Here is a 225,952-nt window from a genome sequence, read left to right on the forward strand (position 1 = left end):
CGCCAATCTGGTATTGATCGGCCGCCGTCGCGAACCACTGGAGCAGGTTGCCCGGGAAACCGGTGGCCTGGTTCTGGTCGGCGATGCTGCCTGTCCAGATACGTGGGAAGGTTTTGTGGTGCAGATTCGTCAGCGTTACGGCCGGCTCGATGTGCTGCTGGCCTGTGCCGGCGGCCACGGTTTGGGCAGTGCCAGCCAGACCAGCCCGCAAACCTGGGAAGCGGCGCTACGCAGCAACCTCGACAGCGCCTTCTACAGTGCTCGGGCCTGCCTGCCGCTGCTACTGGAAAGTGCCGGCAACATCGTGCTGATCGGTTCCATTGCCTCACTAGCGGCAGGGCCCGAAGTCTGCGGCTACACCACGGCCAAGCATGCGCTGCTCGGTCTCAACCGATCGCTGGCCAGGGATTACGGACCGCGCGGCGTGCGAGTGAATGCCGTGTGCCCGGGCTGGGTGCGCACGCCGATGGCCGATCAGGAGATGCAGCCACTGATGGATTTTTATGGCGAGACACTGCAGCAAGCCTATGACCGGGTCTGTGCCGACGTGCCATTGCGGCGACCAGCCAGTGCCGAAGAGATCGCCAGGGTGTGTCGCTTTCTGGCCTCCAGCGAGGCCTCGATCATCACCGGCGCGACCCTGGTGGCCGACGGTGGTTCGAGCATCGTCGATGTGCCGACCCTGGCCTATACCCATATGGAGCAGCCTCATGTCTGAAGACTTGAATTTCAGCGGTCGCACCGTACTGGTGACTGGCGGCGCTCAGGGTATTGGTCGCGCCATCGTCGAAGCCTTCGCCATGCGCGGCGCGCGTGTGTTGATCGCCGACCTGCTGCTGCCCCAGGCCCAGGCGCTGGCCATCGAGCTGTCCGGGCGAGCGTGTCAGGTCGAAGCCGTGTGCGCCGATCTGGCGGATGCCACGGCAGCGGTCAAACTGGTTCAGGCGCTGGAACAACGGTGGGGTCGGCTGGACATTCTGGTGCATAACGCCGGGTATTTTCCGCTGACACCGTTCGCCGAGATCACTCCGGCCATTCTCGACCGCACCCTGGCTGTAAACCTCTCGGCATTGTTCTGGCTGACGCAGGCGGCGTTGCCGATGTTCCGCCGTCAGGGTCAGGGCTGCGTGCTGGTGACTTCATCGGTCACCGGCCCTCGAGTGGCCTACCCGGGGCTGAGTCACTACGCGGCGTCGAAGGCTGGGGTTAACGGTTTCATTCGCAACGCCGCACTGGAACTGGCGGCCCTCAATGTACGGGTCAACGGCGTCGAGCCCGGCATGATCGCAACGCCAGCCATGGGCAATCTGGGGAATGACCAACTGAACGAGAGTATCGCCAGCCGAGTCCCCTTGGGACGGTTGGGCACAGCGGCCGATATTGCCGGAGCCATGCTGTTTCTGGCGTCGGATCTGGCGGCTTACATAACCGGGCAGACGCTGGTGGTTGATGGCGGGTCGACCTTGCTGGAGGTTTGAAAGCAGGCTGTCCATAATGAAGAAGGGGCTTTGGAAAGCCCCTTTTTCACATCCCTCAAAAACTCATGCCGCCCCCATCGCCTGCTGCAAATGACTGGACCGAAAATCCTTGGGCGATAGCTCGAACTGCTTCTTGAACGAGCGGCTGAAGTGTGCCGAATCGGTGAAGCCCCACTTGTAGGCAATGGAGGTGATCGATTCGCTGCGCAGGAACGGATTGGTCAGGTCATCGGCGCTGCGTTTGAGCCGGGCCCGTTGAATGTAGCGACAGACACTGTCGTCCTGTTCTTCGAACAACCGGTACAAATGCCGCACCGAGATGTTCAGTCGATTGGCCAGGCCCACGGGGCTCAGACCGGGTTGGGTCAGGGACTCATCAATGACTTTCTGGACATAACTGCGCAGGTTACTGCCCTGCAACGACGCGCTGTCGTCCCGCGAATCGTGATCCTGCTCTAATGCCGAGCCGAGCAAGGAAACAAAAGCACACTGCAGGGCCTCACCCTCGCCCACGGCACCCTCGCCCTCCAGGCTGTCTTTGCACAGCTGATCCATCAGCACGTGCAGCATACGCCCGCAGGCTTTGCTCGAGGAAATCTTGCCGAAGGTCCTGTGCTGACTGCCGAGCTGCTTGCACACTTCATTGCGTGACAAGGACAGGGACGCATGTTCAATGAGCCCGAACGGTGTGATTTCGATGGAACCCACCGAATCCATCAGCAACAACTCGCCAGGCGCCAGCTGAATGCTCTGACCGTTCTGCGAGATCTGGCAGTAGCCACTGCGCTGACTGACCAAGAAGCAATGCTGGTCGTTATCGTGGTCGGCGTTGGCTTTGGGACGCTTGATCAGACCCGCATTGGTGCGCAGGTTGGCCAAGGGCAAACCGCCGCGGGAAAACTTGGCAACGTTGCCAATGAACAGCGAGCGATTGAACGCCAGTTCTGTGTCGAAATGACCGCAAACAGCACTCAGATCCCGGGTCCAGGTCTCCAGCCCGTCTTGCACAATCTGTTGGACGCTCATGGTTGTCTCCACCTTGGCTTATTGTTTTTGTTACGCAATAGTTAACATGTTATCTATATGCGCGCAACAAGTACGTGTCTGCCAAAGTGGATAGCACTAATGATGCCAAAACCGCGGATCAGAGCGTGCGCAACAAACGATGCAATCGGCTCAACGCTTCTAGCAAGCAAGTGCGTTGATCACGGCTCAAAGCGATGTAGCGACGAAAGGCCGGCATCCGGTTGACCACCTCGCTACCGCCCATATGCTCTAGCCGAACGCACCACTGACGCTCTTGCAGATCGATGCGCAAGCGTTTGAAGTCCAACGGCATCAACGCCTGATACAGCGCGCTGTCCTCCTGCAATCCGGCTTGCAAATCGGTCAACAGCGCCGTGTCTCCAGTTCGTTGCCGGCAGCGGATTCCAGTCCGTCGAACGGCCCCGGTATGGTGCAGTTCGAAGCTCGCCATGCCCTCCCGAGAAGCAGGCACCCGGATCACGAACTCAGTCATGACCAGATGCATCAACAGCTGCGACTCGGTGCGCTCGACGATCTCCAGTTGCAGGCTGTCATTGTCCAGCGAAGCCCGGGCCGCCGTCGGCCCGGTCTGCTCGAAACTGGCAAGCCCCAGGTTGCGTCGCACATGCTCGAGGGTCACCCCTGGCCGGTAACCGGCCGGGGCGCGATGGACACTGAACAACTCAGACAGTTTTTGCAGCATGGTTGATATGCCCGTTGTGAGGGTGCCCAGGCTCATTGGAAAACTCCTTTGCCAGCACTTCTTCTACCGAAGCCGGCTTGAATGGATTGACCTTCTGCACGACTAACGTCCAGAACAGCGCATACGCCGCGGTGCAACCGAGCATCACGCCGAAAGGGATATAGATGTCCGCAGGATTCATGCCGGGCGGCGTGATAAACCACATGCCCAGCAGGATGCCGATGCTGGAGACAATCTGCGGCAGCGGGAAGAACGGCGAGCGATAAGCCCGGGGCAGATCGGGACGGCGGATCCGCAGGATCACCACCGACAGCGTCACCAGCAGATAGGCAAAACTCCAGGCACAAACCGCGGCCAGCACCAGGTGCATGATGTTGTCGGTGTTGCCGCCCAGATACAGCGCATGCAGGCAAGGAATCAGCATCACCACCAGAATGCACAGCAGCGGTGTCTTGAAGCGCGGGTGCAGATAGGTGAAGACCTTGGGCAACGCGCCGTCGACCGCCATGCCATAGAGAATCCGCGGCACCCCGGCCATCAGCGTATTGATGGTCGCCGCCCCGGCAAACAGGAAGCCGATACCCAGCCACATCGGCCCGACATGGCCCATCACCTGCTCGGCAAATTTTGGAATCGCCATCGGCGTATCCAACAGATGCACGCCGCTGGCGGCATCGAGCAATACGTTTTCCACCTGACGCTTCATCGCCGCGCCGTAGATGAACATGCACGCGGCCACGCTGAGCAAACCCAGAATCATCGCCTTGGGCATGACCTTGGCCGAGTTGCGCAGGTCCGGCGCCAGCGGCGTGACGAACTCGCAACCGACGAACATGAACATGGCCATGCCCACCAGCGACAGAATGGTGATCAGGTCAGTGCCGACTAACGACTCACCGAACCAGCCATCCAGTTGCACCGCTGGTGCGGCAATCAACCCCATTACGCCAAACACCATCAAGGTCGTCCACATACCGAAGGTCAGGATGATCTCGGCCCTGCCGAACGCGCTGACGCCGAAGGCATTGAGAATACCGAACACAATGACGAAACCCACCCCCAGCAACCAGGAACCGCCGGCCGACTCGGCCAGGGTGTTGAGGTGTTCGAAGTTCACCAGCGCCATGACTCCGGACAGGATGGTTTCAGCAGTGCCGGCAAACACATGGACAATCAGGTAGGCCGACAACGTGCCCGTGATCGCGAAGAAACGGCCCATCCCGCAATTGATGTAGTCGTAGACCGAGCCTGTGGTCGGCAGGATCGACGCGGCTTCAGCGAAGGTGGTCGCCTGGGCCAGCATCATCACCACCGCGATCAACATGGCCACCGCGAAGGCGCTGCCGCCAATGCCAAACCCCATGGTCGCGGTGAGAATCACCGGGCTGGCCATGATCAGGCCTATGGTGCTGGCTAACGCGGTCGGAAAACCAACGCTACCCCGTTTCAGATGCTGTGTGAGCCTGTCATTGATCGACATGGTGCGGATCCTCGAAAGCGGATTTCTTGGTGGATGTATCGAGCCGTTCAAGGCGCTGGCGACAAAACCCTCCCCAGCCAGTCCCTGATCGAAACGGCATCGTGTGCAGAATCACTTTGCGCCCCTCCCACCCCGAGCGTCTTGCCCATGTCTGCCGCCGGTTTTGTTGCTCCCTGCCAAGGTTCAGTGCGTGTCCGACAGGATCAATTCTCTGGCACGCAGGTGAAAGACTTCCCCTGTTCACGATAGCCCTAATGCGACCTCGATCTATCGGGCTGTCCAACAATGCTGGGGAAAACAATGAAGCAAACGTTGAAAACACGATCGCTGTCCAAGGCCGTTAGCCTGGGTATCGCGCTCTTGATCGCCGATTCGTCGGCCCAGGCCTACGAGCTGTATGCCGACGACGACACCAAAGTCACCGGCAACTTCCTGGCGGTCTACGGGATGTTCAACAGTCGCAAGAACTACGACGGCACCACTGGCGGTTCCAGCTGGCGCGAAGGTTTTATCAAGTATGGTTTGAGTGTCGATCAAACGCTAGGTGGCCTGGGCAGCGCCTACGGCACAGCCAATCTGGTCAGCTCCGGCACGTGGGGCGATGGCGATGCGGCGGGCATCACCGACGGTACGGAGCGCACCACCAAGTTTGACGAAGCCTTCGCTGGCTGGCGTTCTGGCGATTTGTTCCCGGTGCTTGGCAAGGATGGCGTGGACCTGTCGTTCGGCCGCCAGGTCATTACCCTCGGTGACGGCTTCATCATCAACGATGACGGCCTGAACCTGGGTAAAGGTGTGGCGGACGGCGAGTTCAATCGTGGCGGTGCCTATTACCTGGCGGCGCGTCATGCTTTCGACGAAACCGCGGTCATGCGGCTGGGCGGCAAAGAAGGCGTTCACGGCAGCCTGATGTGGATCAAGTCCGACAACCGCGCCCAAGCCAAAACCGAGATGGCCGCCAGCACCCTGGAATACACAGCTGCACCGGGGACATTGGGGCTGACCTACATCCACGGCATCGACGTCGATGATCACTTTGCCAGCGATTTCCAGAAACAACGCGATGGCATGAATATCTACAGCCTGCGGGGCGCTGGCAATGCCGGAATCGAGAACGCCCACTTCTCCTTCGAATATGCCTGGCAGGACAAGGACGCCGGCCCGGAAAAGGCCTGGTACACCGAAGCTGGCTACACCTTTGCCAACCTGCCATGGTCGCCCGACCTCACATACCGTTACAGTCGCTATTCGAAAGACTGGGATTCGATGTTCAACGGTGTCAACCGTGGCTACGGCACCTGGTTCCAGGGCGAAGTGGCCGGCAATTACGCAGGACCGTTCAACAGCAATGCCGCGATCCAGCATGTAGGGCTCAAGGTCAAGCCTATGGACCCGGTAACCGTCGGTGTGTTGTTCTTCGACTACAAGACCCTGCACAAAAGCGACGCGCTGAACCTCGATGGTCGAGAACTGGATCTGTATGCCGAGTGGGCGGTGAACGAACACCTGATCGTTACCCCGCTGGTGGGCCTGTACAAGCCAGACAAAGACGACAGCAACGGTGGCAACCAGGTCGGCGGCAATGGCACCAACGTTTACAGCCAACTGACCATAGCCGTCCCTTTCTGATGAATTAAGCGAACGCTGACTTTGTAGGAGCGAGCATGCTCGCGATGGACGCCAACGATAACGCGTAGTCTCTGGATACACGCGTCGTCCTGAAGTCCATCGCGAGCGAGCTCGCTCCTACAAATTATTAACTGACAGGCATTAGTCCCAGAGGAGCCGGAAAAAGATCGATGGGCTATCAGCAACGGCTGATCAGTTGCTTCAATACCGTTTTGAACGTTTCGATCTGATCCTCGCTGAAATCGGCGAACACCTTGTCCTGCTGCTCCCGGGCTATCGCCCAGAGGTCTTCCGTCTGATCGAGACCAGCATCAGTCAGCCGCACCCGACTGTCATCGTCATTGACCAGGCCTTTGCGCTTGAGGTTGGCTACCGCCTCGTCGATTTCCCGGACCGGCATCGCCACCTCCCGCAACAGCTCGTTCACGCTCAGGCCAGCGTCATTCTCCAGCACCATCAGCATTCGCGCCTCGCTGGTGCGCAGGCCGGTGGACAATTGCCGAGGCTGATAACTGGATTGATAGGCCCGCACCGCCTGAGTCATCAAGTAATACAGGTTGTGGCTGAGGCGTCCCTGAAAGTGGCTGCTCGGCGATTGGTTTTCGTCGCGTTTGGTCATGCGGGTATGGGGCAGGACCATGGAATAGGCGCCCTGATGATAGAGCAATGGCGAGCGGCCGAAATCGTCGAAGGCCACCACCTTACCGATCATGATCCAGTGATCACCACCGTCCACCTGCTGGTATTTCTCGCAGTGAAAACGCGCCGAACAATCGGCGAATACCGGCGAGCCGCCCTCGCCCGCCTCGAATTCGATCTCGGCGAAGCGATCTTCCTTGGGTCGAGCGAAGTTGTTCGAGAGGTCGATCTGGTCCGCGGCCAGCACGTTGACCGCAAAATGGCTGGCCTGCTCGAACACTTCGTGGCTGTTAGAGCGCTTGTCGATGCTCCACAGCACCAGCGGCGGATCAAGGGACACCGAGTTGAAGCTGTTGGCCGTGACGCCGACTTTGCGACCGGAAGCGGTGGCAGCGGTCACCACGGTCACTCCGGTGGCGAAATTGCCCAGTGCCCGGCGAAAGGCCCGTGGGTCGAACGTCGTTTCAGTGGCGGCGCAAGCGTTGTTCTCAGACATGCGAGACTCCCGGACTGCTTCCAGGAACAGTCCTGATTGTTGTTATGGGGGCTTTGTGACGGCGCTCGTCAGATCATGCTCGGATCGGGCTCCAGTCCCATCAGCTCGCGGCCGAGAATCTGTGCGCAGACGTCGTAGTCGGTGTAGGCATGAGCACCGGTCATGTGCGAGTCGCGGAACAGACGCTGCATCTCGTTATGCTCGAACCAGGCGTTGCCACCGGCGGCTTCGAACAGGCGGTCCACAGCCTGGATGCACATCTTGGTGGCATAGGCCTGATTGGTGCGCCAGAACGCCAAGGTCTCCCGGTTTGGGTAACGCTGCTGCTCACTGTGTTCGGCATGTTCCTGCCAGGTCTTCTCGAGAAAGGCGCGAGCGGCTGCCACCTGATGAGTCGACTCGGCCAGACGCATCAACGCCGGGGTCGCCGCGCCGACCGCCGCACCCGTATAGGCGCGCACGCGGGATTTGGTTTTTTCACGGAACACCTCCAGCATGCGTTCGGCAACCCCAAGGCTCACCGTGGAGAAACCGCTGGCGAAGTAAGGACGGTACGGCGAGTAGAAGATTTTGCTGTCCGGGTAGAGACCGAAGCCTTCGGACGTGCCTTCCATCATGTCCTTGGCTTTCTGGATCCGGTGTTCCGGCACCAGCACATTGTCGATGATCAAGGTCTTGGTGCCGCTGCCTTTCATGCCGGCGGCGAACCAGTCATCACGAATCTGGTAGTCGCTACGCGGCAGGACCGCGAAGCAATAGTCCTGAGTGCCCTCAGCATTTTTGCGACGGAAACCGACAATCGCCCACTCGGCGTGATCGCAACCGCTGCTCCAGCCCATCTCACCGCTGAACAACACACCGCCTTCGGTCTCTTCGGTGCGGCCAAACGGCGCGATGCTGCTGCTGGCCGTGGCATCCGGGTCATCGCCCCAGACTTCCTGCTGCAGTTTGGTCGAGAACAGCGCCAGTTGATGGCTATGCGTACACAGCAGGCTCATCGCCCAGGCAGTGCTGGCGCAAGCACCGGCGAGCATCGCAATGCAGTCGGCAAATTGTGGCAGCGATATTTCCATGCCACCGAAGTTGCGGGGCTGAAAAGCACGGTGCATGCCGATGCTTTTGAGCATTGCAATGTTCTCGTCGGGGACCTTGCGATCCTGCTCGGCCCGGAAGGCGTTGGCAGCGATGGCCGGCAGAATGGACTTGAGGTCTTCGAGCAGCGGGTTTGGCTTTTTCATGGACGGCCCTGCTTATTATTGGATGTCCCGTCATCCCTCCGAATCGAGGAACGGCGCTGGATGCAGGGCCAGTATGCGGCGAGCGATTCCAACGGAAAATGCAACTTCCAGAGCCAAGATTGTACTTTCCAGAGGCAACGCCCACGCCTGGCACTCAAGCGCACAATCGATCTGGCAGCCGCAGACATGCCCCGCGGCAGCCACAGTCAAGCCGACGCGGCCACCTTTGATTAACCTCGGGCTTTTCCCTTGTTCGCGACCAGGAAAACCCCATGAGCGATATTGCGCTGCTGCCTCAAGTTGAAGCCTTCCTCCGTCGTAGTCATGCGTTGTTTATCGACGGCGGCTACGTCCAGAGCCATTCCAGCCAGACGCTGGAGGTGACCAATCCAGCCACCGGCCAGGTCATCGCCCGGGTCGCCGACGCTGATTCTGTCGATATCGATGCGGCGGTGGAATCAGCCAATCGCGGCTTCAAGCATTGGTCCCAGGTCGCACCGGCGATTCGTGGCAACGTGCTGCTGAAACTGGCCGACCTTATGGAGCAAAACCGCGAAGAACTGGCGCAAATCGAAACGTGCCAGTCGGGCAAGATCATTCAGATTTCCCGGGCCTTCGAAGTCGATCAAGCCGCTCACTTCCTGCGTTATTACGCCGGCTGGGCAACCAAGATCAGCGGCCAGACCCTCACCCCGTCACTGCCCTCCTTCGACGGCGAACGCTATACCGCTTTCACTCTGCGAGAACCGGTCGGCGTGGTGGTGGGCATCGTGCCATGGAATTTCTCGACCATGATCGCCATCTGGAAACTCGCCTCGGCGCTGGTGACCGGCTGCAGCATCATCATTAAACCCAGTGAATTCACCCCGCTGACCATCCTGCGGATCGCCGAACTGGCTATTGAAGCCGGCCTGCCTGCCGGTGCGCTGAACGTATTGACGGGGGGTGGTCTGGTGGGCAAAGGACTGATCGAACACCCAGGCACGGACAAGGTTTCTTTCACCGGTTCGGTGCCGACCGGTATTGCCGTCGGCCAGAGTGCCATGGGTGCCGGGTTGACCCGCGCCACGCTTGAACTGGGCGGGAAAAACTCCGCGGGCTTCCTGCGCGATGTGGATCTGGACAAGGCCGTCAACGGCATCATCGAAGCCGGTTTCCTGCATTCCGGGCAAATCTGCGCCGCCGCCGAGCGTTTCTTCGTCCATCGCTCGCAGATCGAGCCGGTCATGGACAAACTGGCCCAACGCTTAAGCCAGCTGAACATCGGTTCGCCACTGGATGAGCGCACCGAGTTCGGCCCGGTGACCAACCGTCAACACCAATTGAAGCTCGAAGGTTTTTTCGCCAAGGCCCGTGCCGAAAATAACACCATCATCCACGGCGGACACCTGATCGATCGCCCCGGCTGTTATGTCGAGCCGACGGTGATCCTCGCCGACACCGTCAATGACACCCTGCTCAACGAGGAGACCTTCGGCCCGATCGCTACCTTTTTCCCCTACGACACCGAAGAAGAACTGCTGGAGCTGATGAACAACACACGCTATGGCCTGAGCGCCAGCCTCTGGACCAACGACCTGAGCAAGGCCCTGCGCATGGTGCCCGCCATCAAGGCCGGGACCGTGTGGGTGAACATGCACACGATGCTCGATCCGGCGGTTCCCTTTGGCGGCAACAAATCTTCAGGGGTAGGTCGGGAGTTTGGCAGTGCTTTTATCGATGACTACACCGAGCTCAAATCGGTGATGATTCGCTACTGAAAACGGCTGAACCGTGGCGCACTCGTCGGGTTGCAAGTGCTAACGTGATGGCACTGCAGGCGGTGCGCACGAAATGCCGGACGTCAGGTGCAGGGAAATGTGTGGTTGCTTATCCATTCAGGAAAAGCGGACTGTCACGGCAACAGCCAAAGAAAGACTTTTCTTTGGACGAAAAAAAATGGACCTCTTTTCAGAGATCCATTTTTTAATGCTTGGAGCGGGAAACGAGACTCGAACTCGCGACCCCGACCTTGGCAAGGTCGTGCTCTACCAACTGAGCTATTCCCGCGTCTTGGTGAGGCGCATTCTATAGAATCCAGATGCCCCGTCAACCCTTTGATTCAAAAAAGTTTATTTCTTTTCCACGTCGGTCTTCAGATGCGGCCAGGCCGCCCGCAAATATTGAACCATGGACCACAACGTCAGGCCCGCAGAGATCAGCAGCAAGGCATAACCCACCAGAACCCAGAACGAGAAGTCCGACGGGTTGGCCAGCAGGATCACCAGCGCCAGCATTTGCGCAGCGGTTTTCCATTTGCCCAGGTTCGACACGGCGACGTGAGCACGGGCACCGAGCTCGGCCATCCACTCCCGCAGCGCCGAGACGACGATTTCGCGACCGATGATCACGGCGGCCGGCAGCGTGAGCCACAGATTGCCGTGTTCCTGCACCAGCAACACCAGCGCCACGGCGACCATCAGCTTGTCAGCCACCGGATCGAGAAAAGCCCCGAACGGCGTGCTTTGCTCCAGACGGCGAGCCAGGTAACCGTCCAGCCAGTCCGTGGCGGCGGCAAACGCAAAGACCGAAGCGGACGCCAGGTAGCTCCATTGGTAAGGCAGGTAGAACAGTAAAATGAAGATCGGGATAAGCAGGACACGTAGAACGGTAATCAGATTAGGGATATTCATCGGCACAACTGGCTACGAGGTGAGGTGGCATTCTACTCGCTGTGCAGATTTGCATAAATCAACTCTGCGAGCTTTTTACTGATCCCGGGGGCTTTCGCGATCTCGTCGATGCTGGCACGAGACAGCTCCTGCAATCCACCAAAATGTTTCAACAAATCGCGGCGGCGTGTCGGTCCAACGCCGGCGACGCCCTCCAGTGTAGACGTGCGGCGGGTTTTGCCGCGACGGGCGCGATGCCCGGTAATCGCAAAACGGTGAGCTTCGTCGCGGATCTGCTGGATCAAATGCAGCGCCGGGGAATCGCCGCGCAAGGTGAATTCGTGGGCGGCATCGTTGAGGTACAAGGTTTCGAAACCGGCCTTGCGCGTCGCGCCCTTGGCCACGCCCAGCAGAATCAGGTCGGGCACCGCCAGCTCATTGAGCACGTCGCGCGCCATGGACAACTGACCTTTGCCGCCGTCCACCAGCAGAATGTCCGGCAGCTTGCCCTCCCCGTCCTTCAGTTTGCTGAAGCGTCGGGTCAGGGCCTGGTGCATCGCGGCGTAGTCATCGCCCGGCGTGACGCCTTCGATGTTGTAGCGACGGTAATCGGACTTGATCGGGCCTTCCGGGCCAAACACCACACAGGACGCCACGGTCGCTTCGCCGCTGGAATGGCTGATGTCGTAACACTCCAGGCGCTGCGGCGGCTCATCGAGTTGCAGCACGTCGGCCAGGGCATCGAAACGCGCGGCGACGTGTTGGCGGTTCGCCAGACGCGCGCCCAGTGCCTGCTCGGCATTGGTCACGGCCAATTGCTGCCAGCGTGCCCGCGTACCGCGAACCCTGTGGCTGATGGTCAGTTCGCGACCGCGCAACTCTTCAATGGCTGCGATCAGCGTCGGGAAATCATCGTGAACCACGTTGACAATGAACTCGCTCGGCAAGTCGCGTTCGGGGCTGCTGACGTAGTACTGACCGAGAAACGCGGCCATGACTTCGGAAACGTCTTCTTCAATACCCACCTGCGGGAAAAAATTCTTGCTCCCCAACACCCGGCCACCGCGCACGCTGATCAGATGAACGCAAGCACCGCCCGGGTTGACGAACGCGGCGATCACGTCGACATCGCCGGTCCCGCCTTCCATGCTCTGCTGATCCTGAACCCGGCGCAGCAAAGAGATCTGGTCACGCAATTCGGCGGCACGCTCGAACTCGAGGTTGATCGCCGCCTCTTCCATACCGGCGGATAACTCGTCGGTCAGCGCGTTGCTGCGACCTTCGAGGAACATCACCGAGTGCCGCACATCTTCGGCGTACACCTCGGGCTCCACCAGACCGACACAGGGCGCCTTGCAGCGTTTGATCTGATATTGCAGGCACGGCCGCGTACGGTTCTTGTAATAGCTGTCCTCGCACTGGCGAACGAAAAAGGTCTTTTGCAGTAGGCTCAGACTTTCGCGAATCGCGCCGGCACTGGGATAGGGACCGAAATATTTGCCCTTGGCCTTTTTGGCGCCGCGATGAATGCTCAGGCGTGGGAACTGGCCATCGGATAGAAACACGTACGGGTAGGATTTGTCGTCGCGCAGCAGGATGTTGTAGGGTGGACGCCATTCCTTGATCAGCGTCTGCTCAAGCAGCAAGGCCTCGGTTTCGTTGGCCGTGATCGTCGTTTCGACCTGGGCAATACGCGCCACCAGCGCCGCCGTTTTGGGAGCGAGCCCCGATTTGCGGAAGTAACTCGACAGACGATTCTTGAGGTTCTTGGCCTTGCCGACGTAGAGCAGGCGCGCTTCGCTGTCGAACATGCGATAGACGCCGGGGCGCCCACTGACCGTCGACAGGAAAGCGCTTGGATCGAAGGTGTCAGTCATTATCAGAGGCTGGCATCAACCATGCCGTGACGAACTGCCAACAGCGTCAACTCGACATCGCTGCTGATCGAAAGCTTTTCGAAAATTCGGTAACGGTAGGTGTTCACGGTTTTGGGCGACAGACACAGCTTGTCGGAAATGATCTGCACCTTCTGGCAGCCGACAATCATCAGCGCGATCTGGATTTCCCGTTCCGACAGCGCATCGAACGGCGAATCATTGGTCGGCTGAAAGGATTTGATCGCCAGTTGCTGTGCAATCTGCGGGCTGATGTAGCGTTGCCCGGCAAACACGAGGCGGATGGCCTGGACCATTTCCGGCAACCCGGCGCCTTTGGTCAGGTAACCGGCAGCACCGGCTTGCAACAACCGTGTAGGAAACGGGTCTTCTTCGCACACGGTGACCGCGACGACTTTGATGTCCGGATGACTGCGCAACAGTTTGCGGGTGGCCTCAAGACCGCCGATACCGGGCATCTTGACGTCCATCAGCACCACATCGGGTTTCAACTCACGCGCCTTGAGCAGCGATTCTTCGCCTGACTCAGCCTGGCCGACCACTTGCAGGCCATCGATGTCAGCCAGCATTCGTGTAATGCCTGTACGAACGAGATCATGGTCATCGACTACTAGCACCCTAATCAAGCAGACACCTCGCGATATGGTCTTATTTGAGTTGTCGACACCTTAGCAAAAAGCGACTGGCAGACCTAGCGGCAAGCGTCATATAAAAAGTTTCAATACATCTTGAAAGGCTTGTCTTATACGTGTTTCAGCGATTCGCCCTCGACATCGCGCTGCATTCTCAGGAAACACTCGTCTGCGCCGACCACCCTCAGGCCCTTTCTCTCGTATAACGCTTTCGCCGGATTATTTTCAAACACCGTCAACCGCAGGGCCGGGCGTCGTTCCTTGCGCGTCATCGCCAATACCTGATCGATCGCCCATGAACCGGCGCCCTGCCCCCGAAACGACTCAAGCACATGCAACTCGCGGATGTATAAGGCTTTTGCGTCCCGGCTCAGGCTCACATAACCCAGCCGCACGTCGTCACGAACGATCAGCCAGTTTTCCCGTCCCGCCCAGGCCACATCGAAGGCCTCGTCCAACCACAGCAGATCATGCTTGATGTAGTAGCGGAGCATGGTTTTACAGGTCAGTTCACGAGCGAAGTCGAGATCCTCTGATGTTGCCGGACGTAACTCAAACCCCATCAGGCTTCCGCGACGGCGACTGTTTGCCCCGTCCAGCCGTCAGCATTGCGCCGAGCAACGACCAGCAGGTTGCCGGTGCCGGGCGCGGCGGCAATCAGCGAACCGTCCGACGCCCAGATGGCGCTGCGTCCTGCCGACCCCCAGCCACCTGTCGCACCGCCATGGTTGGCCATTAGCACCGTCATCGAGTGCTTAACGGCATAGCCTTGCAACAACGCGGTGTCCGGGGCGTAGCCGTTTTCCGTAATCAGCACGCCCGCGGCGTACAGATCGGCGCCCTGCTGTGCCGCTGCGGCTGCATGGCTGGCGTGGGAAAAATCGGCGCACACCGCCAAGGCGACCGTGTCGTTGCCTATTGTCAGGGTCGAACCGCCAGTTCCCGGTGCAAACGCTACCTCTTCGCCCGGATGCAGATGCTGTTTGCTGTAAACCCCGAATGAACCGTCGCCACCCAACACAAGCGCTCCGATCAGCACCGGCGAATTTTCCGACAGGCGAATTGGCATTCCGACCACAGTCGTCACGCCAACTTCCCGCGCGAAATCCCGCAGCGGTTGCAGCACAGCGGCCTCCGGCGCAATAGCCAGCTCAGCCGCCAGTCCTCGCTCATACCCGGTCAGCGACAGTTCCGGAAACACCAGCAACTGCACACCCTGCCCCGCCGCCGCCTGCATGAAGCGTTGATGCCAGGCAATATTGGCGGCCAGGTCACCTGCGATGGAGATCGATTGAGCAGCGGCGATGGTCAGAGGCGTCATGTTTCGTCCGTGTTTTTTTGATCAAGGGCGAAGTGTGCCACAACCTTCGGCGTACTCACGCGATAGAAAACGCCGTCGGGGACCGATAGCAATTTCTGATTGAATCCGCGTACCGGCCTCTAGTAAGCTCGGCGCATCCATCGGAGACAGACCATGTTCAACGCCCTCTCACAGCTTCGTACCGCCAGCGCCCCGCGCTCGGTTGCGGCTGCCCGGGTGAACACCGTTTGTGCTTCGGTCAGCTTTTATTTTGGGTATTGGTTTAGCCACTGGCGCGCCTGATACCCACACGGCGCCCACTTTAAACGGGTCGCCACCAGAGAATTCTCAACCCCCGGTCGGCCTCCCGACCGGGGGTTTTGTTTTTTCAGCCCCTTCGTATTTTTAGCAACACATCAGACAACTTGAGGATTCACGACATGAACTACGCCACTTATTACCGTTACGACAGTTTTACCGCCTGGCGATTTAGCAGCCTCCGCTCGGGACAGCCTGCCGCCTCCGATCGGTCACCCACAGGTGGCAAGCACACACACGCAGCCAATCCGGCCAATTGTCGAACACCCCAGTAGGGCCGAGCACGCGGGAACGAACCCGCCACCCGCCCAGGAAGCTTGAATATGAACTCGTCCGTCTCTGCTCTGCCGCTGTCCATCATGAACCCTGCCAACGAAGCGCTGACCCTGCGTTTGCCCAGCTCATTGCAGCTCAAACAGCAACTGCCCCTCAGCAACGCCCTGACCCGGCAAGTCGCCGCCCATCGCGACGCGGTCCGCGCGATCCTCAATGGTGAAGACGCCCGTTTGCTGGTGATCGTCGGGCCTTGCTCGATTCACGACCCCCGGTCAGCCCTCGAATACGCGAGCAACCTCGCCCGCCTCGCCGCCGAAGTCAGCGATGAAATGCTGCTGGTGATGCGCGCCTACGTCGAAAAACCTCGCACCACGGTCGGCTGGAAAGGCCTGGCCTACGATCCGCATCTGGATGGCAGCGATGACATGGCCGGCGGCCTGACCCTGTCCCGCGAGCTGATGCGCGAAATGCTCCAATTGGGCTTGCCGATCGCCACCGAACTGCTGCAACCGATGGCCGCCGGCTACTTTGACGACCTGCTCAGCTGGGTGGCCATTGGCGCCCGCACCACCGAGTCGCAGATCCACCGCGAAATGGCCAGCGGCCTGAACATGCCGGTCGGCTTCAAGAACGGCACCGATGGCGGTGTCGGCGTTGCCAGTGACGCCATACGCTCGGCCGCCCATCCGCATCGGCATTTCGGCGTCGACAGCCAGGGTCACCCGGCGATCATTCAGACCCCGGGCAACCCCGATACCCATCTGGTACTGCGCGGTGGCCATCGCGGACCGAACTACGATCGCGATAGCGTCGCTCAGGTGAACAGCGATTTGACCAAGCTGAAGATCCCGGCGCGGATCATGGTCGATTGCAGCCACGCCAACAGTGGTAAAGATCCGCTGCGTCAACCGGCAGTGTTCAATGATGTGCTTGAGCAGCGTTTGCAGGGTGATGGATCTTTGATCGGAATGATGATCGAGAGTCACTTGTTCGAGGGTTGCCAGCCGTTGAGTCCATCGCTGCGTTATGGCGTATCGGTTACCGATGGCTGCCTTGGGTGGGAAGGGACTGAAGCGTTGTTGCGTTCGGCGGCGGAACGGTTGCGAACGGCACGCGGTTGACAGGCAAATGACATTTCGGAGGTAGGTCATTGCAGAACTCTGCGCTACCTCCGATCAAAGGACGTCCGGACATTCCGAAAAAAGCCTCCTGCTGATTCGAATATTCGTACTTTACCTATTCCGTTTTCACCCATTTACAGCGGCTTTTTCATACATCGCGCGAACACCCGAGTGCTTTAGAGTGAGGCCCAAGCACATCCACGATCTCCCGCGAAAAGGTACGAACATGCAACGGAATGCAAGCACTCTCTATCCCATCCTGCTGGTTCACGGCCTGTTCGGTTTCGACCGGATCGGCCCATTCGGACTCTTCCAAGACATCAAGCAAGCACTGCGCAGCGACGGCGCCAGGGTGTTCATACCTCAGCTGTCGGCTACCCACACCAACGAAGCTCGCGGTGAACAGCTTTTGGCACAGATCGAACGGGTGCTGGAGGGGACCGGCGCAGACAAGGTCAATCTGATCGGTCACAGCCAAGGCGCACTGGCGGCACGTTATGCCGCAGCAATAGCGCCGGAAGTCGTAGCGTCGGTGACGTCGGTCAGCGGGCCGAACCATGGCTCGGAACTGGCGGACTTCCTGCGCAAGGCACTGACGCCCGGACGCCTCCCGGAGCGGGCGGCCGAAACGGTCGTCACCTTGTTCGCCGATTTCCTGTCGTTACTGAGTGGTAACCCGCACCTGCCGCAGAACGCTATCGCTGCGTTGAATGCGCTGACCACCGAAGGTGTCGGCGCGTTTAATGAGAAGTACCCCCAGGGATTGCCAAAAACCTGGGGCGGCAAGGGCCGCGAGCTGGTCGATGGGGTTCGCTACTATTCCTGGAGCGGCACTTTGCGAGGGAACTCGCTCGATGAAGGGCTCAATGCACTCGATCCGCTGAATGCGTTCTCTCGGGCCTTTTCTCGATATTTCACCACCGAAGCCGAGCAGAACGACGGCATGGTCGGACGCTTCAGCTCCCATCTGGGCAAAGTGATCCGCTCCGACTATCCGCTGGATCACCTGGACAGCATCAACCAGACCGCCGGCCGGGTTCGCAAAGGCATCGACCCGACTGATTTGTATGTGCAGCACGCCGAACGCCTGCGAAAGGCTGGCCTGTAAGCATTGGAAGGAACTTTGAGAAGAAATGGGCCACTGAATCCGGTAGGCTCCGCACTTTACTGAACATTGAAAGGAGTATTTCCCATGGCTAAAGCCACTGCCCGTCACATCCTGGTTGCCAGCGAAACCAAGTGCAACGAACTCAAAGCCCAAATCGAGGCTGGCGCCGATTTCGCCGAAGTTGCCAAAGCCAACTCCACCTGCCCTTCCAGCCGTCAGGGCGGCGATCTGGGTTCGTTCGGTCCAGGCCAGATGGTCAAGGAATTCGACGCCGTGGTCTTCAGCGCACCGATCAACGTGGTGCAAGGCCCGGTGAAGACCCAGTTTGGTTATCACTTGCTGGAAGTGACCAGTCGTCAGGACTGATCCATTCGCGAAGCTTTGCGCACAACGGCCCGCCTTTTGGTGGGCCGTCGTGTTTCGGATGCGTGATACGGCTGGCGAGGGACGCGCCGCTAGCGTACAAATTGCGGTAATCGACCACCCGGCTATAAGGCTGACAATGCGACTGGCTTTCCCCACTTTGTTGTTCACTGCCGTGGCGCTGTTGTTGGGCGCCGCCGGTGTGAACGCCGGCCCCCAACACGCGCTGACCGTCTACGGCGAACCGGCGAAATACCCTGCCGGCTTCAGTCATTTTGCCTACACCAACCCCCAGGCTCCCAAAGGCGGGACCATGCGCCGCTCAGCCATCGAGATCGGCCACTTCGACCATGTCTTGCCTTATATAGACAAAGGCATCGGCGTGACGCAGATCGACGGTTTGATCTATTCGCCATTGGCCCAGCGTTCACTGGATGAGCCTTACACCGTGTACGGTCTGGTGGCGCAGAAGATGGAGCGCTCGGACGACGGTTTGTCGCTGCATTTCTACCTTAACCCCAAGGCCCGCTTCGCCGATGGCAAGCCGATCACCGCCGAAGACGTGCGCTACACCTTCGACCTGCTGATGACCCAGGGCAGCCTGCGCTATCGCACTCAATTCGCCGACGTCAAAGGCGTCGAAGTGGAATCGCCACTCACGGTGCGTTTCGATTTCAAAAGCAATGAAAACCGCACCCTGCCCCTCGACATCGCGACCTTGCCGGTGCTTCCCGAGCACTGGTGGAAAACCCGCGATTTCGCCGGCGGCGGCGGGTACGAGCCGCCACTGGGCAGCGGTCCGTACAAGGTGAGCAAGGTCGATTCCGGGCGCAGCATTATGTTCGAGCGCAATCCCGACTGGTGGGGCAAGGAGCTGCCGGTCAGCCGCGGGCTCTACAATTTCGACCATTTCAGTATCGAGTACTTCGGCGATACCGACGTGGCCCGTCAGGTGTTGCGCGGCGGTGCCTACGACTACAACCGGGAATTCTCCGCCACCGGTTTCTCCATCGGCTACGACAGCCCGGCCCTCAGTGACGGTCGCCTGCAGAAAGCGCATCTGGCGCAAAACGCGCCGCAGTCGGCGCAAGGCTTCGTGTTCAATCTGCAAAATCCGCTGTTCCAGGACCGCCGCGTCCGTCAAGCGCTGGTGATGCTCTGGGATTTCGAATGGAGCAACCGGCAGATGATGCGCGACCTCTATATCCGCCAGCAGAGTTTCTTCTCCAACACCGACCTTGCTGCCCGCAGCCTTCCCGATGCCGCCGAACTGGCGATTCTTGAACCCTTGCGCGGACAGATCCCCGACGAGGTATTCACCCAAGTCTTCGAGGCACCGAAAACTGACGGCAGCGGCGTGATCCGCGACAAACAACTGCAAGCGCTGGATTTGCTGGAACAGGCCGGATGGAAACCGGATGGCGACCACCTGGTGAACGCCGAAGGCAAACCGCTGAGCTTCACGTTCCTGGTCAGCCAGAACGGCATGGACCGTTTGCTGCTGCCGTACAAGCGCACGCTGAAGCAGATTGGCATCGACCTGAACATCCGCCGCATCGACTCGTCCCAGTACGTCAATCGCCTGATGTCCCGGGATTACGACATGATCGTCACCGGCTATCCGGTCACCACTTCGCCGGGCAACGAGTTGAACAACTATTTCGGCTCCGCGTCGGCCAACGATCCGGGCTCCAACAATTACATGGTGTTGAAGAATCCTGCGGTCGATACGCTGGTCAGCGGCCTGGTTCGCGCCACCACCCAGTCCGATATGCTGCGCTACGCCCACGCACTCGACCGGGTGCTGCAATGGAACTACTACTGGATTCCCAACTACTATCCGCCGGGCAGTTCGACCGTGTGGTGGAACCGCTTCGGGATTCCCGCCGTGCAAGCCGCCAATGACGAAGCCATCGAGAGTTGGTGGGAAGTGAGCACCACGCCGCTGACCAACCAACAGATGACCGCCGAACTGATCAAGCGCGGCAAACCCGGAGGGCCGCATTGATGTGGGCTTATATTCTGCGGCGTCTGCTGCTGATCATTCCGACCCTGGTGATCATTCTGCTGGTCAACTTCGTCATCGTTCAGGCCGCGCCGGGCGGTCCGGTGGAACAGGCGATCGCGCACCTGCAAGGCATCGGCGGCGCCAGTGTCGGCGGTGGGTCCAGCGAAGTCATGAGCGGCAGTTCCCGGGCCAGTCGCGGTCTCGATCCGCAGCTGATCAAGGAGATCGAAAAACAGTACGGCTTCGACAAACCGGCCCCGGAACGCCTGTGGCTGATGCTTAAAAGCTATGCGCAACTGGATTTCGGCAAGAGCTTTTTCCGCGGCGCCACGGTCACCGACCTGATCCTGGAAAAAATGCCAGTGACCATTTCCCTCGGGCTCTGGGCGACGCTGATTACTTATCTGGTGTCGATCCCGCTGGGCATCCGCAAAGCCGTGCACCACGGCAGCCATTTCGATATCTGGAGCAGCACCGCGATCATTATCGGCTACGCGATGCCGGCGTTTCTGTTCGCGATGTTCCTGATCGTGGTGTTCGCCGGCGGCACGTCGCTGAACTGGTTCCCGGTGCGCGGCCTGGTCTCTGACAACTTCGACTCCCTGTCCACCGTGGGCAAGATCGCCGACTACTTCTGGCACCTGGTGCTGCCGGTGACGTCGTTGGTGATCGGCGGGTTTGCCACGCTGACGATCCTGACCAAGAACTCTTTCCTCAATGAAATCACCCGCCAGTACGTGGTCACCGCCCGCGCCAAAGGCATGAGCGAACGCCGTGTGCTGTACGGCCACGTCTTTCGCAACGCCATGCTGCTGGTGGTGTCGGGCATTCCCCAGGCATTCATCAGTGTGTTCTTCGCCGGCTCGCTGCTGATCGAAGTGATCTTCTCCCTCGATGGCCTGGGCCGCATGAGTTACGAAGCCGCGGTGTCCCGGGACTATCCGGTGGTGTTTGGATCGCTGTTCATCTTCACGCTGTTCGGCCTGCTTATAAAACTGGTCGGCGACCTCTGCTACACCCTGGTCGACCCGCGTATCGACTTCGCCGCGAGGAACGCCTGATGGTCACGCTTTCGCCGCTGGCGCGTCGCCGTTTCGAACGCTTCAAGAAAAACCGTCGTGGCTGGTGGTCGCTGTGGCTTTTTATCGGCCTGTTCCTGTTGAGCCTGGGCGGCGAACTGATCGCCAATGACAAACCGCTGGTGGTCAGTTATGAGGGTTCGTTGTACTTCCCGGTGTTCAAGCGCTACACCGAGCAGGAGTTCGGCGGACAACTGCCTTTCCAGGCTGACTACCGCAGTGACTATGTGCAGAAGCTGATCAAAAAGGACGGCGGCTGGTTGCTGTTTCCGCCGATTCCGTTCAGCGACGACACGCCGAACTACGACTTGAACAAACCGGCGCCGAGCCCGCCTTCGAACGTCAATTGGCTTGGCACCGATGACCAGGCGCGCGACGTATTGGCCCGGGTGATTTTCGGTGCGCGGGTGTCGATTCTGTTTGCGTTGATGCTGACCTTTGTCAGCGCGCTGATCGGCATCGCTGCCGGGGCGTTGCAAGGTTATTACGGCGGCTGGGTCGACCTGATCGGTCAGCGTTTGCTGGAAGTCTGGTCGGGGTTGCCGGTGTTGTATCTGTTGATCATCCTGTCGGGATTCGTCGAGCCGAATTTCTGGTGGCTGCTGGGGATCATGGCGTTGTTTTCCTGGCTGGCGCTGGTGGACGTGGTGCGCGCCGAGTTTCTGCGCGGACGCAACCTGGAATATGTCAAAGCCGCCCGTGCGCTGGGCCTGACTGACCGCAAAGTCATCGTGCGGCACATTTTGCCCAATGCGATGAACGCGACGCTGAGTTACCTGCCGTTCATTCTGACCGGGGCGATTTCGACGCTTACCGCGCTGGACTTCCTCGGCTTCGGCATGCCGGCCGGCAGTGCGTCGCTGGGCGAACTGATTGGTCAGGGCAAACAGAATCTACAAGCGCCGTGGCTGGGATTGACGGCGTTTTTCACCCTGGCGTTGATTCTTTCTTTACTGGTGTTTATCGGCGAGGCGTTGCGTGATGCGTTTGATCCCCGATCTTGATTTTTTGCCACGAAGCGAGCGTTGAGATGAGTAACCTGATCGAAATCCGCAACCTCAGCGTGGCCTTCAGCGGGCAGACCGTGGTGCGCAATCTGTGCCTGGACATCCGACCCGGTGAATGCCTGGCATTGGTCGGCGAGTCGGGCTCCGGCAAATCGGTGACCGCGCACTCGATCCTGCAACTGCTGCCCGAGACCGGCACCGAATCCACCGGCAGCATTCGATATCGCGGCAAGGAACTGCTCGGCGCCTCCTCCAAAGTGCTGCGGGAGTTGCGTGGCAACCGCATCGCGATGATCTTTCAGGAGCCGATGACCTCGCTCAATCCACTGCACAGCATTGAAAAGCAGATCGGCGAAACCCTGCTGCTGCACAAAGGCTTGACCGGCAAACACGCGCAGGCACGGATTCTTGAGTTGCTGCACCTGGTGGGTATCCAGAAACCCAAAGAGCGGCTCAAGGCGTATCCGCATCAACTGTCCGGCGGCCAGCGGCAACGGGTGATGATCGCCATGGCCCTGGCCTGCGAGCCGGAGTTGCTGATCGCCGACGAACCGACGACGGCGCTGGATGTGACCGTGCAGCGCAAGATCCTGCTGCTGCTCAAATCCTTGCAACAGCGACTCGGCATGTCGCTGCTGCTGATCAGCCACGACCTCAACCTGGTGCGCAGCATCGCCCAGCGCGTGTGCGTGATGAAGGCCGGGGAAATCGTCGAACAGGCGCCGTGCGAGACGCTGTTCACCGAGCCAAAACATCCGTACAGCTGCGAGCTTTTGAATGCCGAACCGGAAGGCGAAGCCCTGGCCCGGGACGCGCGCGAGAACGTACTGGAAGTGGACAATCTTTCCGTGCGCTTCCCCCTCAGTGGCGGACTGTTCCAACGCAAAACGTATCTGCACGCGGTGGATGGCATCAGCCTGAATGTCCAGCGTGGCAAGACATTGGGCATTGTCGGTGAATCCGGCTCGGGCAAGTCGACGCTCGGTCAGGCGATCCTGCGTCTGCTCGACTCCGAAGGCAGCATTCGCTTTCAGGGCGAGGCGCTGGATGGTCTGACGCAAAAGCAGTTGCGGCCATGGCGCAAGAAAATGCAGGTGGTGTTCCAGGACCCTTTCGGCAGCCTCAGTCCACGGATGTCGGTGGCGCAGATCATCAGCGAAGGCCTTGAAGTTCACAGCCAATTGACAGCGGACGAATGCAAGGCCGAAGTGATTCGCGCGCTGCAGGAAGTCGGCCTCGACCCGCAAAGCCGCCATCGCTACCCCCATGAATTTTCCGGTGGACAGCGCCAGCGCATCGCCATCGCCCGGGCGCTGGTGCTGAAACCGGCGTTGATCCTGCTCGACGAACCGACCTCGGCGCTGGACCGCACGGTGCAAAAACAAGTGGTCGCCCTGCTCCGTCAGCTTCAGGAAAAACACGGGCTGACGTACCTGTTTATCAGCCACGACCTGGCGGTGGTCCGCGCCCTCGCCCATGACATGATCGTGATCAAGGACGGCAAGGTGGTGGAAAGCGGTGCCAGCCACGACGTGTTTGATTCGCCGCAGCATCCGTACACCAAAGAGCTGTTGGCGGCGGCGCATCCGCGGTAGGCATAATCCGCGTCGCGGCCTTCGCGAGCAAGCCCGCTCCCACAGTTGACCGCGTTCCAATGTGGGAGCGGGCTTGCTCGCGAAGGGGCCAGCACAGGCAATACTTAATCAGGATCAGCCGACATGAACACCACCGAAAGCCTAAAGGATTACCAGCGCGTTCGCCTGTTGGCGATCCGTTCGTTGTTCGAAATCATCGAGCAGTCGAGTGAAGGCACGGTGATCGTCGATCGCGACGCCAACATCGTCTGGATGAACGAGCGCTATGCCAGGCGCTTCGGTCTGACGTCGGCCGAAGTGGCCATCGGCAAGGCTTGCGAAAGCGTGATTCCCGGCAGTCTGCTGCGTGAGGTGGTGCGCACCGGTCGGCCGATTTTGCTCGACATGCAGGACACCCCCAAAGAACCGCTGGTGGTCATGCGCCTGCCGATTCACGACGACGCCGGCGTGGTGATCGGTGCGATTGGTTTTGCGTTGTTCGACGAGTTGCGCAGCCTGTCGCCGATGCTCAAGCGCTACATGAGCATGCAGGAAGAACTGGCCTCCACCCGCTCGCTGCTGCGGGCACGACAGACCAAGTACAACTTCGCCCATTTTATCGGCACCAGCGCGGCCAGCCTCGAAGTCAAACGCCGCGCCCGACGCAGTGCCAGCGCAGATTCGCCGGTGTTGCTGCTCGGCGAAACCGGCACCGGCAAAGAGCTGTTGGCGCAGGCTATTCACGGGGCTTCGCCGCGTGCCCATAAAGCCTTTGTCAGCATCAACAGCGCGGCGATTCCCGAGTCGCTGCTGGAAGCCGAGTTCTTCGGCACTGCCCCCGGCGCGTTCACCGGTGCGGACCGCAAGGGCCGTGCCGGCAAGTTGCAGATTGCCCAGGGCGGAACGCTGTTCCTCGATGAGATCGGCGACATGCCGCTGCCGCTACAGAGCAAACTTCTGCGGGTGTTGCAGGAAAAAGAATTCGAGCCGGTGGGTTCCAACGAAGTGATTCAGAGCGATGTGCGTGTGATCGCAGCGACCTCGACCGACCTTGAAGCGGCGATCAAACGCGGCGAGTTTCGTGCCGATCTGTATTACCGCCTCAACGTGCTGCCGATCCAGGTGCCACCGTTGCGGGATCGTCTCGATGACTTGCCCGCGCTCAGTGAAGCGATTCTTGAGGAGCTGCGCAGTCAGCATGAACTGAACCGCGAAGCGCTGGAACTATTGGGGCAACACGCCTGGCCGGGGAATATTCGCGAACTGCGCAACGTGCTGGAGCGGGCGGCGTTGCTTAGTGACGACCTGATGCTGAATGCAGGGGATATCGGCGCGGCGATTGGTACGTTTACGCCGGTCGAACGCGCGGCGCCATTAAAGGTAGAGTCGGTTGCACACGAGACGTTTAGTGAGGCTCGTGAACGATTTGACCGGCAATTGATTGAATCCGCCCTCGCGCAATGCGGAGGCAAGGTGATTGAAGCGGCGGCACGCCTGGGGCTTGGGCGGTCGACTTTGTATAAGAAGATGGTGGCGTTGGGGATTGCAGAGTCTCCATAAAGAGACAAGCATCTCCATTGTTAGACAGTCCTTCGCGAGCAAGCCCGCTCCCACAGTTGACCGTATTCTCCTGAACAACTCGGTCAACTGTGGGAGCGGGCTTGCTCGCGATAGAGCCAGACCTGCCAGCGAAAGTCTCAAAACAGAGACAAATAGCTTCATGCCGGCTCGAAAAATATAAAATATCCTTACATTTCAATATGTTACAGGCTTGGCATGAAACTCGCTAAAGCCCTCCCCCACACAACTTTACCCCAAAAAAATAACAATCCAGGAGACACACCATGAGTGTGATCATCGCCTTGGCAGCCCTCACGCTGCTGATGCTCGCGGCCTACCGTGGCTACAGCGTTATTCTCTTTGCCCCGATCGCCGCTCTCGGCGCCGTTCTGCTCACCGACCCTTCCGCTGTCGCCCCCGCCTTCACCGGGGTGTTCATGGAAAAAATGGTCGGCTTCATCAAACTGTACTTCCCGGTGTTCCTGCTCGGTGCGGTGTTCGGCAAGCTGATTGAGTTGTCGGGTTTCTCGCGCTCCATTGTCGCGGCGGCGATTCGTTTGCTCGGCACCCGCCAGGCGATGCTGGTGATCGTGCTGGTCTGCGCCCTGCTGACGTACGGCGGCGTGTCGCTGTTTGTGGTGGTGTTTGCGGTCTACCCGTTCGCTGCCGAAATGTTCCGCCAGAGCAATATCCCTAAACGCCTGATCCCGGCAACCATCGCCCTCGGTGCGTTTTCGTTCACCATGGACGCCCTGCCCGGCACCCCGCAGATCCAGAACATCATTCCCAGCACCTTCTTCAACACCACCGCCTGGGCGGCGCCGTGGCTGGGTGTAATCGGGGCGATTTTCGTGTTCTGCGCCGGCATGCTGTTTCTCCAGCGCCAACGCAACAAGGCCCAGCGCACCGGTGAAGGCTACGGCTCCGACCTGCGCAACGAGCCGGAAACCGCTGCCGATATCAAGCTGCCGAATCCGTGGATCGCGCTGTCGCCGTTACTGGCGGTGGGCATCATGAACCTGCTGTTTACCCAGTGGATTCCCCAGTGGTACGGCAAGACCCACAGCCTCGCACTGCCGGGCATGGCCGCGCCGGTGACCACTGAAATCGCCAAACTCACGGCGATCTGGGCGGTTCAGGCTGCGTTGCTGGTCGGCATCATCATGGTGCTGGTGTTCGGCTTCAAGGCGATTCGCGGCAAGTTGGCCGAAGGCAGTCGAAGTGCGGTCAGCGGTTCATTGCTGGCAGCGATGAACACGGCGTCGGAATACGGTTTTGGTGCGGTGATCGCCTCGCTGCCGGGCTTTCTGGTACTGGCTGACTGGCTCAAAAGCATTCCCAACCCGCTGGTCAACGAAGCGATCACCGTGACCCTGCTGGCCGGCATCACCGGCTCGGCGTCGGGCGGCATGAGCATTGCGCTGGCGGCCATGGCCAATAACTTCATCGCCGCCGCCCATGCAGCGAACATTCCCCTGGAAGTGCTGCACCGCGTCGCCGCGATGGCCAGCGGCGGCATGGACACCCTGCCGCACAACGGCGCGGTTATCACGTTGCTGGCGGTGACCGGCCTGACCCACCGCGAAGCCTACAAAGACATTTTCTGTATTACGCTGATCAAGACCCTGGCGGTTTTTGTGGTGATCGGTACTTTCTACGCCACTGGCATTGTGTGAGGTATTCATGACGACTCTTTCGGGCAAGACCGCACTGGTCACCGGTTCCACCAGCGGCATCGGCCTGGGCATCGCTCTCAGCCTGGCCAAGGCTGGCGCCAACCTGATTCTCAACGGTTTTGGCGATGCGTCCAAAGTGATTGCCGAGGTTGAACAGTTCGGTGGAAAGGTCGGCCATCACCCCGCCGATGTCAGTGACCCGGCGCAGATCGCCGACATGATCGAATACGCCGAACGCGAGTTCGGCGGCGTGGACATTCTGGTCAATAACGCCGGTATCCAGCATGTGGCTTCCGTGGAAGACTTTCCCGTGGAGCGCTGGGATTCGATCATTGCGATCAACCTGTCGTCGGTGTTTCACAGTACCCGGTTGAGCCTGCCGGGCATGCGCAAGAAAGGTTGGGGACGGGTCATCAATATCGCTTCGGTGCACGGCCAGGTCGGGTCGGTGGGCAAGGCGGCTTACGTCGCGGCCAAGCACGGGGTGATCGGTTTGACCAAGGTGGTCGGCCTGGAAACCGCCACGACCAATGTCACCTGCAACGCCATTTGCCCGGGCTGGGTGTTGACACCGCTGGTGCAGAAGCAGATTGATGACCGCATCGCCACCGGGATTGATCCGCAGCAGGCGCAGCATGATTTGCTGGCCGAGAAGCAGCCTTCGCTGGAGTTCGTCACCCCGCCGCAATTGGGTGAGCTGGTGTTGTTTTTGTGCAGCGAGGCCGGTAGCCAGGTGCGGGGCGCGGCGTGGAATATTGATGGCGGGTGGTTGGCGCAGTAATCAGCCGCTAACCCCTGTGGCGAGGGAGCTTGCTCCCGCTGGGTGGCGAAGCCGCCCCAAAATGGTCGCAGCACCCATTTTACGACTGCTGCGCAGCCGAGCGGGAGCAAGCTCCCTCGCCACAGAAGCTCATATTTCACAAAGGCCTGTGTAATTAGAAGAAGAGGCAAACCATGTCCGACATCCTCTGGCAACCCGGCGCCAAGCGCATCGCCAAGACCCGCATGGAGGCCTTCCGGCGCTTCATCAATCAGCGACACCACCTCGACGTCGCCGACTACGCCGATCTGCATCAATGGTCCATCGATCAGCGGGTCGACTTCTGGCAAGCCATCGTCGATTTCTTTGATATCCGCTTCCACGATCAACCCGACGCCGTGCTGATCGAAGGCGATCACATGCCCAGCGCCCAATGGTTCCCCGGCGCCACCCTGAACTTTGCCGAACACTTGCTGCGCCGCCGCGACGATGCCGTCGCCGTGATCGCGATCGGCGAAAACGGCCAGCGCGAACAACTCACCTGGGCCGAACTGGCCGAGCATGTCGCCGGTTTTCAAAACAGTTTGATCGTCGCCGGCGTCGGCGTCGGCGATCGCGTCGCCGCGTGCATGCCCAATACCTGGCAAACCCTGGTGGCCATGCTCGCGACCACCAGCCTCGGGGCGATCTGGTCCTGTTCGTCGCCGGACTTCGGTACCCAAGGGGTGATCGACCGCTTCGGCCAGATCGAACCGAAAGTGCTGATCACCTGCGCCGGCTACCGCTATGCCGGCAAAGACATCGACCAGCGCGCCAAGGTCAACGAAATCCTCGAACGCCTGCCGTCGCTGCAACAATTGATCGTCGTGCCTTATGCTCGACCACAGGCGCGCATCGAAGATTTCCACACTCCGGCCGACGTAACGCTCTGGGATGCATTCTACGAACCGGGTGGCGAACCGGACTTTGTCGCCGTGCCCTTCGCGCACCCGTTGTACATCCTCTATTCCAGCGGCACCACCGGCGTGCCCAAATGCATCATTCACAGCACCGGCGGCGTGCTGCTGCAACACGTCAAGGAACATGGCCTGCATTGCGATCTCGGCCCCGCCGACCGCTTGTTTTACTACACCACGTGCGGCTGGATGATGTGGAACTGGCTGGTCTCGGCCCTGGCCGTGGACAGCGCCGTGGTGCTGTACGACGGTTCGCCGTTTCATCCCGGCCCGGAACGTTTGATCGACCTGATCGACGACGAGCGCATCAGCGTGTTCGGCACCAGTCCCAAGTACCTCGCGACGCTGGAAAGCAACGGCGTGAAACCTCTGCAAAGCCACGATCTTGGCAGCCTGAAAACCCTGCTGTGCACCGGTTCTGCGTTGTCGCCGCAAAGTTACGACTACGTCTACCGCGACTTCAAGGCCGACCTGTGCCTGGCGTCGATGTCCGGCGGCACCGACATCGTTTCGTGCTTCGTGAACGGCAATCCGTGGCTACCGGTGCGTCGCGGCGAAATCCAGGGCAAGAGCCTGGGCATGGCCGTCGAGGTCTGGAACGACGCCGGCACGCCGGTGGTTGGCGAAAAAGGCGAGCTGGTCTGTACCCGGCACTTCCCGGCGATGCCCATCGGCCTTTGGAACGACCGGAGCGGCGAGAAGCTGCGCGCGTCCTACTTCAGCCAGTTTCCGGGAGTCTGGGCCCAGGGCGATTACGCCGAACAACTGGCTCATGGCGCGATGATGATTCACGGCCGCTCGGACGCGGTACTCAACCCCGGCGGCGTGCGCATCGGCACCGCGGAAATCTACCGTCAGGTGGAGAAAGTCCCGCAAGTGATCGACAGCGTCGCCATCGGTCAGCAGTGGCAGGATGACGTGCGGGTGGTGCTGTTTGTGCGCTTGTGCGATGGCGTCGAGCTCGACGAAGCCCTGCAACAGCAGATTCGCCAGGTCATTCGCGCCAACACCACGCCACGGCATGTGCCGGCGAAGATCGTCGCGGTGACGGACATTCCACGGACCATCAGCGGCAAAGTGGTCGAGCTGGCGGTGCGGAACGTGGTGCATGGCCAGCCAGTGAAAAACACCGACGCGCTGGCCAATCCCGAGGCATTGGCGCAATTTCGCGACCGACCGGAACTCCTTGATTGACGAAGACCGGAGGCCTTTCAAAGAAGGCAGGTTTGACTCACAGCCCGGTGTGACCGAAGCTGGCAACCTTGCAAAAGCTTGCCAGCTCCCGGATTACTGCATGCCCCAGTCCCGCCGTTACCTGATCATCAGCCTCTGCATCCTGTTTGCCATCGGTCTTGCCTGGCTTTTCCTGCGCAGCACGACCCCCGTGGTGCCGGAAGCGATCAGGCGTGGTTACAGCGAAGCACTGACGCAGGCGCGGGCCGGTCAACCGGGCGCGGCGCGGGTCCTTTATCAGCAACTGGGGCGTCCCGACATTTCCCCCAAACGCCGCGTCTGGCTGCATGCCGAGCTGCCCAACTATCCCAGCCCTCAGGCCCTGAAACTGGCGGACGCCGACCTGCAACACCCCTCGCCCGATGTACGCATCGCCGCCATCAGAAGCATCAGCGGGCTGGTTCCCAGCGGCCAACGCAGTCTGTTGCTGGGCCCGTTGCTTGATGACAGCGAACAACGTGTCCGGCTTGCCGCGGTGAACGCATTGCTGGGGCTGTCCCCGGACGACCTGGGTTTGTATTTCGGACCGTTGCAGCAGGCCATCGATGCATGGGAACAGGTGCTCACCCATGCACCTGAAAGCGCAGACAACCAGTACCAACTGGCCCGGTTGCATCTGCACAATGGCGAGTACAAGGCAGCGCAACTGGCGCTTGAAAACACCTTGCGCCTGGCCCCCCACAATCTGCCCGCGCTGGTCATGAAAATCGAAGTGCTGGACAAACAGGGCCAAAGCGAAGCTGCCCGGCTGCTGTTGGCCAAACAGTTGAAGGCCCAGCCCGATTCCGCGTACCTGCAACATGCCCTGGGGATGTGGTTGCTGCACCACGGTCAGAGTGAGTTCGCCCTGCTCGGCTTGTCCAAAGCCGTGGAACTTGAACCGGACAACAAGGATTATCGCTACGACCTGGCGACCACGCTGCACGACGAACAAGAGCTGGAAGCGGCGCAGAAACAATTGCAGGAGATCGTCCAGCGCCACCCCGCCGACCGCAAGGCCCGGGTCCTGTTGATCAACTACTGGAAAGAAAGCGGGCAGCTGCAAAACGTGCAGATTCTGTTGGCGCAACTGGAACAACTCAACCCCGATGACCCGGCCTTGCAGCAAGGTCTTTAAAAACGCCGAGGTGATGCACTGTAGGAGCAGCCGGTCGACGCTCGATTGCTCGCGATGGTCTTTAACGAAAACGCGTGTCTACTGGCTAAACACGGCGCTCTTGAGTCCATCGCGAGCAAGCTCGCTCCTACAATGTTGCGTCGTTCACCGGAATGATGGTCTCCCGATTCTGTAGGGCCTGGCTTGCCTGCGAAGAGGCCCGCAAGATCTACGCAAAACGTTGGAACCCCCATCACGGCCAATGGTCAAGTGAACAGGCAGTCCATTCAGGCAATTCAGGCCTGCTGCCTCGCTTCCCCTAGTCATGAGAGGGCATTTTTTGTCTACATCTAACGAGTTCTTCAGTACAAAAGCCGCCACCGGCATCGAAGGTCTGGATGACATCCTGGCCGGTGGATTGTCCCGCGGGCATGTTTTTTTGCTCGAGGGCGAACCCGGTACCGGCAAAACCACCGTCGCTTTGCATTTTCTGTTGGCCGGCGCCACTGCCGGCGAGCGCTCGTTGTACATCACCCTGTCCGAAACCGAACGCGAACTGCGCCAAGGCGCGTTGTCCCACGGCTGGGAGCTGGATGAAAACATTCACATCTTTGAGCTGACCCCTCCGGAAAGCCTGCTCAATGCCGAGCACCAGCAGAGCCTCCTGTATTCCTCCGATCTCGAACTGGGTGAAGCTACCCGGCAGATTTTCGAAGTGGTCGAACGGATCAAGCCCACCCGCGTGGTGCTCGACAGCCTTTCCGAAATCCGGCTGCTGGCCCAAAGCTCCCTGCGCTACCGCCGCCAGATCCTCGCGATCAAACACTACTTCGTGCGCTATGACGCGACGGTGCTACTGCTGGATGACCTGACCACCGAAGCCCTCGACAAAACCGTGCACAGCGTGGCCCACGGTGTGATTCGTCTTGAAGAGCTGAACCCCAACTACGGCGCCGAGCGTCGGCGTATCCGCGTGGTGAAGTACCGCGGACAAAAGTACCGCGGCGGTTTTCACGACTTCACGATCATGGGCGACGGCGTACACGTATTCCCGCGCCTGGTCGCGGCCGAACATCGTGGCAAGTACGTGCGCAGCCAACTCACCAGCGGCATTAACGAAATGGACGCCCTGCTCGGCGGCGGCATCGAGACCGGCTCCAGCACCTTGATTCTTGGTCCGTCCGGAACCGGCAAATCGCTGATCACGATGATTTTCGCCGCGGCTGCCGTGGCGCGTGGAGAAAAAGCCGCACTGTTCATTTTCGATGAAGAGCTCGGCTTGCTGTTTGAGCGCATGAACAACATGGGCATCGACTTGCAGGCCCTGCAAGCCACCGGCAATCTGCTGATCGAACAAGTGGACGCTGCAGAATTGTCCCCCGGCGAGTTTTCCCACCGGGTCCGTCGCTGCGTCGACGAGCTCGAAATCAAGACCGTGGTCATCGACAGCATCAACGGCTACCAGGCAGCAATGCCGGAAGAAAACGCCTTGGTGTTGCACATGCATGAATTGCTGCTGTACCTCAATCGCCGAGGCGCCGCGACCTTCATGACCGTCGCCCAACACGGGCTGGTCGGTGACATGCAAGCGCCGGTCGACATTACTTATCTGGCCGATACGGTCATCCTGCTGCGCTACTTCGAAGCGCTGGGTCAGGTTCGGCGGGCGATTTCGGTCATCAAGAAACGCACCGGCAGCCATGAAACGACCATCCGCGAATACCTTATCAATCAAAAGGGCATGACCATCGGCGAACCACTGAACGCGTTTCAGGGTGTATTGCGCGGCGTTCCGACGTACATGGGTGAAAGCCAACCGTTGCTCGAGGATAAAAACCCGTGACGGTGCGGCAAGCGACGACCGAGCGCGCGATCATTCTCGCGCCGCTGGGACGTGACAGCCAGATTGCATTGATGATGCTTAACGAAGCGGGTTACGAAGGAGTCATCACCCGGGACCTGATCGGCCTGTGCGCCGAGCTGGAGCAAGGCGCCGGGTTGCTGTTGATCTCCTCCGAGGCGTTGCTGGGCAGCGACCTCGAACCGCTGTTCCGTCTGATCGAGCACCAGCCCGCATGGTCCGACCTGCCCATCGTGCTGATGACCTACCATGGCGGCCCGGAACAAAACCCGGCCTCGCGCTTCGGCCCGCAACTGGGCAATGTCACTTTCCTTGAGCGCCCTTTTCATCCCGTGACGTTGATCAGTCTGGTGACCACCGCCTTGCGCGGCCGACGCCGACAGTATGAAGCCAGGGATCGGCTGATCGATCTCAGTCAAAGCGAACTGCGTCTGCAAACCACCCTCGAAACCCTGGAACAGCAGGTCGAGGAACGCACCGCACAGTTACGTCACAACGAAGAAGCCCTGCGCCAATCGCAGAAAATGGAAGCGGTCGGCCAGCTCACGGGCGGTATTGCTCACGACTTCAACAACATGCTGACCGGGATCATCGGCAGCCTGGAACTGTTACGCCGGCGCCTGGCACGCGGACGCACCGATGATCTGGACAGCCTGATCGATCTGGGCGTGACGTCGGCCAACCGCGCAGCAGGCCTGACTCACCGTTTGCTGGCGTTTTCCCGCCGGCAGTCGCTGGACTCCAAACCCGTGGAGATGAACACCCTGGTAGTGTCCATGGGTGAACTGCTGCAGCGCAGTATCAATGAAAGCATTCACCTGGACATGCAGCTCAACGAGCAACTGTGGGTGGCCGAGGCCGATCCCAATCAACTGGAAAGCGCCCTGCTCAATCTGGTGATCAATGCGCGGGATGCCATGCCCGACGGTGGAAATCTGGTAGTCAGCACCGGCAATCAGCATCTGGACCGTGATTTCACAGACGCCCACAGCAACCTTGAACCCGGCGACTATGTGGTGCTCAGCGTTTCAGACACCGGGTGCGGGATGCCGCAAAGCACGATCAACCGCGCCTTCGACCCGTTTTTCACCACCAAGCCGATCGGCCAGGGCACCGGCCTTGGTTTGTCGATGATCTACGGTTTCAGCAAACAATCACGCGGGCACGTCGCCATTCACAGTGAAGTGGGCGAAGGCACTACGGTGAGTCTGTTTCTGCCGCGTTTCAGTGGCGACCTGCCTCAGGATTGTCCGTCGGACGTGCAGCACGCCCTGTTCGCGCTGAACGGCGAAACGGTGCTGATCGTCGAGGATGATCCAGCGGTGCGAGTGCTGGTCAGTACCGTGCTGAGCGACCTGGGTTATGCCTTCGTCGAGGCCAGCGATGCCGACAGCGCGGTGCCGATTCTGGATTCCGGGCAACGTATCGACCTGATGATCAGCGACGTCGGGCTACCCGGCATGAACGGTCGTCAACTGGCGGAAATAGGCCGGCAGTTCCGGCCTGATCTCAAGGTGTTGTTCATTACGGGTTATGCCGAACATGCAGCGGTGCGGGGTGGGTTCCTTGATCCGGGCATGCAGATGATCACCAAGCCGTTTACCTTCGACCTGTTGACGGCGAAGGTGCGGGAGATGATCCGAATATGACGCGCCCCCGTACCCTGTAGGAGCGAGGCTTGCCCGCGAAGAAGCCCTTAGATTTGCATCGGTCTCACGGATGCCTTCGCGGGCAAGCCTCGCTCCTACACGGTGGCATTGCCCACATGCCGCTGCTTACGACAGCATGTCCTGCATCAGTTCCTGCAACACATCCAGGTCAAACGGCTTGCCCAGAATCGGTGCCTTGCGCGTGATCGGGCTGTCGGTCTCGCGGATTTCCTGTGGGTAGCCACTGATGAAAATCACCTTGAGTTCCGGCCGCAGCTTCACCGCGGGCTCGGCGATCTGCACGCCAGAGATCCCGCCCGGCAGACGGAAATCGGTGATCATCATGTCCAGGTGCGGCTTGCTCGCCAGAATCTCGAAGGCCTGCTCGCCGTTTTCAGCCTGCAGCACCCGGTAGCCCTCACCCGACAGATAGGCCGACAGCACCATCAGAATCGAGGGGTCATCTTCGACGATCAATACGACGTCTTGTGCATCTTCACTCATGGGAAGCCTTTGTTCGGTCAATAGCTGCTGATACGACCCCGGGGTCGATCAGAGGTTGCGTTTATCCGGCTGTTTTCCTACAGCGGCAGACAAACGCGAAACAAGGCGCCTTCGCCAATCCGGCTCTCGACGGTTATGGAACCGCCATGGGCGGTCACGATCTGTTCTGAAATAAACAACCCCAGGCCCAGCCCGGCGACGGCATGTTTGGCCGAAACCCTTTCGAACTGCTGGAAGATACGCTTCTGGTTTTCCTCTTCAATGCCGATCCCCTGATCGCGCACTTCCACCAGCGCCTGATCGTGCTCACTGTACACCTTCACGCTGATCGGACTCTTGGCGCCGTAACGCAACGCGTTGGTCAGCAGGTTGGAAATCACCTGTTCAATGCGAAATTCATCCCAGTTGCCCAGCACCGGATGCTCGGCGTCCAGGGTCACCGAGGATTCGGCGGCAACGATCTGCGGGGCGAAATTCTGAAGCAAGTTGCGCACCAACGCCGACAGATCGAAGCGTGTCGGCCGGATCGACAACTTGCCGGTGCGAATCCGCGATACATCCAGCATGTCCTCGATCAGGCGGATCAGGCTTTTGATCTGCCGTTCGTCGCGGTCGACCATCGCGTTCATCTTGTCCAGGGTGAACGCCGCCGCGTTGTCCCGGGCCAGGTGCATCTTGCGCAGCTGGGTTTCGAGGATCAGGCCGTTGAGAGGCGTGCGCACTTCGTGGGCGACGATGGACATGAAGTCATCGCGCATGCGTACTGCCTGCTCCAGTTCCAGCTGGGTACTCTGCAACTGTTTAAGCAGCGCTTCCTGTTCCCGGCGGCTCTGCTCCAGCGCTTCGACCTGTTGCTTCATGGCCTTGCTCTGGCGGAACAGATCGACGAACACGTTGACCTTGCTCTTGACCGCGTGGATATCCAGCGGCTTGTGCAGGAAGTCGACAGCGCCGCTTTCGTAGCCTTTGAACGCATAGTTCAGTTCACGGCCGGCGGCACTGACGAACACAATCGGGATGTTCTTGGTTTTTTCCGTGCCACGCATCAATTCGGCCAGCTCGAAGCCATTCATCCCGGGCATCTGGACGTCGAGAATGGCCAAGGCGAATTCGTGCTGCAACAGCAGCGACAAGGCTTCGTCGGCGGACAAGGCTTTGTAGACCATGCGGTCTTCACGCTTGATCAGCGCTTCAAGCGCCAACAGGTTCTCCGGCAGATCGTCGACGATCAGCAGTTTGGCTTGGATGTTACTTAGCATGCTATTCGTTCCAGCTCGACAAGCAGACGGCCGATGCCGTGGATAGGGAGAATATGGTCCGGCTGGTGGATATCCAGCGCCGCCAGGGGCATGGTCGCGACCTGGGCTTCGTCCGGGTCCTGCACGATGGTCAGGCCGCCACGCTGCTTGACCTGGGCCAGGCCACTCGCGCCATCGCGGTTGGCACCGGTCAACAGCACGGCGGCCAGGGTCGGGCCATAAGCATCCGCGGCGGACGAGAACAGGTAGTCGATGGCAGGCCGCGAATAATGCACGCGGTCTTCCAGGCTCAGGGAAAAGGTACGGTCCTGCTCCACCGACAAGTGATAGCCAGACGCTGCGAAATACAGCGTTCCCGCTTCGACCGGCGTTTTGTCACGGGCTTCCTGAACACGCATGGCCACGCGTCGGGCAAACACGTCGGCCAGGTGACTGCGACGCGCATCGGGCAGGTGCAGCACCACAATGATCGGCAGCACGAAGCCTTCGCGCAGCGGGCTGAGGAGACTCAGCAACGCCTCGACGCCGCCGGCTGAAGCACCGATCACGATAGCCTCCACTGAAGGCAACTGCGCTGCGCTGTTCATGATTTTCGGTAGATCCGTTCTTGTTTGACCAAGGGCTCGAACTGGCTGCCGAAAGCCGAAAAATCCGGGGTTTCCTTGCTGCCCAGCACCAGAAATCCACGATGGCAAAGGGATTCGTGGAACAATCCGAACGCTCGATCCTGAAGTTTTTTATTGAAATAAATCAAAACGTTACGACACGAAATTAATTGGGTTTCTGAAAAGACACTGTCGGTTGCCAGGCTGTGGTCGGCGAAGGTTACGTTCTCACACAGACTCTTGTCGAAAATCGCGTAGCCGTACGCCGCCGTGTAGTAGTCAGCGAATGAACGTTGACCACCCGCCTGCTGGTAGTTATGAGTGTAGGCGCGGACATTCTCCATGGAGAAAATCCCCTGTTTGGCCTTGTCCAGCGAACGCGGATTGATGTCGGTGGCGTAGATGATGGTGCGATCGAGCAAGCCTTCTTCGCGCAGCAGGATCGCCATCGAATAGACCTCTTCACCGGTGCTGCAACCGGCGATCCAGATCTTGATCGAGGGATAGGTCTTGAGCAGCGGCACCACTTCCTGACGGATCGACAGGAAGTGCGACGGGTCGCGGAACATCTCGCTGACCGGGATCGTCAGCAATTGCAGCAGTTGCATGAATGCCGCTGGATCGTGCAGCACCTTCTCTTGCAGCGCCGAAATGGTGGCGCACTCGAACTGGCTCAACGCGTGGTGGACGCGACGCTTGATCGACGCGCCGGAATAATCGCGAAAGTCGTAGCTGTATTTGAGGTAGATCGCCTCGATCAACAACCGCAATTCGATTTCGCTGTTTCGTTCCACGGGATAAATGCGTTCCACTAAATGCGTTCCATCTTCGGCAACCACACGCGAATCAGCGAGAACAATCGATCCAGGTCGATAGGCTTGGCCAGGTAATCGTTGGAGCCAGCCTGCAGGCAGCGCTCCTGATCGTCCTTCATGGCTTTGGCCGTCACCGCAATGATCGGCAGCTTGCGCCAGCGCGGATCCTGCCGGATCAGGCTCGTCGCCTCGTAACCGTCCATCTCCGGCATCATCACGTCCATCAACACCAGATCGATGTCCTCCACTTCATTCAGTCTTTCAATCGCTTCACGACCGTTACGGCCAATGACCACGACTGCACCCTTTTGCTCCAGCGCGCTGGTGAGGGCGAAGATGTTGCGTACATCGTCGTCCACCAGCAGCACTTTGCGACCCTCGAAGACCTTGTCGCGGCTGCGCGCGGTCTTGAGCATCGTCTGCCGTTCATGGGACAACCGCGATTCGACTTTGTGCAGAAAGAGTGTGACCTCATCCAGCAACCGCTCCGGCGAGCGCGCGCCCTTGATGATGATCGAGCGCGAATACTTGCGCAGCTCGGCCTCTTCGTCGCGGGTCAGGTTGCGCCCGGTGTAGACGATCACCGGCGGGAACGAGCAGATATCCTCGGTGGACATGCGCTTGAGCAGGTCGTTACCGAGCATGTCCGGCAGTTTCAGGTCGATGATCATGCAGTCGAAAATCGTCGTGCGCAGGAGGTTCAGCGCATCCTGCGCCAGGCCGACGGCGGTGATTTCGATGTCCTCGTCGCCGATCAACCGGGCAATGCTGTCACGCTGCAGATCGTCGTCTTCGACCAACAGCACGCGCTTGACCTTCTGGGTCAGCTTGGCTTCAAGACGGGCAAACACGTCCTTGAGCTCTTCGCGGGTGGTCGGCTTGACCGCGTAACCGATCGCGCCCATGTGCATGGCGGCTTCGACGCGGTCCTCGACCGAGATGACGTGCACCGGAATGTGCCGGGTTTCCGCGTGCTCCTTCAGGCGTTGCAGCACGGTCAGACCCGAGTGGTCCGGCAGACGCATGTCCAAAAGGATCGCGTCGGGAATGTATTCCCTGGCCAGGTCGTACCCTTCGTCGGCGCCATGGGCCACCAGGCACTGATAACCCAGTTCGTGCGCCAGGTCGTAGAGAATGCGCGCGAAGTTCGGCTCGTCCTCGATCACCAGAATGCAGCGAGTCGCGAACGGCGTATTCGTGCGGTCATCGTTGAAGCGCGGGATATCGACGTCGGCAATCAGCGGCACAAGCGCAGCGGGTGCCACTTTCGGCGTCATGAGCACCGGTGAGGATTTCATCGGTTCGACCGGCGTGTCGCCCGGCTCAACGTACTGCTGCGGCAAGACCAGGGTAAACACACTGCCCTGCCCCGGCTCGCTGGTGACGCTGATGGAACCGCCGAGCAAGGCCGCCAGGTCACGGGAAATCGACAAGCCCAGGCCCGTGCCGCCATAACGACGATTGGTAGTGCCATCGGCCTGACGGAACGCCTCGAAGATACTTTCCTGGTGATCCGCCGCAATGCCGATCCCGGAGTCGCGGACGATGAACGCAATACCCTCGCCTGGTTGACTGGCGACGGTCAGACTGACCGTGCCCTTTTCGGTGAACTTCACCGCGTTGGACAGCAGATTCTTGAGCACCTGCTCCAGGCGCTGACGGTCGGTGAAGATCATCATCGGCGCGCCGGGCTGCAGATCCACCTGGAAATCCAGTTTCTTGTCCGTAGCCATGGGCTGGAACATCCCACGCAAACCGTCCACGAGACGCGCGACGCTGGTGTTCTCCGGACGCATCTCAAGCTTGCCGGCCTCGACCTTGGAAATGTCGAGGATGTCGTTGATCAGGTTCAGCAGATCGTTACCGGCCGAATAGATCGACTCGGCGAACTTGACCTGCTCGGCACTGAGGTTTTCCTGGGGGTTTTCCGCCAGCAGCTTGGCCAGGATCAACGAACTGTTCAGCGGCGTGCGCAGTTCGTGGGACATGTTGGCGAGGAACTCGGATTTGTACTTGCTGGAGCGCTGCAACTCTTCGGCGCGCTCTTCGAGCTGCGTCTGGACCTGATTGAGTTCGGTGTTCTTCAGGTCCATGGCATCGCGTTGCTCGGCGAGGATCTGTGCCTGATCGGCGAGCTGTTCGTTGGTCTGCTCCAGCTCGACCTGCTGGGTTTCCAGATGAGCCTGGGATTCCTTGAGAATCCTTGATTGTTCTTCAAGCTCTTCGTTGGCGGTCTTGAGTTCTTCCTGCTGGACCTGCAGCTCTTCATTGAGCTGCTGGGTTTCAGCCAGCACTTCCTGCAAACGTTGGCGATAGCGCGCGGCTTCGATGGACGTGCCGATATTGCCGGCAATCAGTTCGAGCAGTTCGACGTCACGATCGTTGAGCGGGCGCAGGAAGCCCAGCTCGATCACACCGTTGACCCGATCATCGTCGCTGGTCGGCACGACCAGAACGCTGTGCGGCAGTCCTTCGCCAAGCCCGGAGGTGACCTTGAAGTAATCGCTCGGTACGTTGTCGAGGCGGATCAAGCGCGCCTGTTGCGCCACCTGGCCAACAATCCCTTCATCGCTGTAAATCTGTTGATCGCGCTCTTCCTGCTCGCGGGAAAAACCGTAAGAGGCAATCCGCTTGAGGCCGCCATGTTCTTCACGCACATAAACAGCCGCGACGGCCGTGCCCAGGTATTGCGCACAAAACTGCAAAATGTTGCGACCGAGCATATTAAGCGACAGTTGCCCCAGTACCTGCTCGGCCAGTTCGGTCTGGCCATTGCGCAGCCAGGCCTGCTGCTCCAGGCGCCGGGCACTGGCTTGTTGCGCGGCGAGCGTGGCGCTGTAACTTTGCGACAGGTTGAGCAAATCACGGCGGCCAATGTAAGCCAGCAATGCGCTGATACCGAGGATAAACAACAGATAGAGGCTGATGCTCCAGATCGTGGTGCGGCGCACGTCCTCATTGCGCGTAATGCGTAACTGCTGCTCCATCTCAATCACGTCTTCGAATTGCTTGCGGATCTCATCGGTCAGGCGCTTGCCCCGCCCGGCCTTGACCACGCTGCGGTAATCGCCACTCGCACGCTGCAAGTCGATCAGGCTCTGCGCGTACGTGCCCCACTCATCCTGCAAAGCCTGGAGCCGTTGCAAGCGGTCCGTTTGCACCGGATTGTCCGCGGTCAGTTCGAGCAAGGTGTTGACCGCTACCGCGACTCTTGGCCGGGCGGTTTCGTAGGGTTCGAGGAATTTCTCGTCGCCGCTGAGCAGAAAGCCGCGCATGCCGGTTTCCAGATCAACGGTCAGCTTCACCGCTTCATTGGCGTTATTGATCACCCGGTCGGTGTGTTCGACCCACTGGATCACCGACAACAGATAAGTGATCAACGAGACAAAGAACACCGCACTGACCACGCCAACGCCCAACGGCAGACTGACGTTGCGGCTCAGGAGTTTACGAAATCGTTGTTCATCAACCGAAGACACGGTGGTCATGGGGAGGCCTTGTCGAACTGTTGAAAACCAAGGAGTTTGCCCCAAATGCGCCGCATTGATCCATTTTTCTGACGTGTTTTTGCGCGAAATCCTACATTCCGCTGCTCCGGCGCAAGGGAGCGGTTATCCTTGCCGGCCCTTGTGCGGCTATTCTTTTTTATGGCGTGGTTGGGAACTTGTCGGGTTCCGTCACTTACTCATGCTAGAGCCCGGCGTTTTTGATCGACCGGTCACCGCGAATTCAATTTTTGAGAGCCCCATTATGTCCGCCGAAAAATCCATCATCCTGGTCGTCGAAGACGACGATATCGTGCGCATGCTGATCGTCGATGTCCTCGAGGAGCTGGAATTCAAGGTGTTGGAGGCCGACGGGTGCGAACAGGCGCTGGAGTTTCTCAACGATGAAGATCAGTACATTGATCTGATGATGACCGACGTCGGATTGCCGGTGATGGATGGCCGGGAATTGGCCACACAGGCACGCATGGTTCGCCCGGAATTGCCGATCCTGTTCGCCAGCGGCTATGCCGAAAGTATTGATGTGCCCACAGGAATGCATGTGATCGGCAAACCCTTCTCGATTGATCAGTTGCGCGACAAGGTCAAAGGCATTCTGAACAACGTCTAGTCTGCGCTGAAACGGGCTCAGCCATCGCCCGGCTGTGGTTTAATTGCGCCCCGCTTTTATCCCTGCCCCGTTTCAAGGTATCCCCCTGCATGAACCAGCCCCGCGCCACCAAAGTCCTGGTCATCGGTTATGTCTGGCCCGAGCCTGCTTCGTCGGCGGCCGGCGGGCATATGATGCAGATCCTCGATACCTTCCTGCAGCAAGGCTGGGACATCACGTTCAGCAGTCCGGCGCGCAGCGGCGAACATCGGGCAGATCTGACGGTGCTGGGCATTACCGAAGTACCGATCGAGCTGAACAACAGCAGTTTCGACACTTTCGTCAGCGAGCTGGCGCCGGATATCGTGCTGTTCGAACAATTCATGATGGAAGAACAATTCGGCTGGCGCGTTGAAAAGCACTGCCCGGAGGCGGTTCGGGTGCTTGAGACTTCCGACCTGCAGAGCCTGCGCGATGCCCGGCATCAGCGGCTCAAGCAGCATTTGAAACAGAGTGATGATGCCAATGATTTCAGCGACCTGTTCGCGCCAGCCTTGCGAGAAGAATTCGAACTCATGGCCGGCACCGACCTGGCCAAACGGGAGATCGCTGCACTGTATCGCTGCGACCTGAACCTGATGATTTCCGAAGTGGAAATCGAGCTATTGGTCGAGCAGTTCAAAGTGCCACGCAATCTGTTGCATTGGTGCCCGTTGATGGTCGATGTACCCGACAGCCCGCCCGCACCATTCGAAGAACGGGCGCACTTTATCCATATCGGCAACTTTCGCCATGCGCCCAACTGGGATGCGGTGCTCTGGCTGAAAACCACGATCTGGCCGCTGATTCGCGAGCAGTTGCCCACTGCGCAACTGCACATCTATGGGGCCTATACGCCGCCCAAGGCGACGGCCTTGCACAATGCGGCCCAGGGTTTCCATGTGCTGAACTGGGCAGAAGATGCGTTGCAAGTGATGTCGGCGGCGCGGGTGTGTCTGGCGCCTTTGCGTTTCGGTGCGGGCATCAAAGGCAAAATTGTCGATGCGATGATCTGTGGCACACCCAATGTCACCACACCTATCGGTGCTGAAAGCATGCAGGGCCAAGGCACCTGGCCCGGCGCGGTGACCCGCACGGCGCGTGAGTTCGCCGATTGCGCCGTGCAGTTTTATAACGACAAGGTGCACTGGCAGAACGCTCAGACAGATGCGCAAGTGCTATTGGCCGAGCGTTACCGGCAGGCGGTTCACGGTCCGGCCCTGGTCGAAAGACTGATCCATACCCAGCAACATCTGACACAACTTCGCCGGGATAACTTTACTGGCAGCATGCTGCGTCATCACCAACACAAAAGTACCCAGTACATGGCGCAATGGATTGAAGCCAAGAACCGTAATCCATCAGCGGCTTCGTAACTTCGGGCAGTCGAACAACTTCCAATCTGATAACACCCTCCTCCTATCGGCGAGATACTTTCTGTATCAAGCCGACCCTTGGATATCAATCTTTCTGTGATTATAAATAGTGTCTACGCGCCAACTTTTAAGCCTTGGCCCGATAACTAACGCTATACAGGCAAGGAAGCCTTCATGCACAGTCCGACCTCTGAACGTTACACACTCAATAGCTGGATGACCGCTACTCCGGGCATCGATTCATTATCCCTGAACCAATTGATTCTGCCGGGCGCCCATAATGCCGGTGTAGACAAAAAGGCCACTTACAGCGCACCGGGAATTGCTCATTGGGCCGCTTGCCAGAACTGCTCCTTTTACGAGCAATTGCAAAAGGGAGCGCGAGTGCTTGATGCGAGAATTGAATACGCCGTCGACGCCCGCGGGGTTGGAACATTCTGGTTTCAGCATAACGGATACCGGTCCTCCCGGTCTCTGGAAAACCTGATCATGCAGGTGCGACGCTTTGTTCAGGAGAACCCTGACGAGTTCATTCTCCTGGACTTCCATGAGTTGAAACCCACTCACACGCCGTTTGATTACAAGGAGTTCAACCGTTTCATGCTGACGCATCTGGGCGACCAGATCATTCCTGCCCGCAATCGATACCTGAACCTTGGCGACCTGAAGAAACTCAGTCGCGTCCAGCGGGTGTGGGTCGCCGCCGAGTACCACACGCAACTGGATCGACACTGGTTTCTCTCGCTGGTCAAGCACAACTGGAGTGGAATTGCAGACACCAGCGTCAGCCAACTGGAGGCTCACATCAGCAAGGTGATGGCGTTCGCTCCCGATCCCTACGCGGTCTGGTCATTGTCCGCGACCAGCTATAGCCACATCGGCGGCCCTGTGGACATCAAAAAACACCTTGATCGATGGTTTGATCCCGCTATCGGCAACTGGATCTTCAAATGCAACATTATCAATGCGGATTTTTTTGAAGAGTCAAATCTCGTGGCCAACTGCCGCGCCGCCAACATCATCAAAGCAGCTCAGTTGCCAGGCGTGGGATTAGATCACTAGTGCGCAATACATTATTTCAATGGATTGAAGTAAAAAACCGACTTGACCGGGAAATGCCATGACTTACAACCCGACAGCAACGTTCAACAAACAGGAATGGATGAGCAATATCACCGATATCGATCAATTAACATTGGGCGAAATTGTCTGGCCTGGCGCCCACAATGCCGGCATGGATATAAAAGCTCCGGACCATGGCGTACTGGTCGGTGTCTGGGTGAGTTGCCAGAACGATTCATTTGCCTGGCAATTGGCCCCACTACGCCCGTGAACTGTCTCTGGAGGAAGTCGCCGAGCACCTGGGCATGAAGAGTCGGGCTTCAACAATATTTCCAATTTCAACCGGCGTTTTCAGCAATTGAAAGGCATGACGCCGTCGCACTATCGGCGGTTGGCGGTGCAGCGGTTGACTGAACAAAACCTGGGTTGAAGGCGTTGGTCATGTGGTGATTTTTGGAATGCCTTCGCGGGCAAGCCTCGCTCCTACTGGTATCGCGTATGCCTTGTAGGAGCGAGGCTTGCCCGCGAAGAGACCCTCAAAACCTGTACAAATTCAATGCCCGCTCACCCCTGCAAAGCCTGTTCCTGCATCTCCCCCCTCTAACTCCAGTGCAAAATAGTATCAATTCAAGTGCGATGGATGATTTGTCTCATCCGCAATTGAAGGCTGTAATCAGTGCACATTCTTCCTGCCTAGGAAGACACAAAAACAATAACTGTCCTTCTGTCCCCACCGGGTGCAGAAAAGGAGTGCACGATGCAACCTTCGGTAAAAGCATCCTCTTGCTCCACGACTACCTCGACCACTGGCTCACCGGCCGCAGTTGCAGCGAGTACGGCGACGCCTCGGGCACCGGTTATTTCAACGTGCGCACCCGCCAGTGGGACTTGCCGCTGTTGCGCGACATCGACCCCAGCGGGCGCTTGCAAGCCGCGCTGCCGGAGCTGATCGACGCCCATCAAGCGGTCGGCACAATCCTGCCGGGCATCGCCGAGCACTTGGGCATCAACCCCAAAGCGCTGGTGTCCAGCGGTGGCGGCGACAACATGATGGGCGCCATTGGCACCGGCAACATCCAGCCCGGCGCGATCACCATGAGCCTGGGTTCGTCAGGCACGGTGTATGCGTACGCCGATCAACCGAACGTCAGCCCGGACGCTTCGGTCGCGACGTTCTGTTCCTCCCGCGGCGGCTGGCTGCCGCTGATCTGCACCATGAACCTGACCAACTCCACCGGGGTGATTCGTGATTTGTTCGAACTGGATATCGCGCAATTCAACACTCTCGTCGCACAAGCGCCGATCGGTGCCGAGGGCGTGTGCATGCTGCCGTTTCTCAACGGCGAACGCGTCCCCGCCCTGCCCCACGCCAGCGGCAGCCTGCTGGGCTTGACCATGACGAACCTGACGCAAGCCAACCTGTGCCGCGCCGTGGTCGAAGGCACGACCTTCGGTTTGCGTTACGGACTGGACCTGCTGCGTCAGAATGGCTTACAAAGCCAGCGCATCTGCCTGATCGGCGGCGGCTCGAAAAGTCCGGTATGGCGGCAGATCGTCGCCGACATCATGAATACCCCGGTGATCTGCACCGAACAAAGCGAAGCCGCCGCTCTCGGCGCGGCGATTCAGGCCGCGTGGTGCAAGTCCTGGGCAAACGGCCACGAAAACAGCCTAGGCGGACCTGTGCGAGCGTTGCGTGAAGCTCGATCTCGCCAGTGAAACCCTGCCGATCGCGGAAAACGTGGCGGCCTGTCAGCAGGCCTACGAACGCTATCAACAGCATGTCGCAACCCTTTAAAGAGTGAACAACTATGTACCTGGTGTGTGGCGAAGCGCTGTTCGATTTTTTCAGTGAAGACGACGCCAGCGGCGTGGCTTCAAAAGTGAATTTCAAGGCGATTGCCGGCGGCTCACCGTTCAACGTCGCGGTCGGTTTGCGCCGCTTGGGCGTGGACGCGGCACTGTTTGCCGGGTTATCGACCGACTACCTTGGCCGGCGCTTGCAGCAGTTGCTGCAGGATGAAGGTGTGCGTGCGGATTACCTGGTGGATTTCGCGGCACCGACCACCCTGGCGATGGTCGCAGTCGGCGCCAACGGTTCGCCGCATTACAGCTTCCGTGGCGAAGGCTGCGCGGATCGGCAGTTGAAACCGGAGCATCTGCCGCAATTGCGGCCAGAGGTGCGCGGCTTGCACATCGGCTCGTTCTCGCTGGTGGTGCAGCCGATTGCCGACACGCTGCTGGCCCTGGTGCAGCGGGAAAGCGGCAAGCGTCTGATCAGTCTCGACCCGAATGTGCGGCTCAATCCTGAACCGGACATCGAACTCTGGCGTTCGCGAATTGCCACGTTGGTGGAGCTGGCCGACCTGATCAAAGTCAGCGATGAGGACTTGAGCCTGCTGTACCCCGAGCAGGATCCGCAGCGTGTGATCGAAGGCTGGCTGCAGCATCGCTGTCAGTTGGTGTTCCTGACCCGTGGCGGCGAGGGCGCGACGGTGTTCAGCCGCAACCATGGTTCGTGGTCGGTGCCGGCCCGCTCGGTGAAAATCGCCGATACGGTGGGGGCTGGCGATACGTTCCAGGCGGCGTTGATTACCTGGTTGACCGAGCATCAGCTGGATTCGGTCGAGGGTGTGCAATCACTTGCGCGCGAGCAGATCGACGGAATGTTGAAGTTTGCAGTGCAGGCGGCGGCGCTGACGTGCAGCAAGACCGGGCCGGATTTGCCGTATCGGCAGCAGTTAGTATTGGGTTGAATTCAAGGGACTCTTCGCGAGCAAGCCCGCTCCCACAGTGGATCTACGCCGTGCACAAAAACTGTGTTCGGCGTAGATCCACTGTGGGAGCGGGCTTGCTCGCGAAGGCATTCTAAAAGGCGCAACAGAACCGAAGACCTCCTGTATTCATTAGCCAAAACCGCGCCATTAAGGGTTTCCCCGATGTCGGGTCGCCCCATCGCCTACGGCATTTGCGCCTTGAACGAGTCAGTTTAATCCTGCACCATCCGCTCCTGCTTATCCAAAGGACGGAATTCAAGGCATGCTGGACGCAAACGCAACCCATATTTCCCTCACGCTGGAAGGCGTTTCCGTTGACCTTCAGGTACTCGGTTTCGTCGGTCGCGAAGCCCTCAATCAGCCCTTCTGTTTTGACATCGAACTGGTCAGTACCCGCCCCGACCTGAAACTCGAAGAATTGCTGCACAAGCGCGGCTGCCTGACCTTCGGCGCCACCGGCAAAGGCATCATTCACGGCCTGGTTTACCGCATCGAGCAAGGCGACTCCGGCAAAAGCCTGACCCGCTACAGCATCAGCCTGGTGCCGCAACTCGCGTATCTGCGGCATAACCATGACCAGCAGATCTTCCAGCATTTGACGGTGCCGAAGATCATCGCCCAGGTACTCGAAGCGCGAGGCATTCTGGCAGACGCCTACAGCTTCCAGCTCGGTGCGATCTACCCGGAGCGCGTCTACTGCGTGCAGTACGACGAATCCGACCTGCATTTCATCCAGCGCCTGTGCGAAGAGGAAGGCATCCACTTCCACTTCCAGCACAGCAGCAGCGGCCACAAACTGGTGTTCGGCGACGACCAGACCGTATTCCGCAAACTCGCGCCCGTGGCCTATCAGCAAGACTCGGGCATGGCCGCCGAGACACCGGTGATCAAGCGCTTCAACCTGCGCCTGGAAACCCGCACCACCCGCGTCGGCCGCCGCGATTACGACTTCGAAAAACCACGCATCCTTCCTGAAGGCGCCGCTTCCAGTGCGTTCGCGCCTGACCTGGAAGACTACGACTACCCCGGTCGTTTCACCGACCGCGCCCGCGGCAAGCAACTGGCAACCCGCGCCCTCGAACGCCACCGCAGCGACTACAAACTCGCGGAAGGCAAAGGCGATCAACCGACGCTGGTCAGCGGCCACTTCATGGCCCTGAGCGAACACCCGCGCGCCGAATGGAACGACCTCTGGCTGCTGCTGGAAGTGGTCCACGAAGGCAAGCAGCCGCAAGTGCTCGGCGAAAACGTCACCAGCGACGTCACCCAGAACAAAGACGACTTCCATCAGGGCTACCGCAACCGCTTCCTCGCCACGCCCTGGGATGCGCACTACCGCCCTGCCCTCGAACACCCGAAACCGCAAGTCCTCGGCAGCCAGACCGCCATCGTCACCGGCCCGCCCGGCGAAGAAATCCACTGCGACGAATACGGTCGCGTCAAAGTGCAATTCCACTGGGACCGCGACGGCCAACCGAGCAAATCAATCCTCAGCTGCCCCTTGGCTGACGGAACGCGGATATCTTTGTTGGCTGAGCCAACTCCGGAGGGTCAGCGGCTATTCGTCGAACTCGATCAAAAAATAGAAACGGCATTTACCGACATGCCTAACTCTGACTTTTTGGGAGAAATAGCTTTAGCCAAGTGCGCCTCTTCCAGTTTGATATTTGCGATGAACTACGGCTCGCCCTATTTGAAGGGCGTCGTCTTACGCAAAAACCCGGTTAGCCATACGTTAGAGAGAATAAATTTTGCCGAGAAAGCCTTGCCCCGTTACCTCTACCTGGGACAAAAGCAGATGCGGTTAGTCATTCCAAATATCGGGAATGAGGTTTCCACAAAGTTTCTGGTTTATGACTACTTCTCGGGTAAAGGCCAACCTGATGAGGCGGCTGGTAGTAATGCTGTACCAAATGGGCGTGGGTTCAAGGTTGTTCGCTTAAGGTGAGCGTTTCTCAATCGAGGTAATACACTTTTTATTGTTCGGTCGGAGGATAAGACCTTCTACAGCTTCCGCCCAGTGTTCACCTCATAACCCTGAGCGGAAGTATTGCCTGAGCTAACACCCTCCACCAGAAACGGACGTCAAACTCAGCCCATGGAACTTCATTTCACCATAACCCCCGCACTTACTCAGACTCGTTTGGTTGAACTGCTGGAGCGCGAAATGCTCAAGCATGATCAGCAGCTAGGCAAAATGCAGGACCACGTCGAACGTTGGCAGGACCGCCTGCTCTCGCCTTTGCTGTTTGTCCTGTGCCTTGTTGCCGCCGCGCTGGCAATCTATTTACCTGATCGCCGGTTCACAACCGAGAAGGTCATTTCCGTAGTTCTGTTCGGGGTGATTTTGGTCCCACTCTGGTGGTTCGGCGCTAGTCGTCTTCTGCGCTATTTGCGTGATCGAATTGCAGTCAACCGTACTAAGTCGCGCACAACTTTTGGCGGCCTGAACCAGCGCCTTATCGAAGCCAGGTTGCGCGCAAACCTCAAAGCCGCTGAAGGAGCTTATCGCCTTCAACTCGATGACCAAGGTTTCACCGTGATCAGGCCCAAGGGCATCAAGAGCGGGTTAGCGTGGGGACAAATTGTGCGAGTGAGGGAGAAACCCGATTTCTACTTGGTTGCTTGTGCCGAACTGGATCGTAAGGGAAAGGCGTATCTCATCCCCAAACAAAGCGATGCCATGGATGCGGAGCAGTATCAACAAGGCTTGAAACTGTTTTTAAGCAGAGCGCCCGCCCCCGCCGCATGACGGTTGGCGAGGCTTCAAAGCCTGCCCACAAGAGGCAGGCTCATTTTGCAGGTGCGGCGTCAGACAGGCGCTTTCCAGCTCAGCATTCTTTGCTGCGCAACCTTCAGTAAATCGCAACCGTCCTGACTCAGCAGGTAAAGCGCATGCGTGATGTGCGGGATGTCCTGCACGTCGCCGTCCTTGAAACATTGGATATGGAGCGTTTCCAGTAAATCACTGGAAGCGCGGATGCGCTGGAGGGCGGCTTCGAGGATGTCCTGGGGGTTGGCTTCTGTGTCGATGACCAGGGGGGATGAGGCGGTGACGCTGCTTTTGATTGAACGGTAGCGATCGGGGAATGGATTTATCGTTGGCATGGTTATTTCTCGATGGTAAGCAAATAACGCCAGCACCGTGACCAAACGATGGGAGGCGGCTGTGTACAGGCTTGGTCAACCGAAACCATCAAATCGGTTCGCCCGAAGGCGTCCAGCACACAGCCGCCATTGCAACGCACTACGAGGACTTGGAAGTCCGCGAAGCAAATGATGGCACACTATGTGATGGAATCAGGTGACCAAACCTGTTCGCTGATTTTGCAGCGAGCCCAAACAGTAATCGCTACGCCCCATCAGCCGAAAGTCGACAAAGCATCCATCCTTGTAGGACGAAGCCGAAGCTACCGAAGATTCTTACCCCAACGAAACGCCTGACAGAATCGCCCCTCACGACAGGCGGCATTCAGCCAGGTTAACCATCGCTTAACGCTGCGGTCCAAGACTTTACTGGACCGCACGCTCTCAGGTTCTTCTGACGCCCAGTGCGGCAGGCTCGACGCCCGTTATGTCGAGCTGACTATCCGTCTGCACTGGAGATCGCTCATGAACATGCGCACTTTGCTGGTTACCGCCGCCCTCGCCTGCACCGGTTTTGCCGGGCTGGCCCAGGCCAACGACACTGCTTCCTCGCAAGCAGTGCCTTATGAATATGGCATGCCGTTGCACGTGGCCAAGGTCGTTTCGCTGACCGAACCCTCGACCCTGGAATGCAAAATCATTACGGCTGACATGAAGTACATCGACGCATCGGGCAAACCCGCAGAGATCACGTATCGCAAATGGTCCGATGCATGCAGATATCAGAATTGATTGAATGAACGAGCCGCGGGTCTGGCGTTTTTGCCAGACCCGGAGGTTACGACGGCGAGTTAATGCGCTTGCCGGTTGGGGTGCAGCGTCTGCGTGTTTGCCTGAAGCTGCATGTCTGAGCGCAATGCGACGATCAGGTCGTTTATTTCCCGACATCCATTGAGCGACTTGGCATCGATGCCAGTTTTCAATAGATCCACTTGATCGGTTTCACCGTCCGAGTACACCTTGACGGTCATTTTCAGGTCCGGCGACAGCGTGCATTGACAACGTTTCGGCAAAAAACTGCTTTCTACGATGTTGCGGAGTTCCAAGGCAGATAGAAACATGACGACCCTCTCCTGAGTGTGAGACTGCCAAACAAAGAGCAAATACTGACTCTGTAAACCCCGGTCAGCTTTAAGAACAGCTACAGCATAAAACATGCCTCGAATTTCGCCCTGCAGCTCATCGGTAAATCAATGGTTTATCAAACTCGTCTATAAATTCCCTCATGCAATTTGCAAGAGAGCAGGTTTTGGTCCCTGCAAATTGCAACCTGATGAGTCCAGGTTTGCATTGGCCGCCCATGGCAGTAAAAATGCGGCCACTCCATTCAGTATCCGCTGACCCTACTCACACGCAAGGAGGCATCATGGGTTCATTGACCCGTATCACTACCGTCGGGCTGATTGTTGCCGGGCTATCGACTGTCGTTCAGGCGACGAAACTCGAAGACGTCGCGCCCTTCCCCAAATCCGAAAGCGGTTTCACCCGCCAGGTCATTCACCTCGCCCCTCAGAGCCAGGAGGACAGCCACCGGGTCGAGATTCTGGCCGGCAAGACTTTGACCGTGGACTGTAATCGCCAACGTCTGGGGGGCATGCTCGAGGAGAAAAACCTCGAGGGCTGGGGTTATCCGTTCTACCGACTGGAAAAAGTGATCGGCCCGACGAGCACGCTGATGGCCTGCCCCGATGGCAAAAGCGAACAGGGCTTCGTGCCGGTGGTTGGTGACGGTTTCATGTTGCGCTACAACAGTAAACTGCCGATTGTGCTGTACGTGCCCAAGGACGTAGAAGTTCGTTACCGGATCTGGTCGGCGTCAAGCAAGGTCGAAAAAGCCGTTCAGGAATAACCCACTCAGTCCCTTCTGAGCAAAACCTGTGGGAGCGGGCTTGCTCGCGAAGGCGGTGTTTCAGTGAGCATCTCTGTTGATTGACACACCGCTTTCGCGAGCAAGCCCGCTCCCACAGAGATTGGGTGTGCAAATCCTTGTGTGATCGGCCTACTGCACCCACTCATGCCGGAGCGTCGCTCAATGCGGCGCGTTCGGCGACATGGCGCAAACTGTCGAAATTGATGTTGGCACCTGAGTCGATAGCCACCAACGTTTGACCACGCACGCCGGTCTGCGCCACGTACTTTTTGATGCCAGCCACGGCCAACGCGCCAGAAGGCTCGGTGATCGAGCGGGTATCGTCGTAGATGTTCTTGATCGCCGCGCAGAGCTCGTCGTTGCTGACGGTCAGCACTTCATCGACGCAAAACCGGCAGATGTCGAAACCATAAGCACCGATCTGAGCGACGGCGACGCCATCGGCGAACGTTCCTACGCTGGGTAGAACGACGCGCTCACCAGCCTGTAAGGCAGCAGACAGACAGGCGGAATGTTCGGACTCGACGCCGATGATGCGGACTTCAGGTCGCAGGTATTTGACGTACGCGGCGATGCCCGCGATCAAGCCGCCACCGCCCACCGGCACGAAGATTGCGTCGAGCGGTCCTTGGTGCTGGCGCAGGATTTCCATCGCGACGGTGCCCTGCCCTGCGATCACGTCCGGGTCGTCGAAAGGTGAGACGAAGTTGCGACCGGTTTGCTCGGCCAGATTCAAGGCGTATTCCAGGGCAAACGGAAAACTCTCCCCGTGCAGGACGGCTTCGGCGCCCCGGCTGCGCACCCCGAGCACCTTCAATTGCGGCGTCGGGCACGGCATGACGATGGTCGCGCCAATTCCCAGCTCACGCGCCGCCAACGCCACGCCTTGGGCATGATTGCCTGCTGAGGCGGTGATCACGCCGCGCGCCTTTTGCGCATCGCTCAGTTGCACCAACTTGTTGTAGGCGCCGCGGATCTTGAAGGAAAAGGTCGGCTGCAAGTCCTCGCGTTTCAACAGGATCTGGTTGTCCAAGGTTTCGGACAGCGCCGGCGCCGCTTGCAAAGGCGTGCGCACCGCCAGCTCATACACGGGCGCGGCGAGAATCTTTTTGACGTAGTGCTCAAGCAAGGTCTGCTGGGCGGGCGTGCTGCTCATGGTCGTCTCCTGTTGTACACGGTCGGCGTAGGCGCTGCCGAAGGCTTGCGATTTTTTGATCTTTAAAAGCAAAGATCGCAGCCTTCGGCAGCTCCTACACCGACCGTGTGTTGTTTTAAAACCCGGGAGACAGAAAGTAAAAACCCGCCTCTAGGGCGGGTTGGGTGCTGCAGTCGTGAGCTAACCCGCCAGATAAGGAATGGCGGTAATAATGCTTGGCTGGCAGCGCAATACGGTGGAAGTCATGGCTGGAAATTAGCCGGGCACGGAACGCAAGTCAATGGCCAGTTTTCATCCGACTCGGTAGGCTGGCGACTCTACTCATTGTCCCAAGGAAGGAAACCATGAAGCCTGTCGCCCTGCCCATGATTGCCCTGATCGCTTTTGCTGGCTACACCGTTTCGGTGATGCTCCAGGCTGAGCAGTCGTTGATTGAGTTTGGCATCAGCCTGATGTCGCGGCCGGATACGGCGCAGGTGGTGATTGATCTTTACCTGCTGGCGACGCTGGCCGGGGTCTGGATGTACAGCGATGCGCGCAAGCGTGGGCGGTCCGCACTATCGGTGGTTCCTTATCTTTTAATCACCGCCATTTTTGTGTCCGTCGGACCCTTGTTGTATCTCGTAACCCGTGGTTTGCAGGATCGGAAAAAGACAGTCGACGCCGAGCCAGTGACCTGATTCGGGATTTGCAGTGGTGTTGAGATTGCCTTCGCGAGCAAGCCCGCTCCCACAGTTGACCGAGTTCTCCTGTACAACTCGGTCAACTGTGGGAACGGCGGTGCGACGATTCGACTTGCTCGCAAAGGCGGCCTGACAGCCAATGCATTCATTTGGCCAACCGCCTGAGCCCAATCACCATCACTCCCGCCCCAAGCATCATCGCCGTAAGAAACAACGGATACGAAACCCACCACGGCGTGCCCGCCGTCATCATGCTGAACTCGGACATGCCGCCGATGCTCGCAATCAGGTTCAGCGGCAGGAACACCACGTTGATCAGCGTCAGTTTGCGCAGCAGGCCGTTCATGCTGTTGTTCATCAGGTTGCCCCGGGCATCGATCAGCCCGGAGAACACCGTGGAGTAGATTTCCGCCTGTTTGTAGCACTGGTTGTTTTCGATGATCAGGTCGTCGATCAGGCCGATGGCCTCGGCGCTGAAGCGCTGCTTTTCCGCGTGGTTGCGCAGCCGGGTCAGGACCGCGCCGTTGCTGTGAATCGCGTTGATGTAATAGATCAGGCTTTCGCTGAGGTTGAACATCTGGATCAGGTGCTGGTTCTGCATCGACGCGTTGAATTTCTGCTGCAACTCCCGCGCGACCAGCTTGATCACCTTGAGGTGGCCCAGGTAGTGATGGATGTTGTTGAACAGCAAATCGAGCAGCACATCCAGCGGCGTGTTCAACTTCTGCCGGGTGCCGAGCCCGTGCAACGGCGAATCGTCAGTGGCGATTACCAGCAAACGCTGCGCACAAAACAGCAAGCCGCAGGACGACACTTCAAAGGCCAGGCTTCCCGCGCCGGAATAGTTTTCCGGACGCTTCCAGATCAGGAACAGGTTGTCGGGGTGAAACTCGATGCGCGACACCTCGTCCGGGTCCAGCGCCGAGGCCAATGCGTGTTCATCGAGCTTGAAATGGCTGTGCAGCAGGTCGCGCTCGGCGGCATCCGGGTTGCTGAACAGCATCACCTCGGCGTCCAGTCGTTCGACCGCGTGAAGTGCGCCGTGAGTCAGTTGAAAGCTCTTGATCATCGGCGAATCACCAGGCCTGACCGCGACGTTTCAGTTCCAGTCGGCGGACGAATTCTTCCAGCACCAACGAGTACAGATCGTCGTGCAAGTAGGCGTCTTCGATGCCGGCGTCCATGTTCGGGTTGTCGTTGACCTCGATCACCACCACCTTGTCGCCGGACTGCTTGAGGTCGACGCCGTAGAGACCGTCGCCGATGAGGTTGGCGGTTTTCACCGCCAGTTCCACGACTGCGCGCGGTGCTTCGTGAACCGCCAGAGTGCGGCATTCGCCGTTGATGTCCTGGCCTTTGGCCTTGTGGTTGTAGATCTGCCAGTGGCCCTTGGACATGAAGTATTGGCAGGCAAAGATCGGTTTGCGGTTGAGCACGCCAATGCGCCAGTCGTACTCGGTGTAAAAGAATTCCTGAGCCAGCAACAGCACCGAGTGTTCGAACAGTTCGGCGGTCGCTTCAAGCAAGGCTTGCTGACTTTCGACCTTGATCACGCCTCGGGAAAAACAGCCATCGGGGATCTTCAACACCAGCGGAAAACCCAGCCGCTCACCGACCCGTTCGAAGTCTTCCGGTCGCTCCTTGTAGAGAATTTCGGTGGCGGGCATGCCCAGCTGATGGCTTTTGAGCAGGTCGGTCAGGTAGACCTTGTTGGTACAGCGCAGGATCGAGGCCGGATCGTCCATTACCACCAGCCCTTCGCTCTCGGCTTTCTTGGCGAAACGGTAGGTGTGGTTGTCGACGCTGGTAGTCTCGCGGATCAGCAGGCCGTCGTATTCGGCGATGCGCGCGTAGTCCTTGCGTTCGATCAGCTCCACGTCGATGCCCAATGTCTTGCCGACGCGTACGAAATTGTCCAGTGCCTTGGGGTTGGACGGCGGCAGTGCTTCCTGCGGGTCGTGCAGAATCGCCAGGTCATAACGGGCCAAACGTCGCGAACGTGGCACGCGCCAGATCTTGCGACTGAAACTGTCCAGCGAGTTGGCAAATTGATCTTCCTGATCCTCGCGCAACTTATGCAGCGCACCCGATTTGACGCCTTCAATGTGCCAGCCGTTAGTTCGACGAAACTCAACTAACAATATCGGACAGGGAAAGACTTCAAATAACTGTCGTGCGAGATCCTGCAACGGTTCGATATTGGTCCTGCCGAAGTAGAGTGTCAGCGTGAAGCCTTCGGTATCGCTGTAAAGATGATTGCTCAGGGCTTTTTCCAGCGGTTTTTCCAGATCGTCCAGGGCCAGGCCATACAGAGATTTTTTGGTCAGTTCGCTGATGGTCCGCACCGACGGAATGACCTTGTGTCCCCGCGCTTCGGCCAGCAGCGAGCAGTAATAACCGTGCCCCAGGTACTTGTAGCTTCGGCACAGGTTGATCACCTGGACCCGTTTGCCCTGCTCGTTATCGCGGGTCTGCTCAAGGTATTCCTGAGCCGTGACGATGTCTTCGCTGGGAAAGTAGGAGGCCCAGTCTTCCTTGCGTTCGACGATGATAATCAACTGGCTGGAAGTTCTAACCGTGTCATTTAAAAAAGTTGCCGCCGGCAAAGTTTGCTCGGATACTTCGCGCCAATGACCCTGTACCGCTGACATAGTGATTGATCCGTTGGAGAACAAGACCTTTCCTATTAAGCACGAACTTTTTCGAAAGTCCCGTTTCGTTACGCAACTTTTACGGCGGTCATATGAATCCTGTCTTTCGCTTGGCGGTAGTTGAAGACTTACCCGCGTTGCTGGCACTCGAACAGCAATGCTTCACCACGGACCGGCTCACCAGTCGCAGTTTTCAGTGGATGATCACCCGGGCTCACGGCCAGCTGTTGGTGGCTGAACGAGACGAGCAATTGCTGGGTTACGCGGTGGTGCTTTTTCACCGAGGCACGTCGCTGGCGCGGCTCTACTCGATTGCCATTGCTGAACAGGCGCGCGGTAACGGGCTGGGCAAGCAATTGCTTGAACGTATCGAGGCGTGTGCCCTTGAGCATGACTGCGCTTACCTGCGGCTGGAAGTGCGCATCGACAACCCCGCGGCGATTGCCCTGTATGAGCGCAACGGTTATCGGCGTTTCGCCCTGATTCACGATTATTACCAGGACCACGCCGATGCGCTGCGCCTGGAGAAACGCATCCTTCAGCATCGCGATGCCCGCAGCATCAAGGTGCCATGGTATGCGCAGACCACCGATTTCACCTGCGGCCCGGCGTGCCTGTTGATGGCCATGGGCGCCTTGCACGCCGATCGCGTGCTGGAGCGCCGCGAAGAACTGCAGATCTGGCGCGAGGCGACCACTGTGTTCATGACCTCGGGCCACGGCGGCTGCAGTCCTCAAGGCCTGGCACTGGCGGCAGCGCGACGCGGGTTTCGCGTGCGCTTGCAAGTGAGCATGGCCGGGCCGTTGTTTCTCGATGGCGTGCGCGATGAGCATAAAAAAGACGTCATGCGCCTGGTGCACGAGGAGTTCGCGGCACAGTTGAACGCCACTGACGTCGAACAGGTGCTCGGCGGGCCGCTGGACCTGCCACGGTTACTGGCCGATGGCGGGCAGCCGCTGGTGTTGATCAGCAGTTATCGGCTGACCCGTTCCAAATCGCCGCACTGGGTGGTCGTCACCGATTGCGATGAAGAGTTTGTCTACCTGCACGACCCGGATGTCGACCATAGCCAGCATCGTCAGCCCATGGACTGCCAGCATTTGCCGGTCAGCCATGGGGAATTCGAGAAGATGTGCAGTTTCGGGCGGGGCAAGTTGCGGGCGGCGGTGATTTTGTATAGCCGGGGTTAATCACTGAATTTTGTGGTGAATCCTCCGCCCCCTTCGCGAGCAAGCCCGCTCCCACAGTTGATCGCGGTCTCCTGTGGGAGCGGGCTTGCTCGCGAAGGCTTACTTCAGACCAACCTTATATAAGGCTCCATCCCCCTCATCGGTAAGCACATACAAATACCCGTCCGGCCCCTGCCGCACATCGCGAATGCGCTTGTTGAGCTCGCCCATCAAGCGCTCTTCGTGAACCACTTTGTCGCCGTCGAACTGCAGGCGAATCAGCTCCTGACTGATCAGCGCACCGATAAACACGTTGTGCTGCCAGGGCTTGAAGCGGTCCGCGTCGTAGAACGCCATGCCGCTCAGGCCAGGGGATTTTTCCCAGACGTGGCGCGGTGAGACGGTGCCTTCGGCGGTCTTGCCCTTGGCTTCCGGAATGGGTTGGCCGGAGTAGTTGATGCCATGGGTCGCCAGCGGCCAGCCGTAATTCTTGCCACGCTCGATGATGTTGATTTCGTCACCCCCTTGCGGGCCGTGCTCGTTTTCCCAGAGCACGCCGGTCCATGGATTGAGCGCCGCGCCTTGCGGGTTACGCTGGCCGTAGGACCAGATTTCCGGGCGGACGCCGGACTGACCGACAAAGGGGTTGTCGTCGGGGATCTTGCCATCCGGGTAGATCCGCACAACCTTGCCCTGCAGCTTGTCCAGATCCTGGGCCGTGGGCCGGTCGTTGTTCTCGCCAAGGGCGATGAACAGATAGCCGTCGCGGTCGAACACCAGGCGCGAGCCGAAGTGATTGCCGACCGAAAGCTTCGGCTCCTGGCGGAAGATCACTTTAAAATTGTTGATCGCCGTCAGGTCTTCCGACAGCTGTCCGCGACCGACTGCCGTACTGGCCTTGCCGCCCTCACCCCCGCCTTCGGCATACGACAGATACACCGTGCGGTCCTGCTTGAAGTCCGGCGACAGCACCACATCGAGCAAACCGCCCTGGCCCTTGGCCCAGACTTTCGGTACGCCACTGAGCGGCGCCGAGAGCTTGCCATCCGCACCGACCACGCGCAGGTTGCCGGGCCGTTCGGTCACCAGCATCCCTTGTCGATCAGGTAGAAACGCCAGGGCCCAGGGATGGTCGAGCCCCTTGACGATCGTCGTAACTTCGAGGGTGCCCTGCTCGCTTTTCAATTCTTGTACGGTCGCCGCAAAAACGGGCGCAGCGGTGGTGATCAGTGCGCTGGCACAGACTGTGGCCAAAAGAGTCTTACGCAACATGCACGATTCCTTTTGTCGTCTGAATGGCTGACAGAATGTGTGTTCTGCCGCTCAACGGTTGCTGGTGTCCCCGTCGCGATGGGGCGGATTGGGGATGAATTTCGGTGGGCTGGCGGGCGCTGTCCGGTCTTGGGGATAGCGATTGCCGATGCCGCCGTTATCGAGTGTCGGCGGTCGCGGTACGGGCACGGTGTTCGGTCCGCGAATGGCCGGAGCGCCGGGCTGTGTGCCTTGCATGCTGTTGGGGTTGGCCCGGCGAATCGGGCTGTTGTAAGGATTGCTGGTGCTGCCCGTCGGACTTTGGGCCAGCAGCAGCGGAATGGACGGCAATGCGATGTCGGCCTGAGCCAGGTTGCCCAGCACGCCACTCAATGCCATCGCGGTGACGCCAAGCACAAATCGGTTCATGGGCAGCCTCTCTACAGGGATACAGCCTTCGATAACACGCTACGCCCAGGGTTCGGATTTGTTAACCCAAACGACGCCGGCAAGATGTAACACGAAGTTGAGCCCCCGCCAGGGCTGGGCTGCACGCCGCTGAAACTTTTGCGCCGGGCCACGGGTCACCTGATCATCACTCGCGAGTAGACGACCATGGCACGGGCAATCTGGAAAGGCGCAATCAGTTTCGGGCTGGTGCATATCCCTGTGGCGCTGGTCTCGGCGACGTCTTCCCAAGGGGTGGATTTCGACTGGCTGGACAACCGCAGCATGGACCCGGTGGGGTACAAGCGCATCAATAAAGTCACCGGCAAGGAGGTGACCAAAGAGAACATCGTCAAAGGTGTGCAGTACGAAAAGGGTCGCTACGTGGTGCTTAGCGAAGAGGACATCAAATCGGCGCATCCACTGTCCACGCAGACCATCGACATTTTTTCCTTTGTCGACAGTGATCAAATTCCCCTTCAAAACATCGACACGCCCTACTACCTGGCGCCGGATAAACGCGGCGGCAAGGTGTATGCGCTATTGCGTGAAACCCTGAGCACAACCAACAAGGTCGCCCTCGCCCACGTTGTGCTGCACACCCGCCAACACCTGGCTGCACTGATGCCGCTGGAATCGGCGATGGTGCTGGTGATGCTGCGCTGGCCAGCGGAAGTACGCAGCCTCGATACGCTGGAATTAGGCGCCGAGGTGACCAAACCGGAATTGGCCAAGGGTGAACTGGACATGGCCAAGCGGCTGGTGCAGGACATGAGTGGCGACTGGAGCCCCGAGGATTATCGCGACAGTTTCGAAGACAAGATCATGGCGTTGGTCGAGAAGAAAGCGAATGAAGGCAAGATTGAGGATGTCGAGTCGGCGACGGGTGAGGAAGAGCGCAAGACGGCGGATGTTATCGATTTGACCGAGTTGCTTAAACGCAGTTTGGGGGGTAAGGCTGGTGGTAAAGCCGCTGCGAAACCGAAGTCGGCGGAGAAACCGGCGGCGGCGAAAAAAGTGACCAAGCGGTCGAGTGGCTGACGGACATTAGGTATCCATCGGTTATGCGGTGATTGTGCCGGCGCCTTCGCGAGCAAGCCCGCTCCCACATTGGATCTGTGTCGTTCACAGGTCCAATGTGGGAGCGGGCTTGCTCGCGAAGGCGTCATAAGCAGCAACGCAAAAATCAGATCCAGACAAGAATCGCCAGCAACCCACCAAAAATCGCCCACTTCTCCAGGTAATACAGCTTGCGGTTACGCTTCTTCAACGCTTTGCCGTGCAGGCGAATCTTGTAGATTTTGGCGAACAATCGATTGATACCACCGGTCTTGTCGCCCACATCGTTCGGCGCGCCCGCCGCCGACATCACGTTACGGCTGAACCAGCCGTTGAACGCCGCCGCCCAGCGATACTTCATCGGCCGCTCGACGTCGCAGAACAGAATGATGCGGTTTTGGTCGGTGGTGTTTTCGGCGTAATGAATGAAGGTTTCATCGAACATCACCGCTTCACCGTCGCGCCAGTGATAATTCTCGCCATCGACGTTGATGTAGCAACCGGCGTCGTTCGGCGTCTCCAGGCCCAGGTGATAACGGTAGGAGCCGGCATACGGATCGCGATGACGCACCAGTTTCGAACCCGGTGGCAACTCGGCGAACATCGCGGCTTTGATCGAGCCGATGTTCTGCACCAGTTCGGTGGTGCGCGGGCAGAGCTTCATCGCCGAAGGATGACTGTCGCCATACCACTTGAGGTAGAAGCGCTTCCAGCCGGTCTTGAAGAACGAGTTGAAGCCGACGTCGTCGTACTGGTTCGAACGCTTGATCTCACCCGCCCGGAGCAGGTTCTGGCCTTCGGCGCGGATTTCTTCCCAATGGGCCTGCAACGGGCTCAGGTCCGGGAAATCCGCGGGATCGAGGTAAGGCTTGTCGGGAATTTTCGAGAACAGATAAAGGAAGCAATTGATCGGCGCCAGAAACGACGAGTGATCGCTCAGTTGGCGACCCAGTTTGTGGCGCACGCGACCGCGCAGGTGGACGCACGCAATCGATACAACATAAATAGCGGCAATGATGATTTTCACGGAAATCGTCACACGTCAGGAGTGAACAAACTGCATTCATGCCCGTCGGCATCAGTGGAAAGATGGCATTTTAGTCACGATTTGTAACTAATAGTTAACCTGGAAATGTGAAAATCTGTCCGTTGATACCGCCAAAGCACCCGCGTGGCCTCAACGCCCTATCGTTTAAAGAGCCAGACCAGTACAATCGCCGCCAAACATTACGCGCCCCCCTTGGTTGACGACGGGAATGAACCCCGTCTCAGCGCACTTCGACTCGGGCCAAGCGCTTCATATGCTGCTGTCCACTTATTGCCAGATGGACCTTCCGCTTCTGACCGGGATGCATTTCCCGTGGTTTGAATACCGGAAACGGGTACTGAATCGGTACTGCCGCAACCCTAGCTACTCTGAATGCTTCGCAGGAAAAACCTTTGATCTCTACAGCTAACATCACGATGCAGTTCGGCGCCAAGCCGCTATTCGAAAACGTTTCGGTCAAATTCGCCGCGGGCAACCGCTACGGCCTGATCGGCGCCAACGGCTGCGGCAAGTCGACCTTCATGAAAATCCTCGGTGGCGACCTCGAGCCGTCCGGCGGTCAGGTCATGCTCGAGCCGAACGTGCGTCTGGGTAAATTGCGCCAGGACCAGTTCGCCTACGAAGAATTCACCGTGATCGACACCGTGATCATGGGTCACGAAGAGCTGTGGAAGGTAAAAGCCGAGCGCGACCGTATCTACTCGCTGCCGGAAATGACCGAAGAAGACGGCATGGCCGTGGCCGAGCTGGAAACCGAATTCGCCGAAATGGACGGCTACACCGCCGAATCCCGTGCCGGCGAGCTGTTGCTGGGTCTGGGTATCGGCATCGAGCAGCATTTCGGCCCGATGAGCGAGGTTTCCCCAGGCTGGAAACTGCGCGTATTGCTGGCTCAGGCGCTGTTCTCCGATCCTGAAGTGCTGTTGCTCGACGAACCGACCAACCACCTGGACATCAACACCATCCGCTGGCTGGAAAACATCCTGACCCAGCGCTCCAGCCTGATGATCATCATCTCTCACGACCGTCACTTCCTGAACAGCGTGTGCACCCACATGGCTGACCTGGATTACGGCGAGCTGCGTCTGTTCCCGGGCAACTACGACGAGTACATGACCGTGGCGACCCAGTCCCGCGAGCAACTGCTGTCGGACAACGCCAAGAAGAAGGCACAGATTTCGGAACTGCAATCGTTCGTCAGCCGCTTCTCGGCCAACGCCTCGAAAGCCAAGCAGGCCACTTCCCGCGCCAAGGCGATCGACAAGATCCAGCTGGCCGAGGTCAAGCCTTCAAGCCGTGTGAGCCCGTTCATCCGTTTCGAACAAACCAAGAAGCTGCACCGTCAGGCGGTCATCGTCGAGCGCATGGCCAAAGGCTTCGACGGCAAGACGCTGTTCAAGGACTTCAGCTTCCAGGTTGAAGCTGGCGAGCGCGTGGCGATCATCGGCCCGAACGGTATCGGTAAAACCACCCTGCTGCGCACCCTGGTCAACGAACTGACCCCGGATGCCGGCACCGTGAAGTGGACCGACGCAGCGGAACTGGGCTACTACGCCCAGGACCACGCGCACGACTTCGAAGACGACTGCAACCTGTTCGACTGGATGGGCCAGTGGACCCAGGGCGGCGAGCAAATGGTTCGCGGCACCCTCGGTCGCATGCTGTTCTCCAACGACGAGATTCTGAAGTCGGTCAAGGTCATCTCCGGTGGTGAGCAAGGTCGCATGCTGTTCGGCAAGCTGATCCTGCAAAAGCCGAACGTGCTGATCATGGACGAACCGACCAACCACTTGGACATGGAATCCATCGAGGCGCTGAACCTGGCGCTGGAGAACTACCCGGGCACGCTGATCTTCGTCAGCCACGACCGTGAGTTCGTATCGTCGTTGGCCACCCGCATCATCGAGTTGAGCGCCAACGGCGTGATCGACTTCAGCGGCACTTATGATGATTACCTGCGTAGCCAAGGCGTAGTGTTCTAAGCGTTTGCTATAAATGAAAAGCCCTGTCCTGGTGACGGGGCTTTTTGCATTCAACGGCTAAGGGATGCTGTGGTGCCAGGATCTTCGCGAGCAAGCCCGCTCCCACAGGGGAACGCATTCCAAATGTGGGAGCGGGCTTGCTCGCGAAGAGGCCCTCAATAACACCGTAGAATTCAAAGCCCGGCGCCAGGCAGCAAACAATATAGTTAGCCTGCTTCCTTTTATTTCCAACCCGCGCCATGATGCGGCTCTCCCACCGCCGCCCGCGAACGAGCCCTCATGTCTGCGCAGCAACTGCCACCGCAAAGCTCCATGGCGATCACCCTGCAGATCGTCTCCATCGTTTTCTATACCTTTATTGCCTTCCTCTGCATCGGCCTGCCGATTGCGGTGTTGCCGGGTTATGTCCACGAGCAACTGGGTTTCAGTGCGGTCGTGGCAGGGCTGACTATCGGCTCCCAATACCTCGCCACCCTGCTCAGCCGCCCGATGGCCGGACGCATGTCGGACAGCATCGGCACCAAGCGCTCGATTGTTTACGGGTTGTCGGGGATTGTGTTGAGCGGTGCGCTGACGTTGGTGTCGACGCTGCTGCAAAGCTTTCCGCTGACGAGCCTGTTGATCCTGATCGCCGGCCGCTTGCTGCTGGGGATCGCACAGGGTTTGATCGGCGTCGGCACCATCAGTTGGTGCATGGGCCAGGTCGGTGCTGAGCACACCGCGCGCTCGATCTCTTGGAACGGTATCGCGTCCTACGGCGCCATCGCCATTGGCGCGCCGCTGGGCGTGGTGATGGTGGCGGAATATGGCTTTGTCAGTCTGGGGATCGCCCTGTCACTGCTGGCCGCCCTGGCGCTGGTGCTGATCCGCAACAAACCCTCGGTGCCGGTGGTTCGCGGTGAACGCCTGCCGTTCTGGGCGGTGTTCGGTCGTATTGCACCGTTCGGCGCGAGTTTGAGTCTGGCGTCTATCGGCTACGGCACGTTGACCACCTTTATTACCCTGTATTACCTCAGCCGTGGCTGGACCGGTGCTGCGTACTGCCTGACCGTGTTCGGAGTCTGCTTCATTCTGGCGCGACTGCTGTTTATTTCGAGCATCAGCCGCTTCGGTGGATTCACCTCGGCGATTGCCTGCATGAGCATTGAAACGGCGGGACTGGTGTTGCTGTGGCTTGCGCCTTCGACCGGTTTTGCCTTGATTGGCGCGGGCCTGGCCGGGTTCGGTTTGTCGCTGGTGTACCCGGCGCTCGGGGTGGAGGCGATCAAACAGGTGCCCAACTCCAGCCGTGGTGCGGGGTTGAGCGCGTATGCGGTGTTTTTTGATCTGGCACTGGCGATTGCCGGGCCGTTGATGGGCGCTGTGGCGTTGAATCTGGGGTATTCGTGGATTTTCTTCAGTGCGGCGCTGTTGTCGATCACCGGCCTGGGTTTGACCCTGTTACTGAAACGCCGCGCAATGGCCTGACACTGTATTCCCTGTGGGAGCGGGCTTGCTCGCGAAGGCGGTGTAACAGTCGACAATGATGTTGAATGTCATGGCCCCTTCGCGAGCAAGCCCGCTCCCACATTATTGATCCGCGGTTTGCATCCCGGCGCGGGTCGGTTTGCCCAGCGCATGGGAAAAAAACCGCCCGGCTTCGGAGATCATGTTGCGGTGAATGCCTTCGCGGTCGACACCGTCGGCATCGGTGCACAGCGCCGGCATGGCCGCGATCTGTTCTTCGTTGCACGGCGCCATGAACACGAAGTGCCCTGCCCCGGCCAGCAACTTGAAGTCCGGTGCGGTCGGCAGTTTGCGCGCCAGCGCCGCAGCGTTTTTGTCGAAGGCCACCAGTTTGTCGCCGTCGCCGCTGTAAAGCAGCACCGGCACATGCACGTCGGCCAGGGTGTGACGGCCAAACTTCAGGCTCAGCGGCGCCATCAGCAGCAGCGCGTGAACACGAGGATCGGCCACCGGTTGCAAGTCATCACGGTCGACGATCAGCTCGCCTTTGGTGTTGCAGGCATCGCGGTCGTCCGGGCGTTCCTGGCAATAACGGCGCAGACGATCCAGGTCCGGCGTCGCGCCGGACAGAATCAGCGCCGTCTCCCCGCCCGCCGAGTAACCGATCACGCCGACCTGGTCGGCATTGACGAACGGCGCGAGCATGCGGTCGCCGAGGGTCGCGGTAATGGCTTCGGAAATCTGGATCGGCCGACCGTACAGGTTGCTCAAGGTGCCGAGGCGGCTGTGGTCTTTGGAGTTGTCGCCGGGATGAATCACCGCCACCACCACAAAACCTTTGCGCGCCAGCGACGTGGCGAGGTCGTGCAGGGCCAGCGGGGTTCCGGTGTTGCCGTGGGACAGCATCAGCATCGGAAAACGGCCAATGGCGACGCGGGTGTCTTCGCCCGCCTCGACCGTGTAGCCCTCGAGTTTGCTGGTGTGTTCCCGGTCGCTGGAAGGGTAGAACGCGATGGCGCGCATCGGTTGCAGATCCAGCGGATCGAGAAAACTCAGCTCATGGAAGCCGACGCTCCAGTGAGGATGCAGCGCAGGCGCGGCGTGCACTGAATTCAGGCTGCTGAGCAGGCAAATCAGTAACGTTGCACAAAGACGCACCATTGGATGCCCCACCTTTGTTACTTGACCGGGAAGCCCGTTCTCCTTCGACATATCGAGGAAGCGGCCTTGTACCAGCGATTGCGGCCACCAAGGTCGTTACAGAACGGGGACGTTAACCCTCGACTGCATAACCTGGGCCACAACATGAACGATTTAAGAGACAGTTAGAAATAGTCAGAAACAAAAAACTCCGTATCTGACACTTGCGTGAGCAGAATACAGAGTTTTTTGGGGTGTCGCCCGAGCTGATTTACATCTTTACGCAAGCCTTACGCGGCGGCGAACAGTTGCTCGCTGATTTGCGTGTGGGCATCGCCCATGGCTTTGGTGCGCACTTCGTCACCGTAAGCCAGGCCGTGAGCCCGGACGAATTCGAGGTCGGTGATACCGATGAATCCGAACAGCAACTTCAAGTAATCTTCGTGAGCCACGCCAGTGGCCTGACCGGCATGCAAACCGCCGGAAGTCGACACAATCACGACTTTCTTGCCACCGCACAGGCCTTCAGGGCCGGCTTCGGTGTAACGGAAGGTCTGTCCGGCAACGGCGATGCGGTCGATCCAGGCCTTGAGTTGGGTCGGAATGGAGAAGTTGTACATCGGCGCGGCAATGACCACGGCATCGGCGGCGAGGAATTCGGCCAGCGTCGAGGCGCTCAACTCGGCTTCGTGCTGCTGGGCGGCGTTGCGCAGTTCAGCGGTGGTGCCGGCGGCGACCAGGGTCGTCGCGGAGAAGTGGCTGATGGCATCGCTGGCCAGGTCGCGGTAAGTCACCACGGCGCTCGGCTCGGCGGTTTGCCAGGCTTTGACGACTTCACTGCTCAGCTGACGGGAAGCCGAGTTGTCACCGAGAATGCTCGAATCGATATGCAGCAGTTTCATGTGGGATCTCCAGGTGAGGATCGCCACGGGGCGATCTGATGGAGACAATCCTACAGACGAAACCAATAGCTGATTAGACCGCAACAATGTGATAGTTCGTCTCACTGATAGAACAATCGGGTTAAGACCATGCAAGACCTCAATGATCTCTACTACTTCGCCAAGGTGGTCGAAGCCGGCGGTTTCGCCGCGGCCGGGCGTTTGCTGGGCATTCCCAAGTCGCGTTTGTCGCGTCGGATCGCCGAGCTGGAAGAACGCCTTGGCGCACGCCTGTTGCAACGCACCACACGGCAACTAAAGCTGACCGCCGTGGGTGAACGCTATTTGCGCCACTGCCAAGCCATGCTGCTGGAAGCCGAGATGGCCGATGAAGCCGTGGCCAGCATGTCCAGCGAGCCTCGCGGGCGCTTGCGGGTATCCGCTCCCGTCGGCCTCGCCCATGAAATGTTGTCGCCGGTGATCAGTAAATTCCTGGAGAAATACCCTCAGGTTCAACTGGAGGTCATGCTGGTTAACCGCAGGGTCGATCTGGTGACCGAGGGCATCGATGTAGCGTTGCGTGTGCGGGAGCTGGGGGATGAAGACCCCTTACTGGTCACCCGACGTTTGCGTCAGGCGCAGCTGTGGCTGGTGGCCAGTCCCGATTTTTTGCAAGGCCGGGAAATCAACCACCCCGAAGACCTGAAGGGCTTACCGGTACTCGGCGCCCTTGAAGCCGACCGCATGGTGCACATCCGTATGCTCGACCAGCAGGGCCAAAGTCACGACCTCGCACTCGAAGCGCGACTCGGTATCGACGATTTCATCGTCCGCAGAGCCTGCACCCTCGCCGGCCAGGGCTTTACCATGCTGCCGATGATGTATTGCGAGCAGGAGCTGGAAAGCGGCGCGCTGGTGCAGATACTGCCCGACTGGTCATTGCCGGGCGGCTGGCTGCAAGCGGTCTACCCTCACCGGCGTGGCGTCATGCCGGCCGTACGCGCCTGGCTCGACCATTTGATCGAATCATTCAATGCCTGTGGGGACCGACTGATATGAAGGCTGGACGCATGAGCGCAGAGGCTGTCGCACAGTTCTGTCTGGCACTGCCGGGTGCGCGGGAAGACTACAAGTGGGGTGGCGTGCGGGTGTTTTCGATTGCCGGGAACAAGATGTTCGCCCTGCAGAACCTGCGGGGCGAATCCCTCGCCTTCAAGGTCGACAAGGATCTGTTCCTGGGGCATTGCGATCGCCCGGGCGTTCATCCGGCGCCGTACCTCGCTCGGGCCCAGTGGATCATCATGCAAACGCCCTACCCGCTGGGCGCCGAAGAACTGCAAAGTCTGTTGCAACGTTCCCATCAACTGGTGGTGAGCAAACTGCCCAAGCGCACGCAGGTCGGGCTGCTGCTTTAGAACAGCGCCAACAGGTTTGCACCCAGGAACAGTTGATCGATCCAGAACACTTGGTGCAGCAACACGATCATCCAGAACAGCAGTTGAAACGACACCTTGCGCGTCTTGTGCCTGAACACCTGCTGGGCCAGCAAGGCGCCCGGCCAGCCACCGGCAAGTTCTATCGCATGCAACACGTTCTCGGGCGTACGCCAGCTATCGGTGCAGGCCTTGCGCTTATCGCTCCAGTAAAGGAAGAACGCCAACACGCTGACGATGCCGTAGGCCGCCAGGGGAATCAGCGAAATCCCTCGCAGCCAAAACGACAACGAGCCCATCAGCGGCAGCGCGCACACGAGTGCGAACACCAGCAGTTTCAGTCGCGGGTTGTGGATCTCACCCCCGGAACGGCGTCCGGGACTGTTGCGCCCGCCGGCATCATTCATGGCTTGACCGCGCTCCAGTCAACCCAGCCGAACTGCCAGGTGGCCAGAATCACCATGCCGAACGCAATGCGATACCAGGCGAACGCCGCGTAGCTGTGGCTGGCGATGAACTTCAGCAAGCCTCTGACGGCAATCATCGCGAAGATGAACGCGGTGACGAAACCGATGGCGAACACCGGGAAATCAGCCGGCACGAACAGGTCGCGATATTTGTACCCCGAATACACCGCCGCTCCGACCATGGTCGGCATCGCCAGAAAAAACGAAAACTCGGTGGCGGTCTTGCGCGACAACCCGAACAGCAAACCACCAATGATCGTCGAGCCTGAACGCGATGTGCCCGGAATCATCGCCAGACACTGGGCCAAACCTACTTTCAAGGCGTCTTTCCAGGTTATCTCATCGACGGTTTCGGCGTGCACTTCGTGTTGACGCTGTTCCGCCCACAACATCACGATGCCGCCCACGACCAATGCCGTGGCCACGGTAATCGGGTTGAACAGGTAATGGTGGATCAGGTCAGCAAAGATCACCCCCAATACCACGGCAGGCAGAAAGGCAATCAGTAGGTTGGCGGTAAAGCGCCGGGCGCCGGGCTGCGTCGGCAAGCCAACCACTACATCGAAAATCTTGCGGCGAAATTCCCACACCACCGCGAGAATCGCGCCGAGCTGAATAATGATGTTGAACGCCATTGCCCGCTCACCACCGAAATTGAGCAAGTCAGCCACGATGATCTGGTGTCCGGTACTGGAAATGGGCAAAAACTCCGTCAGCCCTTCTACAACCCCAAGTATCAATGCCTGCAAGGCGGTCCAAAGATCCATCAATCCCCCAAGAAGCGATGCGCGACGGCATGCCCCGTTAGTATTTTTTTCAAAAACAGTCAGCGTAGCTGAAAGACTTGCGCGCACAGAATCCGGACGGAACCGTAAAAATTCCGTGAAACATCGACTTGGATTCAGGTTTTTCCGTGCGGGGCCGAAATCCTATCAGACGAGCCCGATTAACGCTGCCACGTTATAGGACTTGGGTCGAATATGCCCGATCGGCAAAGTGTGATTGGATGCTGGCGATTATTTTTTACAAGAAAAAGAAACCGGAGTGACAGCGTTATGAACAGCTTGCGAAGTATGTCGATCAGCCGTCGTTTGTGGCTCATTTTGATCGTGGCCGTCATGATGCTTTTGACGTTGGGCGTGTTGATGCTCAAGCAGATCCACGAAGACCTGTATCACGCCAAGGCGCAGAAAACCCAACACGTGGTGCAGACGGCCAGCGGCATTCTGACCTATTACCACGGCCTGGAAACGGCCGGCACACTCACGCGCGAGGCGGCGCAGAAACAGGCGCTGACCGCCGTTCGCGGCCTGCGCTATGACCAGAACGACTACTTCTGGATCAACGACCTGACGCCGGTGATGATCATGCACGCGGCCAACCCGAAGCTCGATGGCCAGAACCTCTCGGCGATCCGTGACCCGGACGGGTTTGCGGTGTTCAATGAAATGGCCGCCCTCGCCAAGGCCAAGGGCGCAGGCTCGATCGACTATCGCTGGCCGAAGCCGGGCGCCAGCGAGCCGGTGCAAAAAACTTCCTACGTCAAACTGTTCGAACCCTGGGGTTGGGTGATCGGCTCGGGCGTGTACATTGACGACATGCAGGCCGAGTTCATGGGCCAGGTCTGGAAAGCTTCTCTCATCGGGCTGGTGATTGCCGCCATCATGGCGCTGCTGGTGACCCTGATTGCCCGCAGCATCGTGCGCCCACTCCAGGAAACCGTGAACGCCATGGCCAACATTGCCAGCGGCGAAAGCGACCTGACCCGCAGCCTCGATACCCATGGTCAAGATGAAGTGACGCAACTGGCCCGCCACTTCAATGCCTTTACCACCAAACTGCGGTTGGTGATCGGTGAGTTGCAGGTGTCCGCCAGCGCTCTGGGCCAGTCGTCCAGCGAGCTGGGCAACAATGCCGCCCAGGCCCAGCAACGCAGTCAGCAGCAATCCCAGCAGATGGAACTGGTGGCCACGGCCATCAATGAAGTGACGTTCGGCGTGCAGGATGTCGCGAAGAACGCCGAGCAGGCGGCCAGCGAAATGCGCGATGCCGAATCCCGGGCGCAGCAGGGCCAGGTCAATATCGACAGCAGCCTGCAACAGATCGACAAGTTGTCCGGCACCATTGATCAGGCCGTTGAAGTCATCCGCACCCTGGCCACCGAAAGCACTCAGATCGGCAGCGTGCTGGAAGTGATCCGCTCCATCGCCGAGCAGACCAACCTGCTCGCTCTCAACGCCGCCATCGAGGCCGCCCGGGCCGGCGAGCAAGGTCGCGGGTTTGCCGTCGTGGCGGATGAAGTGCGCCTGCTGGCCCAGCGCACCCAGAAGTCCACCGCCGAGATCCTGTCGATGATCGAGCGCTTGCAAGGCCACTCTGAAGCGGCGGTCAAGGTCATTGGCGACAGCAGCCGCGCATCCCAACTGACCATCGAACAGGCCGGCCTCGCCGGTGCGAGCCTGAATGCCATTGGCCAGGCACTGCGCAACCTCAACGGCCTGAACACCTCCATCGCCAGCGCCACGCTGCAACAGGCCCACGTGGTCGAGGACATCAACCAGAACGTCACCCAGGCGGCCGGCTTGTCCCACAGCACGGCACTGGCGGCGCAACAGTCGAGTGTGGCGAGTGTGCGTCTCAAGGAATTGAGCGAACAGTTGAACGGGTTGCTCAAGCAGTTCCGGGTTTAACAAGGAAAACACTGAACTTTGAAGTCTGAAGTCTGAAGTCTGAAGTCTGAAGTCTGAAATCTGAGGTGAAGTCTGAACCCTGAACCCTAAACTCTGTGGTGAGGGGATTTATCCCCGTTCGGCTGCGAAGCAGTCGTAAATCTTTTGGGACCGCTTCGCGGTCCAACGGGGATAAATCCCCTCGCCACAAAAATCCTCTTACCACAAAAATCCTCTCACCTCAAAAGCTCGCTCGCCACAGAAGCCTCATCAGGACAATCCCGGTACAATCCGCTCCCTCTACGATTTCCCCAAGGAACCTCCATGTCCGGGCTTGAACTGTTTGCCGCCGCCCTCGGTGTCATTGCCGTCTGGTTGACGGTCAAACAGAACCCCTGGTGCTGGCCGATCGGCCTGGTCATGGTGTCGCTTTACAGTTGGGTCTTTTTTGAAGTGAAGCTGTATTCGGACATGCTGTTGCAGGTGATCTACGCCGCGTTGCAACTCTATGGCTGGTGGCAATGGACGCGCGCGGGCGCGGCGCGGCAAGGGCGGCAGGTTAGCCAACTCAAGGGTGAATCGATCGTGTCAGGTCTGGCCATCGGTGCCCTCGGCAGTCTGTTGCTCGGCGCGGCCATGGCGCACTGGACCGATGCAGCCCAACCCTGGCTCGACGCGGCGTTGACTGGCTTCAGCCTGGTGGCACAGGTCTGGATGGCGCAAAAGCGCGTTCAATGCTGGCCGCTGTGGATCACCCTGGATGTGATTTTCGTCGGGCTCTTTAGCTATAAGAGCATGTACCTGACCGCCGGGCTCTATGCGTTGTTTACCCTGATTGCCGTACAAGGCTGGCGAGAATGGCGCGCCGACCCGGCGCTGCGCACATGAAAGTCCTGGTGCTTACCGGTCCCGAATCCAGCGGCAAGAGCTGGCTCGCAGCCGAGCTGCAAGCGCATTTCGGCGGGGTGCTGGTCGACGAATATGTCCGCTGGTTCATCGAGCAAAACCCGCGGGATACCTGCCTGGCCGATATCCCGGACATCGCTCGCGGGCAACTGCAATGGGAAGACGAGGCCCGCGCCCGGCAATCGCCGCTGCTGATACTCGATACCCACTTGCTGAGCAACATCCTCTGGAGCCAGACCCTGTTTGGCGATTGCCCCGCGTGGATTGAGCAGGCACTGCTGGCTCGCCAGTACGACTTGCACCTGTTGCTGTCACCCGAACAGGTCGACTGGACGGACGATGGCCAGCGCTGCCAACCCGATTTGAGTGAGCGCCAAGCATTTTTCGACGCAACCCTGACATGGCTGGAGACCCATCAACAGCCTTTTCAAATATTGCAGGGAACCTGGGCGGAACGTCGTCTGCAGGCACTGCAAGCCGTCACTCTGCTGCTGGAACCCTGACCCGGTTTCAGGGGTTTTTCACCCGGCAAAGCCCCTGTTTTGGGGGAAAAGTGTCCATATCTGTTACACCCAGCCCGCCCCAAACAGGCCGTTTCAACGGCTGCACCAACTTCGCCCGCCACCTGTTAAGCACGTAATACACCTCGGCGCAAACCCTTGATCTAGAGCATTGCAACCGCTTTTGTTGGTTGCAATCGCCGGCGCCTGTCTCAAACGTGAAACAACCCCGACACTGCCCTCCCGGACAAAATTTATAACCCGTTGAATTAATACAAAATTCAAAATACGGCACAGCTTTCGCTCTCTCCTTCACATCGCTGACCAGGGCCAGCCCATAAAAAGAAGGAATTGCCGCTGTGGGGACTTTCAATAAAGGCTGCACCTGCCTCCTCCTGATCGGATGCGCACTGGGCTCAAGCGTCAGCCTGTCGGTACAGGCAGACGGCGGCATCATCATTATCAAACGTGATGTCCAGACGCGAAACGCAGTACAAGCCCCAGTGATTCCCGACCCTAACCCCACGACCGTCAGTGCCAACCCCTCCAAGCTAATCCTCGATCAGACGAACGAACTGAACGACGGTGACTTTGCCAACGTTGCCAGTGGTGCAGGCATCACACGCCTGGTCACTTTGGGCAACACCAATCTGGGAGGCAATATCACCACTCAAAACCAGCTTTCCAACCTCCCCGCCGGGCGTTCGGGAGGTTCGGGCAACGGTATTTCCAACATGGTCAATTCAAGCGTCCAGCGAGGCCTGAGCGGTCTGAACGTCATTTCGGGAGGCCGTTGAGATGAATCGTAAGTTGCTGATTATCGCCATGTTTTGCAGTACATCGAGCTTTGCCCAACCTCCCGTCATCAATAACGCCAACATCGACGGTTCGGGCATGCAGTACCAGGGCAACCTCGCGGTCAACCAGGCTGCGGGCGATCAGCAGCAACAGACTAACGCCCGGGCCATCGCCATAGGCGACGGAGCCAGCGCGACCACTCAGATTCGCCAACGGCTGAATACACAGGTCGACCCCAGGATGGATGCTCGAGCCAGCATTCAGGGCGACTCCTTCAGCCACGGTAACGGCGTACTGGGTGTCAACCAGAGCGCGGGTGCCAGCAACCAGCAAGCCAATGCCCTGCGGATAAGCATCAGTAAACAGCCGCAAAGTATCGACGACAGCGTCCTCATGCAACAGAACGTGGCGCTGCTCAACAACTCCGATCCTACTGACTCTGCACCAGGCTATCGCCAGGTCACTACCAGCGACCAGGCTTTCACCGGTAGCCGTGGGGTAATTCAGTTGAATCAGAGCGCCGGGGTGGGAAACCGAATGGCCAATACCCTGAGCGTACGGGTCGCGGACTGACCCCAAAAAAGGTAGGAAACAACACTTAACCTAAAATAAGTACGGAGAATCACCATGAAACCTTCGATGGCACTCAAGCCTCTGGTTTTCGCAATTGCTGCGCTCATGGCTGTTGCTGTACAAGCTGGAAACGATCGTCGTAACGATGACCACCACAATGGTCATAATAACAACGGTCACCACACTCCTCCTCCTACAAAGATCCCTGTCTACGCGACTGCCAATGCCTACGACAAACAGAGCAGTACCAACAACCGCATCCGTAACGAAGGGACTGTGAACAACGCCGAGATGAGCGGCTCTGCCACAGGCGCCGACGGCAACGTGGGCATCAACGTGGCGGCAGGCGCCGGCAACCAACAGGACAACGCTGCCGCCATCGCGAACGCTGGCGCCACCTCCGCTCTCGATAACACCTTCGTGTTCGGTGTTGCCACTGCCACTGCCAGCGTCAAGCAGTACAGCAACAATAACAAGGTCGACAACTACAACACCACAGCCTCTGCGGTGATGAGCCAGTCGGGCAATGGCGGCAACGGCAATATGGGGATCAACATTGCTGGCGGCGACCTGAACCAACAGAAAAACACCATGGCAATTGCCAACTCCAATGCTCCACTCGGCAACGCAACAGCCACCGCCTCTGCTGATCAAAACGGTCCTGGTCTGGTCGTGAATAACAGGGCGGATCAGAACATCACCCTGAGTACGGTGACATTAACCACAACCAAAACCGGTAGTGCTTCTTTCAGCCATGATTCCGAATTGAACATTGACAAGAGCGCTTCCAGCAACTGGGCCAAGAGCGGTGCCAGCAGTTATGACGTCAGCGGTACCAAGCACTTTGATGCAAGCGGTTCAAAAAGCACGGATAAGAGCGCTACCAGCCATGCTTCTGTAGTCGCTTCCCTGGAAGCAGCGGCGGATGGTTCCAAATCCGTTACCGTTAATTATGGCCATGGCGATCGCACCCGCAGCGCGTCGTTCGACGCATCGCTTAACGCATCGCTCAATGCATCTATCGATACAGAGCACTCGAAATCGACCGACTCTTCGTTCGAAAAAGCGTTCGATTCCTCGTTTGCAAAATCGTTTGACTCTTCTTTCGAAAAATCAGGCGAGAAATCGTCCGCTTCTACCAAACACGAAGTGAAGAGCTACAGCGAAAGCACTGCATGGGATTTGAGCAACACAGTTTCCTATCAAATCCTGACCCCAAATGGCTGGGCAAACCCTGTGACCAACACCGCAACCCTGAGTGGTTCGGTTAATGGCGGCAGTGGCAACCTCGGCGTCAACGTGGCTGCCGGTGTAGGTAACCAACAAAGCAACTCGCTGGCCATTTCCAACCAATCGTTCTGATGGCTGACTCTGGAGGCCCCCTCACGGGGGCCTTTTTTCACCACAACCAGAGGGCGTCCCACCATGCGCATTATCGCCTTGGTATTTTTGCTTTGCGTGTCCAGTGTGATCGAGGCTGCACAAATGCCGCTTTCCGTCCTGCCTGGCGGCGCGGTGGTGTACAAGCCGATCCAGAGCGTACGCGAGCGTAAATTTGCCGACCTGGTGCAACAGAAAACCGACTTCAGTTGCGGCGCAGCTGCGCTGGCAACCATATTGCGCCAGGCCTATTGGCTGGACGTGAATGAAGAACAGATCATCGAAGGCATGCTGGCACACGCCGATCAAGACCTTGTCCGCGTTCAGGGCTTCTCCATGCTCGACATGAAGCGTTACGTGGAAAGTATCGGCATGCGGGCCCGTGGCTACCGGGTAGCGGCGGAAACGCTAAATGACATCAAAATTCCGGTTGTGGTGCTCATGGATATCCGTGGCTACAAACATTTTGTGGTCATGCAAAGAGTCCATAAGGGCTGGGTCTATATCGGAGATCCGGTACTCGGTCATAAACGCTACAAAGTCGACGACTTTGTCAAAGGCTGGAACGGCATCATCTTTGCCATCATTGGCCAGGGCTACGACAAAACCAACGCGCTGCTCGACCCACCCCTGCCACTGACCGCCAAGAACCGCATCGACACCTTCAGCCCGGTACAAGACGCAGAGTTGATGGACTTCGGATTTATCCGAAGCGACTTCTTCTAATAAAAAGGAGCACGACGCTCCGGGAGCATCTAATGAAGACTCCAATCTGGCTGGCCGTGGTTTGCCTGGCCGCCAGCCTGCCGACCTACGCACAAACGTTCCAACCCATTGAACTCAAGGATTCGGAGCTGGCGAATCTGCGAGGCCGCTATGTCATGCCGGGACGGATCGTCAGTTTCGGGATTGTCATGACCAGCACTTGGCAAAATGCCAACGGTGCAGTGATCGGGGCAACGTCCTCGATGCAAATTCAACAAACAACCATCAAGCCACAGTTCTATGTGTCGGTGATCGACCGAAACGGTAATGGCTCGGCGGTTTCTCAGGGCACCGGGACCGTCAGCGGCGGTAACGGTTTGAGCACGACCCAGGGCGTCACTCAAGCTGTGCGTGCTGCCGGCGACAACAACAGTGCTTACAACAACGTTGATCTCAACGTCCAGAAAGGTAGCCAGGCACCACAGATGGACACCCAAGGGCAAGCACTGGCCGCGGGTACAACCATAACCCACACCAACGGTGCCGGGGCGCTGAGCATTTCCTCTACCGGCGCGGGCGTGCAGCTCAATATCCTGGCCAACAACAACCAAGGTAGCACCGCGCAGCGCCTCGCCCAGGGCGGGCTTATGCAAAACGCGACCTTGCTCGGCGGTGGCAACCAGGTCCGCAACATGATGTCGATCAACGTTGTGCTGCGCGATAACCTGCCGTCAGTCGGTTCGCTGAACGGCAACCTGGATCAACTCAAAGGTCTTCGCGCGCTTGGATTCTGATCTACGCTCTGTCTCATCAGATGTACTCAGAAGGGACGGCTAAACCATGCAACGATCTTTAACGTTCAGAGCTATCGTCTGTTTGAGCAGCCTGGCCCCGGCCACAATGCTATACGCAGCACCGGACCCCCAGGTCGAAGCACTAAAACAAGAACTCATGGAGTTGAAACAGCGTTACGAAGCACAACAGAACGCGCTGATGGTACTTGAGCAGCGCGTTCGCCAAGTAGAAGAAACACCTGCGACACCGGCCCCCAAACGCCTGACCAAATCCCCTGCCGAACCGAACAGGGGCGGTCAGGCGGTGGCCGCCGGTGCGCCGGGAACCACAGGCAGTTCATATGGCCAATCGCTCAAGGATGATTCCGAGCCTGCGCAAAGCGTTTCCAACCTGTATGACGAAGCCAGCGGCTTCTTCGGTGGCGGCAAATTCAGTGTCGAAACCGGCTTGACCTACACGCACTTCGATACACGTGCGCTGACGCTCAATGGCTTTCTGGCACTGGACTCGATTTTCCTCGGCAACATCAACCTCGACCGCATCAAGGCCGACAACTGGACACTGGACCTGACTGCCCGCTACAACGTGGCGCAACGCTGGCAGTTCGACATTAACGTCCCCGTGGTTTATCGCGAGTCAACGTATTCCTCCGGTGGTGCAGGTGGCGCAGGCCCGGTGACGTCGGACGCAACCGTTACCCGCGACCCGACCATCGGCGATGTGAACGTGGGCGTGGCCTACAAGTTTCTGGATGAATCGGCCAACCTGCCCGACGCGGTCTTTACGATGCGCGTCAAGGCACCGACCGGTAAGGACCCTTACGGCATCAAGCTGGTCGAAGACCCGAACAACGACAACCTCGCAGTACCCGAGGACTTGCCTACCGGCAATGGTGTCTGGTCGATCACCCCGGGGATTTCGCTGGTCAAGACTTTCGATCCGGCCGTGCTGTTCGGCTCCCTGGCCTACACCTACAACATGGAGGACTCTTTCAGCGACATCAGCCCTCAGGTCGGCTCCAAGGTGAAAGGGGACGTGAAACTGGGTGATTCCTGGCAGGTCGGCGCCGGCATTGCATTCGCCTTGAACGAGAAGATGAGTATGTCGTTCTCCTTCACCGATCAGTTCGCCCGCAAGAGCAAGATCAAGCCCGACGGCGGCGATTGGCAATCGATTTCCAACAGCGATTACAACGCGGCCAACTTCAACATCGGCATGACCCTGGCAGCAACCGATAATCTGACGATCGTCCCCAACCTGGCCATCGGCCTGACCGATGACGCGCCAGATTTTTCCTTCAGCCTGAAATTCCCGTACTACTTCTGATCCAAAACACAACAAAAGCCCCGTTGCGACTGGAATCGCAGCGGGGCTTTTTTCGTCTGAAGATCAACAGATCGCAGGCTGCGCCAGCTCCTACAGGAGAAATGCGGTAGGAGCTGCCGAAGGCTGCGATCTTTTGATCTTTTGATCTTGCGTTCAGCGGATCTGGTGTTTGTGCAGCAGTCGGTAAAAGGTAGGCCGCGACACGCCCAGCACCCGGGCGGCGACACTCAGGTTGTCGCTGTGGCGGTTCAATACATCGCACAACGCCTGGCGTTCTGCGCGCGTCTTGTAGTCTTCAAGGGTGCCCATCGGTGCGGCGATCGTCTGCTGGCTGATCAGCCCCAGGTCGCGGGCCTCAATCTGCCGCCCCTCGGCCAGGACCAGCCCCCGGCGTACCCGGTTGGCCAGTTCACGCACGTTGCCTGGCCAGTCATGCTTGCCCATGGCAATCAGTGCGTCTTCACTGAAACTGCGCGGACGGCGGCCGGTTTCATGGCTGTAGAAATGGGAGAAGTGGTTGGCCAGCATCGACAGATCGCCATGGCGCTCGCGCAGCGGCGCAGTGACCACTTGCAGCACGTTGAGCCGGTAATACAAATCTTCGCGGAAGCGTTTCTTCTCGATGGCGGCTTCCAGGTCAACGTGTGTGGCCGCCAACACCCGCACATCCACCGGAATCGGTTGACTGCCGCCCACGCGCTCGATGTGTTTTTCCTGGAGGAACCGCAACAGGTTGGCTTGCAGTTCCAGCGGCAGGTCACCGATTTCGTCGAGAAACAGGGTTCCACCGTTGGCGGCTTCGATCCGCCCGACCTTGCGCTGATGGGCGCCGGTAAAGGCACCCTTCTCATGGCCAAACAGTTCGGACTGGATCAAGTGTTCGGGAATCGCGCCGCAATTGATCGCGACAAAGGGTTTGCTGTGCCGCTGGGATTGTCGATGAAGGGTGCGGGCGACCAGTTCTTTGCCGGTCCCGCTCTCACCGCGAATCAACACCGGAGACTCGGTGGGCGCCAGTTTGCTCAGCAGTTTGCGCAGTTCGCGAATCGGCTTGCTGTCGCCGAGCAGCTCGTGCTCGGGCTGATCGATGTGAACCGTGCCCTGGCCACGCAAGCGCGCCATGCCGAATGCCCGACCGAGCGTCACCTGAACCCGGGACACATCGAACGGCAAGGTGTGGAAATCGAAAAACCATTCGCAGACAAAGTCCCCGACATTTTGCAGCCGCAGGACTTCCTGGTTGAGCACGGCGATCCACTCGGTGCCGCTGCGGCTGATCAACTCCTTGACGGCCTCGGGGCGTTCCAGATGAAACGGTTGCAGACGCAACAGACCGACGTCGCAGGTTCGGTCGCCGGCATTTTCCAACGTACAGCTATCAACGTCCCAACCTACAGCACGCAATCCCGGCAGCAGACGATGGCAGTCGTCACACGGGTCCACCACTAACAGACGTCGTAACGCAGGCGCTTCGATCATGACTGTTCCTTGGCGCCAAATTTTAGGAAATATTATTAAAAACAGTCATTTGGCAGATCCGACTGTAACATTAGCAATAATTTGACGTTGGCTTGTACCGATTGACTATAGGAATGTCGCGGAAGCAGTTATAAGAAGTAACTTTGTTAGTTACCTAACGAGTCAAACCTTTCATTCAGCTTTCAAAGCCTGCCAGAACCCTGAACCGATGAAAGAAAGTTGAAATTTCTTTTAATTGTATGTGACCCACCCCCCGGTTGCGGGCATCAGTACAAGTAACCAGCCGAACGGTAAGCCCAACCGACGGCACATCACTTGATTGGGCATACAGAGAGAAGACCCCATGAACGCCCCGCTCCGCATCAACGAAGCTCTTTTGATTGCCGACCGCGCATTCCAGCCTTTTCAATGCGTGGCCTGGGCCCCACAAGACGGCAATGGCGAACTCAGCCTGACCGTTATCGACCGCACCAGTACCCGCATTGGCCGTACGCAGATTCCAAGCAGCGCCTACACCGATCCTGCGCAACTTGAACATGTTCTGGAAGAAGCCCGTAAAGAGCTGAGCCTGGAAGGTTACACGCTGCAATCGTGGTCGATGCCGCACTAAAGCGTTTTGCGGATTACTTCCGGTAATCCGCACCCTCCCCTCGATCGTTAGTTCGCTGGCCTTATTCGCCAGCACTGACGACATCCGCTTATTCGAACTTGCGAAGGTCAATTAATTGGCCGGCTTCTCAGTGGTTCGAAAAGACACTGTAATGGCACAATGCGACCCACCGTTTGTTGGTTCTCTCAGTTGTGGAACCGGTCATTCAGGCGTTGAATGTTTCCCCAGTCGCCCCCCTATTCCTGGATCCCGACGACTCGCAGGAGATGCGTGCATGGCAATCCACAACGGCTTTGCCTTACCTGCAACGCTGAACGACGCCGGAAAACTTGACAAGTCCTTCGCCGGCGCCGGCAAAACCCAAGTGTATTTCGCTGGCAGCACCTCCAGCATGGCCAATGGGATCGCGATTGATTCAGCGGGACGGCTGCTGATAGCGGCAAAGGTCGGCACCCCGGGTGGCAGCCGCTTTGGCCTGGCACGCCTGCTAAAGGACGGCTCGGCGGACCTGGCCTTCGGCCAACAAGGCAGCGTCATCAGTCAGTTCGAACGCGGCTTCGAGGCCATGGCCGGCAAAGTCCTGCTACTGGCCGATGGGCACATTCTGGTGGCCGGCCTGCACTATGAAAATGCGCATCGGACACTGCCCGCCTTCGCGCTTTTCAATCAACAGGGCAAACCGGTCCGATCATTTGGCGTCAACGGACGCTGTGTCGTGCGCCTGCCGGGCAATCTTTCCCAAGGCGTGCGCAATGCATGGTTGCCACTTGGCGTGCCGGATGCCGAAGCGTGTGATGTCTGTGTACAGGACAACGGGCGAATCCTTTTGCTGACCAATCATCATTTCGAGCTGGCCGATCATGTCGGCGTGCTGGTACGGCTTCACACCGATGGCTCACTGGACGACACCTTCAACGGTCGCGGCTTCGTGCTGGTCAGGCACCTGCTGATGAACACCTGGCTGAGTAGCCTGCTGGTTCAACCTGACGGCCGGATTCTGGTGGGCGGCTCGATCAATTTTCCTGAAGAAGGCCTGCTTGCGCGTTATCACAGCGACGGCAGCCTTGACGACAGTTTCGCCGTGGATGGCTTCATGTGTTTCATGGCTCAGGGGCGTCACGCTCAGGTCTGCGGGATCGTCCAGCAGGACAACGGCGATTTGCAGTGTTTTGGCAGCACCCGCGACCCGATGCAGTGCATGACACTGAAGGTCCACAGTAATGGTCGCCCGGACATTCACTGCAACGGCGGCCAGCCGCAATTGCTGGAAATTGGCCACAGCGGTTGCCAGTGGACCGCCGCCCAGGTCCTTGCGGACGGCAGCGTGCTAACCGTTGGCGCCACGATCGGGGGTGTCGAAGCCGATTTCATTCTGTCCCGGCATCTGCCCGGCGGACAGCTCGATTGCAGCTTTGGCAATGGCAACGGCTGGACCCGCAACCGTCTGAGTCGCGGCCCGAATACCGCGACCTCGCTGGCCGTGCAGACCGATGGCAACGTTGTCGTAGGCGGCTCTTCACTGGATGGCAACTACCGGGCAATCGTCGCGCGGTATCTGGGATAGGCACTCCGACATTTCCTACGCTTGATCTTCCATTCGGCTTACGGCAACTTGCGCGCTTCTTAATACAAGGAGCAGCCGATGTCCGGCTCAATGGCCCAGGCGTTCGCGCATAATTTTCTCGGGCACTCACCTCGCTGGTACAAGGCCAGCATTGTCGGCTTTCTGATTCTCAACGCTCTGGTGCTGTGGACCGTGGGTCCGGTGGCGGCCGGTTGGCTGCTGGTGCTGGAATTCATCTTCACCCTGGCCATGGCGCTCAGATGCTACCCGCTGATGCCCGGCGGCTTGTTGCTGATTGAAGCGCTGCTGCTGAAGATGACCACCCCCCAGGCACTGTATGACGAACTGGTGCACAACTTCCCGGTGATCCTGCTGCTGATGTTCATGGTGGCGGGTATCTACTTCATGAAAGAACTGCTGCTGTTCCTGTTCTCGCGTCTGCTGCTCGGGGTTCGTTCCAAGGCGTTGCTGGCGTTGATGTTCTGCTTTCTGTCAGCGTTTCTCTCGGCCTTTCTCGATGCATTGACCGTGACCGCCGTGATCATCAGCGCGGCCGTGGGGTTTTACTCGGTGTATCACCGCGTCGCCTCGGGCAATGATCCGCGTCAGGACAGTGAATATGGCGATGACCAGCACCTTCCAACACTCCATCACGCTGACCTCGAACAGTTCCGCGCCTTCTTGCGCAGCCTGCTGATGCACGGCGCCGTGGGCACTGCATTGGGCGGCGTTTGCACCCTGGTCGGCGAGCCACAGAACCTGTTGATCGGCCACGAAATGGGTTGGCACTTTTCTGAATTCTTTCTGAAAGTCGCCCCGGTTTCGCTGCCGGTGCTGGTGGCGGGCCTGGTGACCTGCGTGCTGCTGGAGAAATTGCGCTGGTTCGGTTACGGCACGCTGCTGCCGGACAACGTGCGCGCCGTGCTGACCAACTATGCCGCCGAAGACAACGCCGAACGCACCTCGCGCCAACGCGCGGCACTTATCGTTCAGGGGCTGGCCGCGCTGATTCTGATTGGCTGCCTGGCCTTTCACGTTGCTGAAGTGGGTCTGATCGGCTTGATGGTGATCGTGCTGATCACAGCGTTCACGGGCATTACGGACGAGAACCGCCTCGGCAATGCGTTCAAGGACGCCATGCCGTTCACGGCGCTGCTGGTGGTGTTTTTTGCGGTGGTGGCGGTGATTCACGATCAACAGTTGTTCACCCCGCTGATCCAGTGGGTGCTGGCGCTGCCGGCGGATCAGCAACCGGGCATGCTGTTTATTGCCAACGGCTTGCTGTCGGCGATCAGCGACAACGTGTTTGTCGCGACCATCTACATCACCGAAGTGAAACAAGCGTTCATCTCCGGCCACATGAGCCGTGAACATTTCGAGACCCTGGCGATTGCGATCAACACCGGCACCAACCTGCCGAGCGTGGCGACGCCGAATGGCCAGGCAGCGTTTCTGTTTCTGTTGACGTCGGCGATTGCACCGCTGATTCGCCTGTCGTACGGGCGGATGGTGTGGATGGCGTTGCCGTATACGGTGGTGATGGGTGTTCTTGGGTGGTATGCCGTGAGTTTCTGGCTGTAACACCGATCAAAAATGTGGGAGCGGGCTTGCTCGCGAAAGCGGTGCGTCAGACAACTTGAATGTTGAATGACACACCGCTTTCGCGAGCAAGCCCGCTCCCACATTAGGTTTTGTGTCGCTAGCGAGGGAGGATGTACCGCTCGATCGCCTGGGCCGCGCCGTCTTCGGTGTTGGCCCCGGTCACCACGTCAGCCTGACGCTTCACCGCTTCTTCCGCCTGCCCCATGGCGATCGACAAGCCCGCGCGGTGAAACATTGCGGGGTCATTGCCGCCGTCGCCCATGGCCGCCGTCTGCTCCAGCGGCACACCGAGGAACTCGGCGAGTGTCGCCAGCGCCGCGCCCTTGTTGGCTTGCATCGCGGTCACGTCCAGATACACCGGTTGCGAACGCGACACCTGCGCCTGACCCTCGACCTTGGGCAGCAATTGCGCCTCCAGCTCAATCAACAACGGCGCGTTATTGCTCGCCGCGACGATCTTGTCGATGTGTTGCAGATACGGCTCAAAACTCTCCACCACCACCGGCGGATACCCCAGGCCATGCTGCTCCCGAGGCACCATCGTGCCGGTCGGGTCTTTCACCAGCCAGTCACCACCGCTGAACACCCAGACCTCGATGTCCGGCAGATCGACAAACAGCGTCAACGTGGTCAGTGCCGCCGTGGCCGGCAAGTAATGCGCGACCAGCAAACTGCCATCGGGATTGACGATCGTGCCGCCGTTGAATGCCGCCGTCGGTAGATCGACGCCCAACGCTTCGATCTGCTGCAACATGGCTTTCGGCGGGCGGCCAGTGGCGAGGCTGAACAGCACGCCCGCCTCGCGCAACGAACACACGGCTTCGATGGTGCGCTGACTGAGGCTGTGGTCCGGCAGCAACAACGTGCCGTCCATGTCACTGAGTAGAAAACGGATGGGTTGCTGCGTCACTCCACTCATCCGAGATCGTGCCAGACGCGACCGTCGCGAGTCAGCAGGTCTTCTGCCGCCGGCGGTCCGTCTTCACCCGCCGCGTAAGTCTGCACGCTCGCGTCTTGCTGCCAGGCATCGAGGAACGGCTGCACGGCACGCCAGCCGTTTTCGATGTTGTCAGCGCGCTGGAACAGCGTCTGATCGCCGGTCAGGCAATCGTAGATCAGGGTTTCGTAGCCGGTGGACGGCTGCATTTCAAAGAAATCCTTATAGGCAAAACCCAGTTCGATGTTGGCCATTTTCAACGCCGGGCCAGGTCGTTTGGCCAAAAGATCGAACCACATGCCTTCGTTGGGCTGAATCTGGATCCGCAGATAGGTCGGTTGCAGCTCATCGACCTCGGTATCGCGGAACTGCGCGTAAGGCGCCGGTTTGAAGCAGATGACGATCTCGGTATCGCGCACGCTCATGCGCTTGCCGGTGCGCAGGTAGAACGGCACGCCTACCCAGCGCCAGTTGTCGATCATGACTTTGAGCGCGACATAGGTTTCGGTCGTGCTGTCGGGCGATACGTTGGTTTCCTGGCGATAACCCGGCAGCGGCTTGCCGTCGATTTCGCCGGCGGCGTATTGGCCGCGCACCGAATTGGCCCGTGCCTCCTCGACCGACCATGGGCGAATCGCGCCAACGACTTTGGCTTTCTCGCCGCGAACCGCATCGGCGCCAAAGGCGGCCGGCGGTTCCATGGCCACCATCGCCAATAGCTGGAACAGGTGATTGGGCACCATGTCCCGCAGGGCGCCGGTGTGCTCATAAAAACTGCCACGGGTTTCCACGCCGACGGTTTCCGCGGCGGTGATCTGTACGTGGTCGATGTAATGGTTGTTCCAGAAGGCTTCGAACAGGCTGTTGGAGAACCGGCTGATCAGAATGTTCTGCACGGTTTCCTTGCCCAGATAGTGATCGATCCGGTAGATCTGGTTTTCCGTCATTACCTTGAGCAAGCACGCGTTCAAGGCTTCGGCGGTGTGCAGATCGGAGCCGAACGGCTTTTCGATCACCACCCTTCTGAAGGCGTCCGGCGTCTCTTGCAGCAAACCGGCGGCGCCGAGACGACGCACCACTTCGCTGAAGAAACGTGGCGCGGTGGCCAGATAAAACACTGCGTTGCCGGTGCCGCTGTCGGCGATTTTCGCCGCCAGCGCCTGATACGTGCTGTCGTCCAGAAAGTCGCCCTGGACGTAGCTGATGCCTTTGGCCAGTTTGGCCCACAACTGCGGATCAAGGGCTTGATCGCCCTTGCCGACCTTGCTCGCCACTTCGGCCCGAATGAAATCTTCGAGCTTCTGCGCAAAGGCTTCATCGGTGATGGCGTTGTGGTCAACGCCGATGATCCGCAGTCCATCGCCAAGCAGACCGTCGCGACTCAGGTTGTACAGCGCCGGCATCAGCAGGCGCTTGACCAGGTCACCATGAGCACCGAACAGGAACAGCGTGGTCGGTGGTGCAGGTTCTGCCTTGGATTTAGTGCGGATCAAGCGGGTCATTTTTTCGCAGTCTCCACATGGCCGCCGAAGCCGAAGCGCTGGGCCGAGAGAATCTTGTCGCCAAAGGTGCCTTGCCCGCGGGAACGGTAGCGGGAGAACAGCGAGTTCGACAGCACCGGTACGGGCACCGATTGCTCCATGGCGGCTTCGATGGTCCAGCGGCCTTCACCGCTGTCTGCCACCGAGCCGGAAAAACCGTCGAGTTTCGGATCGCTGGCGAGGGCGTCAGCCGTCAGGTCGAGCAGCCAGGACGACACGACGCTGCCGCGACGCCAGACTTCGGCGATGTCGCCGACGTTGAGGTCGAAGCGCTGATCTTCCGGCAGGTTGGTGCTGGCCTTGGTCTTGAGGATGTCGAAGCCTTCGGCGAAAGCCTGCATCATTCCGTACTCGATGCCGTTGTGGATCATCTTCACGAAATGGCCAGAGCCTGCGGGACCGGCGTGGATGTAACCGCGTTCGGCGCGATCGTCGTCCGACTTGCGGTCCTTGGTGCGCGGAATGTCGCCCATGCCAGGCGCCAGGCTGTCGAACAGCGGATCAAGGCGCTTAACCACCTCGGCTTCGCCGCCGATCATCATGCAGTAACCGCGCTCCAGGCCCCAGACGCCGCCGGAAGTGCCGACGTCGACGTAGTGCAGGCCTTTTTCCGACAGGGTTTTCGCCCGGCGGATGTCGTCCTTATAGAAGGTGTTGCCGCCGTCGATGATGGTATCGCCGGGTTCGAGCAAGGTGCTCAGGGTGTCGATGGTGTCTTCGGTCGGTGCGCCTGCCGGCAGCATGACCCAGACCGCTCGTGGTTTGGCCAGGCCAGCGACCAGGGCCGGCAGGTCAATGACGCCTTTGGCGCCCTCGGCGGCCAGGGTATCGACGAAGGCGGTATTGCGGTCGTAAACAACGGTGGTATGCCCGTTGAGCATCAGGCGCCGCGCAATATTACCGCCCATGCGGCCCAGTCCAATAATCCCGAGTTGCATGTGCTGATGCTCCCTACTACAAATAAATGTGTGTCAAAGGTTATAGCCCAACGCGACTAATGAAGGGTTAGTCCAGAGCGTTGGCATGAAGTTTCCGGGCATTGTGCCCGATCCAGACAGATAACGTCCGGAATCGTGCCAAAGACACAACGACCATGAAAAATAAAAAAGTTCCCTTCCGGGGCAAAAGAAATCAAAATCAGCGCCGATAGTAAGTCAGTACCCGATGTCGGGGCTGATTTACAGTTGAGGCAAGCCATTTGCGAGGTGAGCAATGGGCACAGTACAAGCAGCACGGCCAGCACAAACCCTTTACGTCACGATCCGTCGCGATGAATTGCGCCAGTTGAAAGACGAGCGCGACCAGCTGAAGCAGGAAGTCGAGCAATTGCGCCTGCTGACGCAAGGCATCCAGGCTCAGCTGAAGCCTGTCACACTGCGTGCTCCCCACGCCTGATCCCCTCGCCTGAATCGGAAGCAGCCCCGCGCTGTTTCCGATACGCCATCCCGATTCGCCAGCACTCGCAGCTCACAAAACTTTCACACCCCCTTGTTGATACTCCGGCCCGATATGGCCGCCCGGTATCCGCGCGGCGCCGTTCGTCGGCGACTTTCCAGTCCCGGCGGTGGAAAGTGATTCTGGCTGGAGCGCTAAATGGCTTTGTTTGAACGCAGCAGCAGTTCGTCTGCGAAAGGTTTCGATTGGGCAGGGTTTCTCTGGCTGTTCGTGTTCTTCTGGTATTTTTCCGGCATCACCCAACTGCTGATCCAGTTGACGGGCACCTCCGGGTTCACCGGGTTCCGCCAGGCCTTCGTGATGAGCGCCATCTGGCTGGCGCCGATGCTGCTGTTCCCCCGACAAACCCGTGTGTTGGCCGCGCTGATCGGCGTGGTGCTGTGGGCCTGCTCAATGGCCAGCCTGGGTTACTTCTTTATCTATCAGCAGGAATTTTCCCAAAGCGTCATCTTCATCATGTTCGAATCGAACATCTCTGAAGCGGGCGAATACATGACCCAGTATTTCGCCTGGTGGATGGTGGCTGCGTTCATTGCTCACACCCTGTTCGCGTATTTCCTGTGGACGCGGTTGCGCCCGGTGTACCTGCCCCGCGGTCGCGCGCTGGTGGCGGCGACGGCCATTCTGGTGGCCGTGGTCGGGTATCCGATGATCAAACAGACCGCCCGCACCGGCAGCCTCGCCGGCGGTTTCGAAAATTTCGAAACCCGCATCGAACCGGCGGTGCCGTGGCAGATGGCGGTGGCCTATCACCGTTACCTCGACACCCTTGCCGGCATGCAGGACATGCTCGACAGTGCGAGCAAGATCCCTCCGCTGCACAACCTCAAGGATGCCATGGCCAACCAACCGGCGACCCTGGTGCTGGTGATCGGTGAATCCACCAACCGTCAGCGCATGAGCCTCTACGGTTACCCCCGTGAAACCACGCCGGAACTGGACAAGCTCAAGGATCAACTGGCGGTCTTCGATAACGTCATCACCCCACGCCCCTACACCATCGAGGCGCTGCAGCAGGTGCTGACCTTTGCCGACGAAGAAAACCCTGACCTGTACCTGTCGACGCCGTCGCTGGTCAGCATGATGAAACAGGCCGGGTACAAAACCTTCTGGATCACCAACCAGCAGACCATGACCAAGCGCAACACCATGCTCACGACTTTCTCCGAGCAGGCCGACGAGCAGGTGTACCTGAACAACAACCGCAACCAGAACGCCGCCCAGTACGATGGCGATGTGATCGAACCGTTCAACAAGGCCCTGGCCGACGCGGCGCCGCGCAAGTTGATCGTCGTGCACTTGCTCGGTACGCACATGAGCTACCAGTACCGCTATCCATCGAGCTTCGACAAGTTCAAGGACCGCAACGGCGTTCCCGCCGGCGTGCGTGACGATCAGCTGCCGACCTACAACAGCTATGACAACGCGGTGCTGTACAACGACTTCGTGGTCTCGAGCCTGATCAAGGACTACGCCAAGACCGATCCGAACGGATTCCTGCTGTACCTCTCCGACCACGGCGAAGACGTTTTCGATTCGGCGGGCCATAACACGCTCGGTCGCAACGAAGCCAAGCCGACGGCGCCGATGTACACCATTCCGTTCATGGCCTGGGCCTCACCGAAGTGGCGCGAAAGCCATGACTGGAGCTTCGCCGAGGATCTGGGGCGGCCATACAGCAGTTCGCACCTGATCCATACCTGGGCCGATCTGGCGGGCCTGAGTTTCGATGAGCTCGATCGCAGCAAGAGCCTGGTCAGCGACAGTTTCAAACCGCGCCCACTGATGATCGGCAATCCGTATGAGCGCGAGCAGAAGGCGTTGATCGACTTCAGCCTGATCAAACCCAAGGTGAAACCGGATCCTGTTCACGTCGTTCAGAAGTAAATCTTTCAGGGGCCGTTTCAGGCCCCTTTTTCTTGCTCATACGCCCGTATGGAAAGTCTCGGGCGCGGTTAATTCCCATCTAACGAAATCGGCCCATAATATTAAAGCGACATTGCTTTTATGGCAGAAGGTACCCGATATCCGATGTGGGAGGCGAACCATGAAACGTACACCCTTGATCGTTGCCGGCCTGATGACGTTCGTTTCGGTCAGCGCATTTGCCGAAGGGGGCGCGGAGCGCATGCGCTATTACTACGAGAGCCTGCGATTCAACCACCAGGAGAATCAGAGTCAGCAAACCGCCGAGGTCCGGGTTCCGGATGATCAGACGGCGCAGGTGACGGAGACTTACAAGCGTTGATGGACTGATGCTAATACACCCCTTGCAGGAGCGAGCTTGCTCGCGATGGACTTCAGAACACCGCGTTAATTCTGTAGACACGCGTCTTCGTTAACGTCCATCGCGAGCAAGCTCGCTCCTACAGTTTTGTCTGCCGCCCCCTACAGCGCTTTGGTCCAAAACAACATCCGGCCGTACGCCGGATCGAACATGCCTGCGCTAAAACCGAATTTAGCGTAGGACGACTGAGCCACGGCATTGCCTTCCAGCACTTCCAGGGTGATTTTGCAGCAGCCGCGCTGGCGGGCGATTTCCTCGACCTTTTGCAGCATCTTCTGGCTCAGGCCCAACCCGCGAAACTGTTCCATCACCACAACGTCATGCACGTTGACCAGCGGGCGACAGGCAAACGTCGAAAAGCCTTCAAAGCAATTGACCAGCCCTGCCGGTTCGCCACCGACGAAAGCCAGCACACTGAATGCATGGGGACGCTTGGCCAGTTCCCCCGGCAGGTGCTCCAGCACCTCGGCGGGCAAGGAATGACCGCCGCCCATCGGGTCTTCTGCGTAGTGATTCAACACAAGGCGCATAGCCTCGGCATGCACCGGGTTGGTGTAGCTGGCCTGAAGCACAAGAATTACTGCGGATTCCATTTCCATCCTCGATCACACATGAAAAAGCACAGAGCGACACTATCGCGAGCGCTTGGGATGACGCAATGTGAGATCAAGTCGAAGATCAAAAGATCGCAGCCTTCGGCAGCTCCTACACGGGTTTACATTTCCAAATGTAGGAGCTGCCGAAGGCTGCGATCTTTTGATTTTTAATGACCCCAGATCAGCGCTTCGGTCCATCCCAGTTCGGCGAAATCCGCAGCCCGCAGGCCCGACTCGCCGGCACAGAAAAACTCGTCCAGTTGTGGCGGCGCGATCGACGTACCGCTGAGCATCGCGTGAACCTGCCCGCGGTGATGAATCTGGTGCTCTAACAGGTGCGACAGCATGCGCAACCGACTGTCATGTTGCGGCGTGTCCCGGGCGATGGTCACGATTTTGCCCAGGTCCGGGTCACGCAGTTGCTCGCAGTAAGCGATCAACCGGCGATCCACCTGGGCCTGTTCGCGCTTGAGGTCCATGGCGTCGGTGAACGGTTCGTCTTCGTTGAAAAACACAGAGCACTCGGGATGCGGCGCATCGCCGCGCAACTCCCGCTCCAGCGCATCCACGTAAAACCAGTCGCAGGTCAGGATGTGATTGAGGGTCGCGCGCAGGCTGGGGAAGAAACTGACCCGTGGTGCCGCCAGGTCCTCGGGGCTCAACTGCCCCCAGGCCTTGGCCAGTCGATGATTGGCCCAGGCGTTCTGATAGGCCATGGTCAGCAAATGATGGGACAAGGGCTGATTCATGTTCGCGGTTCCTTGGGTTCAAGCGTCGGCGAAACGTTGCAGCTGCATTTCCTGTAATCGGCTGAGGGTGCGGCGGAACGGGAATTCCAGATAACCTTCGGTGTAGAGCGATTCCATCGGCACCTGCGCCTCAAGGTACAACGGCACTTTGCGGTCGTAGCATTCGTCCACCAACGCGATGAAACGCCGCACACCGTCGTCATGCACCGACAATTGCGGCAATTCGCGATCGCCCGCCACCACCCGCTCGACACCGTCTTCGGTGCCACGGGCAATGCGCCCTTCGCGCTTTTGCGCGCTGAGGCTGGGCACGTCACTCAACAGAATAGCCTTGTAGGTGTCACACAGGGCGATGAAATCCATGGCGGCAAAAGGTTGCTCGCAGAGGTCGGCGTAACGGCTCCACAGCACGGTTTCGCTAGCCTGCACCACATTCAGCGAACGGTAGCCGACCTTGATCGGTTCACGGGAAACCGACTGGCCGGCGGTCAACGCCTTGAACACATCACCCAGCGCGCCGGGCTGGCCAGGTGCGGCGACCCAATAGCGTTGCAAACCGGCGCCGGGATGCAGGCGATGATCTTCGCCGCCATCCACCGCAATCACCTGCATGTGCCGCTTGATCGCCTCGATGGCCGGCACGAAGCGGTCGCGGTTGAAGCCATCGGCGTACAGCAGGTCCGGCGGTTGATTGGAGGTGCAGACCACCACGACGCCTTGGTCGAACATCACTTGAAACAAGCGCCCGAGAATGATCGCGTCACCGATATCGTTGACGAACAGCTCGTCGAAGCACAGCACGCGCACTTCTTCGCTCAATTCCCGGGCCAGCGCTTTCAGCGGGTCGGCGGTACCGGTCAGCTGAAACGAGCGCCGATGCACCCAACCCATGAAATGATGAAAGTGCTGACGTCGAGCCGGAACCTGAAGGCTTTGGTAGAACTGGTCCATCAACCAGGTCTTGCCCCGCCCGACCGGGCCCCACAGGTAAACGCCCGTCACCGGCGTGCGGCCTTCGTGCAATGCTTCGTAGCATTTTTGCAGCGCCCAGACAGCATGCTCCTGGGCCTCGTCCTGAACGAAGCCCTTCTGTTCGATGGCGTGTTGCCAGGCGCTTAACGGGGAGTCGATATTCATGCGCGGCAGTATGCCATCGCCACGCGGCCTCTATTGTGAAATGTCCAGTCGAGCGATCTTGCCCTGTTCGTTCAGACGCCGGTGGTCGGCCCTTTTGCCACGCATGAAAAAGGATCTTGACGAAATATATGACTGGCATCATCTTTAATACATGTCACGCGACATTTATATTGAGTCGCCGCCTCTTTCCTTCAGGAGTCATCCCATGCATTACAAAGTGTTCGGCCGAAAAACCGGCTTGCGTGTCTCGGAACTGGCGCTGGGCGCCGGCAACTTTGGTACGGGTTGGGGCCATGGCGCCGAGCGCGATGAAGCCAAACGCATTTTTGACGGCTACCTGGAGGCCGGCGGTAATTTCATCGACACCGCCAACGGCTATCAGGGTGGCCAGTCGGAAGGCATGCTCAGCGAATTCATCGCCCCCGAGCGCGATCGCCTGGTGATCGCCACCAAATACACCTTGGGGACTACGCCCGCTGCGGGGATTTCCCACACCGGCAACAACCGCAAGAACATGGTTCGCGCCGTGGAAGAAAGCCTGACACGGCTCAAGACCGATCACATCGACCTCTTCTGGGCGCACATGAGCGACGGTGTCACGCCCATGGAAGAGATCCTGCGGGGTTTCGATGATCTGGTGCGCGCCGGCAAGATTCATTACGCCGGACTGTCGAACTTCCCGGCGTGGCGCATCGCCCGGGCCGACCTGCTGGCCGAAGTTCGCGGTTTTGCGCCGATTGCCGGCATTCAGGTCGAGTACAGCCTCGCTGAACGCACCGCCGAACGGGAACAACTGCCCATGGCAGAAGCGTTGGGGCTGGCCGCGACCCTATGGTCGCCGCTGGGTGGCGGGTTCCTGACCGGCAAATACCGCTCCAGCGACGAGAACAACCGCGCCGCTAAATTGGGCATGCTGGTCCACGCCGAGAAAAGTGCCCGCGAAACCGCCCTGCTCGACGCCTTGCTCGCCGTCGCGACGGAACTGGGCGCCAGCCCGACGCACGTGGCCATTGCCTGGCTGCGAGAAAAAGCCAGGCAATCGACGACGGCACTGATCCCGATCCTGGGTTCACGCACGCGTGAGCAGCTGGATGCGACGTTGGGGGCGCTGAATGTGCAGTTGAGTGCCGATCAGTTGTCGCGACTGGATGGCATCAGCGAAGTGGCGAAGGGTGTGCCCCATGAGTCCATTGCCGGGTCTTTTGCACGGTTTAGCGGGGGTGAAACCCTGGATCTGCCAATAATCCCGGTGGCCTGACACAGATCTAATTGTGGGAGCGGGCTTGCTCGCGAAGGCGGTGGGTCAGCCAATATTTAGGCAAACTGACACACCGCATTCGCGAGCAAGCCCGCTCCCACAGTGTCCGATGTTTTACTTGTCGACCTTATGCTTGGCCGCATACAAACACAGCATCTCCATCGCCAACGTCGCCGCCGCCAGTGAGGTAATGTCCGCATTGTCGTAGGCCGGCGCCACTTCCACCACGTCCATCCCCACCAGATTGATCCCGCGCAACCCGCCAAGGATTTCCAGCGCCTGCACCGTGCTCAAACCGCCGCACACCGGCGTTCCCGTGCCGGGGGCGAAGGCCGGGTCGAGACAGTCGATGTCGAACGTCAGGTACACCGGGTTGTCCCCGACCCGCGCCCGAATCGCTTCGACAATCGCATCCACCCCACGACGATGCACTTGCCGCGCATCCAACACCTGAAAGCCCTGATGATCGTCGTTGGTGGTGCGCAAACCAATCTGCACCGAACGCGACGGGTCCACCAAGCCTTCCTTGGCCGCATGCCAGAACATGGTGCCGTGATCGACGCGCTTGCCCTCTTCGTCCGGCCAGGTGTCGCTGTGCGCGTCGAAGTGGATCAGCGACAGCGCCCCGTGTTTACGGGCGTGGGCCTTGAGCAGCGGATAACTGATGAAGTGATCGCCGCCGAACGTCAGCATCGCGCAACCGGCATTCAGAATGTGCTCGGCGTGGGCTTCAATGCTTTCCGGCACCGACTGCGGCGAGCCGTAATCAAAGTCGCAGTCGCCGTAATCAATCACGGCGAGGTGATCGAACGGATCGAACGCCCACGGCCAGTGGCGTTCCCAGGCAATCCCGGTGGACGCTGCACGAATGCCGCGCGGTCCGAAACGCGCGCCGGAACGGTTGCTGGTGGCGGTGTCGAACGGCACACCGCTGACGGCCACATCGACACCGCGCAAGTCGCGGCTGTAGCGACGACGCATGAAACTGGTGATGCCGGCGTAGGTGCTTTCGGCGGCAGTTCCGTAGAGGCTGTCGCGGGTCATGGCCTGATCGTTTTGCACAGGGACGTCCATCAGGTGCTCCTTGTTATTGGTTTATTGGCGGCTACGAAAAGCGGTCCACAAGCGGGTGCGCTGACGCATGTCCTTGAGGCTCATGCTGCGGTCGGCGTACAGCCGTTCGCGCACATCGGCGAGGGGGTAAATGTCCGGATCGGTGCGCACCGCCTCATCCACCAGCGGTGTGGCGGCCTGGTTGGCCGTGGCGAAGAACAGCGTGTTGGTCAGCGCCGCGACGGACTCGGGGCGCAACATGAACTCGATGAAGGCGCGCGCGGCTTCCGGGTGCGGCGCGTCCTTGGGAATTGCCAGGTTGTCCTGCCAGACCAGCGTGCCCTCCTTCGGAATCCGGTACGCCACTTCGTAGGGTTTGTTGGCCTTGCGCGCCTGATCGGCGGCCATGCTGGCGTCACCGTTGTAGGTCAACGCCAGGCAAACGCTGCCATTGGCCAGATCGCTGATCTGCCGCCCGGTGGCGACGTACAGCACATTCGGCTGAAGCTGATGCAACAGCGCCTCGGCGGCTGACAGATCAGACTTGTCGCTGCTGTAGGGATCTTTACCCAGATAGTGCAGCGTCAGGCCGATCACCTCTTGGGGCGAATCGAGAATGGCAATGCCGCAGTCTTTCAACCGGCTGGCGTATTCGGGTTTGAACAGCAGATCGAGGCTGTTGAGCGGCACATTCGGCAAACGCTTTTTCACCGCTTCGACATTCATCCCAAGACCCAAAGTGCCCCAGGTATAGGGCACGCCGTAGCGGTTGCCGGGATCGACCGCGGCGAGTTTTTCCAGCAAGTCCGGATCGAGGTTGGCGTAACCCTTGAGGCCGTCGTGGGGAATCGCCTTCAGCGCTCCCGCCGCCAACCCGCGCGCCAGAACGCTGGACGACGGCACCACCACGTCATAACCACTGCCGCCAGTGAGCAGCTTGGTTTCCAGGACTTCCGAGGAGTCGAACGTGTCGTAGCGCACGTGAATGCCGGTTTCCTGCTCGAAGCGCTGCAAGGTTTCCGGCGCGACGTAATCGGCCCAACTGTAGAGATTGACGACGTTTTCCTCGGCGTGGGCCGACACGGATACGGCAAGGAACAGCGCGGGTAAACACAGCTTGAAGAGAGGAGCCATGACGAACACCTGACCAGAGGAAGTGGCTGCAGCATGCGTCGTCGGATACATTGGAAAAATACCAAGTCAGTTACCCTGACTTTATTGCGGAGTAATGTTTGATGCTCGGCCAGCTTCACGATGTCGATCTGCAATTACTGCGTCTGTTCGTCAGCGTGGTGGAATGCGGCGGTTTCAGCGCGGCTCAGGGTGAGTTGGGCCTGAGTCAATCGAGCATCAGCCAGCAAATGGCCAGGCTGGAAACCCGGCTCGGCTATCGGCTGTGCAGTCGCGGTATGGGCGGATTCCGCGTCACCCCCAAAGGCGAACAACTGCTGATCGCGACGCGCGGACTGTTCGAATCCATCGAAGCGTTTCGTCATCAATCCAACGGTGTGGCCGGCCGCCTGATCGGCGAAGTGCGCCTGGGGCTGTCCGAAGCCGTGGATCAATCGGTGCTGCAACGGGTGGCCGAAGCGATCCGCCGCTTTCGTGAGCGCGATGAGTCGGTGCGCATCGAGTTGATCAGCGCCATGCCCGGTGAAATGGAGCGCTTGCTGCTGCAACAACGGCTGGACCTGGCGATCGGCTATTTCTCACAGGTGCAGAGCGCGTTTGACTACCGCGAACTGTTCAGCGAAACCCAACACTTGTATTGCGCCCCCGGCCATCCGCTGTTCACCAATGAGGCACCGGACGATCAAGCATTGCAGGCCTGCGACCGGGTGGATCACCCTTACCGCTTCCTGCGCAGCGATGAGCCGTTTCAAGGGAAGCAGTGCTCGGCGCGTTCGGAACAGGTCGAAGGCACCCTCGCCTTCATTCTGTCCGGTAAGCATGTGGGTTATCTGCCCAGCCACTTTGCCCGCAGTTGGGAGGACAAAGGGTTGCTCAGGGCGGTGCGTCGCGCCGACATGAGTTTTGACGTGGCATTTCACCTGGCCCGCCACCGTGCGCAAGTGCCGGGGGATGCGCAGAAAGCCTTTGAAGAAGACCTGCTCGCCGCGTTCGCCTGAAGAACACCGCAGTCCCTGTGGGAGCGGGCTTGCTCGCGAAGGCGGTGTGTCAGTCACCAACCGTTTCAATTGACACACCGCCTTCGCGAGCAAGCCCGCTCCCACAAGGGATTTGTGGACATCGACAGATTTTCTGGCATCCTGCGCCTCCATTTTCTGACCCGGCCCGCCTTTCGGCACGAAAACCACCATGACCGCCTCTGAAAAAGCCCCTGCCCCGCGCCACAGCGACCTGATCTACGGCCTCGACGACCGCCCGCATTTGACCGCCACGGTGTTCGCTGCCCTGCAACACGTACTCGCCAGTTTCGTCGGCATCATCACCCCGACCCTGATCATGGGCAGTGCCCTCGGTCTGCAAAGCGAAATACCTTATCTGATCAGCATGGCGCTGTTCGTCTCGGGCCTGGGCACCTTCGTCCAGGCACGACGAATCGGTCCGATCGGTTCCGGTTTGCTGTGTCTGCAAGGCACCAGTTTTTCGTTCATCAGCGTGATCCTCAGCGCCGGTTTCATGGTCAAGGCTCGCGGCGGCGGCACCGATGAAATTCTTTCGACGATCTTTGGCGTGTGTTTTTTCGCCGCGTTCATTGAAGTGGTGTTGAGCCAGTTCATCGGCAAGCTGCGGATGCTGATCACGCCGGTGGTGACCGGGACGATCATCACGCTGATGGGGCTGTCGCTGATCAAAGTCGCCATGACCGACATCGCCGGCGGCTTCGGCGCGACGGATCTCGGCGCGGCCAGTCATCTGGCATTGGCCGCGCTGGTGCTCGGCACCATCGTGGTGTTGAACCGAGTGGACGTGCCGTTCCTGCGCCTCGGGGCGATCGTGATCGGCCTGACCCTCGGTTATGTCGTCGCCTGGCTTCTTGGCCATGTGGATTTCAGCAGCATGCCCGACGTACCGCTGATGAGCGTGCCGGTGCCGTTCAAGTACGGTTTCAACTTCGACTGGGTCGCGTTCGTGCCGGTGGCGGTGATTTTCCTGGTGTCGCCGCTGGAGGCCGCCGGTGATCTGACCGCCAACTCGATGATTTCCCGGCAGCCGGTCAAAGGCCCCCTCTACATCCGCCGGATCAAGTCCGGCCTGCTCGCCGACGGTCTCAACTCGGCCATGGCGGCGGTGTTCAACAGCATGCCGATGGTGACCTTCGCGCAGAACAACGGCGTGATTCAACTGACCGGCGTGGCCAGCCGCTACGTGGCGTTTTTCATTTCCGGTCTGCTGGTCGTGTTGGGGTTGTTCCCGATGATCGGCGCAGTGCTGCAACTGATGCCGAAACCGGTGCTGGGTGGCGCTGAACTGGTGATGTTCGGCACCGTTGCGGTGGCCGGGATCAAGATCCTCGCCGAAGCCGGCCTGCATCGGCGCAACATGCTGATCGTGGCGATTTCCCTCGGCATGGGCCTCGGTGTGGCGGCCGTGCCGGAGGTGCTGCGCGAGTTGCCGAAAGCGCTGCACAACATCTTCGAATCGCCGATCACCGTCGGCGCGTTGTGCGCTATCGTGCTGAATATCTTTCTGCCCGAAGAATTCATCGAGCTGGAAGAAGACGATTTCGATCCGGAAGCCTCGATCCTCCAGGTCATGGAAAACCCGGATGTTCCGGCCAAAGGTGAACCCGCCACGCCAGCGGTTGTCGCACAGTTGAACCGCTAGACAGGCTCAAGGCCGAGCCACCGGTGGTTCGGCCTTTTCTTCAAGAGAGCCAGTCCATGCGCCGAATTCACGCCGTTGTCCTTTCCCTCCTTCTGCTGTCCCTGAGCGCCTGCGCCCTGCTGCCCAATCGCGATCCGCTGAACATCAATGTGGTCGGTTTCGAACCGCTGCTGAGTCAGGACATGGAAGTGCGTTTCGCCGTGAAAATCCGCGTGCAGAATCCCAATGAAACCGCGATCGACTACAACGGCGTGGCGTTGGACCTGTCAGTCAACGGCCAGCCCCTCGCCTCCGGGGTCAGTGATCAGTCGGGCTCGATTGCGCGCTTTTCCGAGACCGTGCTGACCGTGCCGGTGAGCGTGTCGGCGTTCTCGGTGCTGCGCCAGACATTGGGCCTGGGCCAGACCCAAACCCTGAACAACCTGCCTTATGTCTTGCGCGGCAAACTGGCGGGCGGCTTGTTCGGCACGATGCGATTCACCGACAGTGGCAAACTCAGCTTGCCGGGGTCGATCACCGGCACTTGGTAAGTAGTCCGCTGATGAAGGTGGTTTTGTCGGCGGACGACTCCCCAGGGAAATCCGGGAAATCACCCGCGAAGAATGGCTTCAGCAACACTGAAGATCATATGTGGGAGCGGGCTTGCTCGCGAAGGCGATTTTACATCCAACATAGATGTTGCCTGACACACCGCTTTCGCGAGCAAGCCCGCTCCCACAGTCGTTATGTGTTGAAGCGGACGCCCGGTTTGGCGCGCTCATCTACGGTCAATTCGAACACATCCGGGCGCGCGTAATGGCCGACGACGTCGAAGTCGTAACGCGCGCGGATCAGGTCGTCGGTGTCGATTTCAGCGGTCAGTAAACCGGCAACGCCACGCAGCGGCCCGGCCAGAACATCGCCCATCGGCCCGACAATCACGCTGCCGCCCGCAATCAACGGCCGGTCCGCCGGCCAATTGGCGATCTCCACACCCAGTGCTTGCGGGGAGTCCTGAACCTGACAGGCACTGACCACGAAGCAGCGGCCTTCATGGGCGATATGGCGCATGCTGACCTGCCACATCTCCCGCTCGTCCACCGTGGGCGCGCACCACACTTCAACGCCTTTGGCGTACATCGCGGTGCGTAGCAGCGGCATCATGTTTTCCCAGCACACCACCGCGCCGATCCGCCCGACCTGGCTGTCGATCACCGGCAATGTCGAGCCATCGCCCTTGCCCCAGATCAGCCGTTCGGTGCCGGTCGGCATCAGTTTGCGGTGCTTCGCCACCAGACCGGCCTGGGGATCGAAATACAAGGCCGTGCAATGCAACGTGCTGCCGGCGCGCTCGATGACACCGATCACCAGGTTCGCACCGGTGCGAGCCGCCAGCCCGGCCAACGCTTCGGTTTCCGCGCCGGGCACATCGATGGCATTGGCGAAATAACGGGCAAAGGCTTCACGACCTTCCGGCAGTCGATAACCCAGTTGGGTGCCAAACCCCTCACCTTTCGGGTATCCGCCCAGCAACGCTTCGGGCATGACTACCAGCGAAGCACCGGACTCGATAATGGCGTTTTCGTAAGACAGTATCTGTTCCAGCGTCTCAGCCTTGCCGCCGGGCAAGGCGCCGATTTGCAGTGCAGCAACGATTGACTTGGGCATCGCGGTCACTCCGTTCACATCAGGTGTTGCTCATTCTCAGGCGTCACGGGATCATGAATAAAGCCCCTCCCGCTGCTGAATGATATGAATCAAATGAATATCGCCACCGTCGATCTCAACCTGCTCAAAGTCTTCGAAGCCTTGCATGAAGAGTCCAGCGCCAGCCGTGCGGCGTTGCGTCTGGGCGTGACGCAATCGGCGGTCAGCGCGGCATTGCGTCGGCTACGCGAGGTGTACGGTGATCAATTGTTTGTACGCACTGGCCGAGGCCTGGCGCCGACGCTCAAGGCCAATCAACTGAAACCGGTGGTCAGCGACGCCCTGAACAAATGCCGACAGAGCCTGGCGATGGTCGATCCGACCGCCCATCACTACGACGGCCGCTCGGTCACGGTCGGTTTGTCAGATGATTTCGAAATCGCCTACGGGCGTCGCTTGATCGAGGAAATCGCCCGCTGCGCGCCGAAGCTGCGGCTGATCTTCCGCCAGACTCACAGTCAGATCGTCGCGCAGGCGTTGATGGAGCGCAGCATTGATCTGGCAATCACGGCCGGCGGGTTTGCCGAACGATTGCTCAGTCGTCAGGTATTGGGTGAAGGCGATTATCTGTGTCTGGTTGACCCGGCGAGTCTGGCCGCGGGACAGCAAACCATCGACCTTGAGGAGTTCGTCACCCGTGAACATATTCTGGTGTCATCGGGTGGCTTTATCGGGATCACCGACGAAGGGCTGGCGGCGTTGGGGCTGAGCCGGCGGGTCTGCGCTTCGACCACGCATTTCGCGGCGTTGCCGCATCTGCTCAAGGGCAGTCAGGCGGTGGCGACCATTCCGGCGCATGCCGCCCGAAGCATTGCTGCGCTCAGCGGCCTGGCGCTGCTGCCCTGCCCTTTGGCGTTGCCGCGTTACCCGATCGAACTGGGCTGGCGCACCAGCACTCAGCTCGATCCGGTGGTGTTGAAAGTGCGTGAGGCGATTGTTGCAATCTTTGCGAGCCCGTAGGAGCTGCCGCAGGCTGCGATCTTTTGATTTTGCCTTTTGAAAACAAGATCAAAAGATCGCAGCCTTCGGCAGCTCCTACACGGGTAGTTTCAGGCAGGGGTTTATTTGGCCGCCATCAACCGATTGACTTCACTGCGCACCATGTTCGCGAATTCCGGAGGCGACATGCCGTCGAGTTCGGAACGGACCCATTCAGCCCATTTGCCTTTGCGCTTGGCGCGCTCGCCGAACAACCGCGCGGCTTCGCCTTTGGCTTTGCCCAGGTTGTTTTGCCAGAGTTCGAACAGACGGGATTTCTCGTCTTCAAGCGCCGCGCGCTCGGCAAGGGGTCTGTCGGCCAGATTGAAGCTCATGGGGAGTTACCTGCTGCGTAAATAGGCGACATCTTACACTGTAGGAAGAAATGTCCTGCGCTGGATTTTTCTACAGGATGGCGTCCGCGCGCAAAATCGCTGCAACTTTTTCCGTCGCGGCAGACTCCATTGATCACTGCCCATTCACCTGCAAGGAGTCACCCAATGGCCCGGAAAACCGCCGCACAAGCCGCCGAAGACCAAATCAAGGATCAGGCTTTCAGCGAACTTCAGGCGCTGATCGAAGAGTCGGAAAAACTGCTCAAGAGCAGTGCGTCACTGGTCGGTGAAGAAGCCGACACGCTTCGCGGACAAATCGCCCAGAAACTCCAACAGGCACGGGACTCGGTCATCAGCGTTCGTAACCGGACCCTGCCAGCGGTCGAAGCCACTGAAACCTACATCGGCGGGCATCCATGGCAAACCGTGGCCATCTCCGCCGGGTTCGGTTTGGTCGTTGGTTTGTTGCTGGGCCGACGCTAAACGGTGACAAAAGATAATTCAAAACTGAAATGTAGACCCTGTGGGAGCGGGCTTGCTCGCGAAGGCGGAGTGTCAGGTAACGCATATAGCGACTGATACACCCCCTTCGCGAGCAAGCCCGCTCCCACATTGTTTGCGTTTAACTTAGCCCGGCCAGTTCCTGCAAGTTCGCCAGTGTCTGCGCATCCAGCACGATGCCACCGGCTTGCGATTTCGCCCGCTGATAGTGGCGTCGATCCCCCGGCAACCGCTTGAGCCCCACACCGTGCATCTGCCGCACCAGCTCCTGGCTGCGCTCGGCAAAGCTCTGCCCGGCCGCCTTGCCCGGATCGATCACGATCAACAGTTGGCCGGTCCACGGTGTCTTGGCCCCCGGGTGGTTTTTCCAATCGAACTCGAACGAGAAATTACCGCCGGTCAACGCCGCCGCCAACAGCTCCACCATCATCGACAACGCCGAACCCTTGTGCCCGCCAAACGGCAGCAACGCGCCCCCTTCAAGAATCGCTTTCGGGTCCTGGGTCGGCTGGCCGAGGCCGTCCACCCCCATGCCCGGAGGCAAACGCTCACCCTTGCGTGCGGCAATCTGCACGTCGCCATGGGCAATGGCGCTGGTGGCCAAATCGAAAACAATCGGCTCGCCGTCGGCGCGGGGTGCGGCAAAAGCAATCGGGTTGGTGCCGAACAGCGGACGGTCGGCGCCGTGCGGCACCACGCAGGTCATGCTGTTGACCACGCTGAGCGCCACCAGCCCTTCATAGGCGAAGGGCTCGACGTCCGGCCACAACGCCGCGAAATGGTGCGAGTTACGAATCGCCAGCACCGCAATGCCGGCGCTGCGGGCCTTTTCAACCAGCAAGGCGCGTGCAGCCGCAAGAGCTGGCTGGGCGAAACCATTGCCGGCATCGACCCGGACAAACCCCGATGCCACATCCTCGACCACCGGCACGGCGTGGCCATTGACCCAGCCGCTCTTGAGCGTCGACACGTAACCGGGAATACGGAACACACCATGGCTATGGGCACCATCGCGTTCGGCGCCGGCACAGTTTTCGGCCAGCACCCGAGCGACATCGGAAGAGGTGCCATGGCGCAGGAAGATCTTCTCAAGCAATGCCGTCAGCTCGTCGAGGGACAGGTTATGCGAGACAACAGGAGACGCATGATCGTGTGGCGCAGACATCTGAAGCTCCAGACTAATTATTGGAGGGGGCAACAGCGTATGAAGACCGCTGATTAATCACGCGCGACCAGCGGCCTGTCAACCTTTCGGATAAACCCGCGCGCACAAGCACCGGCAGACCGTGCGTTAACTATCTACCACCTTCGATGTTCCAGCAGCTCTTAGTCTCGAATCTCAACTTTCCGGCGCTCTAGATCGCGCCCCGCATGAGATTCAACAATGTCTGCACCCACCGTTCCCCTGTTTTTTCCCCAGGCCCTGAAATCTCCCGGCCATTGGACTGACCTTGGCAAAACCTATGGGCTGACGCGCAAGGATTTCGAATGGTTCAAGCATCTTGAACTGGCCAGTCATACCTTGCGCAACCAACAGACCCCACCGATGCACGCCGAGAAAATCCTGATCGGCATCGGCGATTTGTCCTTCCCCCTCGCGGGCTGCTTCCTGTTGAGCGCCACACCGGATGACCACGGGGTGATCCTTTACACACCGTACGGAGGGATAAAGAAATTCGACAGTCGTACAGCCTTGTCCGATCTGGTCAAAAGCCAACTCGACGACGCCGGTGAAGATGACGACTCAGTGGCCTTCCTGTCGTTGTCCGCGCGCAAAACCCTGGCGGCGGCCACCGATATCAAAGTGAGCTTTGAGACGATCGAGGGCGACGTGTTCGAAGATCAGCGCGCCGTCATCAACATCAACCAGCACATCAACGACCAGGCCATGGTTGACGAATTACAGAAGCTGCCGACGCTCACCGCGATGATCGATACGGTGCTGGAGGAATTGCTGAAACCGGCTTTTCCAGCGTTGGATCAGCGTCAAACCCGGGTCGGTTTTTACGCTGAAACCGCGGCCAGCGCTGCGGACCCGAAAAACCCTGGCGCCCGACGCTGGACCGACTCCATGTCCTTGAGCCAGGCGCTGCTCTCGTATTACCGTCATAAAGGCTGGCCTGCGGGACAGCGCCCGGAATTCTCTCACCCGCAACGAACGTCGCAGGCAACCGACCAGAAAACCTGGGAAACGGCGATCAAGACTGCTGCCGACAGCTTGGCGCGGCAAATCGGCGAACAGCTGCAAAGCTTCTGGAACGAGGCGAGCGTCGACGGCGCCACACGCCGGGCATTCTTCGCCCGGGCCATCCGCGAAAAGGCGCGGGCAGAGCTACTGCTCAAGCGCGAGGCCGAGATCATCACCCCGGAACAGAGCAGTGCCTTGCACACACTCATAGCGCCATCGACGGCGAGCTCCCCCGCACTGACCCTCGAAACCGTTCGCCTCTGGGAGTATCAACCCAACTATGTGGAGCTCGCCGGCTCGCTGATGATCAGCCAGGACAGCGCCAATGCCTTTCTCTACACCCCCGCCCAAGGGTTGCAGGTCCTGAACGATTATCAGGACCTGAAAGACACGCTGGTGCAAAAATCCACAGAGGCCGGTCACGACGATGAGCTCTATGACCTGATGAGCCTGGAGGAACGCGATCGCTTTATCAGTTTCCATGAGCCACAAGTGTCTGGCGCGGTGATCACCGGTTCGGTGTTCAAGACGCTCTTGGAAGCGATTGTCAGCAAACAACAGCAAAACCTCGAATACACCTTGCAGGTCTTTCGTTTCAGCGATGGCGCGGTGGACATCCATGCGTTTTTCGACAAGGCACTGGACATTCGCTCCCTGATCAACGAATCGCTGCTGACGATTGATGTAAAAGGTCGCTGGAGTACCCGGCCGGTGTTATCGGGCAAGCATCCTTCCATGGTGCTGGCGGATACCGCTGCAGGGTACGTGAAAACGTTCAGCGCGGTTGAACTGCCCCTGCGCAGCGAATTTACAGCACAACCGGTCACAACTCAGGCCTTGCAGCGGGTGTATCTGGAAGATAAGAAAGCGACGTTTGCCCACGCCTTTTCCGTAGGCCTGCGGGGCGAAGCCAGTCTGCGGGAACTCAGCGGGTCGTTGAAAAACGCGGACTGGCAGATTGTCGACAAGGTGTTCAATCCGGACCAGCCGGATCGCAAAAAACGGCAGGCCGTCAGGGGATTCTACCCGGACGTCTACTCGCTGGTCCTCGAATGTTCCGGTGAAACGAATGTCTTGCCGTTGGCCAACTGCGTGTTGTTGACCGAACGTGGCGGGGTCGACGTCCAGCATTCCGGGCGCGCGATTTTGTGGACGCCGGCGGCCGGGCTGGAAGTTTTTGCGACGGTCGGCGTTGCTCGCCAGCAGCTGAATCTGCGCCTGCTCGACCTTGACCAACGCCTGGTGCTGCTGGAGAACCTGACCCCGATCCAGCGTAAATTCCACAGGCGCTACTCGCTCAACCGACTGCAATTGATCGAAGGCAATGTGTTGCAGCACCTCGCGCAATCGGCCATCGACCTGTTTCTGGCGCGTTGCGAGCACGTGCGCTCGCTGAAGCTGAAAGCTGGCCCACTGGGCAAGGCGTTGAAACTACTGACGCAAACGGTCATCGACACCAACTTGCGTAGAGCCAGCTGGATCGCCAAGGCCATTGCCCAACAGCAATCCCTGCCCGCCTGGCTGGGCATGGCGCCCGTCGAAGAACAGCAGCTGCACATCGAATTGCTGGAGCAATACCGCAACAGTGTCATCGACGACAAAGACTACCTGCATGGCCTGCAAACGCTCGAGGATTACGCTCGTGAAAAACTCAAGGCGTTGCTGACCGCCCGATTCCCGGGAACGTCCATAGACCCCGAGACGATCGAGATCACCCCCAATCTGACACTGGCCGGGCCGGCGCAAAGCCTGACCCGTTTCGCGTTGAACCATGTAAGCATCGCGCAAGGCACGGGATTCCAGGTCGCTTCCAGTACCACGAACGCACTGCCTGAGGGTCTGACCCAGGCCGCCGTCAGACAACTTTTACTGTCGCTGAACATTCAGCAGGACTTTGGCAACAAGGTGACCGAGGCCCTGTCGGGCGCCGACGCCGCCGCGCGGAAGTTGCGATTCGTTCAACAACTGCCTTGGCAACTGTTGCAACACGCTCATGCGCTGAAGTTGCAACAACACCTGTCCGACGCTGCATTCGACTTGATCAAACAAGTATTGGACTCGCCGGACGCCATTGCCCGCGCCACGCTGGCAGACGCCCACGCCATTGTCAGGCCGCTTGAATTGATCAAGACCGCCGGTGCCGTCGCCGTTCAGGCTTCGGGCTTGTACCTGATTAGCCCGGGAGCCGGGAAACAGGGATCGCACGTGCTCTACGCGCCCTATCACAGTGGCGCGGTGTTCAGCGAATTCGCGGATGAGGCCAGCCTTGTCGCGGCCATCAACACACCCGGCGCGCTTCAAGACTTGATCCTTCGACGCTTGCCGGACAACGAACGGGCGACCTTCAGCAACTTGTTCAAGTCCAGCGTTGGTCAGATCAGTGAAATGACCCTCGGGAACACCGCGATTGGCGGCAATCTCCTGGCGCGGTTGTTCAGTGACAACACCCGCCTGATGTCGCGAATGCTCGGCAGTCAGAACGAGTCCACCCGCCAAACGGATTGGGAGGCCGTCAAGTCGCTGTTCAGCGCCGGCATCAAGGTGGTCTCCGGGCTCTTGCCAGGTAAACTCGCCTACGGCCGGTTTCTGTGGCAAGCGTTCAAAGACTTCGAAGACTCCGCCGAAGGACTGCAGGACCACCACTGGAAACGCGCCTTGCGGTCTTTCGTCGCCGGCGGTGCGCAAATGGTGACGCTGGGCAGACTGTCGCTGGAAGCTTCATCGCTGACCGAGGAGGCCGCTTCCGAGGCAGAGCCTGTTGCGACGCCCGTGGTCAACCCGCAATGGTCGGACATGCGGACGACCGAGCCGACGCGCACGTCGCTACAGCGCTTCGAATCGACAACCGTGGCATTGAAAGACCTGAAAAAGAACGCCACTAACGGCACTTATCTTGATGAAGTGAGTAAAAAGCGCTACGCACCGATCGCCGGGAAAGTCTATCCCGTTGCCAAAGCTGACGCGGTGTGGCGGATTCAGAATAACCAGGAGGCAGGCCCGTCATTGCTGAGCACTTCCTCTCAACAATTGATCCTCGACCCCGGTGTGCACACCGTGCATTACGGCAGTACCCTGTCGAACCTGCGCGATCAGTATGTATACAACCATCGGACCGGCAAGCTGATCAACATCGAAGCCCGGGGCATGCCGCAAATCCGCAGCCTTTATCCGTTTCGCGCCCTGATGATTGAGGAATCCATTCATATCGCGCGCGAGTACGCGGCCAACTGCCTGCACAACCTGGTGCAACTCGGCCAAGGGGCTCCCGGTACACGAGTGGACACCTTTTTGAGGCGTTTTTTTGACGTCGAGAGTGTCGACAAAGCCCTTTTGGAAGAACTCAGAAAGGCCATTCTTCCCGTCTGCAATGCCTTGGCGGATCCAACCGATGATCTGCTCGATTCCAGCCGCTTTATTGTCGGTAGAAACCGTTATCCCTGGTCCGGCATCATTGCGTTCGTGATGGACGAAGACAATCGCAGGAACGTGCATTTCACCGAAGATTTTTTCGACCAGCAGCTCGAAAAGTACCGACCGTGGGTCACCGAGAGGTTTAACATCGGTGGTCACGCCCGGGCGTCCACCCTGATTCACGAATTCGCGCACAGCTATGCAGAGGGCGTGGATATCGCAACACTTGAAGCAAGGCGGCCTTTCACTGATCTCGTCAGTTCCCTCACGGCATTCGGGGCAAAAATCAAATCCCGACAGCTAAGATTTCAGCGTGAGGCATTATCGCTGGCAACCCCTGCAAATGAGCTGTTCGCGCGAAGGGACGGAGATCTGGATAGTTGGGTCGACGTGGACCAGATTGATGGCATGGAACATATCAGCGACGCAATCCTTGGCTTGACCGGAGCCCGGACAATTGATGAGGCCAGGACTGCTTTTCTCGACCCCGTGAACCCCGGCACCCGAATCAAAGTCATTTTACGCAACGCCGATTCGATCGCGTTTCTGATCGGTGAAATGGGACGACAGCTGGATCCGGTTGCCTTGGCGTCTTCCTCAAACGCCTGAGAACACTGCGCAGACCATGAGTCTGCGCATCCCGAAATTAAGCGGAGGTAACCCTAGATGTAGGAGCGAGCTTGCTCGCGATGGTCTTTAACGAAAACGCGTGTTTGCTGGCTAAACGCGGCGCTCTTGAGTCCATCGTCGGAACGCCGCCCGGAGCAAGCTCGCTCCTACAATTTCCTTAACTGACTGGCATTAAGGCTCGCCCGGCGCAGGCTGTTTCCCACAGCCCACCGGCGAAAATAAACGCCTGTTTGATTGGTAAATGCCATGACGCCTGTTCTCGTCACTTCCCCTGAAGGTTAGAATGCGGGAAATCAGGATGAGTCAATGACCGACAACCCGCTCTCGCAAGCCGACTATGACGCCATCACCGATGCCGCCGCGCACTGGTGCATGCGTCTGCACGCCTCCGACTGCACCGAGCAGGAGCGGCAGGCCTTCGAACAGTGGCGCGACGCCGATCCACTGCATGCGTTCGAATACGAGGCGATGCTTGAGATCTGGGAGGTTGCGGAAGATTTGCCGCGTCTTGAGACCGTCGTACCCATCGCTCGCGCCAAGCCTGCAACACCTTGGCGCACCTTCGGCATTGCCGCCGCCGTATGCGCCCTGGCGTTGCCACTGGCGGCCTACAGCGGCTGGAACCTGGGGTTGCTGCCCAATTCGTACCAGCATTTCGAGGCGAGCAATGCGATCCGCCAGGTCACCCTGAGCGATGGCAGTCAGGTCGAACTGAACCTTGGCACCGAGCTGACTTTCAGCAATTACAAGGATCAGCGCCGGGTCACGCTGGACAAGGGCGAAGCTTTTTTCAGTGTCAGCCACGACACCACTCACCCCTTTGTCGTCAAGGCGGCGGACGGCAGGATCCGGGTCACCGGGACCCAATTCAACGTCTGGATGTATGAGGATCAGGTCCGCGTGAACCTGATCGAAGGTTCGGTACTGGTCACCAGCAACGATGACCTGCCGGGCGATGGCTTGCGTCTTGAGCCCTCGATGCAGGCGCGCTACAAACACGGCGATTTCACGCCGCAAATCAGCCAGACCTACGCCAATGACACTTCCCTGGCCTGGCGCCACGGCAAACTGGTGCTCGATGACCTGGCGTTGTCCGAAGCCCTGCCCTTGATCAATCGCTACCTGACCAACCCTGTGATGGTCGCCGACAACAGCACCGGCGCGATCCGCCTCGGCGGCATCTACAACATCAAGGAACTCAACAACCTTGTGCCGACGCTGCCCAGGGTGTTGCCGGTTTACCTGACCCGCAACAAGGACGGCAACCCGGTCCTCAACTCCATTCCGCGACAACCGCCAAAAAGCTGAAGGCCGCAACCCTTACGGGATGGGGCCTTTTTTTATCGCTCAAGCACGCTTCGTTTTATTGATTGGCCACCTTTCCGGCTTTTTCATCCTGCTCGCGGATCGTCTGAGCCTGGTAGTTCGGGTCCGAGGTAATCTGCTGCTCGGTGAACGGCAACACACCCAACCGCTTGTTCGAAAACGCCTGGGTCTGGTCATTGGCATATTTCGACGCCGGGTCGCTGGACAGCGAAAACGCCAGCAGCCCTTTGGCCTGCGGTCCCTTGTCATCGAAGGTCACTATTTGCAGATAGCTGGTGCCACTGACCACTTCGCGTTTGCCATCGCTTCTCGGCACGCTCTGAATGGCGTTGTAGACACCCAATGTGCCGGGGCCGCCATGAATCGGCGTTTGCCGGCCGCCGCTGCTGACCACCTGAATATCGCCCCAGCGGCTGTCGGCCTTGAGGCCCGATGTGTTGACCCGCTCTACAGACGCCAGCATCGCTTCGCGCAGAGCCTTCGCAACGTCCGGGCGATCGACTGCCAGACCGCGCGGAGTCTGTTGCGGATCTTTCGGATCGAACCGGACGCGCCAGACATCAGACGCTTCCTGTAGCGACTCCATGATGTTCTGGAAATGCACAAAGCCCGGACCGCTGTCCAGATTCGCGCTGCGATCCCAGGTTTTCAGGCTGGCACACAGCGGCGTAAGCGTCGACGCATCGGCGCCCAGGTCCGCCGCGCAGAATTGCAAAAGGTCGGGCATCACTTGCGCCGCCTGATACACCTGATCGTCCATCACCATCCGTTGCAGATCCGCCGCCCCGATCGGCCCGGCCTTGTTCAGCGTGCCCAGGCGATCCAGAGCAAAGCGTGAACGCAGACCGAGTGGCTGACCGTCCTGGCTGATCAACGGCGAGAAACCGGTAAGCGGCTGCGCCGGGTTGGCCATCCACGCCGAATCGTTGGAGTGCTGCACGAAGTCCCTGCGCAATAGTTGCGGCAACGTGTCCGCCGCATAGATGCCTTTTTGCGCCGCCGTCGGGTCGATGTCCCAGGCACACGCGCTGTTGGAACCGTCGAGCACGATCATCTGCAACCCGGCCCGTGGATCGGTGCATTGGGCCAGTTTGTCGGCATTGACGTTCGGCACCACCGACAGGTTCATGTACAGCGTCTGCCCCTGATCGTCGGCCGCCAGGGTGTTGACCCAAGGAATGCCCTGAATCTTGTGAACCGACGCCTGCAACTCCTTGAGGCTGGTGGCACGGTTCATCGCGTACCACTGCTGCAGCACCCGGTCGTTATCAAGGTTGGCGTCGCGCAAGCTGTAGGCGAACTGGTTGTCCCAATCCAGTTTTCCCGGCCATTGCACGATCGGACCGAACTGCGAACTGTAGACCAGATGGGAAACCGCCCGGCTCTGCCCGTTAGGCTGTTTCACGTTCACGGTCACGGTCTGCTGCTTCATCGGCAACGACTTGCCGTCAACCAGATAGCGGGTCGGATCCTTCGGATCGAGTTGCAGGCGGTAGAGGGTGAAATGCTTGGACGAGTCCACGGTGTGGGTCCAGGCCAGGTGTTGGTTGAAACCAATGTTAATCATCGGCAGGCCGGGCAACGCGGCGCCCATTACGTCCAGTTTGCCGGGAATGGTCAGGTGCATCTGATAGAAGCGCATCCCGCCGACCCACGGAAAATGCGGGTTGGCCAGCAACATGCCACGGCCATTGAACGAGCGCTCGCTGCCCACCGCGACGGCGTTGCTGCCGCGATCGAGGGCGAAGCGCTGCTTGCGCAGATCGGCGATCTGGAACGACGCGGACGCGTCTGCGTTTCGAGCGACAGCCTTGGGCGGCGTGGCGCCGGCCAGTGCTTCGGCAAACTGCCCGACGCCACCTTCGACCAGCAGGCGACGGGTCAACTTGACCAGGTCCTGCGCGGTAATGTCCCGCACCCACTCGCCCTGGCATTGCTGCGGCAAACCTTGGGTGCGACGTTCTGTCAGCGAGCGGTTGTAACCCGCCACATACCCTTCAATGAGGTCGCGGACTTCCGGGGTTTGTGCCTGCCAGAACGCAGAGACGGCCTGCGGCGTATTCAGCCAGTTGAAAAACACGTCGCTGACCTGGTTTTCGCGCTCTTCGACCGTGAATTGCTCCGGGCCGAAATACCGTGAACGTTCGCCGTTCACCGTGGTGATTTCATTGGCCAACAGGCACAGATTGTCCTGAGCGTAGGCGTAGCCGATGCCATAGCCGAGACCACGCTCGTTTTCAGCGCGAATGTGCGGCACGCCGAAGCTGGTCCGGCGGATATCGGCCGTCGCCGGGTCCGGCTGGCTGCGCGCGTTTGCCGCAAGACTCAAGCCCACCAACACACCGGCAAGGCTCAATCGGGTTAACTGCCTGGTAATAATCACGCTCGCTCCTGATCCAAATGCACCTGATGCCATCATGTAGGAGCGAGCTTGCTCGCGATGGACGTTAACGATTACGCGTTTCAACTGGATAAACGCGCCGCCCTTACGTCCATCGCGAGCAAGCTCGCTCCTACAGTTACAGTAGGAACGAAATTCAGGACTAAAATTTAGTGTGCCGGAGCGCGTTTTTACGGGGGTTTACGGGTTTCTGACGTGATGGCGACAAAATTTCTACATCCGGGCCTTCATGATTTGCGTGGCTCGTACGTCTTATTGAGTAAGAGCACCCAAACATCTTCCCGGTTCAGGCTCTGATAAGGAGTTTTTGCATGTACAACTCGCAACTGCCAACGGACGGTAGCACTGCACCAATGGGCACTTCCATGGGCTCGGGCCTGTTCGATCAACGGACCGAACGCAACGGCAACGAAAGGATCAGGGTTCTGCTCAAGAGCTTTGGCCTGCGCACCAGCCTGATCCGCCTGAAAGTCATCGACGCGTTGCTGACCGCCGCTGACAGCGACCGCAGTCTGGGCGTGCGCGGCGTGCACAGTCACCTGCTGGACCTGGATATTCCCCTGTCCTTTCTCAGTGTGCGCGAAGTGTTGAAACGCTTGTGCAGCGAAGGCGTGATCACGCTGAACGCGGACAAGAGCTACAGCCTGCATCCGCAGGCTGCCGCCGTTCTGCACGGCGAGTAACCCTGGCTGCGGGCGTCGCTCAGGGTTTGACCTTGCGGCGCATCACGCCATTGATCACCACCACGATCACCGCCACGCCAATGGCGATGTACTGAAACAGCTTTTCGCTGATGACCCCGGCATTCTGCAAATACGAAAGGCCAAACATGATCCCCAGCACCACCAGGGAGATCAGAATCGAGTATTTCAAACGTTGCGACTGGGTCATTGCCCTTTTCCTTAAACAAAAAGCTTAAACATAAGCCTGAACGTGAACCTGAAAAATGTATCCGGTTTGTCTCCGGATGCATGCCAAGCCCCTACCGTTTTTCGGGGAGGCGGCGCTGCAAGCGGGGCCTCATGTTACAGCCGATGAAGCGTTTTGGCTTCATCGCGGCGATAACCTTGAGAATTTTGAAATGTTCCGTCGAATCACACTGCTGATTCCCCTGCTCGCCATTCTTTCCCTGAGCGACGACTGGCGCAAAATCCTGTGGGAGCGGCGGTGCGACGATTCGACCTGCTCGCGAAGCGGAGTGTCAAACGACATCATTGTTGACTGACACACCGCATTCGCGAGCAAGCCCGCTCCCACAGGTTCAGTATCACTTCGAAACACTCTCCCGCCTCGTCGTTGGCTAAACTCGTCAGAATGCCTTTTTTTGACCGCCATCCCAGTCGAGATTCCCCCATGCGAACCCACCTGCGTCTGGTCGCCCTGAGCGCCCTGTTCATTTCTTCCCTGGCCCAGGCCGCCGACCTGATCCCGATCGAAGTCCACCGCGACGCCAACTGCGGCTGCTGCAAAAAATGGATCAGCCACCTGGAGGCCAACGGCTTCAAGGTCGAAGATCACGTCGAAGCCAACATGAGCGAATTCAAGCAACAGCACGGCGTGCCTCCACGCCTGGCGTCCTGCCACACCGGTTTGATCAACGGCAAGTTCGTTGAAGGCCATGTCCCGGCCGATCAGGTGCTGGCCCTGAGCAAGCGCGATGACCTGTTGGGCGTGGCGGCCCCCGGAATGCCGATGGGTTCGCCGGGCATGGAAATGGACGGCATGAGCGATGCCTACCAGGTGATCGGTCTGAAAAAGGACGGCACTGATGTGGTGGTGGCGGACTACGCTGCCCATTGATGTTCGGTGCGTACATCGGCCTGTTCTTCGCCGCATTCGGGGCGGCGACCCTGTTGCCGTTGCAATCCGAAGCGCTGCTGGTGGGGTTGCTGCTCAGCGAACAGTATTGGCTCTGGTCGCTGCTGGCGGTCGCAACCCTGGGCAATGTCCTCGGCTCGCTGCTGAACTGGTGGCTGGGTCGCGGCATCGAGCGCTTCCGCGACCGGCGCTGGTTTCCGGTCAGCCCGCAGCATCTGGATAAGGCCCGGGTTCATTATCAGCGCTTCGGCCATTGGTCACTGTTGTTGAGCTGGGTGCCCGTCATCGGTGATCCGCTGACCCTGGTAGCCGGAGTGATGCGCGAGCCGCTCGGGCGCTTCCTTGTGATCGTGACCCTCGCCAAAGGCGCCCGCTATGGCGTGCTGGTCCTGGCGACTCTGGGCTGGATGGGTTGAACCATCATCCGCCGCGATTGCCTCTGCTTAATGTCGCCCTAATCAGGCCGATCCAGCATCGGCCGATTTCCTGTGGAGTTTACCCATGTCCCTCGCACGCTCCCGTTGGCTACCCGGCCTGCTGCTGACCGCCGCACTGCCCGTCATCGCTGCCGAAGGCCCGGAATACGGACCGGAACTGCAAGGCTTCGAGTATCCCTACACGGTCAAGCATTTCGCCTTTCAGTCTCAGGGCAAATCCCTGCAAATGGGCTACATGGACGTCGCCGCCCATGGCAAGGCCAACGGGCGCAGCATCGTGCTCATGCATGGCAAGAATTTCTGCGGCGCCACCTGGGACACTTCGATCAAGGCCTTGAGCGATGCCGGTTACCGGGTGATCGCCCCGGACCAGATCGGCTTCTGTACCTCCAGCAAACCGGACAACTATCAGTACAGCTTCCAGCAGCTGGCGACCAACACCCAGCAACTGCTCAAAGCCCTCGGCATCCAGAAAGCGACCCTGCTCGGGCACTCCACCGGCGGCATGCTCGCTACCCGCTTTGCGCTGCAATATCCCGATCAGGTCGAACAACTGGCCTTGGTCAATCCCATCGGCCTGGAGGACTGGAAAGCCCTCGGCGTGCCCTATCGGTCGGTGGATCAATGGTACGAACGCGAGCTGAAACTAACCGCCGATGGCATCCGCACCTATGAACGCAACACCTACTACGGCGGTCGCTGGAAACCCGAATTCGATCGCTGGGTGGACATGCTCGCCGGCCTCAATAAAGGGCCGGGGCATACGCAAGTGGCGTGGAACTCGGCGCTGATCTACGACATGATCTTCACCCAGCCGGTGTACTACGAATTCAAGGACCTGAAGATGCCGACGCTGTTGCTGATCGGCACGTCCGACACCACGGCCATCGGCAGCGACATCGCGTCGCCCGAGGTCACGGCAAAAATCGGTCACTACGATGTACTCGGCAAACAAGTGGCAAAGCTGATTCCTCAATCGACGCTGGTCGAATTTCCCGGCATGGGCCACGCGCCGCAAATGGAAGAACCGGAAAAATTCCACCAGGCCCTGCTCGCCTGGCTGAACAAAACCAACCCCGTTCGTTGATGAGGTAAGGCTGATGGCTGTGCAGATCGCAGTGATCGATGACTGGCAGGATGTAGCGCGGAACGTTGTGGACTGGTCGGCGCTGGATGCCATAGGCCAAGTGAATTTTGTCCATGATTACCCGGCTGACAACGAGACGCTGGCAGCACGCCTGGGTGAGTTTGAAGTGATCTGCGTGATGCGCGAGCGCACCCGGTTCGACGAGGATCTGCTGCGGCGGCTGCCGAAACTCAAACTGCTGGTCACCGGCGGCATGCGCAATGCTGCGCTCGACCTCAAAGCCGCTGCCGCCCTCGGCATTCAAGTCAGCGGCACCGACAGTTACAAACACGCCGCACCGGAACTGACCTGGGCGCTGATCATGGCCGCCACGCGCAACCTTGTCGTGGAAGCCAACGCCCTGCGTGCCGGAAAATGGCAGCAAGGTTTGGGTGGCGATCTGCATGGCAAGACCCTGGCGATTCTCGGCTTGGGCAGCATTGGCCAACGGGTCGCCCGGTTCGGTCAGGTGTTTGGTATGCGCGTGATCGCCTGGAGCGAAAACCTGACCGCCGAACGCGCTGCCGAAGTCGGGGTGACCTATGTGAGCAAACAGGAACTGTTCGAACAGGCCGACGTGCTGTCAGTGCATCTGGTGCTCAGCGACCGCAGCCGCGGATTGGTCGACGCGAAGGCGCTGGACTGGATGAAGCCGACGGCGCTGCTGGTCAACACGGCGCGCGGGCCGATCGTCGATGAAGCGGCGCTGATCAAGGCGCTGCAGAAACAGCGCCTGGCCGGGGCGGCGCTGGATGTGTTCGAGCAGGAACCGTTGCCGCCTCATCATCCGTTCAGGACGCTGGAAAATGTGCTGGCGACGCCGCATGTCGGGTACGTCAGCCAGCAGAATTACCATCAGTTCTTTTCGCAAATGATCGAGGATATTCAAGCCTGGTCTGCTGGCTCACCGATCCGGTTGCTGGGCTAACACACCCCCCCTGTGGGAGCGGGCTTGCTCGCGAAAGCGGTGTGTCATTCAACGATGATGTTGACTGATCCACCGCTTTCGCGAGCAAGTCGAATCGTCGCACCGCCGCTCCCACAGGGTTCTCCATCGGCCTAACTGACTTTCACCGCGACGAATGCCGCCGTCGAATAGGCAAAAGACCACCAAAAAGAAATGAATAATTGTTCACCCTGCGGTGTTCACCTGTCATCTCCCATGAGGATTTCTCGTGAACAACCTGACCCCGGACTCGCGGGTTTTCTGTTTCGTTGGGCCCAGGCAGAACCGCTCAACTTTTATGGCCTGTTCGATGTCCCAACCTTGATCAGCTTCGATAAAAGCATGAAATCGGTGTTTGACGGTTTGCACGAACAGGTAGCGTGGGCCATCGTGATGCTGGCCGGGCTGCATGCGCTTATCGCGCTGGTTCACCATTACGGCCTGCGAGATAACACGTTGCGCCGCATGTTGCCGGGGCGTGGTTCGAACTGAGACGAATGATCCTGTGGAGCACTGCCATGAATAGCCGTTTTCCTGTTTTTACCGCCCCGCTGCTGCTCGCCGTTGCATTATCCAGCGCCCTGGCAATGGCCAATGGCGATGATGAAGAACCGGCCAAACCCAATTGCCCCAAAGGCCAGGTCTGGGACAGCAAGTCGCAGAAGTGCGTGATGCAGACCAGCAGCCTCGTGCCGGACGCCGATCGCACCGATTACGCCTACCGCCTGGCCAAAGACGGGCGTTACAAAGAAGCCCTGGCCTTGCTCGATACGCTGAAAAACCCGAATACCGCCCAGGCGCTCAACTATCGCGGCTACGCCACGCGTAAACTGGGGCGCACCGACGAGGGCATCGGTTATTACCTGCAATCGGTGAAACTCGATCCGCAGTACGCGCAAGTCCGCGAATACCTCGGCGAAGCTTATGTGATCAAAGGTCGACTGGACCTCGCGCAGGAGCAGTTGCAGCGGATCAAATCGATTTGCGGCAACACCTGCGAGGAATACCAGGACCTGGCCGAAGCCATCCACGGCTCATCGAAAACCTGACGGGACGGAGGTCGCCATCGCCAGCGATCAGGCAATACGGGCAGAGTTGGGCCAGCACCTGGCGCGTTTATGGCGCTACGGCCTGTTGCTGTCCCGGCAACGGCATGTCGCCGAAGACCTGGTGCAGGCCACCTGCGTGCGGGCGCTTGAGCGTGCCGGGCAGTTTGTCCCCGGCACCCGTATGGACCGCTGGCTGCTGAGCATTCTGCATTCGATCTGGCTCAACGAAGTACGCGCGAGGCGGGTGCGCCAGGGTCAGGGGCTAGTGGATGCCGAGCATGCCCTGTCGTTCGACGGTGAATACGCCGCGCAGACCCACGTGTTCGCGACGCAGGTGATACGACGCGTCGATGCACTGCCTGAAGCCCAGCGCGAAACCGTGTTTCTGGCCTACGTCGAAGGTTTGTCCTATCGCGAAGTCGCCGAAGTGCTGGATGTGCCCATCGGCACGGTCATGAGCCGACTGGCCGCCGCACGGGCGAAACTGGCCGAGTATCCGCCGTTGCACACCGTGCCGAACCCTTCCACCGGAGAACGTCGATGAACGAACACGCAAAACCGTCAGACGAGCAACTGGTGGCCTACCTCGATGACCAACTCGATACCGACCAGCGCAGCCGCATCGACGCGGCCATCGCCGAAGATTCGGTGCTCAACCTTCGCCTGCAATGGCTGGCCCGCAGCAGCCTGCCGTTCCGGGAGGTCTACGACGAAGTGACACAGCAGGCGCCGCTGGACCGCATGCAAGCCATGCTCGACACCTTGCCCTCGCCTGCCCGGCCCGCGATGAGTCGACGCTGGTTTCTTGCCGCGGCGGCCGGTCTGGTGGTGAGCGGTGTGCTGGCGGACCGGTTGTTCATCGGCTGGCAATCGAGTCAGCGCAAAAGCAATTGGCGCGGGCTGGTGGCGGACTACATGGCGCTTTACGTACCGCAGACACTGGAACACTTGCCCACCGACGAAGCCGTTCAACGGGCGCAATTGCGCACTATCGACGCTCGCCTGGGGTTGAATCTTTTGCCTGGGCAGCTGGCCCTGCCACGCCTGGAACTCAAACGCGCGCAGATTCTTGAATACGACGGCATGCCCATTGCGCAGATTACGTATCTGGATCCGGCCCACGGCCCGGTGGCGCTTTGCGTGACACGTTCCAACAGCGGCAGCCGGCACTTCGCGCACGAGCGTCGACACGAGATGAACGTGGTGTATTGGGCGGACATGGAGCATGCGTGGATGCTGATCGGGCATAACCCGGCGACGGAGCTGGAGGAGATGGCGAAGGTGTTGCGCGACCGGTTGAGCACTTGATCAAACAGGTCGTGCCTGCCTCTGTGGCGAGGGAGCTTGCTCCCGCTGGCCGCGAAGCGGCCCCGACGTTAAGTCAGGTACACCGCGAGTGCAGGATTTACGACTGCTTCGCAGTCGCACGGGAGCAAGCTCCCTCGCCACAGGATTGCGCTGGTTCATGCAGGGGTCGGTAGCCACAACCGGAACCGCGCACCGCCCAGCGGTGAAGGTTCGACCGTGAGCGTCCCGCCCTGCGCTTCCAGCGCCCGACGGCTGATCGCCAGCCCCAGCCCAAACCCGCCCGTCGCTCGATCCCGACTGCGGTCCAAACGGTAGAACGGCTCGAAAATCCGCTCGCGCTCATCATCCGGAATGCCGATTCCGTCGTCATCAACCCAGATCTCACAACCCTCGGCGCACACCTGAACACCAATCTGAATGCGCTTCTCGCAATAGCGCATCGCGTTGCGCAACAGGTTCTGAATGGCGCGGGCGGTCAGGCGCGGGTCAAGGCTGAAGCGTTCGATCTGGCCATGAAGCAGCACGTCGATCACGATTTGAGGAGAGTCCAGTTCTTCGTCAACGCTGCCGAGAATACTGTCGATGAATTCGTCCAGCGACACGTCGACCCGTTCTGGCAACCGCGCCGGATTTTGCAGGCGACTGTACGACAGCAACTCCAGCACCAACTCATCCAGTTCGCGAATGTGCGCAACCAGCCCTTGCAGGCGTTCGCGGCTGGTGGCCGGCAAGTCGTCGGACAGCGCCAGGGCCAGGCCGAAATCCAGTCGGGTCAACGGCGTGCGCAGTTCGTGAGAGACGGCGTTGAGCAAATCCCGCTGCTGGTTGAGCAGGTTTTCAATGTCGCCAGCCATGGTGTCGAACACGTTGGCCAGGCTACCAATGTTGGAGCTGGCGGAAATCTTCGTGCGCTCGCTCAAGTGACCTTTACCGAAGCGCTCAGCGGTGCCTTTGAGGCGTTCCAAGTCGCGCCAGTGCGGGCGCAGCCACAGCAACAGACACGCGAGCATGGTCGCGCCGATCAGCACGTTGATGCTCCAGTACAACAAATTGACGTCCAGCGGGTCCGGCGGCACGACCATTTGCACCACGACTTGCGCGTTCAGCGGCGCCACCGCCAGCGTGCGCCAGCCCCAGTCGCCGATGCGCACAACGTTCTCGCCGCGCTGCAGACGTTGCTGTTCGGCCAGGGTGAAGCCCTCATCGTCATTGCGGCTCAGGACGATGTGCAGCGGACTGAATTGCTCGTCCATCTCAGTCGCCAGCGCCGGCCATTGCGCCTCGGGCACGGCGTGAAACTGCTTGACGATGAGGGTTTGCAACCCGCGGGAATAATCGAGGTTGTAGGTGACAAAGCGCTCCTGAAAGACCTTGATCACCACGTCCGGCACCAGATAAATCGCCGCGCTGTACGAGACGATCGTCACCAGATACAAGCGAAAGAGGATTCTGAACATCGCCTCAGCATTCCCATTCGGAGCGGCTGAACAGGTAACCCTTGCCCCACACGGTCTTGATCTTGCGCGCTTCGCCGGCGTGGTCGTCGAATTTGCGCCGTAACTTGGAGATCGCCACGTCCACCGAACGGTCGGTGCCGTTGAATTCGATACCGCGCAGGCGTTGCAGGATCTGATCGCGGCTCAGCACTTCACCGGCATGCCGGGCCAGCACCACCAGCAGGTTGTATTCGCCGCTGGACAGCTCGACCAGTTGCTCGCGCCAGGTCACGGTGCGCTCGGACAGGTCGATGCACAGATTGCCCATGAGAATGCGATCGTTGGCGGTCTGCGGTTCGCTGAGGCTGCTGCGGCGCAACAGCGTTCGGACACGGGCCAGCAACACCCGGGGTTCGCAGGGTTTGGTGACGTAGTCATCGGCGCCCATTTCCAGGCCCAGCACCTGATCGTGGCTGTCGTCGCGGGCGGTGAGCATCAGGATCGGCAGCGTGGCCGAATCCGCGCGCAGCAAGCGACAGACTTGCAGGCCGTCGAGGCCCGGCAGCATCAGGTCGAGGATCACCAGGTCCGGCGGATTGACCCGCGCCCGTTCGCGCACGTGATCGCCGCGGCTGATCACGCTGACGGAATAGCCGTTGCGTTCCAGGTAGCTGGCAATCAGCTCAGAGAGCGCGGTGTCGTCTTCGACCAGGAGGATGTTGGGCATGGGTGTTTCCAGGGAGTTCTGTGGCGATCATAAGGCCGCCTTCGCGAGCAAGCCCGCTCCCACATTGGATCTTCTGTGTGTCATCAATATTTGGCACACAGAAGAACCAATGTGGGAGCGGGCTTGCTCGCGAAGGCGGCCTCGAAGTCGCAAAAGGAATCAAGCCGTGAAGGATATACGCCCTCACCCGCCCCTGAGCAAAACCCTTACACAATTTCACACAGCACCAACAAAGCTTCACCTCTACCCTCGTCGGCTGCCCGTAGGATGCGGGAGTTCATTATTGGGGTATTTACATGTCAAAGAACCTGCTTGCCAAGCTCAGCCTGCTGGCACTGGCGTTGACGCTGAGCGCTTGTGACAAGTCCTCGAACGCCGAAGAACAGGCGCCATTGGCCACCGTGCGCATCGAAACCCTCGACGCCCGGCCTCTGTCGATCACCAGCGAACTGAGCGGGCGGATTGCCGCGCCACGGATTGCCGAAGTTCGCGCCCGTGTCGCCGGCGTCGTTTTGCAACGGGTCTTTCGCGAAGGCAGCGATGTGAAAAAAGGCGACGTGCTGTTTCGCATCGATCCCGCGCCGTTCAAGGCTGACCTGGACAGCGCCGAAGCGGAACTGCGAAAAGCCGAGGCCAATGCGTTTCAGGCGCGCCTGCAAGAGCAGCGTTATGCCCAGTTGATCGAAGGCAACGCCATCAGCGGTCAGGACTACGACAACGCCCGGGCCGCCGTCCGGCAAACCGCCGCCGAGGTCGCCGCGAACAAGGCTGCGGTTGAGCGGGCGAAACTCAATCTCGGCTACGCCACCGTCACCGCGCCGATTTCCGGGCGCATCGGTCGCGCACTGGTCACCGAAGGCGCGTTGGTCGGGCAGAACGAAACCACGCCGCTGGCATTGATTCAGCAGCTGAACCCGATTCATGCCGACCTCACCCAATCAACCCGAGAACTCAACGATTTGCGCCGCGCCTTCCGCTCCGGTCAGTTGAAGGAAGTGGGTCAGGGTCAGGCCAAAGCCACGCTGATCCAGGACGACGGCAGTTTCTATCCCTTGCCGGGCAAGCTGCTGTTCACCGACATCACCGTCGATCCGGGCACCGGCCAGATCATCCTGCGCAGCGAATTCCCCAACCCGGACCTCGACTTGCTGCCCGGCAGCTTCGTGCGGGTGCGCCTGGAACAAGCGGTGAATCAGCAAGGCATCAGCGTGCCGCAACGGGCTATCCAGCGTGATAGCGCCGGCATTGCTCAGGTGCTGTTGCTCGACGCGGATCAACGGGTCGGCCAGCAACCGGTTGAGCTCGGCGCCGTGCAAAACGATCGCTGGATCGTCACCGCAGGCCTCAAGCCCGGCGACCGCATCGTCATCGAAGGCCTGCAACACGCCAAGCCCGGCGAGAAAGTGCAGATCGACGACTCCCCTTTTCCACTTGCCCAGGCCACTGGTCAGTAAGCAGGACGCTTTTTTATGCCGCAGTTCTTTATCGATCGCCCGGTGTTCGCCTGGGTGGTTGCCTTGTTCATCCTGCTGGCGGGCGCCCTGGCCATTCCGCAGTTGCCGGTGGCGCAGTACCCCGATGTCGCGCCGCCGCAGATCGAAATCTATGCCGTGTACCCCGGTGCTTCCGCGCAGACCGTGGACGAGAGCGTGGTCAGCCTGATCGAGGAAGAGCTCAACGGCGCCGATCATCTGTTGTATTTCGAGTCCCAGAGCAGCCTCGGCAGCGCCACGATCAAGGCGACTTTCCAACCGGGCACCAACCCGGAAATGGCCCAGGTGGATGTGCAGAACCGCCTGAAAGTCGTGGAGTCGCGTCTGCCGCAAGCGGTGAATCAGCAAGGCTTGCAAGTAGAGAAAGTCTCCGCCGGTTTCCTGCTGCTGATCACCCTGACCTCCACCGACGGCAAGCTCGACGACGTGGCGCTCAGCGATTACCTGGCGCGCAATGTGATGAACGAGATCAAGCGTCTGGACGGTGTCGGCAAGGCCCAGTTGTATGGCGCCGAACGGGCGATGCGGATCTGGATCGACCCGCAGAAGCTGATCGGTTTCAACCTGACGCCAGCCGACGTCAACGCTGCCATCGTCGCGCAGAATGCTCAGGTCTCGGCGGGCAGCATCGGCGATTTGCCAACCCGCACCACCCAGGAAATCACCGCGACCATTCTGGTCAAAGGTCAGCTGTCGACCCCGGAAGAATTTGCTGACATCGTACTCAAGGCCAATCCCGACGGTTCCACCGTGCGCATCGGCGATGTGGCCCGGGTCGAAATCGGCAGCCAGGAATATCAGTTCGGCACGCGCCTGAACGGCAATCCGTCCACCGCCGTCGGCGTGCAGTTGTCGCCCGGCGCCAACGCCCTGAGCACCGCGACCCTGGTGCGGGCGAAGATGGATGAACTGGCGCGCTACTTCCCGGCCAACGTTGAATACAAGATCCCGTACGACACCTCGCCCTTCGTCAAAGTCTCGATCACCAAAGTGGTTTACACCCTGGTCGAAGCAATGGTGCTGGTGTTTGCGGTGATGTTCCTGTTCCTGCAAAACATCCGCTACACCCTGATTCCGACCCTCGTGGTGCCGGTGGCGCTGATGGGCACCTTTGCGACCATGTTGGCGCTGGGGTTCTCGATCAACGTGCTGACCATGTTCGGCATGGTGCTGGCCATCGGCATTCTGGTGGACGACGCCATCGTCGTGGTGGAGAACGTCGAGCGGATCATGGTCACCGAAGGCCTGTCGCCGAAAGAGGCGACACGCAAGGCCATGAAGCAGATCACCGGGGCGATCATCGGCATCACCCTGGTGCTGGTCGCAGTGTTTATTCCGATGGCGTTCATGCAAGGTTCGGTCGGGGTGATTTACCGGCAGTTCTCGTTGTCGATGGCGACGTCGATCCTGTTCTCGGCCTTCCTCGCCCTGACCTTGACCCCGGCGCTTTGCGCGACCTTGCTCAAGCCGGTTGCCAAGGGCGAACATCACGCCAAGGGCGGTTTCTTCGGCTGGTTCAACCGGCGCTTCGAGCAACTGACCGAGCGCTATCAGGGCTGGGTCGCCTATGCACTGAAACGCAGCGGTCGCTACCTGCTGATCTACGGCGTGCTGCTGATCGGCCTGAGTCTGTGCTTCAGTCGTCTGCCCTCCTCGTTCCTGCCGGTGGAGGATCAGGGTTACACCATCACCGACATTCAACTGCCACCGGGCGCGAGCAGAAATCGCACGGTGCAGGTGGTCGAGCAAATCGAAGCCCACAACGCCACGGAACCTGGCGTCGGTGACAGCACGGTGATTCTCGGTTTCAGCTTTTCCGGCAGCGGGCAGAACGCGGCGTTGGCGTTTACCACGTTGAAAGACTGGTCGGATCGCGGCAGCGACGACTCGGCGAGTTCGATTGCCGACCGCGCCAACATCGCGCTGAGCCAGATCAAGGACGCCGTGGCGTTCTCGGTCCTGCCGCCGCCGGTGGACGGCCTCGGCACCTCCAGCGGTTTCGAGTTCCGCTTGCAGGACCGTGGCGGCCTCGGCCATGCCACGCTGATGCAGGCGCGCAGCGAGTTGCTGGCGGCCGCCGAGAAAAGTCCGATCCTGATGAACGTGCGCGAAAGCGCGCTGGCCGAAGCGCCGCAGGTGCAATTGATCGTCGACCGCAAACAGGCGAATGCGCTGGGTGTTTCGTTCGCCGACATCGGCAGCGTGCTCTCCACTGCCGTCGGTTCGGCCTACATCAACGACTTCCCCAATCAGGGGCGGATGCAGCGGGTGGTGGTTCAGGCTGAAGGCGATCAGCGCAGTCAGGTCACGGATTTGCTGAAGATTCATGTGCGCAACAGCAGCGGAAAAATGGTGCCGCTGTCCGCCTTCGTCCAGGCCAAATGGACCCAGGGGCCGGCGCAATTGACCCGTTACAACGGCTACCCGGCGATCAGCATTTCCGGTGAGCCGACGCCGGGCCACAGCACCGGTGAAGCCATGGCGGAAATCGAACGGCTGGTGGCGCAAGGGCCGGCAGGCTTGGGTCAGGAATGGACCGGGCTGTCGTTGCAGGAACGGCTGTCCGGCAGCCAGGCGCCGATTTTGCTCGGGTTGTCGCTGCTGATCGTGTTCCTGTGCCTGGCGGCGTTGTATGAAAGCTGGTCGATTCCGACCTCGGTGCTGCTGGTGGTGCCGCTCGGCGTGCTCGGCGCGGTGCTGGCGGTGACCTTGCGCGGGATGCCCAACGACGTGTTTTTCAAGGTCGGGCTGATCACCATCATCGGCCTGTCGGCGAAGAACGCGATTCTGATCATCGAGTTCGCCAAGAGCCTGTACGACGAAGGCCACGACCTGATCGACGCCACCCTGCAAGCCGCGCGCCTGCGCCTGAGGCCGATCGTCATGACGTCCCTGGCGTTCATCCTCGGCGTCGTGCCGCTGGCAATCGCCACCGGCGCCAGCTCGGCGAGCCAACAGGCCATCGGCACCGGCGTGATCGGCGGGATGATCACCGCGACCCTGGCGGTGGTGTTTGTGCCGGTGTTTTTTGTGGTGGTGATGAAGCTGGTGCGCAAACGCCACAAAGCTAACTGAACAAACACAACCCCCCTGTGGGAGCGGGCTTGCTCGCGAATGCGGTGTATCAGTCGACATCAACGTTGACTGACACACCGCATTCGCGAGCAAGCCCGCTCCCACAGGGGATCTCATTGGCTGCAGCAGTGTGGTCACAACGGACTGCGCTGGGCTAAGGTGTTTGCAAAGCCCCAACCCATCGAGCCTCCATGCCCTTCCTCGCCCGCACCCACCCTCGCCTGTCCGCCGCGGCCACCCTCGGCGTCGCGGTGGGCATTCTGGCTCCGGCCGACTCGATCATCAGCAAAATCCTCTTCGGCTGGAACGCCGGGGTCTGGACCTACCTGCTTTTGATGCTCTGGCTCACCACCCGGGCCAAAGCGCCGGACGTGAAGCGCATTGCCGAGGTCGAAGACGAGAACGCCGGGCTGGTGCTGTTCGTGGTGTGCATCGCTGCGATTGCGAGCCTGGCGACCATCGCCTTCGAACTCACCGGCAGCCGGGACCTGGAAATCACTCGCAAGCTGCTGCATTACGGTTTCACCGCGCTGACCGTGATCGGTTCATGGCTGCTGATCGGGGTGATTTTCAGCGTGCATTACGCCCGTCTGTTCTACACCTGGGACGGCAAAGACCCGGCGCTGCGTTTCGCCGAAGGCCTGACCACCCCCAATTACTGGGACTTCCTGTATTTCTCGTTCACCATCAGCGCGGCGGTGCAGACCTCGGATGTCGGCGTGGCGACCCGGGATTTGCGCAAGATTGTGCTGGCGCAATCGCTGATCGGCTTTCTGTTCAACACGGCGATTCTCGGGTTTTCGATCAACATCGCCGCCGGCCTGTTCAACTGATCCGTGCACAAACGTTCTAGGCATCGCCCTCGCCACGGGCGTTAACTAAGTCGGCAATCCGCCTCACAGGTGCAGCATGACGACTCACAACTGGATCGACCTGGCCCAGGACGCCGACACCGGCATCGAGACGCTGCGCGCGCATTTCGAGGGCCACGCCTACGACCCGCACTGGCATGACAGCTATCTGGTGGGCGTCACCGAGCAAGGGGTTCAGCAATTCAACTGTCGGCGAGCGAAGCACCAAAGCACACCGGGCAAGGTGTTTTTACTTGAGCCGGGCGATATTCATGACGGCGAAGCGCCAACGGTCGACGGTTTCACCTACCGCATGCTGTACCTCGACCCGCAGTGGTTGCAGCGCGAGCTGAGTGCCGTGTTCGACAACGCGCCCGACAACAGTCAGTTGAGCTTCGCCAAAACCCTGGCCACCGACGTGCGTCTGGCCAACGCCACCCGCCAGGCCTTTCAGGCGCTGCATCACGGTGAACTGAAGATCGTCCGCCAGACCGCCCTCGACGGCTTGCTCGAGCGCCTCACCACTCACCTGCACTGGCGCGCCCGTTATGGCGAAGACCCGCGTTTGCCCTTGGTGGCGCAGAAGGCTCGGGAGTATCTGCATGCTCATGCCCACGAGGACATCGGCCTCGATCAACTCGCTGCCGCAACAGGCGTCGACCGCTTCCGCCTGACCCGCGCTTTCAAGGCCGCTTACGGCATGGCGCCACACGCCTATCTGGTGCAATTGCGCCTGGCCACGGCGCGGCGAATGCTGGCCCGTGGCGAGCAACCGGCGGCGGTGGCGATGGCACTGGGGTTTGCCGATCAGAGCCATCTGGGGCGCTGGTTCGTGCGCGCTTACGGTCTGACGCCAGCGCTGTATCGCAAGCGCTGCTCAAATCTTCCAGACAGTTGATCGCGGGGTTGTGAAGATCGGCCTCAATGATCTTCACCGGAGTTTGCCCGCGATGCTGTCCTCTTTCCCGACGTTACTGCCTTTCCTGTTGTTCGCGTTCGTGGCGTCAATCACGCCCGGTCCGACCAACATTCTGGTGTTGAGCAACAGTTCTCGCTATGGGCTGGCCGCTGCCGTGCCGATCATCTTCGGCGCCTGCGCCAGCGCTGCGACGATTGTGTTGTTGGTCGGCAGCGGCGCCGGTTCCTCGCTGACCGCTTTGCCCGCGGTGCAAACCGCGATGCAGTGGATCGGCGTAGCGTGGCTGAGTTACCTGTCCTGGCAGATCTTCAGCGCTCCGGCGCAAGCCGTCACCGCGCGGGACACCGATGCCCGACTCGGACTGGTCGGCGCCGCCAGCCTGCAATTGATCAACCCGAAAACCTGGATGATGGCGCTGGCCGTGGTCAGTGTCTTTGCCGGGGGCGGTGAACAGCGTCTGGTTCACGTGATGTTTTTGTCGCTGGCGTTTTTCCTGATTTCCCTGCCGTGCCTTGGGGTCTGGGCGCTGCTCGGCGCGGGGTCTACGCGGTGGTTGCGCTCGCCCCGGGCGATGCAACGTTTCAATCGCTGCATGGCCCTGTTGCTGTTGGGATCGGCCTGGTTGAGTCTGTGGGCCTGAATCCCATTCGTCGGCCATTGTCGGACAATCGACGACGCGGGACTTGACAGCGAAATGGATTTTGCTGTCTTCTGAAACCGGTTTCAGTGCCACCTCAATCGCACGAACCTTATAATTCCAATAAGAAGGTTTCCGCCCGTGAATGATTTCTCCGCCGCCCAGCGCAGCCGCGTCACCATGCTTGATGTCGCCGAACACGCCAAAGTCTCCAAGGCCAGCGTGTCGCGGTTCATCGGCGACGATCGCGCCCTGCTGTCCGATGCGACGGCCTTGCGCATCGAACAGGCGATTGCTGAATTGGGCTATCGGCCGAACCAGATGGCCCGAGGTCTGAAACGCGGGCGCACCCGGCTGATCGGCATGCTGGTCGCTGACATCCGCAACCCTTACTCGATTGCCGTGATGCACGGGGTGGAAACCGCCTGCCGTCAGCACGGCTACAGCCTGGTGGTGTGCAACACCGACCGCGATGACGAGCAGGAATGCCAACACTTGGCGCTGTTGCGCTCCTACAACATCGAAGGGTTGATCGTGAACACCCTCGGCCACCACCGCGACGAATTGCAGGAACTGCACCGGGAGATGCCCTTGGTGCTGGTGGACCGCAAGGTCGAGCAGCTCGAAAGTGACCTGGTCGGGCTGGATAACCCGGAAGCGGTCGAGATCGCCATCGCCCACCTTGAAGAACGCGGTTACCGCGATGTGTTGCTGGTCACCGAACCGTTTGACGGCACCAGTTCGCGGATCGAGCGCGTCAGCAGCTTCAAGGCACAGATCGCTCAACGTTCGGCGCTGCGCGGGACGCTCATCGAAACCGGCAGTGACCTCACGGCAAACCTTAAAACCTTTCTCGATACACCCGGCCCCGGCCCGAAGGCGTTGTTCTGCGCGAACGGGATTGCGGCGCTGGCCGCTACCCACGCGTTGCGCGAATTGGAATGCAATCTGTTTGAAGAGATCGGTTTGATAGCGCTCGATGATCTGGATTGGTATCCGCTGGTGGGCAGCGGTATCACCGCTCTCGCGCAACCGACGGCCGAGATTGGCGCGAGTGCGTTTGAATGCTTGCTCAAGCGCTTGCGTGGGGATGACGGGCCGGTGCGGACGCTGGATTTTTCGGCGCGGTTGATTGTGCGGGGGTCGACACTTGGGAATTCTCGGTGATTGGGCCGGCCCCTTCGCGAGCAAGCCCGCTCCCACAGGGATCGCAGGTGTACACACAATATTTGTACGACACAAAACCCTGTGGGAGCGGGCTTGCTCGCGAAGAGGCCCGAAAGATCACCACAAAACTCCATCCTTTTTTTTGAACAAAAATGAAACCGGTTTCAGAGGTCCAGAACAATGAATAACCCCCCCGTCTCCATCAGCCTCTCCAGCTACGGCGCCGACCTGGTACGCCGACGCGGCCAGGGCAGTTTCATCGATATCCTGACCGCTGCTGGCGCCACCTGCATCGAATGGCGCGAAGAGTTGCTGACAACCGAAGACCCCGCACAACTGGCCGATGCCACCCAGGCCCAAGGCCTCGAAAGCGTGTACTCCTCGCCGATGGAACTGTGGCTGGCCGGACAGTCGAAACCCAATCCCGATCTGATCACCGCCCTGCAACGCGCCCAGGCTTTCGGCGCCAAATGGCTGAAAGTGTCCCTCGGCTACTTCACCGACACCAGTGACCTGCAGACCCTCGCCCAGGCTCTGGGCAGAAGCGCCGTGCAATTGCTGGTGGAAAACGATCAGACCTTGCACGGTGGTCGCATCGAACCGTTTCAGCGCTTTTTCGCAGCGGTCGAGCAACACAACGTGCCGGTCAAAATGACCTTCGATATCGGCAACTGGCACTGGCAGGATCAGTCCGCCAGCAGCGCTGCACGCCTGCTGGGGCGCCACGTCGGCTATGTGCACTGCAAGGCCGTCTCGCGTCGGGCCGACGGCAAACTGATTGCCATACCGCCTGCCGCCAGCGACCTGCATCTGTGGGAGCAACTGCTGCGGCACATGGCCCAAGGCGTAATGCGGGCAGCGGAATATCCACTGCAAGGCGACGATCTGGTACAGCTCACCACCGAGCACGTCGCCGCCCTCGCCCGCCTCGGCAACACACGCTTGGAGAGCACTCATGCCTGAGATCGATATTCTGTCGTTCGGTGAAACCATGGCGATGTTCGTCGCCGATCAGAACGGCGAACTGGCCAACGTCGACCACTTCCACAAGCGCATTGCCGGGGCCGACAGCAACGTCGCCATCGGTTTGTCGCGACTGGGATTCAACGTGGCATGGCTGAGCCGGGTCGGTGACGATTCGCTGGGTCGGTTCGTGATCGACACGCTGAAAAAGGAAGGCATCGATTGCAGCAACGTCGCCATCGATGCTGCCCATCCGACCGGGTTTCAGCTCAAGTCGCGCACCGACGATGGCGACGATCCCATGGTCGAGTACTTCCGGCGTGGTTCGGCGGCGAGTCATTTGTCGCCGCAGTCGATCGTTCCCGAGCTGCTCAAGGCGCGGCACTTGCACGCCACCGGCATTCCTCCCGCGCTGTCGGAAACGGCGCGGCAGATGTCGTTCGAACTGATGACCCGCATGCGCGAGGCCGGGCGCAGTGTCTCCTTCGACCCCAACCTGCGCCCGAGCCTGTGGGCCAGCACGCAACAGATGATCAGCGAGGTCAACCGCCTCGCCGCCCTTGCTGACTGGGTGCTGCCGGGTTTGAGCGAAGGTCGTTTGCTGACGGGCTACGAAGACCCCGCCGATATCGCGGCGTTCTATCTCGACCAGGGTGCCGAAGCAGTGGCGATCAAGCTCGGCCCGCACGGTGCGTATTACCGCACGCATCTGGATCAAGGTTTCGTGGCGGGCGTGCCCGTAGAAACGGTGGTCGACACCGTCGGTGCCGGCGACGGTTTTGCCGTCGGCATGATCAGCGCGCTGCTGGAAAACCACAGCTTTGCCGACGCCGTGAAGCGTGCCAACTGGATTGGTAGTCGGGCGGTGCAGAGTCGGGGGGATATGGAGGGGTTGCCGACCCGTTCCGAAATGTCCGTCGAGTTCGAGGCCGCCCTTCGCGAGCAAGCCCGCTCCCACATGGGATTTTGTGTACGACTCTGAACCCATGTGGGAGCGGGCTTGCTCGCGAAGGGGCCAGCACAGTCACTAAAGATTTAAACCGTTACCTGCTGCGACAAAAACAACAAGCTCAGGAGCACCATCATGAAAACCGCAACGCTCGCCGCCCGCCGCTGGTGGTACATCATGCCCATCGTGTTCATCACCTACAGCCTGGCGTACCTGGACCGCGCCAACTATGGGTTCGCCGCCGCCTCCGGAATGGCCGCCGACCTGATGATCACCCCGGGCCTGTCGTCGATGCTCGGCGCGCTGTTCTTCCTCGGCTACTTTTTCTTCCAGGTGCCGGGGGCGATCTACGCGCAAAAGCACAGCGTGAAGAAACTGATTTTCGTCAGCCTGATCCTCTGGGGCAGCCTGGCCACCTTGACCGGGATCGTCTCCAACGCCTACTGGCTGATCGTCATTCGCTTCATGCTCGGCGTGGTCGAGGCCGCGGTGATGCCGGCGATGCTGATCTACCTGTGCCACTGGTTCACCCGCGCCGAACGCTCCCGGGCCAACACCTTCCTGATTCTCGGCAACCCGGTGACCATGCTCTGGATGTCGGTGGTGTCGGGTTATCTGGTGCAGCATTACAGCTGGCGCTGGATGTTCATCATCGAAGGCTTGCCGGCAGTGCTCTGGGCGTTTATCTGGTGGCGTCTGGCGGATGATCGTCCGGCCCAGGCGAAGTGGCTCAGCGACCAGGAAAAGCAAGATCTGGAAAGCGCCCTTGCCGCCGAACAGGTCGGCATCAAAGCGGTGAAGAACTACGCCGAAGCCTTCCGCTCACCGAAAGTGATCATCCTGGCCCTGCAGTTTTTCTGCTGGAGCATCGGCGTCTACGGTTTCGTGCTGTGGCTGCCGTCGATCCTCAAGGCCGGCGCGCAAATGGACATGGTCGAAGCCGGCTGGCTGTCGGCGCTGCCGTATCTGGCGGCGGTGATCGGCATGCTGCTGGTGTCCTGGGGCTCGGACAAATTGCAGAAGCGCAAACGCTTCGTCTGGCCGCCGCTGCTGATCGCCTCGATTGCGTTCTACGGTTCGTACGCGCTGGGCGCCGAACATTTCTGGTGGTCCTACACCCTGCTGGTGATTGCCGGCGCCTGCATGTATGCGCCTTACGGACCGTTCTTCGCCATCATTCCGGAAATCCTCCCGGCCAACGTGGCGGGTGGCGCGATGGCGTTGATCAACAGCATGGGCGCACTGGGTTCCTTTGGCGGCTCCTATCTGGTCGGTTACCTGAACAGCTCCACTGGTTCGCCCGGCGCGTCCTACCTGCTGATGAGCGGCGCGCTGATGTTCTCGGTGGTGCTGACGATTTTCCTCAAGCCCGGCGCGAGTGACCGGGAGCGTCCCTCGGTTGCGGTAACACGCCCAACCGCCGCCCATCCTTGAATTGATGTAGAGATGAATACGATGAAAAAGCAGGTCGTTCTGTACAAGAAACTCTCGCCGCTGCTGATGGCCCGCCTGCATGAGCAGAGCGAAGTGACGCTGATCGACAACCTCGACGCCGAAGGGCTCGCGCAGCTGCGTGAAGCCCTGCCCCGCGCTCACGGTTTGCTGGGCGCCAGCCTGAAACTGGACGCCGGGTTGCTGGATCTGGCGCCGAATCTGCAAGCCATCAGCAGCGTGTCCGTGGGCGTCGACAACTACGACATCGACTACCTGACCGAGCGGCGCATCCTGCTCAGCAACACCCCGGACGTGCTCACCGAAACCACCGCCGACACCGGTTTCGCGCTGATTCTGGCGACGGCCCGGCGCGTGGTGGAACTGGCGAATCTGGTTCGCGCCGGCCAGTGGAAACGCAACATCGGCCCCGCGCAGTTCGGCACCGATGTACACGGCAAAACCCTGGGCATCATCGGCATGGGGCGGATTGGCGAAGCGTTGGCCCAGCGCGGGCATTTCGGTTTCGGCATGCCGGTGATCTATCACAGCCACTCGCCGAAACCGGCGGTGGAGCAGCGCTTCGATGCGCAATACCGCAGCCTGCCGGAGCTGTTGCAGCAAGCCGATTTCGTCTGCCTGACCTTGCCGCTGACGGCAGAGACCGAAGGGCTGATCAGCGCGGAGCAATTTGCGCTGATGCGCCCGGAAACCATCTTCATCAATATTTCACGGGGCAAAGTCGTGGACGAAGCGGCGCTGATCGAGGCGTTGCGCTCGGGGCAGATTCGCGCGGCGGGGCTGGATGTGTTCGAGCGTGAACCGTTGAATCCTGACTCGCCGCTGTTGAAGTTGAACAATGTGGTGGCGACGCCGCACATTGGCTCGGCGACCCATGAAACGCGGGAAGCGATGGCCACGTGTGCGGTGGACAATCTGTTGGCGGCGCTGGCGGGTGAGCGGCCGAAGAATCTGGTGAATGTGCGGGCGTGGAAGGGCTGAAGATTTAGTCGCCTGTCAGTCAGTCTTCGCGAGCAAGCCCGCTCCCACATTGGTTTTGTGAATGCCGCAGATCCAATGTGGGAGCGAGCCTGCTCGCGAAGAGGCCGGCACAGACAACGCAAATTCCTCAGGCACGCCGAGCCTTTCCCACATGGGATCTGTGGCGTTCACAATACCCTGTGGGAGCGGGCTTGCTCGCGAAGGGGCCGGCACAGACAACGCAAATTCCTCAGGCCCGCCTCGCCTCAAGAAGATCCGCCGCACACAACGCAATCCGCCGACACGCATCCGCCAGTTTCTGCCGATCCACCACCAACCCGATCCGGATATGCCCCGCCGCACTCGGCCCGAACGCTTCACCGGCCAGCACTGACACACCATAACCCTCCAACAACCGCTCGGCGAAGTGCTGGGCAGACAGTCCGGTCTGGCGCACATCGACCATCACGAACATCCCGCCATCCGGCCGAACCGCCCGCAACCCTGGACACGCGTTCAGGCTCGCGCACACCAGATCGCGACGCTGACGATATTCCTCGCGCATCATTGCCACTTCCGGCAGATTCCCGTCCAGCGCGACTTGCGCCGCGTTCTGCACAAAATCCGGAATGCCGAACAGCATGCACAACGACAGATGTTCCAGATGGTCAATCAGGGTTTTCGGCCCGATCACCCAGCCCACTCGCCAGCCGGTCATGGCGTGCGATTTGGACAGGCTGTCAATCGTCGCGGTGCGCTCGGCCATGCCCGGCAGGCTGGCGGGGCTGATGTGCTCGCCTTCGTACAACAAATCGCTATAGACCTCGTCACTGATGAGCCACAGGTTATGCCGAGCACAGAGCGTCGCCAGTTCCTGCCAGGTCTTCAGCGGCAAACTGGCGCCGGAAGGATTGTTTGGACTGTTGAGCAAAATGGCGCGGGTTTTCGGCGTAATCAGCGCCGCGACATCCGCCGGGTCGACCCGAAAGGCGTTCTCCGGCCGCACCGCCACCGGCACCACCTTGGCGCCGCAGGCGCCGAACACGCCTTCATAGGTCACGTACATGGGTTCGGCGACGATCACTTCATCGCCCGGATCGAGCAGGCATTGCACGACCGAATACACCCCGCATTGCGCGCCGGGCATCACAATCACTTCATCGACATCCACCGTCTGCCCACTGCGCCGCCGATGACGGCTGACGATGCTGTCGCGCAGCCCACGACTTCCGCGCACTTCTGCGTAATGGGTATCGCCGGCCAACAGGCTGTCGATGCACGCCTGAACGATGGGCCGCGGCGTATCGAAGTCCGGATCGCCCACCGACAGCAGTAATACATCGACGCCTTGCTCTCGTAACTCCAATGCTCGGTAATGAATTTGCCAGGCCGCAGCGCCGTCGCCGGCGATTCGTTGGGTCAAGGCTGAATAGCGCATGTATTTCTCCAGTCGCGCGTGTTCCTAGCCTCAACCCTATCTCAAATCACGAAACACGCCACCATCGCATTCAAATCGACAGCCAGGCGTGACCGTTCGTGGGTGGCGGCGCTGGTCTGATTGGCACCCGCGGCGGACTGGATGGCCAGGTCGCGGGCTGAAACACCCAATCCCCTGTAGGAGCGAAGCTTGCTCGCGAAGGACGTCAACGATGACGCGGGTTGCCTGGATGAACGCAGTGGTCTCACGTCCTTCGCGAGCAAGCTTCGCTCCTACAGGGATCGCGGCGTATTCAGGGTTGGCGTGTGGCCATTCGCCAAACGCGCGCGATATCGCTCGCCCGCTCACACAACAACCGTGGTGCCTCGGCGCATGCCTGTTCCAGTGTCATCGGCCCGCTCGCCAGGGCAAACGCGGCATCAATGCCATGCTCGTACAGCGCCTGATAACCCTCGCCCAACGTGCCGGCGATGACGATGACCGGCACGCCGTGATGCCGAGCGATGCGCGCGACGCCAAACGGTGTCTTGCCGCGCAAGGTCTGCGCATCGAAGCGGCCTTCGCCGGTGATCACCAGGTCAGCGCCCTTCACCGCCTCGGCCAGGCCAACCAGCTCGGCGACCACTTCAACCCCGGCCTTGAACTGCGCACCGAGAAACGCCTTGGCGGCAAACCCCAGACCGCCCGCCGCACCGCTCCCCGGTTCGTCACGTACGTCTTTGTTCAAAACCCGGGCGCACAGTTCGGCGAAGTGTCCGAGGGCGCGGTCCAGTTGCTCGACCTGCTCCGGTGAGGCGCCTTTCTGCGGGCCGAAAATCACCGAGGCTCCGTGGGGGCCGCACAGCGGATTGTTGACGTCGGCGGCGATGTCGAAGCGCACCTGAGCCAGACGCGGATCGAGGTCGGTGAGATCAATCCTGGCCAAGTGCGACAACGCCAATCCGCCGGGTGCCAAGGTGTGTTCCTGTGCATCCAGCAGCTTTACGCCCAGGGCTTGCATCGCCCCCGCGCCACCATCGTTGGTGGCGCTGCCGCCGATCGCGAGGATCACCCGTTGCGCCCCGGCATCGAGTGCGGCGCGGATCAGCTCGCCGGTGCCGAACGTGCTGCTGACACAGGCATCGCGCTGCCCCGGCGGAACCCGTTGCAGGCCACTGGCCTCGGCCATTTCGATGATTGCGGTCAGGTTCTGTGGCAGCCAGCCCCACGCGGCATCGACCGTTGTGCCTAGCGGTCCGCGGACATTGTTTCGCCGCAGCTGGCCTTCGCAGGCGGCCAGAATCGATTCGACCGTGCCTTCTCCACCATCGGCCATCGGACATTTGATCAACTGCGCATCGGGCCAGACTTGCGCCAGCCCGAGGGCAATGGCATCGGCCACACCCTGAGCACTCAGGCTGTCCTTGAACGAATCGGGGGCAATGACGATCTTCATGCGAATTCTCCAGTTCCAATGCCCTCATGCTGCCAGCAGGACCGAACAATAACGCCGGTCTGCTGCACAAGTGGCACGGAGGATTATTGTTCATTTCCACAAATCCATCTGTGCGCACCTTTCAATGTAGGAGCTGCCGCAGACTGCGATTTTTTGATCTTGCTCTGTTCGGCCTTGCTGAAAATCAAAAGATCGCAGCCTTCGGCAGCTCCTACACGGGATTTGCATCGTTCAACAAATCTGTGTTCCCACCACGGATCACTGTGGGAGCGGGCTTGCTCGCGAAAGCGGTGGGTCAGACGACTACAATGTTGACTGACCCACCGCATTCGCGAGCAAGCCCGCTCCCACATTTGATTCCTGGGTGTTCGATATTTCAGTTTGATCCGCGCGGGTGTTCTGGTATTTGATTGAGCCTTTCTCACCGGTAAAAGGATTTCGTCATGAGCTATCGCACGCTGGGTCATTCGGGTTTGCAGGTGTCCACCCTGACCCTGGGCACCATGATGTTCGGCGAACAGACCAGCACCGAAGATTCCCTGCGGATTATCGACAAGGCCTGGGACCAGGGCATCAACTTCATCGACACTGCCGACGTCTACACCGGCGGCCGCTCTGAAGAAATCGTCGGCGAAGCGATTGCCGGTAACCGCCACGAATGGGTGCTTGCCACCAAAGTCGGATTCGGTCCGGTGGAGGGCGTACCGAACCGCAGCGGCCTGAGCCGCAAGCATATTTTCAACGGCATCGACGCCAGCCTCACGCGGCTGGGCACCGACTACCTCGACCTCTATTACTTGCACCGCGAAGACCACAACACGCCGCTGGAGGTCACGGTGTCAGCCATCGGCGACCTGATTCGCCAGGGCAAAATCCGCTACTGGGGTTTGTCGAACTACCGCGCCTGGCGCATCGCCGAGGTGATTCGCATCGCCGACAAACTCGGTGTCGACCGCCCTGTCATCAGCCAGCCGTTGTACAACATCGTCAACCGTCAGGCCGAAACCGAACAGATCACTGCCGCGCAAACCTATGGTCTGGGCGTGGTGCCTTACAGCCCGCTGGCGCGCGGGGTGCTCAGCGGCAAATACGCGCCGGATGTAAAACCGGACGCCAACAGCCGCGCCGGTCGCGCAGACAAACGCATTCTGGAAACCGAATGGCGCGTGGAATCCCTGCGCATCGCCCAGCAGATCCAGCAATACACGCAAGATCGTGGCGTGGGCATTGTCGAGTTCGCGATTGCCTGGGTGCTGAACAACAGCGCCGTCACTTCTGCCATTGTCGGGCCGCGTACCGAAGAACAATGGGACGCCTACACTAAGGCGCAGGCGGTGAAGATTACGGCTGAGGATGAAGCGTTTATCGATACGCTGGTGACGCCGGGGCATGCGTCGACGCCGGGGTTCAATGATGTGAGCCATTTCGTGTCCGGCCGTAAGCCCCGCAACACCTGAAGAAACGCGGGCTAATGTGGGAGCGGGCTTGCTCGCGAAGGCGGAGTGTCAGTCAACTTTATTCGTGACTGACACACCGCCTTCGCGAGCAAGCCCGCTCCCACAGTTTGTCGGTGTTGAACAGTTAGTCAATATTCGACCGTAAAACCACGTATCCTTCGCCCCCCGTTTCACCTTCCACTTCGCGAGGGCAGTTTGTCTAAAGGTATCGCTCTATCGGTGTCGGCCTCAGTGCTGTTTGCCGTCATGTATTACTACACCTCACTGCTTACCCCGTTGAGCGGTGTGGAGATTTTCGGCTGGCGCATGCTGCTGACCGTGCCGTGCATGACCGTGTTCATGCTGGTGTCCGGGGAATGGAAGCGCGTGGTCGCGATTGTCCGGCGGGCCGCCGCCTGGCCGAAACTGATCCCTGGGCTGATCGCCTCTTCTGCCTTGGTCAGCGTGCAACTCTGGCTGTTCATGTGGGCGCCACTCAATGGCTACAGCCTCGATGTGTCGCTGGGCTATTTTCTGTTGCCGTTGACCATGGTCCTGACCGGGCGACTCGCCTACGGTGAGCGCCTTTCCTATCTGCAGAAAGTTGCCGTGTTTTTTGCCAGCCTCGGTGTGATCAACGAGGTGTATCAGGTCGGTGGTTTTTCCTGGGCGACGTTGCTGGTGTGCGTCGGCTATCCGACCTATTTCATCCTGCGCAAACGTCTGGCGACGGATAACCTGGGCGGCTTGTGGCTGGACATGGCATTGACGCTGCCCGTCGCCTTCTGGTTCGTGCAGACGGGCGAGCAAGGTTTCAACGTGTTTGATCAGCATCCATGGCTGTCGTTGTTGATCCCGATCCTTGGCGTGATCAGCGCCTCGGCGCTGGTGATCTACATCATCGCCAGCCGGCTGTTGCCGTTCAGCCTGTTCGGGCTGTTGAGCTATGTCGAGCCGGTGCTGTTGCTGGGCGTCGCGTTGCTGCTCGGGGAAAGCATCAAGGCCGGTGAATGGCTGACCTACATTCCGATCTGGATGGCGGTGCTGGTGTTGATGTTCGAAGGGTTCAAGCATCTGATGCGACAGCGCAGACCTTAAGCGCACAAAAAAACAATGTGGGAGCGGGCTTGCTCGCGAAGGCGGTGTGTCAGTCAACTTTATTAGTGACTGACACACCGCCTTCGCGAGCAAGCCCGCTCCCACAGTTTTTATCGGTGAAATGGCTTAGTCGGTGGACAACACACCACGACGAACCTGGTCACGTTCAATCGATTCGAACAGCGCCTTGAAGTTGCCTTCGCCGAACCCATCGTCGCCCTTACGCTGGATGAACTCAAAGAACACCGGCCCCATCAGGGTTTCCGAGAAGATCTGCAACAGCAGACGCTTGTCGCCCGACTCGGACGAACCGTCCAGCAGAATGCCCCGCGCTTGCAGTTGATCGACCGGCTCGCCGTGGTTCGGCAAACGCCCTTCGAGCATTTCGTAATAGGTTTCCGGTGGCGCGGTCATGAAGCGCATGCCGATGCTTTTCAGGTGATCCCAGGTCTTGATCAGATCCTCGCTGAGGAACGCCACGTGCTGGATGCCCTCGCCGTTGAACTGCATCAGGAACTCTTCGATCTGACCGGCGCCCTTGGACGACTCTTCGTTCAACGGAATGCGGATCATGCCGTCCGGCGCGGTCATCGCCTTGGAGGTCAGGCCGGTGTATTCGCCCTTGATGTCGAAGTAGCGGATTTCACGGAAGTTGAACAGCTTCTCGTAGAAGTTCGCCCAGTACGCCATCCGACCGCGATACACGTTGTGGGTCAGGTGGTCGATGATCTTCAGGCCGGCGCCGACCGGGTTGCGGTCAACGCCTTCGATGAACACGAAGTCGATGTCGTAGATCGAGCTGCCTTCACCAAAACGGTCGATCAGGTACAGCGGCGCGCCGCCGATGCCTTTGATGGCTGGCAGGTGCAGTTCCATCGGACCGGTTTCGATATGGATCGGCTGCGCGCCAAGTTCCAGTGCACGCTTGTAGGCCTTTTGCGAATCCTTGACGCGGAACGCCATGCCGCACACCGACGGGCCGTGCTCGGCCGCGAAGTACGAAGCAACGCTGTTGGGTTCGTTGTTGAGGATCAGGTTGATTGCGCCCTGGCGATACAGGTGCACGTCTTTGGAGCGGTGGGTCGCGACTTTGGTGAAGCCCATGATCTCGAAGATCGGCTCCAGCGTGTTCGGGGTTGGCGATGCGAATTCGATGAACTCGAAGCCCATCAGGCCCATTGGGTTTTCGTATAAATCTGCCATGGTTGGCGCCTCATCATTTCTGGTCAATTAACGGATCGTTAGTTGCTGCCAATGCTGAGACCGGTGGGTGGCGCACAGGAGATGCCCCGCACGCTGCGGGCGAGGAAGTCACCGTAGATCAATTGAAACCCAAAACTCTTCATTGTCGACCCAATGCTGATACGGGCGAGGCTTCTGCTGCCAGAAGACGATTATTCTTATATGCGTAACCGGATTCTACACAGCGTAACCAGGTTTGTCCGCCTTCTGTATCAAATCCCCTTTTTCCCTGCCCGCGCAAGGGGTTTGTTGCACAGGAAAATCCCCGCCAGGATCAACCCGCCGCCCAGACACATCGCCAGGGTCAACTGCTCTCCCAACAGCAACGCGCCGAGGATGACCGCGGTCAGCGGGTTCAGGGCGATGAACACGCCGGAACGGGTCGCGCCGATTTTGCGGATGCCATCGTAATAGGCGATGTACGCCAGTGCCGAGCCCAAAACGCCCAGGTACATCAGGCTCAACCATTGCGTCGGCCCCAGACTGACCAGCGTCGCGATGCTCAACTCGCCCCTGACGGCACTGGCAACCCAGAGCATCACCGTGCCGATCAAGATCGAATACGTCACCGTTTGCACCGGCCCTAGGGTCTGATTCAGCGCTTTGGAGCACAGCGAGTAAACCCCCCAGCCCAGGACGCAGCCGACAATCAGCAGGTCGCCGATCCACGCGTCGGCATTGCCGGCCAGCAACTGCGGGTTGCGGCTGACAATCACCAGGCTCGCTCCGGCAATGCAGATCGCGATGCCGACGACCTTCACCCGACTCAAGCGCTCCTTGAACAGCAGGCACGAGGCCAATCCGATGACCGCCGGGTTGAGCGCCACGATCAATGACGCCCTCGAGGCATTGATGTAATGCAGGCCATAAAAGAAGCACAGGTTGTAGAAGAAGATGCCGAAGAACCCCAGCAGCGTCAGTTGCAGCCATTGCCTGGGGCTGGGCCGCGCCCGCGGCACGCGAGCCAGCAGCAAATACAGCAGCAGCGCCACACTGGCCAGCAAGAACCGCAGGCTGGCGGCGAACAATGGGCTGAGGCTGTCCGCCAGAAAACGCCCGGCGACGAAAGTGCCGCCCCAAATCATGGTGACGGCCGCGAGTTTGAAATACACCGCCGCTTCGGACGTTTCAGACAGCCTTTGTTCACACGTAGTCATGAGTCCCCTGGTTGTGAAGCCGAACAGATGACGTATCATTCCGCTAATACCAGATCATCGTAAAATGAGTAAACACTCATGACTCTCACACAACTGGAAATCTTCTCGCTGGTGGCCGAACTGCACGGCTTCACAGCGGCGGCCAATCGTCTGGGAATTTCGCAATCCGCGGTGTCTCACGCCCTCAAGTCGCTGGAGCAAGAGTTGGGTGTCGAACTGCTGCGTCGGCATCAGTCCCAGGTCGAACTCAGCGATATCGGCCAACAACTGTTGCTGCGGGCCCGGGCGATGCTCGGGTTGGCCAACACCTTGCGTCAGGAAGCGGCCGATGCCCGCGGGATGAAACGCGGCACGCTGCGCATCGGCTCGTTCGGTCCGACTTCGTCGATCAAGTTGTTGCCGACGATCCTGCAGCAGTACCGGGCCATTCACCCGGGCATTGAGGTCCACATTGATGAAGGTCCGGACCGTCAGGTGATCCAGTGGCTGGAAGAGCGACGCATCGACATCGGCTTTGTGGTGTTGCCGCAGGAGCGTTTCGACACCTTCGCGCTGATCGAGGACCAGATGGTCGCGTTGCTGCCCGTCGATCATCCGCTGGCTGTTCGCGAAAGCGTGTGCCTGGGCGACTTGTGCCACGACCCATTCGTGCTGACCGAAGCCGGTTCTTCGGAACTGGTATCGCGTTTGTTCAGTGCAGCGCAACTGACACCCAACATTCGCTTCCGCTGCTCGCAACTGCTGAGCACACTGGACACCGTTGGCCGGGGCGATGCGTTGACGGTGGTCGCCGAAGGTTCATTGCCCGACATCGGCGACAACCGCTATGTGAAAAAACCGCTGACGCCCTCCGTCGCACGTCAAGTCGGCCTGGCGGTGCTTGATCAGCGTCAGTCTTCACCGGCGGCGCTGGCCTTTATCAAACTGGCTACAAGTATGGACTTCCGTTGAACGACATAAGCCCTGAAGGCCAACTATCATGGCCTCCGACCGAACTCTTTTTGGGAGGCATTCCGTTGTCCTGCCAGCATTTGAGAGCCCTATTTCATCGTTACAGGTTTCGCGGATGCCATTGACTGTCAAAACCCGCCGCAAACGCGGTACCCGGATTGTCGTGACGGTATTGAGCGGTTTGCTCCCGGTGTTGCTGGGGCTCGTCATTCTTTACCTGCAGGCTGAACGTGCGCTCAAGCACAGCACCGAGCAGACGGCCGAAGAAGCTGTTCGCCAGTTCGAGTTGATGCTCGACAACACCGCCCAGGCTGCACGCGAGTTGCTACCGCTGGCCGGGAAAAGTTGCATCGACGTCAACCTGGCGCTGCGCGAACAAGTGACTCGCCGCCCGTTCGTGCGCTCGACCAATCTGGTGTGGGACAACACGATTTATTGCAGTTCATTGTTTGGGAATTATCAGGAAAAAATCGATTCCGGGGATTACACCCAAGGACAGTTGTTGCTGATGAAGGGCAATCTGGTCACCCCCGATACCGCCGTGCTGGTGTATCGGCTTGGCGAAGGAAAACAGGGCGCGATGAGCACCCTGGACAGCTATCACCTGAGTAACGTGTTACGAATGATCGGTGGCAAGACTTTGCTGTTACTGCAAGTCGGCCCTAATTGGTTGTCCGCTGACGGTCAGTTCCACAATGACGCCCTGCCCGCCTTGCCCGTCGGGCAAAGCACACTGACGTCCTCACGCTATGCGTTTAGCGTGGAGGCGGGTTTCCCCGAGGGAGAGACCTGGCGTTACATGCGCAGCGAGTATCCACCGCTGTTTAGCTTGCTGCTCTTTTTTGGCGTCGTGTCCGGCCTGATTGGACATGTTTTGCAAAAGCGCTCGTCGTCACCCAGTCATGAACTACAGCGTGCACTGGAGGCGGCGGAGTTCGTTCCGTATTTTCAGCCGGTGGTGCATGGCGTGAACAAGACGTGGGCCGGCGCCGAAGTATTGATGCGCTGGAATCATCCGAAGGAAGGCCTGGTGCGCCCTGACCTGTTCATCCCGTTTGCCGAGCACTCTGGCCTGATCGTACCGATGACTCGCTCACTGATGCGGCAAACTGCGCAACTGCTGGCACCTGTTTCCTCCTCGTTCGACGAGCCGTTTCACCTCGGCATCAACATCACTGCCAGCCACTGCAAGGACCTGGAACTGGTCGAGGATTGCCGGGAATTTCTCGGTGCCTTTGCGCCGGGCTCCATCCATCTGGTGCTGGAGTTGACCGAACGCGAACTGATCGAGCCAACCGCCATCACCTTGCAGTTGTTCGAGCAGCTTCACGCGCTGGGCGTGATGATCGCCATCGACGACTTTGGCACCGGTCACTCAAGCCTCGGTTACCTGCGCCAGTTCAATGTGGATTTCCTGAAAATCGACCAGAGCTTTGTCGCCATGATCGGCGCCGATGCGCTTTCCCGGCATATTCTGGACAGCATCATCGAACTCTCGGCCAAGCTCGATCTGGGCATCGTTGCCGAAGGCGTGGAAACCCAGGAACAGAGTGATTATCTCACCGCTCATCGTGTGAACTTCTTGCAAGGTTATCTGTTCGGCCGGCCGATGCCCGGTGCAGACTTCATTGATGCATTAAGTCACCATTAACTAGCGCCTTTATGCGACAAGACAACGAGATCGCGCACCGATTTGAATCAAAAGACTACTCTTGTTACATGAAGAAAAAGTCATGATTTACTCTTTGCCCATTAACTACTACAATTTTTCATGCCTGCGCTAGATTGGCAGGTGAGCCATTTATCACCGAGTCGCTTCAAGGCTCTTGGCTTATAGCTTTGTTTGCGGTTGGTATCAGCCAAACACACTATTGGAGTAAAGATATTGTCCAGACTCGCTGAATTTCGTGCAGCTGAAAAGGCCCTTCAAGAGCAGCTCAAGCAGCTGGAATCCCTGAAGAACGATGCCGGGCTCAAGAAAGAAATCGAATTCGAAGAAAAGCTCCAGGGTCTGATGAAAACCTACGGCAAGAGCCTGCGCGACATCATCGCCATTCTCGATCCAAATCCGGCCAAATCCGGCCTGCAACAGCCCGCCGCGCCTAAAACCCGCCGCGCTCGCGTGGTCAAGGTTTATCAGAACCCGCACACCGGTGAACTGATTGAAACCAAGGGCGGCAACCACCGTGGCCTGAAAGCCTGGAAGGAACAATACGGTGCTGCCACCGTTGATTCCTGGCTGCGCGGCTAAGTACTCGCGGTGACAAAAAAAGCCCTGCCTTACGCAGGGCTTTTTTCATGGATAGCATTCCAAATGCAACGATTGGAATCGATCAACTCGCTACTTGCAGATTAACTTTGTGCTTAATCCTTTTGGGTATCTAAAGATTGCGAAATGCACGATTACGCAACCTTCAACTAAAGTTTCAAGCTGTTACGAGCAGCCTCTATTTCATCCAGGCTTGCCTTATAAGCCTCGGCCTGCCCCGCGTACGAAAGAACATAGGCCTTATCGGCATCCACGGCCGCGACCAATGTTTGCGACAGCACATGTCGGCCGTTTTGGGTAATCGTGCAGGTAGTTTCCAGTGCCGATAGCCGGCTAAGGGTCGCCGGATGGATTTTGTTGCAGACGCTTTGATAGCCGCCCTGGAAGAAGTCCTTCTGCAATGACTTGCGCATCTCCAGCAACACGCCTTGCAAATTCACCTGATGCCCGCTTTCCACGGGCGTCATGGTCAACTCCATCACCATCACCGGCGTACCGCTCTGATCGTTTTTCACCGCGCGCTGGCGGGACACCTGAGGCTTGGCATCATCCTGCGGCATCGCTTCAACTTCCCAGCCATCCGGCCAAGTCACGATCGGCGTCTGCGCATGAGCGCAAGCAATGCCCGACAGCAGGCCCATCAGAACGAACAGCGATTTACAGAATCGGATCATTGCAACGAACACTCACAAATTGAACCCTAAAGTCTGAGCCTCGCCAGCCTGTCAGGCAATAGCCGACGGTTTGGGTTTGGTGATGCCTGCGCCCTTGCGTATCATTGGCGTCATTCGTTAGCCCCACTTATTTCCGGAGGGCCCATGAGCCTGCACGAATTGAACACCTTCCCAGGCGTTACCGCCCAACCTGATACCGCCACCGGGAAGTTCGTCTTCAACCACACCATGCTGCGGGTCAAGGACATCACCAAGTCCCTGGATTTCTACACGCGCATTTTGGGTTTCTCGCTGGTGGAAAAACGCGACTTTCCGGAAGCCGAGTTCAGCCTGTATTTCCTGGCACTGGTCGATAAAGACCAGATCCCGGCCGATGCTGCGGCCCGTACCGAGTGGATGAAATCCATCCCCGGCATCCTCGAACTGACCCACAACCACGGCACCGAAAACGACCCGGATTTTGCCTACCACAACGGCAACACCGACCCACGCGGCTTCGGCCACATTTGCATCTCGGTGCCGGACATTGTCGCTGCGTGCGAGCGTTTCGAATCGCTGGGCTGCGATTTCCAGAAGCGCCTGAACGACGGCCGCATGAAGAGCCTGGCGTTCATCAAGGACCCGGATGCCTACTGGGTCGAAATCATCCAGCCTGCTCCGTTGTAACATTCACCACAAATCCCCTGTGGGAGCGGGCTTGCTCGCGAAGGCGGTGTGTCAGTCACATCATTGCTGAATGACACACCGCCTTCGCGAGCAAGCCCGCTCCCACATTTTGGAATGTGTCGGACACAAAAAACCCCATGATCGCTCATGGGGTTTTGTGTTTTCAGTGCCGGTAATCAGGCCGGCGCGGAAGTCCGGATCAGGTGATCGAAGGCGCTCAGGGAAGCCTTGGCGCCCTCGCCCACTGCAATCACGATCTGCTTGTACGGCACGGTCGTCACGTCACCGGCAGCAAACACACCCGGCAACGATGTCTCGCCACGCGCATCGACGATGATCTCGCCACGCGGCGATAACTCGACGGTGCCTTTGAGCCAGTCGGTGTTCGGCAGCAAACCGATCTGCACGAAGATGCCTTCGAGATTGACCGTGTTGAACTCACCCGAATCGCGATCCTTGTAGACCAGACCGGTTACTTTCTGGCCGTCCCCTTTCACTTCACTGGTCAGTGCGCTGGTGATGACATTGACGTTCGGGAGGCTGAACAACTTGCGTTGCAGCACGGCATCGGCGCGCAGCTTGCTGTCGAACTCAAGCAGCGTGACGTGGCTGACAATACCGGCCAGATCAATCGCCGCTTCAACGCCGGAGTTACCGCCGCCGATCACCGCTACGCGTTTGCCCTTGAACAGCGGGCCGTCGCAGTGCGGGCAGAAGCACACGCCTTTGGCTTTGTATTCCTGCTCGCCCGGCACACCCATTTCACGCCAGCGAGCGCCCGTGGCGAGGATCAGCGCCTTGGTCTTGAGGGTGGCGCCACTTTCAAAACGAACCTCGTGCAACTCGCCGGGATTCTTCGCCGGAATCAGCGCGCTGGCCCGTTGCAGGTTCATGATGTCGACGTCGTACTGCTTGACGTGCTCTTCGAGCGCGCTGGCCAGTTTCGGCCCTTCAGTCTCCTGCACGGAGATGAAGTTCTCGATGGCCATGGTGTCGAGCACCTGACCACCAAAACGCTCAGCTGCCACACCGGTGCGAATGCCTTTACGGGCGGCGTAGATTGCGGCTGCAGCACCGGCCGGACCACCACCGACAACCAGCACGTCAAAGGCTTCTTTGGCGCTGATTTTTTCGGCTTGGCGTTCGGTGCCGCTGGTGTCAATCCTGGCGAGAATTTCTTCCAGGCCCATACGGCCCTGGCCGAAAATCTCGCCATTCAGGTAAATGCTTGGCACCGCCATGATCTTGCGATCATCGACTTCGGCCTGAAACAACGCACCGTCGATAGCGACGTGGCGGATGTTCGGGTTCAGGACCGCCATCAGGTTCAGCGCCTGGACCACGTCCGGGCAGTTCTGGCAGGACAGCGAGAAGTAAGTCTCGAAGCTGAACTGGCCTTTGAGCGAGCGGATCTGTTCGATCACTTCCGCGCTGGCTTTCGAAGGGTGACCGCCGACTTGCAGCAAGGCCAGCACCAGCGAGGTAAATTCGTGGCCCATGGGGATGCCGGCGAAACGCAAGCTGATATCGGCACCGGGGCGGTTGATCGAGAACGATGGCTTGCGTGCGTCGTCACCGTTGTCGAGCAAGGTAATCTGGCTGGAAAGACTGGCAACGTCTTTCAGGAGTTCAAGCATTTCCCGGGATTTCGCACCGTCGTCGAGGGATGCAACGATCTCGATCGGCTGGGTGACCCGTTCCAGGTACGATTTCAACTGGGCTTTAAGATTGGCGTCCAACATACGGGCGATTTCCTTTTTACTTTGCTAAAGACATAAAAAAACGCCCGAGCGAATCTCGCCCGGGCGTTTTTATTGGGCGGTGCAGCTTACTGATGAGGTGCGGAGCTCCGCCCTGAGTTGCGTGTCACAGACTTAGATCTTGCCGACCAGGTCCAGCGACGGAGCCAGGGTGGCCTCGCCTTCTTTCCACTTGGCTGGGCAAACCTGGCCTGGGTGAGCAGCGACGTACTGAGCAGCCTTGATTTTGCGCAGCAGCTCGGAAGCGTCACGGCCAACGCCGCCATCGTTCAGTTCAACGATTTTGATCTGGCCTTCAGGGTTGATCACGAAGGTGCCACGGTCAGCCAGACCGGCTTCTTCGATCAGCACGTCGAAGTTGCGGGAGATAGCGTGGGTCGGGTCGCCGATCATGGTGTACTGGATTTTGCCGATGGCTGGCGAAGTGTTGTGCCAGGCAGCGTGGGCAAAGTGGGTGTCAGTGGAAACGCTGTAGATTTCGACGCCCAGTTTCTGGAACGCGTCGTAGTTGTCAGCCAGGTCTTCCAGTTCGGTCGGGCAAACGAAGGTGAAGTCGGCCGGGTAGAAGAACACGACAGACCACTTGCCTTTCAGGTCAGCGTCCGACACTTGTACGAAGTCGCCATTTTTGTAGGCGGTAGCTTTGAACGGTTTAACTTGGCTGTTGATGATAGGCATCGTTGACTCTCCATCAGGGGTTAAGAAGTTGATGGGGTGAACTCTACCCACTCGACGGACGGATGGCTCATTGGCAAACTTGATGCTGCTGATGGGTTTTCGCTATTAGCCGGTAGTATTAATAGAAGGAAACGATATCCAGGAACTCTGTAGGAGCGAGCTTGCTCGCGATGGACTTGAGGGCGCCGCGTACTTTCAGGAAGCGCGCATTATCGTTAGCGTCCATCGCGAGCAAGCTCGCTCCTACAGATCCGGGGTCAGCGGCCTTTCGGCGAGGCGGGTCATGCCGAAGAATGGGCTGGCCTCGATGTAACGCATGGCGGACTTCATGTCTTTCCAACCCACGTAGCTCATCAACGACTTCAAGTCCCAGCCACTCTGATGGGCCCAAGAGGCGAAGCCGCGTCGCAACGAATGGCTGGTGTAGTGCTCGGCGGGAATGCCAGCGCGTTCCAGTGCCTGGCGCAACAACGGGATCACGCTGTTGGCGTGCAGCCCCTCCTCGCTCAGATGCCCCCAACGGTCAATTCCACGGAACACCGGCCCGCGCACCAATGCGGCCTCGGTCATCCAGGCGATGTACGCCTGCACCGGGCACAATCGCTGCAACGCCGGCGTCTGGTAAGTCTTGCCGAGGTTTTCGCGGTCGCTCTTGCTGCGTGGCAGATACAGAGTGATGCCTGAGCCGGCGCTGGCCTGAACGTGCTCGATCTGTAGGCGACACAACTCGTCGCTACGGAAACCGCGCCAGAAGCCCAACAGGATCAGCGCCATATCGCGCCGGGCTCTTAACAGAGTCGGTTGATCGTTTTGTGATTTGGCGATTTGTGCTTCCTGCTCAAGCCAGGCCACCACCTGCTCCAGATGTTGAAGCTGCAACGGTTCGGCCTGTTTCTCCTGCGCCGGGTGCAACGCGCGAATGCCTTTGAACACTTTGCGCACAACGGGCACCTTGGTGGGATCGGCAAACCCCTGGCTGTTATGCCACTGCGCCAGCGCCGACAAGCGCAACTTCAACGTATTGATCGATAACTCGCCCGCATACGCCACCAGATAGCGCGCAACGCTGTCGGCAGTGGCTGGCAGAAAGCCGCCCCAAACCACTTCGAAATGCTCGATGGCCGCTCGATAGCTACGACGGGTGTTGTCGCGCGTGGCGGCTTGCAGGTATCGATCCAGATCGCTCATGGCGGTGACTACTGTAGGAGCGAGCTTGCTCGCGATGGACGTAAACGTTGACGCTGACTGCCTGAATGAACGCAATTGCCTGGAGGTTTTTCGCGAGCAAGCTCGCTCCTACAAGAGGGTCGTGTACGGGAATGGAGCTGCGAACACTTCAGGATCGTTATCACACGGGGTAATACCAGTATATCCCGTATCAATAATTTACACTTTTTCCATTTTTTGCATGCATGGTACACTGCGTACTTTTGTGGTACGTACCACAGTACGAAATCGTAGGAGAACACATGGCTCGTGGCGGTATCAACAAAGCAGTGGTTCAAACGGCGCGCCTGGCAATCCTCGCCCGTGGCGAACACCCGAGCATCGACGCTGTACGCATCGAGATGGGCAACACCGGTTCAAAAACCACCATTCACCGGTATTTGAAGGAACTGGATGACGGTATCGAACCCGCCGCGCCCTCCTCCGAACCCATTGATGACGAGCTGACAGGGCTGGTCTCTCGCCTCGCGCAACGCCTCAAGGAACAGGCGCAAGAGCCCATCGATCAGGCTTGTGCGCAGTTCGAGCAACAACGAAAAGAGCTGGAAATCCAGCTGAGCAACGCGCAAGAAGCCCACAGCGAATTACAGCAGCAGTACGAGCTTCAAACCCTGGCGCTGACGCAGGAATCCGACACCCTGCAAAACACTCAATCCATGCTGCAGACCGAGCAAACCCGCAACGCCGGACTGAACCAGGCGCTGGCTGACTTCGAGTTACGCTTGAATGACAAGGACGAGCAGATCCGCTCCCTTGAAGAAAAGCACCTGCACGCCCGCGATGCGCTGGAACACTATCGCAATGCCGTCAAAGAGCAGCGCGAACAGGAGCAACGACGTCACGAAGGTCAGGTGCAGCAGATTCAAATGGAATTGCGCCAGGCGCAGCAAAACGCCCTTGTCCGTCAGGATGAAATCACCCAGCTGCACCGTGACAACGAACGTTTGCTGACTGAAAACCGTGGCACGCTGCGGGAACTGAGCCTGTTGCAGGAACAGCTCAAGCAGACCCATACCCGCCAGGATCAGTTGCTGGAACAGGTCAACCGTATCGACAGCGAACGCACCCTCCTCCAGGAACGCTTGCGTGCAGCACTGCTGGAAAGCCAGTCGCTGAAACAGAGTGTCGAGGAGCAGTCACAGATCAAAAAGTCGCTGGAAATCGAATTGAGCAAGGCCCAGGCAGCGCTTGAGGAACGCGCACCAAGCCCCCCTGTAGGAGCGAGCTTGCTCGCGATGGACGTAAACGATAACGCGTAAAATCAGATGCCCGGCGGCGCCCTTGGTTTTTTCGCGAGCAAGCTCGCTCCTACAGGAAAGGCATGTGCGTCTGGCGACAGCGCCAGACACAGCCATGGCCGATTAACCCGCGACCGGCGTACGCATGGTGACGAACTCTTCGGCGGCCGTCGGGTGCACGCCGATGGTTTCGTCGAAGTCACGCTTGGTGGCGCCCGCCTTCAAGGCGATTGCCAGACCTTGCACGATCTCGCCGGCATCCGGCCCGACCATGTGGCAACCCAGCACCTTGTCGGTTTTGCCGTCCACCACGAGCTTCATCAGTGTGCGTTCCTGGCATTCCGTCAGGGTCAGCTTCATCGGGCGGAAGCGGCTTTCGAAGATCACCACGTCGTGACCGGCTTCGCGAGCCTCTTCCTCGGTCATGCCAACGGTGCCGATGTTTGGCAAGCTGAACACAGCTGTCGGGATCATCTTGTAATCCACCGGACGATACTGCTCAGGCTTGAACAAGCGCCGCGCAACAGCCATGCCTTCGGCCAGTGCGACCGGGGTGAGCTGGACCCGACCAATCACATCGCCAAGGGCCAGGATCGACGGTTCGGCGGTCTGGTATTGCTCGTCCACTTCGACGAAACCTTTTTTGTCGAGTTTGACGCCGGTGTTTTCCAGCCCGAGGTTGTCCAGCATCGGGCGGCGGCCGGTGGCGTAGAACACGCAGTCGGCTTCCAGTTGGCGACCGTCCTTGAGCGTCACTTTCAGACTGCCGTCGGCCAGCTTTTCAATGCGCTCGATGTCGGCATTGAATTGCAGGTCCATGCCACGCTTGGTCAGTTCTTCCTGCAAGTGCTTGCGCACTGCACCGTCGAAGCCGCGCAGGAACAGGTCACCGCGATACAGCAACGTGGTCTCTGCGCCCAGGCCGTGGAAAATCCCGGCGAACTCGACGGCAATGTAACCCCCGCCCACGACCAGCACGCGTTTTGGCAACGCTTTGAGGAAGAACGCCTGGTTGGAACTGATCGCATGCTCGTGCCCCGGAATTTCCGGGATCTGCGGCCAGCCGCCAGTAGCAATCAGGATGTTCTTCGCAGTAAAACGTTCGCCATTGATCTCGACGGTATTGGGGTCAACGATTTTGGCGTGGCCTTCATGCAGGGTCACACCACTGTTGACCAGCAGGTTGCGGTAGATGCCGTTCAGGCGATTGATCTCGCGATCCTTGTTGGCGATCAGCGTTGCCCAATCGAACTGTGCTTCACCCGGCGTCCAGCCGAACCCGGAAGACTGCTCGAAGTCTTCGGCGAAATGCGCGCCGTAGACCAGCAATTTCTTCGGCACGCAGCCGACGTTCACACAGGTGCCGCCCAGGTAGCGACTCTCGGCCACGGCCACTTTCGCGCCAAACCCGGCCGCGAATCGCGCAGCCCGCACACCGCCGGAACCGGCGCCAATCACATAAAGGTCAAAATCAAAGGCCATTTTCAATCTCCTCGGCAGGCAAACAGCATACCCGCAGACGTCCGTTGGGCAAGCGCTGCAAACGATATGGGGCCGGAAAATGAAAAAGCCACCCGAAGGTGGCTTTTCAGTACAAGCAGATCAAACGCTATCAGTAAGCCTTGCCCGTCTTGTAGAAGTTCTCGAAGCAGAAGTTGGTCGCGTCGATGTAGCCTTCGGCGCCACCGCAGTCGAAACGCGTGCCCTTGAATTTATAGGCAATCACGCAACCGTTCTTCGCCTGCTTCATCAGGGCGTCGGTGATCTGGATCTCGCCGCCTTTGCCTGGCTCGGTTTGCTTGATCAGCTCGAAAATGTCCGGAGTCAGGATGTAACGACCGATGATCGCCAGGTTCGACGGAGCATCTTCCGGTGCCGGTTTTTCGACCATGTTACGCACGCGGTAAAGGTCATCAGCGATCAGCTCGCCAGCGATCACGCCGTACTTGTTGGTTTCCTGCGGATCCACTTCCTGGATCGCGACGATGGTGCAGCGATACTGTTCGTACAGCTTGACCATCTGGGTCAGTACGCCGTCGCCTTCGAGGTTAACGCACAAGTCGTCCGCCAACACCACAGCGAAAGGTTCGTCGCCGATCAGCGGGCGACCGGTCAGGATCGCGTGGCCCAGACCTTTCATTTCAGTCTGACGGGTGTAGGAGAACGAGCACTCGTCGAGCAGTTTGCGGATGCCGACCAGGTACTTTTCCTTGTCGGTGCCCTTGATCTGGTTTTCCAGCTCGTAGCTGATGTCGAAGTGGTCTTCCAGAGCACGCTTGCCGCGGCCGGTGACGATGGAGATTTCGGTCAAACCAGCGTCCAGTGCTTCTTCGACGCCGTACTGGATCAGTGGCTTGTTTACCACCGGCAGCATTTCTTTGGGCATGGCTTTAGTCGCTGGCAGGAAGCGAGTACCGTAACCGGCTGCTGGGAACAAGCATTTCTTGATCATATAAGTCCTTAAAAGGGCTGTGTGTACGAGTTTCGGCGCAGTCTAATCAGGCCGCGAGCACCTTACAATGCCCTGCGCTGGCTAACCGATGCCATCATAGAGAAATATTCTCGCGGATAGTTCCGCAGATCGTTCCGTCGCCCTTTATAGATAGCAGAGATTCCGACCGGCGCCGACGAATCTGCCACCCACAGATTCGCACCACCATACGCCCATCAGCACCGGTTGAGCGCAATTGGCGCTATCATTGCGCAATTGAACCAGCCAACGAGGCAGATAGATGTCGGTAGCAAAAAGTGTCAACGGTTTCCTGATCAATCAGGCGAAAGACGGCCAGTGGTGGGTAGCCGGCGTCAGCGGCGAGAATATCGCCGGGCCATTCCCGACCGAAGCGTTGGCGATTGAAGTGGCGTCCGTATTGGAGCTGGAACACCCGGCCCCCAAACGCCGCGGCAAAGACAAGACCTGATCTGAAGCCGACTTGCCTGACCATGCCCTGCCTCGCGCAGGGCTTTTTTTGCGATGGCCTGTAACGAAGTGGCCTTTCGCTATAACCTTTTGATTCCGGCGCTGTCACAGGCTTAGCCCCATTATCCTGACGACGACCACAACATGACTAAATTTTTGCCCCTGATTGCGATCCTCGCCCTGAGCGGTTGCGCCACTTCCGAAACCACCTTCCTGAACAACGGCGAGCAAGGACTGGCCATCGACTGTTCGGGGGAAGCCAATTCCTGGGCTACCTGCTATGAAAAAGCCGATGCTTCGTGCGCCGGCACCGGCTATCGAATCGTTGGCACCGACGGCACACCTTCAACCAAGGAAAGTGACAAGACCCTCGGCGTCGATGTGGGCAATTACAAAAACCGCAGCGTCGTGGTGGTCTGCAAGTAAGGCACTCGTGCCCTACATATGAATTTCAGCGAATTTGATCCCGAGACCGCGCACCGTCTCGATCAGATCGTCGAGGCGGCCAAAGGATTCGACTTCATCGTTGTCATCCACCAGAAAATAACTGCGCCCGGCGCTTTTCTTGAAAAACACAATCCATTCCTCCGGGTCCGCCGGATTCTGAATCACATGAGTGGCAGAGATATGACCCTCTGCATGCCGCTCCCGTACCTGCTCTCGCTTCATGCTCGACTCCAGAAATGACAATGCCGCCAAAGCGTTGCTTTGACGGCATCGATGCTGACTGTCGCTATTCTATCAGCCGGAAATGCACGCAGTGGCGGCATTGCGCACATCCATCGGGCGCAATGGCACATTGGAAATACGTTCATGCAGCTTGATGCTGCTGCCGCTGGAGCGCTCTTCAATATCGAATACGGCCGCCGGTCCCGACGAGAACTTCTGTGGCACGATGACCCGCACACCTTCTTTCTCCTGTGGCTCGATTTGCAGGGCACCACGGCTGCTGGCCAGTTTCTCGGTCAGGCATTGCGCATATTCATTGGGCTTCTTGCCGGAAATCACGTTCATGGTGGGCAGCGACTCGTTGATTTCCGAGACACTCGCACAACCACTTATGGCTAATGCAAACGGCAAGACCCACGCACCCCACTTCATACAAAACCTCCGGTAAAGACCCTCCGACAGCACAAATGCTGGTTTTCTCCGAGGCTCACTGCTTTTATCGCTTATGGAATTCCGAATAACTGTTTTTAATTGTCAAAGCGCACCCCGACGACCGGATAATAACCTGTTCGGGCTGATAAACTGCGCCAATCGCCCATGCTATCGTTTTGATTTTGTAGAAAAAGCCCTTCTGGAGGCGCCTCATGAAATTTATCCACCAGCGCGAGCACCTCAATGAAGACGACATCGTCGTCATCCAGTGCTCCCAAATGTGCAACATCCGCTTGATGAACGACGCCAATTTCCGCAGCTTCAAGAATGGCGGCCGTCACACTTACCATGGCGGTGCGTTCGACACCTTCCCGGCCCGCATCACTGCGCCGAGCACCGGTTTCTGGAACATCACCATCGACACCGTCAACCGTCGGCCGATCAGCGTGACCCGCAAACCGACCCTGACTCACTCCATCAAGATTATCCGCCGCTCCACCACGAAACTGAGCTGAGCGACACCCCACTCGAACATAAGCAGGAATGACCGTGGCCCAAACGACCAAGTACGTCATCAAATACAAACTCAACGGCGAACGCCGCTTCGAATTTGCCCAGCTTGAAAACGGCACCAAAGCAGAAGCCAGAGCCGCGCTGGACGCCATTCATGGCCAGGGCGAAGACGTCATCAGCGATATCAGCGTCAGCAAAGCGCTGTAACGGGATCCGGAGCGACAATGTGGATGTCTGCTCCGTCCGTTGAATTCGACCACAAGCGCCGGAGAGTTCACGAAGGCAGCGCTCCCTAGACTGGCCACCTCAACCTTTGGTTAAGGAGTCAGAACATGTCTGCTTCCCCGATTCGTTTCATCAGCGGCACGTCCAGCCTTGGCACCTTGCTGCTGGCCTCCAGCGCGCAAGGTCTTTGCGCATTGCTGCTCGGTGATGACCTGGCGACGCTGGAGCGTGATCTTGCGCGGCGGTTCCCCGGCCAACCAACGCCCCAACGTGATGAAGGCTTGATGCCTGCGCTGGAACACATCCTTGGCTATCTCGACAATCCTCTGGCCGAGCTCGATCTGCCGCTGGATCTGGCGGGCAGCGCTTTTCAACGACGGGTCTGGGAGGCCCTGCGCCAGATCCCGCTCGGCAAAACCGCCAGCTACCAGGAGATCGCCCGGCAACTGGGGCAACCCAAAGCCTTTCGCGCCGTGGCCAATGCCTGCGGCGCGAACCCGCTGGCGGTCATCGTGCCGTGCCATCGGGTCCTGCGTCAGGACGGCAGCCTCGGCGGTTACCGCTGGGGCCTGGAACGCAAACGGCAACTGCTGGAACGTGAGGCGCTGCAATGATCGAGCAGTTTCTGGATGCATTCGACTGGGCAGCGCTGGAGCGGCAACTGGATCAGGATGGCTGCGCGGTCATCCGCTCGCTGATCAGCAGCGAGACGTGCGATGACATCAGCGCGTTGTACGCCCGACCTGAACCGTTTCGCTCGCAAGTGATGATGGCGCGTCACGGCTTCGGCCGTGGCGAATACAAATACTTCAGGTATCCGCTGCCAGACGTCGTCGCCACATTGCGCCATGCGCTCTACCCTCGGTTGGTGCCGATCGCCAACCGCTGGTACGAGCAAATGGACTTGCCGGTCCGTTTCCCTGCAAGGCATGCGGCGTTTCTTGAGCGCTGTCATGCCGCCGGTCAGGTGCGTCCAACGCCGTTGTTGCTGCAATATGGGCCACAGGACTACAACTGCCTGCATCAGGATCTGTACGGCGAACATGTATTTCCGCTGCAAGTGGCGATTCTTCTGTCAGCGCCGGACGAAGATTTCACCGGCGGCGAGTTTGTACTGACCGAGCAACGTCCCCGGATGCAGTCGCGCCCCCAGGTCATTGGATTGAAAAAGGGTGACGCGGTGATCTTTGCCGTCAATCAGCGACCGGTCAAAGGCGTTAGTGGCTATTACCGGGTCACCCTGCGCCACGGCGTGAGTCGCCTGCACAGCGGAAAACGGCATACCCTTGGAATCATCTTTCACGACGCGTTATGACTTTATGAATCCGACCACTTTCGATCTGTTTGCCGATTCGGAGCCCGAGCAGCAGCCTCGGCGCGAGCAAATTGGCGAACAGTCCTACGTCTTGAGAGGCTTCGCCCTGCCCTGGCTGGAACAGTTGCTGCCCGCATTGGAAACGGTGCTGGTGGCAGCGCCGTTTCGGCAGATGGTCACGCCCGGCGGCTTTACCATGTCAGCGGCCATGAGCAGTTGCGGCACATGGGGCTGGACCACCGACCGCAGCGGTTATCGCTATTCCCGTCATGATCCCCGGACCGATGCCCCCTGGCCGGAAATGCCGCAGGTGTTTTTTGCGCTCGCACAAGCGGCGGCGCTGGAAGCCGGTTTTGCCGATTTCGTACCCGATTCCTGCCTGATCAACCGCTATATTCCCGGCGCGAAGATGTCCTTGCACCAGGACAAGGACGAAGCGTCCTACGCAGCGCCGATCGTTTCGGTGTCGCTCGGCTTGCCGGCGATGTTCCTGTTTGGCGGTTTTGAACGCAGCGACAAAAGCCAGCGAGTGCCGGTGTTCCATGGCGATATCGTGGTCTGGGGCGGCGTTGATCGCCTGCGTTATCACGGGGTCTTGCCGATCAAGGAGGGGCAGCATCCACGCATGGGCGAGCAACGGATCAATTTCACGTTTCGTACCGCACAATGAGCCCGAGAATTTGACCGCAAGACCCGGAGTGCAACGACCCTGCCGGCTGGTTACCCTGAATCAAACGGTCAACGGACATGAAGCCATGACAACCACCGAGAACGATCCCCGCTGGGCCGCCGTCGTCGCCCGGGATCCCCGCGCTGACGGGCAGTTTGTGTATGCGGTGAAAACCACCGGCATCTACTGCCGCCCCAGCAGTCTGGCGCGTTTGCCGAAGCCGCAGAATGTCGAATTCTTTGACACGGCCGAGCAGGCCCAGGCAGCGGGTTACCGCCCGAGCAAACGAGCGGCAAAGGATCAAAGTGACGTCGCCGCACAACATGCCGCGACCGTCGCCGCGGCTTGTCGCCAGATCGAGATGGCCGAGCATCTGCCAGCATTGAGCGAATTGGCCGATGCTGCGGGACTCAGCAGTTTTCACTTCCATCGGGTGTTTAAAACCGTGACCGGACTGACACCCAAGGGCTACGCCACGGCTCATCGTTCGCGCAAGGTGCGTGCGCGATTGACCGATGGAGGTTCGGTGACCGACGCGCTGTATGACGCCGGCTTCAACTCCAACAGCCGTTTTTATGAGGCAGCGGATCAGTTGCTGGGTATGAAACCCGGTGATTACCGCGCCAAAGGTCAGAACAACGACATTCGATTTGCCGTCGGCCAGTGTTCTTTAGGGGCGATTCTGGTGGCACAAAGCGTACGCGGTGTTTGCGCGATTCTGCTGGGTGATGATCCGCACCAACTGGTGTGCGACCTGCAGGACAAGTTTCGACGCGCCAACCTGATTGGCGCTGATCATGAATTCGAGCAACTGATCGCAAAAGTCGTCGGCTTTATCGAAGCCCCGGCCATCGGCCTGGATTTGCCGCTGGACGTTCAAGGCACCGCGTTTCAGGAGCGCGTCTGGCAGGCCTTACGGGAGATTCCTGCAGGCAGCACCGCCAGTTACGCTGAAATCGCCCAGCGCATCGGCGCACCGAAAGCGGTGCGTGCCGTGGCTCAAGCCTGCGGCGCGAACAGCCTGGCGGTGGCGATCCCGTGCCACCGCGTGGTGCGCAGCGACGGCAATCTGGCGGGCTATCGCTGGGGGGTGGAGCGCAAGCGGCAGTTGCTGGAGCGTGAAGGCCAATAGATCAAAAGATCAAAAGATCGCAGCCTGCGGCAGCTCCTACAGGATGTACGCCAATCCAATGTAGGAGCTGCCGCAGGCTGCGATCTTTGCTTTTAGCGATTCACATCCACCACCACCCTTCCACGCAACTGACCGGCGAGCAAACGCGGTGCAGCGTCGATGGCTTCGCTCAAACCGATTTCGTGACTGATCAGTGGCAGCAAAGCGAAGTCCAGATCCTTGGCCAGTCGGCTCCACGCGAGCACGCGTTTGGCTTTGGGCTGGGTCACGCTGTTGATCCCGGCGAGGGTCACGCCACGCAAAATGAAGGGGGCGACGGAGGCCGGAAAGTCCATGCCTTGCGCCAGACCACACGCGGCAACAGTGCCGTTGGCCTTCGTGCTGGCACAGGCGTTGGCCAGGGTGTGACTGCCGACCGAGTCGATCACGGCCGCCCATCGCTCCTTCGCCAGCGGCTTGCCCGGTTCGGACAGCGTGGCGCGGTCGATGATTTCGCTGGCGCCCAATTGCTTGAGGTAAGCGTGTTCGGAGGTGCGGCCAGTGGACGCGACCACCCGGTAACCGAGCTTGCTCAGCAACGCGATGGCGAAACTGCCTACACCACCATTGGCGCCCGTGACCAGGACGTCACCCTGCTCGGGCGTCACGCCGTTATGCTCCAGCGCCAGAATGCTCAGCATCGCCGTGTAGCCGGCCGTGCCGATGGCCATTGCCTGGGCAGCCGTGAACTCCCGGGGCAAGGGAATCAGCCAATCGCCATTCAAACGTGCCTTCTGCGCCAGCCCACCCCAATGCCCTTCGCCGACACCCCAGCCATTGAGTACGACCTGATCACCGACCTTGTAGTCCGGATGCCCACTGACTTCGACAGTCCCCGCCAGATCGATGCCCGGCACCATCGGGAATTTTCGCACCACCGGGCTGCTGCCGGTGATCGCCAGACCGTCCTTGAAATTCAGCGTGCTGTACGCCACTCGCACTGTCACATCGCCCTCGGGCAGTTGCTCGTCATTGATCGCTTGCAGTGTGGCCCGGTAACCGCTGTCGTCTTTGTCGATCAAAATGCCTTGGAACATTGTCGTCTCCTAATCGAATCACTCAGTTGTGGTGCAGTTGGAATATCACACTGCAACCTTTTGCCGTACCCGACTTTAAGCCAATCCGGGCGCTGCCATTACCGGTGATCCACACCCCATGCAAAAACTCGATTGGTCCTGCGCCCGCCATTGCTGGTACAAATCCGGTTCTACCGCCCCTGCCCTGTTTTGACGACGGAGAACCTTGCAAATGAGCCAATGGCCAGACACCCGAATTCTTGATCTGCTTGGGATCGAACTGCCCATCATCCAGGCCCCGATGGCTGGCGCCACTGGTACAGCCATGGTGATCGCGGCGAGTAATGCAGGTGGCCTGGGTTCGATGCCCGCGGCCATGTTGAGCACCGAGCAGTTGCGCGATGAATTGAAGACGATCCGCCAACACAGTCAGCGCCCGTTCAACGTCAACTTCTTCTGCCATCAACCGTCGGCCCCCGATGAGCAGCGCGCTCGGGACTGGAAGAATCTGCTGGAACCTTACTACCGGGAACTGGGCGTGGATTTCGACGCGCCGACGCCGGTGTCCAACCGCGCGCCGTTCGACAACGCGACCTGCGAAGTGATCGAAGAATTCCGTCCCGAAGTGGTGAGCTTTCACTTTGGCCTGCCGGAAAAATCCCTGCTGGATCGCGTCAAGGCCACCGGCGCAAAAGTACTGTCTTCAGCCACGACCGTCGAAGAAGCGATCTGGCTTGAGCAGCATGGCTGTGACGCGATTATCGCCATGGGTTACGAAGCCGGTGGCCATCGGGGCATGTTTCTCAGCGACGATCTAAGCAGCCAGGTGGGTATCTTCGCGCTGGTGCCGCAAATCGTTGATGCGGTGAAAGTACCGGTCATTGCTGCCGGCGGTATAGCCGATGCACGAGGTGTCGCGGCGGCGTTTCTGTTGGGCGCTTCGGCGGTGCAAGTGGGTACGGCGTATTTGTTTACGCCGGAGGCCAAGGTCAGCGCCTCTCATCACAAGGCGTTGCGCACGGCCAAGGAAAGCGAGACCGCTGTCACTAATCTTTTTACCGGACGCCCGGCGCGGGGGATTCTGAATCGGGTCATGCGTGAACTCGGGCCGATGAGCGATAAAGCACCGGCCTTTCCGTTGGCGGGTGGTGCGTTGATGCCGCTGCGGGCTAAGGAGGAAGCGGATTTCAGCAACCTTTGGGCCGGGCAGGCTTTTACGTTGGGAGTTGAGATGACGACGGCGGAGCTGACGCGGCGACTGGCCGAAGAGGGATTGGCGAAACTATTGCACCGGTAGACACAACACCTGTGGCGAGGGAGCTTGCTCCCGCTCGGTTGCGAAGCAGCCGCAAAACTTTTAGGGCCGCTGCGCGCCCCAGCGGGAGCAAGCTCCCTCGCCACAGAGACTTATTCGCACCATTCAATCCAATTTCAATACATTCCGTTTGCAGGCATTTCGCTATATATTCCACTATATAGCGTTTTCACCCCCTCGCTGTATTTGCCTGCCACGGAGCCGTTTCATGACCATTCGTGCCTCACGTTTTGCCCCAACCTGCCTGGCGAGCCTGCTCGCGGTGCTCGCCATCGGCGCTGCCCGGGCCGATGAAGTCCAGGTCGCTGTCGCGGCCAACTTCACCGCGCCGATCCAGGCCATCGCTGCCGATTTCGAGAAAGACACCGGGCACAAACTGGTCACCTCCTTTGGTGCAACGGGCCAGTTCTACACCCAGATCAAAAATGGCGCGCCGTTCGAAGTGTTCCTCTCGGCGGACGACACCACCCCGCAAAAACTCGAAACCGAAGGCGACACGGTCAAGGGCTCGCGCTTCACCTACGCCGTCGGCACCCTCGCGCTATGGTCGGCCAAGGAAGGTTATGTCGATGCCAAGGGCAAAGTGTTGAGCGACAACCAGTACCAGCATCTGTCGATCGCCAACCCGAAAGCCGCACCTTATGGCCTCGCCGCCACCCAGGTACTGGCCAGGCTGGGCCTGACCGACAAGGTCAAAGACAAGATCGTTGAAGGCCAGAACATCACTCAGGCTTACCAGTTCGTTTCCACCGGCAACGCAGAACTGGGTTTCGTCGCCTTGTCACAGATCTACAAAGACGGCAAAGTCACCAGCGGTTCGGCGTGGATCGTTCCGGCCAACCTGCACGAGCCGATCAAACAAGATGCGGTGATCCTCAACAAAGGCAAGGACAACCCGGCCGCCAAGGCATTGGTTGACTACCTCAAGGGGCCGAAAGCCGCGGCTGTCATCAAGTCCTACGGTTACCAACTCTAATGACCCTATCGAGCGCCGACTTTTCCGCGATCTGGCTGACCCTGAAACTCGCGTCCCTGACGACGGTTATCCTGCTGATCATCGGCACTCCGATTGCGTTGTGGCTGTCGCGCACCCAGTCCTGGCTGCGCGGCCCGGTCGGGGCGATTGTCGCCCTGCCCCTGGTGTTGCCGCCCACAGTGATTGGTTTTTATCTGTTGCTGGCACTCGGCCCCAACGGTTTTGTCGGCCACTTCACCCAGTCACTGGGGCTCGGCACCCTGACGTTCAGTTTTGCCGGGTTGGTGATCGGTTCGGTGCTCTACTCGATGCCGTTCGTGGTCCAGCCGCTGCAGAACGCTTTTTCTGCCATCGGCACCCGTCCGCTGGAAGTGGCCGCGACCTTGCGCGCCAATCCCTGGGACACCTTTTTCAGTGTGATCCTGCCGCTGGCCCGACCGGGTTTCATCACGGCGGCGATTCTCGGTTTTGCCCACACCGTCGGCGAGTTCGGCGTGGTGCTGATGATCGGCGGCAACATTCCCGACAAGACCCGCGTGGTCTCGGTGCAAATCTACGATCACGTCGAGGCCATGGAATATGCCCAGGCCCATTGGCTGGCCGGGGCGATGCTGGTGTTCTCGTTTGCCGTGTTACTGGCGCTCTACTCCAGTCGCAAAACCAAAGCAGGCTGGAGCTGATTGATGATTCATACCCGTCTGAAACTGCACTACTCGAGGTTCGCCCTGGATGTGGATTTGCAACTGCCGGGCCGTGGCGTCACCGCGCTTTACGGTCACTCCGGCTCGGGCAAAACCACCTGCCTGCGCTGCATTGCGGGCCTTGAACGTGCGGAACAGGGTTTTATCCAGGTCAACGATGAAGTCTGGCAGGACAGCGACCGGAAGATTTTCGTCGCGCCGCACAAACGCGCGCTCGGTTATGTCTTTCAGGAGGCCAGTCTGTTTCCGCACCTGTCGGTGCTGGCGAATCTGCAATTCGGTCTCCGGCGAATCCCGAAACAACAGCGTCGGGTCGACATGGCTCACGCGACTGAACTGTTGGGCATTGGCCATCTGCTGGATCGTCACCCGCACAACCTTTCCGGCGGCGAACGGCAGCGCATCGGCATCGCCCGCGCCCTGCTGACCAGCCCGAAGCTGTTGCTGATGGACGAACCGCTGGCGGCGCTGGATGCGCAACGCAAGAGCGAAATCCTGCCGTACCTGCAACGGTTGCACGATGAGCTGGACATTCCGCTGCTGTACGTCAGTCATTCCCAGGATGAGGTGGCGCGACTGGCCGACCACATCGTCCTGCTCAGTAACGGCAAGGCGCTGGCCAGCGGCGCCATCGGTGCAACCCTGGCCCGCCTCGACTTGCCGCTGGCGTTGGGTGATGACGCCGGCGTAGTGATCGAGGGCCATGTCAGTGCGTATGACGCCGACTATCAGCTACTGACGTTGCAACTACCGGCTAGCGCACTGAACATCCGTGTGACTCACACGCCGATGGAGGTCGGCCAGGCACTTCGCTGCAAGGTTCAGGCGCGTGATGTCAGCCTGAGTCTGCAAAGCGTCGAGCACAGCAGCATCCTCAATCGTCTACCGGTGACGGTGGTCAGTGAACTGGGCGCGGACAACGCCGCCCACGTGCTGATCCGGCTGGACGCGGCCGGCACGCCGCTGCTGGCACGGATCACCCGTTACTCCCGGGATCAATTGAACGTGCACGCTGGCCAGCAACTCTGGGCGCAAATCAAGGCGGTGGCGGTGCTGGCGTAAATCCGCTGGCACGTCTGCATCGGCGCGCGGTCAATGCCTGTAACGGCCCCTGATTCGTCGCCAAGGATTACCGCCATGCCCGATTCCGCATTACCCGACGTGCTGCCGCCCGACCTGCACTACGTCGACGACACCCAGCCCGGCATCACTCGCAAGAAATTGCGCGGCAAGTTTTGCTACTTCGATCCCACGGGTCAGCGCATCACTGATCCGGATGAAATCAAACGCATCAACGCCCTCGCCGTGCCCCCGGCCTACATCGACGTATGGATCTGCGCCGACCCGCGCGGGCATCTGCAAGCCACCGGCCGCGATGCCCGGGGGCGCAAACAATACCGATATCACCCGCGCTGGCGTGAAGTGCGCGATGCCGATAAGTACTCGCGGCTGCGGGACTTCGGGCTCGCCCTGCCGAAGCTGCGCAAACAGCTTGAAACGCTGTTGGAGGCGCCGGGTTTCAGCCGTGACAAAGTCATGGCCACGGTCATTACCTTGCTCGATGCGACGCTGATCCGGGTCGGCAATACGCAGTACGCGCGGGACAATCGCTCCTATGGGTTGACGACCCTGCGCAACCGTCACGTCGAGGTCAACGGCAGTGCGATCCGGTTCCAGTTCCGTGGCAAGAGCGGTGTCGAACACCAGATCACCGTGAAAGACCGGCGCCTGGCGCGGATCATCAAACGCTGCCAGGAAATTCCCGGGCAAAATCTGTTTCAGTATCTGGATGAAGACGGTGAGCGGCACACCGTCAGTTCCTCCGACGTGAATGCCTACCTGCAAACCCTCACCGGCGCCGACTTCACCGCCAAGGATTACCGCACCTGGGCCGGCAGCGCATTGGCGCTGGCGATGCTGCGCAAACTGCAGTGGGAACCGGAGTCGGATGCCAAGCGCCATGTGGTGGAGATGGTCAAGAACGTCGCCAGGCAACTGGGCAACACCCCGGCGGTCTGTCGCAAGTGCTACATCCACCCGGCGGTACTCGACGGTTTTCTGCTGGGGGCATTGGCGGAGTTACCGCGCCCGAGAACCCGTAAAGGCCTCAGGGCCGAAGAAGTCGGGCTGGCGATGTACCTGGAACGGATGATCGAGGCGTCTCAACCGACGAACTGACCTGTCCATTTTTTGCACGATCGCAAATGGCTTCTATAGTTGTTGTGATAGAAATCAGCTTCGGTGACGCCATGGAAGACATTTTCGCTGTGAAGCGCTGCAACAAGATCGTCATTCATGGCCGCCGAGCCGGGGAAGTCGATCATCAGCCACCTGACGCTGAATGTTGGTTCCGCATCGCCGATACTCGCACCAATGGCTTCATCGGCGACGGCTTCGATCGTGAGGAAGACGCCCAACGCGTGTGCGATCAACTCAATGCCCGATCGCGAGTCAAGGCCCGACAAGGCTGAAGTCCGGGTCTATACTGAAAATGGCTGAGGGAACAGCGATCCCATCGGCAGAAAGCTCGCTCCAGGCGGGCTTTTTGTTGCCAATAGCCAGGTTTCTTGAACGGAGGTGTTTGCCATGTCCGAAAAAGAGTCCATCACCACCCTGCTCACCCTGCTTGATTCCCGCCAGGCTCGCCTCGCTGCGGCGTGCAAGGAAATCGCCGACTGGGTCGATCATCAAGGCGGGCACCCGACCGCCCTCAGAATTCGTGATCGCCTGAACGACATCGAGAAGGACACACCATTGATCCGCAACACGCTGTCCTCGCTCCAACCGGTCGACCGGCCGCTGCCTCGGTTCAGATGACTCGATCTGGACTCCGGACACGAGAGCACGGTCTGATTCAGGACGCATGAACGGCGACGTTTTCGTCACCGGGTGCGTCCTTGCCTGATCATCTGTTGCGCAACCCCAACCCGGCTTGGCGCCGGGATTTTTTTGCCCGGCCATTTCACACCGCGTTCACAACTCACGCCGTACAGTGAACCCACTCCTTTTGATGAACCCCTTGGTCCGCCCGCATGCGGGCCATTTTTTTTGCCCGTCAACCGGTCGCCGAACGTCACCACTTGCGGGAGGTCCAATGATTACACGTCACTAAGGAGGCGTCTGATGGTTACTCACTTCAAAGTTGGCGGGCATCTGGCCTGCGGTCACAAAGGAAGCAAACTCACCTCGACCACTGAACTGACCCGGGTGAAATGCAGAAGCTGCCGAAACACCGAGGCGTTCCAGGATGCGCGCAAAGACCAGCGTAACGCTGCACGCCGCGCCGCACGCAAAGCCAAAGTCACTCACACCGCCAATGACTGGCGCGCAGCGTGGGTCGAGCGGCTTACCGCGATGGACGGGCTGCAACGATTGCCTCGTGGCTTTACCGGTCAACCTTTCGTTTGACCGACAGGTCCGGCGGTTGCGACGCCATTCGTCCCAACCGCCAATCCCGTGATTTCACGCAAAGACATTCGCTTGAATGCCTCGACCAGTCCGCGCCCTTCTTCGGGTGCACATGAGATGGCCAGGCGCATGGTCGCTTCGCCCAGGTGCCAGATCAAAAATGCCGAAGCCTGAACCTGCCCCGTGTCACTGCCTGGATACACCCGCAGCATCACGTCAGCCAACAGCCCGCCAGCAATCCGGCTTTCCTGCAGCTCCAGCGCCATGAGTTGTTTGTCTGCCTGCATGCCAGACCAGATGTCGCGCATCGCCGGTGTCGCCAGCACGATCTCGTAATACTCGTCGAGCAATTCTGAAAAGGCTGCGTTCAGCCCTTGCGCATCTTCAACCGCCGCCAGTGCCGCTTCGATACAGCGACGGCTTTCGGCGTTGTAACGCTCGGCCAGGGTTTGTATGACCGAACTTTTGTCGGGAAAGTACTGATAAAGCGAACCGATTGAAATCCCGCAGCATTCGGCGATTTCGCTCATTTTGAGCTGATCGCTGCCCTTGCTCGCAGTCAATTGCGTCGCCGCCGCCAGGATTCGCTCCTGACGCTCGCGACTCCGCTGTTGTGTGGGATTGCGCCGGGTCGGCTCGGACACAGGTAGTTCGACTACTTCGGTGGTTTTCTTGGGCATGGCCCGCTCCCCGATCAATAACATGACATAGGCTCACCTTAGCACTGCCCGTACGTCGGTTTCATCGCTTCCATCGGTTGACGATAAAAGATGAGGGTCTATCATCTTTTAAAACATGAGTATCACTCACATTAAACCGATGGAGATGAGCGCGATGAAAACCACCCACGAAACCATCCTGATTCTCGGTGCAACGGGCAAAACCGGGCGGCGAATCGCTCAGCGACTGCAAGCGGACGGAGTGCCTGTTCGGCTGGGTTCTCGCGGGGCAAATCCAGCGTTCGACTGGGAGGATCGAAGTACGTGGGCAGCCGCGCTCGATGGCGTTCGCGCCGCCTACATCTCGTTTCAACCGGACCTCGCGGTACCCGGCGCCGTTGAGACAGTGCAGGCATTCACCGATCAGGCGGTCAAGAGCGGTGTCCGCAAATTGGTGCTGCTGTCGGGGCGCGGCGAAGTTGAAGCGGAACAAGCCGAACGCATCGTTCAGAACAGCGGAGCCGACTGGACCATCCTGCGGGCCGCCTGGTTTTTCCAGAATTTCAGCGAAGCACACTTTCTCGAACCGATTCTGCAGGGTGAACTCGCCCTCCCCGTCGGCAGCATCGGCGAGCCCTTTGTCGACGTGGAAGACATCGCCGAAATCGCGGTCGAGGCGCTGACCAAGCCGGGACACTCGGGCCAACTGTATGAACTGACGGGGCCGCGAGCATTGACCTTCGCTGAGGCCATCGCTGAAATTGCCCGTGAGACGGAACGGGATATCGCTTTCGTCGCAGTACCGCCGGACGCCTATCGCCAGGCGCTGGAACAGGCACAGCTACCCGCCGAATTGATCGACCTGGTCCTTTATCTCTTTACTACCGTACTCGACGGTCGCAATACACCACTGGCCGATGGCGTGCAGCGTGCACTGGGTCGCCCGGCGCGGGACTTCAGCGACTATGTTCGACGCACTGCCGTCATGGGTGTCTGGGCAAGTGAAGATTGAACCGCGCGACCATTAAGTCATTCGGTGTGCATTTGATTGATCAATAGCGTCGTACGCCGTTTTCCTTTTTGGCGATAAAGCGTTTCCTCAACTAGGATTTCTAACGCATCCAAACGCGCCAACCCTAGTGTGGAGACCTGATCAAGGAGGAGTAAATGACACCGATTCGTATGGCGGAGAAAACCTACCGCACCTGGTCAAGCCCAATCTTGCTAGAGCTTAAGGAAAGAGAGGATCAGCTGGATCCAGACGCCCGCGAGGCACTGCAAAACGTCCTGGTTGAGAGAAGGCTCATTGACATCGGAAGCCCTTCCGGCATCGAGCGGCGCGGGAAACAGGAAATCGACAGTCACAAATAGCGGACCGGAAACAAACAAGGGTTTGCATCAGCTTTCGCTCGCAAACCCTTGATTTCAAATGGTGCCCGAAGCCGGAATCGAACCGGCACGCCCTTACGAGCGGGGGATTTTAAGTCCCATGCGTCTACCAGTTTCGCCATTCGGGCGGTAGCGCGGTAAGCGGTCTGAAGACTGACAAATGTGGATCTGTCAGTTCTGACGCCTGTGCAGCAGAGGACGAAATATATACATCCCGTCCCGGTGAAGCAAGTTCGCAAATGCCCATTTCAAGACTAAATCTTGCAGGGCAACGCAAATAAAAAAGCTCCGTAAATCATAGATCTACGGAGCTTGTTTAAAGTGGAGGCCGAGGTCGGAATCGAACCGGCGTAGGTGGATTTGCAATCCACTGCATAACCATTTTGCTACTCGGCCTCAAACATCTGATGTCATGTAGCACAACATCAAACGCGTACAAACTTGGAGCAGATACTAGATCTAACTCCTTGAAAACATTGAGCTTTTTCAGCGGTCAGTGCTTTCGATGGCGTGAATTATGTACTGATTTCCCGAGGCTGACAACCCCTTGATTTCAAAAAAAATTCTGCTCACCGCTTTGAACGTTTACTGGAGGTTGCCCAGTCGTCCGTCAGGATCAGGCAAAAAAAATCCCGGGCAGCTGATGGACGCCCGGGATTTAAAAATGCATAAACCGTGGTGGTGAACGCGGGGCGGATATTACGGAATATTTCGCCGTGTAACAAGATATTTTGATTCACCATCCGGTTACTAAATTTTCTAACCCCTTAAATATCCACACTTTTTTTAAGGTCGAGTGACGACGAGCAGTCACTACAAGTACCAGCGATATTCACGGGCACTGATGTCTTGCAGAAATGCCAAATGGTCCTGACGCTTGTTTTCGCAATATACATTCACGAACTCTGCGCCCAATCCCTCACGTAATTGCGCATGGCTTTGCATTGCTCGCACGGCCTCCAGCATTTCCAGCGGGAAATCGATGCCGCTGCCACGATCTTCGTTGAGCGGTGCGATCGGTTCACGCCCCGCTTCCAGTCCTTGTTCCAGCCCAACCAGAATCGCCGCCAGCACCAGATACGGGTTGGCGTCGGCGCCGGCGAGGCGATGTTCGATCCGTAGATTTTTAGCGTCCGACTCCGGTACCCGCAGGCATGCATCCCGATCTTCGAAGCCCCAGCTGGCGCGTGTCGCGACATTCACGGTGCCGCTCAAGCGACGCATTGCGTTGTGGTTCGGGGCAAAGATCGGCATGCAATGCGGCAACAGTTCAAGGCAACCGGCCACCGCATGGCGCAGTGGTTGTTGTCCGTTGGCCGCCAGCAGGTTTTTGCCCGCCTCGTCATACAGGCTCACATGAACATGCATGCCGCTGCCGGGGTGTTGCAAGTAAGGTTTGGCCATGAAACTGGCACGGTAGTTGTGCTTCATGGCCACACCGCGCGTGCTGCGGCAAAACAGGGCGGCCCAGTCGGCGGCACGCAGCCCGTCATCGAGGTGACCGAAGTTGATCTCGAACTGACCCGGGCCCAATTCGGCCGTGATCACTGTGGTGTCGATGCCTTGCGCCCGGGCGGTCTCGACCATTTCATCGAGCACCGGCGCAAACCGCGACAGCCGCTCGATGTGCATGTTCGGCTGATCGTCCGCGTCGTCGGTCAGCGGATCGCGCGCGAACTGCGGCAGGCCGTCGCGCAACTGGCGATCGAACAGGTAGAACTCCAGCTCGAAGGCCACCACCGGGAAAATCCCTTTGCGGCCGAGCCGCTCCAGGACCTGCGCCAGCACTTCCCGTGGCTCGAAAACGATCGGTTTTTCAGTGCCGCTGGAGGTGATCAGCATCTGCCCCAAGGGCTGCTTTTCCCAGTCGACGATTTTCAGTGTGCCTGGCACCAGACGGCGCGGCGCATCCGGGTCGCCATCGTTGAAACAGTAGTCGCCAATGTTGAACAGCCCGCCCTGGGTGCCCAGCAACACACAATTCTGCGGCAGCTTGAGCGCGCTGCCGGCGGCGACTTTTTCGAGCATCTCGATCGGATAGCGCTTGCCGTAGAAATGCCCAGGGATGTCCAGGGAAATCAGGTCCACGTAACGCACATCCGGGAAGCGCTGGCGAAACGCGCGAACTTCAGCGACCAGATCAGAGCAGACAGCATCCATCATGTTGTTCCTTGTTGTTTTTATCAGGTGTAAACCCAGAGCACCCGGGTGAGCTGATCGGAGAGATTGCCGTAGCGGCAATGGGTATGGCTGGCAAGCTGAAAGCTATCCCCGGCCCCCAGGGTGACTGGTTGATCGTCATCCAGCCAAAGTGTCAGTTGCCCCTCCAGGACGTAGCCGCCCTGCTCCGAGCTGTCGCTCATGTGCCGGTCACCGCTGCTGGCGCCGGGCTCAAGCTGGCTTTCGAGCATCGAGAACGACGCGCGCATTTTCGGCGAGACGAGGATGTCGGTGATGCCGTCGGCGTAATACAGCGTGCGGCGCTCGTCCGGCCGGGTCACCCACGGCAAGGCCATGGGTTTGGGCAGGCTATAGAAATAGGTGGTCGGCACGCCGAGGGTTTCGCTGATGGCGGTCAGGTCCGCCACCGTCGGACGTGACAGTCCACGCTCGACTTGCGAGATAAAACCGACGGAGCGACCGATTTTGTCCGCCAGTTCCTTGAGCGTGTATTTTTTGTGTTTGCGCAGGTCCTGAATCAGGATCGCCAACGCCGAGATTTCTTCTTGCCTGTCCATCTGAAAGCTTCCAGAAAATGTGCGAATCAAAGGCTGTCGCGTAAGCGATACCAGGCCTTGCCAATGGCTTCCAGCGGCGCCGCCATGTGCTTGCCGCCAGGGAAACTGCCGTTGACCAGGCCCTGATACAAGGCCAGCTCATCCGGCTGACCCAGTATCGCGTCGGACACGGCGCGTGCCCCGGCCAAGGTTGGCAACACGCCGTGGCCGGAATAACCCTGAAGCCAGTAGAGATCACCGCGGCGACCGATATCAGGCGTGCGCTTGAGGGTGAGATCGATGTGCCCGCCCCAGGCGAATTCCAGCTCTACACCCTTGAGCTGTGGAAACACCCGTTGCAGAAAGGGTCGGGTCGCCGCGGCGATGTCCTTCGGCATACCACCCAGGTACGTGCAACCACCGCCAAACAGCAAACGGTTATCGGGCGTACGCCGGAAATAATCGAGCACGAATTGATTGTCGGTGACGCAGACATTGCTTGGCAGCAGCGCAGTGGCCTGCGCTTGCGAAAGTGGCGCGGTGGCCACCTGATAGGTGCCGACCGGCAACACGCAACTCGACAGCTTCGGATCAAGCCGATCCAGATAAGCATTGCACGCCAGCACCAGCACATCGGCCCGAACACGACCGCGCTCAGTGGTGACCACGTAGCGTCCACCCTCTTCGCGGTAGCTCAGCGCCTTGCTTTGTTCGTGAATACGACCACCGGCGCGCTCAATGGCGGCCGCCAGACCGAGTGCCAGCTTCAGCGGATTCAGGTGCGCGCCTTCCGGATCAAACAGCCCGGCTTCATAGCGCTCACTGGCAACCCATTGCGGCAACTGCTCACGCGGGATGAATTGCAAACCGTCGTGGCCCCACTTGTGGCTGGCCTCGTGTTGCCATTTGGTCAGCAGACTTACTCGACGCTGTAGCACTGACGTCCAGAGATGGCCGGCCCGGTAGTCACAATCGAAACCATGGCGTTCGGGCAACGCTCGCAACTCCTGTGCAGCCCAGCGCATACCGTCCCACAACCGCCGCGCACGTTCGTAACCCAGCGCAGCCTCCAGCGGCGGCATGTCGCACGACCAACCGAGAATGGCCTGACCGCCGTTGCGCCCCGACGCCGCCCACGCCACCCGACTGGCTTCCAGCAAGGTCACGCGCTTACCGGCCAGGGCCAGTCGCAGTGCCGTGTGCAAGCCACTGAAGCCGGCGCCGATGATCAATACTTCGGTGTCCTGCTCGCCCTCCAACGCCGCACGTTCCACCAGACGATCTGCGCAAGTGTGGGCGTAGTAACTGGCGACGTGCCGGGTGGATTGCTGGAACATGCGGGCCTCATGAAATTTTATTATTAAAATTTCATGAAAAAATACACATGTTATTTCACAGACGCAAGAACCTGTAGGAGCGAGCTTGCTCGCGATGGTGTGTCAGTCAACCCTGCGTGGCTGACACACCATCGCGAGCAATCGAGCGTCGACCGGCTGCTCCTACAGGGAAATTCAGGTGATTTCCAGTTCGCGGAAGGCTCGGCGACTCAGGCGACCGGAATCATCGGATCAGCCGCAGCCAACGCAGCGGCGCGGTCAGCAGCCGGCGGGTAGATCCACTCCGTGTTGATCTGCGTCTTCAGGTTCTTGCCTTCCTGTTTGACCAGTTTGACCTGGCGGTCCCAACCCTCGGTGTACACCGCACCCCAGCTGCCCAGATCCAGACAGGTCACATATTTAGGCTGGCTGTACGGTGTAGGGTCAATGCCGAGAATGTGCGCTGCAACGTTATTGCCGGCGTGACGACCCAAGGAAATAGCGTGCTGGCAGGTCATCAACGCGTAGTTGCCGATGTCGTCGGATGCGGCGTAAGCAACATCGCCGGTGGCGAAGATATCGTCCTGACCGATGACTTTCAGGTGGCTGTCCACGTGCAGGCGGCCAAGGTGATCGCGTTCCGCCGGGATCTGCTCAGTCAGCGAGCTGGCGCGCACGCCGGTGGTCCAGACCACGGTTTTCGCATCGATACGCTGACCGTCGCTCAAGTCGACACCGTTTGCGTCGACGGAAAGCACCGACGCCTTCAAGTGCCATTTCACGCCGGTTTCAACGCTCGCCTCTTCGATCGAATGGGCGATTTCTGCGCCCATCGACCCGCCAATTTTCTCGCCGCGATCAACGATGATCACCTCGACGTCAGCCTGATCACCCAGGATGGCACGCAGACGCGCGGTCATCTCGGTCGCCGTTTCAATCCCGGTGAAGCCGCCGCCCGCCACGACGACGGTATTGCGGGCTTTACTTTCCGGCAAGCTGGCCAGGGATTTCAGGTGGTTTTCCAGGCGCACGGCCTCTTCAATCTGGTCAACGTCGAACGCATGTTCAACCACGCCTGCGGTGGCCGGGATGGCGAGACGGCTGCCGGTGGCCAGAACGAGTTTGTCGTAGCTGCACACGTGTTTGGCACCCGACGCATCAATGTAGCCAACGCGTTTTTGCACAACGTCGATGGTTTCTGCAGCGCCCTTGATGAACTTTACGCCGACGGCATCAAACAGCTCACCAATCGGTGCAGCCAGCTGGTGTGCATTCGGTTCATAGAAGCGCGGACGCACGCGCAGCTCGGCCTGCGGAGCCAAAACAGTCACTTCAACGTCGCTGTGACCATGAATATCAAACAGACGCGTTGCGCTCAAAGCTGTCCACATACCACCGAAACCTGCGCCGATTACCAGGATGTGCTGTTTCATTTTTAACTCCGAGAGAAGGCCGATCAATGAATTCGTCGAAGGTCATGCGCTTGTCAGTGCCGACCGAACAACTACGACTATATTGATCCTAGTTGATTGAAGCAATCGGTTTTCCTGATGGTTGCTATCGAAAACTTTGATCCACTGCATAGCGCTACCAATGCGACAAAGCAGTGCTGGAGGAGATGAGCGGCGCCGGGGTTCGTTGCCCGGCTAACGTTCTGCTGATAACATTTACGACAACATTAGTCGGAGATCCAAATGTCTCTTTATAGCGCGGGCGTTGAGTACGGCATTCACTGCCTGCTTTTTCTGGTAGGCAATTGCGGCGACACCCGTGAGGCGAGCGTGCGCGAACTGGCCGAGCTGCAAGGCGTGCCGCAGGACTATCTGGCGAAAATTTTCACCAAACTGGCCAAGGCAAAACTGGTGGTGGCCACTGAAGGCGTGCGTGGCGGTTTCAAGCTGGCGCGGCCCTCCGACGAAATCAGCGTGCTCGATATCGTCAATGCCATCGATGGCCAGAAGCTGATTTTCGATTGTCGCGATATTCGCGGGCGCTGTGCTCTCTTCGACGGCGAAGCACCTGCGTGGGCGATGTCAGGTCACTGCTCGGTGCATGCCGTCATGATGACTGCACAGAAACGCATGGAGGACGCCCTCGCCCAGCAGACCATTCTTGATCTCGCCAGGAGAGTGGGCCGAAAGGCGCCGGCTGAGTTCGGTGCGCAGGTGGACAACTGGATCAACGATCGCCGGGAAAAGAAAAACAGTACCCAGGCATCTGACGACCAGACTATCCCAGTCACCGAGATTTCCGGCTGATTCTCACAGACAGTCGCGAACGGCCTGGCGCAACGCGCCGGACTTGGCCCAGGGCGGGCCCTGATAAAGCGAGACCCGGCTGCCATCCCTGGATTTCACGATATCGACAATCTCGTCAGCCGTGATGATGCTGGGTGCCGTGATCCGGTAGCCATTGGAAATCCCCGTTTGAGCCGACGCGGGAATTTCCTTCTGCCACGCCGGTAGCACGCAGGCCGCATAGTCTTTCGGCGCCTTTTCGCTGTATTTGCTGACGTTCGGCTCACCCGGCACCAAAGAAGCGGGCAGTGAGCACCCTGCCAGTAACGTCACCACGATTCCTGCCATCCACGTCCGCATGACGCATCCTTATTTTGAAAAAGGAAATGTAGCGCGTCGTTCAGCAGACATCCATTGATTGAACAGCATTCATTGTGCGGCGTTTTCATCTTTGGGGTCCGGATAGGATCTTGCGTTCAAATAGGTCATCCACCGTTCATACGCTTCGTGCTGCCACTGGCTCACCCGCTCCCATTCCGGGCCACCCAGTTGATGCGTTGAGATCAGCGTCATCATTTCTGTGGTCGCCGCGTCCAGATCGACGATCAGCTCATGTGCGTGAAATCGAAAGTCATCGGTCGTCGTCATTTAAAGTTGCCTCGCCCTAGCAAAAGTTGACCACTTCAGTACGACACCAGATCTGTCCCTTCCCGTTCAACTTCCCGACCAAAGGCTGCGCCGACTGTTCAGACGAACAAAACGCCCTGATCCATGAATCGGGACTAAAATTTTGTATCAGAGATGTTCAGGAGGTTGTCATGTGGCTTAACGAATCTGAAAACGAACTTCGGCGCGACCTGCAAAGCGTTGCGTCGGATCTGAGATGGTCGGCGGTAGAGCTTCTGCGTCTGGCAGATCAGCTACGCCATGCTGGCAATGATGTGGATGCAGAAGCAGTCCTGAGGCTGTGCGACTTGTTCCAGGGTGATGAACAACGGCTGGCGGGTTATGCCGAAGAAGTGAAAGCCAAGGCGATCAGTCGAAACAAGGCTCACTGACAGGAGCGCTGTCATGAAAAAGGCTCTATGCGCGCTGGCTGTCGCATTGGCAGCGTTGGGCGGCTGTAGCACTGAATCACGTGTCTACCGTGATCAGCCGATGGTCGCCAAGGTCGAAACCGGCATGAGCAAGGAGCAGGTCCAGCAGATTGGCGGACAGCCTCAATCAATCAGCGACCGCACGGTCGTGCCCGGCACATGCTTTGACTACAAACTGGTGCAAGCCGGCCACCAGCAGTCGTACAACGTCAGTTTCGATGGCAAGGGCAAGGTCGATCACCAAAGCTTCATGACCTGCGCCGAATGGAGCAATGCGCAGCAAAAGGCCAGGGAGCCCTCCCGCACTGGCGGGACGGGCGGCGGCGGTTATTAGTCCGTCAGCAAGATATGAAAAGCCCCGGAATGCCTGTCAGTTAAGTCGAAAGCTGACTCTGTGGTAGGAGCGAGCTTGCTCGCGATGGACTTCAGGACGACGCGTGTATCCAGAGAATACGCGTTATCGTTGGCGTCCATCGCGAGCAAGCTCGCTCCTACAAATCCGTTTTGCGGCTATCGGCCGGCCTTTTCGCCCGCGTTTTGTAACCAGGAAGAGACGCCGCAAAGGCCAGTGCCTCTTCCCTGCTGGCGAAGGCTGCCAACCGGTCGCCTTGTGTGCATACCCGCCAGGGGCCGTTATTCACGCTGAGTACGTCATAACCGTTCATGTGCATCTTATTCAGCATCGGAACGCTCATAGCAACCTCCCTTTCGGTACTGATATTCAGAACTGACCTGCCTACCTTACACCCACCCTTCGCAGAGATGCCGACCAGACGTCGCGACAAAGTTTCGGCATCCGGTTGCACTTTCAGCCCCTGTGACACCTCCAACCACCCAGAGGCCCGCGACCGGGCTGACCTGAATATTGCTGTTTTATTACCGCCTCATGACAACGCGTAATCAGGTAACACATGAAAGTCCGAGCAACCGTCATTTGTGAGCAGGACCGGTACATTCTCCTGGTGCGCAAGCCAAGGTGTCCCTGGACGCTGCCCGGCGGAAAGGTCGAGCCCGGTGAAACCGTCGCCGCCGCGGCCATGCGCGAACTTTGGGAAGAGACGGGACTGGGGGTCGACGACTTGCTGTACCTGATGGAGCTGGACTCGGGCGGCACCCGGCACCACGTCTACGAGGCATCGGTGCTGAACTCGAATGAGGCGCGACCGCAAAATGAAATCTTCGATTGCATGTGGTTTCCGCTGGACGCGGTGCACAATCTGAACACAAACGACGCCACGCTCAGGATCCTCAGAGCGTTTCAGCGTCGTTTGTAGTTCTCAGCGTTTTTCAGCCTTGGTCACCACCACCCACCGGCATGATCATGCCGGTGATATAGGACGCTTCGTCGCTGGCCAGAAACAGAATAGCGCCTGCCTGTTCATCCAGTGTGCCGTAGCGTTTCATCAGACTGCTGTCGAGCGTCTGGTCGACAATCTGCTGATACCACACCTTTTCCTCAGCGCTTTGTTCGGCGCTGTTGCGCGGGATCACCCGCGGCGGCGCTTCGGTGCCACCGGGTGCCGTCGCATTGACCCGAACGCCACGCCCGGCGGTTTCGAACGCCAGGCAAGCGGTCAGCGCATTCACCCCGCCCTTCGCCGCACCGTACGGCACGCGGTTGATGCTGCGGGTGGCGATGGACGACACGTTGACGATGGCGCCACTGCCTTGCTCCAGCATGAACGGCAGCGCGGCGTGGCAGCACCACAGCGTCGGGAACAGCGAGCGACGAACTTCAGCCTCGATCTGCTGCGCTTCGTAGTGTTCGAACGGCTTGGCCCAGATCGTCCCGCCGACATTATTGATGAGGATGTCGAGACGCCCGAAACGCTCGACGGCGGTTTGCATCACGCGACTGCATTCTCCGAACTGCTCGAGATCGGCGGTCAGCGCGAGCACCTGGCTGTCCCGACCCAACTGCTGTTGCACTTCGAATACCAACTCGGAGCGATCGACCAGAATCAACCGCGCCCCCTCCGCCGCCATGCGTTCGGCGACGCGTCGGCCGATGCCTTGGGCGGCACCGGTAATCAATGCGATTTTTTCGTGAAATCTGTTCATACATACCTCGTGAAGAAGAATGCCGGCCAACTGTGGGAGCGGGCTTGCTCGCGAAGGCGTCATGTCAGTCAACATCCATGTCGCCTGACATGACGCCTTCGCGAGCAAGCCCGCTCCCACATTTGGGCTGTGCCTGGCGCGGTATCAGCGTAGGACTCAAGCCGCGCTGGCGGCAAACTTCTCGTAGTAGAAATTCACCGGTGCGATGCCTTGATCGCGAATGTACTGGCTGACCGCCTCGACCATCGGCGGCGGGCCGCACAGGTAGACATCGACGTCGCCATCGTTCAAATGCTGTGGCTCGATGTGCTGGGTCACGTAGCCCTTGAGCGGGTGCTGGCTGTCGGGGCTGGCCACGCAGGCGCTGAAGCTGAAATTCGGGATGCGCGCGGCGAAGGCTTCGAGTCGATCCATTTCCACCAGATCGAAATCGTTGGTCACGCCGTAAATCAGATGCAGCGGATGCTCACTGCCCTGCTCGGCGATTTTTTCCAGCATCGCGGTGAACGGCGCCAACCCCGTGCCGCCCGCCAGCAGCAGCAACGGCCGACGAATGTCGCGCAGATAAAAACTGCCCAACGGCCCGGCCAGGCTCATGCTGTCGCCGGCCTTGGCCATGCCGGTGAGGAAGCTGCTCATCAGGCCGCCAGGCACGTTGCGGATCAGGAAACTGACCTCGCCGTCACGCTGCAACGAGCTGAACGAATAGGCGCGGGTCTGCTCGCTGCCGGGAATCCCGAGGTTCACGTATTGCCCCGGCAGGAACGCCAGTTTGCTCAGAGCTTCACTCTTGATCGACAGCGCGATGGTGCTGTCGGACAACTGGCGTACGGCGCTGATGGTCGCGTCGTAACTGGCCTGTTGCGTGCGGCAGACCTCCGAGGAAGCCGGCACCCGCACCACGCAATCGCTCTGGGCGCGCATCTGGCAGGTCAGGACAAACCCCTGCTCGGCTTCGTCAGCCGTGAGGGCGTCCTCAATGTATTCCTCGCCCAGGTCGTAGCGGCCGGCCTCGGCGAAACACTTGCAGGTGCCACAGGCGCCGTCGCGGCAATCCAGCGGAATGTTGATGCCCTGGCGGTACGCTGCATCCGCCACGGTTTCGCCAACGTTGGCGTCGATGAACCGGGTGACGCCGTCTTCGAAACTGAATGCGATGGAATGAGTCATGACGGCTGCCTCACAGGTGGTAAACATCGATGACCTGGCGAACGTAGTCGTTCTTCAGGATCACTTTCTTGGCCTTGATCAGCGGGTTCTCGCCGCGCACATCGAGGGTGTAGAAACTGCTGCCGAAATAGCTGTCGACGGTCTTGTAGCGAAAGCTCAGGGTGTGCCAGTTGAAGCGCACCTTGCAGAGGCCGTCGACCTGTTCCAGCAGCTCAATGTTGCTGATGTTGTGGGAGGTGCGGGTGTCCGGCACGGTCGCACTGGAACGCTCGGTCTTGATGCGGAAGATGCGGTCTTCCAGACCGGTGCGGTTGCCGTACCAGATCAGCGAGATTTCCCGCTGCGGATCGATGGTCAATTCGTCGTTGTCGTCCCAGGACGGCATCCAGAACGTCGCGTCCGGAGCGTACAACTCCAGCCATTCGTCCCATTGCCGGTCATCGAGGTAACGCGCTTCGCGGTAGAGAAAGTCGCGCACGTTGTCATAGGTGATGGTCATTGCACGGCCTCCACAGCGATCAACTTCGACTTTTCAGCGGCCAGCGCCTTGAGCATCGTTTGCTGCCAATACTTGTGCTGTAGCACGAACAGACCTTCGTCTTCGGTGCGCACACCACTGAGCAGCGGATGCAAGTCGATTTCTTTGGCCGCTTCGTCGGCGCCTTCGATCCAGTGCTCGGCACCACGGGACATGTCGTTCCATGCGGTCACGCTGCCCTGATAGCTGGTCTGGCACGAGCGAAACTCCTCCAGATCATCCGGCGTGGCCATGCCGCTGACGTTGAAAAAATCTTCGTACTGACGAATGCGGCTCGAACGGGCGTGGTCGCTTTCGCCTTTGGGGGCGATGCAGTAAATGGTGATTTCCGTGCGGTTGACCGAGATCGGCCGGGCGATGCGGATCTGCGAGCTGAACTGGTCCATCAGGTACACGTTCGGGTACAGGCACAGGTTGCGCGAGTTCTCGATCATCCAGTCGGCGCGGGCCTTGCCGAAGTCCTTGGCCAGCTCATCGCGACGCTCGTACAGCGGACGGTCTTCCGGGTTGGCCCAACGGGTCCAGAGCAACATGTGGCCCTTGTCGAAGGAATAGAAACCACCACCCTGCTTGGCCCAGCTGCCGGCGCTCATGGTCGGATTGGTGTCGCCAGCCTCGCGCTGTTTGCGCTGGTTCTGGGTGGCGGCGTAGTTCCAGTGCACTGAGCTGACGTGATAACCGTCGGCGCCGTTTTCGGCGGTGAGTTTCCAGTTGCCTTCGTAGATGTAGCTCGAGGAACCGCGCAGCACTTCCAGGCCATCGGCGGACTGGTCGACGATCATGTCGATGATCTTCGCTGATTCACCCAAGTGCTCAACCAACGGCACGACATCGGCCTTGAGGCTGCCGAACAGGAAGCCGCGATAGGATTCGAAACGCGCGACTTTGGTCAGGTCGTGGGAGCCTTCGCAATTGAAGCTCGCAGGGTAACCCGCCGCTGCCGGGTCTTTGACCTTCAACAGCTTGCCGGAGTTGTTGAACGTCCAGCCGTGGAATGGGCAGGTGTACGAGCTCTTGTTGCCGGACTTGTGTCGGCAGAGCATCGCGCCGCGGTGACTGCAGGCGTTGATGAAGGCGTTGAGCTCACCGTCCTTGTTACGCGCGATAAAGATCGACTGGCGCCCCATGGTGGTGGTGTAGAAATCGTTTTTGTTGGGGATCTGGCTTTCGTGCGCCAGGTACAGCCAGTTGCCTTCGAAGATGTGTTCCATCTCGAGATCGAACAGCCGTGGGTCGGTGAACATCTCGCGCTTGCAGCGGTAGATGCCCTGTTCTTTGTCATCTTCCAACAGGGAGTGAAGGTATTCGGGTCGCAGGGACATGGCCGCCGCCTCCATTGTTTTTATTCAGGCAGGGCCAATGCTAGGACGGGGGGGATGGGGCGGACTATCCGATGGGTGCAGACCTTTATCCGTTTTGTGCAGAACTCGCATCTGTGCGTCATTTTCGGAATCGGACTACATAACTGCTTACAAGTTTTGCATAGACTGCGCGCCTGACTACAAGGAGTGGTTTCTATGGCTAATCACGGTTACATGACCATAAACGGTAAAGCCCAAGGATTGATTTCAGCAGGCTGTTCAACTCAGGACTCTATTGGCAACAAGTACCAGGCGGCGCATACGGATGAAATCATGGTGCTGTCTTACAGCCACAACATCACCACTATCGGGAACATCAACAGGTCGACACACAACCCGATCATCATCACAAAAGCCGTCGACAAATCATCACCGCTACTCGCTCAAGCGCTTTCAAACAGAGAAGAAATAAACTGCACGATCAGTTTCTACCGCGTGTCGGCCTTTGGCATGCAGGAAAAGTTTTATACCGTTTCGATCAGTGGCGGGGTCATTGCCGACCTGACGCTTGAAATGCCTCATGCCATTTTGCAAAACGACGTCGAGCCCCAAGAGCACGTGGCTATTCGTTACCGCGACATTGCCTGGACCCACCACCTCGCAAAAACCGCCGGTTACAGTTCGTGGGGTGAAGAGGGATGAATCCGGATCGTCATGAGCTCTGGGACGTTAACAGCGCTGCGAGCAAACTGGTGGGACAAGCCCGCACACTTGGCACTCGTCATCTTGCACACGGTATGGCGCGGGAACAGTTCAATCGGGAAGTCGCCTATTACGCAAAGCGTATTGCCGATGATGTTGCACAAGGTCAAAAAACGCCGGTGCAAGGCGTACACGCCCTTCTGCAAGAACAACGCGACCTGCTCATCCAATCGCAAGCCGTGACGCAAAAAGCTCAGGGCGCGATCACTGAACGGGTTAAAAGAATCCCGACCTCAACGCTCACACAGCCGTTATTAAAACCTGACCCGGAACGCTTACTGCGCTTTGTCCACGCGCAAAACCTCAAGTCGACTACTGCGAATTCGCCCGACGCATTGAAGGCAGCCTCGTCGCCGCATCCAGTTCCGGACTTGAAGTTTTTTCCTCAAGAGCGATGGCCGGCGGAAGTCCCACAAGAAGAACCCGGTTTCTACGTCGTTCCCAGAAGTACGACGGCTGACAAACTGGAAGCCCAGCTTTTCACTTCAGCCTCCCCCGCCGTCATCGCCAAATTCAAGGCCCTGAACCCGAATCTTGACCAGGTAAAAGCCGGGACGATGATTGTTCTAAGCGATCCGAATAATCACCTCTGTACTTACGAAGATGCGCTGTTGATGCAAGCGGCGGGCAATGTAAATAGAGCCTTGGAGCCGCTTAGTTCGGAAGAGGCCGACTTCATGGCGCGGCACTACGACGAAATTGCGTTCTTTGTTTCGAAAGGTTCTCTCGGGGCTAGTGTGGGGCTGGCGATGTTCTCGAAGAACCTGAACGACGTGGGCGACATTTTGCGGGACATCGATAAGTTGCACACAGAAACGTTCCAGACAAACGGTCACCTCAACTCTTCCGATTTCTATGCCGAGCGCAAACGCCTGCTGACCCAACTGGATACTCAACTCACCAAACTGACAAAAAAAAGCATCGGTTTTCCGGATCATCCCAATCTGAAAAATGTATTGGGCCTATCTACTAAAAGCCTTGTACATCGCTGGAGAAAAGCCGGTGCCGTTGGACAGATTCCCGGTTATGCCACGCACATTGAAGCCGTTTCTAAAGCGACGAAGTACGTCAAATATGGCGGTTGGGTTGGTACGGCGGTGGGTGGTGGCGCGTCAGCAATCAAGGTTCAGGGTGTTTGTGCAGAAGGCAATGTGGAGGCCTGTGAGAAGGTGAAATTTACAGAAGCTGGGGGTTTTGCGGGCGGGGTCGCGGGCGGCGCTCTAGCTGGTTTGTATTTGAGCGGCCCTACCGCTGGCGTTATTTGTGCAGCCCTCGGAGTACCTACTGGCGGCGCAGCAACATTGGCATGCGGCCTTGTACTAATCGGAGTTAGCTCCTTGGCTGCAGGGGAAATTGGAGGAAGGACCGGCGAATTCATAGGAGATCAAATTTACGAGGTCATCAAATGAGCCTGAGTTCTGGTGACACAATATTTCTTGTCATTGGTTTGATCGACTTTGTTGGCGCATTTATATCAGTCGGCATATCACTTCATCTGGCCTACACAAAAATGGATGTGATGCTAAACCACCTGCAAAATTGCCCTGCGGTTATGATTCGAGCACCGTTAAGAAACGCTGGCCCCTGGGGAAATATGTTGTTACTGGGGGCCATAATGGGGGTAATGACTACGCCTCAGATTTATTTACGCGATGGCGGTGCCAACGCGGAGGACCTGAAGAACTTTCCTGCGAACCTCAAACGAAAACTAATTGTTTTGCAGTGGACCGGCTGGGGACTTTTACTCGTAATGCTTGGGCTTTTCGTGATTATAAAACTTGAACTTGTCTAAACAGCACCTAGCTCCTTAGCGTACTTTCAATGCGGATCGACGGGTAAACCAGTTGCGGGCCGATCCGTTGAGTCTAGCTTTAAATTAATTTACGCATTAAATATCGAAGAAATTTACGAGGTTATTAAGTGAGCCTTAATACAGCTGAAAAAATATACTTGGTTATAGGCCTAATCAACTTCGGAGGAAGGTTTATATTTGTCGGAACAGCACTTTTCCTCGCCTACACCAAAATGGATTTTATGTTGAACCATCTGAAGAACTGCCACGCAGTTACTAATAGTGCATTCTTGAGAAACGGTGGCCCTTGGGGGAATTTATCTTTGATGGGAGAAATAATGTGCGTATTCGCTACGCCTCGGCTCGCTTTACGTTACGGAGGCGCCAGTACAGATGATATGAAAAACTTCCCTGCGGGCCTGAGAAGAATTTTGATCAACTTGTATTGGCTCGGCTGGACATTTTTTATCGTGATGTGCGCCCTCGTCGGAGTCGCTGAATTCGGACTGATATGAAATTTCCTGTCTCGGAAATACCATTACAGGCGAATCAATCCCGCCGCCTCAGCGTATCCGACGGCAACTCCCCAAACTGCTTGCGATAATTATCCGAAAACCGCCCCAAATGCAGAAACCCGTAATCCATCGCCACTTCCGTAACATTGCGCACGTTGCAGGTCGGGTCGCTCAGGCAGGCATGGATACGTTCAAGGCGTTTCTGCCGGATGTAGTTTTTCGGCGTGGTGCCAGCGTTGCGTTCGAACAGACCATACAACGAACGCAGGCTCATCCGCGCCTGACGCGCCAATTCTTCGCTGTCGATGTCCTGCTTGAGGTTGCGCGCAATGTAGTCGGCAATCACTTCGAACGTGGCAGTCTGTGAGCCGAGGCTGATGCGGCTGACATTGGTCTGCATCAAGCTGAGCATTTTGCTGACGATGATCTGTGCGTAGTGTTCCTGCACCTTGGGAATCTGCTCGGTGGCTTCGGCTTCCTGGCAAATCATCGCCAGCAGGCCGACAAACCCTTCCAGCTCATTGAGCTGATATCGGTTCTCCAGGAACCGCACGCCCTGCCCCGGATACCGCCAGCGCTGCTCGTTGCAGACCGATTCCAGCAACGACGTCGGGACTTTGAGGATGAATTTTTCGCAATCGTCGGAGTACGTCAGGTCCACCGGATCGTCGGGGTTGATCAGCAGTAACTCACCGGGCGCGAAATAATGCTCCTGACCGTGACCGCGCCACAGGCAATTGCCGCGCAGCAACACTTGCAGGTGATAGATGCTTTCCAGCGCGCCGGAGGTGACGCGAACGCTGCCGCCGTAGCTGATGCGGCACAGGTCAAGACTGGCGAACTTGCGGTGATTGAGGCTGGCCAGCGGGTGTCCGGCCCGGGGCATCAGGATGCAATGGTTACCGACATGCTGATTGACATAGCCCGACACTGCGTATGGGTCGGCATGGTCGAATACGGAGCTGCGCTGACTCAACAGTTGCGCTTGCATCATCGGGTCACTCTCGTTGTTCTTATGGGCTGCGTCGGGTGATTCTAAGGCAGTACTTGCAACGGTGTGTCAGTGGACTGACATGTGGAATGTGCCGGCCTCTTCGCGAGCAAGCCCGCTCCCACATTTTGAACGCGGTTGAATGTGGGAGCGGGCTTGCTCGCGAAAGCGGTGTATCAGTCAACATTTAGGTTGAAGCTGATGGCCTCTTCGGGAGCAGGCTCGCTCCCACAATGGTCCCGTCGTTGAAGGGATCAGTCCTCGAGTGCGCGAACCCGCTCGTGACGCTGCTGCTCTTCAGGCTGGGCGGACGACTGCAAGGTGAAATCGAATTCTATTTCGGCAAATCGCCCGCTGACGCCATACCCCGCTGCACGCTGTTGATCATCGCTGAAGGTAATTTTCGCGATCAGCTCGTCACGGGTGGCGTAGGCAAAATCGTCGTGCAGGTATTGATCGCCGTCGAGGTTGATCTGGGTGGTCAGGTGACGATGATCCGGTGCCGAGATGAAGAAGTGCACGTGCGCCGGGCGCTGGCCGTGACGGCCCAGTTGATCGAGCAGTTGCTGGGTCGGACCGTCCGGTGGGCAACCGTAGCCCGACGGCACGATGCTGCGGAAACGGTAACGGCCCTCGGCGTCGGTGACGATGCGGCGACGCAGGTTGAACTCCGATTGTGTGGTATCGAAGTAGGAATAAGTGCCACCGGTGTTGGCATGCCAGACATCCACAACCGCGCCGGCCAACGGTTCGCCAGCAGTGTTGAACACACGGCCCTGCATGAACAACGTCACACCCGGATCGACGCCATCATCCAGACGCGCTTCGCCTTGGGACAACGGTGCACCGGCCACGTACAGCGGCCCTTCGATGGTCCGCGGCGTGCCGCCCGCCTTGCCGGCCTGCTCGTCTTCGGCGTCCATCAGCAAGTCCAGGTAATGTTCCAGACCGAGCCCGGCCACCACCAGGCCCGCTTCCTGGCGTGCACCCAGTACGTTGAGGTAGTTGACGGCTTTCCAGAATTCTTCCGGGGTTACGGCGAGGTCTTCGATGATGTTCACCGAGTCGCGCAGGATGCGGTAAATCAAGGCTTTGGTCCGTGGATCGCCGGCGTCATTGTGCAGGCCGCTGGCCTCTTCGAGGAATTTCTGGGCGCTGGCAGTGTGGGAAATCTTGACGTTCATGGTGGTTCCTCATCTTGTAATTATTAGCCTGGCGAACTGAACAGGCTTGGTTCAGCGGTCATCCTCGCGGATGGAAGAAGGATGCCGGCACATCGCGGTGACTTCGATCGCCATGTACGGGTACAGCGGCAATTGCATCAGCAGGTCGTGCAGATCTTGAACGCTGTCGACATCGAACACGCTGTAATTGGCATACAGCCCGGCGATGCGCCACAGGTGACGCCACTTGCCTTGTTCTTGCAGGCGCTGAGCGAGGGCTTTTTCGTCAGCCTTCAATTGGGCGGCTGCTTCAGGATTCATGTCGACCGGCAGGTTCACGGTCATTTTTACGTGGAACAACATAATGCTCTCCTCAGGCTAGATGAATGGCAGTAGAGGTTTTGTCGCGACGGAAGAACGCCAGGCGCTCTTCATCGAGGATCAATCCCAGGCCCGGGGTTTTCGGCACGTGCAGCTCGAAATCGCGATAGACCAGCGGCTCACTGAGGATGTCTTCGGTCAACAGCAGCGGGCCGAACAGTTCGGTGTCCCACGCCAGTTTGTTCAGCGTGACAAACGCATGCGCCGACGCCAGGGTGCCGATGCCGCCTTCGAGCATGGTGCCGCCGTACAGGCCGATGCCGGCCGCTTCGGCAATCGCGGCGGTTCGCAGCACGGCTCGCGGGCCGCCGTTCTTGGCGATCTTCAGGGCAAACACCGAAGCGGCGCCTTCACGGGCCAGATTGAACGCGTCTTCCACACACTCGATGGATTCGTCGGCCATGATCGGCGCCGGGCTCATCGCGTTCAGGCGCGCCATGCCGGCGCGGTTATGGCGAGAGATAGGCTGTTCGATCAGGTCGATGCCGTTGGTGCCGAGGATCCGGCAGGCACGCAATGCGACGGCTTCGTCCCAGGCCTGATTGACATCGACCCGCACGCTGGCGCGATCGCCCAGGGCTTTCTTGATCGCGATGACGTGGGCCAGGTCGCGGTTGACTTCGCCGGCACCGATTTTCAGTTTGAAGATGCGATGGCGACGCAGGTCGAGCATTTTTTCCGCTTCGGCGATGTCCTTGTCGGTGTCGCCACTGGCCAGGGTCCAGGCCACCGGCAGTGCATCGCGAACCCGCCCGCCCAGCAGTTCGCTGATGGGCAAGCCGAGGCGTTTGCCCTGGGCGTCGAGCAACGCGGTTTCGATACCTGACTTGGCGAAGGTGTTGCCACGGATGCTGCGTTCCAGGCGCAACATCGCGGCGTTGACGTTGGCGCTGTCTTGGCCGAGCAACAGCGGCGCAAAGTGTCGGTCGATGTTGGTCTTGATGCTGTCCGGGCTTTCGTTGCCGTAAGCCAGGCCACCGATGGTGGTGGATTCGCCAATGCCTTCAATGCCATCGGCGCAACGCACGCGAGTGATCACCAGGGTCTGGTTCTGCATGGTGTGCATCGCCAGCTTGTGCGGGCGGATGGTCGGCAGATCGACGATGATCGTCTCGATCGATTCAATGGCAGTTGCAAGCATGGCGATACCCGTCAGGTTCTTAAAGTTCTGGAACCGATTCTGGTACGGCTTTTTTCGGGAAGCCAATATAGAATTGGTCTGACTTGATACCTTAAAGGTATGCAGCTGAATTGTTTGCGGAGGCCCCATGGAACTGCGTCACCTGCGGTATTTTCAGGTGTTGGCTCAAACCCTCAATTTCACCCGCGCGGCCGAATTGCTGCACATCGCCCAGCCGCCGCTGAGCCGGCAGATTCAGCAGCTGGAAGATGAACTCGGGGTGTTGTTGCTGGAACGCGGGAGGCCGCTGAAGCTGACCGACGCCGGGCGGTTTTTCCATGAGCACTCCACCGCCCTGCTCGACCAACTGAGCAAGGTCTGCGACAACACGCGACGCATTGGTCTGGGTGAAAAAACCTGGCTGGGGATTGGTTTTGCGCCGTCGACGCTCTATGGCGTACTGCCGGAATTGATCCGTCGTTTGCGCAGTGGCGAACCGCTGGAGCTTGAACTCGGGCTCTCGGAAATGACCACGCTGCAACAAGTGCAGGCGCTCAAGGCCGGACGCATCGATATCGGTTTCGGGCGGATCCGCATCGACGACCCGGCCATTATCCAGACGGTCTTGACCGAGGACCGGCTGGTCGCCGCCCTGCCCGCCGGCCACCCGTTGCTGGCCGGGCCGATCAGCCTTCGCGACCTGGCGAAGGAACCCTTCGTGCTGTACCCCGGCAACCCGCGCCCCAGCTACGCCGACCACGTGATTGCCTTATTTGAATCCTATGGCGTGAGCATCCACGTAGCGCAATGGACCAACGAACTGCAAACCGCCATTGGCCTGGTAGGCGCGGGAATCGGCGTTACCCTGGTGCCGGCCTCGGTGCAATTGCTGCACCGCGACGACATCGGTTTCACGCCGCTGCTGGAAGACAACGCGACCTCGCCGATCATCCTCAGCCGGCGCGTGGGCGATGTCTCGCCGGGGTTGAATCATTGTTTGCGGATGATTGATGAGTTATTGCCGCAGCAACTGACACCTATGTAGGTGCACGACTTGCCGGCGATGGCGATTTCACGGACGCCATCGCGGGCAAGTCGGATCGCCGCACCGCTCGCTTCTACAGATCGCAGGGGTGTTTGGGATGGAGGGTTTACGCAAAACCTGTAGGAGCACGGCTTGCCGGCGAAGGCGATCTCACGGGCGCCTTCGCGGGCAAGCCTCGCTCCTACAGTCGTGTTATTTACGATTGTCTAAACTGAATCCTGGCGGGCGAACGTATCAGTTAGCGTCCGCTCCCCAAATCCAGTTCCAGATCCCCGGCAATTTCACCGGCTGTGAACTGTCACGAACAGTGCGCGCCATGGCCGCCCGTTGCAGCGCCGCCTGATCGTCATAAAACGGCTTCTGCGCCGTTTTCAAGCCGGTCGCCTGTGCGCTATCAAGCAGGATTTGCAGGTACTCGCGGGCATGCCGGGCGGTGTAGCGATTGAGGTCGTGGAAGGTCACCACCACCGGAATCACGCCGTCCACGGTGGGCAGTTCGCCCAACGCGATGCGCTCGCGCACTTCCGAGAGCTGCCGCAGCATGTTGGCCCGCCGCCGGGGGCTGGCGTTGAAGCCCCAGATCTTGCCGTCGTTGGCACTCAAGTCGGTCAGCAACAGGTGCATGCCGTGCTTTTGATAGGCCGCGAAGACGCGTTTGTCGAAGTTCCAGAATGGCGGACGCACCAGGGTCGGCGGCGCGCCGGTGATCGCGGCGATGTCGGCACTGCCTTTGGTCAGCGACTGTTCCAGTTCTTCCGGGCTTAGAGAACGGTGATTGGTGTGCCCGTGAGTGGCCGTGTGGAAACCCAGTATCTGCCCGTCGGCATGTTCGCGGCGCATGACCTCGCGGCCGATGTCGCTGTCGCCCGCCCGTGGCGCCCCGGTCTGTACGAAGAACACCGCTTTGAGGTTCGGCTGCACCGGGTTCGTGGCCAGGCTGTCGAGAATCGTCATCGTCGGATTCCAGAAACTCGACGCGCTGGGACCATCATCGAAGGTCAGCAGAAAACGGATCGGCGGTTGCGCGCGCAGCCGCTGTTCGGTCTGCGCCGTCATTTCGACGGGAGCCGCGATGCAACCCACCAGCCCGACGGCAATGGCAAGTGCGCAGAGAATCTTGAACAGCTGTTTCATGTTGTGCCCTGAGCCAGACCGTTGAGCCCGCACACGTGTGCGGGCGCGGGTTGGATCAGGGTACACAGTGTTTGGTTCCGGTGCCGCCATGCCTCGTCGATTACTGGGTCAATGCCTGCTGGAACGAGCTGTCGATGATCGGCGCGGTCGCCAGTGCCGAGGGCAGCGCCTTGACCTTGAACAGGAAGTCCGCCGTGCCCTGCAAATCCTTGGCCGCTTGCGCGTCTACCGGGCCGACGGTCATGTGCGCCTGACGCAACCAGTGGCGCGAAACGTTCGGGTCGAGATTGGCCTTCTTCGCCCACAGATCGGCGTACTCGTCGGTGTGGTTGTCGACCCAGGCCCGAGCCTTTTTCAGACGCACCAGGAAGTCGGCGATGGCCTCGCGTTTGCTGTCGATGGACGGTGTCGACGCGGCGATGGCGCTGAGGCCCGGCATCAGGTTCCTGGCGGTAAGAATCGGCCGGGCGCCGGAGAACAGGATCTGCTGGGAAATATAGGGTTCCCACACCGGAAAGGCATCAATGCTGCCCTGGGGCAGCGCGGCGGCGGCATCAATCGGCATCAGTTTGATGAAGTCGACGTAGTCCTCCGGCAGATCGGCTTGTTGCAAGGCGCGCAGGGTCAACTGCTGGCTCCAGGCGCCGGGCCAGTAGGCGACTTTCTTGCCCTTGAGGTCGGCGATGGTTTTGACTGGCGAATCCTTCGGCACCAGTAAGGCGATGGTGTCCGGGTTCTGCCGCGAGACGCCGATCAGCTTCACCGGCGCCTGTTTGGCCGCCAGAAACAGGAAACCCGAATCACCGAGAAAACCCAGGTCCAGCGCGCCGGTGTTCAATGCTTCGGCCAGCGGCGCGGCGGCCTGGAAGTGCTTCCAGTCGACGGTATACGACGCCCCTTCCAGCACACCCGACGCCTCCACCGAGGCGCGCACGTTGTAGTAGTTCTGATCACCGACGTGCAGGACGACGGGTTCGGCGGCGTAGGCCATTGGCGCGGCAAACAGCGCGCTGGTCAGCAGACTGCGCACAAATCGGGACAGGTTCATCGGGGGCTCCTTGAGAGTGAACGCCATAGACCATAGCGCTCTTACAAAGGCCTTTTTAAATTCTATTTATGCATAAGCTCATGACCGTCAGCTAACACTGTTTGCTCGGCAACAGTGACCCGACAGACTGTTTTCCCTGCAACACCTCTCGACGTCCCGTCCCGCGCCAACGCCTTGAAAAAGCGGGATGTCCGCAACATGGCACAGAGCCTGCAATATTCCTTTTATGCAGGTCGAATTAATAAAAAACCAATTTTAGAAATAAGAAACTCAATGCCTTGCCGGAGCTGACCCCATGAAGTCCACCTTCCATTTTCCCCAAATCAGGTATCTGCTCAGCGCCTGCGCCCTGGCCTTGAGCCTGCAACCCATCGCGCAGGCTGCTGAAACGCCGCCGGCCGAAGTGCATCTGGATTACGCCTATTACTCGCCGGTCAGCCTGGTGCTTAAACACTTCGGCTTCCTCGAAAAAGCCCTGCCGCAGACTAAGGTCAGCTGGGTATTGAGTCAGGGCAGCAACCGGTCGCTGGAATACCTCAACAGCGGCGGCGTCGACTTCGCTTCCTCCGCCAGCCTCGCCGCGGTGCTCAGCCGCGCCAATGGCAGCCCGATCAAATCGGTTTACGTCTACAGCCGCGCCGAATGGACCGCGCTGGTCGTACGCAAGGACTCGCCCTACAAGACCGTCGCCGACCTGAAAGGCAAGAAGATTGCCGCCACCAAAGGCACCGACCCGTACCTGTTCACGCTGCGCAGCCTGCAACAGGCCGGTCTCAGCAAGGACGATGTGGAACTGGTGCACTTGCAGCATCCGGACGGTCGCACCGCGCTGGAAAAAGGTGACGTTGACGCCTGGGCCGGCCTCGATCCGCACATGGCCGCGAGCCAGGTGCAAGCTGGTTCGCGCCTGCTGTATCGCAACACCCACTTCAACAGCTATGGCGTGGTCAGCGTCACCGACACCTATGCGAAAGAGCATCCGCAGACCATCGAAACCGTCCTGAAGGCGTACGAAAAAGCCCGTGATTGGGCGGTGAAAAATCCTGAGGAACTGGCGAAATTGCTCGCCACCGAGTCAGGACTGCCGCTGGAAGTGGCCCAGCTGCAACTGTCGCGCACCGACCTGAGCAGTCCGCAACTGACCGCCAAGGACGTGATCGCCTCCAAAGCGGCCGCGCCGATTTTGGTGTCTGAAGAGCTGGTTCGTCGTGGGGTGAATGTCGATCAAGTCATCGATCAACTGATCGACACCGGCTTCAGGGAAACCGTGGTTCATCAGTAAAAGCAAAAGATCGCAGCCTGCGGCAGCTCCTACATGGAATATGCGTTTCCTTGTAGGAGCTGCCGCAGGCTGCGATCTTTTTGATTTTGTGCTGTAAACCGCGCCTGTCGCGGATTCGTCGTGACCGGAGAACCCCATGACCAGCAAAAGCAAACCCCTGCCCCTCGAATTGCCAACGCCGCATCGCGCCACGTTCTCCTTGAACAACGCCTGGCGTCTGCGTCTCAAGGGGCTTGCCTTGCCAGTGCTGATTATCCTGGTGCTGGAATTTATCGTACGCATCGGCTGGCTACCGTCCTACCAAATGCCCGCGCCCAGCGAAATCGCCCTGACCCTCAGAGACCTCGCCGAAGGCGCGCTGTGGAAACACATCAGCGCCAGCCTGTTGCGGGTGCTGCTGGGTTTCGCCATCGGCGCCAGCCTCGCGCTGGTCTTTGCTGCCTGGGTCGGTTTGAGCCGCGAAGCCGAAGCCTGGCTGGAGCCGACGTTCGCCGGCCTGCGCTCGATTCCGAGCCTGGCCTGGGTGCCGCTGTTGCTACTGTGGCTGGGCATCGACGAAACCTCGAAAATCGTCCTGATTGCCATCGGCGCGTTCTTTCCGGTGTACCTCAACGGCGTCGCGGCCATTCGCGACATCGACCGCAAACTGGTGGAAGTCGGGCAGATGTATGGCTTCAGCCGGATGCGTCTGGTCCGCCGGATTCTGCTGCCGGCCGCCCTGCCCGGCCTGTTCACCGGACTGCGCAGCGGCATGAGCCTGGCCTGGATGTTTCTGGTGGCCGCCGAGCTGATCGCCGCGACCAAAGGTTTGGGCTATCTGCTCAGCGACGGCCGTGAAACTTCACGCCCGGACATCGTACTCGCGGCAATCATCGTGCTGGCGCTGCTGGGCAAACTCAGTGACGGCATTCTCGCAGGCCTGGAGAGACGCTTCCTGGCCTGGCGCGACGCTTTCAACGGCCAACGTGTGGAGGATTGAGCCATGACCGACTACCTGCTGGACATTCGGGTCGAGCGTAAAACCTTCGCCACCACCACCGTGCTGCAAAATATTCACCTGCTATTGCAGCCCCGGGAAACCGTCAGCCTGCTGGGCCCCAGCGGTTGCGGAAAAAGCACATTGTTGCGGATCGTCGCCGGACTGGAAAAAGACTTTCAGGGTGAACTCAACAGCAGCGCGGGTGAAGTCGCGTTCGTGTTCCAGGAACCGCGACTGATGCCGTGGCTGACGGTCGAGCAGAACATCGGCTTCAGCGCTGACAGCCATTACGACATGGCCTGGGTGACGCAACTGATCGACGAAGTCGGCCTGACCGGGTTCGCACACGCCTTGCCCAAGGCACTTTCCGGCGGCATGGCGCAGCGGGTCGCCATTGCCCGCGGCCTTTACTCGCGACCCGATGTGCTGTTGCTCGACGAACCCTTCAGCGCCGTGGACGCCTTCACCCGGATGAAATTGCAAGACCTGCTGCTGCAACTGGCCGAGCGTCACGCCATCGCCCTGCTGCTGGTCACCCACGACGTCGATGAAGCGCTGTACCTTAGCGACCGGGTGCTGGTCATGGACAATCGCCCCAGCCGCATTCGCCAGGAACTGGCCGTGCAATTGGCGCATCCCCGTGACCGGCGCGATCCGCTGCTGGCGCAATTGAAGGCGTTGTCGCTGACCGAGTTGCAGCGGGCGCACGTGATCTGAGGCCCGACTATGCTGAAACCTCCAACCGGAGGATTCGGTCATGTGCGGGCGACTGTCGCAATACCGGGGTATCCACGATTTTGTCGCGGTACTGAGCATTCCCGACGCGCTGATCAACCACGTCGGTGATGAGCCCTTGGCCCGCTACAACGCCGCGCCGACGAATCAACTGGCGTTGTTTCACCTGGAAAACGTTGGGCTTGTGGCCGACAAGGTGCGTTGGGGCTGGCGGCCGCACTGGGCAAAGGATCGCGCGGCGCCAATCAATGCGCGCGTCGAAAAAGTCGCCCACGGCCCGTTCTTCCGTGCCATCTGGCCGCACCGCGCGATTGTGCCGATTGATAACTGGTTCGAATGGGTCGACGCAGGGGATTCGACCAGACAGCCCTGGCTCATCCGCCGGCAGGACCGGGCGCCGATTTTCTGTGCCGCGATTGGCCGATTTCCTACAGGTAGCGAGGAGCCACGAGACGACGACGGTTTTGTAATCATCACCGCCGACAGCGCCGGCGGCATGCTCGACGTTCATGACCGACGCCCGGTGGTGTTATCACCGGAACTGGCGCGCGAATGGCTCGATCCAGCCACCCCGCGAGAACGTGCCGAGCAGATGGCCTTGTTGCAAGGTGAAGGCAGCGAGGTTTTCGAGTGGTACAAGGTCGACAAAGCCGTCGGTAACGTCAGAAACCAGGGTGAAGCGCTTATCGATGAACGGGTATGAATTTATCAATACCGATGCAAACTCAATCGTATTTAACACCTGCATACACGGGCTCGACTGGACTGTTTTATCGTCCGGGCAAACCGCCGGTGATGGTCAACGAACTGAATGCATGGATCGACAAGACCTTGGGCTATCGGGCCCCGATGTGTTGCAGTTGGACGACGCTTGAAACGATTTACTTAAGAAAATGGATGACGGCTTGATGTTCGACCCTGTTTCTTGAGTGTGTGTATTTGGTTCGGCGGTCACGGTGGTTGGTGGTGGTTGGGGTACATATCCGTTTCTGTGGTAACGGCGGCTGGCGGTTTCGCCCTTACGGCGAGTCACTTGGAACAGCCCCAAGTAACCAAGGGCTCTTGCCCTTTCGTTCGGTGCCTCGCTAAGGCTCGGCATGCCCTGCAAAAGCAAAAGCGAGGCGGCCTGTGGGCCGACCGGGGCGTCAAGCGGGCGCGCTTCGCTGATTTGGCCGTTCGCACACTCTGAATTTGCAATGATTTCCTGTGGGAGCGGGCTTGCTCGCGAAGGCATTCTGTCAGTCAAATCAATGGTGGATGGCACACCGCTTTCGCGAGCAAGCCCGCTCCCACAGGGGATGTTTGTAGGGCATGGGATTAGTGTTCGCCGTTCACCGCCGATGACCTGGCCGGACTAGACGTCAGGTCGGCTATCAGGCCGCCTCGCTTTGGCTTTTGATTTTCTTGCCCCCTCGAGAGGCCGAGCGCAGGTTCTGCGCAGTGGGCAACCCGGCATGGATGCCGGGTTAGCCGCGCACGGCCATGGATGGCCGATCGCGGCGGGCCCACGGAGCAGGACCGGAGCGAGGGCATGCCGAGCACTAGCGAGGCACCGAACAAAAGGGGCAAAAGCGCTTGGTTACTTGGCGCTTTTCCAAGTAACCCGCTGTAAGAGCGGAACCATAAGCAGCCGTTACCGCAGCAACGGATATGTACCCCAACGCCAGCCGCTCGATAGCGCAGCAATGTTAAATGCGCAGATCCGTCAAAACTTTTTATCAAGATCCGACAGTTCCTTCCCGTCATCAGGGTGCTTCCAATCCGGTGTCGAACGCTTCTGCCGCTTGATCTCTTCTTCCGTCGGTTCATCCATGTCTTCATCATCCGGATCCGGACGCTTTTGTTCAGTTGCCATGCTCACCTCTCTTCCTAAGGGATCAGTCATCAACTTTAAGCGTAGAACAGTTTCGGGCACCCGGTTCAAAGCCACCAGCGCAGCAAAAAGAAAAACCCCATGCTCAACAGCATGCTGAGCAAGGTGTTGCGGGTGTACAGCACCAGCCCCACCGCTACCAGCGAACTGATCAGATACGGGTTGTCCCACTGCAGGTTCAGCTGCTTGTCCGGCATGAACACAATCGGCCCGCAAATCGCCGTCAGCATGCCCGGCACTGCAAAACCGAGAAATTGCCGGGCATTGCTGCTCAGGCGCACCGGCAGGCGCGGTTCGAGAAACACGTAGCGGTTGAGGAACACCAGAATCCCCATACCGATAATCACTGCCCAGACCATCATGTGCGTCCACCGTAGAATTTATTGCAGACAAAGCCCGCCGTCATGCCCGCCAGCCCCGACAGCACCAGCGCCGAGCCCCATTGCCAATAGCTGAACAACACTGAACAGAACAGCGACACCGCCACACAGACCACGGTTGGTACGTTGCGTACCACCGGGGTGATCAGGGCAATGAAGGTCGCTGCAATGGAGAAATCCAGTCCCAGATGTTCCAGCCCCGGAATGCTGCTGCCGAGCACAATGCCGGCGAGGGTGAAGAGGTTCCAGGCGATGTAAAACGTCAAGCCGACGCCCAGGGCATACCAGCGATTGAACTGTTGTTTGTCATGCTGGCTGGTCAGGGCAAACAACTCGTCGGTGAGCAAAAAGCCCAACCCTGCACGCCAGCGCCCCGGCAGCGGCGAAATCACCGAGCGCATGCTCATGCCATAGAGCAAATGCTGGGAGGTCAGCAGCAAGGTGGTCAGCAGAATCGAAAAGATCCCGGCACCGCCCTTGAGCATGCCGATAGCCACCAGTTGTGCCGCACCGGCAAACACGATGCTCGACAACCCCTGGCCTTGCAGCGGCGTGAGGTTGGCTTCGATGGCCATGGAACCGGCCAGCAATCCCCACGGCGCGGTCGCCAGGGATAACGGCAGGATTGCCGCGGCACCGCGAAGAAAGGCGCTGCGCGGCAGGAGTGAATTGGACATAACGCTCTACAAACAGGGAAAGACGTCAAACTGTGCCAGCAGTTGCCGCCGATGGCTTGAACAATCTTGCGCACTGCTGCGAACTTCTCAACGCCAGGCACAACGGCAGGATGCGCGTCGAGCTCGCTGATTTTCGTGATTAATGCCCGTGCCCGAGTACCATGGAGCGATCGCATAACGTGTCAGGGAGTCGACATGCTTTACCGAATCGCCGCCGACGGGCTGGTGCTGTTTCACCTGTTGTTCATTCTGTTCGTGCTGTTCGGCGGACTGCTGGTGCTCAAATGGCATCACCTGATCTGGTTGCACCTGCCGGCCGCCGCGTGGGGCGTGTGTGTGGAGTTTTTCCATTTGTTCTGCCCGCTGACGGACTGGGAAAACCTGATGCGCCATGCGGCCGGGCAAACCGGCTATGGCGGTGGTTTCATTGAACACTACGTGTGGCCGGTCATTTACCCTGCGGGCCTGACACCCGCTATTCAACTGGGACTCGGCAGCGTGGTGCTGGCGCTCAACGTGCTGGTCTATCTTCGGTTGTACAGGCTGCGCAAGTTACGCCGAAGGAGTACACCCTAAAATTCACCGAAGCCTGTAGGAGCGAGCTTGCTCGCGATAGTCTTTAACGAGAACGCGTCCTTACTGGCTAAACGCGGCGCTCTTGAGTCCATCGCGAGCGAGCTCGCTCCTACAAAATCCCTTAACTGACTGGCATCAGGGCAGCGACCGGTTTGTCTGAGCCGGCGCGCTCAGTTGGCAATGACGCTCATGTTCCTGCCGCTGGCCTTGGCGACATAGAGCGCCTTGTCCGCTGAGCCAATCAGGTCGTCGGCCTGGGCTTGCGAGGCCGGATCGTAAGCGGCGACGCCCAGGCTGACCGTCACCATGCCTTCCGCGCCTACACTGTGGTGAATACCGGCGTGCAGCACCGCACGACGGATTTTTTCCGCCACCAAAAACGCCCCGACATAGTCGGTCCCAGGCAGCACCACCGCAAACTCTTCGCCGCCGTAGCGCGCCGCCAGATCCCCGGGACGCTGGATATTTTCCGTGATGATCGCACTGACTTTGCGCAAACACTCATCACCGGCCAAGTGACCGAAGTGGTCGTTGAACAGCTTGAAGTGATCGACATCAATCATCAGCAATGCGAGGCCGGTCAGGCTGCGTCTGGCTCGGCCCATTTCCGAGTGGATGAACAAATCGAACTGACGCCGGTTGGACAGCCCCGTCAGCGCGTCCTCCAGGGCCAGCAATTCCAGGCTGCGATTGACCTCGATCAGTTTTTCCTGGGCATCCAGCAACTGTTCCTGGATGCGGTTCTGCTGCTTCATCAGATTGATGAGGCGATAACCCAGCACGCTGAGAAAGCCCAGTAGCAACGCGACGATGCCCGCACTGAGCAAGGATTCCTCACGCCAGCCGGCCAGGACCTCATCCTTGTCGAGCGCGGCGAAAACGATCAGCGGATAACCCTCGACCCGGCGAAACCCTACCACCCGCACAACGCCATCCACAACAGACTGGACCGTTGCCGTCCCTGAGTTGCCCGTGGGCAACAACTGCTTGAACAACGGGCCGTTGGCGAGGCTTGTGCCGATTTCCGCTTCGTTGAATGGCCGGCGAACGACGATGGTGGCGTTGTCGGCGATCAGGTTGATCACGCCGTTGCGGCCCATGTCGATGCTGTCGTACAGGGACAGAAAATGGTTGAGATAGATCGTCGCCAGCGCCACACCGGCAAAACTTCCATCGGCGTGATTGATTCTGCGCGACACCGTCATGATCCATTCGCCGCTGGAACGGCTTCTGATCGACGGACCGATGTGCGGCCCACGGTCGGGATGATCGCGATGGAAAATGAAATATTCACGGTCGGCGTTGTTCGCTTCGGGCAGGACTGCGCCGTTGGAATTGGCCATCCAGCGCCCCGTTTCGTCATAGACGAACATGCCGTGCAACTGTCTCAGCTCACTGCGCTGGGCGCTGAGCAAGCGCTCCAGATGAGGCAACCGGGCCGGGCTCAGGCCTTCGGTTTCAAGACGTTCCACCAGCGTAAACAGCAGCGTGTCAGCTTGCTTGATCGTCGCCTGCGCTTGCGAGGCCAGGGTCTGCGCAAGGTTGGACATCGCCACTTCCTTGTCATGCAGATGGTACTGCCGCGAACTCCAGGCTTCCCAGATGACGATAGCGATCAGTGACAGGCACACGGCGACGAGCAGAACCACCGCAGAGCGGACCTTGAGCTTGACCCCGCCGTGTTCGGCAACCAATTGCACGCCGTGGCGGGATTGTTCGATTCGGTCTTTTACAGACGGATTTCCCATGTTGCTTCCAGAATCTCGATGAATGGCGACTGATCCAGTTCGCCTTTTTTATTACCACTGTGCCCCAACATCGCATCGGTTACGGTGGCGTCTGTTTCATGAACTCAAGCCACGCCGGGTTCAATTGCGTCTGTTCAGTCTCGATACCCAGCGCTTCCATCCGGGCCTTGTGCAGGTCCATCTCGCGAATCAACTGGCTGTGATCACTGGAGTTGCCGTCCAGTTCGTGCATCTGCTTCAACCCCAGATGATAGAAGCGCAGCAGCTTCATGGCGTCCGGGTTACCCCTCTCCACCGCCGCCGTCACCTGGTGCATGACGTTGGTGACGCTCATCAGGCTGCGCTTGAGCTGCCAGCCGTACACGGCGGGCGCCATCCATTCCTGATTCCAGAACTTGCCGCGCATCAGCGCCGCCATCAGCAGCACCGCGACAAACACGCCACCCACGTTGAAGCGTAGATTGTCGCCCCCCGGCTCGCCGAACATCGCCACCGCCGCGGTCGACAGCACCATCGCCAGGACCAGGAAAACCAGGGCGATGATGATCGTGCTGCGGCGCGTCTGGCTTCGATAAAGCTCGGGGTTCTGCGGCTGGATTTCAAACATCGCGACGGGTTTCCTCGGGGGCATGGGCAAAAAACTGCGAGTCATTATCGCCTCTGCGGGGGATTTAGCTATGCTGGGGCTCCTTTTCATCTTGTCATCGTCGAAGGAGAACATGGCGATACTGCGCAGTTCGTGCCATCTTCTGTTATGCATACATACTATTCGGATGTCATGCGTCCTCGGCGGGTGACATCGTTTTAAGGATCATTGAATGTCCCAAAGACAAGTAATCAACGCTTCGGTCAGCCCGAAAGGCAGCCTGGAAACCCTCTCTCAACGTGAAGTACAGCAACTGAGCGAAGCCGGATCCGGCAGCACCTACGACATATTCCGCCAGTGCGCCCTGGCCATCCTCAACACCGGCGCCCACGTCGATAACGCCAAGACCATCCTCGAAGCCTACAAAGACTTCGAGATCCGTATCCACCAGCAGGACCGCGGCGTGCGCCTGGAACTGCTGAACGCCCCGGCCGACGCGTTCGTCGACGGTGAAATGATCGCCAGCACCCGGGAAATGCTGTTCAGCGCCCTGCGCGACATCGTCTACACCGAAAACGAACTCGACAGCCAGCGCATCGACCTGAGCACTTCCCAAGGCATCAGCGACTACGTGTTCCACCTGCTGCGCAACGCCCGCACCCTGCGCCCCGGCGTCGAGCCGAAGATCGTGGTGTGCTGGGGTGGCCACTCGATCAACACCGAAGAATACAAATACACCAAGAAAGTCGGCCACGAACTGGGCCTGCGCAGCCTCGACATCTGCACCGGTTGCGGCCCTGGCGTGATGAAAGGCCCGATGAAAGGCGCGACCATCGCCCACGCCAAGCAGCGCATCCACGGCGGTCGCTACCTCGGTTTGACCGAACCCGGCATCATCGCCGCCGAAGCGCCGAACCCGATCGTCAACGAGCTGGTGATCCTGCCGGACATCGAAAAACGTCTGGAAGCGTTCGTGCGCGTGGGCCACGGCATTATCATCTTCCCGGGCGGCGCGGGCACGGCCGAAGAGTTCCTGTACCTGCTCGGCATCCTGATGCACCCGGACAACAAGGGCCTGCCCTTCCCCGTCATTCTCACCGGGCCGAAGCACGCCGCGCCGTATCTGGAGCAACTGGACGCGTTCGTCGGCGCCACCCTGGGCGAAGCGGCGAAACAACACTACGAGATCATCATCGACGACCCGACAGAAGTCGCACGGCAGATGACCCAGGGCCTGAAAGCGGTGAAACAGTTCCGCCGCGAGCGCAACGACGCGTTCCATTTCAACTGGCTGCTGAAGATCGACGAAGGCTTCCAGCGCCCGTTCGATCCGACTCACGAAAACATGGCCAACCTGAAACTGAGCCGCAACCTGCCGGCTCACGAACTGGCCGCCAACCTGCGCCGCGCGTTCTCCGGCATCGTCGCCGGCAACGTCAAGGACAAGGGCATCCGCCTGATCGAAAAGCACGGGCCGTATCAGATCCGTGGCGATGCGGCGGTGATGCAACCGCTGGATGAACTGCTCAAGGCCTTCGTGGCCCAGCACCGGATGAAACTGCCGGGTGGCGCGGCGTATGTGCCGTGTTACCAAGTGGTTGCGTAAGTAAAGCGCTCCCACCTTTGACCAGTGTCGAACGCAGACTTTGTGCTCGACACCATCACCCTGTGGGAGCGGGCTTGCTCGCGAAAGCGGTGTGTCAGTAGCATAAATGTCGACTGACAAGCCGCATTCGCGAGCAAGCCCGCTCCCACAGGTATCGGTGTCCGACACCGTCCAGGTTATCAACCGCCCTGGTTGCCGCACTCTGCAAACTTGCTGTAATCCAGCACTTTCTGCATGCCGCTGGAATCCAGGTACGTCATCCGCGCATTGACGATCCCGCACTGACCGCCGCCGTCTTCTACAGTTGAAATAACCTTCTTGATGTCCAGATGGGTGCCAGTGGCGTGTGTCTGCGCCTCGGTCTTCACGTCGGCGTGGGCCGAAAACGCAGCGACGTTCAGAATGGCAAAAAAGCTGGCAGCGAAGAGTTTGTTCCACTTCATGGCGATTGCCTCAAGGTTTCAATGGGTAGTCGGTGCGAGGCAAGTCGTCTTGTCTCGATGGAACCCATTCAATCAATCCGAGGTATCTGCCATGTGTCGTAAAAACCGGGCTTTTAAGGCATAAGATGTCGCACAGGGCGCCCGATACACTTTGATACACCCACAGCCGAGAAGACTGACGCGCCAATCAGAAGAGGGGTTTAAGGATGGAACATGTGAACCACATCCTGATCGTCGACGACGATCGCGAGATCCGCGAGCTGGTCGGCAATTACCTGAAAAAGAACGGCCTGCGCACCACGGTGGTTGCCGATGGCCGGCAGATGCGCAGTTTTCTCGAAGCCAACACCGTGGACCTGATCGTGCTGGACATCATGATGCCCGGCGATGACGGCCTGTTGCTGTGCCGGGAATTGCGCTCGGGTAAGCACAAGGCCACGCCGATCCTGATGCTCACCGCACGCAACGACGAAACCGACCGCATCCTCGGCCTGGAAATGGGCGCCGACGACTACCTGACCAAACCCTTCGCCGCCCGCGAACTGCTGGCGCGGATCAACGCCGTGCTGCGCCGCACCCGGATGCTGCCGCCCAACCTGCTGATTACCGAGAGCGGTCGATTGCTGGGTTTCGGTCGCTGGCGCCTGGACACCACCGCCCGGCACCTGCTGGACGAAGACGGCACCATGGTCGCCCTCAGCGGCGCCGAATATCGACTGTTGCGCGTGTTCCTCGATCATCCGCAACGGGTGCTCAGCCGTGACCAGTTGCTGAATCTGACACAGGGTCGCGATGCCGACCTGTTCGACCGTTCCATCGATTTGCTGGTGAGCCGCCTGCGTCAGCGCCTCATGGATGATTCGCGGGAATCGACCTACATCAAAACCGTGCGCAGCGAAGGGTACGTGTTCTCTTATCCGGTGGAATTGCTCGGCGCCGAGTCGTGAAGTTTTGCCCAATAGGGGATTTTTCATAGGGCTTTTGTATCCGTCTGTATAAGGATGCATGGCGGATACGAAGACATCGATTTCGAGGCGTTCAAGCACACATCACCGATACAGCCGAGCGTTTAACTGTGTTCACCGGATAGCAGCAGCTACCGACCCACTCAAACTAAACGCACGGAGAATCACCCATGTTCAAGTTCTCGAAAGCCTCGTCCCTGGTACTCGGTCTGGCACTGGCAGGCGGCCTCGGCCTGTCGAACCTGGCCTCGGCCAACACCGTGAGCGCCGCGTCCCACAGCCAGATTCAGCAACTGTTGGTGGAAGGTGGTTCGGATCGGCTGCAACAGAATCGTGTGGCTGAAGGTGGCTCCGATCGCCTGATCGAAAATCGCGTCGCTGAAGGCGGTGCGGATCGTTTACAAGAACTGCGCGAACGTGTCGCACTGATCAGCCCGAGCAACGCTGTGCAAGGGGGTGTGGTGGTGGCGGAAAACCGTGCGGAGTTCGGTTCGAAATATCAGCGGTATTGATCGCGATCTAAACCGCAACAAAGACCTACTGTGGGAGCGGGCTTGTGGTGAGGGGATTTAGCGAAACGTCGCACCGCCCCGTTCGGCTGCGCAGCAGTCGTAAAACGTTGCTTGCGGTGTACCTGATCCAACATGATTGCTGGTTTTGGGGCCGCTTCGCAGCCCAACGGGGATAAATCCCCTCACCACAAGCCCGCTCCCACAGTGGCCAGCGATACCCATAAATCCTGAGTTCTGACGCAAAAGCCCGACAATTGCGCGGGACAGTTGCAGCAGGCGCGTACTAAGATTTGCGCTTCATTTCATCAAGGACGATTCATGAAGCGCTTTGCCGGTTGTCTGCTGTCCTTCCTGACATTCACTGCGGTCGCGGCAGACCTGAACATGCTCACCGACAACCACCCGCCCCTGCATTTTCAGCAGGGCAACGCGCTGGTGGGGTTTGGCGTGGATGTGGTGCAGGCACTGGCCGACACCACCGGCGATCAGGTGCACTTTCAACAAGTCCCGCTACTGCGCGCCTTGCGCATGGCCAGCACCGAGCCCGCCACCGGGGTGTTCACCGTGTTGCGCACCGCCGAGCGTGACAGCCAGTATCAGTGGGTCGGCCCGTTGATGGAGGTGGAAACTGCTCTGTTCTCCACGGACAGCAGTCGGCAACCGGTGCGCAGTTTGCTGGAGGCCGGCCGTCAGGGCCGAATTGCCGTTCCGCGAAAATGGCTGGTCTACAGCTACTTGCAGAAACAGGACCTGAACAATCTGTACGGCGTGGAAACACCCGAACAAATGATGCGACTGGCGCGACTGGGCCGTACCGAATTTGTGGTGGCCGACACGCTGTCCGTTGCCACCATGGCCCGTGAGGAAGGTTTGCCACCCGAGCAGTTGCACTATCAGATGCCATTGATGAAGCAAGCCACCTACATTGCCTTTTCACCGTTGACCGATGCGCGCCAGATCGTGCGCTGGCAGCAGGCGCTGGACGAGATGAGCCGGGACGGACGCCTGGAACAACTCAAGCAGCGCTGGCTGGTGGACCGCCCGCCGCACTGACCGCGGATCAACGTGCTCGATAACGACTATGCGTCAGGGTGTTTTTTTATCGTGAAGCGCCAGCACTACAGTGGGCCCATCTTCTTCCCACACTTCTGGAGCAACATCATGAAAAGCATTATCGGTCTTGGTTTCGCCCTGTCGGTTCTTGGTGCTACTTCGGCTATCGCAGCGCCCCACGCGACTTCGCCTGTGGTGGCGGCAGCGGCAAACGTCAGTCAGCCGGCTACGTTGAATGTGAATACTGTTGGTGTTGATCGTAAAGATAGCCAGGCGATCACACTTTACGTGGCTGAAAACCGTCCTGAGTTTGGTTCGAAGTATCAGCGTTATTGATTGGCGGGTTTGTGCGGTTTGGAACGGGGAACCTCGGGGAGATTTGGTCTTTCCGGGGTTTCTTTGGTTTTGATTGGGGGCATATCTCACAGCAAAGTTCCAGCCAGGCGAACAGCCAATGCCTTGGCCTGACTAGCCACATCAGTCACCGCCGTACTCTCCCACCACATCCCCCGCAACGGCGGCCCCATGGCAAACAGTCGAGGAGCGACGTCTCCATCAACATCCAGCACCGCGCCATCCACAGCCGCCGCAATCCCCAACGCCAACGGCCCCGGCCGCACCAACCCGCGAGCCAGCAACTGCTGCGGCAACGGTCGCGCTACCCGCCGCCAGTCGTACTCGATCCCGCTGGAATTGATCAACGCCGCCCCCCTGACGACAACCGTTTCAGCTTCACCACGACGACGAATCCGAATGCTCACCCCACCGCCCGACGCAGGCTCCAGCCCCTTGAACGAGGCCGCCTGAATCCGCAACCGCCCTTCCCCATGCAACCTTGCCACCAACTCCGCACTCAACGGCGGCGAACGGTGATGGTGACTCTCCCACCACGGCCGCACATGCCGCACGAACTGCCGACGCTGCACGTCCGTCGCCTGACTCCACAAACGGCCGATATGCGCTCGCACAGTGTCCAACGGCGCCTGCCAGTCGATGCCCTGCGCGATGGCATCCCGACAATGCCGACGCAGTTCACGCACCAACTGTCGCGGCGTACGAATACTGTGATCCTCGGCAAGAAAATCCGCCCAGGCCGGTGGTTGCCGGCGCACATGCGGCAACAGTCCATGCCGGGAAAACACTTCGATCGGCCCGCGATGCCCGGCCTGTTCCAGCGACACCACAGCATCGACCATGGTCAGGCCGGAACCGATGATCAGCACCGTCGATTGCGGGTCGAGCTGACGCATGGCCGCCACATCCCACGGATCGAGCGCCGCGGCGTTCAAACCGCTGGACTCGGTCTGCGGCGTCCGCGCAGCGGGAAACATTCCCGTCGCCAACACCGCATAAGCGCCCTGCAAGCGCTGCCCGTCACTCAAACTCAGCCGTACCGAATCGTTCAGGTTTTCCAGGTCAACCACCTCGGCCCGCACATGCTCGACGGTCGAGCCATTCAAGGCGCCCACCGCTTGCGCCTCGGCCAGACGCTGCTGCACGTACAACCCGAAAATCCCCCTGGGCGGAAAGAGTTCGCTGACCGGCACATGCTGCTCATCGGACTCCGGCCAGCCACCGGCCGCGATGTACGCGGTCAGCCACTGAGTCAAGTCGTCTGCATTGTCCGGATCGACGCTCATGCGCGCCGCGTTGCCGTTCAGCGTATGGCCCAACTCGACCGCGCTGTACGCCTCGCCGCGTCCAAGTTCCGCTCGGGGTTCAATCACCCGCAACGAGCGCTTGCCGGGCAGCCGCAACAATTGTGCCGCCAACATCGCGCCGCTAAGGCCACCGCCGATGATCAGGATGTCCGCGTGACGGATGGCGTCGGTCGCCTGTCCGCTTTTGAATTCGCTCATGCCATTCTCACTGATCAGTGTTTGCCTGGATAAAAGTCGTGCAGATCGCCCCGCGCCAGCAACGCCTCGCTGTTGCCGGACGACACCACCCGGCCAGTGTCGAGGACATAGGCCTGTGAAGCGTAATTGAGCGCCACATTAAGGTTTTGCTCGGCAATCGGGAAGCTCACCTGTTCGTCGCGATTGAGCTGGGCAACGATCTCGAAAATCTCCTGAACGATAATAGGCGCCAACCCCATGGAAGGTTCATCCAGCAAGACCAAAGTCGGACGCATCATCAGTGCCCGGCCAAGGTTTTGCGCATGGTTTCCAGACGTGGCAACCAGGCTTAGATCCGCGGCAGATCACGGGTCATGTCCTGACGGGAAATGCCGCTGACTTGCAGGATGGCGTCGGTCGAGCTCATGCGATGTCCCGTTTGAATTCGGATAACCAGTTCGGCGCAGATTGCGCGTCAGGGCTACGCGTGGTTTGCCAGATGAAATGCAGGTTGTGGAAACCGAGCTGTCGGCGAACGCGATTTTTGATCAGGCGTTGCAGGCCTTTTTCCGGGTGGGCGATGGCCCAGTCGCACAGACTCCGGCGCCAGGTGCCTTGCGGGGCGAGCCGACTGTCGATTTCCGCCGCCAGCAGTTGCAGGCCTTCGGCCGAGAGCAGCAGCCCGGAAGGCGCCACTTCGCGACGATCGCGGCTGGCGCTGTCGGGGCTTTCCGGGAAGGCCAGGGAGTGGCCGCTGGTTAGCCACTGCTCAAGCAAAACTGTCAGGCCGGCCTGCCATTGCGTGCCCTCTTCGCTCCACAGTTGCGAGCCCTTGCTCCAGCGGTTGAGCCGTCGCGGGGTTTCCACTGGGCCCAGCAGGTCGTTGAAGTCCAGCAGCGATTGGCCCTGATTCAGCCACAGTTGCTGCGTCTGCCGACCCTGAACGAAGGCGTGCGTGGGGCCGCTGCGCCACAGGACTTTGTGCAGGGTTTCGGGGTCGAGGTTGTCCGGCAGCGTCAGCAGTTGCCCACCGATGTGTTGGGCGGCCAGGGCCAGCAGCAACAGATTCGGCTCGAACGCGCCGCAGAGGGCCAGGCGTGAATCCTCGGTGAAACCTTGCTGGCGCAAACCGTCGGACAGGCGCTCGACATCGCGCGAGGCGTCGATCCAGCGCCAGACAAACCACTGGCCGTGGCGCTTGTGGCGTAACGCCGGTTGCAACGGACTGACCTGCGCCCAGTGGCGCAATTGCTCCAGTGCCTTGGGCAGCTCGACCCGCCACTCGGCGGTGTCCGCGAGGGGCGGACGCTTGAGTTCGTGCACGCTCATGGGTTGACCTCCTGTTCATGGGCAAAAGCGTGCGGTGGTCCGCCGGGCCAAATCTGTAAAACATCCGCGATCAAATGTGGCAGCGGGCTTGCTCGCGAAGAGGCCAGAACATTCAACATCAACGCCGCCTGATAGACCGCTTTCGCGAGCAAGCCCGCTCCCACATTGATCTTTTTCAGGCGCGGTATTGGGGTATGGCGCCGATTACCTGTAGGAGCGAGGCTTGCCCGCGAAGACGTCTACGCAGACACCACTTTCCTTTCCTGTTGCCGCAACGCCGCCAAATCCCGATATCCCGCGCCCGGATGGATCTCCGGCAACCGCGGCCCCTCCCCGAACAACTTCTCGCGCAAGGTCCCCGGCGCGTACTCAGTCTTGTACACCCCACGCTTCTGCAGCTCCGGCACCAGCAATTCCACGGCGTCGATAAAGGTCTCGTGAGTCAGTGCATAGGCCAGGTTGAAGCCGTCCACATCGGTCTCCTCAACCCACTCCTGCAACAGATCGGCAACCGTCTCGGGGCTGCCGACAAACAGCGGACCAAACCCGCCAATCCCGACCCAATCGGCCAGTTCGTTAGGCGTCCAGACCTTGTTCGGATCGGCCGTGGAGAACGCTTCCACCGCCGATTGAATGGCGTTGGTGTGCACATGTTTGAGCGGCTCATCAGGTTTGAACTGACTGAAATCGATCCCGGTCCAGCCAGAAATCAGCGCCATCGCGCCTTCGTAGCTGACCCAGGTTTTGTATTCCTCGAATTTGGCTTTGGCCTTGGCATCGGTCTCGCCGAGGATCACCGTTTGCAGGTTGAAGATCAGGATTTTCGACGGATCGCGCCCGGCCTCGGCGGCGCGACGACGGATGTCGGCGACGGTCTTTTTCAGCAGCACTTTCGACGGCGCCGCCACGAACACGCATTCCGCATGTTCGGCGGCGAACTGCTTGCCGCGACTCGACGCGCCGGCCTGATACAGCACCGGCGTACGTTGCGGCGAAGGTTCGCAGAGGTGAATGCCCGGCACCTGAAAATGTTTACCAACGTGCCGGATTTCGTGAATTTTGCTCGGGTCGCTGAAGATCCTGCGCTCGCGATCACGCAGGATCGCGCCCTCTTCCCAGCTGCCTTCCCAGAGCCTGTAGCAAACCTCTAGATACTCCTCGGCGAAGTCGTAACGGGCGTCGTGTTCGGTCTGGTTTTTCTGGCCGAGGTTCTTGGCGCCGCTTTCCAGATAGGAGGTGACGATGTTCCAGCCGGCGCGGCCCTTGGTCAGATGATCGAGTGTGGAGAGACGTCGGGCAAACGGATACGGATGTTCAAACGACAGTGACGCGGTCAGGCCAAAACCCAGATGCTCGGTGACCAGCGCCATCGGCGGGATCAGTTGCAGCGGATCGTTCACTGGCACCTGCGCCGCCTGACGAATCGCCGCATCACCGTTGCCGTAGTAGACGTCGTAGATGCCCAGCACGTCAGCGATGAACAAGCCATCGAACTTGCCGCGCTCAAGAATTTTCGCCAGATCGGTCCAGTATTCCAGGTCCTTGTACTGCCACGAACGATCCCGCGGATGTGCCCACAACCCCGGCGACTGATGGCCGACGCAGTTCATGTCAAACGCGTTGAGACGAATTTCACGGGCCATCAAACAACACTCCGAAAGCTTGGGGGATGAATGCCGTTGAGGCGGAAATTGCCGATGAGGTGGAGTTTCCAGCGCAGCGGATCGTGCAGTGAGCCGGGCAATGCGGTGCGCTGCCCGGTGAGTTCGAATTCAGTGTTGCTGGCGGTGTAGAGCGCCTCCGCGCTGGCAAGGTGAGACTCGGCGATGGCGACGCTGATTTCGGTGTCGTCTTCGTGGCTATTCAAGAAATCTTCGGCACGTTCAAGCAGCGCGGCGGCCACTTCGATGCGGATCTGCACGGCACCGAAACGGCTGATGACGTAGGGATCATCCCGGGTTTGGGTCTGCTGACGAACGAACCGCAGGGTCGCATCGAGCAAACTGCGGGCGTTATGCAAGTCATGCTGACTTTTGGCCAGGGGTTGCGTGGCAGCAATGGGTTGGGTCAAGGCGTTCATGGTGAGCTCCTCAATTCCAGGCGTGGCGCGCGGGTTTCACGCCATTGAGCAGGTAGTTGCCGATCAGGTGGTATTTCCAGCGCGCCGGGTCGTGCAGGGTGTGGGTCCGGGCGTTGCGCCAGTGGCGGTCGAGGTTGTACTTGCCAAGCACCGAACGGGTGCCGGCCAGTTCGAAGAGTTTGCTGCTGGCGAGCAGGGCAATTTCGGCGGACAGGACTTTGGCCTGGGCGACCACCACCGAGGCGTGGGCCACGGTGTCTTCATTGGCGTTGAGCAACGCCGCGTCGATGGCCTGGCCGGCCTTCTTGAGGATCGCCTCGGTGCCGTGGACCCGCCATTCGAGGTCGCCAATCGCGGCGATGCTGAACGGGTCCTGCCAACCGTGATCCTGACCGCTGTCGATCCAGGGTCGGGATTCGCGGGCGTAGCGCTTGGTTTCTTCCAGCGCACCGACGGCGATGCCGGTGTCCACCGCGGCTTGAATGATTTGTGAAATCGGGCCGTCGGCGGTGGGTTCGTCAAAGGCTTTGTGAGCCGGAATCACCGCGCTGAGCCGCACCTTCACCGCGTTCAACGTGACACCGCCACTGGCGGTGGTGCGCTGGCCGAAGCCGTCCCAACTGTCGATCACGGTCAGACCGGGATTGTCGCGCTCGATGAAAGCGATGAACGCCTGGTTCTGCTCGTTGACAGCCACCGCCGGCACGATATGCGCGAACAGTGCACCGGTGCAGTAAAACTTCTCGCCGTCGATTTGCGCGCTGTCTTTGTCGAAACGAATGCGGGTTTCGAAGGCCCCGGCGTTTTTGCTTTTGGACTCGGAGAAGGCATTGCCGAAACGGTAACCCTGTAGGACTTTGCCGAAGTAGTAGCGCTTCTGCTCTTCAGTGGCGGTTTGCAGCAGGATGTCGAGCACGCCAAGGTGGTTTTGCGGGATCTGGCCGAGGGACGAGTCGGCGGCGGAAATGATCTTGATGACTTGCGCGACGGTCACGTAGGAAACACCGGCGCCGCCGTATTCCTTGGGAACGGTGATGCCCCAGAGGCCACTGGCAGAAAACTCGTCGAGCTCAGTGACCGGCAAACGTCGCTCGCGATCGCGCACGCTGGCCTCGATGGCAAAGCGTGCGGCGAGCTTGTGAGCGACGGCGATTGCCTCGGCGTCCGAGCGGATCACGTGGGCAGTGCGAGGGGTTTTGGCAGAGGCTGTCATGGGCCGACTCCGGGGTTCTGGTGAATGCACCGGAGCTTTTTGCAGGAGTCGTGCCTGAAATTAATTTTGTCTAATTTCAATAGGTTGATGAGTTATTCGAGAAATTCGCGCAGCATCTAAACAGCAAAATGTCTATCCAGTGTTTATTGACAAACAGTTAGATCACCACGTTCCTCACGAACCGCGCAGCCACCGGCCCGTCGTTGCGATAGGCATGGGGCTGGTGGCTGGCAAACATATAAAACTCGCCGGCGGAAATCTCATGGGGGGTGTCGCCGAGCATCAGCGTGAGGCAGCCTTCGAACACGTAGATCTGTTCGCTCCAGCCCTCGGCATCCGGTTGCGACGGATAAATTTCACCCGGTTGCAGGCACCATTCCCACTGTTCCACTTCGCGGGTGGCCGTGGCTTTGGAGAGTAAAACGGCTTTGCTGCCGGGAATCGTCCCGGCCCAGGCCACTTCGTTGATGCGACTCGGGTCGCGGGCGTCCGGGGCCTGGATCAGGTCGCTGAACGCGACGTCCAGCGCTTCGGCCACGCGGTCGAGGGTGGTCAGGCTGACGTTCTTCTCGCCGGCCTCGATGGCCACCAGCATCCGGCGGCTGACCCCGGACTTTTCCGCCAGCGCGGTCTGGCTCATGTCGGCGGCGTGGCGCAGACGCCGAACGTTCAAACTGACGTGCTGAAGGACCGAAGCCCGTTGCGTTGAATCTTTGTGCACTATATTGCTCACTTGGTGGGGTTGGGCAGTATACTGCGCAACATTCGGCGCATTGTGCGTCGCCCTCAGGTAGCGCGCAAGGTCATGACGTCGTTGAACTTCTCCCCGGCTTCTTCCCGCTTTTCACGGTTCAGCAAGGCCGAGTGCGTGCTGGTGCTGATCACCATGGTCTGGGGCGGCACCTTTCTGTTGGTGCAGCACGCGATGACTGTCAGCGGCCCGATGTTCTTCGTCGGCCTGCGCTTTGCGGCGGCGGCGATTATCGTCTCGCTGTTTTCCTGGCGTCATCTGCGGGACCTGACCCTGTTCGAACTCAAGGCCGGCGCGTTTATCGGCGTGGCAATCATGCTCGGCTACGGCTTGCAAACCGTCGGCTTGCAGAGCATTCCCAGCAGTCAGTCGGCCTTTATCACTGCACTTTACGTGCCTTTCGTGCCGTTGCTGCAATGGCTGGTGCTGGGACGGCGTCCAGGGTTGATGCCGAGCATCGGCATCATGCTGGCGTTTACCGGGTTGATGCTGCTGTCGGGGCCTGCGGGTGCTTCGTTCAATTTCAGCCCCGGTGAAATCGCCACGCTGATCAGCGCCATCGCGATTGCCGCGGAGATCATTCTGATTAGCACCTATGCCGGGCAGGTCGATGTGCGGCGGGTGACGGTGGTGCAATTGGCGACCACCTCGGTGCTGGCGCTTTTGATGGTGGTGCCGACTCAGGAGGTCATTCCCGACTTCTCATGGTTTTTGCTGTGCAGCGCGCTAGGCCTTGGCGCGGCGAGTGCGGCGATTCAGGTGGCGATGAACTGGGCGCAGAAAAGCGTTTCGCCGACGCGGGCGACGTTGATTTATGCCGGTGAGCCTGTCTGGGCCGGGATCGTCGGACGGATCGCCGGGGAGCGGTTGCCGGCGATTGCGTTGGTGGGCGCGGGGTTGATTGTGGCGGCGGTGATTGTGAGTGAGTTGAAGACTAGGGGTAAGGTTGTTGCGACTGAGGAAGAGTTGGAGCGGGAAACCCAAGGTTAAACTTCAAAAGTTGAATCGCCTGGTAGATCGTCTTCGCGAGCAAGCCCGCTCCCACACTTGATCTCTGTTGAACACACACTTCGTGCTCACTGAAGATTCAATGTGGGAGCGGGCTTGCTCGCGAAGGGGCCAGACCCGCTGAACACAGCGCTCTGAAACAATGTGAATGAGGCTTTTTCCATCTACCGTGTAGGATTCTGCGACAGCTTGCCGTTTGGTGATCCGGGGACTGGCACGTATGATGCTTCACAAACTTCCGCAGATTAGAAGCCTATGTCCCTGATAGTTCTACTGCTTCTGCCTTTTATCGGCAGCTGTCTGGCAGCCTTGCTGCCGCACAACGCGCGAAACACCGAATCTTTGTTGGCTGGTCTGGTTGCCCTTATAGGCACCCTCCAGGTCGCTCTCCTGTACCCGCAGATCGCCCATGGCGGCGTCATTCGCGAAGAGTTTTTCTGGTTGCCCAGCCTGGGGCTGAACTTCGTTCTGCGAATGGACGGTTTTGCCTGGCTGTTCTCGCTGCTGGTGTTGGGCATCGGCACGCTGGTCTCTTTATACGCCCGCTATTACATGTCGCCGGATGATCCGGTGCCGCGGTTCTTTGCGTTTTTTCTGGCGTTCATGGGCGCGATGCTCGGGTTGGTGATTTCCGGAAACCTGATCCAGATCGTGTTTTTCTGGGAGCTGACCAGCCTCTTTTCATTCCTGTTGATCGGCTATTGGCACCACCGCGCCGATGCGCGACGCGGCGCCTATATGGCGCTGATGGTCACCGGCGCGGGCGGTTTGTGTTTGCTGGCGGGGGTCATGCTGCTTGGCCATGTGGTCGGCAGCTATGACTTGGACAAGGTCCTGGCCGCCGGCGATCTGATTCGCGCGCATGCCCTCTACCCTATCCTGCTGCCCCTGATTCTGATCGGCGCCCTGAGCAAAAGCGCGCAATTCCCCTTCCATTTCTGGCTGCCCCACGCGATGGCGGCGCCGACACCCGTCTCGGCTTATCTGCATTCGGCAACCATGGTCAAGGCCGGGGTCTTTCTGCTGGCGCGCCTTTGGCCCTCGTTGTCCGGCAGTGAAGAATGGTTCTACATCGTCAGCGGCGCCGGCGCCTGCACCCTGTTGCTCGGCGCGTATTGCGCGATGTTCCAGAACGACCTCAAAGGTCTGCTCGCCTACTCGACCATCAGCCACCTCGGCCTGATTACCCTGCTGCTGGGCCTGAACAGTCCGCTGGCCGCCGTGGCCGCGGTGTTCCACATTCTCAACCACGCCACCTTCAAGGCGTCGCTGTTCATGGCCGCCGGGATCATCGACCACGAAAGCGGCAGCCGCGACATCCGCAAGCTCAGCGGCCTGATCAAGCTGATTCCGTTTACCGCGACGCTGGCGATGGTTGCCAGTGCCTCCATGGCTGGCGTGCCGTTGCTCAACGGTTTCCTGTCGAAAGAGATGTTCTTCGCCGAAACGGTGTTCATCAACGCGACTGCCTGGATCGAGATGACCCTACCCATCGTCGCGACCATCGCCGGCACCTTCAGCGTTGCTTACTCACTGCGCTTCACCGTCGATGTGTTCTTCGGCCCGACCGCCACCGACCTGCCGCACACCCCGCACGAACCGCCACGCTGGATGCGCGCACCGGTGGAGTTGCTGGTGTTCACCTGCCTGATCGTGGGGATTTTTCCGGCGCAAGTGGTCGGCTCGCTACTGGCCGCTGCTGCCCTGCCCGTCGTCGGCGGCACGCTGCCGGAATACAGCCTGGCGATCTGGCACGGCTGGAACGCACCGATGATCATGAGCCTGATCGCCATGTCTGGCGGCATCGTGCTCTACCTGCTGCTGCGCAACCAATTCAAGCGCGGACGTTTCAAATACCCGCCGGTCATTGGCCTGTTCAACGGCAAGCGCCTGTTCGAGCGCAGCCTGGTGATCATGATGCGCCTGGCCCGCCGCCTGGAGCGGCGAATCAGCACCAAACGCCTGCAAACCCAGCTGTTCCTGATGGTGCTCGCCGCCGTGCTGGCCGGGTTGATTCCGATGCTTCACAGCAGCCTGAGCTGGGGTGACCGACCGAAGATTCCGGGTTCGATCGTGTTCGTGACCCTCTGGCTGCTGGCGATTGCCTGTGCCCTCGGCGCGGCGTGGCAGGCCAAGTATCACCGGCTCGCGGCCCTGACCATGGTCAGCGTCTGCGGACTGATGACCTGCATTACTTTTGTCTGGTTCTCCGCGCCGGACCTGGCGCTGACGCAACTGGCGGTCGAAGTGGTGACCACGGTGCTGATCCTGCTGGGCCTGCGCTGGTTGCCGCGACGGATCGAAGAAGTCTCGCCACTGCCGAGCAGCTTGCGCAAGGCACGCATCCGTCGCCTGCGCGACTTGCTGCTGTCGATCGCGGTCGGCGGCGGCATGGCGCTGTTGTCGTACGCGATGCTGACGCGCCAGACGCCGAACGCCATTTCATCGTTCTACCTCAGCCGCGCCCTGCCAGAAGGCGGCGGCAGCAACGTGGTCAACGTGATGCTGGTGGATTTCCGTGGCTTCGATACCCTCGGCGAAATCACCGTGCTGGCGGCCGTGGCGCTCACCGTGTTCGCCCTGCTGCGACGCTTCCGCCCGCCGAAAGAAAGCCTGCAGTTACCCGCCCAACAGCGCTTGCTCGCGCCGGACGTGGTCACCGATCTGGTCAACCCGCGTCACGCCAGCGACACCGCGCTCGGCTTCATGATGGTGCCGGCGGTGCTGGTGCGCCTGTTGCTGCCGATTGCGTTCGTGGTCTCGATCTACCTGTTCATGCGCGGTCACAACCAGCCGGGCGGCGGGTTTGTCGCGGGGCTGGTGATGTCGGTGGCGTTCATCCTGCAATACATGGTCGCCGGCACGCAGTGGATCGAGGCGCAAATGAGCCTGCGACCGCTGCGCTGGATGGGCACCGGTTTGCTGTTCGCTACGGTCACCGGGCTCGGGGCGATGGCGGTCGGTTATCCATTCCTGACCACCCACACCTGGCATTTCGAACTGCCGCTGCTCGGCGACATTCACATCGCCAGCGCGCTGTTCTTCGACATCGGCGTGTACTCGGTGGTGGTCGGCTCGACGCTGTTGATCCTCACCGCCCTCGCCCACCAATCGGTACGCGGCCACAAAACGGCGGCCCTGCCCAGATCCGTCGCCTCGAAAGGAGCCGTCTGATGGAAGAAGTCATCGCAATCGCCATCGGCGTGCTGGCCGCGTCCGGCGTCTGGCTGGTGCTGCGGCCACGGACGTTCCAGGTGGTCATGGGCCTGTGCCTGCTGTCGTATGGCGTCAACCTGTTCATCTTCAGCATGGGCAGCCTGTTCATCGGCAAGGAGCCGATTATCAAGGACGGCGTGCCCCAGGACCTTCTGCATTACACCGACCCGTTGCCGCAAGCACTGGTGCTGACTGCCATCGTGATCAGCTTCGCCATGACCGCGCTGTTTCTCGTCGTGCTGCTGGCTTCGCGCGGCTTGACAGGCACCGACCATGTGGATGGCCGGGAGCCTAAAGAATGAATGCGATGACGCACCTGATCGCCGCACCGATTCTGCTGCCGCTGCTGACCGCCGCCATCATGCTGATGCTGGGCGAAAAACACCGTCCGTTGAAGGCCAAAATCAACCTGCTCTCCAGTCTGCTGGGCCTGGGCGTCGCCGTGCTGTTGCTGCAATGGACGCAAACTACTGGCGTGCCGGGTTCCATCGGCGTGTACCTGCCGGGCAACTGGCAAGTGCCGTTCGGTATCGTGCTGGTGGTCGATCGCTTGTCCGCGATGATGCTGGTGCTGACCGGAATCATCGGCGTCAGCGCCCTGCTGTTCGCCATGGCCCGCTGGGACGGCGCCGGTTCGAGTTTCCACGCGCTGTTTCAGATTCAGATGATGGGCCTGTACGGCGCGTTCCTGACGGCGGACCTGTTCAACCTGTTCGTGTTTTTCGAAGTGCTGCTGGCGGCGTCTTATGGCTTGATGCTGCACGGTTCGGGCCGGGCGCGGGTGTCGTCGGGGTTGCATTACATTTCGATCAACCTGCTGGCCTCGTCGCTGTTCCTGATTGGCGCGGCGCTGATCTACGGCGTCACCGGCACTCTGAACATGGCCGACCTGGCACTGAAAATCCCCCTGGTGCCGGAGGCCGATCGCGGCCTGTTGCATGCCGGCGCGGCGATTCTCGCCGTGGCGTTCCTGGCCAAGGCCGGAATGTGGCCGCTGAATTTCTGGCTGGTGCCCGCCTACTCTTCGGCCAGCGGGCCGGTAGCGGCGATGTTCGCGATCATGACCAAGGTCGGCGTCTACACCTTGTTGCGCCTGTGGACCTTGCTGTTCTCCGGTCAGGCCGGTGCTTCGGCGTACTTTGGCGGCGACTGGCTGATCTACGGCGGCATGGCGACCGTCGTCTGCGCAGCCGTGGCGATCCTTGCCGCGCAACGGCTGGAACGCATGGCGAGCCTGAGCATTCTGGTGTCGGCGGGGATTCTGCTGTCGGCCATCGGTTTCGCCCAGCCAAACCTGATCGGCGCGGCGTTGTTCTATCTGGTCAGCTCGACGCTGGCACTGAGTGCGTTGTTCCTGCTGGCCGAGTTGATCGAGCGTTCGCGTTCGGCCAATGAAATGCCGCTGTTCGATGACGGCGACCTCATCGCCCGTCCACTGGAGTCCCTGCAACCGCCCAAAGGCATCAACCTCGATGACGAACAGAAAGCCGTGGTCGGCCAGGTGATTCCCTGGACCATGGCGTTTCTCGGTTTGAGCTTTATCGCTTGCGCGTTGCTGATCATCGGTATGCCGCCCCTGTCCGGGTTCATTGGCAAACTGGGTTTGCTCAGCGCCCTGCTCAACCCGCTGGGCCTGGGCAATGGCACGGATGAACCGGTGTCGAACGCCGCGTGGGGGTTGCTGGCGTTGCTGATTCTCTCCGGATTGGCGTCGCTGATTGCCTTTTCGCGTTTGGGTATCCAGCGCTTCTGGACCCCGCAAGAGCGGCCTTCGCCATTACTGCGCCGGCTCGAATGTGTGCCGATCATTGCGCTGTTGGGCTTGAGCATTCTGCTGACCTTCAAGGCCGAACCGCTGCTGCGCTACACCCAGGCCGCCGCTCAGGCCTTGAATAACCCGCAGCAGTACGTGATGGCGGTGCTCGGCACCCGTGCGGTTCCGAGTCCGGAAGCCAAAGCCGCGGTCGCGGAGGTGCAGCCATGAAGCGTCTGTTTCCTGCACCGTGGCTGTCGCTGGCGTTGTGGTTGTTGTGGCTGGTGCTGAACCTGTCGATGAGCCCCGGCAATCTGCTGCTGGGCGCCGTACTCGGGTTTTGCGCACCGTTGATGATGCGCAAGTTGCGGCCACTGCCGATCCGGATTCGTCGTCCTGGCGTGATCCTGCGTTTGTTTTTCATCGTCGGTCGCGACGTGCTGGTCTCCAACCTCGCCGTGGCCTGGGGCGTGCTCAACGCCGGTCGGCGGCCGCCGCGCTCGCAATTCATCAAAGTGCCGCTGGACTTGCGTGATGCCAATGGCCTGGCGGCACTGGCGATGATCTGCACGGTGGTGCCCGGTACGGTCTGGTCGGAACTGGCGCTGGACCGCAGCATTCTGTTGCTGCACGTCTTCGATCTGGATGACGAAGCGCTGTTCATCCAGCACTTCAAGGCGACCTACGAGCGCCCCTTGATGGAGATCTTCGAATGAACCCGTTACTGTCGAATGCGATTCTGCTGAGCCTGTTCATTTTTTCGCTGGCGATGGTGCTGACCCTGATCCGCCTGTTTAAAGGGCCGTCGGCGCAGGACCGGGTTCTGGCGCTGGATTACCTATACATCGTCGCCATGCTGATGATGCTGACGCTGGGCATTCGTTATGCCAGTGACACTTACTTCGAAGCGGCGCTGTTGATCGCGTTGTTCGGCTTCGTCGGCTCGTTTGCCCTGGCGAAATTCCTGCTGCGTGGCGAGGTGATCGAATGAACGCTGAACTGTCTCTGTGGGTGGAAATTCCGGTGGCGATTCTGCTGGTACTCAGCAGTGTGTTCGCGCTGATCGGCGCGATCGGGCTGGTGCGGATGAAGGATTACTTTCAGCGCATGCACCCACCGGCGCTGGCCTCGACATTGGGTGCGTGGTGCGTGGCGCTGGGTTCGATCATCTACTTTTCGGCGCTCAACTCAGGGCCGGTGTTGCATGCCTGGCTGATTCCGATTTTGCTGGCGATTACCGTGCCGGTGACGACGTTGCTGCTGGCGCGGGCGGCGTTGTTCCGCAAGCGCATGGCGGGGGATGATGTGCCGGCGGAGGTCAGTAGTCGGCGGACGGAAAGCGGGAGCTAAGTTCAGAGGATTGAATTGACCGGGCCGGCCTCTTCGCGAGCAAGCCCGCTCCCACATTTGATCTCCGTCGGACACAGAATCTGTGTTCACTGAAGATCAAATGTGGGAGCGGGCTTGCTCGCGAAGGCGTCAGTAGGGGCAACTCAAATCCAGGCAACTGCCAATAGGCCCGCCCCCAACACCACACACAACGGCGAATAAACCCACGTATCCAGCCGGGCAAATTCCGACCCCTTGACCTGCTTGAAGAACCCCACCAGGTTCGAATCGCCAATCGCCCGGGCGAACATCAGCATGGCGATGGCGCTGATCACCCATTGCAGCGATTGATGGGACACCGCCGGCATCCACCAGCCGACCCGCAAACAGACCAGCGCGGCGATAAGCAACAATCCGAAGGCCACCAACAACGTCAGCCACCCCGAGGGCTTGAACGCCGGCCGAGATCTCGCGCCACCTTCCACCGGCACCTGCGGCACAGCCGCCACGGCAGCCCACTGGCCACCCAGCGCCCAGTAGACATGTAACAGGCTGATCACCGCGAAGATCGTCACCAGCCATTGAGCCAACACAAATGTCATGGTCGAGAATCCTTGAAAGGGATTAGAGCAGAATCATCCTGGTCGGCATTTTTAGAAGTGCGCGGATGATCAACGGTGACAAAGTGCCGCCCCAGCGCCCTGGAGCTGCCGCAGGCTGTGATCTTTTGATCTTGCCATTACAAGCAAAGTCAAAAGATCGCAGGTTTCGCCAGCTCCTACAGTCCAGCCGACACCTTCTCCGCCACATCCTTCGGCACCCAGGCCTGCCACACATCCGGGTGCGCCTTCATGAACGCCTCCGCCGCCTGCCGTGGCGGAGTGTGTTTCTCGCTCATATCAGCCAGCGCCTTGTTCAGCGAGCCGATGGGAAATTCGACCTTTGTGAAAAATTCGGCGATCTGCGGATACTGTTTCTGGAACGGCGTGGACACGCCAATCGACAGCTTCGAGGGCAATGAGCGAGTCGGTTTCGGATTGGGGTTGTCGGCGTCGGTCAGGGTTTTCCAGGCCTCGGCGTCGAATGGCGGCTCTTCCAGCTGAACCAGTTTGAAACGCCCGAGCAAGGGTGTCGGCGACCAGTAATAGAAAAGAACCGGCTTGCCACGACGAATCGACGAACTGATTTCCGCATCCAGCGCCGCCCCGGAGCCGCTGCGAAAATTCACATAGCTGTCGTCCAGGCCGTACGCCTTGAGCTTCTGCTTGTTGACCACCTCCGAGGTCCAGCCGATCGGGCTGTTGAGGAAGCGTCCCTTGCCCGGGGTTTCCGGGTCGCTGAACACACCCTTGTATTTCGGCAGGTCGCTGACGCTGCGCAGGTCCGGCGCCAGTGGCTTGATGCCTTTCGCCGGGTCGCCCTTGATCACGTATTCGGGTACCCACCAGCCTTCGGTGGCGCCCTTCACCGTATCGCCGAGACTGACGACCTTGCCTTCGGCCTCGGCCTTGACCCAGACCGGGCTGCGACCGGCCCATTCTTCGCCAATGACCTGGATGTCATTGTTGGCCAGGGCGGTCTCCAGGGTAATGGTCGTTCCGGGCAAGGTATCGGTCGGCAACCCGTAGCCCTTCTCGACGATGATCCGCAGGATATCGGTGATCAGGCTGCCGCTTTCCCAGTTCAGGTCGGCGAAGTGGATCGGCGCCTGGGCGGCGAATACCGGAACGGGCGAACCCAGACCGAAAACGACCAGAACAGCGGTCAGCAACCGTCGAAATCCGTTCATGCTTTTGCACCTCGTGCTGTTCACAGCAATAGCAAGATGGCCTGATACAGACCGCAAGCCTCAAAATACTCAGTCCACTGACTGTAGTAGAGGTTCCTGCTTTCGAGGGGTGAGGATTAATTTTCGGAAAAGTCCTGCAAGCCCGAAGCCATTACTCGCTGGCTTTGAACGTCACCAGTTCACCCTTGCGCCACTTGGCTGCCTTGGCCGTCACGGCTTTCAGGGTTTTGGTCAGGCCTTCCTGCAACTGCTGGTGAGCGGCAAACACCATCACGACGCTGTGACCTTCCTTGAACACGATCCCGTGTCCGTCGGCCGTGGTCACGAACGCGTAATCGCCGAGGCCGTACACCGTCAGTTTGATTTCGCGGAACTTGATGTCCAGTTTGCCGCCTTCACGGCTGGGCAACACCGATGCACTGAAATGATCGCCAACCTTGAGTTTCAGGCCCGGCTTGTCGTCCACCACCAGCGCTGATTCGGTGTCGAGCTCGGCAATGTAGATGCCTTCAGCGTTCTGTTCGGTGATGTAAACAAAACGTGACTGGAACTGTTTGACCAGCTTTGCGCGCAAATCACCCAGCACGAACAAAGCATGCATATCGAGATTACTTACTGCCAAGGAAACATCCCCACATCTGAAAATGATGCTGCACGCAGACAAACAGCGCACAGCAGAAAAAAGCGGCAATGCCGAAGATTGTAGCCAAAGGATCCGGGTCGAATCCGGAAACGAAAAGAGTGCTCATCCATCGCGAGACGTGAGAAGACTACTGGATTGTCACTCGCGTCGTCTTGCCTGGCGTTCGTCAGAAGTTGAAGGAAAACGCCCTCCTGATCGCCAGAAAAACAGGATTACCAACCTTAGGGAAAAAACGCTGCAAAAAAAGCACTTTTCCGACATATCGCCCGCAAAAAATTGCTTTAGATGAACATCAATCGCCAACCCGTGACGGTGATTCTAGAGCAGCGATGCTCATCGAGACTACTCAAAACGACGTACACACGTCGGTAAAACCATGAAAAGGACTTCATATGTGCACCCTGACACACTTCGTTCCTCACACAAGCCATCCCTCGACGCTGCCCCCGGCGATGTTCCCGCACACGGTGTTTCACCCTGCAGAGCCTGCCCCGCCGCGCTTCCAGGTGGTATTGGCCGGCAATGCTTTCTTCCACATCAAGGAAATCTCCACGGGCCACGTAAGAGGTTTCCGCAGTAACCATAACGAAGCCTGCGCGCTTGCCCGCGCGCTCGAGTTACAGCGCTGAACGTTGCACCTCGTTCCACTCCTATAGACGTTTCGTCATGCCGACGAGTTAACTCAGCCGTCGGCAGGCAACTACTGCCATACTGCCGAACCAATGAAACGCGTTCCCAAGCCGGACGGCGTTCAACACAACAGACTATTTCCAAGGGAAGGCTGCTACGTGACGGAATTTGATATCGGTGAATTTTTTATCCGGGGCGAAGCCAGAGAAGTCGAAGGCGAATTCCAGGCAGTCATTATCATGCGCGCCAAACCGCCACTGACCACCGTGACGTATCACCAGGTCGAGAAAGATCGCTGGTTCAAGACGTCGGACGTCGCCGCCATTGCCGCCCAGGAAGCCGCCAAGGCACTGAAGCTTGCGGTCGATGATGGGGCATTGAAAGCCTGAAATGGGGGTGGACACGTCCGGGAGCCGGCGCTGGACAGTGCGACTTTTATGACCGCCAGCGCGATGTATCAGGCCAGAACGTGTCTCGCCGGCAGGGCCGGCACCTCGGCCTGAGAGGTGTCTGCGGCGTGCCAACCTTGCACTGGTTGCACGCCTTCATATCGACCATTAATCAGATCAGCTTGCGCTTGACCGCTTCGTCCAGCGTGCTTTGGGTCAGGTGCTTGAGCAACACGTCCCCTCGTTCATTGAACGGCAACCCGACAATCAGCAGAATCTGCAGCCAGGTGCGAGTGCTCTCCTGTTTGACGATTTTACCCAGCACGTTGCCTTCCTGATCCTTGAACACCGTTTCCAGTGTGAAGGTATTGCTGAACGTAGTCGGGATCACGAAGAATGTGAACCCCGTCAGCCAGGCACTGGCGATATTGCCCTGCTCGTTATTGGTCAAGGTACTCGTGACGTACAAGTTCGAGTCAACTTTGTCCGTGGTCACGTTTTTGAACTGTCCGGATTCCTTAAAGGTTTCCAGCATGTTCTTTTCCACCAGCGCCGCATTGCCCACGCCACCCGACAGTTCGCCGTTGAACTGCTGCTGAGTGGTCACGTGCAGATAAGCACTGGGCTTGTCTTGCCTGGCCTGGGCCGGTGGCCACTGATCTACCGGTGGCAAGTCATGCTGGGAGTAGGAAATACAGCCCGTCAGGGTGCTGCTGACCATCAACAGCAAAACCAAAAGGTATTTATTCATGTGCAGCCAATTCCTTTGACAGTGGACGCAGTTGAGGGGTGGCACCGGCCAGCAATTGAGCGATCAATTCGCGCAGCTGAGTACCGCCCAGGCGAGGATTGAGATAATCGGCGTTCCACAGGCCGACATTCTTGTCGAGCTTCACCTGCTCGACCGACCTGGCCAGTTGCTTGCCCTGACGGTCTTCGATGATCAGTTCGCCCGCGAGGTCGTATTTGTCGACGTAAATCGGACCGTCGACCCAGATCCAGAGGGTCAAGGTCACCAGCGCACCGGGAATGTAAGCCGGGTGCATGGTGCGTTTGCCTGCCAGCGAGGTCAGGTTGAACTTGAGCACCACGTCGTCCTCACCGGCCTTGGCCGGGAACACCACGATTCGCTTGAAGTAATCGCTCTTGTCGACATAGGCGCTGATCTGCTCGGTCAACTGCCGGCTGCCGGCGACACGCACCTTATCGTCCAGCTCGGGGGCGGAAATCACGACGTCGCTGATCTCGGCACTACGATCAAGAGTGGATGGCGCGGGTTTCAAGGGTTCGCCAATGGGGCCCAGCGGTGTGAACGACACACAACCAGTCAACGACAGGCCAAGCGCGATGGCCATCAGATAAACAAGACGCTTCACTGCTTACATCCTTTTAATGCGGGATCGGGGACGCGTCGACTCGAAAGAAAATCGCGCAAGGGATGGGCAATTCAGCACTGGAAGGCGGTAAACCTGGGGAGCGAGTGTCGCCTACATCCTTGTTCGAACTCTTTGAATGGCGGCTCAGTGACGCCAAAAACGCGACAGCATCGTAATCGTTGAAGTACTGACAGGCAATAGCCTATTGCCATCATGGTGGCGAATCCCGAGAAAGCTGCTAAACCCCTATCGAACTCTTGGTGCGTGGCTCCCCTCAGATGCAATGAGACTGCACTGCCGATTGCACACTCGATGCGACTGAATAACCTCAAGGAGATGAAGATGGATTCACCTACACACGACTTGAAAGGCTTGTTCGACCAACTCGGTCTGGACTCCAGCGAGAAGGCCATCGACGATTTTATTGCCAGTCATTCCCCCTTGGCCGACGACAAGAAACTCATCGATGCCGAGTTCTGGACCCCGCAGCAAGCCGGCTTCCTGAAAGAGCAATTGCGTGAAGACGCTGATTGGGCGAGGGTGGTCGACGACCTGAACCTGCGTATGCATCAGGTTCACTAGTCAATGCAGGCTGTCGGGTGCTTCGGCACTTAATTGCGCCAACCAGGCAGCCCTGCACTCTTCCGCTTCATCGCGACTGGTGAATGCCGTCCCCCGGCGTTCGCCGTTCAGCAACACGACCCAGCAGACGCTCTGCCCCATCGCACGCAAACTGGCGGGTACACCGCTGCCAATCATCACGGCGACATTGACTTTGCTTTGCATGCTGACCTCTCGCTCTTCATTAGCAACCTAACTATGTAGGCAGGGTAATGAGTTGATTGGCGAGGAAACAGCGCCTGCGCTGTACAGATTAATTGCCAGAATCGCAACAATGCCGGGTTGGGGTTGGGGTTGGGTACATATCCGTTTCAAGCCGAGGCGAGGCGGCCTGATAGCCGACCTGACGTCTAGTCCGGCCAAGTCATCGGCGGTGAACACCAACGCCATGCCCAGCAGATATTAAATGTGGGAGCGGGCTTGCTCGCGAAGGCGAACAGGCAGTCAGCATTGATGTTGACTGACACGGCCTCTTCGCGAGCAAGCCCGCTCCCACAGGTACTCATTGCCCATTCAGATTATGTGAAAGATCAAACCAGCGAAGCACGCCCGCTTGATGCCCAGGTCGGCTGTCAGGCCGCCTCGCTTTTGCTGTTGCGGTGTACGCCCCTCGAGAGCCCGAGCGCAGGCGAGGTAGCCAGATAATCAGTACGGCCAATGGCAAGCCGGAGGTAAAGCGACCAGCCGCCAGCGTCATGCCGTACAGCACTACAAGGCCATCCATGGTCCATTAGTAGTGGGCGTTGAAGCAGATCAATAGAAGCGCGCTGGATTATTTCGTAGACGTCGAAAAGCAAAGATCGCAGCCTCCGGCAGCTCCTACGCGGGTTCACATAAACCGGTAGGGGCTGCCGAAGGCTGCGATCTTTTCAAGGCAACCCACATTGAATGGGTTGCCACGCAGAATCAGGCCTGACGCTGGTGCTTGTCGATCTGTTCGTGACGCTCTTGAGCTTCGATGCAGTACTTGGTGGTCGGGCTGATCAGCAGGCGCTTCAGGCCAATGGCCTCGCCGCTGTCGTCGCACCAGCCGAAGCTGTCTTCCTTGATGCGCTCCAGAGCCTGTTCCAACTGAGGCAACATGCGCTGGTCGCGATCGATCGCGTTCACCAGCCAGGTGCGCTCTTCTTCGACAGAAGCCGCGTCAGCCGGATCGGCCGGGGTGTCCAGGCTCTCGATGGCGATGCGGTTCTGCTCGATGCGCTCATGGGTTTCGACTTTCATGTTCTGCAACAGCTCAGAGAAAAAAGCATGTTGCTCAGCATTCATGTAGTCATCCGCCGGCATGGCCAGCAACTTGTCCTTTGTCATTGATATCTCTATAAAAAAACGTGCATTAAGGCGAATTAGGGAGCGTTCCGGCGGACCTGGTCTGGCCATCGGAAAGGCGCCGTTTATTCCAAGCGCCACCCGGCACTCAATTTACGAGGGGCGGCAGTCTAAGGCCGACTTGAGGCCTCAGCAACTGAAAAGACAGCGAATTCGTCCGACAAAGCCCTGAAACTGCTCTACGGCAGCCTTTGCGGTGGTTATCGGAGTGCGTTTATAGCAAGAAATTCAATCGAGCGGCTGTATATAGAAGACAAACGGCGGCGACTGGGCAGGTTATCGACCGCATTTGGACGTTGATTAGTCACAAGCGCAACACGTTTTGCAGCACGTGGAACCTCGGCTAAGGTTATCCATCCCGAAACAGCCACCTGAAGGAGCAGTGCAATGAAACTGATCGGCATGCTGGATTCGCCTTATGTACGACGGGTCGCGATTAGCGCCAAACGCCTGGGCATCGACCTCGATCACCAATCGGTTTCGGTGTTTCGGCACTTCGAGCAGTTCCAGCAGATCAACCCGGTGGTCAAGGCGCCGACGCTGGTGCTGGAT

General features: G+C 59.2%; 225 protein-coding genes, 3 tRNA genes and 3 pseudogenes (2 of these 231 cut by a window edge). 134 read left to right on the plus strand and 97 right to left on the minus strand.

The annotated features are described in order from the left end of the window. Positions 1–718, plus strand: the 3' portion of a protein-coding gene (locus ACA073_RS14420) for an SDR family NAD(P)-dependent oxidoreductase (RefSeq protein ID WP_497397087.1). The gene continues 83 nt to the left of window position 1, outside the view; 718 of the gene's 801 nt are visible here — the last part of the coding sequence; the start codon falls outside the window, past its left edge; it ends in the stop codon at positions 716–718. Beyond that, the gene (locus tag ACA073_RS14425; protein ID WP_497397089.1) at positions 711–1,478 is read left to right on the plus strand and encodes an SDR family oxidoreductase; all 768 of its coding nucleotides are present in this window, start codon (positions 711–713) and stop codon (positions 1,476–1,478) included. The genes ACA073_RS14420 and ACA073_RS14425 overlap by 8 nt, the downstream gene beginning before the upstream one ends. Positions 1,479–1,541: 63 nt before the next feature. Here the strand turns inward: ACA073_RS14425 and feaR are convergent, their stop codons facing one another. From feaR to ACA073_RS14440, 3 genes are all read right to left on the minus strand, one after another. Further along, positions 1,542–2,504 (minus strand): transcriptional regulator FeaR, encoded by a 963-nt coding sequence (gene feaR, locus ACA073_RS14430; protein ID WP_497397091.1) that lies wholly within the window; start codon positions 2,502–2,504, stop codon positions 1,542–1,544. 118 nt (positions 2,505–2,622) lie between these two features. Then, positions 2,623–3,207 carry a DUF3156 family protein gene (locus ACA073_RS14435; RefSeq protein WP_497397093.1) on the minus strand — a complete coding sequence of 195 codons (585 nt, stop codon included), beginning with the start codon at positions 3,205–3,207 and terminating at the stop codon, positions 2,623–2,625. Beyond that, positions 3,188–4,687: an APC family permease gene (locus tag ACA073_RS14440; RefSeq protein ID WP_497397095.1), complete on the minus strand. Its 1,500-nt coding sequence runs from the start codon at positions 4,685–4,687 to the stop codon at positions 3,188–3,190. Before ACA073_RS14440 ends, ACA073_RS14435 begins: the two co-directional genes overlap by 20 nt. Before the next feature lie 300 nt (positions 4,688–4,987). On the opposite strand from ACA073_RS14440, the gene ACA073_RS14445 reads away from it, so the two are divergent. Next, a complete protein-coding gene (locus tag ACA073_RS14445) occupies positions 4,988–6,316 on the plus strand; it encodes an alginate export family protein (protein WP_497397097.1) in 1,329 nt (442 codons plus the stop codon). 178 nt (positions 6,317–6,494) lie between these two features. Here ACA073_RS14445 and ACA073_RS14450 read toward each other — a convergent pair whose 3' ends face one another. Together ACA073_RS14450 and ACA073_RS14455 are read right to left on the minus strand one after the other, a co-directional pair. Then, a complete protein-coding gene (locus ACA073_RS14450) occupies positions 6,495–7,451 on the minus strand; it encodes a p-hydroxyphenylacetate 3-hydroxylase reductase component (protein WP_497397099.1) in 957 nt (318 codons plus the stop codon). A gap of 68 nt (positions 7,452–7,519) precedes the next feature. Further along, entirely contained in the window at positions 7,520–8,689 is a 1,170-nt protein-coding gene (locus tag ACA073_RS14455; RefSeq protein ID WP_497397101.1) for a p-hydroxyphenylacetate 3-hydroxylase oxygenase component, read from the minus strand. Between the two features lie 272 nt (positions 8,690–8,961). Between ACA073_RS14455 and ACA073_RS14460 the strand changes: the two genes are divergently transcribed. Then, entirely contained in the window at positions 8,962–10,449 is a 1,488-nt protein-coding gene (locus ACA073_RS14460; protein WP_497397103.1) for an aldehyde dehydrogenase family protein, read from the plus strand. Between the two features lie 213 nt (positions 10,450–10,662). Here ACA073_RS14460 and ACA073_RS14465 read toward each other — a convergent pair. From ACA073_RS14465 to ACA073_RS14490, 6 genes are all read right to left on the minus strand, one after another. Next, positions 10,663–10,738 (minus strand) — tRNA-Gly (locus ACA073_RS14465). A gap of 62 nt (positions 10,739–10,800) precedes the next feature. Next, positions 10,801–11,361, minus strand: coding sequence for a CDP-diacylglycerol--glycerol-3-phosphate 3-phosphatidyltransferase (pgsA, locus tag ACA073_RS14470; RefSeq protein WP_262164796.1), 561 nt, complete (start codon positions 11,359–11,361; stop codon positions 10,801–10,803). A 32-nt stretch (positions 11,362–11,393) separates the two neighbouring features. Continuing rightward, positions 11,394–13,217 carry an excinuclease ABC subunit UvrC gene (gene uvrC, locus ACA073_RS14475; protein ID WP_497397105.1) on the minus strand — a complete coding sequence of 608 codons (1,824 nt, stop codon included), beginning with the start codon at positions 13,215–13,217 and terminating at the stop codon, positions 11,394–11,396. Between the two features lie 2 nt (positions 13,218–13,219). Next, the gene (gene gacA / locus ACA073_RS14480; RefSeq protein WP_008015884.1) at positions 13,220–13,861 is read right to left on the minus strand and encodes a response regulator transcription factor GacA; all 642 of its coding nucleotides are present in this window, start codon (positions 13,859–13,861) and stop codon (positions 13,220–13,222) included. 116 nt (positions 13,862–13,977) lie between these two features. Beyond that, positions 13,978–14,430, minus strand: a complete 453-nt coding sequence (locus tag ACA073_RS14485) for a GNAT family N-acetyltransferase (RefSeq protein ID WP_497397107.1) — start codon at positions 14,428–14,430, stop codon at positions 13,978–13,980. Further along, a complete protein-coding gene (locus tag ACA073_RS14490; RefSeq protein ID WP_497397109.1) occupies positions 14,430–15,188 on the minus strand; it encodes a carbon-nitrogen hydrolase family protein in 759 nt (252 codons plus the stop codon). Before ACA073_RS14490 ends, ACA073_RS14485 begins: the two co-directional genes overlap by 1 nt. 620 nt (positions 15,189–15,808) lie before the next feature. Between ACA073_RS14490 and ACA073_RS14495 the strand changes: the two genes are divergently transcribed. From ACA073_RS14495 to ACA073_RS14560, 14 genes are all read left to right on the plus strand, one after another. Beyond that, on the plus strand, positions 15,809–16,882 hold the full coding sequence (locus tag ACA073_RS14495; RefSeq protein ID WP_497397111.1) for a 3-deoxy-7-phosphoheptulonate synthase: 1,074 nt from the start codon (positions 15,809–15,811) through the stop codon (positions 16,880–16,882). Positions 16,883–17,108: 226 nt separating this feature from the next. Beyond that, positions 17,109–17,990 carry an esterase/lipase family protein gene (locus ACA073_RS14500; protein WP_497397113.1) on the plus strand — a complete coding sequence of 294 codons (882 nt, stop codon included), beginning with the start codon at positions 17,109–17,111 and terminating at the stop codon, positions 17,988–17,990. An 84-nt stretch (positions 17,991–18,074) separates the two neighbouring features. Continuing rightward, positions 18,075–18,356 carry a peptidylprolyl isomerase gene (locus ACA073_RS14505; protein ID WP_497397115.1) on the plus strand — a complete coding sequence of 94 codons (282 nt, stop codon included), beginning with the start codon at positions 18,075–18,077 and terminating at the stop codon, positions 18,354–18,356. A 136-nt stretch (positions 18,357–18,492) separates the two neighbouring features. Then, positions 18,493–20,361: an extracellular solute-binding protein gene (locus tag ACA073_RS14510; RefSeq protein WP_497397117.1), complete on the plus strand. Its 1,869-nt coding sequence runs from the start codon at positions 18,493–18,495 to the stop codon at positions 20,359–20,361. After that, a complete protein-coding gene (locus ACA073_RS14515) occupies positions 20,361–21,422 on the plus strand; it encodes a microcin C ABC transporter permease YejB (RefSeq protein WP_497397119.1) in 1,062 nt (353 codons plus the stop codon). Before ACA073_RS14510 ends, ACA073_RS14515 begins: the two co-directional genes overlap by 1 nt. After that, positions 21,422–22,444: an ABC transporter permease gene (locus ACA073_RS14520; RefSeq protein WP_497397121.1), complete on the plus strand. Its 1,023-nt coding sequence runs from the start codon at positions 21,422–21,424 to the stop codon at positions 22,442–22,444. The genes ACA073_RS14515 and ACA073_RS14520 overlap by 1 nt, the downstream gene beginning before the upstream one ends. A gap of 26 nt (positions 22,445–22,470) precedes the next feature. Next, positions 22,471–24,042, plus strand: coding sequence for an ABC transporter ATP-binding protein (locus tag ACA073_RS14525; protein ID WP_497397123.1), 1,572 nt, complete (start codon positions 22,471–22,473; stop codon positions 24,040–24,042). Between the two features lie 123 nt (positions 24,043–24,165). Then, positions 24,166–25,581, plus strand: a complete 1,416-nt coding sequence (locus ACA073_RS14530; protein WP_497397125.1) for a sigma-54 interaction domain-containing protein — start codon at positions 24,166–24,168, stop codon at positions 25,579–25,581. A gap of 284 nt (positions 25,582–25,865) precedes the next feature. Continuing rightward, positions 25,866–27,257, plus strand: a complete 1,392-nt coding sequence (locus ACA073_RS14535) for a GntP family permease (protein WP_497397127.1) — start codon at positions 25,866–25,868, stop codon at positions 27,255–27,257. Positions 27,258–27,264: 7 nt separating this feature from the next. Then, positions 27,265–28,038: a 3-hydroxybutyrate dehydrogenase gene (locus ACA073_RS14540; RefSeq protein ID WP_497397129.1), complete on the plus strand. Its 774-nt coding sequence runs from the start codon at positions 27,265–27,267 to the stop codon at positions 28,036–28,038. A 173-nt stretch (positions 28,039–28,211) separates the two neighbouring features. Further along, the gene (locus ACA073_RS14545) at positions 28,212–30,167 is read left to right on the plus strand and encodes an acetoacetate--CoA ligase (RefSeq protein ID WP_497397131.1); all 1,956 of its coding nucleotides are present in this window, start codon (positions 28,212–28,214) and stop codon (positions 30,165–30,167) included. 100 nt (positions 30,168–30,267) lie between these two features. Continuing rightward, positions 30,268–31,323, plus strand: coding sequence for a tetratricopeptide repeat protein (locus ACA073_RS14550; protein WP_497397133.1), 1,056 nt, complete (start codon positions 30,268–30,270; stop codon positions 31,321–31,323). A gap of 319 nt (positions 31,324–31,642) precedes the next feature. Beyond that, positions 31,643–33,145, plus strand: coding sequence for an ATPase domain-containing protein (locus tag ACA073_RS14555; RefSeq protein WP_497397135.1), 1,503 nt, complete (start codon positions 31,643–31,645; stop codon positions 33,143–33,145). Beyond that, the gene (locus tag ACA073_RS14560) at positions 33,142–34,812 is read left to right on the plus strand and encodes a response regulator (protein ID WP_497397137.1); all 1,671 of its coding nucleotides are present in this window, start codon (positions 33,142–33,144) and stop codon (positions 34,810–34,812) included. The genes ACA073_RS14555 and ACA073_RS14560 overlap by 4 nt, the downstream gene beginning before the upstream one ends. Before the next feature lie 126 nt (positions 34,813–34,938). On the opposite strand, the gene ACA073_RS14565 is transcribed toward ACA073_RS14560, so the two are convergent. From ACA073_RS14565 to ACA073_RS14585, 5 genes are all read right to left on the minus strand, one after another. Continuing rightward, a complete protein-coding gene (locus tag ACA073_RS14565; protein WP_010460444.1) occupies positions 34,939–35,316 on the minus strand; it encodes a response regulator in 378 nt (125 codons plus the stop codon). Positions 35,317–35,393: 77 nt separating this feature from the next. After that, a complete protein-coding gene (locus ACA073_RS14570; protein WP_497397139.1) occupies positions 35,394–36,575 on the minus strand; it encodes a hybrid sensor histidine kinase/response regulator in 1,182 nt (393 codons plus the stop codon). After that, positions 36,569–37,162, minus strand: coding sequence for a chemotaxis protein CheB (locus tag ACA073_RS14575; RefSeq protein WP_497397141.1), 594 nt, complete (start codon positions 37,160–37,162; stop codon positions 36,569–36,571). Before ACA073_RS14575 ends, ACA073_RS14570 begins: the two co-directional genes overlap by 7 nt. Beyond that, positions 37,159–37,992 (minus strand): CheR family methyltransferase, encoded by an 834-nt coding sequence (locus ACA073_RS14580; protein ID WP_497397143.1) that lies wholly within the window; start codon positions 37,990–37,992, stop codon positions 37,159–37,161. The genes ACA073_RS14575 and ACA073_RS14580 overlap by 4 nt, the downstream gene beginning before the upstream one ends. Continuing rightward, the gene (locus ACA073_RS14585; RefSeq protein WP_497397145.1) at positions 37,992–41,483 is read right to left on the minus strand and encodes a response regulator; all 3,492 of its coding nucleotides are present in this window, start codon (positions 41,481–41,483) and stop codon (positions 37,992–37,994) included. Before ACA073_RS14585 ends, ACA073_RS14580 begins: the two co-directional genes overlap by 1 nt. Before the next feature lie 262 nt (positions 41,484–41,745). Here ACA073_RS14585 and ACA073_RS14590 point away from each other — a divergent pair, with 262 nt between their 5' ends. The 9 genes and pseudogenes from ACA073_RS14590 (at position 41,746) to ACA073_RS14630 (ending at position 50,096) form a co-directional block, all read left to right on the plus strand. Continuing rightward, the gene (locus ACA073_RS14590; protein ID WP_497397147.1) at positions 41,746–42,111 is read left to right on the plus strand and encodes a response regulator; all 366 of its coding nucleotides are present in this window, start codon (positions 41,746–41,748) and stop codon (positions 42,109–42,111) included. Between the two features lie 89 nt (positions 42,112–42,200). Further along, a complete protein-coding gene (locus ACA073_RS14595) occupies positions 42,201–43,505 on the plus strand; it encodes a glycosyltransferase (RefSeq protein WP_497397149.1) in 1,305 nt (434 codons plus the stop codon). Between the two features lie 174 nt (positions 43,506–43,679). Further along, a complete protein-coding gene (locus ACA073_RS14600) occupies positions 43,680–44,567 on the plus strand; it encodes a phosphatidylinositol-specific phospholipase C domain-containing protein (protein ID WP_497397151.1) in 888 nt (295 codons plus the stop codon). 58 nt (positions 44,568–44,625) lie between these two features. Beyond that, complete coding sequence (locus ACA073_RS14605) at positions 44,626–44,838, plus strand: hypothetical protein (protein ID WP_497397153.1); 213 nt, start codon at positions 44,626–44,628, stop codon at positions 44,836–44,838. A gap of 39 nt (positions 44,839–44,877) precedes the next feature. Then, positions 44,878–44,997: pseudogene (locus ACA073_RS14610) on the plus strand (AraC family transcriptional regulator); the annotation flags it as partial. Between the two features lie 347 nt (positions 44,998–45,344). Further along, positions 45,345–46,365: pseudogene (gene xylB, locus ACA073_RS14615) on the plus strand (xylulokinase); the annotation flags it as partial. A gap of 13 nt (positions 46,366–46,378) precedes the next feature. Next, positions 46,379–47,323 (plus strand): carbohydrate kinase family protein, encoded by a 945-nt coding sequence (locus tag ACA073_RS14620; RefSeq protein WP_497397155.1) that lies wholly within the window; start codon positions 46,379–46,381, stop codon positions 47,321–47,323. A 283-nt stretch (positions 47,324–47,606) separates the two neighbouring features. Then, positions 47,607–49,292, plus strand: coding sequence for a type VI secretion system tip protein TssI/VgrG (tssI, locus tag ACA073_RS14625; protein ID WP_497397157.1), 1,686 nt, complete (start codon positions 47,607–47,609; stop codon positions 49,290–49,292). Positions 49,293–49,442: 150 nt separating this feature from the next. Beyond that, a complete protein-coding gene (locus tag ACA073_RS14630) occupies positions 49,443–50,096 on the plus strand; it encodes a YcxB family protein (RefSeq protein WP_497397159.1) in 654 nt (217 codons plus the stop codon). Positions 50,097–50,155: 59 nt separating this feature from the next. On the opposite strand, the gene ACA073_RS14635 is transcribed toward ACA073_RS14630, so the two are convergent. Further along, complete coding sequence (locus ACA073_RS14635) at positions 50,156–50,452, minus strand: hypothetical protein (RefSeq protein WP_497404102.1); 297 nt, start codon at positions 50,450–50,452, stop codon at positions 50,156–50,158. 504 nt (positions 50,453–50,956) lie between these two features. Here ACA073_RS14635 and ACA073_RS14640 point away from each other — a divergent pair. Next, a complete protein-coding gene (locus tag ACA073_RS14640; protein ID WP_497397161.1) occupies positions 50,957–51,223 on the plus strand; it encodes a DUF2790 domain-containing protein in 267 nt (88 codons plus the stop codon). Positions 51,224–51,282: 59 nt separating this feature from the next. Here the strand turns inward: ACA073_RS14640 and ACA073_RS14645 are convergent, their stop codons facing one another. Next, entirely contained in the window at positions 51,283–51,552 is a 270-nt protein-coding gene (locus tag ACA073_RS14645) for a DUF1652 domain-containing protein (RefSeq protein ID WP_497397163.1), read from the minus strand. Positions 51,553–51,857: 305 nt separating this feature from the next. Between ACA073_RS14645 and eco the strand changes: the two genes are divergently transcribed. Beyond that, entirely contained in the window at positions 51,858–52,340 is a 483-nt protein-coding gene (gene eco, locus ACA073_RS14650) for a serine protease inhibitor ecotin (RefSeq protein WP_497397165.1), read from the plus strand. Between the two features lie 163 nt (positions 52,341–52,503). Here the strand turns inward: eco and ilvA are convergent, their stop codons facing one another. Further along, positions 52,504–53,517, minus strand: coding sequence for a threonine ammonia-lyase, biosynthetic (gene ilvA / locus ACA073_RS14655; protein WP_497397167.1), 1,014 nt, complete (start codon positions 53,515–53,517; stop codon positions 52,504–52,506). Positions 53,518–53,861: 344 nt separating this feature from the next. On the opposite strand from ilvA, the gene ACA073_RS14660 reads away from it, so the two are divergent. After that, positions 53,862–54,197, plus strand: coding sequence for a DUF2834 domain-containing protein (locus ACA073_RS14660; RefSeq protein WP_497397169.1), 336 nt, complete (start codon positions 53,862–53,864; stop codon positions 54,195–54,197). Between the two features lie 148 nt (positions 54,198–54,345). On the opposite strand, the gene ACA073_RS14665 is transcribed toward ACA073_RS14660, so the two are convergent. After that, positions 54,346–55,269, minus strand: coding sequence for a magnesium transporter CorA family protein (locus tag ACA073_RS14665; protein ID WP_497397171.1), 924 nt, complete (start codon positions 55,267–55,269; stop codon positions 54,346–54,348). 7 nt (positions 55,270–55,276) lie between these two features. Further along, the gene (locus ACA073_RS14670) at positions 55,277–56,851 is read right to left on the minus strand and encodes a RimK family ATP-grasp domain-containing protein (RefSeq protein ID WP_497397173.1); all 1,575 of its coding nucleotides are present in this window, start codon (positions 56,849–56,851) and stop codon (positions 55,277–55,279) included. Positions 56,852–56,943: 92 nt separating this feature from the next. On the opposite strand from ACA073_RS14670, the gene rimI reads away from it, so the two are divergent. Further along, positions 56,944–58,041, plus strand: coding sequence for a ribosomal protein S18-alanine N-acetyltransferase (rimI, locus tag ACA073_RS14675; protein WP_497397175.1), 1,098 nt, complete (start codon positions 56,944–56,946; stop codon positions 58,039–58,041). 99 nt (positions 58,042–58,140) lie between these two features. Here rimI and ACA073_RS14680 read toward each other — a convergent pair whose 3' ends face one another. Together ACA073_RS14680 and ACA073_RS14685 are read right to left on the minus strand one after the other, a co-directional pair. After that, positions 58,141–59,292: a PQQ-dependent sugar dehydrogenase gene (locus ACA073_RS14680; protein WP_497397177.1), complete on the minus strand. Its 1,152-nt coding sequence runs from the start codon at positions 59,290–59,292 to the stop codon at positions 58,141–58,143. Between the two features lie 51 nt (positions 59,293–59,343). After that, complete coding sequence (locus ACA073_RS14685) at positions 59,344–59,700, minus strand: hypothetical protein (RefSeq protein ID WP_497397179.1); 357 nt, start codon at positions 59,698–59,700, stop codon at positions 59,344–59,346. Between the two features lie 186 nt (positions 59,701–59,886). Here ACA073_RS14685 and ku point away from each other — a divergent pair, with 186 nt between their 5' ends. Beyond that, positions 59,887–60,759, plus strand: coding sequence for a non-homologous end joining protein Ku (gene ku / locus ACA073_RS14690; protein WP_497397181.1), 873 nt, complete (start codon positions 59,887–59,889; stop codon positions 60,757–60,759). Between the two features lie 145 nt (positions 60,760–60,904). On the opposite strand, the gene lpxO is transcribed toward ku, so the two are convergent. Then, complete coding sequence (gene lpxO / locus ACA073_RS14695) at positions 60,905–61,804, minus strand: lipid A hydroxylase LpxO (RefSeq protein WP_497397183.1); 900 nt, start codon at positions 61,802–61,804, stop codon at positions 60,905–60,907. 413 nt (positions 61,805–62,217) lie between these two features. On the opposite strand from lpxO, the gene ACA073_RS14700 reads away from it, so the two are divergent. Both ACA073_RS14700 and ACA073_RS14705 read left to right on the plus strand, forming a co-directional pair. Continuing rightward, positions 62,218–63,807 (plus strand): ABC-F family ATPase, encoded by a 1,590-nt coding sequence (locus tag ACA073_RS14700; protein ID WP_497397185.1) that lies wholly within the window; start codon positions 62,218–62,220, stop codon positions 63,805–63,807. A gap of 279 nt (positions 63,808–64,086) precedes the next feature. Continuing rightward, on the plus strand, positions 64,087–65,274 hold the full coding sequence (locus ACA073_RS14705) for an MFS transporter (RefSeq protein WP_497397187.1): 1,188 nt from the start codon (positions 64,087–64,089) through the stop codon (positions 65,272–65,274). A gap of 102 nt (positions 65,275–65,376) precedes the next feature. On the opposite strand, the gene ACA073_RS14710 is transcribed toward ACA073_RS14705, so the two are convergent. Then, a complete protein-coding gene (locus ACA073_RS14710; RefSeq protein WP_497397189.1) occupies positions 65,377–66,414 on the minus strand; it encodes an alpha/beta hydrolase family protein in 1,038 nt (345 codons plus the stop codon). Between the two features lie 269 nt (positions 66,415–66,683). After that, positions 66,684–67,295 (minus strand): FMN-dependent NADH-azoreductase, encoded by a 612-nt coding sequence (locus ACA073_RS14715; protein WP_497397191.1) that lies wholly within the window; start codon positions 67,293–67,295, stop codon positions 66,684–66,686. 129 nt (positions 67,296–67,424) lie between these two features. Here ACA073_RS14715 and ACA073_RS14720 point away from each other — a divergent pair, with 129 nt between their 5' ends. Both ACA073_RS14720 and ACA073_RS14725 read left to right on the plus strand, forming a co-directional pair. After that, entirely contained in the window at positions 67,425–68,333 is a 909-nt protein-coding gene (locus ACA073_RS14720) for a LysR substrate-binding domain-containing protein (protein WP_497397193.1), read from the plus strand. Beyond that, entirely contained in the window at positions 68,330–68,689 is a 360-nt protein-coding gene (locus tag ACA073_RS14725; protein WP_497397195.1) for an MmcQ/YjbR family DNA-binding protein, read from the plus strand. Before ACA073_RS14720 ends, ACA073_RS14725 begins: the two co-directional genes overlap by 4 nt. Here the strand turns inward: ACA073_RS14725 and ACA073_RS14730 are convergent. Both ACA073_RS14730 and ACA073_RS14735 read right to left on the minus strand, forming a co-directional pair. Continuing rightward, the gene (locus tag ACA073_RS14730; RefSeq protein ID WP_497397197.1) at positions 68,686–69,114 is read right to left on the minus strand and encodes a DUF1294 domain-containing protein; all 429 of its coding nucleotides are present in this window, start codon (positions 69,112–69,114) and stop codon (positions 68,686–68,688) included. The two genes, ACA073_RS14725 and ACA073_RS14730, sit on opposite strands and share 4 nt — an antisense overlap. Continuing rightward, positions 69,111–69,941 (minus strand): undecaprenyl-diphosphate phosphatase, encoded by an 831-nt coding sequence (locus ACA073_RS14735; RefSeq protein ID WP_497397199.1) that lies wholly within the window; start codon positions 69,939–69,941, stop codon positions 69,111–69,113. The genes ACA073_RS14730 and ACA073_RS14735 overlap by 4 nt, the downstream gene beginning before the upstream one ends. Before the next feature lie 288 nt (positions 69,942–70,229). Between ACA073_RS14735 and ACA073_RS14740 the strand changes: the two genes are divergently transcribed. From ACA073_RS14740 to fapF, 9 genes are all read left to right on the plus strand, one after another. Beyond that, on the plus strand, positions 70,230–71,864 hold the full coding sequence (locus tag ACA073_RS14740) for a methyl-accepting chemotaxis protein (RefSeq protein WP_497397201.1): 1,635 nt from the start codon (positions 70,230–70,232) through the stop codon (positions 71,862–71,864). Between the two features lie 303 nt (positions 71,865–72,167). Beyond that, positions 72,168–72,731, plus strand: coding sequence for a nicotinamide riboside transporter PnuC (gene pnuC, locus ACA073_RS14745; protein ID WP_497397203.1), 564 nt, complete (start codon positions 72,168–72,170; stop codon positions 72,729–72,731). Further along, the gene (locus tag ACA073_RS14750; RefSeq protein ID WP_497404103.1) at positions 72,728–73,252 is read left to right on the plus strand and encodes an AAA family ATPase; all 525 of its coding nucleotides are present in this window, start codon (positions 72,728–72,730) and stop codon (positions 73,250–73,252) included. Before pnuC ends, ACA073_RS14750 begins: the two co-directional genes overlap by 4 nt. Positions 73,253–73,608: 356 nt before the next feature. Next, complete coding sequence (gene fapA, locus ACA073_RS14755) at positions 73,609–74,046, plus strand: functional amyloid chaperone FapA (protein WP_497397205.1); 438 nt, start codon at positions 73,609–73,611, stop codon at positions 74,044–74,046. Position 74,047: 1 nt separating this feature from the next. Next, a complete protein-coding gene (gene fapB, locus ACA073_RS14760) occupies positions 74,048–74,620 on the plus strand; it encodes a fibril amyloid subunit FapB (RefSeq protein ID WP_497397207.1) in 573 nt (190 codons plus the stop codon). Positions 74,621–74,674: 54 nt separating this feature from the next. Further along, complete coding sequence (gene fapC, locus ACA073_RS14765; protein ID WP_497397209.1) at positions 74,675–75,982, plus strand: amyloid-like fimbrin subunit FapC; 1,308 nt, start codon at positions 74,675–74,677, stop codon at positions 75,980–75,982. 63 nt (positions 75,983–76,045) lie between these two features. After that, positions 76,046–76,726, plus strand: coding sequence for a fibril amyloid maturation endopeptidase FapD (gene fapD, locus ACA073_RS14770; protein ID WP_497397211.1), 681 nt, complete (start codon positions 76,046–76,048; stop codon positions 76,724–76,726). Between the two features lie 32 nt (positions 76,727–76,758). Then, positions 76,759–77,499 (plus strand): fibril amyloid subunit FapE, encoded by a 741-nt coding sequence (fapE, locus tag ACA073_RS14775; RefSeq protein ID WP_497397213.1) that lies wholly within the window; start codon positions 76,759–76,761, stop codon positions 77,497–77,499. 46 nt (positions 77,500–77,545) lie between these two features. Then, positions 77,546–78,826, plus strand: coding sequence for a fibril amyloid transporter FapF (gene fapF / locus ACA073_RS14780; protein WP_497397215.1), 1,281 nt, complete (start codon positions 77,546–77,548; stop codon positions 78,824–78,826). Between the two features lie 153 nt (positions 78,827–78,979). Here fapF and ACA073_RS14785 read toward each other — a convergent pair whose 3' ends face one another. After that, positions 78,980–80,305 (minus strand): sigma-54 dependent transcriptional regulator, encoded by a 1,326-nt coding sequence (locus ACA073_RS14785; RefSeq protein ID WP_461950648.1) that lies wholly within the window; start codon positions 80,303–80,305, stop codon positions 78,980–78,982. A 343-nt stretch (positions 80,306–80,648) separates the two neighbouring features. On the opposite strand from ACA073_RS14785, the gene ACA073_RS14790 reads away from it, so the two are divergent. From ACA073_RS14790 to nhaB, 3 genes are all read left to right on the plus strand, one after another. Further along, positions 80,649–80,915, plus strand: coding sequence for a hypothetical protein (locus ACA073_RS14790; RefSeq protein ID WP_497397217.1), 267 nt, complete (start codon positions 80,649–80,651; stop codon positions 80,913–80,915). 274 nt (positions 80,916–81,189) lie between these two features. Continuing rightward, a complete protein-coding gene (locus ACA073_RS14795; protein ID WP_497397219.1) occupies positions 81,190–82,479 on the plus strand; it encodes a hypothetical protein in 1,290 nt (429 codons plus the stop codon). A gap of 78 nt (positions 82,480–82,557) precedes the next feature. Next, entirely contained in the window at positions 82,558–84,060 is a 1,503-nt protein-coding gene (gene nhaB / locus ACA073_RS14800) for a sodium/proton antiporter NhaB (RefSeq protein WP_497397221.1), read from the plus strand. Positions 84,061–84,178: 118 nt separating this feature from the next. Here nhaB and ACA073_RS14805 read toward each other — a convergent pair whose 3' ends face one another. From ACA073_RS14805 to gnd, 3 genes are read right to left on the minus strand one after another with little or no spacing between them, the layout of a single operon-like run. Continuing rightward, entirely contained in the window at positions 84,179–85,000 is an 822-nt protein-coding gene (locus ACA073_RS14805; RefSeq protein WP_497397223.1) for an HAD family hydrolase, read from the minus strand. After that, positions 84,997–86,520 carry a glucose-6-phosphate dehydrogenase gene (gene zwf / locus ACA073_RS14810; protein WP_497397225.1) on the minus strand — a complete coding sequence of 508 codons (1,524 nt, stop codon included), beginning with the start codon at positions 86,518–86,520 and terminating at the stop codon, positions 84,997–84,999. The genes ACA073_RS14805 and zwf overlap by 4 nt, the downstream gene beginning before the upstream one ends. Beyond that, on the minus strand, positions 86,517–87,497 hold the full coding sequence (gnd, locus tag ACA073_RS14815) for a phosphogluconate dehydrogenase (NAD(+)-dependent, decarboxylating) (protein WP_497397227.1): 981 nt from the start codon (positions 87,495–87,497) through the stop codon (positions 86,517–86,519). Before gnd ends, zwf begins: the two co-directional genes overlap by 4 nt. A gap of 274 nt (positions 87,498–87,771) precedes the next feature. Between gnd and ACA073_RS14820 the strand changes: the two genes are divergently transcribed. The 3 genes from ACA073_RS14820 to ACA073_RS14830 all read left to right on the plus strand — a co-directional run bounded on the left by ACA073_RS14820 (position 87,772) and on the right by ACA073_RS14830 (position 90,262). After that, positions 87,772–87,954 carry a DUF6026 family protein gene (locus tag ACA073_RS14820; protein WP_497397229.1) on the plus strand — a complete coding sequence of 61 codons (183 nt, stop codon included), beginning with the start codon at positions 87,772–87,774 and terminating at the stop codon, positions 87,952–87,954. Positions 87,955–88,152: 198 nt separating this feature from the next. Then, on the plus strand, positions 88,153–89,901 hold the full coding sequence (locus ACA073_RS14825) for a phosphoethanolamine transferase CptA (RefSeq protein WP_497397231.1): 1,749 nt from the start codon (positions 88,153–88,155) through the stop codon (positions 89,899–89,901). A gap of 160 nt (positions 89,902–90,061) precedes the next feature. Next, entirely contained in the window at positions 90,062–90,262 is a 201-nt protein-coding gene (locus tag ACA073_RS14830) for a hypothetical protein (RefSeq protein WP_497397233.1), read from the plus strand. 140 nt (positions 90,263–90,402) lie between these two features. Here the strand turns inward: ACA073_RS14830 and ACA073_RS14835 are convergent, their stop codons facing one another. The 3 genes from ACA073_RS14835 to zapE form a co-directional block, all read right to left on the minus strand. Then, a complete protein-coding gene (locus tag ACA073_RS14835; protein WP_497397235.1) occupies positions 90,403–90,894 on the minus strand; it encodes a GNAT family N-acetyltransferase in 492 nt (163 codons plus the stop codon). A 170-nt stretch (positions 90,895–91,064) separates the two neighbouring features. After that, positions 91,065–91,646 (minus strand): DinB family protein, encoded by a 582-nt coding sequence (locus ACA073_RS14840; RefSeq protein WP_497397237.1) that lies wholly within the window; start codon positions 91,644–91,646, stop codon positions 91,065–91,067. An 18-nt stretch (positions 91,647–91,664) separates the two neighbouring features. Continuing rightward, positions 91,665–92,783, minus strand: coding sequence for a cell division protein ZapE (gene zapE / locus ACA073_RS14845; RefSeq protein ID WP_497397239.1), 1,119 nt, complete (start codon positions 92,781–92,783; stop codon positions 91,665–91,667). A gap of 205 nt (positions 92,784–92,988) precedes the next feature. Between zapE and ACA073_RS14850 the strand changes: the two genes are divergently transcribed. After that, a complete protein-coding gene (locus ACA073_RS14850; RefSeq protein ID WP_497397241.1) occupies positions 92,989–94,041 on the plus strand; it encodes an aldo/keto reductase in 1,053 nt (350 codons plus the stop codon). A gap of 114 nt (positions 94,042–94,155) precedes the next feature. On the opposite strand, the gene speB is transcribed toward ACA073_RS14850, so the two are convergent. Beyond that, positions 94,156–95,115, minus strand: a complete 960-nt coding sequence (gene speB / locus ACA073_RS14855; RefSeq protein ID WP_497397243.1) for an agmatinase — start codon at positions 95,113–95,115, stop codon at positions 94,156–94,158. Between the two features lie 21 nt (positions 95,116–95,136). After that, complete coding sequence (locus ACA073_RS14860; RefSeq protein ID WP_497397245.1) at positions 95,137–96,228, minus strand: polyamine ABC transporter substrate-binding protein; 1,092 nt, start codon at positions 96,226–96,228, stop codon at positions 95,137–95,139. Positions 96,229–96,329: 101 nt separating this feature from the next. Here ACA073_RS14860 and ACA073_RS14865 point away from each other — a divergent pair, with 101 nt between their 5' ends. The 3 genes from ACA073_RS14865 (at position 96,330) to ACA073_RS14875 (ending at position 99,416) form a co-directional block, all read left to right on the plus strand. Beyond that, entirely contained in the window at positions 96,330–97,223 is an 894-nt protein-coding gene (locus ACA073_RS14865; protein WP_497397247.1) for a LysR family transcriptional regulator, read from the plus strand. Positions 97,224–97,413: 190 nt separating this feature from the next. Next, a complete protein-coding gene (locus ACA073_RS14870; protein ID WP_497397249.1) occupies positions 97,414–98,886 on the plus strand; it encodes a nucleobase:cation symporter-2 family protein in 1,473 nt (490 codons plus the stop codon). A 56-nt stretch (positions 98,887–98,942) separates the two neighbouring features. Continuing rightward, on the plus strand, positions 98,943–99,416 hold the full coding sequence (locus ACA073_RS14875) for an LEA/WHy family protein (RefSeq protein ID WP_497397251.1): 474 nt from the start codon (positions 98,943–98,945) through the stop codon (positions 99,414–99,416). Positions 99,417–99,609: 193 nt separating this feature from the next. Here ACA073_RS14875 and ACA073_RS14880 read toward each other — a convergent pair whose 3' ends face one another. Then, positions 99,610–100,533 carry a carbon-nitrogen hydrolase family protein gene (locus tag ACA073_RS14880; RefSeq protein WP_497397253.1) on the minus strand — a complete coding sequence of 308 codons (924 nt, stop codon included), beginning with the start codon at positions 100,531–100,533 and terminating at the stop codon, positions 99,610–99,612. Positions 100,534–100,617: 84 nt separating this feature from the next. Here ACA073_RS14880 and ACA073_RS14885 point away from each other — a divergent pair, with 84 nt between their 5' ends. Next, positions 100,618–101,532 (plus strand): LysR family transcriptional regulator, encoded by a 915-nt coding sequence (locus ACA073_RS14885; RefSeq protein WP_497397255.1) that lies wholly within the window; start codon positions 100,618–100,620, stop codon positions 101,530–101,532. Positions 101,533–101,633: 101 nt separating this feature from the next. Here ACA073_RS14885 and ACA073_RS14890 read toward each other — a convergent pair whose 3' ends face one another. Then, positions 101,634–101,885, minus strand: a complete 252-nt coding sequence (locus ACA073_RS14890; protein WP_497397257.1) for a hypothetical protein — start codon at positions 101,883–101,885, stop codon at positions 101,634–101,636. Between the two features lie 165 nt (positions 101,886–102,050). On the opposite strand from ACA073_RS14890, the gene ACA073_RS14895 reads away from it, so the two are divergent. Continuing rightward, positions 102,051–102,368, plus strand: a complete 318-nt coding sequence (locus ACA073_RS14895) for an ElaB/YgaM/YqjD family protein (RefSeq protein WP_497397259.1) — start codon at positions 102,051–102,053, stop codon at positions 102,366–102,368. 139 nt (positions 102,369–102,507) lie between these two features. Here ACA073_RS14895 and ACA073_RS14900 read toward each other — a convergent pair whose 3' ends face one another. Then, a complete protein-coding gene (locus tag ACA073_RS14900; RefSeq protein ID WP_497397261.1) occupies positions 102,508–103,551 on the minus strand; it encodes an Ldh family oxidoreductase in 1,044 nt (347 codons plus the stop codon). A gap of 219 nt (positions 103,552–103,770) precedes the next feature. Between ACA073_RS14900 and ACA073_RS14905 the strand changes: the two genes are divergently transcribed. Together ACA073_RS14905 and ACA073_RS14910 are read left to right on the plus strand one after the other, a co-directional pair. Next, on the plus strand, positions 103,771–108,594 hold the full coding sequence (locus ACA073_RS14905; RefSeq protein WP_497397263.1) for a dermonecrotic toxin domain-containing protein: 4,824 nt from the start codon (positions 103,771–103,773) through the stop codon (positions 108,592–108,594). Positions 108,595–108,921: 327 nt separating this feature from the next. Continuing rightward, complete coding sequence (locus ACA073_RS14910; RefSeq protein ID WP_497397265.1) at positions 108,922–109,923, plus strand: FecR family protein; 1,002 nt, start codon at positions 108,922–108,924, stop codon at positions 109,921–109,923. 55 nt (positions 109,924–109,978) lie between these two features. Here ACA073_RS14910 and pvdQ read toward each other — a convergent pair whose 3' ends face one another. Next, positions 109,979–112,324 carry a bifunctional acylase PvdQ gene (gene pvdQ, locus ACA073_RS14915; RefSeq protein WP_497397267.1) on the minus strand — a complete coding sequence of 782 codons (2,346 nt, stop codon included), beginning with the start codon at positions 112,322–112,324 and terminating at the stop codon, positions 109,979–109,981. 329 nt (positions 112,325–112,653) lie between these two features. On the opposite strand from pvdQ, the gene ACA073_RS14920 reads away from it, so the two are divergent. Continuing rightward, positions 112,654–113,025, plus strand: a complete 372-nt coding sequence (locus ACA073_RS14920; RefSeq protein WP_497397269.1) for a fe2+ zn2+ uptake regulation protein — start codon at positions 112,654–112,656, stop codon at positions 113,023–113,025. A gap of 19 nt (positions 113,026–113,044) precedes the next feature. On the opposite strand, the gene ACA073_RS14925 is transcribed toward ACA073_RS14920, so the two are convergent. Next, positions 113,045–113,233 (minus strand): hypothetical protein, encoded by a 189-nt coding sequence (locus ACA073_RS14925; RefSeq protein ID WP_008024801.1) that lies wholly within the window; start codon positions 113,231–113,233, stop codon positions 113,045–113,047. A gap of 76 nt (positions 113,234–113,309) precedes the next feature. Between ACA073_RS14925 and ACA073_RS14930 the strand changes: the two genes are divergently transcribed. From ACA073_RS14930 to ACA073_RS14970, 9 genes are all read left to right on the plus strand, one after another. Continuing rightward, positions 113,310–113,567 (plus strand): hypothetical protein, encoded by a 258-nt coding sequence (locus tag ACA073_RS14930; protein ID WP_497397271.1) that lies wholly within the window; start codon positions 113,310–113,312, stop codon positions 113,565–113,567. Positions 113,568–113,695: 128 nt separating this feature from the next. Continuing rightward, positions 113,696–114,142, plus strand: a complete 447-nt coding sequence (locus ACA073_RS14935; RefSeq protein ID WP_214383693.1) for a DUF411 domain-containing protein — start codon at positions 113,696–113,698, stop codon at positions 114,140–114,142. After that, complete coding sequence (locus ACA073_RS14940) at positions 114,142–114,576, plus strand: YqaA family protein (RefSeq protein ID WP_497397273.1); 435 nt, start codon at positions 114,142–114,144, stop codon at positions 114,574–114,576. Before ACA073_RS14935 ends, ACA073_RS14940 begins: the two co-directional genes overlap by 1 nt. An 85-nt stretch (positions 114,577–114,661) precedes the next feature. Further along, on the plus strand, positions 114,662–115,684 hold the full coding sequence (locus tag ACA073_RS14945; RefSeq protein ID WP_497397275.1) for an alpha/beta fold hydrolase: 1,023 nt from the start codon (positions 114,662–114,664) through the stop codon (positions 115,682–115,684). Between the two features lie 13 nt (positions 115,685–115,697). Then, a complete protein-coding gene (locus ACA073_RS14950; RefSeq protein ID WP_497397277.1) occupies positions 115,698–116,651 on the plus strand; it encodes a D-2-hydroxyacid dehydrogenase family protein in 954 nt (317 codons plus the stop codon). A 234-nt stretch (positions 116,652–116,885) separates the two neighbouring features. After that, positions 116,886–117,161 (plus strand): cytochrome b, encoded by a 276-nt coding sequence (locus tag ACA073_RS14955; RefSeq protein ID WP_497397279.1) that lies wholly within the window; start codon positions 116,886–116,888, stop codon positions 117,159–117,161. A gap of 26 nt (positions 117,162–117,187) precedes the next feature. Further along, positions 117,188–117,718 carry a tetratricopeptide repeat protein gene (locus tag ACA073_RS14960; protein ID WP_497397281.1) on the plus strand — a complete coding sequence of 177 codons (531 nt, stop codon included), beginning with the start codon at positions 117,188–117,190 and terminating at the stop codon, positions 117,716–117,718. A 46-nt stretch (positions 117,719–117,764) separates the two neighbouring features. After that, positions 117,765–118,262, plus strand: coding sequence for a sigma-70 family RNA polymerase sigma factor (locus tag ACA073_RS14965; protein WP_497397283.1), 498 nt, complete (start codon positions 117,765–117,767; stop codon positions 118,260–118,262). Continuing rightward, on the plus strand, positions 118,259–119,026 hold the full coding sequence (locus tag ACA073_RS14970; protein ID WP_497397285.1) for an anti-sigma factor family protein: 768 nt from the start codon (positions 118,259–118,261) through the stop codon (positions 119,024–119,026). Before ACA073_RS14965 ends, ACA073_RS14970 begins: the two co-directional genes overlap by 4 nt. A 155-nt stretch (positions 119,027–119,181) precedes the next feature. Here ACA073_RS14970 and ACA073_RS14975 read toward each other — a convergent pair whose 3' ends face one another. Together ACA073_RS14975 and ACA073_RS14980 are read right to left on the minus strand one after the other, a co-directional pair. Continuing rightward, positions 119,182–120,483 carry an ATP-binding protein gene (locus tag ACA073_RS14975; protein WP_497397287.1) on the minus strand — a complete coding sequence of 434 codons (1,302 nt, stop codon included), beginning with the start codon at positions 120,481–120,483 and terminating at the stop codon, positions 119,182–119,184. 4 nt (positions 120,484–120,487) lie between these two features. After that, on the minus strand, positions 120,488–121,189 hold the full coding sequence (locus ACA073_RS14980; protein ID WP_084321554.1) for a response regulator: 702 nt from the start codon (positions 121,187–121,189) through the stop codon (positions 120,488–120,490). A gap of 296 nt (positions 121,190–121,485) precedes the next feature. Between ACA073_RS14980 and ACA073_RS14985 the strand changes: the two genes are divergently transcribed. The 10 genes from ACA073_RS14985 (at position 121,486) to ACA073_RS15030 (ending at position 133,676) form a co-directional block, all read left to right on the plus strand. Beyond that, positions 121,486–122,643, plus strand: a complete 1,158-nt coding sequence (locus ACA073_RS14985; RefSeq protein WP_497397289.1) for an efflux RND transporter periplasmic adaptor subunit — start codon at positions 121,486–121,488, stop codon at positions 122,641–122,643. A gap of 15 nt (positions 122,644–122,658) precedes the next feature. Then, the gene (locus ACA073_RS14990) at positions 122,659–125,757 is read left to right on the plus strand and encodes a multidrug efflux RND transporter permease subunit (protein WP_497397291.1); all 3,099 of its coding nucleotides are present in this window, start codon (positions 122,659–122,661) and stop codon (positions 125,755–125,757) included. Positions 125,758–125,948: 191 nt separating this feature from the next. After that, positions 125,949–126,590 (plus strand): DUF1345 domain-containing protein, encoded by a 642-nt coding sequence (locus tag ACA073_RS14995; RefSeq protein ID WP_497397293.1) that lies wholly within the window; start codon positions 125,949–125,951, stop codon positions 126,588–126,590. Between the two features lie 76 nt (positions 126,591–126,666). Beyond that, a complete protein-coding gene (locus ACA073_RS15000; RefSeq protein WP_497397295.1) occupies positions 126,667–127,506 on the plus strand; it encodes an AraC family ligand binding domain-containing protein in 840 nt (279 codons plus the stop codon). Positions 127,507–127,558: 52 nt separating this feature from the next. After that, the gene (locus ACA073_RS15005) at positions 127,559–128,167 is read left to right on the plus strand and encodes a LysE family translocator (RefSeq protein WP_497397297.1); all 609 of its coding nucleotides are present in this window, start codon (positions 127,559–127,561) and stop codon (positions 128,165–128,167) included. Positions 128,168–128,305: 138 nt separating this feature from the next. Continuing rightward, complete coding sequence (locus ACA073_RS15010) at positions 128,306–129,331, plus strand: LacI family DNA-binding transcriptional regulator (RefSeq protein WP_497397299.1); 1,026 nt, start codon at positions 128,306–128,308, stop codon at positions 129,329–129,331. Between the two features lie 180 nt (positions 129,332–129,511). Continuing rightward, positions 129,512–130,294, plus strand: a complete 783-nt coding sequence (locus ACA073_RS15015) for a sugar phosphate isomerase/epimerase family protein (protein ID WP_497397301.1) — start codon at positions 129,512–129,514, stop codon at positions 130,292–130,294. Beyond that, positions 130,287–131,276: a sugar kinase gene (locus ACA073_RS15020; RefSeq protein ID WP_497397303.1), complete on the plus strand. Its 990-nt coding sequence runs from the start codon at positions 130,287–130,289 to the stop codon at positions 131,274–131,276. The genes ACA073_RS15015 and ACA073_RS15020 overlap by 8 nt, the downstream gene beginning before the upstream one ends. Positions 131,277–131,378: 102 nt before the next feature. Further along, the gene (locus ACA073_RS15025) at positions 131,379–132,677 is read left to right on the plus strand and encodes an MFS transporter (protein WP_497397305.1); all 1,299 of its coding nucleotides are present in this window, start codon (positions 131,379–131,381) and stop codon (positions 132,675–132,677) included. Between the two features lie 21 nt (positions 132,678–132,698). Further along, positions 132,699–133,676: an NAD(P)-dependent oxidoreductase gene (locus ACA073_RS15030; RefSeq protein WP_497404105.1), complete on the plus strand. Its 978-nt coding sequence runs from the start codon at positions 132,699–132,701 to the stop codon at positions 133,674–133,676. A 229-nt stretch (positions 133,677–133,905) separates the two neighbouring features. Here the strand turns inward: ACA073_RS15030 and ACA073_RS15035 are convergent, their stop codons facing one another. Together ACA073_RS15035 and ACA073_RS15040 are read right to left on the minus strand one after the other, a co-directional pair. Continuing rightward, positions 133,906–135,093 (minus strand): pyridoxal phosphate-dependent aminotransferase, encoded by a 1,188-nt coding sequence (locus ACA073_RS15035; protein WP_497397307.1) that lies wholly within the window; start codon positions 135,091–135,093, stop codon positions 133,906–133,908. 292 nt (positions 135,094–135,385) lie between these two features. Continuing rightward, on the minus strand, positions 135,386–136,528 hold the full coding sequence (locus tag ACA073_RS15040; protein ID WP_497397309.1) for a glycerate kinase: 1,143 nt from the start codon (positions 136,526–136,528) through the stop codon (positions 135,386–135,388). Between the two features lie 443 nt (positions 136,529–136,971). Here ACA073_RS15040 and ACA073_RS15045 point away from each other — a divergent pair, with 443 nt between their 5' ends. Both ACA073_RS15045 and rarD read left to right on the plus strand, forming a co-directional pair. Next, complete coding sequence (locus ACA073_RS15045) at positions 136,972–137,985, plus strand: aldo/keto reductase (protein ID WP_497397311.1); 1,014 nt, start codon at positions 136,972–136,974, stop codon at positions 137,983–137,985. A 195-nt stretch (positions 137,986–138,180) separates the two neighbouring features. Continuing rightward, positions 138,181–139,062, plus strand: a complete 882-nt coding sequence (gene rarD / locus ACA073_RS15050; RefSeq protein ID WP_497397313.1) for an EamA family transporter RarD — start codon at positions 138,181–138,183, stop codon at positions 139,060–139,062. A gap of 126 nt (positions 139,063–139,188) precedes the next feature. Here the strand turns inward: rarD and hppD are convergent, their stop codons facing one another. Both hppD and ACA073_RS15060 read right to left on the minus strand, forming a co-directional pair. After that, complete coding sequence (gene hppD / locus ACA073_RS15055; RefSeq protein WP_497397315.1) at positions 139,189–140,265, minus strand: 4-hydroxyphenylpyruvate dioxygenase; 1,077 nt, start codon at positions 140,263–140,265, stop codon at positions 139,189–139,191. 251 nt (positions 140,266–140,516) lie between these two features. Next, entirely contained in the window at positions 140,517–141,461 is a 945-nt protein-coding gene (locus ACA073_RS15060; RefSeq protein WP_497397317.1) for a DMT family transporter, read from the minus strand. Between the two features lie 78 nt (positions 141,462–141,539). On the opposite strand from ACA073_RS15060, the gene ACA073_RS15065 reads away from it, so the two are divergent. From ACA073_RS15065 to ACA073_RS15075, 3 genes are all read left to right on the plus strand, one after another. After that, entirely contained in the window at positions 141,540–142,412 is an 873-nt protein-coding gene (locus ACA073_RS15065; RefSeq protein ID WP_497397319.1) for a LysR family transcriptional regulator, read from the plus strand. 115 nt (positions 142,413–142,527) lie between these two features. Further along, entirely contained in the window at positions 142,528–144,063 is a 1,536-nt protein-coding gene (locus ACA073_RS15070; RefSeq protein ID WP_497397321.1) for an EAL domain-containing protein, read from the plus strand. 234 nt (positions 144,064–144,297) lie between these two features. Continuing rightward, positions 144,298–144,663: a histone-like nucleoid-structuring protein, MvaT/MvaU family gene (locus tag ACA073_RS15075; protein WP_497397323.1), complete on the plus strand. Its 366-nt coding sequence runs from the start codon at positions 144,298–144,300 to the stop codon at positions 144,661–144,663. A 167-nt stretch (positions 144,664–144,830) separates the two neighbouring features. On the opposite strand, the gene ACA073_RS15080 is transcribed toward ACA073_RS15075, so the two are convergent. After that, on the minus strand, positions 144,831–145,355 hold the full coding sequence (locus tag ACA073_RS15080; protein WP_497404107.1) for a DUF4946 domain-containing protein: 525 nt from the start codon (positions 145,353–145,355) through the stop codon (positions 144,831–144,833). Between the two features lie 144 nt (positions 145,356–145,499). Between ACA073_RS15080 and gloA the strand changes: the two genes are divergently transcribed. Then, positions 145,500–146,021, plus strand: a complete 522-nt coding sequence (gene gloA, locus ACA073_RS15085) for a lactoylglutathione lyase (RefSeq protein ID WP_497397325.1) — start codon at positions 145,500–145,502, stop codon at positions 146,019–146,021. Positions 146,022–146,197: 176 nt separating this feature from the next. Here gloA and ahpF read toward each other — a convergent pair whose 3' ends face one another. The 3 genes from ahpF to ACA073_RS15100 all read right to left on the minus strand — a co-directional run bounded on the left by ahpF (position 146,198) and on the right by ACA073_RS15100 (position 149,647). Further along, positions 146,198–147,763 carry an alkyl hydroperoxide reductase subunit F gene (gene ahpF / locus ACA073_RS15090; RefSeq protein ID WP_497397327.1) on the minus strand — a complete coding sequence of 522 codons (1,566 nt, stop codon included), beginning with the start codon at positions 147,761–147,763 and terminating at the stop codon, positions 146,198–146,200. A 132-nt stretch (positions 147,764–147,895) separates the two neighbouring features. Then, positions 147,896–148,459, minus strand: a complete 564-nt coding sequence (gene ahpC / locus ACA073_RS15095) for an alkyl hydroperoxide reductase subunit C (RefSeq protein WP_008155117.1) — start codon at positions 148,457–148,459, stop codon at positions 147,896–147,898. A gap of 243 nt (positions 148,460–148,702) precedes the next feature. After that, positions 148,703–149,647 carry a site-specific integrase gene (locus ACA073_RS15100; protein ID WP_497397330.1) on the minus strand — a complete coding sequence of 315 codons (945 nt, stop codon included), beginning with the start codon at positions 149,645–149,647 and terminating at the stop codon, positions 148,703–148,705. A 281-nt stretch (positions 149,648–149,928) separates the two neighbouring features. Here ACA073_RS15100 and ACA073_RS15105 point away from each other — a divergent pair, with 281 nt between their 5' ends. Beyond that, positions 149,929–150,945 carry a DNA-binding protein gene (locus tag ACA073_RS15105; protein ID WP_497397332.1) on the plus strand — a complete coding sequence of 339 codons (1,017 nt, stop codon included), beginning with the start codon at positions 149,929–149,931 and terminating at the stop codon, positions 150,943–150,945. Positions 150,946–151,047: 102 nt separating this feature from the next. Here ACA073_RS15105 and gorA read toward each other — a convergent pair whose 3' ends face one another. Together gorA and galU are read right to left on the minus strand one after the other, a co-directional pair. Next, positions 151,048–152,406: a glutathione-disulfide reductase gene (gene gorA, locus ACA073_RS15110; protein ID WP_497397334.1), complete on the minus strand. Its 1,359-nt coding sequence runs from the start codon at positions 152,404–152,406 to the stop codon at positions 151,048–151,050. 130 nt (positions 152,407–152,536) lie between these two features. Then, a complete protein-coding gene (gene galU / locus ACA073_RS15115) occupies positions 152,537–153,376 on the minus strand; it encodes a UTP--glucose-1-phosphate uridylyltransferase GalU (protein WP_497397336.1) in 840 nt (279 codons plus the stop codon). Positions 153,377–153,656: 280 nt separating this feature from the next. Here galU and ACA073_RS15120 point away from each other — a divergent pair, with 280 nt between their 5' ends. Both ACA073_RS15120 and ACA073_RS15125 read left to right on the plus strand, forming a co-directional pair. Beyond that, on the plus strand, positions 153,657–153,845 hold the full coding sequence (locus ACA073_RS15120; protein ID WP_497397338.1) for a hypothetical protein: 189 nt from the start codon (positions 153,657–153,659) through the stop codon (positions 153,843–153,845). Positions 153,846–153,988: 143 nt separating this feature from the next. Continuing rightward, a complete protein-coding gene (locus tag ACA073_RS15125; protein WP_497397340.1) occupies positions 153,989–154,270 on the plus strand; it encodes a hypothetical protein in 282 nt (93 codons plus the stop codon). 12 nt (positions 154,271–154,282) lie between these two features. Here ACA073_RS15125 and ACA073_RS15130 read toward each other — a convergent pair whose 3' ends face one another. Together ACA073_RS15130 and ACA073_RS15135 are read right to left on the minus strand one after the other, a co-directional pair. Then, positions 154,283–154,513, minus strand: coding sequence for a hypothetical protein (locus ACA073_RS15130; RefSeq protein ID WP_497397342.1), 231 nt, complete (start codon positions 154,511–154,513; stop codon positions 154,283–154,285). Positions 154,514–154,585: 72 nt separating this feature from the next. Continuing rightward, positions 154,586–154,945, minus strand: a complete 360-nt coding sequence (locus ACA073_RS15135; RefSeq protein WP_497397344.1) for a hypothetical protein — start codon at positions 154,943–154,945, stop codon at positions 154,586–154,588. Between the two features lie 212 nt (positions 154,946–155,157). Here ACA073_RS15135 and ACA073_RS15140 point away from each other — a divergent pair, with 212 nt between their 5' ends. From ACA073_RS15140 to ada, 6 genes are all read left to right on the plus strand, one after another. Then, entirely contained in the window at positions 155,158–155,460 is a 303-nt protein-coding gene (locus tag ACA073_RS15140; protein WP_028620033.1) for a DUF1883 domain-containing protein, read from the plus strand. Between the two features lie 34 nt (positions 155,461–155,494). Next, positions 155,495–155,665, plus strand: a complete 171-nt coding sequence (locus tag ACA073_RS15145; RefSeq protein WP_497404242.1) for a hypothetical protein — start codon at positions 155,495–155,497, stop codon at positions 155,663–155,665. 125 nt (positions 155,666–155,790) lie between these two features. Further along, on the plus strand, positions 155,791–156,297 hold the full coding sequence (locus ACA073_RS15150) for a methylated-DNA--[protein]-cysteine S-methyltransferase (RefSeq protein ID WP_497397346.1): 507 nt from the start codon (positions 155,791–155,793) through the stop codon (positions 156,295–156,297). Beyond that, on the plus strand, positions 156,294–156,998 hold the full coding sequence (locus ACA073_RS15155) for a 2OG-Fe(II) oxygenase (RefSeq protein ID WP_497397348.1): 705 nt from the start codon (positions 156,294–156,296) through the stop codon (positions 156,996–156,998). Before ACA073_RS15150 ends, ACA073_RS15155 begins: the two co-directional genes overlap by 4 nt. 4 nt (positions 156,999–157,002) lie before the next feature. Continuing rightward, positions 157,003–157,668 carry a DNA oxidative demethylase AlkB gene (gene alkB / locus ACA073_RS15160; protein ID WP_497397350.1) on the plus strand — a complete coding sequence of 222 codons (666 nt, stop codon included), beginning with the start codon at positions 157,003–157,005 and terminating at the stop codon, positions 157,666–157,668. A gap of 85 nt (positions 157,669–157,753) precedes the next feature. Beyond that, the gene (ada, locus tag ACA073_RS15165; RefSeq protein WP_497397352.1) at positions 157,754–158,800 is read left to right on the plus strand and encodes a bifunctional DNA-binding transcriptional regulator/O6-methylguanine-DNA methyltransferase Ada; all 1,047 of its coding nucleotides are present in this window, start codon (positions 157,754–157,756) and stop codon (positions 158,798–158,800) included. A gap of 92 nt (positions 158,801–158,892) precedes the next feature. Here ada and acuI read toward each other — a convergent pair whose 3' ends face one another. Beyond that, positions 158,893–159,876: an acrylyl-CoA reductase (NADPH) gene (acuI, locus tag ACA073_RS15170; RefSeq protein WP_497397354.1), complete on the minus strand. Its 984-nt coding sequence runs from the start codon at positions 159,874–159,876 to the stop codon at positions 158,893–158,895. A gap of 211 nt (positions 159,877–160,087) precedes the next feature. On the opposite strand from acuI, the gene ACA073_RS15175 reads away from it, so the two are divergent. From ACA073_RS15175 to ACA073_RS15210, 8 genes are all read left to right on the plus strand, one after another. Then, the gene (locus tag ACA073_RS15175; protein ID WP_497397356.1) at positions 160,088–161,152 is read left to right on the plus strand and encodes an NAD(P)H-dependent flavin oxidoreductase; all 1,065 of its coding nucleotides are present in this window, start codon (positions 160,088–160,090) and stop codon (positions 161,150–161,152) included. A gap of 226 nt (positions 161,153–161,378) precedes the next feature. Continuing rightward, entirely contained in the window at positions 161,379–162,146 is a 768-nt protein-coding gene (modA, locus tag ACA073_RS15180; RefSeq protein WP_497397358.1) for a molybdate ABC transporter substrate-binding protein, read from the plus strand. Beyond that, positions 162,146–162,826: a molybdate ABC transporter permease subunit gene (gene modB / locus ACA073_RS15185; protein ID WP_497397360.1), complete on the plus strand. Its 681-nt coding sequence runs from the start codon at positions 162,146–162,148 to the stop codon at positions 162,824–162,826. The genes modA and modB overlap by 1 nt, the downstream gene beginning before the upstream one ends. A 3-nt stretch (positions 162,827–162,829) precedes the next feature. Further along, complete coding sequence (gene modC / locus ACA073_RS15190; RefSeq protein ID WP_497397363.1) at positions 162,830–163,909, plus strand: molybdenum ABC transporter ATP-binding protein; 1,080 nt, start codon at positions 162,830–162,832, stop codon at positions 163,907–163,909. 75 nt (positions 163,910–163,984) lie between these two features. Further along, positions 163,985–165,025, plus strand: coding sequence for a DNA topoisomerase IB (locus ACA073_RS15195; protein ID WP_497397365.1), 1,041 nt, complete (start codon positions 163,985–163,987; stop codon positions 165,023–165,025). Between the two features lie 71 nt (positions 165,026–165,096). After that, positions 165,097–165,318, plus strand: a complete 222-nt coding sequence (locus ACA073_RS15200) for a hypothetical protein (RefSeq protein ID WP_497404108.1) — start codon at positions 165,097–165,099, stop codon at positions 165,316–165,318. Positions 165,319–165,433: 115 nt separating this feature from the next. Continuing rightward, positions 165,434–165,664: a hypothetical protein gene (locus tag ACA073_RS15205; protein ID WP_046038414.1), complete on the plus strand. Its 231-nt coding sequence runs from the start codon at positions 165,434–165,436 to the stop codon at positions 165,662–165,664. A gap of 306 nt (positions 165,665–165,970) precedes the next feature. Beyond that, the gene (locus tag ACA073_RS15210) at positions 165,971–166,255 is read left to right on the plus strand and encodes a hypothetical protein (protein ID WP_497397368.1); all 285 of its coding nucleotides are present in this window, start codon (positions 165,971–165,973) and stop codon (positions 166,253–166,255) included. Here ACA073_RS15210 and ACA073_RS15215 read toward each other — a convergent pair. Next, on the minus strand, positions 166,240–166,935 hold the full coding sequence (locus ACA073_RS15215; protein ID WP_497397370.1) for a TetR/AcrR family transcriptional regulator: 696 nt from the start codon (positions 166,933–166,935) through the stop codon (positions 166,240–166,242). The two genes, ACA073_RS15210 and ACA073_RS15215, sit on opposite strands and share 16 nt — an antisense overlap. A 154-nt stretch (positions 166,936–167,089) precedes the next feature. On the opposite strand from ACA073_RS15215, the gene ACA073_RS15220 reads away from it, so the two are divergent. Further along, positions 167,090–167,926, plus strand: coding sequence for an NAD(P)H-binding protein (locus ACA073_RS15220; protein WP_497397372.1), 837 nt, complete (start codon positions 167,090–167,092; stop codon positions 167,924–167,926). Positions 167,927–168,081: 155 nt separating this feature from the next. Further along, positions 168,082–168,285, plus strand: a complete 204-nt coding sequence (locus tag ACA073_RS15225) for a hypothetical protein (RefSeq protein WP_497397374.1) — start codon at positions 168,082–168,084, stop codon at positions 168,283–168,285. A gap of 59 nt (positions 168,286–168,344) precedes the next feature. Here the strand turns inward: ACA073_RS15225 and ACA073_RS15230 are convergent. The 6 genes from ACA073_RS15230 to ACA073_RS15255 all read right to left on the minus strand — a co-directional run bounded on the left by ACA073_RS15230 (position 168,345) and on the right by ACA073_RS15255 (position 173,769). Beyond that, positions 168,345–168,431 (minus strand) — tRNA-Leu (locus tag ACA073_RS15230). A 194-nt stretch (positions 168,432–168,625) separates the two neighbouring features. Continuing rightward, a tRNA-Cys gene (locus ACA073_RS15235) sits at positions 168,626–168,699 on the minus strand. Positions 168,700–169,116: 417 nt separating this feature from the next. Further along, positions 169,117–170,463: a glutamine synthetase family protein gene (locus tag ACA073_RS15240; protein ID WP_497404110.1), complete on the minus strand. Its 1,347-nt coding sequence runs from the start codon at positions 170,461–170,463 to the stop codon at positions 169,117–169,119. Positions 170,464–170,486: 23 nt separating this feature from the next. Beyond that, complete coding sequence (locus ACA073_RS15245) at positions 170,487–171,041, minus strand: helix-turn-helix domain-containing protein (RefSeq protein WP_497397376.1); 555 nt, start codon at positions 171,039–171,041, stop codon at positions 170,487–170,489. Positions 171,042–171,067: 26 nt separating this feature from the next. Next, entirely contained in the window at positions 171,068–172,357 is a 1,290-nt protein-coding gene (locus tag ACA073_RS15250) for an NAD(P)/FAD-dependent oxidoreductase (RefSeq protein WP_497397378.1), read from the minus strand. A gap of 209 nt (positions 172,358–172,566) precedes the next feature. Then, the gene (locus tag ACA073_RS15255; RefSeq protein ID WP_497397380.1) at positions 172,567–173,769 is read right to left on the minus strand and encodes an NAD(P)/FAD-dependent oxidoreductase; all 1,203 of its coding nucleotides are present in this window, start codon (positions 173,767–173,769) and stop codon (positions 172,567–172,569) included. A gap of 261 nt (positions 173,770–174,030) precedes the next feature. Between ACA073_RS15255 and ACA073_RS15260 the strand changes: the two genes are divergently transcribed. Beyond that, positions 174,031–174,594 (plus strand): RrF2 family transcriptional regulator, encoded by a 564-nt coding sequence (locus tag ACA073_RS15260; RefSeq protein ID WP_497397382.1) that lies wholly within the window; start codon positions 174,031–174,033, stop codon positions 174,592–174,594. A 3-nt stretch (positions 174,595–174,597) separates the two neighbouring features. Here ACA073_RS15260 and ACA073_RS15265 read toward each other — a convergent pair whose 3' ends face one another. Continuing rightward, positions 174,598–174,933, minus strand: coding sequence for a hypothetical protein (locus tag ACA073_RS15265; protein WP_497397384.1), 336 nt, complete (start codon positions 174,931–174,933; stop codon positions 174,598–174,600). A 69-nt stretch (positions 174,934–175,002) separates the two neighbouring features. Next, positions 175,003–175,221: a hypothetical protein gene (locus ACA073_RS15270; protein ID WP_497397386.1), complete on the minus strand. Its 219-nt coding sequence runs from the start codon at positions 175,219–175,221 to the stop codon at positions 175,003–175,005. A 170-nt stretch (positions 175,222–175,391) separates the two neighbouring features. Between ACA073_RS15270 and ACA073_RS15275 the strand changes: the two genes are divergently transcribed. Both ACA073_RS15275 and osmE read left to right on the plus strand, forming a co-directional pair. After that, positions 175,392–175,631, plus strand: coding sequence for a hypothetical protein (locus tag ACA073_RS15275; protein ID WP_497397388.1), 240 nt, complete (start codon positions 175,392–175,394; stop codon positions 175,629–175,631). Positions 175,632–175,644: 13 nt separating this feature from the next. Then, positions 175,645–176,004 (plus strand): osmotically-inducible lipoprotein OsmE, encoded by a 360-nt coding sequence (gene osmE, locus ACA073_RS15280; protein ID WP_497397390.1) that lies wholly within the window; start codon positions 175,645–175,647, stop codon positions 176,002–176,004. A 157-nt stretch (positions 176,005–176,161) separates the two neighbouring features. Here osmE and ACA073_RS15285 read toward each other — a convergent pair whose 3' ends face one another. After that, entirely contained in the window at positions 176,162–176,365 is a 204-nt protein-coding gene (locus ACA073_RS15285; RefSeq protein WP_497397392.1) for a DUF2188 domain-containing protein, read from the minus strand. Between the two features lie 216 nt (positions 176,366–176,581). Between ACA073_RS15285 and ACA073_RS15290 the strand changes: the two genes are divergently transcribed. Continuing rightward, complete coding sequence (locus ACA073_RS15290) at positions 176,582–176,944, plus strand: NUDIX hydrolase (RefSeq protein WP_497397394.1); 363 nt, start codon at positions 176,582–176,584, stop codon at positions 176,942–176,944. A gap of 13 nt (positions 176,945–176,957) precedes the next feature. Here the strand turns inward: ACA073_RS15290 and ACA073_RS15295 are convergent, their stop codons facing one another. The 4 genes from ACA073_RS15295 to benA form a co-directional block, all read right to left on the minus strand. Beyond that, positions 176,958–177,731, minus strand: coding sequence for a 1,6-dihydroxycyclohexa-2,4-diene-1-carboxylate dehydrogenase (locus ACA073_RS15295; protein ID WP_497397396.1), 774 nt, complete (start codon positions 177,729–177,731; stop codon positions 176,958–176,960). A 156-nt stretch (positions 177,732–177,887) separates the two neighbouring features. Then, the gene (benC, locus tag ACA073_RS15300) at positions 177,888–178,901 is read right to left on the minus strand and encodes a benzoate 1,2-dioxygenase electron transfer component BenC (RefSeq protein WP_497397398.1); all 1,014 of its coding nucleotides are present in this window, start codon (positions 178,899–178,901) and stop codon (positions 177,888–177,890) included. Positions 178,902–178,911: 10 nt separating this feature from the next. Further along, the gene (benB, locus tag ACA073_RS15305) at positions 178,912–179,400 is read right to left on the minus strand and encodes a benzoate 1,2-dioxygenase small subunit (protein WP_497397400.1); all 489 of its coding nucleotides are present in this window, start codon (positions 179,398–179,400) and stop codon (positions 178,912–178,914) included. Next, on the minus strand, positions 179,397–180,761 hold the full coding sequence (benA, locus tag ACA073_RS15310; RefSeq protein WP_497397402.1) for a benzoate 1,2-dioxygenase large subunit: 1,365 nt from the start codon (positions 180,759–180,761) through the stop codon (positions 179,397–179,399). Before benA ends, benB begins: the two co-directional genes overlap by 4 nt. A gap of 195 nt (positions 180,762–180,956) precedes the next feature. Here benA and ACA073_RS15315 point away from each other — a divergent pair, with 195 nt between their 5' ends. Genes ACA073_RS15315 through ACA073_RS15325 form a run of 3 tightly spaced genes read left to right on the plus strand, consistent with a single transcriptional unit; the run spans position 180,957 to position 183,294 of the window. Then, positions 180,957–181,442: an Hcp family type VI secretion system effector gene (locus ACA073_RS15315; RefSeq protein WP_497397404.1), complete on the plus strand. Its 486-nt coding sequence runs from the start codon at positions 180,957–180,959 to the stop codon at positions 181,440–181,442. Then, positions 181,439–182,911, plus strand: a complete 1,473-nt coding sequence (locus ACA073_RS15320; RefSeq protein ID WP_497397406.1) for a hypothetical protein — start codon at positions 181,439–181,441, stop codon at positions 182,909–182,911. Before ACA073_RS15315 ends, ACA073_RS15320 begins: the two co-directional genes overlap by 4 nt. Continuing rightward, positions 182,908–183,294 (plus strand): hypothetical protein, encoded by a 387-nt coding sequence (locus tag ACA073_RS15325; protein WP_497397408.1) that lies wholly within the window; start codon positions 182,908–182,910, stop codon positions 183,292–183,294. The genes ACA073_RS15320 and ACA073_RS15325 overlap by 4 nt, the downstream gene beginning before the upstream one ends. A 549-nt stretch (positions 183,295–183,843) precedes the next feature. On the opposite strand, the gene ACA073_RS15330 is transcribed toward ACA073_RS15325, so the two are convergent. From ACA073_RS15330 to ACA073_RS15345, 4 genes are all read right to left on the minus strand, one after another. Further along, entirely contained in the window at positions 183,844–184,803 is a 960-nt protein-coding gene (locus ACA073_RS15330; RefSeq protein WP_497397410.1) for an AraC family transcriptional regulator, read from the minus strand. Positions 184,804–185,054: 251 nt separating this feature from the next. Next, a complete protein-coding gene (gene catA / locus ACA073_RS15335) occupies positions 185,055–185,984 on the minus strand; it encodes a catechol 1,2-dioxygenase (protein ID WP_497397412.1) in 930 nt (309 codons plus the stop codon). Between the two features lie 51 nt (positions 185,985–186,035). After that, on the minus strand, positions 186,036–186,326 hold the full coding sequence (gene catC, locus ACA073_RS15340; protein WP_497397414.1) for a muconolactone Delta-isomerase: 291 nt from the start codon (positions 186,324–186,326) through the stop codon (positions 186,036–186,038). Between the two features lie 10 nt (positions 186,327–186,336). Beyond that, positions 186,337–187,485, minus strand: coding sequence for a muconate cycloisomerase family protein (locus ACA073_RS15345; protein WP_497397416.1), 1,149 nt, complete (start codon positions 187,483–187,485; stop codon positions 186,337–186,339). 127 nt (positions 187,486–187,612) lie between these two features. Between ACA073_RS15345 and ACA073_RS15350 the strand changes: the two genes are divergently transcribed. Continuing rightward, positions 187,613–188,509 carry a LysR family transcriptional regulator gene (locus ACA073_RS15350; protein ID WP_497397418.1) on the plus strand — a complete coding sequence of 299 codons (897 nt, stop codon included), beginning with the start codon at positions 187,613–187,615 and terminating at the stop codon, positions 188,507–188,509. 234 nt (positions 188,510–188,743) lie between these two features. On the opposite strand, the gene ACA073_RS15355 is transcribed toward ACA073_RS15350, so the two are convergent. Together ACA073_RS15355 and ACA073_RS15360 are read right to left on the minus strand one after the other, a co-directional pair. Then, a complete protein-coding gene (locus ACA073_RS15355; RefSeq protein ID WP_497397420.1) occupies positions 188,744–189,643 on the minus strand; it encodes a polysaccharide deacetylase family protein in 900 nt (299 codons plus the stop codon). 100 nt (positions 189,644–189,743) lie between these two features. Further along, positions 189,744–190,691, minus strand: a complete 948-nt coding sequence (locus ACA073_RS15360; RefSeq protein WP_497397422.1) for an ABC transporter substrate-binding protein — start codon at positions 190,689–190,691, stop codon at positions 189,744–189,746. A 295-nt stretch (positions 190,692–190,986) separates the two neighbouring features. On the opposite strand from ACA073_RS15360, the gene ACA073_RS15365 reads away from it, so the two are divergent. The 4 genes from ACA073_RS15365 to ACA073_RS15380 all read left to right on the plus strand — a co-directional run bounded on the left by ACA073_RS15365 (position 190,987) and on the right by ACA073_RS15380 (position 194,390). Then, entirely contained in the window at positions 190,987–191,973 is a 987-nt protein-coding gene (locus tag ACA073_RS15365) for an aliphatic sulfonate ABC transporter substrate-binding protein (RefSeq protein WP_497397424.1), read from the plus strand. 136 nt (positions 191,974–192,109) lie between these two features. After that, positions 192,110–192,952 carry an ABC transporter permease gene (locus ACA073_RS15370; RefSeq protein WP_497397426.1) on the plus strand — a complete coding sequence of 281 codons (843 nt, stop codon included), beginning with the start codon at positions 192,110–192,112 and terminating at the stop codon, positions 192,950–192,952. Positions 192,953–192,955: 3 nt separating this feature from the next. Further along, positions 192,956–193,669: an ABC transporter ATP-binding protein gene (locus tag ACA073_RS15375; RefSeq protein ID WP_497397428.1), complete on the plus strand. Its 714-nt coding sequence runs from the start codon at positions 192,956–192,958 to the stop codon at positions 193,667–193,669. 40 nt (positions 193,670–193,709) lie between these two features. Beyond that, complete coding sequence (locus ACA073_RS15380) at positions 193,710–194,390, plus strand: SOS response-associated peptidase (RefSeq protein WP_497397430.1); 681 nt, start codon at positions 193,710–193,712, stop codon at positions 194,388–194,390. 1,002 nt (positions 194,391–195,392) lie between these two features. Here ACA073_RS15380 and ACA073_RS15385 read toward each other — a convergent pair. The 3 genes from ACA073_RS15385 to ACA073_RS15395 all read right to left on the minus strand — a co-directional run bounded on the left by ACA073_RS15385 (position 195,393) and on the right by ACA073_RS15395 (position 196,617). After that, positions 195,393–195,542 carry a hypothetical protein gene (locus tag ACA073_RS15385; protein WP_497397432.1) on the minus strand — a complete coding sequence of 50 codons (150 nt, stop codon included), beginning with the start codon at positions 195,540–195,542 and terminating at the stop codon, positions 195,393–195,395. A 65-nt stretch (positions 195,543–195,607) separates the two neighbouring features. Then, the gene (locus tag ACA073_RS15390) at positions 195,608–195,919 is read right to left on the minus strand and encodes an AzlD domain-containing protein (protein ID WP_392893923.1); all 312 of its coding nucleotides are present in this window, start codon (positions 195,917–195,919) and stop codon (positions 195,608–195,610) included. After that, positions 195,919–196,617 (minus strand): AzlC family ABC transporter permease, encoded by a 699-nt coding sequence (locus ACA073_RS15395; protein ID WP_497397434.1) that lies wholly within the window; start codon positions 196,615–196,617, stop codon positions 195,919–195,921. Before ACA073_RS15395 ends, ACA073_RS15390 begins: the two co-directional genes overlap by 1 nt. Before the next feature lie 195 nt (positions 196,618–196,812). Here ACA073_RS15395 and ACA073_RS15400 point away from each other — a divergent pair, with 195 nt between their 5' ends. Beyond that, complete coding sequence (locus ACA073_RS15400) at positions 196,813–197,193, plus strand: DUF2784 domain-containing protein (protein ID WP_497397436.1); 381 nt, start codon at positions 196,813–196,815, stop codon at positions 197,191–197,193. A 170-nt stretch (positions 197,194–197,363) separates the two neighbouring features. Here ACA073_RS15400 and ACA073_RS15405 read toward each other — a convergent pair whose 3' ends face one another. Together ACA073_RS15405 and ACA073_RS15410 are read right to left on the minus strand one after the other, a co-directional pair. After that, positions 197,364–198,941, minus strand: a complete 1,578-nt coding sequence (locus ACA073_RS15405) for a sensor domain-containing diguanylate cyclase (RefSeq protein WP_497397438.1) — start codon at positions 198,939–198,941, stop codon at positions 197,364–197,366. Between the two features lie 79 nt (positions 198,942–199,020). Beyond that, a complete protein-coding gene (locus tag ACA073_RS15410) occupies positions 199,021–199,548 on the minus strand; it encodes a DUF3087 domain-containing protein (RefSeq protein WP_497397440.1) in 528 nt (175 codons plus the stop codon). 211 nt (positions 199,549–199,759) lie between these two features. On the opposite strand from ACA073_RS15410, the gene ppnN reads away from it, so the two are divergent. Further along, the gene (gene ppnN, locus ACA073_RS15415; RefSeq protein ID WP_497397442.1) at positions 199,760–201,133 is read left to right on the plus strand and encodes a nucleotide 5'-monophosphate nucleosidase PpnN; all 1,374 of its coding nucleotides are present in this window, start codon (positions 199,760–199,762) and stop codon (positions 201,131–201,133) included. 179 nt (positions 201,134–201,312) lie between these two features. Here the strand turns inward: ppnN and ACA073_RS15420 are convergent, their stop codons facing one another. Next, positions 201,313–201,576, minus strand: a complete 264-nt coding sequence (locus ACA073_RS15420; protein WP_497397444.1) for a DUF2790 domain-containing protein — start codon at positions 201,574–201,576, stop codon at positions 201,313–201,315. Positions 201,577–201,782: 206 nt separating this feature from the next. Between ACA073_RS15420 and ACA073_RS15425 the strand changes: the two genes are divergently transcribed. From ACA073_RS15425 to ACA073_RS15440, 4 genes are all read left to right on the plus strand, one after another. Continuing rightward, positions 201,783–202,523, plus strand: coding sequence for a response regulator (locus tag ACA073_RS15425; protein ID WP_461950071.1), 741 nt, complete (start codon positions 201,783–201,785; stop codon positions 202,521–202,523). 188 nt (positions 202,524–202,711) lie between these two features. Beyond that, positions 202,712–203,053, plus strand: a complete 342-nt coding sequence (locus ACA073_RS15430; protein WP_497397446.1) for a hypothetical protein — start codon at positions 202,712–202,714, stop codon at positions 203,051–203,053. 318 nt (positions 203,054–203,371) lie between these two features. Next, complete coding sequence (locus ACA073_RS15435) at positions 203,372–204,106, plus strand: substrate-binding periplasmic protein (protein ID WP_497397448.1); 735 nt, start codon at positions 203,372–203,374, stop codon at positions 204,104–204,106. 108 nt (positions 204,107–204,214) lie between these two features. Then, the gene (locus tag ACA073_RS15440) at positions 204,215–204,442 is read left to right on the plus strand and encodes a hypothetical protein (protein WP_497397450.1); all 228 of its coding nucleotides are present in this window, start codon (positions 204,215–204,217) and stop codon (positions 204,440–204,442) included. 86 nt (positions 204,443–204,528) lie between these two features. Here ACA073_RS15440 and ACA073_RS15445 read toward each other — a convergent pair whose 3' ends face one another. The 7 genes and pseudogenes from ACA073_RS15445 to ACA073_RS15475 form a co-directional block, all read right to left on the minus strand. After that, positions 204,529–205,965 carry an FAD/NAD(P)-binding protein gene (locus ACA073_RS15445; RefSeq protein ID WP_497397452.1) on the minus strand — a complete coding sequence of 479 codons (1,437 nt, stop codon included), beginning with the start codon at positions 205,963–205,965 and terminating at the stop codon, positions 204,529–204,531. Between the two features lie 14 nt (positions 205,966–205,979). Then, positions 205,980–206,344, minus strand: a pseudogene (locus ACA073_RS15450) (ATP-binding cassette domain-containing protein); the annotation flags it as partial. Between the two features lie 23 nt (positions 206,345–206,367). Then, the gene (locus ACA073_RS15455; protein WP_497397454.1) at positions 206,368–207,273 is read right to left on the minus strand and encodes an AMP-binding protein; all 906 of its coding nucleotides are present in this window, start codon (positions 207,271–207,273) and stop codon (positions 206,368–206,370) included. Between the two features lie 239 nt (positions 207,274–207,512). Next, entirely contained in the window at positions 207,513–208,916 is a 1,404-nt protein-coding gene (locus ACA073_RS15460) for an LLM class flavin-dependent oxidoreductase (RefSeq protein ID WP_497397456.1), read from the minus strand. Then, positions 208,916–209,353 (minus strand): acyl-CoA dehydrogenase, encoded by a 438-nt coding sequence (locus ACA073_RS15465; RefSeq protein ID WP_497397458.1) that lies wholly within the window; start codon positions 209,351–209,353, stop codon positions 208,916–208,918. The genes ACA073_RS15460 and ACA073_RS15465 overlap by 1 nt, the downstream gene beginning before the upstream one ends. Positions 209,354–209,363: 10 nt before the next feature. Beyond that, positions 209,364–210,566, minus strand: coding sequence for an SfnB family sulfur acquisition oxidoreductase (locus ACA073_RS15470; protein ID WP_497397460.1), 1,203 nt, complete (start codon positions 210,564–210,566; stop codon positions 209,364–209,366). A gap of 157 nt (positions 210,567–210,723) precedes the next feature. Continuing rightward, positions 210,724–211,287, minus strand: a complete 564-nt coding sequence (locus ACA073_RS15475; RefSeq protein ID WP_497397462.1) for a helix-turn-helix domain-containing protein — start codon at positions 211,285–211,287, stop codon at positions 210,724–210,726. Here ACA073_RS15475 and ACA073_RS15480 point away from each other — a divergent pair. The 7 genes from ACA073_RS15480 (at position 211,282) to ACA073_RS15510 (ending at position 218,644) form a co-directional block, all read left to right on the plus strand. Then, positions 211,282–212,307, plus strand: a complete 1,026-nt coding sequence (locus tag ACA073_RS15480; RefSeq protein ID WP_497397464.1) for a DMT family transporter — start codon at positions 211,282–211,284, stop codon at positions 212,305–212,307. The genes ACA073_RS15475 and ACA073_RS15480 overlap by 6 nt on opposite strands. Before the next feature lie 273 nt (positions 212,308–212,580). Further along, positions 212,581–215,499, plus strand: a complete 2,919-nt coding sequence (locus ACA073_RS15485; protein ID WP_497397466.1) for a monovalent cation/H+ antiporter subunit A — start codon at positions 212,581–212,583, stop codon at positions 215,497–215,499. Further along, positions 215,499–215,843 carry a Na+/H+ antiporter subunit C gene (locus ACA073_RS15490; RefSeq protein ID WP_003202835.1) on the plus strand — a complete coding sequence of 115 codons (345 nt, stop codon included), beginning with the start codon at positions 215,499–215,501 and terminating at the stop codon, positions 215,841–215,843. Before ACA073_RS15485 ends, ACA073_RS15490 begins: the two co-directional genes overlap by 1 nt. Continuing rightward, positions 215,840–217,525 (plus strand): monovalent cation/H+ antiporter subunit D, encoded by a 1,686-nt coding sequence (locus tag ACA073_RS15495; protein WP_497397471.1) that lies wholly within the window; start codon positions 215,840–215,842, stop codon positions 217,523–217,525. Before ACA073_RS15490 ends, ACA073_RS15495 begins: the two co-directional genes overlap by 4 nt. Then, positions 217,522–218,010: a Na+/H+ antiporter subunit E gene (locus ACA073_RS15500; protein ID WP_497397473.1), complete on the plus strand. Its 489-nt coding sequence runs from the start codon at positions 217,522–217,524 to the stop codon at positions 218,008–218,010. Before ACA073_RS15495 ends, ACA073_RS15500 begins: the two co-directional genes overlap by 4 nt. After that, positions 218,007–218,285, plus strand: coding sequence for a K+/H+ antiporter subunit F (locus tag ACA073_RS15505; RefSeq protein WP_497397475.1), 279 nt, complete (start codon positions 218,007–218,009; stop codon positions 218,283–218,285). The genes ACA073_RS15500 and ACA073_RS15505 overlap by 4 nt, the downstream gene beginning before the upstream one ends. Further along, positions 218,282–218,644 (plus strand): Na+/H+ antiporter subunit G, encoded by a 363-nt coding sequence (locus tag ACA073_RS15510; protein ID WP_497397477.1) that lies wholly within the window; start codon positions 218,282–218,284, stop codon positions 218,642–218,644. Before ACA073_RS15505 ends, ACA073_RS15510 begins: the two co-directional genes overlap by 4 nt. 143 nt (positions 218,645–218,787) lie before the next feature. Here ACA073_RS15510 and ACA073_RS15515 read toward each other — a convergent pair whose 3' ends face one another. The 3 genes from ACA073_RS15515 to ACA073_RS15525 all read right to left on the minus strand — a co-directional run bounded on the left by ACA073_RS15515 (position 218,788) and on the right by ACA073_RS15525 (position 221,034). Further along, positions 218,788–219,225 carry a DUF3995 domain-containing protein gene (locus ACA073_RS15515; RefSeq protein ID WP_497397479.1) on the minus strand — a complete coding sequence of 146 codons (438 nt, stop codon included), beginning with the start codon at positions 219,223–219,225 and terminating at the stop codon, positions 218,788–218,790. Between the two features lie 176 nt (positions 219,226–219,401). Continuing rightward, positions 219,402–220,412: an ABC transporter substrate-binding protein gene (locus ACA073_RS15520; RefSeq protein ID WP_497397481.1), complete on the minus strand. Its 1,011-nt coding sequence runs from the start codon at positions 220,410–220,412 to the stop codon at positions 219,402–219,404. A gap of 151 nt (positions 220,413–220,563) precedes the next feature. Next, complete coding sequence (locus tag ACA073_RS15525; protein ID WP_007907879.1) at positions 220,564–221,034, minus strand: hypothetical protein; 471 nt, start codon at positions 221,032–221,034, stop codon at positions 220,564–220,566. Between the two features lie 173 nt (positions 221,035–221,207). On the opposite strand from ACA073_RS15525, the gene ACA073_RS15530 reads away from it, so the two are divergent. The 3 genes from ACA073_RS15530 (at position 221,208) to ACA073_RS15540 (ending at position 222,074) form a co-directional block, all read left to right on the plus strand. Next, complete coding sequence (locus tag ACA073_RS15530; RefSeq protein ID WP_497397483.1) at positions 221,208–221,435, plus strand: hypothetical protein; 228 nt, start codon at positions 221,208–221,210, stop codon at positions 221,433–221,435. A gap of 12 nt (positions 221,436–221,447) precedes the next feature. Beyond that, complete coding sequence (locus tag ACA073_RS15535) at positions 221,448–221,684, plus strand: hypothetical protein (protein ID WP_497404244.1); 237 nt, start codon at positions 221,448–221,450, stop codon at positions 221,682–221,684. A gap of 159 nt (positions 221,685–221,843) precedes the next feature. Continuing rightward, the gene (locus ACA073_RS15540; protein WP_461950053.1) at positions 221,844–222,074 is read left to right on the plus strand and encodes a hypothetical protein; all 231 of its coding nucleotides are present in this window, start codon (positions 221,844–221,846) and stop codon (positions 222,072–222,074) included. Positions 222,075–222,246: 172 nt separating this feature from the next. On the opposite strand, the gene ACA073_RS15545 is transcribed toward ACA073_RS15540, so the two are convergent. Together ACA073_RS15545 and ACA073_RS15550 are read right to left on the minus strand one after the other, a co-directional pair. Continuing rightward, on the minus strand, positions 222,247–222,825 hold the full coding sequence (locus ACA073_RS15545; RefSeq protein ID WP_497397485.1) for a hypothetical protein: 579 nt from the start codon (positions 222,823–222,825) through the stop codon (positions 222,247–222,249). Next, positions 222,818–223,450 (minus strand): hypothetical protein, encoded by a 633-nt coding sequence (locus tag ACA073_RS15550; protein WP_497397487.1) that lies wholly within the window; start codon positions 223,448–223,450, stop codon positions 222,818–222,820. Before ACA073_RS15550 ends, ACA073_RS15545 begins: the two co-directional genes overlap by 8 nt. A 342-nt stretch (positions 223,451–223,792) precedes the next feature. Here ACA073_RS15550 and ACA073_RS15555 point away from each other — a divergent pair, with 342 nt between their 5' ends. Further along, positions 223,793–224,032 (plus strand): DUF2789 domain-containing protein, encoded by a 240-nt coding sequence (locus ACA073_RS15555; RefSeq protein WP_084323168.1) that lies wholly within the window; start codon positions 223,793–223,795, stop codon positions 224,030–224,032. Here ACA073_RS15555 and ACA073_RS15560 read toward each other — a convergent pair whose 3' ends face one another. Together ACA073_RS15560 and ACA073_RS15565 are read right to left on the minus strand one after the other, a co-directional pair. Continuing rightward, complete coding sequence (locus ACA073_RS15560) at positions 224,033–224,236, minus strand: hypothetical protein (protein ID WP_497397489.1); 204 nt, start codon at positions 224,234–224,236, stop codon at positions 224,033–224,035. 741 nt (positions 224,237–224,977) lie between these two features. Further along, positions 224,978–225,382 carry a TraR/DksA family transcriptional regulator gene (locus ACA073_RS15565; protein ID WP_007907888.1) on the minus strand — a complete coding sequence of 135 codons (405 nt, stop codon included), beginning with the start codon at positions 225,380–225,382 and terminating at the stop codon, positions 224,978–224,980. Between the two features lie 405 nt (positions 225,383–225,787). Here ACA073_RS15565 and ACA073_RS15570 point away from each other — a divergent pair, with 405 nt between their 5' ends. Continuing rightward, positions 225,788–225,952: the start of a glutathione S-transferase gene (locus ACA073_RS15570; RefSeq protein ID WP_497397491.1), read on the plus strand. The gene runs 447 nt beyond the window's last position; only the first 165 of its 612 coding nucleotides appear in the window; it begins with the start codon at positions 225,788–225,790; its stop codon lies beyond the right edge, outside the window.

The sequence above is a fragment of the Pseudomonas sp. LBUM1670 genome, from assembly GCF_059695695.1.

Bases quoted from the DNA above. Each gene is read 5' to 3' on its own strand.
- ACA073_RS15375 (WP_497397428.1), top strand. From the start codon at position 192,956: ATGACCGACTACCTGCTGGACATTCGGGTCGAGCGTAAAACCTTCGCC.
- ACA073_RS14830 (WP_497397233.1), top strand. From the start codon at position 90,062: ATGAAACGTACACCCTTGATCGTTGCCGGCCTGATGACGTTCGTTTCG.
- ACA073_RS14990 (WP_497397291.1), top strand. From the start codon at position 122,659: ATGCCGCAGTTCTTTATCGATCGCCCGGTGTTCGCCTGGGTGGTTGCC.
- gloA (WP_497397325.1), top strand. From the start codon at position 145,500: ATGAGCCTGCACGAATTGAACACCTTCCCAGGCGTTACCGCCCAACCT.
- pnuC (WP_497397203.1), top strand. From the start codon at position 72,168: ATGTCCGGGCTTGAACTGTTTGCCGCCGCCCTCGGTGTCATTGCCGTC.
- ACA073_RS15220 (WP_497397372.1), top strand. From the start codon at position 167,090: ATGAAAACCACCCACGAAACCATCCTGATTCTCGGTGCAACGGGCAAA.
- ACA073_RS15320 (WP_497397406.1), top strand. From the start codon at position 181,439: ATGAATCCGGATCGTCATGAGCTCTGGGACGTTAACAGCGCTGCGAGC.
- ACA073_RS15125 (WP_497397340.1), top strand. From the start codon at position 153,989: ATGACTAAATTTTTGCCCCTGATTGCGATCCTCGCCCTGAGCGGTTGC.
- ACA073_RS14790 (WP_497397217.1), top strand. From the start codon at position 80,649: ATGAACGCCCCGCTCCGCATCAACGAAGCTCTTTTGATTGCCGACCGC.
- ACA073_RS14585 (WP_497397145.1), bottom strand. From the start codon at position 41,483: ATGACCACCGTGTCTTCGGTTGATGAACAACGATTTCGTAAACTCCTG.
- acuI (WP_497397354.1), bottom strand. From the start codon at position 159,876: ATGTTCCAAGGCATTTTGATCGACAAAGACGACAGCGGTTACCGGGCC.
- ACA073_RS15215 (WP_497397370.1), bottom strand. From the start codon at position 166,935: ATGCCCAAGAAAACCACCGAAGTAGTCGAACTACCTGTGTCCGAGCCG.
- ACA073_RS15195 (WP_497397365.1), top strand. From the start codon at position 163,985: ATGCCCGATTCCGCATTACCCGACGTGCTGCCGCCCGACCTGCACTAC.
- ACA073_RS14725 (WP_497397195.1), top strand. From the start codon at position 68,330: ATGAAGGCTGGACGCATGAGCGCAGAGGCTGTCGCACAGTTCTGTCTG.
- ACA073_RS14880 (WP_497397253.1), bottom strand. From the start codon at position 100,533: ATGCCCAAGTCAATCGTTGCTGCACTGCAAATCGGCGCCTTGCCCGGC.
- ACA073_RS14490 (WP_497397109.1), bottom strand. From the start codon at position 15,188: ATGACGCCTCTGACCATCGCCGCTGCTCAATCGATCTCCATCGCAGGT.
- ACA073_RS14860 (WP_497397245.1), bottom strand. From the start codon at position 96,228: ATGGCTCCTCTCTTCAAGCTGTGTTTACCCGCGCTGTTCCTTGCCGTA.
- benA (WP_497397402.1), bottom strand. From the start codon at position 180,761: ATGTCCCTGCGACCCGAATACCTTCACTCCCTGTTGGAAGATGACAAA.
- catC (WP_497397414.1), bottom strand. From the start codon at position 186,326: ATGTTGTTCCACGTAAAAATGACCGTGAACCTGCCGGTCGACATGAAT.
- ACA073_RS15380 (WP_497397430.1), top strand. From the start codon at position 193,710: ATGTGCGGGCGACTGTCGCAATACCGGGGTATCCACGATTTTGTCGCG.
- nhaB (WP_497397221.1), top strand. From the start codon at position 82,558: ATGTCCGGCTCAATGGCCCAGGCGTTCGCGCATAATTTTCTCGGGCAC.
- catA (WP_497397412.1), bottom strand. From the start codon at position 185,984: ATGAACGTCAAGATTTCCCACACTGCCAGCGCCCAGAAATTCCTCGAA.
- ACA073_RS14640 (WP_497397161.1), top strand. From the start codon at position 50,957: ATGAACATGCGCACTTTGCTGGTTACCGCCGCCCTCGCCTGCACCGGT.
- ACA073_RS15435 (WP_497397448.1), top strand. From the start codon at position 203,372: ATGAAGCGCTTTGCCGGTTGTCTGCTGTCCTTCCTGACATTCACTGCG.
- ACA073_RS15515 (WP_497397479.1), bottom strand. From the start codon at position 219,225: ATGACATTTGTGTTGGCTCAATGGCTGGTGACGATCTTCGCGGTGATC.
- ACA073_RS15520 (WP_497397481.1), bottom strand. From the start codon at position 220,412: ATGAACGGATTTCGACGGTTGCTGACCGCTGTTCTGGTCGTTTTCGGT.
- ACA073_RS14600 (WP_497397151.1), top strand. From the start codon at position 43,680: ATGCACAGTCCGACCTCTGAACGTTACACACTCAATAGCTGGATGACC.
- ACA073_RS15330 (WP_497397410.1), bottom strand. From the start codon at position 184,803: ATGATGCAAGCGCAACTGTTGAGTCAGCGCAGCTCCGTATTCGACCAT.
- ACA073_RS15105 (WP_497397332.1), top strand. From the start codon at position 149,929: ATGGCTCGTGGCGGTATCAACAAAGCAGTGGTTCAAACGGCGCGCCTG.
- ACA073_RS14570 (WP_497397139.1), bottom strand. From the start codon at position 36,575: ATGCTAAGTAACATCCAAGCCAAACTGCTGATCGTCGACGATCTGCCG.
- fapD (WP_497397211.1), top strand. From the start codon at position 76,046: ATGCGCATTATCGCCTTGGTATTTTTGCTTTGCGTGTCCAGTGTGATC.
- ACA073_RS15200 (WP_497404108.1), top strand. From the start codon at position 165,097: ATGGAAGACATTTTCGCTGTGAAGCGCTGCAACAAGATCGTCATTCAT.
- ACA073_RS14495 (WP_497397111.1), top strand. From the start codon at position 15,809: ATGAACTCGTCCGTCTCTGCTCTGCCGCTGTCCATCATGAACCCTGCC.
- ACA073_RS14730 (WP_497397197.1), bottom strand. From the start codon at position 69,114: ATGAATGATGCCGGCGGGCGCAACAGTCCCGGACGCCGTTCCGGGGGT.
- ACA073_RS14620 (WP_497397155.1), top strand. From the start codon at position 46,379: ATGTACCTGGTGTGTGGCGAAGCGCTGTTCGATTTTTTCAGTGAAGAC.
- feaR (WP_497397091.1), bottom strand. From the start codon at position 2,504: ATGAGCGTCCAACAGATTGTGCAAGACGGGCTGGAGACCTGGACCCGG.
- ACA073_RS15325 (WP_497397408.1), top strand. From the start codon at position 182,908: ATGAGCCTGAGTTCTGGTGACACAATATTTCTTGTCATTGGTTTGATC.
- ACA073_RS14680 (WP_497397177.1), bottom strand. From the start codon at position 59,292: ATGTTGCGTAAGACTCTTTTGGCCACAGTCTGTGCCAGCGCACTGATC.
- ACA073_RS15555 (WP_084323168.1), top strand. From the start codon at position 223,793: ATGGATTCACCTACACACGACTTGAAAGGCTTGTTCGACCAACTCGGT.
- ACA073_RS14970 (WP_497397285.1), top strand. From the start codon at position 118,259: ATGAACGAACACGCAAAACCGTCAGACGAGCAACTGGTGGCCTACCTC.
- ACA073_RS14785 (WP_461950648.1), bottom strand. From the start codon at position 80,305: ATGATCGAAGCGCCTGCGTTACGACGTCTGTTAGTGGTGGACCCGTGT.
- ACA073_RS15505 (WP_497397475.1), top strand. From the start codon at position 218,007: ATGAACCCGTTACTGTCGAATGCGATTCTGCTGAGCCTGTTCATTTTT.
- ACA073_RS14460 (WP_497397103.1), top strand. From the start codon at position 8,962: ATGAGCGATATTGCGCTGCTGCCTCAAGTTGAAGCCTTCCTCCGTCGT.
- ACA073_RS14795 (WP_497397219.1), top strand. From the start codon at position 81,190: ATGGCAATCCACAACGGCTTTGCCTTACCTGCAACGCTGAACGACGCC.
- ACA073_RS14900 (WP_497397261.1), bottom strand. From the start codon at position 103,551: ATGTCTGCGCCACACGATCATGCGTCTCCTGTTGTCTCGCATAACCTG.
- ACA073_RS15295 (WP_497397396.1), bottom strand. From the start codon at position 177,731: ATGAACAGATTTCACGAAAAAATCGCATTGATTACCGGTGCCGCCCAA.
- ACA073_RS15240 (WP_497404110.1), bottom strand. From the start codon at position 170,463: ATGGATGCTGTCTGCTCTGATCTGGTCGCTGAAGTTCGCGCGTTTCGC.
- ACA073_RS15250 (WP_497397378.1), bottom strand. From the start codon at position 172,357: ATGTTCCAGCAATCCACCCGGCACGTCGCCAGTTACTACGCCCACACT.
- fapB (WP_497397207.1), top strand. From the start codon at position 74,048: ATGAATCGTAAGTTGCTGATTATCGCCATGTTTTGCAGTACATCGAGC.
- benB (WP_497397400.1), bottom strand. From the start codon at position 179,400: ATGACCATCACCTATGACAACGTGCGCGACTTTCTCTACCGCGAAGCG.
- ACA073_RS15345 (WP_497397416.1), bottom strand. From the start codon at position 187,485: ATGCTTGCAACTGCCATTGAATCGATCGAGACGATCATCGTCGATCTG.
- ACA073_RS15490 (WP_003202835.1), top strand. From the start codon at position 215,499: ATGGAAGAAGTCATCGCAATCGCCATCGGCGTGCTGGCCGCGTCCGGC.
- ACA073_RS14835 (WP_497397235.1), bottom strand. From the start codon at position 90,894: ATGGAATCCGCAGTAATTCTTGTGCTTCAGGCCAGCTACACCAACCCG.
- ACA073_RS15350 (WP_497397418.1), top strand. From the start codon at position 187,613: ATGGAACTGCGTCACCTGCGGTATTTTCAGGTGTTGGCTCAAACCCTC.
- ACA073_RS14825 (WP_497397231.1), top strand. From the start codon at position 88,153: ATGGCTTTGTTTGAACGCAGCAGCAGTTCGTCTGCGAAAGGTTTCGAT.
- ku (WP_497397181.1), top strand. From the start codon at position 59,887: ATGGCACGGGCAATCTGGAAAGGCGCAATCAGTTTCGGGCTGGTGCAT.
- ACA073_RS15385 (WP_497397432.1), bottom strand. From the start codon at position 195,542: ATGGCAACTGAACAAAAGCGTCCGGATCCGGATGATGAAGACATGGAT.
- ACA073_RS14440 (WP_497397095.1), bottom strand. From the start codon at position 4,687: ATGTCGATCAATGACAGGCTCACACAGCATCTGAAACGGGGTAGCGTT.
- ACA073_RS15395 (WP_497397434.1), bottom strand. From the start codon at position 196,617: ATGTCCAATTCACTCCTGCCGCGCAGCGCCTTTCTTCGCGGTGCCGCG.
- ACA073_RS15535 (WP_497404244.1), top strand. From the start codon at position 221,448: ATGTGCACCCTGACACACTTCGTTCCTCACACAAGCCATCCCTCGACG.
- ACA073_RS15070 (WP_497397321.1), top strand. From the start codon at position 142,528: ATGCCATTGACTGTCAAAACCCGCCGCAAACGCGGTACCCGGATTGTC.
- ACA073_RS14565 (WP_010460444.1), bottom strand. From the start codon at position 35,316: ATGAGTGAAGATGCACAAGACGTCGTATTGATCGTCGAAGATGACCCC.
- ahpC (WP_008155117.1), bottom strand. From the start codon at position 148,459: ATGCCTATCATCAACAGCCAAGTTAAACCGTTCAAAGCTACCGCCTAC.
- ACA073_RS14450 (WP_497397099.1), bottom strand. From the start codon at position 7,451: ATGTCTGAGAACAACGCTTGCGCCGCCACTGAAACGACGTTCGACCCA.
- uvrC (WP_497397105.1), bottom strand. From the start codon at position 13,217: ATGACTGACACCTTCGATCCAAGCGCTTTCCTGTCGACGGTCAGTGGG.
- ACA073_RS15135 (WP_497397344.1), bottom strand. From the start codon at position 154,945: ATGAAGTGGGGTGCGTGGGTCTTGCCGTTTGCATTAGCCATAAGTGGT.
- ACA073_RS14950 (WP_497397277.1), top strand. From the start codon at position 115,698: ATGGCTGTGCAGATCGCAGTGATCGATGACTGGCAGGATGTAGCGCGG.
- fapF (WP_497397215.1), top strand. From the start codon at position 77,546: ATGCAACGATCTTTAACGTTCAGAGCTATCGTCTGTTTGAGCAGCCTG.
- ACA073_RS15025 (WP_497397305.1), top strand. From the start codon at position 131,379: ATGAAAACCGCAACGCTCGCCGCCCGCCGCTGGTGGTACATCATGCCC.
- ACA073_RS15015 (WP_497397301.1), top strand. From the start codon at position 129,512: ATGAATAACCCCCCCGTCTCCATCAGCCTCTCCAGCTACGGCGCCGAC.
- ACA073_RS15440 (WP_497397450.1), top strand. From the start codon at position 204,215: ATGAAAAGCATTATCGGTCTTGGTTTCGCCCTGTCGGTTCTTGGTGCT.
- ACA073_RS15430 (WP_497397446.1), top strand. From the start codon at position 202,712: ATGTTCAAGTTCTCGAAAGCCTCGTCCCTGGTACTCGGTCTGGCACTG.
- ACA073_RS14505 (WP_497397115.1), top strand. From the start codon at position 18,075: ATGGCTAAAGCCACTGCCCGTCACATCCTGGTTGCCAGCGAAACCAAG.
- ACA073_RS15120 (WP_497397338.1), top strand. From the start codon at position 153,657: ATGTCGGTAGCAAAAAGTGTCAACGGTTTCCTGATCAATCAGGCGAAA.
- ACA073_RS14995 (WP_497397293.1), top strand. From the start codon at position 125,949: ATGCCCTTCCTCGCCCGCACCCACCCTCGCCTGTCCGCCGCGGCCACC.
- ACA073_RS14850 (WP_497397241.1), top strand. From the start codon at position 92,989: ATGCATTACAAAGTGTTCGGCCGAAAAACCGGCTTGCGTGTCTCGGAA.
- ACA073_RS14840 (WP_497397237.1), bottom strand. From the start codon at position 91,646: ATGAATCAGCCCTTGTCCCATCATTTGCTGACCATGGCCTATCAGAAC.
- ACA073_RS14645 (WP_497397163.1), bottom strand. From the start codon at position 51,552: ATGTTTCTATCTGCCTTGGAACTCCGCAACATCGTAGAAAGCAGTTTT.
- ACA073_RS14715 (WP_497397191.1), bottom strand. From the start codon at position 67,295: ATGAAACTGCTGCATATCGATTCGAGCATTCTCGGTGACAACTCGGCT.
- ACA073_RS14540 (WP_497397129.1), top strand. From the start codon at position 27,265: ATGACGACTCTTTCGGGCAAGACCGCACTGGTCACCGGTTCCACCAGC.
- ACA073_RS15405 (WP_497397438.1), bottom strand. From the start codon at position 198,941: ATGGGAAATCCGTCTGTAAAAGACCGAATCGAACAATCCCGCCACGGC.
- ACA073_RS14635 (WP_497404102.1), bottom strand. From the start codon at position 50,452: ATGCCAACGATAAATCCATTCCCCGATCGCTACCGTTCAATCAAAAGC.
- ACA073_RS15445 (WP_497397452.1), bottom strand. From the start codon at position 205,965: ATGAGCGAATTCAAAAGCGGACAGGCGACCGACGCCATCCGTCACGCG.
- gnd (WP_497397227.1), bottom strand. From the start codon at position 87,497: ATGCAACTCGGGATTATTGGACTGGGCCGCATGGGCGGTAATATTGCG.
- ACA073_RS15210 (WP_497397368.1), top strand. From the start codon at position 165,971: ATGGTTACTCACTTCAAAGTTGGCGGGCATCTGGCCTGCGGTCACAAA.
- ACA073_RS15225 (WP_497397374.1), top strand. From the start codon at position 168,082: ATGACACCGATTCGTATGGCGGAGAAAACCTACCGCACCTGGTCAAGC.
- ACA073_RS15150 (WP_497397346.1), top strand. From the start codon at position 155,791: ATGTCTGCTTCCCCGATTCGTTTCATCAGCGGCACGTCCAGCCTTGGC.
- ilvA (WP_497397167.1), bottom strand. From the start codon at position 53,517: ATGAGCAGCACGCCCGCCCAGCAGACCTTGCTTGAGCACTACGTCAAA.
- ACA073_RS15265 (WP_497397384.1), bottom strand. From the start codon at position 174,933: ATGCGGACGTGGATGGCAGGAATCGTGGTGACGTTACTGGCAGGGTGC.
- ACA073_RS14910 (WP_497397265.1), top strand. From the start codon at position 108,922: ATGACCGACAACCCGCTCTCGCAAGCCGACTATGACGCCATCACCGAT.
- ACA073_RS15290 (WP_497397394.1), top strand. From the start codon at position 176,582: ATGAAAGTCCGAGCAACCGTCATTTGTGAGCAGGACCGGTACATTCTC.
- ACA073_RS15005 (WP_497397297.1), top strand. From the start codon at position 127,559: ATGCTGTCCTCTTTCCCGACGTTACTGCCTTTCCTGTTGTTCGCGTTC.
- ACA073_RS14885 (WP_497397255.1), top strand. From the start codon at position 100,618: ATGAATCAAATGAATATCGCCACCGTCGATCTCAACCTGCTCAAAGTC.
- ACA073_RS15270 (WP_497397386.1), bottom strand. From the start codon at position 175,221: ATGACGACGACCGATGACTTTCGATTTCACGCACATGAGCTGATCGTC.
- ACA073_RS15255 (WP_497397380.1), bottom strand. From the start codon at position 173,769: ATGAAACAGCACATCCTGGTAATCGGCGCAGGTTTCGGTGGTATGTGG.
- alkB (WP_497397350.1), top strand. From the start codon at position 157,003: ATGAATCCGACCACTTTCGATCTGTTTGCCGATTCGGAGCCCGAGCAG.
- ACA073_RS14975 (WP_497397287.1), bottom strand. From the start codon at position 120,483: ATGTTCAGAATCCTCTTTCGCTTGTATCTGGTGACGATCGTCTCGTAC.
- ACA073_RS14720 (WP_497397193.1), top strand. From the start codon at position 67,425: ATGCAAGACCTCAATGATCTCTACTACTTCGCCAAGGTGGTCGAAGCC.
- ACA073_RS15500 (WP_497397473.1), top strand. From the start codon at position 217,522: ATGAAGCGTCTGTTTCCTGCACCGTGGCTGTCGCTGGCGTTGTGGTTG.
- ACA073_RS14545 (WP_497397131.1), top strand. From the start codon at position 28,212: ATGTCCGACATCCTCTGGCAACCCGGCGCCAAGCGCATCGCCAAGACC.
- ACA073_RS15045 (WP_497397311.1), top strand. From the start codon at position 136,972: ATGAGCTATCGCACGCTGGGTCATTCGGGTTTGCAGGTGTCCACCCTG.
- ahpF (WP_497397327.1), bottom strand. From the start codon at position 147,763: ATGTTGGACGCCAATCTTAAAGCCCAGTTGAAATCGTACCTGGAACGG.
- ACA073_RS15245 (WP_497397376.1), bottom strand. From the start codon at position 171,041: ATGGACAGGCAAGAAGAAATCTCGGCGTTGGCGATCCTGATTCAGGAC.
- ACA073_RS14445 (WP_497397097.1), top strand. From the start codon at position 4,988: ATGAAGCAAACGTTGAAAACACGATCGCTGTCCAAGGCCGTTAGCCTG.
- ACA073_RS15000 (WP_497397295.1), top strand. From the start codon at position 126,667: ATGACGACTCACAACTGGATCGACCTGGCCCAGGACGCCGACACCGGC.
- ACA073_RS14705 (WP_497397187.1), top strand. From the start codon at position 64,087: ATGTCTGCGCAGCAACTGCCACCGCAAAGCTCCATGGCGATCACCCTG.
- gorA (WP_497397334.1), bottom strand. From the start codon at position 152,406: ATGGCCTTTGATTTTGACCTTTATGTGATTGGCGCCGGTTCCGGCGGT.
- ACA073_RS14805 (WP_497397223.1), bottom strand. From the start codon at position 85,000: ATGAGTGGAGTGACGCAGCAACCCATCCGTTTTCTACTCAGTGACATG.
- ACA073_RS15285 (WP_497397392.1), bottom strand. From the start codon at position 176,365: ATGAGCGTTCCGATGCTGAATAAGATGCACATGAACGGTTATGACGTA.
- ACA073_RS14955 (WP_497397279.1), top strand. From the start codon at position 116,886: ATGAGGATTTCTCGTGAACAACCTGACCCCGGACTCGCGGGTTTTCTG.
- ACA073_RS15020 (WP_497397303.1), top strand. From the start codon at position 130,287: ATGCCTGAGATCGATATTCTGTCGTTCGGTGAAACCATGGCGATGTTC.
- ACA073_RS15545 (WP_497397485.1), bottom strand. From the start codon at position 222,825: ATGAATAAATACCTTTTGGTTTTGCTGTTGATGGTCAGCAGCACCCTG.
- ACA073_RS14905 (WP_497397263.1), top strand. From the start codon at position 103,771: ATGTCTGCACCCACCGTTCCCCTGTTTTTTCCCCAGGCCCTGAAATCT.
- ACA073_RS14935 (WP_214383693.1), top strand. From the start codon at position 113,696: ATGCGAACCCACCTGCGTCTGGTCGCCCTGAGCGCCCTGTTCATTTCT.
- ACA073_RS15425 (WP_461950071.1), top strand. From the start codon at position 201,783: ATGGAACATGTGAACCACATCCTGATCGTCGACGACGATCGCGAGATC.
- ACA073_RS14455 (WP_497397101.1), bottom strand. From the start codon at position 8,689: ATGAAAAAGCCAAACCCGCTGCTCGAAGACCTCAAGTCCATTCTGCCG.
- ACA073_RS15260 (WP_497397382.1), top strand. From the start codon at position 174,031: ATGTCTCTTTATAGCGCGGGCGTTGAGTACGGCATTCACTGCCTGCTT.
- ACA073_RS15460 (WP_497397456.1), bottom strand. From the start codon at position 208,916: ATGGCCCGTGAAATTCGTCTCAACGCGTTTGACATGAACTGCGTCGGC.
- eco (WP_497397165.1), top strand. From the start codon at position 51,858: ATGGGTTCATTGACCCGTATCACTACCGTCGGGCTGATTGTTGCCGGG.
- modA (WP_497397358.1), top strand. From the start codon at position 161,379: ATGACCATTCGTGCCTCACGTTTTGCCCCAACCTGCCTGGCGAGCCTG.
- ACA073_RS14960 (WP_497397281.1), top strand. From the start codon at position 117,188: ATGAATAGCCGTTTTCCTGTTTTTACCGCCCCGCTGCTGCTCGCCGTT.
- ACA073_RS15455 (WP_497397454.1), bottom strand. From the start codon at position 207,273: ATGAGCGTGCACGAACTCAAGCGTCCGCCCCTCGCGGACACCGCCGAG.
- galU (WP_497397336.1), bottom strand. From the start codon at position 153,376: ATGATCAAGAAATGCTTGTTCCCAGCAGCCGGTTACGGTACTCGCTTC.
- ACA073_RS14500 (WP_497397113.1), top strand. From the start codon at position 17,109: ATGCAACGGAATGCAAGCACTCTCTATCCCATCCTGCTGGTTCACGGC.
- ACA073_RS15365 (WP_497397424.1), top strand. From the start codon at position 190,987: ATGAAGTCCACCTTCCATTTTCCCCAAATCAGGTATCTGCTCAGCGCC.
- ACA073_RS14425 (WP_497397089.1), top strand. From the start codon at position 711: ATGTCTGAAGACTTGAATTTCAGCGGTCGCACCGTACTGGTGACTGGC.
- ACA073_RS14710 (WP_497397189.1), bottom strand. From the start codon at position 66,414: ATGGTGCGTCTTTGTGCAACGTTACTGATTTGCCTGCTCAGCAGCCTG.
- modB (WP_497397360.1), top strand. From the start codon at position 162,146: ATGACCCTATCGAGCGCCGACTTTTCCGCGATCTGGCTGACCCTGAAA.
- ACA073_RS14510 (WP_497397117.1), top strand. From the start codon at position 18,493: ATGCGACTGGCTTTCCCCACTTTGTTGTTCACTGCCGTGGCGCTGTTG.
- ACA073_RS14525 (WP_497397123.1), top strand. From the start codon at position 22,471: ATGAGTAACCTGATCGAAATCCGCAACCTCAGCGTGGCCTTCAGCGGG.
- ACA073_RS14740 (WP_497397201.1), top strand. From the start codon at position 70,230: ATGAACAGCTTGCGAAGTATGTCGATCAGCCGTCGTTTGTGGCTCATT.
- ACA073_RS14985 (WP_497397289.1), top strand. From the start codon at position 121,486: ATGTCAAAGAACCTGCTTGCCAAGCTCAGCCTGCTGGCACTGGCGTTG.
- ACA073_RS15420 (WP_497397444.1), bottom strand. From the start codon at position 201,576: ATGAAGTGGAACAAACTCTTCGCTGCCAGCTTTTTTGCCATTCTGAAC.
- ACA073_RS15370 (WP_497397426.1), top strand. From the start codon at position 192,110: ATGACCAGCAAAAGCAAACCCCTGCCCCTCGAATTGCCAACGCCGCAT.
- ACA073_RS14945 (WP_497397275.1), top strand. From the start codon at position 114,662: ATGTCCCTCGCACGCTCCCGTTGGCTACCCGGCCTGCTGCTGACCGCC.
- ACA073_RS15355 (WP_497397420.1), bottom strand. From the start codon at position 189,643: ATGAAACAGCTGTTCAAGATTCTCTGCGCACTTGCCATTGCCGTCGGG.
- ACA073_RS15155 (WP_497397348.1), top strand. From the start codon at position 156,294: ATGATCGAGCAGTTTCTGGATGCATTCGACTGGGCAGCGCTGGAGCGG.
- ACA073_RS14630 (WP_497397159.1), top strand. From the start codon at position 49,443: ATGGAACTTCATTTCACCATAACCCCCGCACTTACTCAGACTCGTTTG.
- ACA073_RS14485 (WP_497397107.1), bottom strand. From the start codon at position 14,430: ATGGGGTTTGAGTTACGTCCGGCAACATCAGAGGATCTCGACTTCGCT.
- ppnN (WP_497397442.1), top strand. From the start codon at position 199,760: ATGTCCCAAAGACAAGTAATCAACGCTTCGGTCAGCCCGAAAGGCAGC.
- fapC (WP_497397209.1), top strand. From the start codon at position 74,675: ATGAAACCTTCGATGGCACTCAAGCCTCTGGTTTTCGCAATTGCTGCG.
- zwf (WP_497397225.1), bottom strand. From the start codon at position 86,520: ATGACCCGCTTGATCCGCACTAAATCCAAGGCAGAACCTGCACCACCG.
- ACA073_RS14750 (WP_497404103.1), top strand. From the start codon at position 72,728: ATGAAAGTCCTGGTGCTTACCGGTCCCGAATCCAGCGGCAAGAGCTGG.
- ACA073_RS14925 (WP_008024801.1), bottom strand. From the start codon at position 113,233: ATGACCCAGTCGCAACGTTTGAAATACTCGATTCTGATCTCCCTGGTG.
- ACA073_RS15035 (WP_497397307.1), bottom strand. From the start codon at position 135,093: ATGCGCTATTCAGCCTTGACCCAACGAATCGCCGGCGACGGCGCTGCG.
- ACA073_RS14535 (WP_497397127.1), top strand. From the start codon at position 25,866: ATGAGTGTGATCATCGCCTTGGCAGCCCTCACGCTGCTGATGCTCGCG.
- rimI (WP_497397175.1), top strand. From the start codon at position 56,944: ATGAATCCTGTCTTTCGCTTGGCGGTAGTTGAAGACTTACCCGCGTTG.
- ACA073_RS14685 (WP_497397179.1), bottom strand. From the start codon at position 59,700: ATGAACCGATTTGTGCTTGGCGTCACCGCGATGGCATTGAGTGGCGTG.
- ACA073_RS14590 (WP_497397147.1), top strand. From the start codon at position 41,746: ATGTCCGCCGAAAAATCCATCATCCTGGTCGTCGAAGACGACGATATC.
- ACA073_RS14890 (WP_497397257.1), bottom strand. From the start codon at position 101,885: ATGAGCTTCAATCTGGCCGACAGACCCCTTGCCGAGCGCGCGGCGCTT.
- ACA073_RS14515 (WP_497397119.1), top strand. From the start codon at position 20,361: ATGTGGGCTTATATTCTGCGGCGTCTGCTGCTGATCATTCCGACCCTG.
- ACA073_RS14820 (WP_497397229.1), top strand. From the start codon at position 87,772: ATGGGCACAGTACAAGCAGCACGGCCAGCACAAACCCTTTACGTCACG.
- benC (WP_497397398.1), bottom strand. From the start codon at position 178,901: ATGACTCATTCCATCGCATTCAGTTTCGAAGACGGCGTCACCCGGTTC.
- ACA073_RS14895 (WP_497397259.1), top strand. From the start codon at position 102,051: ATGGCCCGGAAAACCGCCGCACAAGCCGCCGAAGACCAAATCAAGGAT.
- ACA073_RS15130 (WP_497397342.1), bottom strand. From the start codon at position 154,513: ATGAAGCGAGAGCAGGTACGGGAGCGGCATGCAGAGGGTCATATCTCT.
- ACA073_RS14520 (WP_497397121.1), top strand. From the start codon at position 21,422: ATGGTCACGCTTTCGCCGCTGGCGCGTCGCCGTTTCGAACGCTTCAAG.
- osmE (WP_497397390.1), top strand. From the start codon at position 175,645: ATGAAAAAGGCTCTATGCGCGCTGGCTGTCGCATTGGCAGCGTTGGGC.
- ACA073_RS14930 (WP_497397271.1), top strand. From the start codon at position 113,310: ATGCATGCCAAGCCCCTACCGTTTTTCGGGGAGGCGGCGCTGCAAGCG.
- ACA073_RS14575 (WP_497397141.1), bottom strand. From the start codon at position 37,162: ATGAACAGCGCAGCGCAGTTGCCTTCAGTGGAGGCTATCGTGATCGGT.
- ACA073_RS15140 (WP_028620033.1), top strand. From the start codon at position 155,158: ATGAAATTTATCCACCAGCGCGAGCACCTCAATGAAGACGACATCGTC.
- speB (WP_497397243.1), bottom strand. From the start codon at position 95,115: ATGGACGTCCCTGTGCAAAACGATCAGGCCATGACCCGCGACAGCCTC.
- ACA073_RS14605 (WP_497397153.1), top strand. From the start codon at position 44,626: ATGACTTACAACCCGACAGCAACGTTCAACAAACAGGAATGGATGAGC.
- ACA073_RS15560 (WP_497397489.1), bottom strand. From the start codon at position 224,236: ATGCAAAGCAAAGTCAATGTCGCCGTGATGATTGGCAGCGGTGTACCC.
- ACA073_RS15275 (WP_497397388.1), top strand. From the start codon at position 175,392: ATGTGGCTTAACGAATCTGAAAACGAACTTCGGCGCGACCTGCAAAGC.
- fapE (WP_497397213.1), top strand. From the start codon at position 76,759: ATGAAGACTCCAATCTGGCTGGCCGTGGTTTGCCTGGCCGCCAGCCTG.
- tssI (WP_497397157.1), top strand. From the start codon at position 47,607: ATGCTGGACGCAAACGCAACCCATATTTCCCTCACGCTGGAAGGCGTT.
- ACA073_RS15485 (WP_497397466.1), top strand. From the start codon at position 212,581: ATGTCCCTGATAGTTCTACTGCTTCTGCCTTTTATCGGCAGCTGTCTG.
- ACA073_RS14865 (WP_497397247.1), top strand. From the start codon at position 96,330: ATGCTCGGCCAGCTTCACGATGTCGATCTGCAATTACTGCGTCTGTTC.
- ACA073_RS15100 (WP_497397330.1), bottom strand. From the start codon at position 149,647: ATGAGCGATCTGGATCGATACCTGCAAGCCGCCACGCGCGACAACACC.
- ACA073_RS14550 (WP_497397133.1), top strand. From the start codon at position 30,268: ATGCCCCAGTCCCGCCGTTACCTGATCATCAGCCTCTGCATCCTGTTT.
- ACA073_RS14595 (WP_497397149.1), top strand. From the start codon at position 42,201: ATGAACCAGCCCCGCGCCACCAAAGTCCTGGTCATCGGTTATGTCTGG.
- zapE (WP_497397239.1), bottom strand. From the start codon at position 92,783: ATGAATATCGACTCCCCGTTAAGCGCCTGGCAACACGCCATCGAACAG.
- ACA073_RS15060 (WP_497397317.1), bottom strand. From the start codon at position 141,461: ATGACTACGTGTGAACAAAGGCTGTCTGAAACGTCCGAAGCGGCGGTG.
- ACA073_RS15030 (WP_497404105.1), top strand. From the start codon at position 132,699: ATGAAAAAGCAGGTCGTTCTGTACAAGAAACTCTCGCCGCTGCTGATG.
- ACA073_RS15175 (WP_497397356.1), top strand. From the start codon at position 160,088: ATGAGCCAATGGCCAGACACCCGAATTCTTGATCTGCTTGGGATCGAA.
- ACA073_RS14670 (WP_497397173.1), bottom strand. From the start codon at position 56,851: ATGTCAGCGGTACAGGGTCATTGGCGCGAAGTATCCGAGCAAACTTTG.
- ACA073_RS14875 (WP_497397251.1), top strand. From the start codon at position 98,943: ATGCGCCGAATTCACGCCGTTGTCCTTTCCCTCCTTCTGCTGTCCCTG.
- ada (WP_497397352.1), top strand. From the start codon at position 157,754: ATGACAACCACCGAGAACGATCCCCGCTGGGCCGCCGTCGTCGCCCGG.
- ACA073_RS14920 (WP_497397269.1), top strand. From the start codon at position 112,654: ATGTACAACTCGCAACTGCCAACGGACGGTAGCACTGCACCAATGGGC.
- hppD (WP_497397315.1), bottom strand. From the start codon at position 140,265: ATGGCAGATTTATACGAAAACCCAATGGGCCTGATGGGCTTCGAGTTC.
- ACA073_RS15400 (WP_497397436.1), top strand. From the start codon at position 196,813: ATGCTTTACCGAATCGCCGCCGACGGGCTGGTGCTGTTTCACCTGTTG.
- ACA073_RS14660 (WP_497397169.1), top strand. From the start codon at position 53,862: ATGAAGCCTGTCGCCCTGCCCATGATTGCCCTGATCGCTTTTGCTGGC.
- ACA073_RS14665 (WP_497397171.1), bottom strand. From the start codon at position 55,269: ATGATCAAGAGCTTTCAACTGACTCACGGCGCACTTCACGCGGTCGAA.
- ACA073_RS15205 (WP_046038414.1), top strand. From the start codon at position 165,434: ATGTCCGAAAAAGAGTCCATCACCACCCTGCTCACCCTGCTTGATTCC.
- ACA073_RS15495 (WP_497397471.1), top strand. From the start codon at position 215,840: ATGAATGCGATGACGCACCTGATCGCCGCACCGATTCTGCTGCCGCTG.
- ACA073_RS14940 (WP_497397273.1), top strand. From the start codon at position 114,142: ATGTTCGGTGCGTACATCGGCCTGTTCTTCGCCGCATTCGGGGCGGCG.
- ACA073_RS15565 (WP_007907888.1), bottom strand. From the start codon at position 225,382: ATGACAAAGGACAAGTTGCTGGCCATGCCGGCGGATGACTACATGAAT.
- ACA073_RS15510 (WP_497397477.1), top strand. From the start codon at position 218,282: ATGAACGCTGAACTGTCTCTGTGGGTGGAAATTCCGGTGGCGATTCTG.
- ACA073_RS15040 (WP_497397309.1), bottom strand. From the start codon at position 136,528: ATGAAGATCGTCATTGCCCCCGATTCGTTCAAGGACAGCCTGAGTGCT.
- ACA073_RS14530 (WP_497397125.1), top strand. From the start codon at position 24,166: ATGAACACCACCGAAAGCCTAAAGGATTACCAGCGCGTTCGCCTGTTG.
- ACA073_RS15465 (WP_497397458.1), bottom strand. From the start codon at position 209,353: ATGAACGCCTTGACCCAACCCATTGCTGCCACGCAACCCCTGGCCAAA.
- ACA073_RS14980 (WP_084321554.1), bottom strand. From the start codon at position 121,189: ATGCCCAACATCCTCCTGGTCGAAGACGACACCGCGCTCTCTGAGCTG.
- ACA073_RS15390 (WP_392893923.1), bottom strand. From the start codon at position 195,919: ATGGTCTGGGCAGTGATTATCGGTATGGGGATTCTGGTGTTCCTCAAC.
- ACA073_RS15315 (WP_497397404.1), top strand. From the start codon at position 180,957: ATGGCTAATCACGGTTACATGACCATAAACGGTAAAGCCCAAGGATTG.
- ACA073_RS14435 (WP_497397093.1), bottom strand. From the start codon at position 3,207: ATGCTGCAAAAACTGTCTGAGTTGTTCAGTGTCCATCGCGCCCCGGCC.
- ACA073_RS15410 (WP_497397440.1), bottom strand. From the start codon at position 199,548: ATGTTTGAAATCCAGCCGCAGAACCCCGAGCTTTATCGAAGCCAGACG.
- ACA073_RS15065 (WP_497397319.1), top strand. From the start codon at position 141,540: ATGACTCTCACACAACTGGAAATCTTCTCGCTGGTGGCCGAACTGCAC.
- ACA073_RS14735 (WP_497397199.1), bottom strand. From the start codon at position 69,941: ATGGATCTTTGGACCGCCTTGCAGGCATTGATACTTGGGGTTGTAGAA.
- ACA073_RS15470 (WP_497397460.1), bottom strand. From the start codon at position 210,566: ATGACAGCCTCTGCCAAAACCCCTCGCACTGCCCACGTGATCCGCTCG.
- ACA073_RS14870 (WP_497397249.1), top strand. From the start codon at position 97,414: ATGACCGCCTCTGAAAAAGCCCCTGCCCCGCGCCACAGCGACCTGATC.
- ACA073_RS15360 (WP_497397422.1), bottom strand. From the start codon at position 190,691: ATGAACCTGTCCCGATTTGTGCGCAGTCTGCTGACCAGCGCGCTGTTT.
- pgsA (WP_262164796.1), bottom strand. From the start codon at position 11,361: ATGAATATCCCTAATCTGATTACCGTTCTACGTGTCCTGCTTATCCCG.
- ACA073_RS15080 (WP_497404107.1), bottom strand. From the start codon at position 145,355: ATGATCCGATTCTGTAAATCGCTGTTCGTTCTGATGGGCCTGCTGTCG.
- modC (WP_497397363.1), top strand. From the start codon at position 162,830: ATGATTCATACCCGTCTGAAACTGCACTACTCGAGGTTCGCCCTGGAT.